Below are 230,686 nucleotides of genomic sequence, written 5' to 3'. Positions count from 1 at the left end.
TTAGCGACAGCCATGGAGTAACATTGTCCGGTGAAGCAGCATATAAATTTGATCTGACTCGTGAACTGCCTCTCAGAATCCGGCTGTTAACAGCAGATAACGGCAACACAGTTTTATCGTTTCTGGTACATCACATGGTAATAGATGAATGGTCTTTAAATACCATCATGACTGATCTGAGCCATGCATATGCCGCACGGCTGCAAGGACAGGCACCGGTATGGACAAATACGGTACCCGCTATTCATGAATTTGCACGCAGACAGCAGCAAAACGGTATTAATCGTCAGCATCTTGACTACTGGCGCAGCCGCTTACAAGGAGCAAAAAAAGGCTTAACCCTGAACACAGACACCATCACCTTGCCGGAAAATACTGCTCCGCAGGTGAAATGGCTGGAAATCAGATTTGATTCTGCTTTTCATCAGCATATTTCCGCATTTGCCAAACTTCATCATGCTTCAATATTCAGCGTGTTTTATACCGCTATTGCCACCATACTGCAAAAAGAGGGTAATTTAGACGAAATCGTCATCGGCACCTCAGCATCCGGCCGTACTGATCCCAATTATTTTGATACCGTTGGCTACTTCACAACCATGGTTGCCCATCGTACCCGTTTTACCCCACAGCAATCCTTTACCGCATTGCTGGCAGACACCAGTGAACAAATCAACGAATCCATGGATTATGCTGATATTCCGATTAACTATATTCAGCAGGCTTTAGGTATTCCTGATAACGAAGGATTAATGTTTGATGTTTATATTCACATTCATTCAAACAATGCCTTAAATGGTCAGCTAAACACAGCAAGAGGTGCCATACCTTACCGGCAGATATTACCGGAGCGCAATGAATCCATGTTCGGGCTGCACTTTGAAATTATGGAAAATCAGATTAACAATCAGTACAGCCTGAGCATGATTATTACCTATCAGGCACATCGTTATCCGACTGTACTGGTCGAGAGAATAGCCACAGAAGTGCAACAGCTGTTAAATGATCTGGCTAAACAGGCATCGGTATAAAGATTCAGATAAACAAAGTACTTAAAATTTTAAGTACTTTGTTTAATGATTTCCGGCAGATATTATTCAGGCATTCTCCTGCTTATCTCATTCACCACATCCTGTATTGTTTTACAGCGTAGCAAAACAGCCGTATCCAGCCGGATATCAAACTGTTGTGTAAGCTTGTCTGAGAGCATAATTAACTGTTTCAGACGCATACCAGTATTCAGAATTTCAGTTTGTGCAGAAATATTCACAGCATTTTCTGCTGTCTGGGGCAGGCATTCACGAAAAATAGCCAGAATATCATCAGTTACAGCCTGTTCTTGTGTCGCTGTCACTTTGGCCTGTGGCAGCGTAGCCTGATACAGGCGTTCCTGTGCCATCTGCTGTATCAGCTTACGGTCTACTTTAACATTACGGGTTAGCGGAATTTCTTCAATCATCAGCCATCTGGTCGGAATATGTGATTTCGGTAAATCAGCCATCAAGCATGTTTTCAAAGCATTAATATCCGCATCGGGCTGATTAGCCGGCAACGTATACACCGCCACCAGTTCATGCATTTGTGTTACCGGGTGAGTACAGCACACCACCAGACTGTCCTGAAAATAGCCGGATTTAGCCAGCGCAGCCTCAACCTCGGCCGCAGAAATCCTCACACCTTTTATTTTCAGATAACCTTCAGTACGTCCCGCAAAAATAATATTGCCATCATCTCGCATATACCCCAAATCACTCATGCGAAAAGCAATTTTTTCTTCATCACATCCCAGAGACACAAAATCCCCGGTTTGCAACTGACCATTGAGCAAATAACCGTTAGACAGATTCACGCCCGACATATACATTCGTCCCACCTCACCAATAGCACATGGCTGTAACTGCTCATCCAGAATATAATATCGGTTATGTGCCAGTGCTTTACCATAAGGAATCACATCAATATCTTCAGCAGTTATTTCATGCCATATACTCCAGATAGTTGTTTCCGTCGGACCGCCTAACGAAAACAAACGCGCCTGTGGCAGTTGCCGGCGCAAAAACTGAATCAGACCCGGCTTAATATAATCACCACCTTGTGCAATCAGGCGCAAAGACTGCAATTGTTCTTTACTGGCAACGCTGCACAGCATATCCACAATAGCCGGAACACTTACCCAGATACTAATATTATAAGCTGTCAGTAACTCAGCCCATGACATTGCATCCTTGGCCTGGGCAGCAGTAGGAATAACCAGAGAAGCACCAAGAGCCATTGCCCCAAAAACATCAAAAACCGACATATCATGATGAAAGGGCGTTACAGCCATCAATACATCATCCTGATCAGCCTGCCACCGGTTGATGGTTTGTCCGAGTACATTGGCAGTAGCCAGATTATTCAGTACCACACATTTCGGCGTTCCCGTACTGCCGGAAGTATATAAATAATAGGCTGCTTCAGTATTCAGCTGATAGCAGCATTTCGAATGATTGAAACCTTGTGCAGTCAGAGCATCATCAATAAGTACATATTGCCGGCCGGTTACCGGCGTTTTGCTAATCACCAGATCCGTCAGACTATTAGACAGTAAATAATCTCGTCTGGCTTCTGGTGCATCCATATCAACCGGTAACCAGATAATACCCATCAGAGCACAGGCCAGAACCGCATAAACATGCTCAGCACTTTTAGGCAGACAAACTGCCACTACCGCACCGGCACGTAATTTTTTTTGTTGCAGTGCAGCCATTACTTGAGCCACATTTTTACCCAGCTGAGCGTAACTGATTGCTTCACCAGCATAGAACAGAGCAGTTTTATCTAGCGGATAATCAAACAGATTATGCCGGATAGAATCAAGAAAGCAGAATGCATCTGCTATTATCTCATCGTATTTCCCGCGATACTGAAAACTATCCCGATTAGATTCAAAGTTATCCTGTTGCCGTAATTCAGAGCTGTCAGATTGCATATAAACTTTCTCCCGTTTATTGTTGTCGGCTGCTACTCAAATGAGTAATCACAAAAAAAGAATTTCAAATAAATTACCGCACCGCAAAACATTTTATACAGAGTTAATCTTTTTTAAAAGATAATAATAATTATTTTCATTTATAAGAAAAATTATAATTTCAATTGTTTATCCAGATTATCGATAGTAACTTTCGGGCAAATAATCATTCATCAAACTCAGTAGCACAACGATTGAACCGCGCACAGCCGGTAATGTTTATATAAAAAGCAATGCCATACAAAAAATGGTACCGGCAGGCAAACATTCATCGATTAAATTAAATCATAATAAGAAAGATTTATTAATTAAATTGAATGACAAAATCTGGTTCAGGTATAATGATTTATCGTATTTTTCATAATAGGAAAATCGAAAAACATACCTAAAGTTATATAAAGAGTTATGAGAAGAAATATAAATATGTTTATCATAAAGCAAAGGATAATAAACATATAATTTATATAATGATATTGTTAAGAAAAAATTTCAATATGAAAAAATTTATTTTAAAAATTTCACTAATAATTTTATTATCTGTTAGTACTAATTATGCATATAGTTTTAATAATAGTTATTATAGGTTAATAGAAGACAGATTAACAGAACAGACAACTGAAAAAGAACATATAGAAGAAGTTTTCAGTAATTCAAATTTAATAATGAGTGAAGAAGAAAAAATCTATTTTTTAGGATGTGATTTCGAACATTCAGAAGAAAATAAACAAGAGATCAATAATCGATTAAATAAAAGTGATTTTTTTAGGAACTATAAAAATGAATTAAAAAAATATCATTTGACAGCAAATAACTTTAGTAAACTTTATTATAGAAATAATAATGACTCATTAGAAAATAATAGTGATTCATCAGACCTATGTAACGAATACAGTAATATTAATATTATACTGCTTGATAATAATGAATTGATGATACCTTATAAAAATCAATTGGTTTTCTTGCATCGTTTATCTAATGAGGATGAAAAAAAACTCAATGATTTTTATAACAATGAGAAATGCCTAGACATGCAAGAGAAAGAAGGAATGGTATTTATTAATGTTTGCTATTATCAAAACATGTCAATTTTAGATGTATATAATGCAATGAGTACAGATCCAGCATATATTTTTAGGGAGAAAATTGGAATAGGTGAAAATCGATCGGTAACTTATGAAGATAAGGCAGTTGATGTTGAGTATAAATGGAAAGGAAAGAATAAGTTAGAAATAATACAGCATTTTGAAGGCGGAGAGGCGTCTTACATTTTTAAACACAAAAAAAATGGGACAAAATTGACAACTATTGATTGTCCTGATTAATAAATAGATCATATCCGAGTCGTAACTATCTCCTGAAATAGTACAGTATAAAAGTAGAAAATTCTCTATGATATTTTTAAGAAAAATTTCAATATAAAAAAATTATCAATATATTGAGTTTTATTAAGTTTAAAAATCAGAAACGGGAACTTAGGTTAAAAGACTTGGCTGTCGTAAAATGTATACAAATGTATATTTTTAATAAATGACTGGACAATTATACAGAGATAGAGCTATGTGATTAAATACATAGTACGATGTTTTAGCCAAATTTCAATTGATGCTAACTATTATCCACATCGCTCATATTTTCAATACCATGCTATAAAGAAAGTTGAGAAAATTAACGCATGAAATACTTAATTTATCCAATTATTATCTGTTTTATCGTATTTGGGAATGTTAGCAATGCAATTGCAAATATTTCTAATGAAATTGCAAATACTAAAGAAATCGAACTCAAGCATTATAAAAAAATAAATTTACCTTATTCCTCTGCTGAATTAGAAAAATACTATTATTGGGGAGAAAATGGATTGCAATTGTCTCCTGATATGCCGTTTCCCCTCAGGTTCACTAACAAGGAGTTTTCATATAAACCTAAATTATTTGATTATCTCGCTAAAACGACATTCTATTTTCCTCTTTGTTATTTTTATTATAAAAATATTTTATATAAAGGCGTTATACAGATGGCGATAAGTGATAATGATGAAAAAATTTTTACTTTTCAAGTATATAGTTATAATGATCAAGGGGGGGTTATTGATGCAATATTACTTTATAAAGTTCAGAGAGGTGAAATATCATACTGGAATGACTTTATAATAAACCCAAATGGAAAAATTTTGATAACACAATATCAGCAAGTAAACCTTTTTGAAGATGATGAAGAGCCAAAAGATAATCAAATCGAGACCAAAATTGTAGAATTTCAAATGACGCCTTCTGGTATTTTTAACTCAGTAGAGAAGTAGATCATGAAAAAAACAATATATATAGCTGTAATAATAAATTTGTTTATTTATAATAGCTACGCAGAGCAATTTAATGTGGCAGAAAATTATAAAGGTAAATCTGATATTCAGTCATTAGATCTAATTCAACTAGAAAAAGATTGCACTGAACAAATTGATTTTTGGCAAATGACCAATTCTGAACGTGAAAAGATAAGAAAAAATTGTCCAATTAATCAAATTGCTTTCTACTTTCAGAATTTATATGAAACCATTAACAATAAAAAAAATATTTATAATTCTGAGAAGTTAAATCTTATTATTGAAAAAAACATTTCTACCAAAATAATTAATAATACTAAATACCCCGTAAAAGCGCTCAATTTATCCATGTTTAATAAAACAAAATTTATGGATAAAATTAATTTAGCCAAGAGTTATTATGATGTGGATGGTTATTATTGGTTAATCAATCAATATTATTACATTAGTGATGACGGAGATATTTATACATCATTATTAAAAGATATAGATGTTGATGTGAAGCCTGTATTCTGGAAACATTATCAAATAGACAAAAAAAATTTTCATTTTAATCTTATAGATCTGCTGATCGATGATGGATATAAATATGAAATTATTTATCCAGATCATTTCAGAATTCTTGAGGGCTCATTAAAAGAAACACCTTATGAAATTGATAAAGTAAAAACATGCTATCAAAAAGAATATACGACAGGATGTAGTATTGATTCGTATCGGTTTTACCATAATATTTTATCTGAAAAAATTGAGATGTTGAAAGAAAAAGATACAAATAATAAAGAATCAATAGAAATAATCGATAAGCAAATTAATAAAAAGTGTTTATCAATATCAGAACCAAATGATCATTTTGAAGCAGAAAAATTTACTTACAACATAACAAAATGTTTAACCAGGCAATTAAAGAAAAAAATTAAAAAAATCGATCAAAGATTAGAGGTTTTATGATCTGAATTTTATGCATACTCAAAAGTTAATTATTAACTACAATAATTGAATAAAAAATCATTACTGGTTTTCGTACCCAAAAATAATAGAAAATATATGATGAATTTTTACAATTTAGTCATTTAATTATTGCAATTAATAAAAAATACAGAACAGGGACTATTCTTACTATTTGCGAAGGGTTAATAATTTAAATAAATAAATTATTTATATCTATTCCTATCCATGATAATTCCTCTGGATCTACATATCTATTCTGAGGATCAGAACATCATTGCGGTAGTAACCACTTATCAGCGTAATAATATAAGACAGATATAATCTGTTTTTGTATTTCTTTTAATGCTTTTTTATTTTTACAATCGTTAATTTTATAAATATCCGATCACTACAATTCAATAAAACATAATTTATACATGACTCATAAATCATTAACCCATCCTCAGAGATATCAGCATCGAACTTATTTACAGTCACTGATGGGTTTTTATGTTTGAATAAATACATTATTATCTTTTATCAAGTATTCGTTACCATTAAAATTGGCAATGATTTATAAATTCTCTTTAAGTCTAAATATTTTGTATTTATTAGATTTTCCGTTTAATGCAGAAGAGGCAATAGTATTAATTGCCATAAACCAGAAAAAATGCGTTAGTGACAATACTGCTAACTTCGTTTTCATTAATTAACGGGACAATTTCATTTTTTGGTGTCGTCATATAAGGATTTAGGTATTAAATAGTATTTTGTATTAGATACACTAACTTGCTACCAGCATCAGAAATAACCCTCATGCCTATTTATCGTAATCTGTACAGAAACCGATTTGCAGTATAAATATTTTTTAGCATAATTTAGTCACACCTAAAAATATCAGGCTTTAGTATAGTTCCGGGCAGTGAACAGAAACGATATTTGCCAGACATTAAATCGTTCATATACCTATGCGCTAAGTACAGAAAAACTGTAGCATTAGCTAGTGGAGATTAACGCCGTCAGATATGTTCAATAATTTTTTTAATGTATCGTAATCGTTGATCTTGAGGTTTTGAGGAGAAACGTTATCCAGCACTTTTGGTTTTTTTGGTTTTTGATTTTTTTCTGGGTTAATGTAAGCATAAACTTTTTTACCATCTGTAAAAAAGTAAAAGTAATCTATCTCTGCAAGGGGACCGTTGGTATCACAATCATGTATAATATCGACGATTGATCCTAGAAAAATCGGAATATCTTGAAATTTATCGGTATCGAGTTGTCGCTCGTTAATAAAAATCTGCTTCTCTTTGATTTTAATATAATCTGTTGTAGTAAGTCGGGAATAATCATGAGGGGCTATTTTTTCAAGTCTGAGAGGATCTTCTTTAAGACTGTATTGTTGCTGATTGTCAAAGAAGACTGAAAATAAAGGCCGGTGTAGTTCTCTTGGATTTTTAACATTCGATAGATCAATTGATTTATCTTTGTATAAACTATCTCCGTAGCACGGATCAGGAGGAGCTGTTTCATGGCGTATAAAATCATAAAGATCACCATTGTCAGCATAAACTTTATTATGATATACATATAAATCTTTGTACGCATTCAGGTAGGTCGCTTTGACTGGTGTAAAAGAATCTCCTATTCTAAGCCATATCAGCCCATCCTTTGTATCCATAGAATCACCTGACTGACTAGGATGCATTTCTGCTTTAGTAAATCCATCATATTTATTTTGCAGATTGAATTTTTCGGTAATATCTTTGTATCTTAAACCTGGATCAAATTTAGTCAGATAAAATGTATCATCATCATATAAGTAATGCTCTCTCTCATCATAAGATGACTGAAAAAAATGTGTTTGTGAGGGTGTGAGATGCGGAATTTTTTCTAATTTATCCCTTCGATTATCAAAGATATACACAGCATTATCATCTTTTAATAATACTTCATCACGAAAGTTGGTAATGATTTCCCAATTTCCTTGATGCGAAATTTTTTCTAGTTTATTATCCCTACTATAGTATACATACACATAATTATCATTTTCTAACAAATATTTATAGCCACCAAAGTCGAAAATGATTTCCATATTTCCTTTGAGCTCAGGTATTTTTTGTTTATAAGTTTCTTCCCATACTGCATAATAAGACGCATAATACCAATTGTCAGAAACCAGGAAAAAATGGTTAGCGACTGCTTTGCTAACCTCGTTTTCACTAAATAATGGCGTAAATTTATTTTCTTCGGCGTACTTTAAGGATTTAGGTATAAAATAATAATTTCCACTGGATAATATAAGTATATTTTTATTATCATCAGAAATAACTCGCATGCCTTTATCTGTAATATCCTTCAGGCGTACTTTTGATTGGGATACATAACTAATCTCGTTGCGATCCTTAACTGTTTCTTGCAGATATATACCGTCTTCTTCAACCAATAAATTGTAATGAGAAGAGTTTGTATCTGTATAACAATAACTTGCTTTTGCAAAGTCAATGAATACCAGATAGAAAATGAGTAGTATAATCTGCTGAATAAGATGTTTCATTGTCAATAATTTTTAAAATTATTAATATTAAATTAAATCATAACAAAATAAGATAAGAATATAAAGGACTGTTTTTATCTTAGCTTTAAAATATACAAAATTGCTTTATGTTCTACCGATAATTTGCTTTTATTCAAGATAGATAGCTTTATAGTTAAACTATAGTTCTAAATGTTCTGCGCAGGGCGGAAAACTGATTTCCGGTATAATTATTTATTGATTTAACAAAACTTAGTCGTTTCTTAAAATATCAGGCTTTGGTGCAGTTCCGGCCAATGAACAGAAACGATATTTGCTATATATTAAATCGTTCATATCATGTTTGTCGAGATATAGAAAAACTGTGTCATCAGCCAGTGTGGATTGGTGCTTTCGGATCTTTTTAAAACGAATCGTTTTCCTTTGCTGGAGGTACCAATATGTTCAATAATTTTTTTAATGTATTGTAATCGTTTACCTTGAGATTTCGAGGAGAAACGTTATGCAACACTTTTGGTTTTTGATTTTCTCTAGGATTGATATAAGCATAAACTTTTTTACCATCTGTAAAAAAGTAATCTTTTGCCTTGAGATTTCGACGAGAAACGTTATGCAACACTTTTGGTTTTTGATTTTCTCCAGGATTAATATAAGCATAAACTTTTTTACCATCTGTAAAAAAGTAATAATAGTCCTCTTTAGAATGGGATCGGATGCCTTCATCAATATCACCACCTACAGTAACATAACATGGAATTATAATATCGACAATTGAACCCAGAAAAATCGGAGCATCTTGAAATTTATCGGTATTGAGTTGTTGCCCGTCAATAAAAATTCGCTTCTCTCTGATTTCAATATCATCTTTTGTAGTAAGTAGTTTGAGATAGGCAGAAGGCTCTTTTTTTTCTAGTCTTCGTGAATTTTCTTCAAGACTATAGTATTGTTGATTGTCAAAGTACTCTGAAGATGAAATTTTGTGTAGTTCACCAGGATTTTTGACATTTGATATATCAATTGATCTATCTCTGTAGCTTGGATAAGAAGGATCAGCTTCATGGCGTATAAACCAATTAAGATAATCATTGTCATCAAATACTTTGTCATGATACACATATAAATCTTTGTACGCATTCAGATAGGTCGCTTTAACTGGTTTAAAAGAATTAAATATTTTAATCCATATCAGTCCATCCTTTGTATCCATAGAATCAACTGACCAATTAGTGTGCATCTCCGCTTTAGTAAACCCATTATACTTACCTTGCTGATTGAACTTTTTGGTAATGTCTGTGTATTTAAAATCCCTATCAAACAGATAAAATGTATCATCGTCATACAAGTAGTATGGCGTATTACGGGACTGAATAAGATGTGTTTGCGAAGGTGTGAGATGAGGAATTTTTTCAAGTTTATTCTTATTTATATCGTAGACATACACAGCATTACCATCTTTTAATAAAACTGCATTATTATCTAAGTAATTATTACTATCAGAATCGGCAATGATTTCTAAATTTCCTTTGAGTTCAGGTATTTTGTGTTTATCGGATTCCCCCTTAGACGTATAAGAGACATAATACCAATGGTCAGAAATTAGAAAGAATTTGTTAGAAACAATTTTACTAACTTCATTTTCATTAAATAATGGGGTAATTTCATATTTGTTGATGTCTCTTCTATATAAGGGTTTAGGTATAAAATAGTATTTTGAATCAGATAATACAAGTATCTTGTTACCATCATCAGAAATAATCCGAGCGCCTTTATCTGTAATCTCCTTTAAGCGTATTTTTGATTGTGATATGTAACTAATTTTGTTCTCAGCTTTCACTGTTTCTTGCAGATATATGCCGTCCTTTTCAACCAACAAATCATAATAAGGAGAGTCGATGCGACAAACACTTGTTTGACTTGCTTGTACAAAGTCAATGAATACCAGGTAGCAAATAAGTAATATAATCTGCTGAATAAAATGTTTCATTGTCAATAATTTTTAAAATTATTAATATTAAATTAGATCATAGCAAAATAAGATAAAAATATGAAGGATTATTCAATCTTAGCTGTAAACATATATAAAACATATTTATGCTATATTGATAATTTTTTTTGTATTCAAGATAGATGGCTTTATAGGTAAGCTATAGTTCGAATTGTCCTACGCTTGGCGGAAACCGGTTTTCGGTATAAGTATTTATTTAATATAATTTAGTCACACCTAAAAATATCAGGATTTGGTATAGTTCCGGTCAGTGAACAGAGACGGTATTTGCTATACAAAAGCCATTCATATACATGTGCGTCTAAGCATTCTGTTATTTTGCAAAGATGGATTGAAGCTCTGGCAATATCTAACTTTATCTTATAATCAATCAAATAATTATTTATTTTGAATGATGAGTTTTGATCATATTCATCTGAAGCCTGCCGATAAATATCAGTTATATATTTTTGCCAGTTTGATTAAGCCATAATAATGTTTGCTGGTAATTTGATTGTGCAATTTGAATAATAAAAAAAACTAAGTTAAATTGAACAAAAGTATTATTTTTTCTGTTATTGTTTAATGCTAATAAAACTATTTTTATAGTTTTCTAATTCTGGATCCAACTCATTATTCGTTAAGTAAAAATTACCTGATTCAACTTGGGCAGGTATATCAGTTTGTTCAGTCTTTTTTTAGAAAATATAATGTTTTTGAACAGTCTGTTTCAGTACCAATTTAAAATCAATAAATTATGCCAGAATTGTATTGAGATTTTATATAATTTTGTTTTGCTGTTTTTTCTAACTAAATAATTGATTGTTGATAGATGCTGAGGCTTCCGGTAAATAACTGATTAAGCAAATTCAGCATCTACATATCTTTGTTCTGCAGGTTGTTGATACTAATAAAACTTTATCATTATAATTTTCATTAATGTTTTCGATAAAAAACAAATTAGCTAAATGATACTGAGCAACTTTATCTCCATTTTATACTTTAATAATTAGATTATTTTGTTATTTATTTCAATCTTTGCAAAGCTTATTGCCTGAAAAATACAAGTTAATGCTTGCTGTTGAGATAAGTTTTTTATTGGGGTGTTTCGTGAAGTTACTCTAGTTTTAAGTTATCTATTAATTCAAATTTTCCGGTTCTGGGATTAATCTTATATTTATTCCAATCAAAAGCCGTTGTTGATTCTAAATCATAAATAAAAATTAATGTCCATAAATAATAGTCTTTCAGATAGTATAATTTTTCTGAAGCTGTACTATAATTCGGATCGTTTTTGGATTCATAACATATTATAGAGTCTACCTTTTTATTATTTTTGTATGAAATTAATTTAATTACCATGGAAAATTCGTTTTGATTTTTTTTTCTTTTTTCTTTTTTCAATTTTAATACAATATTATCTTTTAGTTTCGATATAATTATTTCATCATTATTCAGATTACTGAATTTACTAAAATAATCTTTTTTTATTTTCCCGACTGTACATAATTTAGATTCTGTATTATCACAAGTTCTATTTACAGATAATACAAATTCTTTATTTGATAACAATTTTTCTCCATTAAAAGAATTATTTATTAAATTTTGTTTATTACTAGTCTGTGCTTTTGCAGTTTGAGTGCTGCAGGCAGACAGTATCATTAGTAAAATAATCAGGATATACATAAAATTTTTCATATTATTATTTTCCTTATGGAAATTTCATTAAATTCTTTAGGAATACTATAAATTTATCTCATTGTGTTCTGATCTGGAAAATTATTTCCTTCAATATTATATATAACTTTTTCCAGTGTGTTTTTGTTAAAGCTGTTTGTATGATACATTAATTTAGTATAGATAATTTGGGTTAGTGTTGAGTAATGGTAAACCCAAATTTAAATTGAGTATTTATGAAAATGGTTTATTGCAGGCAAAAAAATAACCGCATTCAGCGGTTATTAATGGTGGCCAGAGGCAGGATCGAACTGCCGACACACGGATTTTCAGTCCGTTGCTCTACCGACTGAGCTATCTGGCCATCGGGGAAGAGTGCGCATTAAACCAGATATATGCCGGCTTGGCAAGTGTTTTCTGTGTTCTCTTATCTATGTCGCTGTTTATTTGTTGGAAAAATTAGTTATTTTCTAGTTGCACAAGTGTGATTTTGAAATTCTGTATGTTTAATAAGGTCGTTTTTTTCTTTTTTCAGAATACACACAGGAAACGATTGCTTATCTTGGATTTCTGTCTGATTCTTCACAAAAAGTAGACGCCGGATAAGAGCTGTATTAAGGTAAACACTTTTATTACAAGGGTGAAGAGGATGCAGGGCGAACAAAAGCCGGTATGGAAAGATGGCTGGTTACAGCAATGTATTCATGTACCGTCACCAAATTTCAGCCGGCGTCCGGCACAGACTAAGGTATCGCTGGTGGTATTGCATAATATTTCTTTACCGCCGTTTGAATACGGGCAGCAGGCAGTACAGCGTTTGTTCACTAATCAGATTGATGCTGCTGAACCGGATGATTTTATGCGTTCATTAACCGGATTGCGGGTATCCAGCCATTTTCTGCTGGATAGGGACGGAACGATAATTCAGTTTGTTTCCTGTGATGACGCGGCTTTTCATGCCGGAATATCACGTTTTAACAGCAGGGATGGCTGTAATGCGTTTTCGATCGGAATTGAGCTTGAAGGCTGTGATTTCGAACCGTTTACGTCATCTCAGTATACGCAGTTGTATGCGTTATTGCAGAAGCTGTGTGCGCATTATCCGATTCAGGCGATTACCGGCCATCAGCATGTGGCACCGGGGCGAAAGTCGGATCCGGGGCATTTTTTTGAATGGGATATGCTGCGCAGTAATGGTTTGCCGATAATGACAGAATATCAGTGGCTTTTGTAGTTTATGGCTGCCGGCAGGGGTATTTTTAGTTATAATTCCATTCAACTGTTAATTAAGTTGCGGTTTTCGCAAATTGTCTGGTAGGAATGTAATGAGTGATTCTGTAATGATTGTGCTGGTGATAGGTGCTGCGATTATTTTGTTGGTACTGGCCTATAATATTTATCAGGAAAGCCAATACCGCAAACAATTGCGCGAACAGTTCGGGCATGCTAATAAAGATGCTTTACTGGACAGTCAGGTAAATTCAGTACGGGATGGTGCGGAGGCTCAGTCTGTAATGAATACTAAAACTGTGCCGCCGGCTGAGGAAGTAAATAAAACTGATGATTCATCCGCCGAACAATCTGAGACTTCGGCCACTGATGAAAAAATTATTGATGACACAGTTTCTGAAGAAGAGAATGTGTCTGCTGCGCAAGCGGCATCTTCTGCTCCTGATAACGTTGCAGCACCGGAAAATTCAGCAGCACATATTGATATGGCGCCATTATCACGCACGGTTCCGGTAAAGGGGCGTAAAGCTTTGCTGGATGTGCGGGACATGTCTAAACAGCCGCTACCGTGGTTTGATGTACGTTTTGATTATCTGGCCTATATTGCGTTGTATCAGCCGAAAGAATTACATGCAATGCCTCGGTTGAGCAGCCGTTCCCGTTTCCGGCTGGTGGGCTGTACGATGGATGACCGTTACCAGATAGCTGAACCGATTCCCAGTGTTTATTATCAGGGTTTTGTGGTTGGTCTGCAGGCAATCAGCCGCAGTGGTCTGCTTACTCATGAAGAGCTGGCGCATTTTGGCGAACAGGCCAATCGTTTCGCCGAGCAGATGGATGGTCAGCTGCTGTTAACGGATATTAATACTTTTCTGGATGTGGCGCGTCCACTGGATGATTTGTGCGCAAGGGTTGACCAGACAATTGCGATTCATCTGGTATCACGTACAAATGTCAGCGGAACGGAGCTGCGTTCTGCGGTTGAGAAACAGGGCTTTGAGCTGGGGCATGATGGTGCATTTTTTTATGCTGATACTGATGGCGAGCCTTTGTTTAATATTGTTACGCTGGATAACACACCTTTTACCTCTACTTTGTTAGCAAATCAAAATTATCGCGGATTCAGTATGTTGTTTGATATAGTACATATACCAAACGGCGAGAAATGTTTTGATCAGTTTATGGATATGGCTGTGAAATTATCCAGTCAGCTGGGTCTGGATCTGGTTAATGATAAAGTGGAAGAGTTATCCACAGAGTGGTTGCGTGAGGTACGCCGCTATGTAGTTGACCGGCAAAAGGAAATGAAGCAGGTTGATCTGGAGCCGGGAAGTGAACTGGCCAAAAGACTGTTTTCCTGATATTGCCTGAATATTTTAATTTTATAAAGAGATGGCAAGCCGCAGAACGGGGTTTGCCATTTCTTTTTCCTTTTCCTGAAGGATAGCTGTAATGGATTCAGTAAGCGAACAGCAAATTATTGATTTAACCGCTCTGCTCAATCGTTATGCGCATGAGTATTATGATCTGGATGCACCTACTGTGCCGGATGCGGAATATGACCGGTTGTTCCGCCAGTTGCAGGCTCTGGAAGAGCAATATCCGCAATGGCGGCAGCCGGACAGCCCGAGTATCCGTGTAGGCGGGCAGGCACAGCAAAAATTTGCTGCTGTGGTGCACCAGATTCCGATGCTGTCACTGAACAATGCATTTTCACCGCTGAATGATAATAATCAGTTCGACCATAGTGAGATGTATGCTTTTGATAAACGGGTACGTGATGGTCTTGGTGCTGAGTCTGAATATATTGTTGAACCAAAGTTTGACGGTCTGGCAATCAGTTTGTTGTATCGTGACGGTCTGCTGGTACAGGCATCTACGCGCGGAGACGGATATACCGGCGAGGATGTTACTCAGAACGCGCGCACTATTGTCAATATTCCATTGCGTTTGCTGGGTGATCAGGTACCGGATGTGCTGGAGGTACGCGGTGAAGTACTGATGCTTAAAGCGGATTTTGACCGGCTTAATGCACATCAGCAGGCAGAAAATCAGAAAACTTTTGCCAATCCGCGTAATGCAGCGGCTGGCAGTTTACGCCAGCTGGATCCGAAAATAACGGCACGCCGGCACTTGCATTTCTATGCCTACGGAATTGCCAGACTGGATGAGCGTTTTGCGGTAAACAGCCACAGCGAAGAGCTGGCATTGCTGGCTCGTTTGGGGCTGACTGTACCGCCACAGGATAATTTGTGCTATCAGGCTGATATCGGGAAGGTGCTGGCTTTTTATGAGCATATTTTTCAGATACGTGCGGATTTGCCGTTTGGCATCGATGGTGTAGTCATTAAGGTAGATAATCTGGCTCAGCAGGAGCAGCTTGGCTATGTAGCCCGTGCCCCGCGCTTTGCTATTGCTCAAAAATTTCCGGCAGAGGAAATGCTGACTACGGTAGAGGCTATTGATGTACAGGTGGGACGTACCGGTGCAGTAACACCAGTAGCGCGGCTGACACCGGTATTTGTAGGTGGTGTTACAGTTACTAATGCAACTTTGCATAATGAAGGTGAAGCACAGCGCAAGGATGTACGTGAGGGTGACACGGTTATTGTGCGCCGTGCCGGAGATGTTATTCCTGAAATTGTATCTGTGGTGCTGGCACAGCGTCCGATGGTGGAAAAACCGGCGGCAGATTTGCTTACTCCGCCTGAAGCTGTGCCCAAATATCCGCCGTTCCGTATGCCAGAAAACTGTCCGGTTTGCGGTCATGAAATTGTCCGTGAAGAGGGTGAAGCAGTGGCTCGTTGCAGTGGCGGAATGCTGTGTCATGCTCAGCGGGTGCAGTCGCTAATTCACTTTGCTTCACGTCGCGCCATGGATATCGAAAATCTCGGTGACCGGCAGATTGAACAGTTAGTAACACAGGGCAGAGTTCGTCATTTTGCTGATGTTTATCATTTGCAATTGGCCGATTTGCTGGCAATGAAACAGCAGGCTAAGCAGGAAGCAGGAGAAAGCTCAGCAGAGTCGGTGACAAATGAACTGGAATTATCTGCAACTGATAAAGCAGGCAAACAGCAGCCATCCAGATGGGCTGAAAATATTCTGGCCGGTATTCAGGACAGCCGGCAGCGTCCTCTGGCTAATTTAATTTATGCTTTGGGTATTTTTCATGTTGGTGAGCGTACAGCAAAACAGCTGGCACAGGCTTTCGGTGATCTGGCTACGCTTACTCAGGCTACTGAGCCGTTACTGGCCTGTTTGCCGGATATCGGTAAGGTGGTAGCACATTCGGTAGCCTATTTTTTCAGTCAGGAAGATCAGACCAGTCAATTGCAGGAATTACTTGATGCCGGTGTGCAACCGCAGACAGAAACACGGCGCACACAACTGGGTAAATACTTTACTCCTGAGCGGATACTGGCTCGTTTACCCGGTGCCGGTTTAACGGAAGCGCGGGCACAGAAGCTGTGGCAACTGGCGGGTAAGGACTGGTCACAACTGTTAACTGATAAAGCCTTGCCGGAAAGCTGGCAGCAATGGTGCAGCCAGCCTGAAAATCATGAATTACTGCAAAAGACGATTGAGTTACGTGAGCAGCTGCTTAGCGGAGAGACGGAGGAAAAGACGTCATCGGTTAATGAAGCTGTAGCCGGTAAAACTTTTGTGTTAACCGGTACTTTACCAGACTGGTCACGTGATGTGGCACAGCAGCATATTGAAGAAGCCGGTGGTAAAGTGAGCGGCAGTGTATCGAAAAAAACTGATTTTGTGGTGGCCGGAGCAGAGGCGGGCAGCAAGCTATCCAAAGCTGAGGCACTTGGTGTTACTATACTGGATCAGGCTGCATTAATGACTATGCTGGGAATTAAAGAGTAAATCTGAATGAAAGCTGAACCAATCCGTAAGTGTGTTTTTCCGGTGGCCGGTATGGGGACACGGTTTTTACCGGCTACTAAAGCCAGCCCGAAAGAAATGTTGCCGATAGTGGATAAACCACTGATTCAGTATGCGGTAGAAGAGGCTGTTGCAGCCGGCTGTACTGAACTGGTATTTATTACCGGCAGGAATAAGCGCTGTATTGAAGATCATTTTGATAAGGCTTATGAACTGGAAACAGAGCTGGCTTACCGCAATCAGAATAAATTGCTTGATTTTGTGCAGAATATTCTGCCGCCCAATGTGACTTGTCTGTATATTCGCCAGCCGGCCGCACTGGGGTTGGGGCATGCGGTTTTATGCAGCCGGGCAGCAGTGGGTAAAGAAGCCTTTGCTGTGGTGCTGGCAGATGACTTGATTGATGCACAACCAGGTGCGTTGAGCCAGATGATGAATGCGTATTACCATACGGGTTGTAATGTCATTGGTGTAGAAAATGTTGATCCGCTGCAGACGGGTGCTTACGGTATTGTCGAGATTAATCATCAGAATGATTTTGATTTTGTAAAGAGTATTGTCGAAAAACCCCATCCGGATGAAGCACCCTCACATCTGGGTGTGGTTGGGCGCTATATTTTGTCTGCACGAATTTTTGATTTTCTGACTAATTTACCGTTGGGTGCTGGTGGAGAAATTCAGCTGACTGATGCTATTGCACGGTTGCTGACTGAACAGAAAATGATTGCGTATGCTTTTGCCGGCAGACGTTATGATTGCGGTGATAAGCTTGGTTATCTGGAAGCAACAGTGGCCTATGGTATGAAACATCCTCTGGTAGGAGAAGATTTTAAAAAATTATTGCAGCGCATGGTGTGTTAACGCAATACCGGAATTCATACGTAAATGTATCTAGTTTTGTTATTTGCCTGCCTGCTGTTTCGCCGGCAGGCAAGTTTTTTGCCTGGCGTTCTGCTTCAGCGCAATGGCATTGTCTGATAATTAGTGTTGTTAATAATCAGGCGTTCTGTTGCATACCAAACAACTGATTGTGTGTGATTAACAAAGCGCTTTTCATCTTCCATTAATGCGTTTAATGCCTTTACAGCTTCTGGTGAAGACCGGTTTTTCTGCATGCTTTCCAGATCCTGCCACCATATTTCAGCCATACCGTCAAAAACAAAATTCTGAGACTGACGCCCGTTTTGTATTATTTTATCCAGCTCGGGATAACGGTGCGGAATGGTTTGTACATAGCGGGTAATATTTAAAACGTTTTGCACAGAAGCCACTAGCGGAGCATGATGCTCAATCCAGTATTGGTCAAATTCTTCATAAGTAATATCGGGCAGGCGTTTTACTAACATGGTTAACTTAATCATTTTCTTTCTTTCAGTTTGTGGGTTGTGCGAATAATGATAAAGTTTCACAGTAGTGTTAAAGTCAACAGAGTAAAAATGAAAATCAGTGAATTAGCCAGAAAAAGCGCAATCAGTCCCAGAATGCTGCGCTATTATGAACAGGAAAAATTGCTGACACCTGCCCGTACACAATCCGGATACCGTGAATACCAGCAGGCAGATGTAGAAAGAGTAAAATTGATTCAGCAGCTCAATAATGCCGGTTTTTCGTTAAAAATTATCCGGCAAATACTGCCTTGCTGGCATGAGCAAAACAGTAAATTTGAGCCTTGTGAAATTTACCTGAAAAATATTAATCTGACGTTAGAAAAGATTGAACAACAAATAGATATATTAATACAAACACGAACCCGTCTGCTTAATATGATAAATAAATAATGTATTTTTGTGTATTTTATTTTGCATAATAGCTGCTGAAACTCAAATAAGAAATAATGATCACAGGCAGGAGATAGCGTTAATTGCCTTTACTGGTGCTGTATTTTATCTGCTCCCAGCTTAAATCAAATTTGGCCAGATATTTTTTCAGTCTGTCTGCATCATTGGCGCGCTGTTTTTGTGCTCTGGACACAGCAAACAAATACCGGCCGGCTTCGGATAAAGTTCGGCTTTTCCGGCATACTTCAATGACCTTTTCCAGCTGATACCGGTCAAATTCATCAATTTCAGCCGGAATCAGCGCATCAGAAAAAGTTACTTGCTGCCAGTGTATCTGTAAACGCCGGATTTCATTTTCAACTTGTTCCAGAGTGATATTTCCTTGTATGGATAAAGTAGCCATACGGGTAATGGAAGCAGTGAGCTCACGGAAATTACCCGGCCATGTTGCCATGGCCGATGTGGCAAACTGAATATAACGGTCTCTGGATTGCTGATTAAAACGCGGCATGGTACCGTACTCCTGCGCAAATCGTGCCAGCTCAAAATCAATATTCGGTTCGATATCTTCTTTACGTTCGGCAAGTCCCGGTAGCTGGTAACTCCATAAATTGATACGTGCGTATAAATCCTCTCTAAAAGTACCGCGGATAATTGCCTGTTTTAAATCTTTGTTGGTTCCGGCAATCAGCTGAAAGTTACTGGATACCAGTTTGTCTGCACCTAGCGGATAAAATTGTTTTTCCTCAATCGCCTTTAAGAGAATAGCCTGTTCATCCAGCCCCAGTTCTCCGATTTCATCCAGAAACAAAACACCGTTATCCGCCTGTCTGAGTAAGCCGTTTCTGCCCAGACTGGCACCGGTATATGCACCTTTGATGTGACCGAACAGTGTAGACATGGCATTATCGCTACTCAGGGTAGCGCAGTTAATTTCTACGAATTGTCCGGTAATCTGATGCTGGTTCAGTTTAAGCCGGTAAATTTGCCGGGCAAGAAAAGATTTACCGGCACCAGTGGGGCCGCATAGCAAAATAGGCGCATGAGAGCGGCTGGCAACCTGTTCTATTTCGCTGATTAGCTGATTGTAATGCCGGTTTTTTGTCGCTATACCTGATTTGAGCAGTTCTGTTGCCTGATTAGCATATTGCTGGAAGCGGGTCAGAATCTGATCGTAACGGTTCAGATTCAGGTCGATTATATTTATTTGTCCGCTGGGGCACGGTGGCGGGTTTGCTATAGGTTCTGCGGCAAGGTTTTCTGGCGATGCAGACGGTCTGGCCGGCGGCGATGATTGTAAAAGTCTGGCAGGATAAAAACGTGATTCTGCCAGTAAGAACCAGCAGATCTGCATTACATGGGTGCCGGTGGTAATATTCAGATAATAATTTTTTTGTTCATTATTAAAAGTATAGTTTTTGGCGATATCCAGTAAACAGGTATACACCTCTTCAAAATCCCATGGATCCTGTATCTGAACCGGAATCGGATTAACCTGGGTATCCGGGGCAATGGTTTTAATATCCAGAATAATTTCTTCGAGTAGTTTTCTGTCCTGAGTGTGATAAATCAGTTCCAGACGATAGATCGGCCATTCCGGATGATTACAGATATCAATAGTAGGGCGCCAGCGTGTCCAGCGTTTTTTTCCTTTGCCCCGCTGGTCAAGTACATTGCCTAAAAAACTGAATACGATATTTTTCTTGTCCATTATTTATTATTAGTTATATAAAATTAAATAAAATTATATAATATTTTATAAAAAATTACGAAAACAAAACTAAAAGTAATTTATTGAAAATAAAATTATCTATTTATTTTTATACTAAAAACAATATTTTAATTATTTTATTTTAGAAATTTACGGACTTGGTACGGTAATTGCAATAAGGATATTGTCTGAAATACATACTGTTTTTTACGGCAGCAGGGTACATAGCGAATGGAATTAAATTAATCGAAAGACTGATTTATTCGCATTATCAACATGTATTCCCCGGTATGAAAGACGTTTCCTTCCGATGAAAAATTTTTGAATAGCTCAGAGGTAGAGCAATTGGTACCAAACCAATCTGTCACGGGTTCGACTCCTGTTTCAAAAGCCATATTGTAATAATTTGTTGTTTGAGCAATACCAGCCAGTAAAGGGAAATAAGCAAAGCAGTAAAGCTAAGACATGAAAAAAACCGGTTAACCGCACAGAATAAACGGATTAATGATTCTGTCCGGGTAAAAAAACCGGATAGCAGGCAAAAAATTGATGAGCCATAAGCAGTTAGTTGAATGTTTAAAGATATCAGTTTTTCCCCTGTTATTTCGTTACTTAATCCGTTTGATTGTGTCTCTTCTCCTTGCTGGCTGCCATAAAAGGAGATTTAATATGTTGAATATAATTAATGTGAAAAAAGGTGAGCTGGCCGTTGTCACCAAACGCGGTGAAATTAATACTATTGTTACCGCAGGCCGGCATATTTTCTGGAATCCTTTTGTCAACATTACTCATTATCTGGTGGATTTAGCTGATACTAAGATTGAACCGGCTATCGCCGAAAAACTGCTCAATTTTTATCCGCAGCTGGTAGAAAAATATTGTCATTATGTCAATGTGGCTGATAATGAGATTGTACTGCGTTATGAAGAACAAATGCTGGTAGAGATTATTCAACCCTCTACTAAAGCATTGTACTGGAAGAGTTATAAAGAACAGGCAATTAAAAAAGTAACTTTGGAGCAAGGGTACCGGTTGTCTGATGAAGTTGCTATGGAAATTATTCAGGCAAAAAATACCGGCAGATTAATTGAAGGTATCGATCACATCAAACTGCATTATTTTATCGATGAGCAAATTGGTACGCTGTTTGTTGATAATCAGTTTGTACAGATTATTCCACCTAAATCCGTAATTGGTTTGTGTGAATTCAAACATAAGCTGGTTCTGGGTAAATTCAAACTACAGGATAACCGTATTGATGATTTGCTGGCGGCAACAATTGAACAAAATGCCCCGCAGCAGATGGCACAATTCTGTATTCAGATGCAGGTAGGTGCTAATCAGACTGGTTTACGTTTTGAAGATGATTTACTGGTAGAAATTCTGCCTCCGGGAACCAAACGATTGTACTGGCAGAATAACTGCAAGCAGCATATGCAGCTTATTGAGCTGACTGACGATTTTCAGCTTTCTGAGCAAATGGTACAGCAGCTGTTACAGCCAAAATTACGTAAAAAAGAAGTGACAGGCGATAGTAGTGTATTGATTGCACAGGTACCGGCATATCATGTTGGCGTATTAAAAGTTAATGGTAAAGTAGAACAGCTGCTTAATGCAGGTATTACTGCTTACTGGCGTTTTAATCGTGAAATCAGTGTCGAAATTGTCGATACACGTTTGCAGACAGTGGAAATATCCGGTCAGGAAATTTTAACCCGGGATAAAGTCAATCTGCGTATTAATCTGGTAGCCAGCTGGTGTTACACCGATGTGTTAAAGGCGTTTGCCAGAATTGCGCAGCCAATGGAGTTATTGTACCGGCAATTACAGTTTGCATTACGGGAAGCGATTGGTACTCGCAGTCTGGATGAATTGTTGGAAAACAAAAATTTAATCGACGAGGTGGTGAATGCTCATATGCAGATGCATATGACGGGTTATGGAATCGAAACGGTCAGTGTTGGCGTAAAAGATATTATTTTACCGGGAGACATGAAAACCATTCTGGCACAAGTAGTAGAAGCAGAAAAATCTGCACAGGCGAATGTTATCCGCCGGCGGGAAGAAACTTCTGCTACCCGTTCCTTACTGAATACAGCCCGGGTAATGGAAAATAATCCGGTTGCTTTACGCTTAAAAGAAATGGAAACACTGGAAAGAATTGCTGAACGAATCGATAAGATTTCAGTTGTAGGCGGTTTGGATCAGTTATTGCATGGTTTGATTAATATTCAGGCGCAATAGCATACATCCGCTAATTAATTTGCTAAAAAATAATGGAAGTTAAAAATGCAAAAGCAAGAATTTGAAGTATTAAAAGAAAATAAAACACGTCCGGTAAAAATGTGGACAAAAGGTGTGCCGGTAGAAGATGTGGCTAAAAAACAATTGCTCGAAACTGCACAATTACCTTTTATTTTTAAGCATATTGCGGTTATGCCAGATGTGCATCTGGGAAAAGGCTCTACTATCGGGAGTGTGATTCCGACTGCTGGTGCGATTATTCCGGCTGCTGTCGGCGTGGATATTGGTTGTGGAATGATGGCGGTACAGCTGTCACTTACCGCTCAGGATCTGCCGGAAGATTTAATGCCATTACGTCTGGCTATAGAAAAGGCGGTACCGCATGGTTCCACACTCAATAATGAAAAGTACGATAAAGGAAGCTGGCAAAATCCGCCACCGATTGTACAGGAGTACTGGCAGCAGCTTTTGCCCGGATTTGAAAAACTGACCAGTAAATATCCGTGTTTTTTAAAAGCGAATAGTTATAGTCATTTGGGAACCTTGGGCGGCGGTAATCATTTTATTGAAGTTTGTCTGGATGAGTGTGATCGCGTATGGATATTGCTGCATAGTGGTTCACGCGGTATTGGTCGTGCAATAGGTAAATATTTCAGTGAGCTGGCTAAAAAGGAAATGAAAAAATATTTCATTGATACCTATTTGCCTAATAATGATCTGGCGTTTTTAGTAGAAGGAACCGAATACTGTAATGATTATCTGAAAGCAGTGCACTGGGCACAGGAATTTGCCCGTTTAAATCGTGAAGTGATGATGCACAATACTATCGCTGCTATACGCAAAGTAATCAATGTGCCGTTTACCACGCATTTACAAACTGTAAACTGTCACCATAATTATGTACAGAAAGAGCACCATTTCGGTAAGAATGTTTTTGTTACGCGTAAAGGGGCTGTTTCTGCACGAGAAGGTGAACTGGGAATTATTCCGGGTTCTATGGGAACAAAAAGTTATATTGTGCAGGGGCGAGGGAATGCAGAAAGTTTTCATTCCTGTTCTCACGGTGCAGGCAGAGTTATGAGTCGTGGTGAAGCTAAACGGAAATTTACTGTTGCTGACCAGATACAGGCTACGGCTCATGTAGAGTGCCGTAAAGATGCTGAGGTTATTGATGAAATTCCTATGGCGTATAAGGATATTGACGCAGTAATGCAGGCGCAACAGGAATTGGTGGAAATCAAGCACCAGTTACGTCAGGTTATCTGTGTTAAGGGCTGATATTATCCGGATAATCAACTGCAGAATATTTTTGTATAGAAAAAAGGATGGCAGACAATGCCATCCTTTTTCAGGTATTTAAAAACTAAATATCAACCTGAGCATTTAGAGCGTTGTTTTCGATAAATGCACGACGAGGTTCAACTTCGTCACCCATCAGGGTAACAAATACATCATCTGCTGCCATCGCATCTTCGATTCTGACTTTCAGCAAACGGCGTACTGAAGGATCCATTGTAGTTTCCCATAATTGTTCGGGATTCATTTCACCCAGACCTTTATAACGCTGAATGTTAATTTTTTCCTGTGCTAAATCCATCAGTAATTCCAGTGCCTGGGCAAAGCCGGTTACAGCGGTGGTCATATTACCTTTAATGACTTCAATTGGTACGTCAGCAATACCGCTTAAAGTGGCCGCTGTCTGCCGGATAATCTGATAGGCGCGGCTTTCAACAAATTTCTGATCCAGATAGCTGACCATATGATTCCCATGCAACTGACGAGTAATTTTAATCATTTGTACTTCATCATCTGCACCAATGCGTTCCAGTTTGAGGTTGTCGTCATTAACCAGTGCGGTTAATGTTTGCACAGCTTTTTCTGCATTGCTTACAGTGCTTAAATCCAGATTCTCATTCCAGAGAAGCAGGGAATTAAGTACATTGTTGTCAATGATACGGCTTTCACGCGCAATCATACTTTGTGCCAGAATCAATTGTTTGGCGATTTCGGACAGAGCATTACCTTCCAGAGTATTTTCGCCAATAATTAATTGAGCATTATTCAATGCCAGGCTGAGCATGAACTGATCTTTTTCAAACTCGTCTTTCAGGTAGTTGTCTTTTTTGCCATATTCCACTTTATACAATGGTGGCTGAGCAATATATACATAACCGCGTTCAACCAGTTCAGGCATTTGCCGGTAGAAGAAGGTAAGCAGCAGGGTACGGATATGCGCGCCGTCTACATCCGCATCGGTCATGATAATTATGCGGTGATAACGCAATTTTTCCGGGTTAAATTCTTCTTTGCCTATACCGGCACCCAGTGCAGTGATTAAAGTACCAACTTCCTGACTGGCAAGCATTTTTTCAAAACGGGCTTTTTCTACATTCAGGATTTTACCTTTTAAGGGCAAAATGGCCTGAAATTTACGATCACGGCCTTGCTTGGCAGAACCGCCTGCCGAGTCACCTTCGACCAGATACAATTCTGATAAAGCAGGATCTTTTTCCTGACAGTCTGCCAGTTTGCCCGGCAGCCCCAGACCATCCATTACCCCTTTTCTGCGGGTAATTTCGCGTGCTTTGCGCGCTGCTTCACGTGCACGCGCGGCATCAACAATTTTGCTTGTGATGATTTTGGCCTCTGCAGGATTTTCTTCCAGAAATTCAGACAAGGCTTTACCAAGCACTTCATTAACCACTGGACCTATTTCACTGGAAACCAGTTTGTCTTTGGTTTGTGAAGAAAATTTCGGGTCAGGCAGTTTAACAGACAATACGCAGGTTAAACCTTCACGCATATCATCGCCATTAGTATCTACTTTGGCTTTTTTGGCAACTTCATTGGCTTCAATATAGTTGTTGATGGTTCGGGTCATAACCTGACGCAGGGCGGTTAAATGGGAGCCGCCATCGCGTTGCGGAATATTATTGGTGAAACACTGTACGTTTTCCTGATAACTGTCGTTCCACTGCATGGCACATTCCACGCTCATGCCATCTTTTTCACCATTGGCATAGAAAACTTTATTGTGCAGAGCCGTTTTATTCCGGTTCATGTATTGTACAAAGCCGGCTACACCACCGCTGAATGCGAAATTTTCGTGTTTGCCATCACGTTTATCAAAGAGCTCAATACTGACGCCGTTGTTTAGGAAAGATAACTCCCGGATGCGTTTGGCCAGAATATCAAAATGGTAATCGATATTACCAAAGGTTTCGGTACTGGCCAGAAACTGAACACGTGTACCCTGTTTGTCGGTATCGCCGACAACAGCCAGCGGAGCAACTGCATCCCCGTGACGAAATTCTACAAAATGTTCTTTGTGATTACGGTAGATGGTCAGACGGAGCCAGTCAGAAAGTGCGTTAACTACAGAGACCCCTACACCATGCAGACCACCGGAAATTTTATAACTGTTGTTATCAAATTTACCGCCGGCATGCAGAATGGTCATGATTACTTCAGCTGCTGAACGATGTTCTTCCGGATGCATATCGGTAGGAATGCCACGGCCATTGTCTTCAATAGTAATGGAGTTATCGGCATTAACTGCTACGGTAATATGATCACAGTATCCGGCCAGTGCTTCATCAATGGCATTATCCAGAACTTCGAATACCATATGATGTAAACCCGTGCCATCCTGAGTATCACCAATGTACATACCGGGACGTTTGCGTACAGCATCCAAACCTTTTAATACTTTGATACTGTCGGCACTGTAATCTTCAGGGTGTTGATCTATCATAAGAATTCTTTACTAAACTTGGCAGCGGTTATGCTGTTAAAGGTCATTTATAACTGTTATTAATTATAAAAAACGTTAGTGGTATAACTGTATAACAGGCCTGTTTGAGGGCAATAAACCAAAAACTTATTATAGCATAAAATCGGTTTTTTTTCAGCCCTGTGCTATATTTAAGATGATGTTTTATCTGATGTTTATTGGAAGATAAGAATGCTGATTGTAAATAATAAACTGCCGTAAACCAGACTGAGCTATTAAAAACAGAAAGCTGGCGTACGGCAGTAACCGGATTTAAGAGTGCATGGATGTTTAAATCCGCATAGGCATAACTATATACTTAAAATTGGGATTGTTCGGGATGGTAAACAGTGTTGAACGGTTTGCATCACCAAAAGCAAGTTGTAAATCTTCTGCATGTAAATTACGCAATACATCCATCAGATAGTTGATATTAAAACCGACTTCCAGTGTATCTCCCTGATAAGCAATTTCCAGCTCTTCACGAGCTTCTTCCTGTTCGTTATTATTACAGGTCACGCTCAGTAATCCGGGCTGGATTTGCAGGCGGGCACCGCGAAATTTTTCATTGGCGAGAATGGCTGCGCGTTCCAGTGCACCCAGCAACTCGGTACGGTTGGCCAGAAAGATTTTATCGTTATCCAGTGGAATAACCCGGTTGTAATCCGGAAATTTACCATCCACGACTTTAGAAACAATAATGGTGTCATTACAACGGAAACGTACCTGATTGTTCAGCAGTTCAATAGTGATCGGCTGTTCGGGAAAGGTAAGCAGTTTAAAGAGTTCCAGCACAGTTTTACGCGGCAGAATAACTTCTGCTTTGGGTAAATCTGCTTCTATATTGCAGGCTGCATAGGCCAGACGATGTCCGTCTGTAGCGACCAGACGCAGCTGATTGCCTTCTGTCTGCATCAGCAGACCATTCAGATAATAGCGGATATCCTGAATGGCCATGCTGTACTGCACCTGAGAAAGCATTTCACGAAATGTTTCCTGTGGCAGGCTGAAGCTGGCATCAATATTTTCGCCCACACTCATTAATGGAAAATCTTCGGCCGGCAGGGTTTGCAGATTAAAACGGCTTTTGCCTGCTTTCAGTACCAGACGGTTGTTATTCCAGTCCAGAGAAACGATTGCGCCGGCCGGTAAAGCCCGCAGGATATCCTGCAGTTTTTTGGCATTGGTGGTAATGCGAAAATCTTCTGCTTCGCTTTTGGGGCCGATGGTATCAATCTGAATTTCCAGATCGGTTGCCAGAATCTTGATTTGCCCCTGATGGTTTTCCAGTAATACATTAGATAATATCGGTAATGTATGACGACGCTCTACAATACCGGTTACTGCCTGCAGCGGTTTGAGTAAACTGTCACGTTCTGCTTGTAATATCAGCATATTTTGTTCCTTGGTTTAATCTCGCAAAATCATCATTAAGGTTTCATACGCTTTGGTTGTTTCAGCATCATCCTTGCGGAGTTTGGAGATACTTTTTACCGCATGCATGACCGTGGTATGGTCGCGGCCACCAAATCCGCTGCCAATAGCGGGTAAACTAAGCGGAGTAAGTTCTTTTGCCAGGGTCATGGCCATCTGGCGCGGGCGAGCCAGATTCCGGGTACGTTTTTTCCCTACCATATCACTAATGGTAATCCCATAAAATTTTGCTACTGTATTCTGAATGTGTTCCAGGGTCATAGGTTTGTGGTTAACAGCCAGAATATCCTGTAATGCTTCAGTAGCCAGCCCTACATCAATCGGGCGGCTGGCAAAACGGCTTTGTGCTACTACCCGCTTGAATGCACCTTCCAGCTCACGCACGTTGCTGCGGATATGTTTGGCAATAAAAAATGCAGCTTCGTCCTCAAGCTTCACCTGAGCCAGCTCAGCTTTTTTCTGCAAAATGGCTACGCGCATTTCCAGCTCCGGCGGTTCCAGTTCCAGACTCAGCCCCCATGAGAAACGGGATTTCAGGCGATCGTCCATGCCGTCTATATGTGTAGGCAGCGTATCACAGGTAAGGATAACTTGTTTTTTTTCGTCAATTAAATGGTTATAGACGTAAAAAAACTCTTCCATGGTACGGTCTTTACCGGCAATAAACTGTACGTCATCCATAATCAGTAAGTCTACCTGCTGATATTGCTGGCGCATGGCATCAAAAGATTTGGCGTGGAATGCATTCATAATGCCGCGAATGAATTCATCAGCATGAATATAGCGTATTTTTACTTTGTTGTCGGTGGCAAACAGCTGGTTGCCAATAGCCTGTACCAGGTGGGTTTTACCCAGACCGGTACTACCATAAATAAAAAACGGGTTGTACATGCTATTGCCGGGATTTTCTGCAATCGACAGCGCAGCAGCGTGAGCAAGACGGTTTCCTTTACCTTGTACCAGAGCAGCAAAAGTATGTTCAGGATTAAGGTTGGTATCAGTATAGCGGGATTTTTTACCGTTTTCATGTGCTGAATCAGAGGTAGCCACTGATTCACCAGCCTCAGGTTTTTCTGTGGCGGTCTGTTTGCTGTTTTCTTTTGTTTCGGCAGTAGCACTTGCGCTTTTGGTCTGGCTGTTTCGCAGGCGTTTGGCAATAATGTCCTGAGCAGATTCGGTACGTTTTGCCGTTGTCTGTGGTTTGGTTGAAACTTCAGAAGGAATTTTATTGCGATCAACTGAATCCGGTTTAGTATCAGCCGGCTGTTCAGCGACATTTAAGGCTGGTTCTGCAGTCTTGACCGGTGAATTGTTTCCTGCCGGTATTGCCTCAGTGGCAGCCTGCAGAGATAGTCCCTGTCCGATTTTCAGAATTAATGGAGTGCTGCCGTCTGGCAGAGCAGATTGTCTGGCATTTTCGATAGCCGGCCAGAAACGCTCGCGGATATGATTGAAGGTAAAAGTATTACGCGCAAAAATAACCCAGTTGCCATTTTCTTCGCCCACAGTTAATGGTGCAATCCACATCTGGTATTGCTGAGAAGGTAAGCTTTGTTTTAATTGCAATAGGCACTGAGGCCAAAATTCTGTCAGGGTCATTCGTGAAGCTTAAATTTATCTGTCAATCGGAGCTGGCTGAAGGCTGGAAACAATAAGTGCCTATTATGCTAATTATACGCAATAAACAAATTTCTGACCATGATTTGCACTTTATACCAACACAGCTCCCGTAAAGCTTTGCTACAGATTATATTGATTGACAAAGTGCTGTTCTTGTTGTGTAATGCTACGTTTTATTTAAAGTTAATTCGGGAATAAATTATGAAACGTACTTATCAACCATCCGTTACCCGCCGCAAACGCACTCATGGCTTTCTGGTTCGCAGTAAAACCCGTGGCGGACGTGCTGTACTGGCTGCCCGCCGTGCCAAAGGCCGTAAACGTTTGGCTGTGTAAGAACAAGAATGGATTATCATTTTGGCAAAAAATATCGCCTATTAAAAACGGATGATTTTTCATCCGTTTTTGCATTACGTTGCCAAAAAAGCCGTGCCTGGATTCAGGTTTTTCAGGCACGCAACAGTTTAGGTTTCCCGCGTCTGGGGCTGATAGTAGCCAAAAAAGTTGCCAGACGTGCTAACCGGCGCAATTATATGAAGCGCTTAATACGCGAATGGTTTCGCCTGCATAAGCATGAATTGCCGCCGGTAGATATAATCATTCGTGTACGCCAGCCGTTCCGGCATGCTGAGTACGCTGGCGTAGTCAGGACTTTACAGCAGCTGCTTATTACAGCTGACAGGTGTAAAGCATCTTCGCAATGAGATATTTATTGCTGGGTCTGATCCGGTTCTATCAGTATGCCATCAGCCCGCTGTTACCACCGCGCTGCCGCTACAATCCAACCTGTTCGCAATATGCCGTACTGGCGCTGCAAAAATACGGGGTAATGAAAGGTAGCTGGCTGGCGATAAAGCGTATTTGCCGCTGTCATCCATGGGGTGGTTGCGGTCATGACCCTCTTCCTTAGCGAGTAGACGGAATACACTATGGATTTCAAACGATTATTGATATTTTTTGTGCTGACCATGGCGATTTTGCTGGGTTGGGAAAAATTATACCCGCAACCCGAAAAACAGCCAGCTGCACAACAAACATCATCCACCAGTAACAGCAATTCTTCTACTGGTGTTGTTGCCGAGAGTGCCCTGAGTAAAACAGAGCCGGTAACAGTGACTACTGATACTGTTAAGGCTGTTATTGATGAAAAAAGCGGCGATTTACGCCAGCTAACTCTCAATAAATACAAGGCCACCAGTGATGCCAGCAAGCCTTTTGTATTGCTGGATAATGGTGCAAATGGTCATCAGTATGTTGCCCAGTCGGTATTATTAAACCGTCAGGGTGACTATCAGTTTAAAGATCTGACATTTACAGCTGCGCAAAAACAGTACACGCTTAATGGTGACAAACTGGATGTGCGTCTGACTGCTGCCGAACAAAACGGTGTACAGGTTAGTAAAATTTATACGTTTACTAAAGGCAGTTACCTGATCGGGCTGCGCTATGAAATTGCCAATCACAATGCTCAGCCATTACAAATGGATGTAGCTTACCGGGTACTGCGGGATGATAAGGAACCTGAAGGTACAGGCTATTTCGATCACACTTATACTGGTCCGGTACTGTATACCCCGAATGGTAAATTTGAAAAAGTAGCCTTTAAAGATCTTGACAGTGATTATACCTCTGGTCGTGATCAGGCAGATTATCAGCGTAAAACCAATACCGGCTGGATTGGTATGACCCAGCATTATTTTATGACTACCTGGATTCTGCAGCCGAAAGAAGGTAACAGTGTTTGTGGTACCAGTGACTGCCAGATAGATATCAGAAAACGCAGTGATGGCCTGTATTCTGCCGGCGTACGAGTACCGTTGAAAGATATTGGTGCTAACTCCACTGGCAGTTTCGGTATCTCCTTGTATGCCGGTCCGCAGATTTATTCTGTCATTACTAAAGTAGCCGATCATTTGCAGATGATTAAAGACTATGGCAAAGTATCGCTGTTTTCTTCTCCTTTATTCTGGCTGCTGAACTGGTGGCACAGTCTGGTACAGAACTGGGGCTGGGCGATTATTCTGCTTACTCTTACTGTCAAAGCAATTCTGTTTCCGCTCACACATGCTTCATATAAATCGATGGCCAAGATGCGTGCTGTGGCTCCGCGTTTGCAGGCATTGAAAGATCAGTACGGTGATGACCGTATGCGTATGCAGCAGGAAATGATGTCGCTGTATAAAAAGGAAAAAATCAATCCTGTTGGCGGTTGTCTGCCTATGTTGCTGCAGATTCCAGTATTTATTGGTTTGTATTGGGCATTGTTTGCTTCGGTAGAATTGCGCGGAGCTCCATGGATTGGCTGGATTACCGATTTAGGCCGTCAGGATCCTTACTTTATTCTGCCTGTGCTCATGGCACTGACTATGTATCTGCAAACATTTATGAATCCGCCGCCAACTGATCCGGTTCAGGCGAAAATGATGAAAATCATGCCAGTTGCCTTTTCAGTAATGTTTTTCTTCTTCCCGGCAGGGCTGGTTCTCTACTGGTTGACGAATAATATTCTGACTCTGGCTCAGCAATGGTTTATCAATAAGCGTATTGAGCGGCAGGCTAAACTGCATCGCTCACTGGATATATAAAATACAGTCTGAAAAAAAGCACTTCATGTTGAAGTGCTTTTTTTATTTGCAGCTTGATTGAATATATATACCGAATTTTAATTGTCTGACTGCTGGAGCTGCTGCAGTAATCAGTCAGGCATATTCATTTATTACTGAACGTAGGTTGTAGTTTGCTGTGTGGTTGTAGTCTGAGCCTGCTGTACCGGATTTAACCGGATTTCCACACGGCGGTTTTGTGCGCGTCCTTCAACAGTTGCATTGCTGGCAATAGGATTGGCAGATCCGTATCCGTTAGCGCTGATACGGTTATAAGCAACGCCACGGGAAGTCAGGAAATTTGAAACTGATTGTGCACGGCGCTGTGATAACGGGATGTTAATACTATCATTACCTGTGCTATCAGTGTATCCGGCAATAGTGATGGTAGTATCTACATATTTAGCCAGTACTTCAGCCACCGAAGACAGAGAAGAGGTAGCCGCGCCACTTAAATCTGAACTATTGGTTGCAAATGTCACATTTTCAGGCATAGTCAGTTTGATCTGATTACCCTCACGCTGAACTTCGACATTGGTATTAGCCAGTTTCTGGCGTAACAGTTTTTCCTGATAATCCATATAAGCGCCAATACCGGCTCCGATAGCACCGCAACCAAGTGCTGCATTACGTGCACCGCGGCTGTTATGAGTAATCGCGCCGACAATGCCGCATACGGCAGCGCCACTTAAACCATATACTGCTGTTTTACTGGCATGAGACTGACCGGTAGACGGATCGGTAACACAACCGGTTAAAGCAAGGGTGGTAGCGGCTGCAAGTGCAGCCAGTGGTTTTATGATAGTCATACTTACTCCTTCTCTTGAATATAAGCTTGATTATGCTTTTCACAGTTTCTGTTTTATGCTTTCTATAGTAGAAAAGCAAGAGTCATGCTTTTTTGGCAATATGATGTACTGAAAAGAAAAATGGTTATATCTATATGATAAAAAGATAAGTTTTTGGTTGAAAACTGCTTTAGACCATAATAATTATTGGCTATAGTACCGTTCAGACTACTATAATTAACTTTTTAAGCTGGTTATATCTTGAAAACAACCAGTTTAACCTCATACAAACTAATTACCTTAGTACAGTGCTACCATTTTAGCCATTTGGAAACGACATGCTCAGCTTGTATAACACTTTAACCAGAAGCAAACAAGAATTTACACCGATTAATCCGCACCAGGTGCGTATGTATGTGTGTGGTATGACTGTTTATGATTATTGCCATCTTGGTCATGCCAGAGTAATGATTGTATTTGATCTGGTGGCGCGCTGGTTGCGGGAATTGGGTTATCAGCTTGATTATGTACGCAATATTACTGATATAGACGATAAAATCATTGCCCGTGCCAATGAACGCGGGATTAGTATTACTGAGCTTACCGATTACTATATTCAGGCCATGCACGAAGATGCAGCCGCTTTGGGTGTACTGCCGCCAGACCACGAACCGAGAGCCACGCAATATATCCCGCAAATGATTGCTATGATTGAAGATATCATTGCTAATAATAAGGCTTATATGGCGGATAATGGCGATGTTTTTTATGCTGTACGCGAGTATCCGCAATACGGTCAGTTAAGCGGGAAAAGTCTGGATGATTTACGTGCCGGAGAACGGGTTGATGTTGACGGACATAAACGGGATCCGTTGGATTTTGTGTTGTGGAAATCAGCCAAGCCGCATGAGCCCGCATGGGACAGCCCGTGGGGCAGAGGACGCCCGGGATGGCATATTGAATGTTCTGCCATGAGTAAAGCACTACTGGGTAAAAATTTTGATATTCATGGAGGTGGTGCTGATTTACAGTTTCCTCATCATGAAAATGAAATTGCTCAGAGTTGCGGTGCAGAAAAAAACGGGTGCTGTGAAGAGCATAATCATTTTGCCAGCCATGTTAAATATTGGTTACATAATGGATTTATTCGTGTGGATAATGAAAAAATGTCTAAATCACTTGGAAATTTCTTCACTATCCGCGAAGTGTTGCAGAAATACGATGCTGAAGTTGTGCGGTTTTTTATTTTGCGTGCACATTATCGTAGCCCTTTGAACTATTCGGATGCTCATCTGAATGATGCAAAAGGCGCATTAACCCGCTTATATACGGCACTTAAAAATACAGCTGCGGCAGAAGTGGCAGTACATGCTGACTTAAATGATTACACGCGCCGTTTTTATGCAGCCATGAATGATGACTTTGCTACCGTTGAAGCTGTAGCAGTATTGTTTGAGCTGGCTAATGAAATTAATAAAACACATGACGCCGAACTGGCAGGATGTCTGAAAGGGCTGGCAGGTTTACTGGGCTTGTTACAACGTGATCCGGCTGCTTTTCTTCAGGGAGAAGTGGGGGAAACGGTTCAGGGTCTGGATAGCGCAGCTATAGAAGCGCTGATAGCTGCACGGCAGCAGGCTCGTGCAGAACGTAACTGGGCTGAATCCGACCGGATTCGTGATGAGCTTACGGCAGCCGGTATTGTATTGGAAGATGGTGCCGGCGGGACTAGCTGGCGTCGTGCCTGAATTTGTATACAGCACAGCCTTAAGTCTCAGACCGGGTGTATTTTTGTAATGCATTATGGTCTTGACAGCAATGTCAGACTTAAATAGTGGGATGTGAGGAATCCGGTCGTTTCATATCGTTTTAGCTGTGAAGAAGAGTAGCTGCTATATACTGATTCACTTGAAAATCTTACTCATGCGAGTATAATTACCCAATTCTGGACATCCGTTTCAAGAGGTACAGGCACAACCCCTGTGCCCGCCAACCAAGGACGATATTATGAATAACAGCATTCAACCGAACTACCATGATATAACCGTGACTTGCTCTTGCGGTAACACTTTTGTAACTAAATCCGCAATGGAAAAAGATACTTTCAATATCGAAGTATGTTCTGCATGTCACCCTTTCTACACAGGTAAACAGAAAATCGTTGACTCTACCGGTCGTGTGGATAAGTTCAATCAGAAATACGGCAATATGTTCAAACGTTAATTCTTATTTGCAACATGTTGCACCGAAAAAGACTGCCATCAGGGCAGTCTTTTTTATCAGATAATCTGATGTTGTGTTCAATACAGCAGCAAAAATAGCCAAAAAATTCGAATATTTTACTGGTTTGATTATTTCAAGTGGGTATACATTTACCTTTCATATTACAGAACTCTTTCTTTGATATTTCCACGCACAATTGTGAATTTGCATTTTCTGATTCATAGTTAGCAAAAAGCATTGATTTAATCTTGTTTTATCGGGATGGCTGTTTTCTGTTGCTTATCCAATTTTAGAATCTGAAAAATACAAATTTTTCTTATTTTTTTATTCAATATATAAAATCGATAAACGCTAACGCTGGCTTAAAGTTTGATTGGTTAATAACCATAACCAGCTTACTAGTACAAAAGGTAAGGTTAATACAGGTATGGCAAATGGCTTCAGTATTGTGGCTAATGCTGCCTGAGTAAGAACAGTGAAGATAATACCGAAGATAATATAAATAACAGTTTTAAAATTTTGATTATTACTGAAAGTAGCCAGTGTGATAGCTGTCAGGATTGCATTAAAAGAATAGAGGCCGAGAGAAATCATTTCAATCTGACTGCCATATAACAGTGCAATACCGATGGCTAGTAAAGAACCGGCCAGTGCATAGATAGCCATTCTGATTGAATTGACTGCCAGCCCTGCCAGAAAAATAACACCTACCAGTGTGCTGTTAAATAAAAATACTTCGGCAATGCCCAGTATACTATCCGGTATTAGATGCAGCAGATGAAAACTTGAAATCTGTGCAGATAGTGCAGCAGACGGTTCGCGTATCAGTACTGAGAATGATGGTGTAGCCAACAGATACAGCCATGTAATCAACACAAATGGTATTGTCAGACAGGGTAAGTACCATTGCTGTAATATTGAGCTGAATGCTTGTGTAATAAATACTGATAATATGGCAGCAAGTATGATACTTAGCCATAAATACAGTGAATTTTCGCAGAAAACAGATAAGGCGATACCAATCAGACAGGCATTGAAACCATAAATTCCTTGCAGCCAGGCTTTGCGGTTAAGCTGGTACATGTAAGCTATTGCATTGGCACAGACTACAGCAAGTAAGCAGGCCAGAGCAGTTTGTGGCTTACCGGCACTGTAACTGCCAAATAGTATGCCTATTGAAAAGATTAGCCCGGAAACAGGATTGTTTTGCAACATAACCTGTCCGTAGCTGCGCAGGATAACATCAATAAACTGACAAAGATGATTGGTACTGGTTAACTGATGCCAGTACTGACGTACTGAGGCTGTGTTCATCTGATTTCTCCTTTTTATTTTTACTTTAGCTGAACAAATAAATTACTATCAGCAGCGGTAACTATGAGTATTAGAATGATTATAAAAGAGAATAAGCGATAGTTGGGTTGCAGAAGTATAAAAATGTAATTATCACGTATCTATTCAGGCGAAATAGTATCTGGCAGAATGTAATAGATATTTATATCAGGGCGTTATTTGTCTGTAACAAAAAATACGCGGATGTAAGGCTGCTATTGAACAATCTACTGAATAATATTTCAAATATAATCCAGATTAATTAAAACGAATTTCATATGAAATTTATAAAACTAAGCGAATCAGATAAGTTTGATTTATATCTAATGAATAAAGAATAAACCTGAATATTAAGTAATAAAAAATACTAAATATTGTAAGTTAATTTATTTTTTTGTAATAATAATAATTCCCAGTATTAGATATGGAAATAAATATGAAAATTTTGAAAACAGTGTTGTTATTATCCCTGAGCATGATACTTTTTGGGTGTGGTAACTCGAAGCAGGCAGAGCCAAATAAAGCAGGTAGTGAGGCAGTACAGTCAGATGCTAGTAAGTCTGATAACAATAAATTAGATGATGATACTATTCAGAGCTACTTTAGCGAGCTTAAACGGCAACTGCCTATGAGAGTTTCCTCAACTACTCAGCTGGTCGATCTCACTATTGGAAATAATGTAGTAGATTATAAATATGTAGTAACAGGAAATAAAAAAAATTTCTCATCATCTAATGTTCAGAAAATGACTAGTGATAACTTAAAAAATAAATATTGTGAAAATAGAGATCCTGATCTCGTGAAATTAAGAAATTCATTTCCGGATGGCATTAATCATCATTATTATTTTAAAGATGAAGATAAAGAATTATTTAGTGTACATTTAGTACCATCTGATTGTGATGCTAAATAAATTGAAACAGATAATGTGAAAGTAATCATCATAACAGGGTGTTCAGCCCTGTTTTTCTTTTATTATTCATCATTAATTATTTAAACTTTGCCGGTTTTATAGTTTTAAAAGGTTCAGTTCCGGAAAACAGGTCGGATGCGAAAATCAAAAAACATAAATTGCCAGCAGACTAATTTATATCCGGATATGAAAAATAGTAAAGCTGGCTTTGTAATCTTATAACCAAACTGAATTATTATATTTAACTATTAGAAAATCATGTACGGCATAGATTATCTGTTCCGCTAAAAATAATTCTGAATATCTTCTCTTGATTCCTGGCAGAGGCGGAATGCAGAATCTGCTTAAAACAATTATCAGCAGGGGGATTATCTTTTCTGCCGAATATGCTATTGTTCGAATAGCAGCCGGTATAAAGCCATTTACCTGACTGCTGATTCTGATAACTGGTATGGTTACCAGATTTTTTATGATAAAAATATTTAGCAGGAAAAACTTATGCAGCTACAGCTGAATTCTGTCGGTACACCTTTATTCTATGGCGTATTTATCGTGATTGTCATTGTGATGATTGCAATTGATATGCTTACATTGAAAAAAGAGGGAGTGCATCGGGTTAGTACCAAAGAAGCTCTGCTATGGACAACAGTCTGGATTACTGTCTCTCTCGGATTTGCTGCCTGGCTGTATTTTGAGCTGGCACATAATCCTGCCGCCGGTCCGGCTATAGCAGCAGATTCGGTGATGGATTTTCTGACAGGTTATGTTTTGGAAAAATCACTCTCAGTCGATAATATCTTTGTATTTATTCTGATATTCGGTTATTTCAAAGTGCCGGCTGAGTACCAGCATCGTGTTTTGCTTTACGGTGTACTGGGCGCTATTTTACTACGCGCCATTATGGTGGCTCTGGGTGCAGTACTGGTCAGCCGTTTTGAATGGGTATTGTATCTGTTTGGTATATTTCTGCTTTATAGCGGGATTAAGCTGATGCTGCCTGAAAAGGCGGAAGATAAAGGTCTGGCTGATAATCCGCTGATAGGCTGGCTGCACCGGTATATGCGTGTTAGCGGGCAGTTAAACCGGGAAAAATTCTTTACCGTTGAAAACGGTCAGCGTATGGCAACTCCTTTGCTGCTTACTTTGATTGTGATTGAATTAAGTGATGTTGTTTTTGCTGTTGACAGTATTCCGGCAGTATTTGCCGTCACCACTGACCCATTTATTGTTTTTACTTCCAATATCTTTGCGGTACTGGGGCTGCGTGCGATGTATTTTTTACTCGCCAATGTAGTAGAAAAATTTATCTATCTCAAATACGGGCTGGCTGTGGTTTTAACTTTTATTGGCGGCAAAATGCTGGTGGCCAAATGGTGGCATATTCCTTCTTTTGCTTCACTGACTATCGTGTTTAGTGCTTTAATGATTGCTATACTTGCTTCATGGTGGAAAACCAGACAACAACCATCAGCTTAATTAATAATAGGTGATATTTATTTAAACAGCCTGTTATCTGTTACTGCCATTAACCGGCAAAAACAGATAACGGGCTGAAATTCGAAATTAGCTTAAAAACGATTAAGCTAATTTATTGATGATTTCGCTTACCCGTGCTACGTAGATTTTAACGGTTTCAATATCGCCGCGCGGAATTTCATCTACGCTGGCATCTGCCGGTGTTTGTATCAGCGCTCCTCCAGAGCCTCCGAGTACATTAATATCATTACGGTCTGCTTCTTTGTTATTGGCCGGTAACAGTCCCAGACTTACCCAGATACCGCCGTGCTGTGCGGCCAGTGTCTGCATCCAGAGAAGCGTAACCTGTTTGTCACCGTTAAAGCTGGCACTATTGGTAAATCCGCCAAATACTTTATTTTGCCATGCGCGCTCTGCCCACAGTCCTGAAGTGGCATCAGCAAATTTTTTGAATTGCCAGGGTACATTGCCCATATAAGTAGGTGCGGCAAAAATAATCCCTTTGGCGTCGTGAAGCTGTTGCCACTGATCATTGTCCAGATCACCATTAGCATCAATTTCAACCAGTACTGCATCGGTATCTGCAGCGGCTGCTTCAGCTATTTTACGAGTATGGCCGTAACCGGAAAAAACCACTATCGCCAGTTTACTCATTTGTACATCCTTATGAATGATTAAATGTTAAAACAGTTTATGCGTGCTGTGCTGCTACTGCAAGAGAGTTTCAGGAAACAAAAATTTCGATTATTGCCTGCGAAGAAATTATTGACTGATGCATTATTATCCTTACACATACCAGTTGCTATGGTATTTAGCTAATACACTAATGCACTAAGACAGCATGCTGGAATTTGTTAGTTTACGGTACGCTTGCTGTTGTGGTAAATTATTGTTAAACTCAATTAATACATAATCATGCTAGAGTGATAACAGACAGGAAAATTAATGTTGCCGGTAGCCTGTATCAGGCTTACAAAAGATAATTAACAGCGGCAGCACACATCAGGCACACAACCATTTCTTCATAGTAAACACTGTAATTGTTTCAGAACCTGCCCGTACCGGCGGCACACCAAAAATAGCCAACAGGGCAGTAACCGTGGTGTAACTTTTACTCATGAGAGGTAATTATATGGCGTACGCTAGTACCAATCCTTATACCGAGCAACAGGTAAAGGCATTTTCTGATACTACCGATATTGAGCTGGAAGCAGCATTAAATCATGCTGATGCCGCTTTCCATCAGTGGAAAACTACTACATTTGCCCAGCGTGCGCGTATTCTGCAAAACGCTGCGGATATTCTGCGGGCTAATATTGAAGAATATGCCAGTTTACTCACGCTGGAAATGGGTAAACTGTTTAGTGAAGCTAAAGCAGAAACGGAACTGTCAGCACAGATTCTTGAATATTATGCAGTTAATGCTGAACGGCAGCTTCAGCCGGAAGTGTTACCGGTTACATCCAATAAAGGTAATCGTGCCCGTATTGAATTTGCTCCGCAGGGTATTATTCTGGCTGTTGAGCCATGGAATTTCCCTTATTACCAGATAGCACGTATTGCAGCCCCGCAACTGGCTGCCGGTAATGTGATTGTGCTGAAACATGCTTCTAATGTACCTCAGTGTGCAGCGAAAATGGAGGCGATGTTCCTTCAGGCCGGTTTAATGGCCGGTGCTTTCCAGAATCTCTATCCAACTCATGCTCAACTGGCCAAAATTATTGCAGATCCGCGTGTACGCGGTGTAGCGCTGACTGGCTCTGAAAGTGCCGGTGCCATTGTTGCCGCTCAGGCCGGAGCCGCAGTGAAAAAATGTACCCTCGAACTGGGTGGTGCAGATGCGTTCATCGTACTCAATGACGCAGATATCGAAAAAGCAGCTAAATGGGCTGTTTTCGGACGTCACTGGAATGCCGGTCAGGTATGTGTCAGTGCCAAACGTATTATTGTAGAAGATGGTGTATACGATCGTTTCCTGAGTTTGTATCGTCAGGGTGTGCAGCAATTGCGCATGGGTGATCCGATGGATGCAGCCACAACACTGGCTCCGCTGTCTTCACGCTCAGCCGTTACTGGTTTACAGCAGCAGCTGGATGAAGCAGTTAAGCTTGGTGCGCACGCTGAGGAAATCCCGCTGGACATGCCTGCTCAGGGCTGTTTCTTCCGGCCAGTTATTCTGACCAATATTCAGCCGGATAATCCGGCACGTCACTGGGAATTCTTTGGTCCGGTTTCTTCAATTTACCGTGCTAAAGATGCAGCACACGCTATCGAGATTGCTAACGATAGCCCGTACGGATTAGGCGGATCTATCTTTACTGCTGACGAAGAACGCGGTGCACAGCTGGCTCAGCAGATTGATACCGGTATGGTATTTATTAATCATCCAACCATGGTAAAAGCTGACTTACCTTTCGGTGGTGTGAAACGTTCCGGATTCGGACGTGAATTACTGGATCTGGGCTTAAAAGAATTTGTTAATGCTAAGCTGGTAAGTATTGCCGATATTGACGGTGAATTCTAAGCAGAGCAAATAAAGCAAAACAGGGCTGACAGTGTGCGGCCCTGTTTTTTTATTTTCGGCTGTCAGTAAATTAATTTTTTTCTTTATTTTCTCCATTGTGGTTAGCAATCTGTTTTTCGGTTCAGTAAAGTGTTTACCTGGAGAGACATATACGTTACTGAAATGTAATATATATGTAGCATTATGCTAAATTCCGGCTATTGTGTTCTGCTGACAATATTTTCTCAGGTAAAGTGGTGATATCGAGTTTTTATGCATTATCTGATTGATAATAATATTTTATTTCACCATGATGAGCATAAATGTGTACCAGTGATTGAATAGGAGGCCGTATGTTAACCATTATCGCTGCACCCACCAGTCAGGACTTTGCTAATCCGCGCCTGAGTGAAAAGTATACTCAGCCACAGTTTCTTAAACAGAGCGAACAGTTAGTACATTATTGTCGTCAGCTAAGTGTGAAACAGCTGGAGGAATTGATGCACATCAGCCCGCATCTGGCTGAGCTTAATCAGCAGCGTTTTCAGGACTGGCATACGCCATTTACCCCTGATAATGCTTTACAGGCGATTTTTGCCTATAGTGGTGATATTTACACCAGCCTGAAAGTTAGTGATTTATCCTTGCATGAACTGGATTATATGCAAACCGCTGTATGTATTCTTTCCGGTTTGTACGGCATATTGCGTCCGCTGGATTTAATCCAGCCCTACCGCCTGAGCATGAATGTACGTCTGGAGAATCCTAAAGGTATTAATTTGTATCATTTCTGGCATGAAACCCTGACCAGCCATTTGAATCAAATCGAAACTGAAACCATCATTGATTTAGCTTTTGATAATTATTTCAAAGCAATAGATAAGGATAAACTTAAAGCACAGGTAATTAAACCGGTTTTTCTGGATGAAAAAGCGGGTAAATACATGAATGTTAATGCTTATGCGAAAGAGGCCATGGGATTGATGACTCGCTTTATTGTACGCAATAAACTGCACTCACCTAAAATGCTGCATGAATTCAATGAGCATGGTTACCAGTTTGCTGCACATGAATCAAGTGAGGATGAACTGGTGTTCAAACGTTCAGAAAAAACAGCTCAGCAATACCGTAATTAGGCATATTATTCAGTATAGCTGTGCAAAAGCTGCAAAAAAGCAGAGCAAGTACATAAAAATGTGGTAGTTGTAGCAAAATTAGGTACAATCGCCGCTTTTACCATCGCAAAGGTGTAACCATGTCTGAATCAACCCCAATCTGCCCGCAATGTGCCAGCGAACAGAATTATTTTGATGGTAGCTTTACTGTCTGCCTGGAATGCGGACACGAATGGGATGCTGCCAGCAATACCGGCTCATCACAAGAACTTGATGTTAAAGACAGTAACGGTAATCCGTTGTCGACTGGTGACGACGTTATTCTGATTAAAGACCTTAAGCTTAAAGGTAGCAGCACTGTTTTGAAAAAAGGTGCCAAAGCTAAAGGTATTCGTCTGGTTGAAGGCGATCATGAAATTGATTGCAAAATTGACGGCATGAAAATCATGCTTAAAGCGTGCTTTGTGAAAAAGGCCTGATATTTTTTAAAGAGGTACGTGCACAAAACCCGCCCTGTCTGCCAATTTTTAATTGCAGACAGGGCGGGTTTTGATCTGTGGATAACTAAGTTATCCACATACAGGCGCAAATATGCTCTAATTATTGTCGGAAGTTAACCCCGGGTCAACGACTGCATAGATACGGTTGTCCAGAACACTGGCACTGATTCTTTGCATAATAACATTAGCCAGTTCAGTACGATGAATAAAACCATGTACCTCCTGCTGATAAAAACATTTACCTGTGCCAGTAACGTCACCATTAGACAAACCGCCCGGACGCAGAATTTCATAATTCAGCTTACTGGTTTGCAGCCATACTTCTGCCAGAGATTTTTCCCGTACAGCATGCCCGAAAGCAGTTTTTGCGCGTTCAGACATTGTATGCCATGAGTCGCCGCAGCCCAGAGATGTAACCAGCAGCATTCTGGAGATACCAGCTTGTTCAGCTGTATCAATAATCAGGCGCTGAGCCAGATAATGTGCGCCAGCTGATCCACCCAGAGTAGAGACAATTACGGTATTGGTGCCGGCAAGCCGGCATATTTCTTTGACACTGGATTCATCAGTAGCATCACCAACCACAGTCTGCACACCCTGCCGGTTTAATTCAGCGGCAAAAGCGGCATCGCGTACCAGTGTCGCGCAGCGCCATTCAGATGATTGTTGTAATGCCAGCTGTAATACCTGATAGCCAGTGCCTTTTTTAGGGCTCACCCCAAACAATAATAGCGTTTTCATCAGTTTTTCCTTAGTCCGGACGGAAGCGTTGAGCCAGAATTCTGAATTTATCTAATTGCTGTGCTTTTAATTGTCTTTGTTCATCACGTCCGACAAAAATTTTAAACATAGCTTCACCCTGATGGTTCAGAAAAATAATTCCCGCGGTAGCCATATGCATAAAACTGCGCTCAACAAAAGCGATATGTGCACAGTTTTCTGACCGGATATGCCCACCGAATGCTTGCTTATGCTGCAAATTAAAATAACCGGCACCATATTTTCCAGCTGGCAGTTCACCGGAAAATTCAGCAATAATATCCGGAGTGTGAACCAGAAAATTAATTTCACCCCATGAAAGCACTTCCTGCCACACAGTATCAAATTGACTTCCGTCTGTCATTACTGCATCAGGCATGGCTTCAATTACTGCAGTTAAACTAGTCTGATATTGCCGGGCAATCTGTTCCAGCGTACCTTCCGGGTTACTTTGCATGAAAAGTTTAAGATTATTACTTGCAGATTGTTCAGTCATTCTTATTTCCTTAAATTAAAACTGTTTTGACGCTGTGATATTACGGAGCAGCGGTATGCCCTGGCGCGGGTTTTCCGCTTTGGCGCATCTGCATCATTTTTTCCTGCCGCTCAAGATGTTCCGGATTATTCAAAGACAATAGTAATTGCTGCAAAGCCTGTAACAGATTGCTCGACCAGAAACGGCCTGATGGTGTTAGCAACAGACAGCGTGCATCATTGACGAGTAAACCCGCCTGCTGCCATTGTTCCAGTAACGGATCCAATAAGTGAGCCTGTGTTGTCAGTGCAGCTAAATCAACCCGGCCCTGTTCTATACCGGCCTGAAGCTGATATAACCATTCTCCTAGTAAAGATTGGCCAGTAAGCATCATCAATGGCTTTTTGCCTTGTTTCAGCCGGGTATAGTACTCAGCCAAATCGCGTTGCAGCATAAATGACTGACCGCCCAGCCGACCACCGGCACCGGAGCCAAATGCAAAGAAATCAGCACCCTGCTTAATTAGCAGATTATATAAATTTCGTTCACGTGTGGTTTTAGCCCAATGGCTGTTACTTAGCTGCATCCAGCCCTGCCGGCGTAAAAAAGCCTCACCCTGTAAATAAAAATGACATTTATCCGCTACTGAAGGTAATTCAAGTTGGCCGTTTTCCACCCGCTTAGCCAGCGGTGTGGAAGAGAGCAGATTTAGAGCATACAAATCCACACCATCCAGCGGCAGACCGGCAGCAAGTTCTAAATCTGTCTGCCAGCTCTGAGGCGTCTGCCCGGGCAATCCGAACATCAGATCGCACACCAGTGCTACACTGTCTTTAGCGGCAATCCGTTCAAATGTTTCTATAATCTGTTCACGTTTGGATAAGCGTCCGAGCTTCTGACGAATATTGGTATCGAAAGTCTGAATACCGATTGAAAACCGGTTTGCACCTGCTTCTATATAACTATCTGTACGTGCCTCATCGAAATCAGAAATTCGTCCTTCAATAGTAATTTCACAATCAGGTGCAAGAGGTAAGGACTGTTTCAGTAAACTGATTACCCGAGCTAGCTGACCGGCAGGCAGAGCGGATGGTGTACCACCTCCGAAATAAACCGCATGAATGGGTGCAGACTGTAATGCCGGATTGTTGATTTCCAGAGTGATTTCGGTTAGTAAAGCATCAATATATGCTTCAGTATCAAATTTGCGCAGCAGATTCTGGTAAAAACCACAAAACTGGCAGTGAGTATCACAAAAGGGGATATGAATATAAATCAGCCTTTTATTGCCGGTAAGTTTGGTTTGCTGTAATTGTTGCCATTGCTTTTCGATATCTTCCGCAGCCAGTGGCATACTTGCGCGTAATGGCATCACAGCCCGGCGATCCTGAAACGGTAAACCAGAACATGCAGCATAATAACGGCTTAAATCCAATAATTTCATAACACAGACATAAATTGAAAGCTGCAAGAATTAAATAATAATTATTATCATATGGCAATGGTTTTATGACCATGTATACTTAACAATATCCTGTTTATTGATACATATCAACAGACTTGAATATGCCAATAGAAATGTTTATTCTGTAAAATAGTTGTGCAAAAACTATTTTATGCGTGCTGGAATTCATCTATCAATGATTAAAGGTAAAAATTAAATGGATTAGTAAAAAGAAGAGAAGATGAAGCTAAATTTTTCGAAAAAGGATTATAGTAATGAAGAAAATTCTACTAATTATATTAATATTTATGAGTAACAATGTTTTTAGTTCTATTAGTCCAATAGAGAGGATGTTCATTGATATGGATAATACTATAAAACATAATTCAACTATAATAGATAAATTATCTAAAATTCTTTTAAAAAAAAATATTGATATTTTTCAGGAGGAATGGGAAAGTGAGTTGTATAAAAAATGTAACTGGGTACGTGATAATATTGATGTTTACCGCTTTGGTCAGGAGGATAAATTCAGTTATCCAGACTGTTTAATTAGCGAACAAAATTCTTTTATTAATGAATTAATTTTATTGATATATCATAATAAAATACCAGTAAATATTAAATTACAAAAATACATCACTGAAATTCCAGAGCAAAAACAATATAATATTTATTTCAATCTATTAACAGAGAAATATGCTTCAAAATTTTGCAACACATTTTATACTTCAACAGATATTAATGATTGTATGAATCGTTTCCTTTTAACTCAATATCAGCCCGAAGAATATGGATTTAAGCTTACGGTGGATAAGAGTTATCTATATGATTCTCCAAATTTAAAAAATAAAACAAAAATATATTTAATTAGAGAGGATAAGGTAGAATTATTAAATTATAAAAATGATTTTTATGAAATTGAATATACAACAGAAAAAAATAGGAAAATTAAAAAATGGCTTCACTGTTCTGCTATTGATGCTTGTATTTCTGATTAATAAAATAAATCTTAAACGGCAAGAGAAACATTTAAAATAAATGTTTCTCTTGCAAATCCTAATTTAGTTGTTGCTAAAAATTATTTATTATCATCAAACGGTTATCTATGGGTAAAAAGAATGCGGCTGAATCAGATGGGAGTGTGAATAAATTTATCTTTCTGAATTAAAGCTTGATAAGCTTAAAACTGAATTTATAAAAATCAATATTGATTAAAGTTCTGATTTTTGAATTAATTGTATTTATTAAATGGTAATTATATAAACTCTGTATTCTGACTATATATTTAATTGGCAGCAGGTTATCTTTATGGCTAAGCCATTATTATTGAATATTCTGAAAATAAATAAAAAATTTGATAATCTCAACAGTTAAAACAGGAATTAATAAAGAAAATACTGTATAGTTAACATTTGTAAATTTATTATTTATCCACCGGAAATAAATTATGCAACAAACCCAGTCTGTCCGGCAGTTTACCGGATTGCTTATTGGTACCGCAGTTGGTGATGCAATAGGGCTGGCTCGTGAGGGTATTGCTCCTAAGCGAGCCAGACGTATGTTTGGCGATAAAATTCAGCACAACCTGATTGTTACTCCATGGGGGAGAATAGGGTTATGCAGTGATGATACTGAGCATGCAGCGATGGTGGCACAATGTCTGCTGAGCTGTAAGCTGAATCCGAAGGATTTTAGTAGCCGGCTGGGCAGAGGCATGAGGCGATGGTTTCTGACCATGCCGGCCGGTTTGGGTATGGCTACTTTAAAAGCCTGTCTGAAATTGTGTCTGGGTATAAATCCGGCTAAAAGCGGTAATAATTCTGCCGGTAACGGAGCGGCTATGCGTGCACCGGTGATAGGCTGGTTTTTTGCCGGTAATCCGGACATCATGCGTGAATGCATTCATGCAGCTACCATCATAACTCATACTGATCCGCGTGCAGAAGAAGGCGCATGGGTGATTGCCATGGCTGCCGGCTATGCCAGCCGGCAACAGTCTGAGGTGTCTGCTGACAGTTTCTTTGCTGAGATTATGCCTGCGCTAAGCGGAGAGCAGCTTATCAGTCACTTGCAACTGGCTCAGCAGAAACTTAAGCAGCAGGCTCAATTGCATGAATATCTGCTGGCGCTGAAACTGGAAAAAAAAGGAATTACTGGCTATATTAACAATACTGTGCCTGCTGTTATCTATGCATGGCTGCGCTATTATGGTAATTACGAACAAACCGTCAGTGCATTAATACAAGCGGGCGGCGATACTGATACCACGGCAGCCATTGCCGGCGCTCTTGCTGGTATTTATGTAGGCGAAGCAGGTATTCCGGAACAATGGCTGCAAGGTGTGAAAGAATGGCCGATGAGTATGGATTATCTGCGCAAACTCTCGGTGGCACTGGCTGACAGAAAACATCATCCGAAACAGATTATCAGTCTGAAACAGCCACCATATGTTTTCTTATTATGCAGAAATATACTTTTTTTCTGCATAATCATGTTGCATGGTTTCAGACGGCTGTTACCGCCCTTCTAAATTATTAAAAATTAATACTCTTGTTCTTGATAAAAACTTATAACTATAAAAATATATTTAAAAGTCAATAAAATAAGCCACATTAAAAGTGGCTTATTTTATTGGATTAATCAATATAAAATAACAATCAGAATTTTAATTGAATAACTAATAAGGAATATTAATCTGATATTTCTTGTACATCTAATATTTCTAAATAACCAGAATATTCATTTGAAATTTTTCCTCTCAACTGGAATTTGGCTTGCATGGCATCTTCAGCTTCAATAATTTTAAATCTATCTGCTGATTCATTTGGTAACGCATAAACAACTTTATATTTTTTCATTTTTCTCCCTTTATGAGATAAAGATATTATTTAAAAATAAGCATATAAATTATAACATTTTTATAAAAATTTTAGAATAATGATTGCTTTGTTATTACTCTTAAACTAATCTTCAATATTGAGTTGGTTAATTTAGAAATGCTTCAATAAAAATAATTCTACTACATTGATTGAAATCTATATTTAAGGTATCAGAACCATATATTCTGTATGATTATGCTACATGGTTTCAGACGGCTGTTACCGCCGTATTAGGCAATAAATACTTTATTGCTGAACCATTAAACAGATAAAAACAGACCGATGATTTTATAAACATTGTTTCGGTATCGTATTTTCCTTAACGCCGTTCGGGCAATAACCTACGCTTTGTCCGAGTTTTACTACTACCACATCCTTTATCCGGAAAATACTGCCTTTCTGCGGCCACACAGGTGCGGCATGAACGGTATTTAAATCAGATTTAATATCATCATAGGATGCGGGAATGATAGTGGCAATTTCGGCTTTATTCATAAATGCAGATATTCTTGCGGAATTACCACTATCCCAGTTAAGAAATGAAGCACCAAACATATCTGAATTATTTGGTCTGTTTACGCGTTTAATATCCATCGCACCAAAGAAATATACTTTGACAGGGGTATCCGGAGATACTTTTATTTCTTTGGTGATATCACTGGCAATAAATGAAGCCAGCCGATAATCTTTATTGTAGGCAATATAGTCTGTATAAAATAGGTTACTGGAACAGGCTATACCATATAAAAATGAAAAAGCGGCCACCGCCCATAAATATTTATTTTTTCGAATAATAATAAAACCAATCAATCCTGCAGAGGCAAAGAATACGGCAAAACTGGTCATCGTTCTGGGTGGTAACCCTTTGCCGACAATAATATTCATACAGAATAAAGTCAGAATACTTAAAAGTACATAAAACCCATATCTGGCTTTTCTTTTTAACGGATGTAGGAGTGGCAAAATTAAAAATACAAACGCAATTAAAAAAGTATTTAATCCATATGGAGCTTTTAAAGTGAAATAACGCTCTATAGAACGTCTAATCTTGTGTAAGCTTTGTCCGGGGGATTCATTAAACCAGGTGACAAGATCGCTTAAATAAGATTCAGACTGCAGATGATAATAATTCAGGATTAATTTTCCCAGTACAAAATACAGTATTAATCCGATAACTGATGAAATACATAAAGCAGTTATCAGTTTTAAATGCCGGGTATTTTCTGTACCTCTGACCTCATCGATTAATAAATATGCGATTAGTAATGAGTACGGGAGAAAGATTAATGATTGATAAATAGCTATTGAATAACAGATCAGAAAGGCCGGAAAAATTACGGTATGCAGAAAGGAATTTTTTCTGACAATCAAGTATACGGCAACAGATGACAGTAATATTGCTGTGGCCAGTGTGTCACACTGGTTCAGAAACTGTAACTGATAGGCAAACTGTACAGATGAGGCATATAAAACAGTAAAGAAAAGCGATTGATTCAGATTTAAACAAAATATTTTGACAATTACCGTGCACGAAGCGGCCAATAAAATAAACGTCAGAATTTCAGTGAAAAAGGGGATAAAAGGTTCCGGATAAATACTGGCTTTCAATAAGGCATGCCCCCATCTGCCAATTGCGACAGTATGCAAAATGTTGTTATTGAATTCTTCATCTATAGACAAAGAAAAATGAGTAAGCTCAAAGCCGAAAACAAAAATATAGATGATTAATGCGGACAGAAAAGAAAATACGGCAATCTGGTTTTTATTATTCTGGTCTGGCTGAAAAATTTGCATTCAATGTCACCCTTATTAAGGTAAAGCTTGTTGTTTAATAATCTATATTTCTCCGGAATATTTGTCGCTGACATAGAATCTTGAATAAACCGGAGCTTTCTTTTCTATAGCAAAATTATAATTCAATTTGATTTAATCAGTTACTCTGTATAAGAAGATTGAAGCTAATAAAAACTATTTTTAAAGTAAAAAACAAAATATAAAGTTGATTTGAGGTTTTATGCTAAAAATATTATAAATAAAGCTGATATTAGTTTTAAATAATTATATGTAATAAAAAAGCTAATCACTCTATGAAAATGCAGATTAATTAGGATATTACGTGACTCTGAGTTTATTTTTAATATTTTTAGTTTAAGTAAGATTAATTTTAAACGCCCTGTTGAAAACAACAGGGCGTTTAAAATTAAAAATCGTTCACAAGCTACTTATTCTACAGTCACTGATTTCGCCAGATTTCGTGGTTTATCTACATCAGTGCCGCGAGCCAGTGCGGTGTGGTAGGCCAGTAGTTGTACCGGTATGGTGTGTACAATCGGGGAAAGTACGCCCATATGGCGCGGAGTACGGATAACGTGTACACCTTCACCGGCGCTGAATTCGCTGTCCAGATCGGTGAATACAAAGAGCTCACCACCGCGTGCGGCTACTTCCTGCATATTGGCTTTGACTTTCTCGAGCAGGCTGTCATTAGGTGCAATCACCACTACAGGCATATTCTGGTCTACCAGTGCCAGTGGACCGTGCTTAAGCTCACCGGCGGGATAAGCTTCGGCATGAATATAGGTAATCTCTTTAAGTTTCAGAGCACCTTCAAGGGCGATGGGGTAATGAATGCCGCGGCCTAGAAACAGTGCGTTATTTTTAGCGGCAAACTGATTTGCCCAGCCGGCAATTTGCGGTTCGAGATTAAGTACATGCTGCACGCTGCCAGGTAGCAGGCGCAGCTCATTGGTATATTGCTCTTCTTCTTCAGGGGTAACCAGTCCTCGCATTTTGCCCAGTGTTACCGCCAGTCCGAACAATGCTACAAGCTGAGTCGTAAAGGCTTTGGTAGAGGCAACACCGATTTCGGCACCGGCCCGGGTATACAGTACCAGTTCACTTTCGCGCGGCAGAGCTGATTCCATTACATTGCAAATAGAAAGGCTGTGCTGCATGCCCAGTGACTGGGCATATTTAAGCGCTTCCATGGTATCAAGTGTTTCGCCGGACTGAGAAATTGTGATGACCAGCTGTTCCGGGTCGGCAATAACTTTGCGGTAGCGGTATTCACTGGCAATTTCGACGTCTGTCGGTATTTGCGCAATGGCTTCCAGCCAGTAACGTGCAGTGAGTGCGGAGTAGTAGGAGGTACCGCAGGCAAGAATTTTAATGTTACGGATTCGCTCAAAGATGCCGGCAGCACTGGCGCCAAAGTTTTCCGGCTCAAAGCCGCCTACCAGAAATACTTCGGCGGTGTCGGTGATGGCTTTGGGCTGTTCATGAATTTCTTTTTGCATGAAATGGCTGTACAACCCCAGTTCGAGCGAAGCTAAGGACAGTTCGGACATTTTGATTTCACGTTCTGCCGGCTGATTGTGTTTGTCGAGCAGAATATCAATGCCTTGTGTGGATAGCTGAACAAGGTCGCCATCTTCGAGAAAGACAACACGACGGGTATAAGCAATAACGGCGGAAACATCGGAAGCGATAAAGCTTTCATTTTCACCCAGTGCCACTAACAGTGGACAGCCCATACGCGCAGCCACAAGTTTATCGGGATTGTCTCTGGCAATAACGCCGATGGCATAGGCACCCTGAAAACGTTTGCAGGCAGTTTGTACCGCCTGAAACAGGTTGCCGGTGCTGGTGTGGGTGTATTCGTAATGGATGCTGTGAGCGATGACTTCTGTATCGGTTTGGGATGTGAATTCGTAACCCAGTGCCTGTAGCCGGCTACGCTCACTTTCAAAGTTTTCGATAATGCCATTATGAACAATGGCAATCATATTGTTAGAAATATGCGGATGGGCGTTGGGTTCGGTAACACCACCGTGTGTTGCCCAGCGGGTGTGACCAATACCCAGTCTGCCTTTGAGTCCGGCAGCCTGAGCGGCTTCTTCCATAAATTTAACGCGGCCGACACGGCGTACGCGCTCAATACCGTCCGGTGTCCATACGGCAATGCCGGAAGAGTCATATCCGCGGTATTCCAGCCGTTCCAGACCGCTGGTAAGAAATTCTACTACGTTATTCTGTGCGCGAATGGCGCCAACTATGCCACACATGGTTTATCCTTTTTCAACAGGCATGGGTTGCAGTGCAATTACGGTTTTTACCTGGCTGGAATGCGGCTATTGCGGCTTGCGGGTTATGCCTTGCTGATTCCAGTTTTTGTGTATCGTCTGCCTGATGATGCTGTTTCAGTTTTATTTGAAATGAAGATTGTAATGGAAACGGCGAATTTGTACAGTAAACTTTGTTTACAGCCGGCTGTACAAACAGACAGATATGTTTATGCTATTGGTTTTCAGGATGATGTTTGGTAGATAAATTATCTTTAATATATATCAGATATTTTATTCATTTGTTCTGTGTGTATCATTCAGTATCTGGTTTAGGGATATGTTAGTGGTATTGATTTATGCCGGCAAATTGTTAATGTGTTTTCACCTGAAAAGACAGTTGTGCATCCAGGTAAGTCAGATTTGAAATTTTTGTTGGTTCAGGCTAAGCGGGTAATCGGAATGGTTCTGTCTGTGCCGGTGACGGCCTGATAAATTTTTCTGGCACTTTCAGGACAAATAAAGCAGTCGCTGCATTTACTTTGCTGACAGGAAGGCTGGTAAGGAGCTATCTGGCGGATGATCCCTTTTCTGAGCCAAAAGTTAAGCATCTGCTCCATGGCACTTTCCTGTACCTGAAAATGGCGGGACAAATCCTGCAGGCTGGCTTGTCCGATAGTGATAAGGTAGTCACGAATGGCAGTGATAAGCATATCCGGTAGTCCTTTATCTGGGTTGGCTGATGGTTTGTTCCTGCTGTCTGAATAACTGAATACAAACAGATAGTGATGATTTTGCAAATATCACTATCTGTTCAGGTAAATAAGTTTTGGTAATTAGTAAAAATGCCTGATTACTCAGTGACAGCAGCTACTTTTGCTGTGCGGGCAGTTTTTCATGGTTATCTGGCAAGTCTGACGCCGGCTGCCGATAAATTTCATGCTGCAAACAACAAGAATAAACAGACAGGCTACTCCGCCAATCCAGTATGCGGCGCTGGTACTGTGACTAAGCTGGTGGTACTGGTAGTAAATGGTGGCACAGCTCCAGCCGGTAAAGAATGTCCAGCCGGCTACAAACAGCATCCAGCGTCCGCCGGCTTCGCGGTAAATGGTACCTAGCGCAGCCGCACACGGTGTATATAGCAGGATGAATATGAGATAGGCCATTGCGGCGGCACTACTGCCGAAAGAGGTTTCCAGTTTGGTTACTGTGCGTCCGGTCATGTCCATATCCTGCTGTACGCTGTCAGCACTCTGATTCAGCGCACTAAACCCCAGAGGATCGAGAAAGGAACCGGCCAGTTCGTTTAAGTTGGCTGGTATGGTGTTCAGGGCTTTGATGACACCGGCCTGAAAGTTAAAGGTTTCTTCGCCGCCATCCTCTTCTGCTTTCATAGAGTACAGGGAGTTGAGGGTGGCAATGACGGCTTCTTTGGCAAAGATACCGGTAAATATACCTACCGTAGCCGGCCAGTTTTGTTCATTGATACCCATAGGTGTGAATACCGGGGTAATTTTCTGACTGGCAACCGACAGTACAGACTGGCTGCTGTCATTGTGGCCGAATGAGCCGTCGCTACCCAGTGAGTTAAGCAGGCTGAGAATGGTTACCATGAGTACGATGGCCTGTCCGGCACGGAAAATAAATCCTTTCAGACGTGACCATGTCAGGTAAAGCATGCCGCGCAATGTAGGCAAACGATAAGCGGGCATTTCCATAATAAAAGGGGTAATGTCACCGGGCAGCAGGGTGTGCTTGAGAATAATACCGGTAAGAATGGCAACACCGATACCGAGCAGATAAAGGATAAAAACCACGGTTGAGGCGTTTTCAGGAAAAAACAAAACAGCAAACAGGGTATAAACCGGCAGTCTGGCACCACAGGACATAAAAGGTATCATGCTGATAGACATGAGACGGTCACGGGCACAGTCCAGTGTGCGGGTACCCATAATGGCGGGTACACCACAGCCGAAGCCGACCAGCATAGGAACAAAGGCTTTGCCCGGCAGTCCAATGGCACGCATGCCGCGGTCGACTACCATTGCGGCACGCGCCAGATAGCCGGAATCTTCGAGAAATGACAGGCACAGAAACATGGCTGCAATAACCGGAATGAATGTGGCCACTGTTTGAATACCACTGCCGATTCCGTTGGCCAGAATAGCAATCAGCCACTCGGGAGAGCCGAGTCTGGTGAGCAGGGCGGAGAAGCCATCGACAAATATGGTACCAAAGAGGATGTCGAAGAAATCGATAAATACAGAGCCAAATTTAACCGCTACCATAAACATCAGGTACATGACCAACAGAAAAAACGGGATGCCGGTATAGCGGCCCAGAGTAATGCGGTCAATTTTATCGGATAAGGACAGATTTGCTTCACGCGGCTTTTCAATTGCAGAGCGGCTTAGCTTATCGATGGCGTCATAACGGGCGCTGGCAAGGGCAACGTCGATTTCATGGTTACACCAGTCAGACAAGGCATCACGGCATTGTTGCAGGATATGTTTTTCGGTTTCAGTAAGAGAAACGGGGTTCTGTTTAAGTAATAATTCGATCAGCGACCACTGGTCGAGCTGGTGTACGGCACTATCGGCCGGAAGCTGAGCCAGATAGTTGCGGATAATGATGCTTTGTTTGCTACCAAGAGTATCCAGCTCGGGATGGGCAGCTACAGGGGTGGTGATGGCCTGTGCAATTGCCTGTTTAAGTTGCGGTATTCCGGTTTTTCGTGCAGCGGAAATGGCGATAACCGGACAGCCAAGCTGTTTACTCAGTGTGCTGATGCTGATATTTTCCCCTATGTTATGCAGGGCATCGATCATGTTGAGAACGACCAGCATCGGCCGTTTGAGGTCAAGCAGTTGGAAAGTCAGGTACAGACTGCGTTGCAGATTAGTGGCGTCGATAATGTTGATGATCAGGCTGTCTGGTTCATTGAGAACAAACTCACGCGCAATCATTTCATCCTGAGAAGCAGCTATGTCGAGATTTTCTATGGCATAGGTGCCGGGCAGGTCGATGATTTCTACCTGTTGCTGGTTTATCTGGATACTACCGGTTTTGCGTTCTACAGTTACCCCGGGCCAGTTTCCTACCTGCTGGCGTGAACCGGTAAGCGCATTGAAAAGCGTACTTTTGCCGCTATTGGGATTGCCGATTAATGCTATTTTCATTGTGTTGCCTCAACTACGCCGATGGCTTGTGCTTCACTGCGCCGCAGGCATAGGTAAAATCCGCGGGTTTTGATTTCCAGTGGATCGCCTAATGGTGCTGTACGGATTACGGTAACGTGGCTGCCGGGCGTAATGCCCATGGCTAACAGACGCCGGCGGAAAGGCAGAGATTCGGGCAACAGTCGGGTTATAACTGCCGGCTGACCAAACGGTAGTTGATCAAGAGTAAGTATTGGCACTGCGGTTGACCTTCAGTAGTAGGTAAGGTGTCTTTGTTATTATTGGGAATCATTTTTATTGTACATGATATTACTTTTGCCTGTTAATTTGCTTGTATGAATGGCTAAGAGAAAATGCTTTGTTTAGTTCTTTTGTGAAGAATATAGTGAATAAAGTGATTATTTTGCGAATTATAATTAGTTTGTGTATTTTTTAAACGCAGATATGTAATGCTTTTGATTAAAGTATGGCGGGTTTGGTGAAACAGATGTAAAGGCAGGAAAGATTAGTGAATAAGATAATCAGCCCGGCAGGCAGAATAGCACTGGCGGGCTGATAAAGAGATTATTTTTCGTTGTTTTTTTCTGGTCGCTGCCATTCTGACAAAGTTGTCTGGCGACTGCGTGACAGTGTCAGTTTGTCTGGCGGACAGTTCCTGCTCAGAGTACTGCCGGCACCGGTAGTGGCACGGTCACCTATGGTGATGGGCGCAATAAGCATATTGCCGGAACCGATGCGGACATGATTGCCAATGGTAGTACGGTATTTGTTAACTCCGTCATAATTACAGGTGATGGTACCGGCGCCAATGTTGCTGTTTTCACCAATAGTGGCATCGCCCAGATAGGTAAGATGATTGGCTTTGCTGCCATAGCCAATGGTGCTGTTTTTAACTTCGACAAAATTACCGATATGCACTGCATCACCAATCTGTGCCTGCGGTCGCAGACGTGCAAACGGACCAACCCGGGCATCGCTGCCAATATTGCAGTTTTCCAGATGGGAATTGGGGTGAATGATGGTACCGGAGCCGATGGTAGCGTTTTTAATCACACAATTGGCACCAATGGAAACGTTGTCACCGAGATCTACATTCCCTTCCAGAATGACATTAATGTCGATTATTACGTCTTGTCCGTGAGTTAGCTGTCCGCGTAAGTCGAAACGGGCAGGGTCACGCAGGGTTACGCCAGCCTGAAGCAGTGCCGTAGACTGCTGCTGTTGCAGGATGCGCTCCAGCTGTGCCAGTTGCAGTTTGTTATTAACGCCAGCTGCCAGCCATGATGCACGCACTTGCAGCGGATGAACGGGAATATTGTCCTGTCGGGCCAGTGCAATGACATCAGTCAGGTAGTATTCTTGCTGACTATTGTTATTTTGCAACGCATTGAGCCATTGGGTCAGCTGACAATTGGGCAGTACAAAGATACCGGTATTGGTTTCGCAAATGGCTTTTTCCTCTGCGTTGGCATCTTTTTCTTCGACAATGGCGACAACATTGCCATGTTGACGGATGATGCGGCCATAGCCGGCCGGATTGTCGAGAACGTCTGTCAGTAATCCTACGTCTTTACCGGCGGTGCTGAGTAATTCTTCCAGTGTTTGCTGATCGATAAGGGGTACATCGCCATACAGAATCAGAGTGCGTCCGCTGTCGGATAAATGTGGCAGAGCCATTTTGACTGCATGGCCGGTACCCAGTTGCTGATCTTGTTCCACCCAGCACACGTCTGCCTGAATTCGTTCCCGTACCAGCTCTTTACCGTGACCAATAACGACGGTGATATTGTCCGGATGCAGACTCTGTGCGGTGTTAATAACACGTTCCAGCATGCTGACACCGCCGATTTCATGCAAAACTTTGGGCAGGCGTGAATACATCCGGGTACCTTTGCCGGCTGCAAGGATGACGATATTTAAGGGTGAATTAGCCATAAATTTGTATATATTAAGATGTGAAAACGGGCTGTCGGTAATCTGGCATGATTCCGGCAGCCCTGTACTGATATATCTGAATTATTCGGCACTACTGTTTGAATCAGACCAGTGTGTGTGTGCCGGTAATTTTTCGTCTGCATCCCCTACAGTGGGTTTCATCACGTGCGGTTCGGGGCGCATGCTGTTATAGCGCATATTATGTGAGTAGGTGCCATCCTGATAAACCACACGTGTACCCGGTTCATATTTCTGGCGCAGTTTTGTCTGTCCGCTGGCATCCTGATAGGTTTCCCATGTGCAGCCACTGATGGCCAGTAGACCGCAAATTAAACAGATTCCGGCACGCATGGTGTTGTCCTTTGTGGTTGGTCGTTTGTACAGTGATATTGTAGAGAATTTGTGTGCCTGCGTATAGTTGCTTTATAACAGAGACGGGGCAATCTGTAGCAGACTGTGCATATCCGGTACAGCAGCATCGATTCCGGTAGCCGGATGGCTGTGTGTTCCGAACCATACTGTTCGCATGCCCAGTATATGTGCTGTTTTCAGATTGGACAGGCTATCGTCTACCATAATGCATTGCTCAGGGCGGATATGCAGCTGCCGGCACAGACTGTGGTAAGCATGCGGATGAGGTTTGTAAAGCATTTGTACATTATCAGTACCAAACAGGGCATGGAAATGGGATTCAATTTGCATGGTACTGATCAGTGCCTGTACATAATGGCTGGGACCATTGGAAAAAACGATTTTATAGCCGGGCAAATGGGTTAGAGTATGCTGTATTTGCGGCACTGGCTGCAACAGAGGCAAAATTTGTTCCAGCGGGTGACATGCCAGCAGAAATTCCTGAAGATTGATTTCCGGATGGTGTTTTTGCAGTCCGGCCAGTGTGGCGCCATAATCCTGCCAGTACTGCTGACGCAGCCGGGAAGCGGCAATATCGTCGATATTCAGGGTGGTGGCTATATAGGCTGTCATGTGTTGATTGATAATACCGAATATGCCTGCATCAGCCTGATGCAGGGTATTGTCGAGATCGAATAGCCAGTAATGAGTTGTCATGATTTGTAAGATGGCGTCAGATTTTTACTATAAACGTCTAAAACGGGTATGATTGTATATGAAGAATACCTAATGATTTTAATGGCAGGAGACCGGAATGAAAGCAGGTAAGTGGTTAATCGGAGTGCTGTGTCTGTTACTCAGTATGGTTGTACAGGCACAGACAGAAGTACGTCTGGCTGTACATGATTCATTTGCTTTACCTAAAAATGTTCTGGCTCAGTTTGAGCATGATAATAATGTGAAACTGACTGTGATTAAAGTCGGTAGCGGAAATGAAATGCTCAACAAGCTGATTTTAACTCGTGCTAAACCAATTGCTGATGCAGTATATGGTCTGGATAACAGTAATATTGCTAAGGCTCAGCAGTTTAAACTGTTTGCTCAGGCGCAGCCGTCCGGTCGTCCGGTTAATGTTTCTCTGCCGCAGGCTCTGGCAGTGGATTACGGCTATATTACGATTAATTACGATAAGGCATGGTTTCAGAAACATGGCAAAGCTGTGCCGCGCTCGCTGGAAGAACTGGCCAGCCCGGCTTACCGCGATTTACTCGTTGTGCCCAGCCCGGCCACTTCCAGTGTGGGGCTGGGTTTTCTGCTGGCGAATATTGGCGGCTTAGGAGAGCAGGGCACCTGGCAATGGTGGGCTAAAATGCGCCAGAATGGTGTAAAAGTGACTAAAGGCTGGAGTGAGGCCTATTACACTGAGTTTACCTTGAACGGAGGCAGCCGACCGATGGTGGTAAGCTATGCTTCCAGTCCGATAGCAGAAGTTTATTATGGTAAGGGTAAATACAAAACACCGCCAACTGCCGATTTACGCTTTAAAGGGGCAGTGTTCCGCCATATCGAAGGTGCTGCGGTGCTGAATCATGCCAGTCAGCCTGCACTGGCCGCTAAACTGGTGCAATATCTGCAAAGTAATCAGGTACAGAATGCCATTCCGACATCCATGTGGGTTTATCCGGCTGTAAAAGACGTGTCTTTGCCACCGGTATATGCTCATGTAAAAATTCCGACTACGGTAACACAACCAAGTATGGCTGATATGGCAGCTAAGCAGCAAAGCTGGGTTAAACAATGGGTAAAGGTAGTGCAGCGCTGAACAAATAACCTGTACTGTCGCCATGCGGCTGTTTATTGCGGCCGGAGTAAGAAATAAAAACAGGGCATGGATATGCCCTGTTTAGTTATACAAATACTGAATCAGAGGTAATCGTCTGGTAAATAAAGATGTAAACGGTATTGGGATGAAAGTTGTCAGTTTCGGGCAAAAATTGCTGCCGGTGCTGTTTTCATTACTGCCGCTGTTTTTTTTGCTGGCTGTGGTGCTGTTACCATTGCAGGCAATGCTGCAACAAACGGATGCAGACAGTTTCCGTATGGTGTGGCAGGACGAATATATGCGTCGTTTACTGGGTTGGACAGCTTCACAGGCTGCTATCAGCAGCGTGTTGACGTTGTTGCTGGGTGTACCGGTAGCATGGACGGTTACCCGTTTGCAGTTTAGCGGCCGAAACTGGGTGCTGCGTTTGTTAATGCTGCCGTTTGTAATCCCTACTTTAGTAGCCGGTGTGGGTATTCTGGCATTGTTCGGGGCACAGGGTTTATTGTGGCGCGGCTGGGAAGGTACGCCATGGCTATTGTTATACGGTAATGTATTTTTTAATCTGCCGGTAATGGTACGTGCCGGCTATCAGGGTTTGTGTCAGGTACCGGCAACACGTATGTATGCGGCACAGACACTGGGTGCCGGAACATGGCAGCGCTTTGTCAGGATTGAAATTCCGCAGATGCTGCCATGGCTGGCCGGTGGTATGTGTCTGGTGTTTTTGTATTGTTTTTCCGGATTTGGTCTGGCTTTATTGCTTGGCGGTGAGCATTACATTACGCTGGAAGTACAGATTTATCAGCTGATAGCTTATGAGCTGGATATGGCACAGGCCGGTGTGCTGGTGTTATGGGTACTGGCCACAACTTTTCTGTCCGGTATTATATATGCGGTTCTGAGTAGATATTCTGCTCAGAAGGCAGTGATACAGATGTTGCCGCCGCAATTACCGACAACCGGTCAGAAAGCCGGACTGGCACTGGCTTTGCTGCTGTTGCTGGGGTGTTGTGCGCTGCCGCTGCTGGCAGTGTGCTGGCGTGCTTTGCTGGCTGGCAGTTCATGGCTGGTATTACTGGAAAGTACAACGTGGCAGGCAGTACTGAATACTTTAAGCTTTACTTTAATGGCAATCATGCTGGCATTACTGCTGGGTTTTTTGCATGCTGCGCTGGCAAAGCGGCTGATGTGGGTGCGTAGTCTGACATTTTTACCATTTATGGTATCACCGGTGTGTGTGTCATTCGGGCTGTTGTTGTGTTATCCCGGCTGGACAGCATCATTAAGTATGCTGATATGTACGTATGCGCTGCTGGCTTATCCGTTTATTACTAAGGATGTACTGGCTGCATGGGACAGTTTGCCTGACAGTTATACACAGGCTGCGCGTACACTCGGTGCCGGCCGCATGCAAGTATTGCTGTATGTTATTGTGCCTCTGTTACGACCGGCTATGCAGCGCGGGCTGGCGCTGGCTGCGGCTACCTGTATCGGTGAGTTTGCGGCTACGCTGTTTCTGTCGCGGCCGGAATGGCAGACGCTGACTACACTGATCTATCATTATCTGAGTACCGCCGGACGGGATAATTATGACCGTGCAATGGTGCTGACCTTACTACTGATGATGCTGACTATACTGATTTTTGCGTTAGTGGAATGGAGTAAGGACAAAAAGGAAACGCATCTATGCTGAGCTGGCAACACATTAATAAAAAATTTTCCGATAAAGTTGTTGCCGCGGATTTGAGTCTGGAGGTGGCCGACGGTCAGCTGGTAGCGGTACTGGGAGAAAGCGGCAGCGGTAAATCAACTTTGCTGAATATGGCTGCCGGTCTGGTACAACCTGATAGCGGCAATATTTTTATTAACAAAGAAAATATAACTTTTTTATTGCCGGAACAGCGCCGTATCGGGCTGATGTTTCAGGATTATGCTTTATTGCCGCATCTGAATGTGTGGCAAAACGTGGCTTTCGGACTGCGTATGCACGGGGTAAGCAAACCGCAAGCACAACAGCAGGCCATGCAAATGCTTGCCGAGGTAGGGCTGTCTGAAGCAGCTGCCCGGCAGGTAGATGTATTATCCGGCGGAGAGCAGCAACGGGTGGCACTGGCCAGAGCACTTGTTCTGCAACCACAGGCATTGTTGCTGGACGAACCATTTTCAGCACTGGATACAACATTGCGTGCCAGTTTGCAGCAATTAACTGTGCGTTTATTGCGTCAGCAAAAATGTTCGGCTGTACTGGTTACTCACAGCCCGCTGGAGGCTTTTGCGCTGGCTGATCGTATTTGTTTGCTCAGGCATGGCCGCTGGATACAGCAGGGTACCGCTGCACAATTGCTGGCACGACCAGCTGATCCATGGGCTGCGCGTTTACTGGGTTGTGATAATGTCAGCGATGTTTGTTACATTCCGCAAAACGCTCTGCAATATGATCCTGAAAACGGAACACAGGTACAGGTAACAGAAGTATGTTTAACAGCCAGATCATATGATGTACAGTTGCTGCATCCGCAATACGGAATATTACGCTGGTGGCTGCCGCTGCATTATGCTGTGCAGGCAGGAGACTGGCTGCCATTAACGGTACAGCATCAACAAATTGTTTTCTTTCAATAATACGGTGTCTGTTTGGCAGTAAACTGAATTAGTGAAAGAATGCATGCTCATGCCTACAAAAACGGTGCATAGTGGTATAATTGCGCCGATTTTTTTACCAATTATTGCAAGTACACACGGAGAACCTCATGGCTTTAGTTTCTATGCGCCAACTGCTCGACCATGCTGCGGAAAACAGTTATGGTCTGCCGGCGTTTAATGTCAATAATCTTGAACAAATGCGTGCGATTATGGAAGCGGCCGATGAAGTTAACGCTCCGGTGATTGTGCAGGCCAGTGCCGGTGCACGCAAATATGCCGGTGCCCCGTTTTTGCGGCACCTTATTCTGGCTGCCATTGAAGAATTTCCGCATATTCCGGTTGTAATGCATCAGGATCATGGTGCATCACCGGAAGTATGTCAGCGTTCAATTCAGCTGGGCTTTTCATCAGTAATGATGGATGGTTCGCTGCTGAGTGATGCCAAAACACCTTCCACTTATGAATACAATGCAGATGTCACTCGCAAAACTGTTTATATGGCACATGCCTGTGGTGTATCAGTAGAGGGTGAAATCGGCTGTCTGGGTAATCTGGAAACCGGAGATGCCGGTGAGGAAGATGGTGTGGGTGCGGCAGGTAAACTCAGCCATGAACAGATGCTTACCAGTGTGGATGAAGCAGCGCGTTTTGTACAGGATACGGGTGTTGACGCTCTGGCCATTGCTATTGGTACCAGCCATGGCGCCTATAAATTTACCCGTAAGCCGACAGGGGAAGTACTGCGTATCGACCGCATCCGTGAAATTCATGAACGTTTACCTAATACCCATCTGGTTATGCATGGTTCCAGCTCAGTACCGCAGGAATGGTTGCAGGTGATTAACGAATTTGGCGGCAATATTCCGGAAACTTATGGTGTGCCGGTAGAAGAAATTGTCGAAGGGATTAAATACGGTGTACGCAAGGTTAATATTGATACAGATTTGCGTCTGGCCAGCACAGGCGCCATCCGTCGTTTTCTCGCTACACATCCGGCAGAATTTGATCCGCGTAAATACTTTACTGAAACCATTAAAGCCATGAAGCAGGTTTGTATTGATCGTTATGTGGCCTTTGGAGCTGCCGGTCATGCGAGCCAGATTAAACCAATTTCTTTGGAAAAAATGGCAAATCGTTACGCAGCCGGCGAACTGGTACAGATTGTAAAATAAGTATTTTTACATGTAGTAATGGACTGTCCGGAAAAGGACAGTCCATTGTTGTTTATATCCTGTTTTTTAGTTTATCTGCCGGTGTGGCAGGAAAATCGATTCAGACACAGTCTGCTTCACAAAATGGTATGGCAGTCTGAGTAAACCGGCGCTGAAAATAGAGTAATCCCTGATTTTCCTGTGAATTAATATTTATGTGCTCAACTGCTACATAAAATACGCTGTGGCTGCCCATATCATGGCAGTCAACAATGTGCCCGTGCAAATGTGCCAGTGCTCCTACTAACTGAGGCTGGGCGGAGTGGTGATGATTTTGCCAGTCGTTTTGCAGAAAACGTTCGGTTACCGGAACAGATGTTATTCCGGCAAAATGCTCCGCTACATCCTGCTGAGATGAAGCCAGAACATTAACACATAAACGCCCGTTGGCGCGGAGAACCGGTTGAATACGGGCGTTGCGGTTAATGCATAATAATAAGGTAGGAGGTGTATCTGTTACCGATGTGACTGCGGTAAGGGTGATGCCATAACGGCCGGCTGAACCTTCGGTGGTAATAACATGTACTGCTGCGGCAACTTTTGACATCGCTTCACGATATTGTAAAGCTACGGCTGACGGTGGTTGATTCATTTTATTAAGTTTCTGGTTCTTCTTTATCGACAGCAATATTGGTAAATTCTTTCAGCATATTGCCCAGTTGATGTAATTTTTCCTGAGTATAACGCTGTTCCAGTACTTTGTACCGTGCATCTACTGAACGACACAAATCTTCATACAATTTTTCTCCGGCCGGGGTCAGCTTAAGAAAAACCCGTCGCTGATCATTGGATGGTTTAAGACGGACTACATAATCCAGTTTTTCCAGTCTTGTCAGGATACCAGTCAGGCTTGGGCGAAGAATGCATGCCTGTTTAGCTAAATCCTGAAAATCCATGATACCATTTTCTGCCAGTAAACGGGTAATACGCCATTGCTGATCAGTGATACCGATATCATTCAGCATCGGGCGAAAATGAGATAATAATGCTTCACGAGCCTGAATCAAGACAATGTTGAGGGACGAGTATTTAGATGTATTAATCACCTGTTTGCTCCAATCTTTCAGTATATCCGGTTCATATAACTATTAAATATAAAGCTAAAAAGTTATTTTTTACGAATTTTACATAATATTATTATAAATTTGAATAATTATGTGTAAATAAATTACAAAACAAGTACATTGTATTTAATTAATAGCTTGTTTTAGAATAAAAAATTATTTTTTAGTTGATTATTGCAATATTTTTGAAATTAAAAAAAGAAACCACCAATCCTAATACATAAAAGTGATCGCCGGATTTATCCGGCTGCTACCTGTATCTGTGGTTTGGTGGTTGAGAAGAAATAATTTGTAATTAATTAATTGTATTTTTGTAACTGTAAAGCAATTTTAGACATTCTGTCCTGTAGTTGAGCCAGTTCGGTACGGTCTTTTTCTACCAGATGCGCAGGTGCCTTGTCGGTATAGCCCGGTTTGGCCAGCTTTGCTTCAATTTTATCGATATTTTTCTGTAGTTTTTCTGCTTCTTTTTGCAGTCGTGCCGTTTCAGCAGCTTTATCCACTTCGACTTTCAGCATCAGGCGCGCACCCTGACATACTGCTACCGGTGCATCATCACTTTCTGGCAAATGGGTTACCTGTTTGGCTTCACTCAGACGTGCCATCAGTGGCAGATATGGAAGAATTTCACCCAGATCGGTATTGCTTTCAACCAGTAAAGGCACTTTTACACTCATCGCCAGCCCCATTTCACCACGCAAATTGCGTACTGAATTAACCAGCTCCTGCAAATAATGCATCTGATTTACCGCATTAGCATTATTCAGACTGCTGTCAGCCTGCGGCCATGTGGCCAGCATGATGCTGTCAGTATGTTTTGCGTTAGCCAGTGGTGCAATGGTCTGCCACAGTTCTTCAGTGATAAACGGCATAATCGGATGCAACAGGCGCAGTACTACTTCCAGAACGCGTACCAGTGTGCGCCGTGTTGCGCGCTGCTGTGCTTCATCACCACGTTGCAACTGAGTTTTGGCCAGTTCTACATACCAGTCACAGTATTCATTCCAGATGAATTCATATAAGGTCTGAGCAGCCATATCAAAACGGTAGGTGTCCAGTGCTTCACTTACTGCCGAAATGGTTTGCTGCAAACGGGTCAGCAGCCATTTATCAACAAAGCTGTAACTTAGCGGCAGACTTTCATCCTGCCCGCAATCGTGATTTTCAATATTCATCAGTACGAAGCGGCTGGCATTCCACAATTTATTGCAGAAATTACGATAGCCTTCGGCACGTTTGAAATCGAAATTGATACTGCGGCCTAGGCTAGCATAGCTGGCCATAGTGAAGCGCAGAGCATCAGCACCGAATACCGGAATGCCGTCAGGAAATAGTTTTTGTGTCGCTTTGATTACCTGCGGCGCTTTTTCCGGGCGGCGCAAACCGGTAGTACGTTTAACCAGCAGGTTTTCCAGATCGATACCGTCAATCAAATCCACCGGGTCAATGACATTGCCTTCAGATTTGGACATCTTCTTACCTTCATGGTCACGCACCATGCCATGAATATATACATCATGAAAAGGTACTTTGCCGGTGAAGTGGGTAGTCATCATAATCATGCGTGCTACCCAGAAGAAAATAATTTCATAACCGGTTACCAATACCTGAGAGGGCAGGAATGCCTGCAATTCCGGTGTTTTTTCCGGCCAGCCAAGCGTAGAAAACGGCACCAGAGCTGAAGAAAACCAAGTGTCCAGTACATCTTCGTCACGGGTCAGAACCGCATCTTCACCCGCCTGTGCCTGTGCTTCGGCTTCATTACGCGCTACATAAACGCGGCCGTTCTGGTCGTACCATGCCGGAATCTGGTGACCCCACCACAGCTGGCGGGAGATACACCAGTCCTGAATATTGTTCATCCACTGGTTATAAGTATTAACCCAGTTTTCCGGAATAAAGCGTACTTGTCCGCTTTCCACTGCATGAATACATTTTTCAGTCAGAGTTTTACCTTTAAACTCTGATTCCGGTTCGGGATTGGCAACATTATTATCAGCACTGCGGGTCATAGCCACAAACCACTGACTGGTCAGCATTGGTTCGATTACACTGCCGGTACGGTCACCTTTAGGTGTCATCAGTTTGTGTTCTTCCACTTTTAACAGTAAACCCTGAGCTTCAAGGTCTGCGACCATCTGTTTGCGTGCAGCAAAACGATCCAGTCCGGCATATTGTGCCGGTAACGTAATACCAGCCTGAGCCTGACCCTGAAAATCAAATACTTCTGCCTGCGGTAGTATTCTGGCATCCAGACTGAGTACATTAATCAGTGCAGTCTGATGACGTTTACCCACTTCATAGTCATTAAAATCGTGAGCCGGTGTGATTTTAACGCAGCCGGTACCAAAATCTTTATCTACATACTCATCAGCAATCACCGGAATAGTGCGGCCGGATAATGGCAGTACCAGCTGTTTTCCGATGAAGCCGGCATAACGTTCATCATCGGGATGTACGGCTACGGCTACGTCGCCCAGCAAAGTTTCCGGACGGGTAGTGGCAACAATCAGAGCGTTGTCCGGATTATCGGCCAGCGGATAACGGATATGCCACATATGGCCGTTTTCTTCGATATTTTCCACTTCCAGATCTGATACAGCTGTACCCAGTACCGGATCCCAGTTTACCAGCCGTTTACCGCGATAAATCAGACCCTGCTCAAACAGGCGTACAAATACTTCGGTAACCACTTCGGCACGCACATCGTCCATTGTAAAATATTCACGGCTCCAGTCTACAGAGCAGCCGACACGGCGCATCTGTTCGGTAATGGTGCCGCCGGAGAATTTTTTCCAGTCCCAGATTTTGGCAATAAATGCTTCCCGGCCTAAATCATGGCGGGTAATGTTTTCTACCGCCAGCTGGCGTTCCACCACAATCTGCGTAGCAATACCGGCATGGTCAGAGCCGGGAATCCAGCACACATTTTCACCTTTCATGCGGTGATAACGGGTAAGGCCATCCATAATGGTCTGGTTAAATGCATGCCCCATATGCAGGGTGCCAGTTACATTAGGCGGTGGCAGCTGAATAGCGAAAGAAGGTTTGCTTAAATCCAGTGACGGTGCAAAATAGCCGCGTTGTTCCCATTGCTGATATAAACGGGTTTCGATTTCACTCGGAGAATATTGGGTGTTTAACATGGTTACGAATTGGAAAAAAATCAAAAAATAAGATTCTGATTATAACCCATGCGCTGAGGCATGGTTTAAGACGATGCGCTTTTATCAGAATCCGGATATCAAAGTAAACAGTCTTATTTTCAAAATAGAGGTTGAGTCGAATAAACGATTAATTATTAAGCAAATGTCATAAATGAAAATTATGAGTACAGGCGGATAATTAACTAATAAATATATATTTCTGCTGCTTTACCTGTTTATTATCTGTGTAGGCGGGATAAAACTGTGCAGAAGCCCAATCAATTATCCCCCGGTATGCGTAGAATACAGGGGGAAGTAATTAAAAGTGGATTAATTCAGTAGCAGTGATTACTGGCAGACATTAGCGGAAATAGTCATGCCTGTTGCTGCCATCGAAAGCAGCCGGTTTTCAGACAACACTTCTTAAAAGCTGCGGCCGGAGTTGCATGGACAGGGATCATTGCGCCCCAGCTTTTCATGCAGAACTTTGTCACCATGAACAGTTCTTATCAGTCCGCGTTTAACGTTGGTTTCTGACGGGAAACCTCTGCGGCGTTTGCTGGTTGGCTCAAAAAAAGCCTTTATCATTAAATTTGCGCATTATCGTACTCCTTTTTAAAATAATGTAATTAAACAGCAATCATAAATTGCTCGGAATATTTTACAGTAAAAATATAAGATTATCCATGCCGGATGCTTGTCATAAGCTATCTTCAGGAGATAGCAGAAAATAAAAAACTGCCTGAATCTGAATTCAGGCAGTGTATTAAAAATACAGGTTATTGCGGCATGATACCTTTCATGCCTTTTGCCAGACGCATCAGCTTACCCATACCGCCTTTGGTAAATGATTTCATCATTTTTTGCGACTGCTCAAACTGTTTGAGCATTTTATTCACTTCCTGCACGGTAACGCCGGAACCATTGGCAATGCGGCGTTTACGGCTGGCTTTAATCAGCAGCGGATTGGCACGTTCTTTGGCTGTCATCGAGTTGATAATGGCTTCCACACGACTCATGGCTTTTTCTGCCGTGCCTTCCGGCACCTGTTTGGCCATTTGTCCCATATCGCCTGGCAGCTTAGACATAATGGATTCAATTCCACCCATTTTACGCATCTGCTGAATTTGTGCTTTAAAGTCATTCAGGTCAAAACCTTTGCCTTTATGCAGTTTTTTTGCCATCTGCTGCGCGGTTTTTTCATCAATGCCTTTTTGTACATCTTCAATCAGTGAAAGTACATCCCCCATGCCGAGAATGCGCGAAGCCAGACGATCCGGATAAAACGGTTCCAGCCCGTTGATTTTTTCACCTACACCAATAAATTTAATCGGTTTGCCGGTTACATGGCGTACAGACAAAGCGGCACCCCCACGGGCATCGCCATCCATTTTGGTTAATACCACACCTGTCAGAGGCAGCGTATCATTAAAAGCCTGTGCTGTATTTACGGCATCCTGACCCTGCATGGCATCTACTACAAACAGAGTTTCTACCGGATTAATCGCTGCATGTATCTGCCGGATTTCATCCATCATTTTCTGGTCAATAGCCAGCCGGCCGGCAGTATCCACCATCAGTACATCATAAAAATGTTTTTTGGCATGATCCAGAGCATTCAATGCAATGGTCACCGGCTGTTCACCTTCGTGTGACGGGAAAAAATCCACTTCAACCTGTTGTGCCAGCAATTTTAGCTGCTCTATTGCCGCCGGACGGTATACGTCGGCAGAAACCACCAGTACCTTTTTCTTCTGCTCATTTTTCAGCAGCCGGGCCAGTTTGCCCACCGTAGTGGTTTTACCTGCACCCTGCAAACCTGCCATCAGAATCACGGCTGGTGGAACTGCAGCCAGATTCAGACTGCTGTTTTGTGTGCCCATCAGTTCGGTAAGGGCATCGTTTACCACACCAACAAAAGCCTGCCCGGGTGTGAGACTGCCAATGACTTCTTGCCCAACTGCACGTTCTTTTACCGAAGCCATAAACGTTTTTACAACTGGCAGGGCAACGTCTGCTTCGAGTAATGCCATACGTACTTCACGCAGGGCATCTTTGATATTGTCTTCACTCAAACGCGCCTGTCCGCGCAGAGTTTTCGCAATTTTACTAAAGCGATCTGATAGATTGTCTAACATCGAAACCATCTCCGGCTAATTGTAAGCAGCCTGTATATGTTTGGTGAAAATTGCCTGTTGCCAGTCAATTCGCACAATAAATAGGTATGATAAGTAGCAATTTGGTTATAAAATGGCACCCCGTTGCTATACCTGCCTGTATTTTTTAGCCGGCATAGCAATAATAAATACCTATTTTACACTACGCGCGCCAATTTTTGGCGCGCTATTGCTGCGGAAAAATCATGAGCTTATTGCTGCTGGTGCTTATTCTTGCTTATGTCGTGCTTTCTGTACTGGCATGGCGGTTCTGGCAACGTCATACTGATGTGCCTTATCCGTTGCGGGGTGAGCAGTCACTGCTACTGCTGATATTGTTGCTGCATACCTTTGTTGTTTGGCAGCCAATGTTGCAGCAGCATGTACTGCTGGTGGGGTTCGGTCAGGCACTCAATCTGATTACCTGGTTAATGGTAATGCTGTATTGGGTAGGCAGTTTTCGCTATCGCCTGCAGGGATTACAGCTGGCGCTGTTTCCCTGTTCGGCACTCGTACTGTTGATTGCCTTACTGCTGCCCGGGCAGGCTATTGCTTACCCGATGCACAACACAGCATTCATGATACATGTTTTGTCGGCATTGCTGGCTTATGCCCTCTTTGGCATTACAACCCTGCTGGCTGTGCTCATGCTGGTACGTAATCATTATCTGCACCGGCGTAAAACTGTTCCGCAGCAATCATTCCTGCCGCCTTTGCTGGCTATTGAAAAATTAATGTTTCAAGGCCTGCAGGCGGGTTTTGTGCTACTGACTATAGCGGCTGTCAGCGGCACAGTATTTTCCGAAGCTGTATTTGGTGAGCCGGCACGTTTTAACCACAAAACGGTATTCGGCGTGCTGTCATGGATAATCTATCTGGTTATCCTGCTCAGACATCATATGCAGGCATGGCGCGGGAAAAAAGTGGCATGGTGGGTTATTGTGTCATTTGTCAGCCTGATGCTGGCTTATTTTGGCAGCAAATTTGTGCTGGAAATTTTGTTTTAATCTTTTTTGTAACTAGTTTCACCCTGATTTGTAACCATAGGATATTTGAATGAGTGACTTACAATCGTCAGTTGACAGCTCGAAGCAGAGCGCAGCTGAACAGCGTTTAGCCACACCTGAAGGACGACGGGAATTTGTTAGAGCAACACTTTCCTGCTGGCTCGGAACCACCATGGAGTATGTGGATTTTGCTTTATACAGTCTGGCCGCAGGGCTGGTATTCGGAGATGTATTTTTTCCGGGAAAAACGTACACAATTGCTCTTCTGTACAGTTTTACCACTTATTCAGTCGGCTTTGTTGCTCGCCCGATCGGTGCCATATTTTTTGGCCGTCTTGGCGACCTTAAAGGACGTAAATTTGTACTGGTAACTACTATTGCTCTGATGGGCATTTCCACCACACTGATTGGTTTTATTCCTAGCTATGCCACTATCGGGATATGGGCACCAGTTCTTCTAGTTGTACTGCGTTTTATGCAGGGTTTCGGAGCCGGTGCCGAACTTTCCGGCGCTACAGTAGTGCTGGGAGAATATGCACCACCCAAACACCGCGGTCTGATTGCTTCGATTATCGGTATCGGTTCCAACAGTGGTACGCTGGTCGCTTCGTCTGTCTGGCTGCTGGTGTTAATGCTGAATAAAGAAGATGTAGCCAGCTGGGGTTGGCGGATACCTTTTATTCTCAGTGCACTGATTGCTCTTGCTGCTACTCTTATTCGCCGCCATTTACGGGAAACTCCGGTATTCGAGCAGGAACAAAATGAAGTTAAACAATCTCAGGTGCAAAAAACTGAAATATCAGTTTCACAAGTTACTGAAACAGATGAAAGCATTCCCTTTCTGGCACGTGTTAAAGCATTTCTGGCAGGTAACAAAGCATTTTTTGTTATGCTGGGCTTACGTATTGGTGAAAATGGCCCATCTTACCTGGCGCAGACATTTGTTATCGGCTATGTTGTCAAATCTCTAAAAATGAATGAAAACGTTGCGACTTCTGCGGTATTTGTTGCGTCTTTGTTAGGCTTTTTTGTGATTCCGTTTGCCGGCTGGTTATCCGACAGGTTTGGCCGCCGTATTGTTTACCGCTGGTTCTGTTTTCTGCTGATGCTGTATGCTGTTCCGGCTTATATGTTTCTGGAAACACGAGATCCTTTTATCGTAGCCAGTATTATTGTTATTGGTATGTGTCTGGCGTCACTGGGTATTTTTGGTGTACAGGCAGCCTATGGGGTAGAACTGTTCGGGGTGCGTAATCGTTACTCTAAAATGGCTCTGGCCAAAGAGATCGGAGGTATCATGTCAGGTGGTATTGCGCCATTAGTTGCCACAGCATTGCTGGATCATTACAAGATATGGTGGCCGATTGCAATTTATTTTGCAGCAATGGCAGGCATTGGCTTTATAACTACATTCTATGCTCCGGAAACTCGCGGGCGCGACCTGAATGCAGTAGAAGACGCTATTTAACTGCTTTAACAAATTGATAGAATCACTAATAACGGAGTCAGTTACTGACTCCGTTGTAATTGAAGCACAGGTAAATATTTATGAAGCGTATCGTAATTGACTGTGATCCCGGTAATGGTATTGCAGGCGCGAATGTAGATGACGGGCTGGCACTGGCGCTGGCACTGGCTGCAGATTCAATTAAACTGGAATTGATTACCATTGTAGCCGGTAATACACCGCGGGATACCGGTTTTCAGGTAGCGCATCAATTAATGCAGGAATTGAATCAAAGCATCCCGGTAGTAAAAGGAGCTGCTCAGGCATTACTTGAACCGGCTGCCCCATGGCGTGAACAACTGGATAATAATGTACGCAAACAGGGATTATTGTCTTTATGGGACAATCTGCCACCGCTGCCGCCATTAAATGATCACAGTGCGCCACATGCGGCTCAGGCAATTGGTGAACTGGTGTGTAATAACCCCGGTGAAATTACCGTGGTGGCTATTGGTCCGTTAACCAATATTGCCCATACCATCCAGCTTTATCCCGATTTTGCCCGGTCTGTTGCTGAAATTGTCATCATGGGCGGTGTATTTCAGCTGGACAGCTACCTTAAGGACACCAACTTCGCTGTTGATCCTGAAGCAGCCAAAATTGTTATCGAAAGTGGAGCCAATATTACCCTTGCACCGCTGGACGTAACTACACAGACACTGCTAACCCATCAGGATTTGGATAAACTTCAGAGCTTTGCCAATCCGCTTGCAGATTTTATTGTCCGTACATCACGTCCGTGGATGGACTATTCTATTCAGACACGCCAGCTGGCTGGTTGCTGGATTCATGATGTATTGTGTGTCGCCAAGCTGATTGATGAAAGTGTTGTTACCAGCTCGCCTTATATTGTTGATGTATCCACTGCGCGTGACTGTACCCGTGCCAGCAGCCGTCGCTGGAAAGAGGGTGCACTCAGACTGACTGTTGGTATGCCGCCGGTCAGTCATCAGCCTGTTAATGTAATGGAGCAGGTAGATAATCAGCGTTTACTTGAAATTATATTTAATGCATTAGGTCAGTATCGCTGCTAGAAAATATCAGAATATCTTACAGTAATAACAAAAATCTGTTCTAATACCGCTATAATAAATATTTATGGTTTTAATAACCATCATGATAACGATAATCCGCATCAGAATATTGCATTTGTTTATTTCAGTGTTAGCATAGGCACGCAATACAAGAGAAATCAGCAGGTTTACCATGTATAAATTAATTATCAATATTTCTCTTCCTGTTTTGTGGCGACAACAAAACAGGAGAGCATAATGTTAGCCAAAATCAGTCAGAAATTACCTGAATTATCTTCAGCAGAACGCCGGGTGGCTGAATGTGTACTGGCGCAGACTAAGTGGTTTGTACACGCAGCTGTAGCCAATATTGCTAAAGAGGCACGTGTCAGCCAGCCTACGGTTATCCGTTTTTGCCGCAGCATGGGCTATAGCGGGTTACCTGAATTTAAACTCAATCTTTCTGCCAGTATCGGTCATGACGGCATGCCATATGTCCATGAAGAGCTTAACAGCACAGATTCTATGCAGGACGTGCTGAATAAAGTTATAGCCAGTACCGCAGCCACAGTGCTTGGCAGCCGTAAATCTCTTAATGCGGCTGACTTGGAAACCGCAGTCAGGCTGATGGCCAAAGCGCGCCGTATAGAATTCTATGGGGCAGGCAATTCAGGTATTGTCGCAATGGATGCTCAGCACAAACTTTTCCGTTTTGGTTTGTCTACAGTTGCCTATACCGATAGTCATGTACAACTGATGGCTGCTGCCGTATTGTCACCACAAGATGTGCTGGTTGTTATTTCGCATTCAGGTTCTTCACGAGATTTACTTGATGCAATTAAAATTGCCAAGGGTAACGGCGCCAAAGTAATCGCTCTTACCCGTGCCGGATCACCCGTCGCACAAGCCTGTGACTGTGTCATTAGTGTTGTTACCCCTGAAGACAGCGAAAAATATACCCCGATGATTTCCCGTCTGCTGCAGCTGATGGTAGTTGATATGCTGACTATCGGCCTGGCCTTGCATCTGGGCGAAAATGTAAGCGAAATGCTGGCAAAAACCAAGGCAGGAGTTAAGCTGAAATTTTTACAACACTAATTTCAGCAGAAAAACAGCTTTTAGTATGATTCACTATCAGCCAATATGATTACCTGTATGAAGTTTCTGCCGGTTGTCAGCGGGTTTGCATTGTCCCCTCAGGCACGGTATTTATCTTAAATTATTACAACGAAATGAGCGCTAGTGAGTAACAAAACCCGTCAAATTAAACGTCAGACCGAACAGCAGAAAAACGTTAAAAATTCAGAAGCGGCTACGCAGCAGAAAAGAGGCTCTGCCATTCTGGTAGGCATTATTGCTATTTGTCTGCTTGCCGGAGGGCTGTATATCGGCGGCTGGTTTAATCTGGTTACGCCGGCACAGATTCAGCAGTGTGAAACAGCAGTCAGACAAACATTTCCACAGGCTGCTGATCAGAATGTCTTGCTGCCCAAATGTAATAATCGCCATATGATTGAAGGCATGAGCAGTCCGGGCAGCCAGAAACTGAGTTCTAAACAGATACTGGACAGTCTGGATGTGGGCAAAACTGTTGATTTAGTTTCCATGTTTATCGGTGGTGCGCTGATTGGTGCGGCTATTGCTGCATTTGCAGCCAGCTACCGTATTTTCCAGCGCAAGCTTGGTAAAAATACCGATTGATTTAAAAGCGTACTTTACTGCCTAAATTCTATAAATACTGGTTAATCAATGTATATGCAGTATAATTAATCATTATTTACTAATAAGATATGGTTTGTACATGAATAAAAAAACTATCCGTTTATTGCTGGCTCTGGTGTGCAGTTTATTTTTCAGCCTGAATGTCTATGCCCAAAAATCCTTTAAACCACAAAATGGTGATCTTATTTTTCTGGAAAATTGTGACGGCGGTATGAATAGTGCCATTAAGGCTGCTACCAGTGGTCTGACCGGATACAATTTTACTCATGTCGGAATTGTCTGGCAGAAAAACCCAAATCAGTATTTTGTTATTGAAGCCACCACTCCTGAAGTCCGTATCACATCACTGAAAACATATCTGCATCCCAAAAAAAAATGTCAGCCGCGAGCAGTAGTGGGCAGATTGAAAGCACCTTATCAGGCACTGATTCCTTCTGCTCTGATTTATGCACAGCAAAAAGTAGGTAAAAAATACGATGATGCCTTTGATATCACCAACGATCAGTATTACTGTTCTGAGCTGATTTATCAGATATTCAAAGAAGCCAACAACGGGCAGGAAGTATTCCCATTACGCGCAATGACCTTTAAGTCTAAAGATACTGGTGAATTTCCTGATTACTGGGTAAAGCATTTCCAGAAAATGGGTATTCCGATACCTGAGGGTCAGCCCGGAAATAATCCGGGCGATATGTCCCGCTCTGATTTAATTGATATTGTTTATTACTATTAGTTATTAACCAACAGACCGGCATTAATTATGCTGGTCTGTTTCATTATAGAAACTAAACTTTATCCGGCACATACCAAATTAACCAATCACTAATCATGAGTCAGATAAACGGATTAATACAGATATCCGTTACTATTCCTGAATAATGAAAATTAATAGCATCAAAAAATTGTATATTGGGTTAGCAGTCTTAAATTTATGATTAGCAAAATGACAAATGTATTTTTAAAGAAAGAAATTTATATATCAATTCAGCATCATTTTATTAATAGAATAGAAAAGCAAATAGATAAAATAATCGAATTGTAATTAACTTGCATAAAAAAATTCAGAAATAGAATATTATTATTGCATAAAATTATTTATTTTGTACCGAGTTCACCCGCTTAAGCTGTATTTCATTATCTATATTGGTATTTTATGTTTACGTTGTGTAAATATCCTCTTTATAATACACAACACTAAATTTACACCGGAAAGCACCAAACTGTGTCATCGTCTGCCCTATTACAATCAGGACAGGAATTTAAAAGAGGGTTGATTACCGCTTTGCCGGTTATGCTGAGTTTTATTCCGTTTTCATTGGTGTTAGGTGCGCAGGCAATTCAAAAAGGAATGCGTACCGGTGAAATTTCACTGCTTACTGCGGTAAACTTTGCCGGTGGTTCCGAATTTGTAGCGGTTAATTTGTGGACTTCACCCCCGCATTTAATCTTAATTGCTTTAATGACACTACTGGTAAACAGTCGCCATATTCTGATGAGTGCGGCACTGACACCTTATCTAAAAGATCTGCCCAGACGAAAAGTATTATCTGCACTGTTTTTAATGTGTGACGAAAGCTGGGCACTGGCATTTACTGATGCGAAAAACTCACCAAAGCAGAAATTCAGCTATTATTTTTATCTTGGTGCCAGCATAGGTCTGTATGTCGTCTGGGTCGGATTCACAACTGTGGGTGCACTTATCGGACCGGTTATTGGCGATGTTACTCATTACGGTTTTGATATGGCCTTTGTGGCAGTATTTCTGGTTTTACTCAAAGGAATGTGGAAAGGTTTTACTGCAGCTGTTCCATGGCTGGTGAGCCTGCTGGCGGCGATTGCCGGCTATCTTTTCCTGCCTGGTGCATGGTATGTATTACTGGGTACAATATCCGGCTTAACTGTAGCTTTTATCATGGCAGCGTATGATTGATTTATCAGCTTTACTCACTATTCTGTCCATGGCGGTAGTTACTTACATCACCCGAATCAGTGGTTATCTGTTATTACGCAATCGTGAGCTTAGTCCGCGCCTGACTAAAGTTCTTGAATCCATCCCCGGCTGTGTTCTGATTGCTGTAATCGCTCCTGCCTTTGCCACAACCAATCCGGCTAATCTTTTAGCCGTTATCATCACAATATTACTGGCGTGGCGATTTTCATTGTTACCAACAGTGGTGTTCAGTATCGCTATTACGGCTTTTCTGCGTCACTATCTGCTCAGCTAAATACCGCATATTCCTGACCCAATAACAGTAATAATTTCTAAAAATATATTAAAAACAGTCTGTTTGATAGCGCAAATCTGGCATTTCATGGAAATAAAAAATCAATTCCTGTAAGGAAATGCTGTGTAACAACGACTTCAAACCGGCGCAATTATCATCAATTCCGATTTATTTTGCTTGTTATGTTCTGTTTTTTAAGAAAATAGAATTTATTAATATCTTAAATGAATAATTTTTGTACTGATAAGCAGGGCTGGGTAGACTTAAATTTTTCCGCTAGTATATCAATGTATGTTGGAGTTAATTTATTAATTTAATTGCATAATGATAAAGGAAAGAACATGAATAATACATTAATAGAAGCCATTGAAAAACGTCGTACCCAGTATGCACTCGGCAGGAATATTACTCAGGCACAGGAAGAAATAACTGCTTTAATAGAAGAAGCCATTAAACTGTCTCCGTCAGCTTTTAATTCGCAAAGTTCACGTGCTGTAATCCTGTTTGGTCAGCAAAGTGAAAAATTCTGGCATATTGTCATGAATGAATTGCGTATCAGAGTACCTGCAGACAAATTTGCCCCCACAGAAGCCAAAATTAAGAGTTTTGCGGCTGGTGTCGGTACCATATTATTTTATGAAGATCAGCAAATCATCACCAGCCTGCAACAGCAATATCCCAACTATGCTGAGCAGTTTCCTGTCTGGTCGGAACAGGGAAGCAGTATTGCCCAGTTTGCAGTCTGGTCTGCTCTGGCAAATGCCGGCATCGGCGCCAGCCTGCAACACTATAACCCTTTGCCGGATGCGGCAGCTGCTAAAGAATGGCAGATACCGGAAAGCTGGAAGCTGCGTGCCATGATGCCTTTTGGTTCCAATGAAGCACCTTTCCCTGAAAAAAGCTTTATTGATGATACGGAACGATTTAAAGTATTTTACTGAATCAGATAAGATATCTGCATAAAATGAATTCTGAAATGCTGCCGGCCGGATCAGAATATCTCTGATCCGGTCAGATTTTTATCGATTTTCCGCTTTGGAATGATAATTTTAGCCCTTTTTGAACAATAAGAACTAATATTGCTTTTTTATTATAATTAAAAAATAAAATTTTAAGATTTTAAATAAATTAATTTAATATTGATAATTAAATATAAATTTAAACATAAAAAAAGCTAATACTGTATTTTGATATAATTTTTATATCTGAAAACTTTTATATAATTCATTAATTTTAATTAAATTAAAAAAATTATTTTAAAACATATATTTATATAATATTTAATATCGATTTAATGCAAGTTTCTATAAAAAATACTGTTACTACTAAAGTTATTAAGTATATTTATGTAAATGATAATAGAATATTTAAAGTTGTAATTAACTTTAAATAACGTTAAAATTAACTAGTATTAACATTCATTAAGCATAAATGCGTATAAAAAACCCAGTTTTATTGTTAAATCTATTAGGGATAAGTCTGTTACAAGCCAATGCTGCATCAATGAACGAAGCGGCTGAACAGATAGATAAGAAACAACAGCAGCAGATTATACGCGAGCAGCAGCGTCAGCAGCAATTCCGGCAGCAAATGCAGCCTGATGTAAACGTACATTTGCAGCCTGCGGAAGAAAATCTGTCTGGAACAGGTAAACTGATAACAGATGAAACTCCCTGTTTTGCTATCCAGGACATCCGTCTGGTCGGAGAAGATGCAGGTCATTTTCAGTTTGCCCTGAAAAAAGCTCTTCGTCAGAGTCAGTTTACGCCCGGTATGTGTCTGGGCGGAAAAGCGATAAATCAGATTATGATTCTGGCGCAAAATGCCGTTATAGAACGTGGCTATACCACTACCCGTATTCTGGCCAGTCCGCAAGATATTAATAGCGGGCAATTACAGCTGAGTGTTATTGCCGGACGGGTTCATGCTATTCGTTATAATCTGGATGATTCTGCTTCCAGACATGTTGGTCGTATTCGCCATATTCAGAATGAATTTCCGGTCAGGGCTGGTGATATTCTGAATTTACGTGCATTGGAGCAAGGGCTTGAAAACCTTCGCCGGGTTCCGACTGCTGAAGCCGATATTCAGATTGTGCCGGCAGACGAGCCCAATCAGAGTGATATAGTAATAAGCTGGTCACAGCGTACCGTGCCAATGCGTTTAAGTTTCAATATAGACGATTCCGGCAGTCATTCAACCGGACGTTATCAGGGAGGTGTCACTCTATCGGTAGATAATCCTCTTGGATTAAGTGATTTATTCTACATCAACTACAATCATGATCTGGGTAGCAAAGACAGCTATTTTGACAGTGATGGCAATCGTACCAGCAGTGGTACACACGGCTATGCCCTGCATTACTCAGTTCCTTTCGGTAACTGGCAGATTGCCTTCAACCGCAATCATTACCGCTATCATCAGGCAATAGCAGGTTATAACGAAAACTATGATTACAGTGGTAACAGTGACAATACCGATCTGGGTTTAACCCGTATGCTTTACCGCAACAGCCATCGCAAAATCGATGTTACCGCTAAGGTATGGAAACGCGAATCGCATAATTTTATTAACGATGCCGAAATTGAAGTTCAGCAGCGTCATACTGCAGGCTGGGCTGTCAATCTGAATCATCAGGAATATATCGGTAATGCCGTCGTCAATCTGGGGCTGGGCTACAAGCGTGGTACTGGCGCGGATAACAGTTTGCGTGCACCTGAAGAAGAATTTGGTGAAGGTACTTCACGCATGAAAATCATTACCGTAGATGCCGGTTTATTGTGGCCGTTCACGCTGGGTAATCAGCAGTTAAGCTATGACAGCTCCTTTCACGGACAGTGGAACAAAACACCATTAATTACCCAGGATCAGCTTTCCATTGGCGGCCGTTACACCGTGCGTGGTTTTGATGGCGAAGTTACCTTGATAGGTGAGCGCGGCTGGTATTGGAATAATAACCTGAACTGGCAATACAAAGGCCGCCATCAGGTATATCTCGGACTTGATGTCGGCCACGTTTCCGGGCCGTCAACTGAAATGCAGCTGGGAAAAACACTGGCTGGAGCAGTTATCGGCTTTAAAGGACAAATCAAAGCCGGCGGACAATGGTATTACGACATCTTTGCCGGTAAACCAATATACAAACCGCAATACTTCCGTACGGACAGAACCAATGTAGGCTTCAGTCTTAATTATTCAATGTAAATCATTAAAGAAACAAAAAATGGCTATGAATTAAAGATATAAAGCCAGATTTAAGAGGATCAATCATGAACAAAAACCGTTATAAAATCATATTCAATAAAAAAAGAGGCATGCTGGTAGCCGTAGCAGAAAACACCACTCGCGAAGGTAAAAGCACAGCCGACCGCAGCAGCAGTAACAGCATTACCGGCAGCCTGCTGGCCAAGCTGCCATTAATCACCGGGTCTGTCCTGTTAGGACTGGGCTTATGCGTACTGACCGGTAATGGAGCTATTGCGGCCGACATTCACGCAGATACATCTGCACCTAAGAATCAGCAGCCCACTATATTACAAACTGCCAATGGTGTACCACAGATAAACATTCAGACTCCAAGTAAAGGCGGCGTGTCCGTCAATCAGTACCGGCAGCTGGATGTAAATCAAAAAGGTGCTATTCTCAACAATAGCCGAAAAAGCATTCAGACACAGCAGGCTGGTTGGGTACAAGGCAATCCCTGGCTGGCCAGAGGCGAAGCCAGAGTCATCGTTAACCAGATTAATAGCAGCAATCCCAGCCGGATTAACGGCTACATCGAAGTAGCCGGTAAACGTGCCGAAGTTATCATGGCAAACCCCGCCGGAATCAATGTTAACGGAGGCGGCTTTATTAATGCTGCCGGTGTAACACTGACTACCGGCAAACCCATACTCAATAATGGTAGTCTGGATGGTTTTCAGGTACGTGAAGGCAATATCAGCATCAACGGACAGGGGCTGGATAGCCGGGGTAGTGATTACACCAATATCCTGACCAAAGCTGCTCAAATCAATGCCGGCATCTGGGCAAATAATCTCAATATTATTGCCGGCAGCAACGATATTACTTCGCAGGGAGCAATTACGCCCAGCTATCCGGCTGAGAACTCAGCCCAGAACCGGGTAGCCATAGACAGTAGCAAACTGGCCGGTATGTACGCAGGTAAAATCACACTCGTCAGCAACGACAAAGGTGTCGGCATTAATAATGCCGGTCAGATATTTGCCGGGGCAGGTGGCGTACAGATTAGTGCCGATGGCAAACTGAGTAACAGCGGCAGCATCGTTGCTGCTGATAAGAGCAGTGTCGGCGCAGATAGTGCCGCAGCCGCCATCAAAGCTGACAGTATCAGCAACAGCGGTACTGTCTCCAGCCTGGGTAAACTGCAATTACAGAGCCGGCAGCTGGACAACAGTGGTTTAATTACCAGTGCTGATGAACTGAATATCCGTAACCGGCAACAACTGGATAATCAGGGAGAAATCAATGGTGGTCGTCTGGACATCATCAGTGACAGCCTTCATAACCGTAACGGCAAAATTATCCAGAGCGGTTTGCAGGCGTTGAGTCTGGAAACAGATAAACTAAGCAACGAAAACAACGGTCTGATTGGCTATGCACCAGCAGAAAGCAGCACAGAACCAGCCCCTGACAAACCGGCTAACACCGGAGAACCGTCAGACAGTAATACCAATCCGCCAGGCAGTGCAACAGCAACAGGTCAGACCAAACCTGCGCTCAGCCAGCCTAAACAGTTTGCAGCCGGACAAATCATCAGCCGGCAGGAAATTATCAATGATAACGGGCAGATTACAGGTAACGGCGGCATCGATCTTAATGCTCATAACGGATTGAGTAACCACGCTAATCTGCATCTGAATCACCTTCAGGTAAGCGGAGATTTGCTGGATAATACTCAGGGCAAACTGATTGTCAGACAGGCACAAATCAAAACTGACCGGCTGGATAACCGGCAGGGTGAAATCAGCGGCAGCGAGCAGTTACAGTACGCAGGTAAAGCACTGGATAACCGCCATGGTCGTATCCAGTCAGCCGGACAGATAGAAATTAACAGCGCAGAAACAAATAACAGCAATAGCGGTGTAATAGCAGCTCAGAACAAATTGCAGCTTAATAGCAGCAGCTACATTGATAACAGCAATGCCGGGCAGTTGTGGAGCGGCGGTCAGACAGAGCTGGAAACAGACACTCTGAACAACAGCAGTGGAGCGATAGACAGTAACAGCCTGAGGATAGATGCAGCAAATCTGAATAACCGGCAGGGTGCTGTCCGCAGCATAGCTGATCAGCAACTGAAGATACAAAATCAGGCAGATAATCGTGACGGACAAATTGGCAGTAATGGTCAGCTGACTATTTATGCTACTAGCATCGAAAACAGCAATGGTAAAATCAGTGCCGGTAAACAGGCAGATATATACAGTAGCGAATTAAACAATCAGCTGGGCTCAATAGATGCAGAAGCCATCCGGATTAGCAGTAATAATCTGAATAACAAACAAGGCGCTATACGTGCCAATGAAAAAATCGATGCCGTAATTAACCAGTCCCTCAATAATCAGCAGGGGCAGATAAGCGCTCTTAAAGACATATCAATTAGCGGTAACGGCACTGATAACAGTGGCAATAATCTCCATGTAGATAATAGCGATAATGGCCGGATTATTGCCGGGCAGAATCTCAGTTTGCATGCAAAAAATCTCAACAACCAAAGTACTATTGCTGCCGGGAATGATGCAGATATTGCGCTGATTGATGATTTCAGCATTGATACAGATCTGAGTGCCGGTCATAACCTGAGTATCAGCAGTCAGGGAAATATCAGTAATAGCCATACCGTAACCGGTGGCAATAGCGTAATTATCAAAGCGGCAAACATCAGTAACCAGACCAATGGGATTATTCAGAGTAACAGCCATACCGAACTGAACGCAGCTGACAGCATTACTAATCGCGGTCTGCTCAATAGTAACGGTACTACACTGATACAGTCGGGCAGCAACATCAACAACATCGGTACCGGCCGTATTTATGGTAATCATGTGGCTATCGGTACTCATAACTTGTTTAATCAGGAAGAAAACACCGGTACCGAAACCAAAGCGGCAGTGGTAGCAGCCAGAAATCGTCTGGATATTGGTGCTTCCAATATCATAAATCAAGAGCATGCTCTGTTATCCAGCGAAGGTGATATTGCTATCGGAGGCATTCTGAATGAGCAGCATCAGGCCAGTGGTATGGCAGACAGTCTCATTAACAGCAGTGCAAGGATAGAAGCGCAGGGTAATGGCAATATTGCAGTTAAACAATTAAAAAATCAAAATAACCATTTTAGCGTAGAAGAATATCTGGAGAGCAGTAACCAAATTCATCAGTATCAGGAGAAAGGTAACCCTGAAATCTGGGTAGATGGTGTAGACGGTAAATATAAAGAAGAAAGAAAAAAAATCAGTTTTACCTTTAATGATAAAAGCCAGAAAGTATGGAAAAAATATTCAGTATCAAAACTGCACTGGTGGGATTTCAAGCGTGATATTTATAAACAGAAAGTAACTGAAACTCAGCCCGGAGAAATTATTATAGGCGGAGATTTAACCGTCAGTGGTGAACACTGGCTGAATGACAACAGCCAGATTATCGTTGGTGGCACCTTGCAGAGTACAGATAATCTGAATCTGGAGAACAAAGAAACCAAAGGCCAGCAGCGAGTAGAAGAGCATGGAAAAGAGGGTGGCTATAAATATGTGAATAAAAAACTGTCAAAGGGAAAAATTAAAACGAATGGAGAAACCTCGTATAACAAAACTATCATCAGCAGCCATGAGTTTGATACTCCGGTCAGTGTAGTGCAGCAACACACCAGCACAGGAACCAATCAGGCACATGCAGAGCAGGTTCAAAGCAATAACCAGCTACAGCAGCAAGATAAGGCACAGACACAGTTAAACAGTCACAACCAGAACATACAGACCCTCAGTGATTACACTACCAAACTGCCTAACAACAGCCTTTATCATATCAGTCCGGACAATAGCGGCTATCTGGTAGAAACCGATCCGGCCTTTACCAACATGAGAAAATGGCTGGGCAGTGATTATATGCTCAGCGCTCTGGGGCAGAATCCCGAGAATATGCAAAAACGGCTTGGTGACGGCTACTATGAACAGCGGCTGATTAACGAGCAGATAGCTAAACTGACCGGTTACCGTTATCTCGAAGGTTACAGCAATAATGAAGAGCAATATAAAGCACTGATGAATGCCGGTATCGCATATGCACAGAAATTTAACCTGACACCGGGAATAGACCTGAGCCCTGAGCAAATGGCACAACTGACTAGTAACATCGTGTGGATGGTCAGCCAGACCGTCACTCTGGCAGATGGCAGCCAGCAGACAGTACTTGTACCCAAAGTGTACCTGATGGTTCACAGCGGAGATGTCAATGACAACGGCAGTCTCATCAGTGCCCGCAATATTAACCTGCAAAATAGCGGTAATATAAATAATCAGGGCACCATAGCCGGTCAGAATATTACCAGTATCGGTGCACAGAATATCAGCAACAGCGGTACTATCAGTGGCAGTAAAGTTGGTCTCACTGCCAAAGAGAACATCGACTTTAATGGCGGAGTGGCCACAGGTAAAGATCTGCTTAGTCTGAAAGCCGATAAAATCAACCTCAGCAGCACTACCGTCAGCTATGGAGATGAACATAATGGCGGCACCATTATTGACCGCACCGCAGGATTATATGTCACTGGTGAAAAAGACAGTGTTCTTAGTGTGGCCGGTATACACGGTATTACCAGTCACGGTGCCGGCATTACCAATACAGCTGAGAATGGTATTACTCAGCTTAGCTCCGGAGAGGGCACTATCGATCTTAATACAGTGACCACTGCAACCAATATGGCTTCAGGCAGCCGCAGCGATAAAAATCACTGGATAAACCGTTATCAGAATGAAACCGGTACCAGCATCAATGCCATCGGCGACATTAACATACTTTCCGGAGAGCAACTCAATATCAGGCAGGGTGACATCAACAGCCTGCAGGGTAATATCAACCTTTATGGTAAAAACGGCGTTAATATCAGCGAAGGACGCCAGCAAACCGAGATGGATCATTCTACATATATTAAATCCAGCGGTCTGTTGTCGAAAAAAACCAGTCTTGATCAGTATCAGGCCGACCATGATGAAGCTGTATCCAGTAATATTACCGGAGCTTTAATCAACATCAGCAGCGATAAAGACATTAATATCCGTGGTAGCAACGTCATCTCTGATTTCGGTACCATTATGCAGGCGGGTAACGATATCAGCATCAGCGCCGCAGAAAATCATTATGCTGATCGTCAGTATCGCAAAGATACTAAATCCGGTCTGATGGGCAGCGGCGGTATCGGCTTCACTATCGGTAAACAGAAAGAAACTGACGATACCACCAGTAAATCTCTTGTTCACAGCGGCAGCAGCATCGGCAGCCTGTACGGAGATACCATTATCATTGCAGATAATCACTACAACCAGACCGGCAGCAGCGTGAGCACACCTGCAGGCAATGTAACCATAGCGGCTAAAGATATAAATATTGCAGCTGCGCAAGATAAACATAACCGAGACAATATTCATACTTTTGAAAAGAGCGGACTCACCGTTGCTGTCAACGTACCTGTGGTGAATGCCATCCAGACTGCGAATACTGCCATTAACCGCGTAGGTAAAAGTAAAAATGACCGCGTCAATGCCATGGCTGCCTTCAATGCCGGTATGGATACCTACAAAGCAGGCGAAGCTTTGAATAAACTTGGCAGCGATCAATCAGCAGACCAAAATGTCAGTGTCAGCATAACCATCGGTCAGCAGAAGAGTCGCAGTGAAAATCACACAAAAGATACCGTGGCCTCTGCCAGTCAGATTAATGCCGGCGGAACAGTCAATTTACTGGCAACGGGCGCAGGCAAAGACTCTAATATCAACATTATCGGATCAGATGTGGCAGGCAGCAAAGGCACCCATTTACAGGCAGATAACGAAATTAACCTGCTTGCAGCCGAACAAAGCCACAGCGAGCGCAGCAGTAATAAATCCAGCGGCTGGAATGCCGGAGTGGCTATCAGCTATGGCTCTGGTGGCACATCTCTGGGTGTTACAGCCGGGGGCAATCTGGGTAAAGGCCATGGTAACGGAGACGAAACCAGCTACCGGAACAGCCATGTTGGCAGTAGTAGCGGCAGTACCAGCCTCAGCAGTGGCGGTGCTACCAACATCATAGGTGCACAGGTAATCGGTAAAGGCGTGAGTATAGATGCAGCCGAGCTGAACATAGCCAGCCTGCAGGACAAAGCAAAATATGACAGTAAACAGGAGAATATCAGCGGACAGGTCACTGTAGGCTACGGTGCATCGGGATCCGCCAGCTACAGCAAGAGCAAAATCAAAGCCGATTATGCCGGAGTAACCGAACAAAGCGGCATCATAGCCGGAGATGACGGCTATCAGATTAAAATCAAAGGCAATACAGATCTGAAAGGAGCCATCATCACCTCTGCCAGTGCCGCAGAAGCAGCAGGTAAAAACAGCCTGATTACCGGCAGTCTTACCAGCAGTGATATCAAAAATCACAGCGATTACAGTGGCAGCAGCATTGGCATCAGTGGCGGCGGTTCTATCAGCGGTTCTTCACTGGGTCAGAAACAGCCCGGTACAGGCAATGGCATCCATCTTGCCAATCAGGGCGGCTCCGGCGTAAACAAATCGATAGGTTTTGGTCACGATAGTGGTCATACCAGCAGTACTACCCACAGCGGTATTAATACTGGAAATATCATCATTACTGATGAAACAGCGCAGCAGCAGAAAACCGGCAAAACGGCTGCCCAGACAATTGCAGCTATCCATACAAATACCACCAGCGATAACTACGCCGATAAAGCTGACTATCTGACTAACAACTTTGACAAAGACAAAGTACAGAAAGAACTCGACTTACAGCGTGAAATCAGTCAGGAATTTGATCAGAACCGACTGTATTTGCGAAATACCCTTCACCAGCATGTCGATAAAAAGCGTCAGGAAGCTGAAGAAATACGTAAAAATAACTATGTAGATGGAAAAAATGGATACAATACTGAGCAATCTTTGGCTTTAGAAGAAAATGCTAATAAATGGGAAAAAGCCACCTTTTATGTTGATTTGGCATTAAGTTCTCTCTATGGTTATGATAATACAGCAGCATTAATCTATGCTGATGGTTCTGCTTTTATAGACCCGGCTGTTAGAGCAGCAACCAGACCTATACAAATCTGGAAAGTGAAATGTGGAAAAGATGGATTATACTGTTCTAATTTAGGTGAAGACAAAAAGAGGCGTTTAGTAGATGTAAACAGTCTTTATGTAGAAGAAGGTGACAAAAGACAAATATTTGATATGGAGGATATAAAGCCAGGAGAACATACTGGAGTAGTCACTGTATCTAATCCGGGCATACTTAATCCATTAAATGCTGCATTAACAAATGCAGTTAAACAAAATTTATATGATACAGCTAAAGATGGAGTTTATGTCGTTAATAATCCGCCAACCACCAATTTCGTTTCAGAAGGCTTATATGCATTATATGATAAAGTCAATGATGTGAGCGGAACAAAATTGCCGTTAACCAATGCTGAAAAAGCTAATGTAATGATATTTCAGCATGTAAAAGAAAAAGGTTATATCTTGGATATGAGCAATCACAGCCGTGGTGGCATGACGGCCACTAATGCATTGCAATATGCCTATAACCATGGTTTAACAGAAATACCAATAAGAGAAGCAAGATTTTATGGTACAGCCACGTATGTACCGAAATTTGCCGATCTGCTGGTAAAAAATGGTTATACGTGGTGGGATAGTGATCTAAATTATCGTTATGGTAGTGCAGCTTTCTCAGCTGTGCATTATACTGATTTTGTTGGCAGAACACCATTGATAGGATTACGTAGTAAATATATTGTAGGTGGCAATGCCCCAACAGGAGGAGTAGAAAACAAATGGTTCATGTATTCGCATAGTAGTTATTTCAGAGAAATACCTTATAAATTTTTGAAAGATAGTTATGGCAGAAATATAGATAAGAATGGTAATTTAACAGGTAATATTGAAGTTAAGAATCCTTATTATAAAGATTTTAGAGACAAGTGGTTTGAAGGTTCAAATCATAATAAAAATGATACAAACCCATCAATACCGGTTCTGGTAAGGCCAACGAAACCTCAGGAAGGAGTGCATTATCATGAGACACCACATTAAAATTATATTCCTGTTAAGTATGTGTTTGTGCTTGGAGGGTTGCATGGAGGCAGCTATAAGATTCTGGAATGGTCCGGGCTGGTCATCACCAGCAAGAGAGAAAGCTGATCAGGAATGTTTTGATGAGCTTCAATTAACTGTACCTAAGCCAAATGCCCCCCGGGGTTCTGAAGCGAGGACTGAATGGCTTATTAACGTTTATACACCTGCATCAATAGAATGTATGAAGAGAAAAGGTTTTTAAAAATTGTTGAGTGCCATATTAGATTTATATTCCTGATAAATATGAATTTGTACTTGGATAATTGAATGGACTCAGCTATAAGTTTCTAAAACGCGTCAAGCTGGACATTAGCAGCAATGATTAAGCTGAAAATGAGTGGTTGATTAACGTTTATACACCTGCCTCAATAGCATGTATGAGAAGAAAGTTTATTAGTCTCAGACAATTTTTAAATAGACAAAAATGGAGTATAAAGTGGCAAGTAATATTAAGAAATTTAGCTTAGTTGGATTTATTATATTGTGTATATTATGTGGATGTAGTACAGATGCTTCACGATTTGAGAAACTGCTAGCATTAAACGGATATGAGGGTAGTCGGGTAGTAGTATATCCTTCTGGCTGGTATGCTGAGCCACCTGCACAATATTTGGTAGATGAACGTGGACGCTATATTGATGCGAATGGAAATTATACTGATCATCCCGTAGAGAATCCCTATTACAGAGATTATATAAAACGTTTTAAGAAATAATAAATTTGGATAAGCATTAATTATAACAATGACATTATCATTATTGGTTTATTTCATAATAGAAATAAACTTTGGGAAAGAAGTAAAAGTGAGAGTGGCGGGTACTTGTTTGAAATCTATATAAAATAAGGTAATGAATGCATTGATATAATTGATAAAACCAATAACTATTTCATTGGATATTACATGATAAATATTAGTATAAATTGGTAGGAAAGAAATATTATGCAGATCCGAATCGCTAAAATCCGCTTACTTATTCTGACCGGTATCGGTATATTCCTGAGTGGCTGCAGTATATCCGACTGGTACAATGGTTATTATGCTGAAAGATCAGCAATTTCCCAATCACAAAGGGATGAAAATAATTATTACAATTCAGAATCGCCAGAAATGCAAAAGTTGAGAAAGCAGAATCAAACATATTGTTTAGATTTAGCACATAAGCCAGAAAACCGGGTTGCAAGAGATGGTTATCCAAATGGAGTATGGAATCAAGGTATGTTTGAAAATTGTATGGAAGACAGAGGAACACCAACATATGAAACCTGGGCGGGAATGCAGAAAAAAAAACGTGATGAAGAGCGAAGAGCAAAAGGTAAAAGAGTCATGTAAGTGTTGCTAGCCTGATATATCAGCCCTGTATTTAATTTTATAATATTAGCATTAAAAGATTAATTACAAGGCTGTATTTACGACAAAAATTCAAGAAAGCATTTTGATACGCTATATAGAAAAACAAATAATCAAGTTATTGGTGTTGTTGAGGAAAAAAAAGGAAATCAGTATATTTCAAGAGAGACAGTGATATTACCTGATTCTAATGGTTATTATGATATAAAGGCTACTATTCAAGGCCAGACTGGTCCAATGCGATTCAGATTGAAAAATGGACAAATGTTACGTTAGGAAGTAAAAATAATGTTAATACAGTCAAAAAAATTGTTTTTAATTATATTGTTAATGGTTTTTAACAAGTCAATATTTGCAAAACAAATTAGTATAAAAGAACAACAGGAATTTTTCTGTAAACTTGAGCAGTATGATCAATGCTTTTATACAGGAAAGTGTGATTATAAAGACTATGTAAATTATACGGATTATTTTATAAAAATTACCGGTGATATCAATCAAAATGCTAAATCTTTATATGATAAACTTCCTGATATATATCAATGGGCAGGTAATGATGAACTGAGTGAAAACTTTCCGCATTACATAATTTATAATGGTACTTTTGTAAGTAATTTAGCCTACGCATATATTGATTTAAAATATAAATGGTTATCATGGTATAAAAATAATACTGGAATAAGTTATAAAAAACCTAAAGATATATTTTTAAAAAATAAGGAGGCTTGCGGAGTAAAAATGTTTGGAAAATATTTATCTTTACCGTTGCCAGAAGATGCTGATGTAAAGACCTGCTTTTTTAATTATCGAATTAATGACCCATGGTGCCAACCAGATGACAAAATCTTAATGAAAAATTTATTCTGTCAATCAGGAAAAAAATGTGAGATTAAATGGTAATAATAAGAAATGATATTCATCATAAGCCATAGCGGAGCTGTACTGTTGTCTGTTATAAAATTTTTTGCTAAAACTGTATAATTTACAAACAGTTTTGATAAAAATACACTCAATACAGATAATTAAGTAGTTTAATGTCATAGAATAGACGTATTTTAATCTGTGTATTCCTCAAGAAACAACATTAAAACCTGATGCTAATGGTTATTATGATATTTGGGTTAATAGTTTTGATCCTCAGGGAAATCCTATAACGTATAAAGCACATTTCAGAATGATAAATGGACAACCTATGAAATAAAACAAAAGAATCTAATGTTTAATTATTTTAAAAGTATATTTTTGATATTTGTACTGGTTTTTATAGCGGAAAGGCCAGTACAGGCCGAAGATTTTGATATAAGAGAACAAAAGAAATTTTTTTGTCAATTGGAGAAATATGACCAGTGTTTTTATACAGGAAAGTGCACGTCTGATGAGTATAAAAACTATACTGATTATTTTGATAAAGTAACTGATTATAGTTATGATCAAGTTGGTGATATATATAATCTAATTCCTAAGATTTATAGAAAAGAAAATAAGTGAATCTGGATTAAAAAGAAATATACTTGAGTACGATAGTGCTTATCTTTTTGATATTTCAAATATTTATATGAAAGGAAAGTATAATTGGTTAACATGGTTTAAACATAAAACAGGAATAAGCCATCAATCTCCGAAAAATATATTTACAGAAAAAGAATCAGATGAATGTGGTGCTAAAATGTTTAATAAATACTTATCGTTACCGTTGCCGGAGGATGCAGATCTTTTAACATGTATTATTCATTATCAGTTTATATGGTCTTGCTTAGGATATGATAAAGAATTATCTAAAAATTTATTTTGTCAACTAGGCAATTCAAATTGTATTGTTATATATTAATATTGGTTAAATTTAATCATTTATTCAAACTATTAAATTTGATAGAAGCATATCAGTCCTCCTGAACTAACAGCATAGGAGGAATAGCAGGAATATAAGCTCTGGCACCGGTAGTATCGAAATGGCTGCATGGGAAGGAATCAAAAGATTTAACTGCAGATAATAAAACCAAATAAAGCGAGTGGAAAGTTTATAATATATGATATACAAAACCCTAATGATTATTTTGAATATCCTTGAGAAATTCTATGAACAAAAATTTTTTAATTATTATTTTATGTATTTTATTTAATGGATGTGCACATATACAACACAAAATCAATGTAAAGCCTGAGGAAGCTGATGTAAAATCTGAGAAAGGAAAATTTTTAACGGAGCAAGATACAGAAAAGGATTACATATTTTTGGAATTGACATGGAGTAATTTTCGAAAAGATGGATGGTTTTATTCCTATCATCCTGAACATATCAGCCACCCGGAAAAATGTATTTTATTGACTAAAAAAGCTCCTGAACCTGACAATGATAGATTAATTTATAAAGTTGATTGTTTTGATAAATAAAGGTATATAGAAATGGATAAACGTAAAAACTCGGTAATACTAAATAATATACTTGTCATATATCGATAGGGTAATTGGTTCAAATTATTTTAATTTAGCTTATTATCATAAGAGTAATAATTTAAATATAAGTAGGACAGAAACCGAAATTAAATTAGTAAATGCGTTGATTCCAATAGTGGCAATTTTATCAGGGTAGTGTTGGCGTAAACAATTAATTGGTTTTGGTCACGATTGTGACTATACCAGCCAGTACTACCCATAGCAGTGTTAATACCGGCAATATCATTACTGGTTAAGTAATGCAGCAGCAGAAATCGGCAAAATGGCTGTTCAGACAATTTCTGCTATCCATACTGGTATGACCAGTGACGACAATGCCGATAAAGCCAACAACTTTGACAAAGACAAAGTATAGAAAGAGCTGGATTTACAGCATGAGATCAGTCAGGGCTTCAGCGATAACATGCAGACAGCCTCTGCTATGATAAACAGTAAAAAAGATGCCCTCAAAGAAAAACTGAAAAATGAAGCACTGAGTCCGGAAGAACGTGAAAAATATGAAAAAGAACTGTCGCAGTGGAATGCAGGCGGATTACTGTTAAATGCGATAGGAGCAGGCCTGTCCGCCCCGACTAACAGCATAGGAGGGATAGTGGCAGCCACAGCCAGCCCGATAGTTTCATATCAGATAGGGCAGTACTTTAAAGGAAAAGATGCAGAAGGCAGCACTGCGCATCTGGTGGCGCACGCAGTAGTAGGAGCAGCAGTAGCGGCAGCAGGAGGAAATAATGCACTGGCTGGCGGACTGGCTGCGGCAGGAACAGAAGCTCTGGCGCCGGTAGTATCGAAATGGCTGTATGGCAAGGAATCAAAAGATTTAACTGCAGATGAAAAAGCCACGGTTTCATCAATCATAGGGTTGGCTGGAGCAGCAACAGGAGCGGCAGTAGGCGGCAGTATGGCTGATGTGGCACAGGGGAATCAGGCCGGGCATACGGCGGTTGATAATAATGCACTTCGTAACAGTAAGGGGGAAAGTAAACTTAACACTCAGGAAAAAATATTAAATGAAAAACTGAAAAAAGCAGGTGTACAAAGTGCGGATGATTATCAAAGAAAATATGATGCATGCAAAACAGATCAGTGCAGGATTCAGGTTGAAAAAGAATATTTAAAGGCCTCTGATGAAGCAAATAAAATCATATTGAATTTGTATATGACAGAACAAATAACAGAAGAAGAATCCAAAATATTATTGACAAGCTATGCTAATAAAATGATGAGGGGGGCTGGAGAAAGTCAGCGTAGGTTTGGTTCACGCATATTTGATTTAAATGCAAATGAATGGATACCAGCGAGCGTAATTGGCAATGCAGATTTCAACCAAATTACAATGTTAAATCTAGTCAAAAAAATGAAACGCTCTGGAGCTTCTGACGAACAGATAGCCATAAGAGTATTCCAATATCAAATTGCTGGGAGCTACATAGGGTCAGTTAGTATAATGCAACAGCAAGTTGATACATTACTCAACTCAGGAGTTAGTGTTGAAACAGTTATACGTGCACTGAGCATGAAAAAAGGAAGGAGACTAACCAATGACGAAATAGGTTTGATAAAAAATAGATATTCTGTAATGATGCAAAAGCAGGGTTCTAAAGCAAAAGCTGGAAAGGGGACGAGTGGAGCGGGACAAGCTGGAAATGCTGCTTCTGAGTTACCCGCTTTACCACCGGGTAAACAAGGTTCGGTAATTAGAAATGAGCTTCTTGATCATGAGTACAAACAAGCCTTAGATATTGTTGGGTACAAAGGTGGAACGTTTAAAGGAGCTACTGAGAAAAGCCAAGCTGGTATTGATGGTTGGTTAAATGGGGTTCCTGTGCAATTAAAAGAAGTTCAGGGTCAAAGTATCCACTCAATACGAAAGAATATTGTTGGCGGGGCAAATGATATGGCAAAAGCAGGCTATAAAGGTGATTTATATATAGATGCCTCTAAAACAGGTGTCAGTATGAATGAAATGATCAATCACTTTAAACCCGGTTCTCCAGTATCCAACATTACTAAAGAAGGTACGGTAAATAATATATATATCAAAACTCAGGACGGTTGGTTAAATGTCACCGGTGGTTCAATTACAAAGGGAGGGAGTAAGTAATGGCCAATGAATTTATGTTCCCAATTAAAGAAACACCTTCTTTTGAAGAATTATTGGATATTATAGTTGATGGTTTTAAGGTATATTCGTTACCAATAAGGCAGTTATCTGTCGGACTATCTGCAAGCAAAGGTATTGATCTATCAGATAAATTTGTAAATATACAAGACCATCAGTATGGATATTTTTGTTGGATAACTTTTCATTATTTTCAACCTGAATTTAGAGATGAAGCTGAAATCGATTTGCCTATTATGGTGGGTATAAAAACCCGAGGAGAAAATGAATTAAAATTTTCTGTAGTAATAGGGTATATATTAGCCAAAGCACTCGAGGCCAGAGTAATTTATGACGATGCTTATCTAGTACAGCGAAAAGAAGTCTATCCTGTAGATGAATTAAAGCCCTTTGTTGAACAATACATAAAAGAGCTCTATCCAGTAGATGAGTAATGAAGATCCCCGCCTAAGCCGCGGGGATCTTTTATTATTTTTTAGATCTGTATCGCAAGTTCAATAATCAGCTTGTTCTGCTCAACTTTAATGACCACGGGCAGCCCGGCATAAAAGCCTATCTGCTCCAGCCAGCGCCCCTTAATGGTCAGTTGCGGTCTGGGGTTAGGTTGCCCGCCATTAGGGCTGTATCCAACCGTTAAGCTGCGCTTGGGTCGGGGTTTTACCGTTCGGGTTTTGGTAATGCTGGAAAGGGGACGATAAATCAACAATATCTGGAAGAAATGTCTAAGAATGGCGTTAAATTCTCACCTGAAAATATTTTGAAAGTTGAAAAATTAGCTGATGGTAAAATAGTTTTTCTTGAGACAGGTAATTCATCGGCAGGGCTCCAACATATTGTAGAACGTCATGCCAGTGATTTTGCAAAAATAGGGGTTTCAGAATCACAAATACCTAATGTAGTTATAGACACTGTATCCAAAGGAAAGATTATTGGTTATCAAGGAAAAGGAACAGGACGACCAATTTATGAAATTACGATTAATGGACAAAAACAAAGAATAGCTGTTACAACTGGAAGTAATGGTTTTATTGTTGGAGCAAATCCTGCGGGGAGTAAGTAAATGAAGAAAATAAAATTAATGGCTGATTATGAATGTTATCCATTGTGGATTGATTCGGATAATGAAGTTGGAAATATTGATCCTGATTCCTTACTAATCAGTGATTCTCTCAAAAATGAGTTAAATAAGTGGTCAGATGACTATGATAAAACGTTGAATTCAGATAACCCGTTAGAATCTGGATTTAAAACTATTAATGAAGAAATAGCCTTTAAAGAAAAAGGGAAATGTTTACAAGAAAAATTACAAATAGAATTAGGTAATAATTACGACGTAATATATCAATCCTAGCAACTAGATCCCTTTACATTACTGGGATCTAATATTTTCCTAGAATGTACAAGAAATAAACATGAGTTTCAGTTTCAAAACTGGGTGTGTAGCTTGTCTGGGTTACTGAGGAAGATATAAGAAAATAATATGTTATTAATGATATCCGTCATCTTTTTGCTAAGTATGATTTTTTTAATTAAAAATCCCATATTGAATCAGTTAGTAATTTGCTCTACATTAAACCTCTTGAACAAACCCATTCAGACGAAGGGCGATATATCTACTTCTGACGATGGTCTTACTCATGTGGGCAGAGAGTTAGCCGTAGCAGGAGACAAAATAATACGTATGGGTGACAGTAGTTATAATTTCCACCATAAGATATGTTTGTCTCAATACATCAACCATCAACAAAGTGGTCAGAGTATCACCGCATAGGTCAGATTAACCAGTTTTCAGGAAATCGAATGCTGGAAAGGGAACGGCGGGACCTACACAGGTTGCAAGGGAAGGGATTGGAGTGCCAGTAACTCAATCTAAAAATCCACTTAGTCCAGTACAACAATATGATGCTTATGGAAATGAAATTGTTTATAGAACTATGTCACCAGAACAGTTTAAGCAATTTGAGCGAACAGGTATAATGCCAGCAACGACTGAAACTTCTGTTTCACCAGTATTAAAATATTCATCAAAGTATAACGGCATTACGGTTAAAATAGTAGTTAAACCAGGGACGTTTTCTCAGCTTGAAAAAATTGGGATTTCAGCAAACAAACCAGCAAGTACACAATTCCCTAATATGTCTACTCAAACAGGAAAATGGATGAATACGAATACTCGATTCATAGTGGAAGGAGGGCAAATGACAACCCAACTTGGGCAAGGTAAAGGCATAGAGATTTTTAATAAAAATATTGTCCATTTTGAAAAAGTAAAATAAAAGGTAAGAAATATGTTATTAAAGTTAGAAAATTCAAAAGTTCCTATGAAATTAGTTTATCTTTTATCTGAAGAGTTAAAAGATAATCCTGAGCAAATTGTAATGACACAGTCACTCACGCTCGATAAGTCGAGACCAAATATGGGTTTAAAAGGTACAAATGGCCTTTTTGGTTCTAAAGAATGGTGGAATAGTATTAAACAAGGAAAAATGCCTTTACTGCACGTGTCGGGAGTAATAACTAGAACCTATGTGGCAGGTCAAGATCCTTCTTCTGTAGATAATGCTTTTAGTTTACTATTAGATGATGGTTCCGAAGTTGAAGAAAGCATTTATAACTATATTAATTACAAGGATAAAAAGCTTTTTCAAAAAGGGGCTAAAGTTGAAATTATTTACGCATATGATGAACTGAAACGGCGAAATCATAATGGCGAAAAAGCTTACTTAGATATAGTATTAGAAATGGCTGTTTCATTAGAGCCCGTTGAATAAGTATCAATCCCCACCTAATTTGTGTGAGGATCTTTTATTGTTTTTTAAAACTTGCTTGTTAGTTTAATAATAAGTTTATTTTGCTTAACTTTAATGATAACTGTACAACCAACATAAAAGCCTATCTGCTCCAGCCAGCGCCCCTTAATGGCCAGTTGTGGTCTGGGGTTGCGATTTGCGCCTTGTGGCACATAACCGACGGTATAAAATCACTCAGTGGGTTGTAGTGCAGGTTCTTTGCATGTGGTTGATTTTAGCTTAGAATGTGCCTTAGCCATAGTTAACTCCTCGATAGTTAGTTGTGGTTAGCAGTGTTAAGGTGTTCGAGCACCTTAATGCTGCGCTATTGTTTACTGCATTAGCTTTTACTTCTTCTTTAGCCGCCCTGTTTTAACCAATCAACTGCTTAGCCTGATGCTTTAAAATCATGGCGTCTAAAATCTCTTTTACTGACTTCTGCTCGTCAGCGGTCATCTGTTTAACCGCCTCAAACTTAAGCTTAAGCTCGTCCTGTGGCTCCCGTTCACCTTCCTCAAATATCAGCCAGTCGGTGGTCACATTAAAGGTGGTGGCAATCTTCTTTAAGATATCTAAAGAGGGTTGGGCTTCGCCGGCTTCATAGCGGCGAACCTGAGTTAAATGTATACCGACCTTATCGGCCATCTGTGGCTGCGTCAGCTTATGCTGTTTAGGCAGCCATAAGGGTTTTTCAATATGAAATTGCTGAAAGCTACATAGGATAAGTTAATATAATACAACAGCAAGTTGATGCATTACTCAACTAAGGAGTCAGTGTTGAAACAGTTATACATGCACTGAGCATGAAAAAAAGAAGGAATCTAACCAATAACGAAATAGGTTTGATAAAAAATAGATATTATGTAATACAGCAAAAACAGCATCCTAAAGCAAAAGCTGCTAAATCAAATACTGAAAAGGGGATGACGAGTGCTCAAGGACTTATCGGTAAGGATTTTGAAAATTATTTGCATCAAACTTTAGGTGGTAAAGGTAGCTTTAAAAATCAAGGACGATAGTTTGGTGGCGCTTATGGTCCAAATAATTCAATCTGGTATGAAGCTAAATCAGGGCGCTATTGGCAAGATCGTGCTCAGGCAGGTAGTAAAGGATTTGAAAAATTTAAATCCGATGTGGGATCTCATGCGAGAATTGCCAAGCAAAATGGTGCGTCTTTTGAAGTGCATTCTAATACACCTATCCCTCAGCATGTTAAAGACTGGTTAACATCAAAGAACATACCTTTTAAGGAATATTAATATGGGAATGCAAGTCAGCATAGATATAAATTTTTCACAAGAATATTCTCCTAAAGAGATATTAAAGTGCCTGATAAATAGTGGCTGGAATATTTATTATCAAAATATGGTTACTTATCTATCGTCAAATGATATCGAAGATTATGACTGGTTGAATACAGACATGAATCTGTTCAATTTAGACGAGTTTATAAACTCTCATAATATTATGGATAAAGTCGGTATAGTGATGGTTTATGATAATGAATCAGGGGGTAATTTATTAATTTACCCTAACTATTTATCTATGTCACTGTCAATAAATCGTCAGTATTTATCTGGGGAAGATATTCCAGATTTTAATTGGTATCTAAAAAAAATGAGTGTTTTTTTGAGAAATATAAAACTATCTAGCATACAGTGTGAAACCATCTACTAATGAATAATCCACACCTCACCTGTGGGGATTTTGTTTTACCTTTTATCTCAGCCCATCAATCCTGATAATCAGCAATCCTTGCTGTGCATCAATGATGACTGGCTGACCGGTGGTAAAGCAGGAAAGGGAATGAATGGTAATTCTCTGAATGGAATTTTTGGCAAAACTACCCCAAAAAGACTATTTACGGTAAGCAATATGCGTCGATTGGAACAAGCCAAGTGCGGGAGAGAAAGCGACAATTATTAATAAACCAAAGGAATAGAAAATGAATAAGATTAAATGGATAACTCAGGCGATAGCGCAGCCTTGTGAAGTACAGAAAAGTTTATTTCCTGATTTTGTGAACGTTGCGGACGAGCTGGCTGTTGAGTGGGAAATGGCTTTAGATGAATTAAACGATCCTTTGGTCGCATCTTCTTTCACGTCTGAGCAAAAATTGGCAATTAAACAGTTAGATGATTATATGTTATCTATAAGTGGAGCACCTAACATCCAATACTGGAACAACGATGCGCTTTGTCAATGTGCTGAGTGGAAAAATATGAGAGAAATGGCTATGGCGATATTACTCATCATGGGATGGGAAATTACCGTACCGGCAAAACCTGTTGCTCTATATATCAATCACAGTTAAATATAAGATCCTAGCCTGTTGTATAGCAATCCCCGCCTTAACTCGCGAGGATATTGTTTTACCTCTTAGCTCAGCCCTTCAATCCTGATAATAAACAGCCCATGTTGCGCATCGATGATGAATGACTGACCAGTGGTAAAGCCAAAGGCTTCTAGCCAGCAGCCTTTAATAGGTAGTTGCGGTCTGGTGTTGGGGCCTATGGCTTGGGGTGTTAACCAATGGTGTAAAATCGTTCGGTGGGTTGCAGTGCCTTAGCCATAGTTAACTCCTGTAAGGTTAGTTTTGGTTAGCAGTGGTAGCAGGTTGCCGCCTGTTACTGCTGCGTTACTTGCTTAATACGTCAAATAAGAGAGGATACTAATGAATAAATTGGATAAAGTTATTAATCAGTTAAAAGAGTTATCAAATGGAGAGGTAATAAATGTCCCTCTTCCTGATGATAACTTGCTTGATGATTATGAAAAAAATATTAATTTCAGCTTTTCAACTGAATATAGAAAGCTTCTCAAAGAAGCCAGTAATATTTTCTACGGTACAATAGAATTATTACTAGTAACAAGAGATAAAAAATATCCATCTGAATTATCGACAGTGCTTAATGAAGCTAGGGAGCAAGGTCTACCAGAAGACTGGTTACCAATATGTGAAGATAATGGAAGTTATTATTGTTTAACACCAAATGATACAGTACGATATTGGACGTTAGATGGCTATAGTAATGATACTTGGGAAGATCTTTCAGATTGGGTTGAACAAGTATGGATTAATGAAAATTAAATATCGCAAACAAGCCCAAAATAAATATGAAGTCTGGAATTTTTTATTCTGACAGGTTGATCAATTTTGAAAACCTAAGATCCCAATTTTGAACTGGGATTTTATTTTCACTTTCTAGTCTTGCCCCTCAATCCTAATAATAAACAGCCCATGTTGCGCATCGATGATGACTGGCTGACCGATGGTAAAGCCAAAGGCTTCTAGCCAGCAGCCTTTAATAGGTAGTTGCGGTCTGGGGTTGGATCCTATGGCTTGGGGTGTTAACCAATGGTGTAAAATCGTTCGGTGGGTTGCAGTGCCTTAGCCATAGTTAACTCCTGTGAAGTTAGTTGTGGTTAGCAGTGGTAGCAGGTTGCCGCCTATTATTGCTGCTTACTTATTGTTTTATTATTCTTATTTAGCCAGTAATTTAATCTGAGTCTTGGTTAAAAAGGCTTCTAAAAATATCTTAATCACGGTTTGTTTTCTTCTGGTAGCTTCTCAATCTTTTGAAACAGGTTTAAAAACTCATGGTCTTTTAATCTTGACTTGGTAGCTTGGTCTTGTGCGCCTTCTAGTATCTAGTGCTAGAAAGGGGACGAAGCTTGAAATAGATCCAAAAAATTTGATTATCTTTATGGCAAAGTAAATAGCGGAGAACATAATACTGCTCGCTCAACTCAATTATCCCAAATGATGAGACGGCTTGGGCTACAGACTAATGAAACAGGTACAGCTATTTTAACTGAACACTTTAATAAAGTAGTAAATACAAAAGGTAATGTTATTAATGATGACAAAAAAGGTTCTCAGAGTTTTGAAGTTAGAGAATCTTTCTTAATGGGGCCATCAGGAAAAGGTACTGTATTACAAACGTCATTTGAAATTATGCCATATGGTTCACGTAGATTTGTAACAACAATTCCAAAAGAAGGAAAAAAATAAATGTTTATTCAATCTTTTCCAGATGAAATAGATTTGTTAGCTTTTTTTGAGGGAGAACCTATTTTTCAGAATACAGAGGATTTACACTTTGCATACAAATATATTGATCAAAATGAAATGTCTATACTTTTTTCGTTTAGTGCAACTGGAGGTTGGATACAAACAATTATAGAGTTTAAACAGAAAAAAATAGCGCACAATCTAATGGAAGGTGTGGAATACTTTAAGATAGAAAAAGATGTTGATGGTGAGTACCTAACGACTGAAGTTGTACTAGAGGATACAAGAACAAAGGTTGAAATAAGATTACAACCTTTTATTTCTACTGAATTTTCAACATTAATAAGATGATTAATTGATCTGTCTTTGATTTAATCATGGGATTGATATTATCAAGGACAGATCTATATTACTTTATTTTAGATAGGCTTCTCAATCCTGATAATCAACAGCCCCTGTTGCGCATCTATGATGAATGGCTGAGCGGTGGTAAAGCTGGAAAGAGAATGAATGGTAATGCTTTGGAATGGAATTCTTGGTAAAACTACCCCAAAAGACTATTGACGGTAAGCAATATGCGTCGATTGGAAACAGATTATATTCACAACATGCAGTTGATAGGATGCAACTACCAGAGTTAGGGTTCCCTGCCGGTACAGTTGGAGCTGGTCGTAACATTTCTCCTAATATTGTAGAGCACACTATACAAACTGGAACAAAAACCAGTTCAATGGTTAATGGTGTAAAAAGGACTGTATATTGGAGTGGTGATGTAGGTGTTGTTACCGAAAGGAATAGTAAAATTGTAGTGACCATTCTCAGAAGGAGTGAAAATTGATGAATTGGATATATCCAGATGTTATTAATAATCTTAAAAAAAATGTGATTCTTATTTAAATAAAAAAATTAGTTTGGATGAAATACAATCTAGTATTTATGAAGCTGAGCATCAGATACTGGCATTAGAAGAAAAATGGTTAAGAGAATTGCTATTTGATGCAGAAAATCAAATTGAATTAAATCGTTATACGATAGATAGTGAAAAGCTAGAACAATCTGTTGAACTTATTATCAAAAATATAATGACTAAAATATCATAATAAGAATAATTCCTACCTAACTATTAGAGATTCTAATTATTATCTTTCAGACTTATATAGCAAGTTGAGTAAATAATTTACCCTACTCTATTGTTATAATTATGAGCTTACTCCAGAGTCTGTAAAATTAACAAGCCAAAAACAGTTAAGAAGTTTTCAGTCAGCTGTAAATAACGCTACTAAAAATAATATTCCTTATAATGATAGAGTTACTGTCAATGGGTGGCAATTGGAGTTTAAACCACCTAGATCAGTGGTGAGTTACCAACAATTACCCATATACGATATATGAGAGCGTACTAATGGATATCTTAATTAATAATCCAATAAAATTTCTATAGACACAATTGAAATAGATGAGCATTTGCCTTCATTAAAATTGTACATTTCGATTGATATTGAAAAAAGTGGTTTCGAGCTAAAAATGTGTCAGTAGCTTGGTTTGAATGTAATGTTTTTGATTCTTTCATTAAAGACCTACAATTATCTAAATTCGCAGTATTTAAGGATATGAATGATAATTTCAAACTAGAAATAGACATTAAAAAGAAAAAGTTGTATTGGTTTTCTCTTGAAGAAGACATTAATGAAAATATATCTAAATCTGAAGGCTACGAAAGGATCGATTTAGACGATAGGGATAATATATTAAATGCTTTTATAGCGTATCCAAAATGGTGGTGATCAATAATCCCCGCCTAATTAGTGGGGATTATTTTTATCGCTGGAAAGAGGTCTAGTGGAGCGGGACAAGCTGGAAATGCTGCTTCTGAGTTATCCACTTTACTACCAGATAAACAAGGTTCCGTTATTAAAAATGCACTTGCGCCACATGAATATCAACAAACATCAGATATGGTGAAATATAAAGGTGGTACTTTTAAAGGAGCAGAAAAAGCAAACAATCCTAGTATTGATGGTTGGCTTGATGGGGTTCCTGTTCAATTGAAAGAAGTTCAAGGGTAAAGCATACATGCGGTCCGACGAAACATTACTGATGGTGCTAAGGATATGGCCAAGCAAGGATATAAAGGTGATTTATAAATAGATGCTTCTAAAACAGGTGTGAGTATGAATGAAATGATTAATCATTTTAAACCAGGATCACCTGTATGCAATATTACAAAAGAAGGTACTGTAAGTAATATTTATATTAAAACTCAAGATGGTTAGTTAAATGTAACTGGCAGCTCAATATCAAAAGGCGGAAGTAAATAATGACTAATGAAATCATGTTTCCAATTAAAGAAACTTCCTCTTTCGATAAAATAGTTAAAGGATTAGTTAGTAATCTGAAAGAGCTATTAATTGATACAAGAATGATTTCTATTGGGGTTTTAAATAATAGTGATTTAGATTTATCTCATGGTTTTATAATTATTCAGGATCATAGTAACGATAATGTATGCTGGAGTAATTTTTCTTACTTTGAACCAGAAGTTAGAGATGAGTCAGAAGCTGATTTACCAATTATGTCAGGAGTAATCTATCGTGGAGAGAAAAACCGAAAATTTTCAGTATTGGTTACTTACATACTAGCTAAGATTCTTGAAGCCAGAGTAATTTATGATGATGCTTATCTAGTACAGCGAAATGAAGTCTATCCTGTAGAGGAATTAAAGCCCTTTGTTGAACAATATATTAAAGAGCTCTATCCAGTAGATTAAGTAATGAGACTCCCCGCCTAAGCACCGGGGAGCTTTTATCATTATCCAGATCTGCATAGCAAGTCAGATAATCGGTCGGTCTTGCTGGAAAATGAACGACCGTAATAAATCCTGATGAAATCAGATTTTCACAGAATAAAGTTTCTTATAACAAAACTGAACGAGGGACTACTATCATATGGAATCTGTGCGGGAATGCAAAAAAACATGATGAGAGCTAAGAGCAAAAGGTAAAAGAGTCATGTACGTGTTGCTAGCCTGATAATATTATCCCCATATTTATATCTTAATGGACAATATCATAATAATACAGATAAAAATAATTATAGAAACGGTATTTTCTATTAATTGGTATTTTTAGTGAAAGCATGTATTATAAAAAATAAATCATATTGAAGTGAAATTATGACTAAGAAAAAATACTCACCTGATAAATTTGATGAAATTGGCACCATTGATTAAGTTAAGAATTAATCATTTAAGATTAATATTATGATTAATCATATTAATTAAAATATGAGAAAAATTTGAGAATTTCTAACTGAAAAGTGAAAGATTATCTAATGTATTTATTTGAGTATCTAATTTATATTTATTTTAAAATTGATTAAATATATTTAATTTAAGGAAAATAAACCAAATTTACAACAAAAATTGTTAATTAAATTAAATTTATATTTAATATTTTTTAAAACAATAATTTAATTCTAATTTTTGAATATCTGACCTGAAGCCAGAAAAAGAAAACTATAATAGCTTGATATATTTATATATAATATTTTTTAATTTAATATATTGAAATATTTATATAAAATTAATTTCTATAAATATTTTTTTCTGTAAATACCTGAACTAAATTTTCTTAATAAAATAATTTATTATAAATAAATCAGTTAAATAATTTGTTTAGTTAATTTATGTATTATATTATTAATTAAAATAATAATTTGTAGGTAATGTTATGAATATCAGTAAATACCTATTTTTTTTAAGTCTAATTAACGGGGTAATATATCAGACGTATGCTGCACCATCGTCAGGTCCGGCTAATCCGGCAGATATTGAACAGCAGCAGATTATTCGCGAACAGCAAAGGCTGAAACAGTTTCAGGAAAAAATGCAGCCTGAAGTCAATGTGCGATTACAGCCTCCGCAAATTGAAGGTACGGTTAACGGTTTACCTCAGGATGAAAAACCATGTTTTGCCATCAGAAGCATCAAGTTAAATGGTGATCAGGCACAACGGTTTCAATTTGCATTAAATAAAGCTATTAATCAGAGTAAATTCAAACCGGGATTGTGTCTGGGTAGCAATGGCATCAATTATATTATGACACTGGCGCAGAATGCAGTAATAGACAGGGGATATACTACTACACGCATTCTGGCCAGCCCGCAGGATTTAAGTACTGGTGAGCTGGTATTGACAGTTATTCCGGGACGAATTCATGAAATTCGTTATAACCTTGATAATGCTGATCAGACACATGTAAATCGTATTCGTCGTATTCAGAATGAATTTCCTGCCAGATCTGGTGACATATTGAATCTGCGGGATTTAGAACAAGGACTGGAAAACCTGAAACGCGTACCGACAGTAGAGGCAGATATCCAGATAGTGCCGGCTGAAGCACCGAACGAAAGTGATGTGGTTGTTTCATGGTCGCAGCGTAAAGTACCAGTACGGATTAGCTTTAATGCAGATGACTCAGGTAGTCATGCTACCGGACGTTATCAGGGCGGTGTAACTTTATCTGTTGATAATCCGTTAGGTTTAAGTGATCTGTTTTATGTGAACTATAACCATGATCTGGGTAGTAAAGACAGTACAGTAGATATTGATGGTAATCGTACCGGCAGTGGTACACACGGCTATTCCCTTCATTATTCAGTGCCGGTAGGAAACTGGCTGATAGCTTTTAACCAGAATTATTACCGCTACCATCAGGCTATAGCCGGTTATAACCAGAATTATGATTATAACGGCAGCAGTGAAAATACAGATTTGGGGATAACCCGAATGATATATCGTAACAGCCACCGTAAAATTGATGTAAGTGCCAGAATATGGCGGCGTAAATCTCATAACTATATAGACGATGCTGAAATCGAAGTACAGAGAAGGCATACGGCAGGCTGGGCTATAGGGCTGAATCATCAGGAATATTTAGGAAATGCCATACTAAATCTGAGTGCAGGTTATAAACGTGGAACCGGTGCAGACCACAGTTTACGGGCAGCAGAAGAAGAATTCGGTGAAGGCACCTCGCGGATGGAAATAATCACACTGGATGCTTCACTGATGAAGCCGTTCAGGGTAGGAAAATATAACTTTAGCTATGACACCTCGTTTCACGGGCAGTGGAATAAAACCCCGTTAATTACTCAGGATCAAGTATCAATAGGCGGGCGCTACACTGTGCGGGGATTTGACGGAGAGCTCACTCTGATGGGAGAGCAGGGCTGGTACTGGAATAACAATCTGAACTGGCAGTACTTACCGGGTCATCAGGTATATGCGGGGATTGACGTAGGGCATATAACGGGAAGAACAAGTGAAATGCAGTTAGGAAAGACGCTGGCGGGTACGGTACTGGGTTTTAAAGGTCAAATAAAGGCTGGCGGGAACTGGTATTACGACGTATTTATGGGAAAGCCGATTTATAAACCGCAGCATTTCCGTACAGACAAAACTACATTCGGATTTAATCTGAATTATTCACTTTAGAGCTGTAATACAAATTTATTCAAAATATAGCGTTGATTATGAAATAAAGAGGATTGCATGATGAATAATAGAGTTACCGGAAAAATTACGAATAATCGATCAAATGATAATTATTGTTTTGTCATTATTGGAATTTTATTCTGCTGATATACGTTTGATTTTAATCTGAATAAATTTATTTAATATTTGGCTTTTTCTGAATAAATATTAAGACAATATTCCAGTTGGTTTTGAGAAATTTTAATTAAATATACTCTTCAAAGGGCAGGAAAATGAATAAGAATCTTTTTAAGGTAATTTTCAATAAAAAACGCGGGCAAATGATGGCTGTTGCGGAAAATACTATTCGTGAAGGAAAAAGTACTGCAGACAGTACTGCCGGTAGTACCGCAATAATGAATAGCACAATCAAGATTGCAGGTTTACCTGTTCTGGCTTGGTCTATTCTGCTGGGTTTCGGTTTATGCACTCTGGTTATTGATTCCAGCCGAGCAGGTTCGATTCATGCTGATACTTCTGCACCGAAAAATCAGCAGCCGACCATTTTGCAAACAGCGAATGGAACACCGCAAATTAATATTCGAACACCTACTAAAGGCGGAGTTTCAATTAATCAGTTCCGGCAGATGGATGTAGATAACAAAGGCGCTATTTTAAATAATAGCCGAAAAAATACGGAAACCAGACTGGCTGGCTGGATACAGGCCAATCCGTGGCTGAGTAAAGGTGAAGCCAGAGTTATTGTTAATCAGATTAATAGTATCAATCCCAGCCAGCTGAACGGCTATATAGAAGTTGCCGGTCGGCGTGCAGAAGTAATTATAGCCAATCCGGCGGGGATAAATGTGAATGGCAGCGGATTTATTAATGCAGCGGGAGTAACGCTGACTACAGGTAAACCGCTAATCAAGAATGGTAATTTAGATGGGTTTGAAGTCCGACAGGGTAATATCAGTATCGGTGGAGACGGTCTGGATACCGGAAGCAGTGAATACACACGCATTCTATCGCAGGCCGCACAGATTAATGCAGGTATCTGGGCAAATAATCTGAATATTACAGCAGGAAGCAATAATACAGATGCACATGGAAATATAACTGAGTCTGTACTGACCTCTGCAGAGAATAAACCTTTAGTAGCTATTGATGCAGGCAAACTGGGTGGTATGTATGCCGGTAAGATTGTACTGGTCAGTACTGATAAAGGCGTTGGTGTTAATAATGCGGGGCAGATTTATGCCGGTAATGGTAATTTAAGCATAGATGCTAATGGTTACCTGAGCAATAGCGGCAGTATGGTCGTTTCTGATCAGAAATCTTCTGGTGCTGATATTGCCAGTGTTTCCCTCAATGCTGACAGAGTAACGAATAGTGGAACAGTTTCAAGTCAGGGAAAAATGCTGGTTCATAGTGAGCAGTTAGAAAACAGTGGTTTACTGACTACTGCAGATGAAATCAATATCCGACAGCAAAAACTGCATAATCAGGGAGAAATTAATGCCGGCCGGATAGATATTATTGCAGATAATATTCATAATCAGAACGGGAAAATTATTCAGACCGGTACTCAAGGTTTAACGCTGGATATGAATAAGCTGGATAATCGTAATAATGGCCTGATTGGTTATGCACCTGAGAAAGATAAGCCTGCTCCGTCTGTACCGGAACATAAACCGGAACCGGCAGAACCTGTTACCCCTCCTACTACAGCCACCGGTAGCGGACAAACAGTCACTGCTGTTAATCCGCATAAAACACAATTTGAAACCGGACAAATTATCGGTAATCAGGAAATAATTAATGATAATGGTCAGATTATTGCCAATGGTGGTATTGATTTAACCTCGAAGACTGGCCTGAATAATCATGGCAGTCTGAATCTGAATAAATTAACGGTAAGTGGTGAAATATTTGATAATTATCAAGGTAAGCTCAGTGCTCGGCAGGCATTAATTAATACCAATAGCATTGATAATCATCAGGGTGAAATTACTACAACAGAATTATTATCGGCAAAAAGTGGCAAACTGGATAACAGAAAAGGCAAATTACAGTCGGTAAAGAATATTGATATAGATAGTGCCCAGCTGGATAACAGTGATAATGGTTTGATTGCGGCTCAGGAACAGCTAAGTATACAGAGTGGAAATATAAATAACAGTCTGGACGGAAAAATTCAGTCCGGTGCATCTCTTAAACTGAATACGAATAACCTGAATAACCGGCAGGGCAGTATTGATAGTAATAGTCTGATATTAAAAGCCGATATTGTTGATAACAGTAAGGGAGCGATTCGTACCAATCAGCAGCTTAATGCACAGATTGGCAGTAGTTTGAATAATCAGGGCGGAGAATTCGGCAGTGGCGAAGATATATTACTCAACAGTGAAGGCGAAAGCCGTCTGAGTGTTGATAACAGTGACGGCGGAAAAATCATAGCGAATAAAAATGCCTATCTGAATACAGAAAGTATTAAAAATAATAATAAAGGAATAATAAGCAGTGAGAATCTGAATCTGAAAGCAGCACGCGCAGAGAATACGGCAGGGGGTGTTATTCAGGCAGGTAAACAGTTAAAGGCGCAAATTGACGAAAAGCTGAATAATATGGGAGGAAATATTGCAAGTAATGAAGAATTACTGCTAAATGCTGATGGGCCCAGCAATCTGGTATTGAATAACAGCGCAAATGGCAAGATTCAGGCTGGTAAAGGAGCAGTAATTCATGCATCGACACTGGATAATAGTAATGATGGAAGCATAGATGCAGGCAGTATTGATCTGACAGCAAACAGTGTAAACAATGCAGCTGGAGCGATACGGACAAACCAGAGATTAAAGGCACAAATTGGCAGCAGCCTGAATAATCAGGGCGGAGAATTCGGTAGTGGCGGAGATGTGTTGCTCAACAGTGAAGGTGAAAGCCATCTGGCTGTTGATAACAGTGACGGCGGAAAAATCATAGCCGGTAAAGATGCCTATCTGAATACGGAAAGTATTAAAAATAATAATAAAGGGATAATAAGCAGTGAAAATCTGCATCTTAAGGCATCAGTAAGTATAAACAACAGTGGAAATGGTGTGATTCAGTCGGGCAAAGAGGCAGTAATTCAAGCATCGACACTGGATAACAGCAATAATGGCAGCATAGATGCAGACAGTATTGATCTGACAGCAGACAGTGTAAACAATGCTGCCGGAGCTATCCGGACAAATCAGCAGTTAAAGGCACAGATTGGCAGCAGCCTGAATAATCAGGGCGGAGAATTCGGCAGTGGCGGAGATGTGTTGCTCAACAGTGAAGGCGAAAGCCATTTGGCTGTTGATAACAGTGACGGCGGAAAAATCATAGCCGGTAAAGATGCCTATCTGAATACGGAAAGTATTAAAAATAATAATAAAGGGATAATAAGCAGTGAAAATCTGCATCTTAAGGCATCGGTAAGTTTAAACAACAGTACAAATGGTGTGATTCAGTCGGGCAAAGAGGCTGTAATTCAAGCATCAACACTGGATAATAGCAATAATGGCAGCATAGATGCAGACAGTATTGATCTGACAGCAGACAGTGTAAACAATGCTGCCGGAGCTATCCGGACAAACCAGAGATTAAAGGCACAGATTGGCAGCAGCCTGAATAATCAGGGCGGAGAATTCGGCAGTGGCGGAGATGTATTGCTCAACAGTGAAGGCGAAAGCCATTTGGCTGTTGATAACAGTAACGGCGGAAAAATCATAGCCGGTAAAGATGCCTATCTGAATACGGAAAGTATTAAAAATAATAATAAAGGGATAATAAGCAGTGAAAATCTGCATCTTAAGGCATCGGTAAGTTTAAACAACAGTACAAATGGTGTGATTCAGTCGGGCAAAGAGGCAGTAATTCAAGCATCAACACTGGATAACAGCAATAATGGCAGCATAGATGCAGACAGTATTGATCTGATAGCAGACAGTGTAAACAATGCTGCCGGAGCTATCCGGACAAATCAGCAGTTAAAGGCACAGATTGGCAGCAGCCTGAATAATCAGGGCGGAGAATTTGGCAGTGGCGGAGATGTGTTGCTCAACAGTGAAGGTGAAAGCCATCTGGCTGTTGATAACAGTAACGGCGGAAAAATCATAGCCGGTAAAGATGCCTATCTAAATACGGAAAGTATTAAAAATAATAATAAAGGAATAATAAGCAGTGAGAAGAATCTGAATCTGAAAGCAGCCCGCGTTGAGAATAAATCAGAAGGTATCATTCAGGCAGGTAAACAGTTAAAGGCGCAGATTGACGAAAAGTTGGATAACACAGGCGGAAATATTGTAAGTAATGAAGAATTACTGCTAAATGCTGATGGACCAGGCAATCTGGTATTAAATAACAGCGCAAACGGTCAGATTCAGGCTGGTAAAGGTGCAGTAATTCAAGCATCGACACTGGATAACAGCAATAATGGCAGTATAGATGCAGACAGTATTGATCTCACTGCAGACAGTATCGATAACACTGCTGGTAACATCCGCGCCAATAAGCAGCTAAATGCACAAATCAATCAGAAACTGCTTAATCAGTATGGACAAATCAGTAGCGCAGATAATGTAAATATTCATGATCAGCTGCATAATACTTTGGAAATTGATAATACCAAAAACGGTAAAATTCTTGCCGGAAATGATTTAAATTTACAGGCAAAAAAACTGGATTATGCCAGTACTGACGATGCCGGCATAGCTGCCGGTCATGATGCATCTATAGATTTAACAGATGATTTTAATATTAACGGGAATATAAGTGCTAATGCTGGTCTGAAATTGCATAGTAATGGCAAAATAATTAATAATCATAATGTTATCGGTGATAGTGTTATTATTGATGCCAGCCGGATAGATAATCAGGCAGCCGGTACTATTCAGAGTAATAAGCATACAGAATTAAATGTGCAGGACAATGTAATTAACCGAGGTCTGATAAACAGTAATGGCCTGACTCTGATTCAAGCTGGAAACCTTGTAGATAACGTTGGTACCGGACGCATTTACGGAGACCATGTGGCTATAGGTACCGGCAGTCTGTTAAATCGAGAAGAAATAACGGGTAATGAGACTAAGGCAGCAATTATTGCTGCACGCCAGCAGCTGGATATAGGTGCCAGAGATATAGTCAATAAGGAGCAGGGCTATTTACTCAGTGAAGGTGATCTTGCTATTGGCGGAAAGCTGGACAAACAATATCATGCTTCCGGAATGGCTGATAGTCTGATAAACAGCAGTGCGCGTATTGAGGCAAAAGGAAATGGAAATATTGCCGTAAATGAATTACGTAATCTGAATAATCATTTCACTCTTGAAGAATATCTGGCAAATCCTGAGCAGCATATTCAACAGTATTTATTCCCCGGCCAGACAGAGAAATGGACAGAGGGAGTGGACGGGCATTTTAATGAACGAAAGATTAAAAAACAACATTCTGAATTTTATTTTAATGATGGCCGTCCTAAGGCCAGAGCGGAAAAAACCGGTATCACCTGGTGGGATTTCAATCGCAAAACTTATAAACAGCGTGTCAGTGAAAGTAGTCCGGGTGAAATTATTATTGGCGGTAACTTAAATATAAGCGGCAACCATTGGGAAAATAATAACAGCCGGATTCTGGTAGGCGGTAGTCTGACTGGTGCAGATTCGTTACAGCTGGATAATATTGAAAGTAAAGGTCAGCAGCGTGTTGTTGATACTGGTACAGTTGGTGGATATAAAAAAGGTAAAAGTGGCTGGGGAATCGAGCATCATATCTATAAAAGACAAGAAAGAGGTAAGATAAACGAGACCACAACCACGACTATTGATCTTGAACAACCTGTCAGCATTATCCAGCAACACACGGAAGTTGATTTTAAGGACAATACCATTATTGGAGTAAATAATAATACCAGTAACATAGAGAATGCAGGAAGTGTACATACGGGTAGTACATCTATTGGCAGTTCCAATAGTAAGCATACAGATACAGACAATGTTACAAGCAATAATTCAGTTAAAGATAATGTCAATGCTGATAATACAGACAATCACAACATGTCAGCCAATAATCAGCATGTAGGTGATAATAAAACTGATAGTGCAAATGTACCCAATGTTAAAACACTTACCAGCCTGAATAATAAATTACCTAATAATAGTTTGTATCATATTGATCCGGATAATAAAGGTTATTTGGTTGAAACCGATCCAGCATTTACCAATAAAAATAAATGGCTTAGTAGCAATTATTTGTTAGAAGCGCTAGGTCAGGATCCAGAAAAAATACAGAAGCGCTTAGGGGACGGTTATTACGAACAAAGACTGATTAATGAACAAATAGATCGGTTAACCGGTTATCGCCGCCTTGCAGGATATGACAGTGATGAAGATGAATATAAGGCATTAATGGATGCCGGCATAAGTATGGCAAAAACCATGGGACTGGTACCGGGAGTTGCTCTGAGTGCCGATCAGATAGCGCGCCTGACCAGTGATATTGTCTGGATGGTAAGTCAGACTGTAACCATGCCTGATGGAAGTCAGCAAACCGTACTGGTTCCGCAGGTATATCTGATGGTACGCGACGGAGATCTGAATACAGCCGGTGCATTAATCAGTGCTGATAATATCAGTCTGCATACTAATAAGGATATTAATAATCAGGGAACAGTGGCCGGTCGCAGAATTGTAGATTTGGGTGCACATAATCTTAGTAACAGTGGTCTGATTAGCGGGCAAAATGTGCTGCTTAATGCAACTGATAATATTGATATTAATGGCGGTACCGTTCAGGCACAGAATGTGCTTGGCCTGCAGGCACAACGTATAAATGTTAACACTACCACTGCAACGCACGGTGATGAGCGCAATGGCGGTACCGTGATTGATCGTGTGGCAGGACTATATGTAACAGGCAGTAAAGATGGAATTCTGGCGGTTAATAGTGTAGATGATCTGAATTTTCATGGTGCTAATATTGTTAATACGGCAACCAACGGACTGACTCAGCTGGCCAGCAGTAACGGAAGTGTTAATCTGGGTACAGTTCAGACAGCAAGCCACTCCGGATATGGTGAACTCAGTGACAGAAACCATCTGGTGTTGGATCATAAAAATGAAAGCGGTACTCAGATTGTTGCTGATGGTAATGTTTCATTAAATGGCAACAAAGTTAATATCCGGCAGAGTGATATTAACAGTATTAATGGTGATATTAATATTTATGGTAAGGAAGGAGTTAACATTACCGAGGGCAGGGCAAAAACGGATCTGGATGAAGCTCATTACAATAAAACAAAAGGAATTTTGTCCACTAAAAAAAGCATAGATAAATATCAGAAACATAATGATGAAGCAGTAGGCAGTACTATTACTGGTAGTAATGTCAGTATCGGCAGTGAACAGGATATTAGTATCCGCGGCAGCAATGTTATTGCAGATAATCAGACAGTATTACATGCCGGTCGTGATATTAAAATCGAGGCGGCAGAAAATCAGTATCAGGAACAGGAATATCATGCCAGAAAAAAATCCGGTCTGATGAAGAGCGGAGGTTCTGGTATCTTTATCGGCAGTCAGAAACAAACCGATGACATTGCCGGAAATTCCCTTATCCATAGCGGCAGCAATGTTGGTAGTCTGAAAGGTGATACCACAATTATTGCCGGTAATCATTATACGCAAAGCGGCAGTACTGTTGCTTCCACTGAAGGTAATGTGGCTGTTGTGGCTAAACAAATTAATGTGCTGGCAGCTCAGGATCAGTACAGCACTGATTATGTGCACACTATGAAGCAAAGTGGTGTTACAGTAAGTGTAAATAGTTCTAAGGGTGGTTCTGTCAAAAAAGCCAAAGATGCAATTGGGCGTATAAATAAAAGTAAATATGATCGTGTTAATGCCTTAGCTGTCTTTAATGCTGGAATGGACACATATAAAGCGGCCAGTGATATTATCAGTAATCCCAAAAAGCCTAAGGATGTTAATGTCGGCATAACATTCGGTCAGCAGAAGTCCCGTTTGGAGAATCACACAGAAGATAAGGTGGCCTCAGCCAGCCGGATTAATGCCGGAGGAACAGTGAATCTGCTGGCAACCGGAGCAGGCAAAGATTCCAATATCAACATCATCGGATCAGATGTAGCAGGCAACAAAGGCACCCATTTACAGGCAGATAATCAAATTAATCTGCGCGCAGCCGAACAAAGCCACAATGAGAGCAGCAGCAATAAATCCAGTGGCTGGAATGCCGGAGTGTCTGCCAGTTTGGGCTCCAGTGGTACATCTCTGGGCATTACTGGCGGGGTCAATCTGGGTAAAGGTGGTGGCGAAGGACAAGGGACAAGCAATCGTAATAGTCATGTCGGCAGCAGCAATAGCAATACCAGCCTTAGCAGTGGCGGCGCCACCAATATCATAGGTGCGCAAGTAATCGGTAAAGGCGTGAGCATAGATGCAGCCGAGCTGAACATAGCCAGCCTTCAGGACAAAGCGGAATATCAGAGTAAACAGCAGAATGTCAGCGGACAAATAAATGTAGACACAAACTTTATTCCAACCGGTTCAGCCGGCTATAGTGATAACAAAATCAAGGCAGATTATGCCAGTGTAACCGAACAGAGCGGTATCATGGCCGGAAATAATGGCTATCAGATTAAAGTTAAAGGCAATACAGATCTGAAAGGGGCGATCATCACCTCTGCCAGTGCCGCAGAAGCAGAAGGTAAAAACAGCTTGATTACCGGCAGTCTTACCAGCAGTGACATCAAAAATTACAGCGATTACAGTGGTAGCAGTAACGGTATTGATGTCAGTGGCAGTTTGAATCTGAGTTCCCCTAAGAAGCTTACCGGCAGCTATTCATCCGGAGAGGGGCATGACAGTGGTCACGACAGCAGTACTACACATAGTGGTATTAATACCAAAAATATCGTCATTACTGATGAAGCAGCTCAGCAGCAGAATTCCGATAAAACCTCAGCAGAGGCCATAGCCGCTATTCACACTGACACCAGCAGCGAAGATTATGCCGATAAGGCCGGTTATCTGGCTAACAACTTTGATAAGGAAAAAGTACTTAATGAATTAAATATTCAGGTAGAAGTTAATAAAGAATTCCGTCAGAACAGCCATAAGTTAATTAACTCTTATATCGATTCTCAACAGGCAGAGCTGAGGGAAAAAATCAAAAAAGAAACATCAGAAGAAAAGAAAACTGCACTGTATGAAGAAATTTATAAATTGCAATATCAGCGGCGCTTACTGGATACAGTAGTCGATATACTGACCATTAATCCAGAGAAAGCTATTACACAAAACACATTAAAGTCGGCAGCCGATAAAATACGTAAAGAAAATCTGACTAATGCCTTAAAATCGCCCAAAACAGTAGTTGACAAGAAAACCGGAGAAATAAAGAATAATGTTTCCTATGATAATGTGTTTTTTGATGGAGTTGATTTCGGCGGGGTACTGAACTCAAAATTGTTAAAGGTATTATACCAATTAGGAATATATTAGGAATATAACAATGAAACTTAAAAGATTTGTTATGTTTCCGGGGCTATCAGAAGATAGATGCTATTGGCCATACCAATGTACAACAACAGGAATCTGATGTGATCTGTGGTGTAAGAGATTTAAGGAGCGATAATCTGGATTTAAAAATTCTGTATCGTGATATGACAGAAAATCGAGTTACACCACGTCAGCATGGTTTATAATTTGCTGATATATAAAAAATTCTGAAAAATTGTACAAATAAGGAAAGGCTATCCGGATTTTGTAATTAAAAAACATTTCCGATAAACTAACTGAGCATGATTATTGAAAGGATATCAATGAACAGATGCGAGGCTGAGAAAAAAGACAGTAATGATGCCTCGCATAACCATAATGAATTTAAGAATACTGAAGGATTCAAAAAAGTATGCTAGAAATTTAGCAAAAAGATAATGCGTGCAATTTGTTACAGAAAGCCCTCAGTACAGGAGTAGCAGCTCCAGACTGTAATTGTAGTAAAGTGATCCGTATCTGGGATTTCCACAAAACTATATATGGGAATACAGTAGTAGCTTCTAATCCAGATATTTACCGTGACTAAGAAACGTCTTTAGAAATGTAGCAGAATAAAATCTGTAATCAGCCTACGGTAATTTGTATGTTGCTGTTAATAATTCTGCTTTAGAAGTTATCTCCGGCCGGATAACGCAAAAAATAATCAGTACCATGCAGATACTGATTCATGAAATTAATGGCAAACGCTATTTTGTATTTGAAGAAAAGCAACTTAGGCAGAAGTGAATTGCTAAAATCTGTTTACTTATATTTGTCGGTATCAGTATATGTCTGAGCGATTGCCGTGTAATAAACTTGCAGAATAGTGAATATGCAGAGAGAGAGCAGTAATAAAACAATTTAAATGATGAACAACATGTTTGTTCTGTGTATGAAAAACGCGGAATACCTACATATGCAACTTACTTTGTAATGCAACAGCAACAATTGAAATTTTAGTTCAAAACAAAAGGTAAAAATTAATAATGTAAGTATTGATAGTCTGATATATCAGTCCTGAATTTAATTTAATTATTTATTCAGAAAATAGTTGAAATTTATAATTCATGGTAGTTTTACAGGATAATATTTTGATCATTATTAAAAATAGCTAAGAATAAAAGTTAAATGACTGAGGAAATTAAAAGAAACTCTATTAAAATAATAACTGTTTTGCGTAAATAAAATAAGAATATTGACATTAAAGTTAATAATATTCTTATATCATAAAAATAAGCTAAGATGATATAATTTAACCTATATGAATATTTTGATAAATTTTAAAAATAAATAAGCTTATTCGGCAATTTGTTTCAACAATTTATTCAATCGTCCTGTGGCATTTTTATAAGGGGAGGAGGTATTAAACTGAATCATGCGTCCGCGTGTGTATTTTTCATGCCAGGGTGAGCCATACAGCTCTTCATTACTAAAGCTATCAATAAGTGAAATCAGATTCTTTTTGTTGGTCTCCAGAAGCGAGAGTAACTGTTTGAAATCGGTAATGTCCTGATAATCACGATAAAATTTCTGTGCCAGTAATCCCAGTTGATTCCATTTATATCCTGCTTCCGGAAAGGCAATTTTCTGCCCTGACTGTTCCTGTTTATGCCATGACAGCACCAGTTCTCCCCAGCCAATTAAATAAGACACAAGCTGTGCAGCGCTCATCATTGTACCTTTAGCATGGCCTTCCATCAGAGGCAGATAGGCTTTCTGTTCAGGTACAGCAGCCAGCTTTTTGGTCAGTAGTGTATAGTTTTTATTAATTGCTTCAATTAGTTCCTGTTTAGATTCTGGTATTGCCATTTGGTTCTCCCTACCTTCAGACATTAACTATATGAACTATGCGGTACAGCATAACATATTTTGTGGCAGATAAATGGAAGCGCTATGGTGATTCGGAAAATAAAACTACGGCAAAAGCCAGCTTATTTAGACAATCATTCTTATGTTTACTGTTATTTTTATTAAACTTTTTATTTATTTATGTATTTATTGGTTAAATAAATATTAAAAATATTTTGATTTAATTTTTGCTTGTTTATTGTCAATAAATTCGATTGTATTAAATGTTTTAATCCTGCGTTTGTGCAGGTATTGATACCTGCTGATTGATGTTTTTATTTATGGGGTTGGTGAAAACAGATGAGTAGGAAAATACCTGAACTGGTGTGCCCGGCAGGTAATTTACCGGCGCTGAAAATGGCAGTAGACCATGGAGCGGATACGGTTTATATGGGGCTGAAGGATGCAACTAATGCACGTAATTTTGCCGGTCTGAATTTTGACTATAAGTCAGCCGCTGAGGGAATTGCTTATGCACATCGGTACGGGCGTAAGGTGCTGATGGCAATTAATACTTATGCACAGGCCGGCGATGTACTGAAATGGCAGCAGGCTGTGGATACAGCGGCTGAGCTGGGCGTGGATGCGGTTATTCTGGCTGATCTGGGGATGCTGGCTTATGCGCGAAAAACACATCCTCAGCTGGCATTGCATATGTCGGTACAGGGGTCGGCTACAAATTATGAGGCGATTAATCTGGCTCAGGAGCTGTTTGGTATCAAACGGGTGGTATTGCCGCGGGTGCTGACTTTACCTCAGGTGGAACAGGTAATTAAACATACTTCTGTGGAAATTGAGGTGTTCGGGTTTGGCAGTTTGTGTGTGATGGTAGAGGGACGCTGTCTGCTTTCAAGTTATGTGACGGGAGAGTCGCCTAATACTTTCGGTGTGTGTTCACCGGCAAAATATGTTCGCTGGGAGCAGCATAACAACGGGATGGATGCGCGGCTGAATAATATTCTGATTGACCGGTATGGTGTGGATGAGCCGGCCGGTTATCCGACTTTATGCAAAGGGCGGTTTCAGGTCAATCAGGAAACGTATTATGCGCTGGAAGAACCAACCAGCCTGAATGTTATAGAAATTTTGCCGCAATTGCTGGAAATCGGTGTGGCGGCGATTAAGGTGGAAGGCAGGCAGCGCAGTCCGGCCTATACAGCTCAGGTCACTAAGGTATTACGGCAGGCTCTGGATATGGCAATACAAAGTCCGGAACAGTTCAGTGTTAATCCGTTGTGGCAGCAGGCACTGGCCAAAGTCTCAGAAGGCCAGCAGGTAACGCTGGGTGCTTATAACCGGCCGTGGAAATAATAAGGGAATGTAGATGATGCAACAGGGTAAACTGGCTTTATCGTTAGGGCCGATTCTGTTTTTCTGGCATAAGCAGCAGATTGTGGATTTTTACCGGCAGATGGCTGAGCAGCCACTAAAAACGGTTTATATGGGTGAGACGGTATGTTCCCGCCGGCAGGAGCTGAAAGTGGCCGACTGGATTGATTTGGCTCATGATGTGGCTACCAGCGGGCATGAGGTGATTTTATCTTCACAGGTGCTGCTGGAGAGTGAATCTGATTTAAAGCGGTTGCGTAAACTGACAGAACAAGCTGATTTTCAGGTAGAGGCTAATGATCTTGCTGCGGTGAGGCTGCTGCATGCAAAGGAAATTCCTTTTGTTGCGGGGCAGGCACTGAATATTTATAACGAGCAGACGCTGGCATTGATGCAGTCGCTGGGGGCTTATCGCTGGATTGCTCCGGTTGAGCTGGGCGCAGACCGGCTGGCCAAGATGATTGCGACAGTGCCGGATATGACCTGTGAGGTATTTGGCTGGGGAAAATTGCCGTTGGCTTATTCTTCACGCTGTTTTACCGCACGGCATTACAATCTGAAAAAAGACAGTTGTGAATTCAAATGTCTGGAACATGCTGATGGTCTGCTGCTGAATACACGCGAAAAACAGGCTTTTCTGACTATTAACGGGATTCAGACAATGTCTGCCGGCTATCATTCTTTACTTGCCAGTTATCAGCAGCTGATGGCTATTGGTGTGAAATATTTAAGAATTTCTCCGCAAAAAGAGTATATGGCGGAAGTGATTGAATTGCATCAGCAGGTTCTGGACGGAGCAAAAAAGGCAACTTCTGCTTTATCTGAGCTCAAAATGCATGCAGGTAATGTACTGGTGGATGGTTACTGGCATGGTAAAGCCGGAATTAATCAAGGCGAAGGGATGATACATGCAGGTGCCTGATAAAGTAATGCCGGTATTTTTGAAAAAGATAATTTCAGTACTGCCGGCAAAACCACCGGCATGGGTATTGGTTAATACCTTAAATCAGTTACTAAGAAGAGAGATATTACTGGCAGATATGTCTTTGCTGGCCGGACGTCATTTCCGGATTGTGGTATCAGATTTGGGGCTGGATTTATGTTTTAGTGCCAGTAACGAACGGTTTATGGTTGCTGATGCTGCTGGTGTGGTGGATTTGTGTCTGAGTGCCAATACCGCCGATTTTATGAAGATGCTGTTGCGGCAGGAAGATCCGGATACGCTGTTTTTCAATCGCCGGCTGAAAATCGAGGGTGATACAGAACTGGGATTGGTGGTAAAAAATCTGCTCGACAGTATTGACTGGTCGACTGTTCCTGTTATGAAGTCACTGGTAGGGCAGTAGCTACAGGCGGTGATTCAGGAACAGTTACAGCAGCCGGTATCTGGTTATGATACCGGCTTTTTAAACAGGCTGTTATTAATCTAAAGGACGGCGGCAGGCAATCATGTAATTGACATCCAGGCTGTCGGTAAGGTGATAGCGTCTGGTTAACGGGTTGTAGGTAAAGCCACTGCTACCCAGCCATTCCAGACCAGCCTGACGACACAGGCGTGCCAGTTCTGCCGGTGTGATGAATTTGCGGTGATCATGGGTGCCGTGCGGCATCAGTTGCAAGATGTATTCTGCTGCAATGATGGCTTGCATATATGATTTGATATTGCGGTTGATAGTGGAAAAACAAACTACGCCGCCAGGTTGGACTAATTGTGCGCAAGCATGCACTACACTGCCCGGATCGGGTACATGTTCCAGCATCTCCATACAGATAACTGCTCCGAAGCCGGCCGGCATTTCTGCGGCTAAATCTTCTACACTGACCATACGGTAGCTTACGTTGCCGACATGTTCCTGCATAGCGTGTAACTGGGCGATTTTCAGGGATTTTTTGGCTAAATCGATACCAGTAACGCTACTGGCACCGGCTTTTGCCATGGCTTCACTCAGAATTCCGCCGCCACAGCCTACATCCAGTACATCTTTACCGGCCAGCCGGGCATAACTATCAATAAAACTGAGCCGCAAGGGATTAATGTCATGCAGAGGTTTAAACTCGCTCTCTTTATCCCACCACTTATGTGCCAGCTGGCTGAATTTGTCGATTTCGCCGGCATCGACGTTGGCGGGTGTGGCCGGCAGACTGGTTTGTTGCTCTACTGGAGTACTCATAATTGTTATTCCTTTGTTGCAGTGGATTTAACCCACAAGGCGATGATGTTGTTTTTTTCACGCGGACGGGCACCAGACCAGATTTCATGCCATTCAGGCGGCGGAGTGGTTTTGGAGTCTCTGCTGATCAGACGATAGTTACAGTGCGGATTATCCGGCAGCAGAGGAATCCAGCTATATTGCTGCCATGCAATACGCATGCTAAAGCTATTCTGGTTAACGCTGATGCAGTCATGCATATTAATAAAAGCCCGTTGTTGTTCTTCGCTCAGACTGTTTTGCATTTGCTGGACAACCGGCCGGGCGGATTTGGCTGCATCCAGCCATGGTAAGAACAGAGTAAGCAGCAGTGACCATACCAGTAATACGCCAGCAGCCCAGTTAGTGACTGCCTGTCTGCCGCGGATATGCTGGCGGGTAATGGCCCATAGCCATAATGGAGTCAGTACGCAGGCAACAATTACCGGAAAGTAGTTTACATCGTAGCGGTAGTACGGGCTGAAATAAACTGCCCGTTCGGCCAGTTTGGCCGGCCAGCCGTAATTCATGGCAATAAAGCCCAGCCAGAGAAATACAGCCAGAAAGCCGAAAGCCATAATGCCGAACCAGTTGAGAAATGCTATGGCGTTGCGACGCAGGGCATCCAGCTGTGCTGCTCCTAATACAGCCAGCGGTGGCAGGAGAAATACTAATAAATCCTGATATTGCTGTGGCAGCAGAGCAAATACAAGCAGAGACAGGCTCAGCCAGATAATACCGAGAATACCCCAGCGCAGATTGTTCAGTTTACAGCGTGTAGCTGTCCAGATGGCTAATGGCCATGCAGGAAAAGCAAACCAGATAAGATTTTTCAGGTAATACCCAAGTGAGAAATGTGCCTCAAAATGGCGGAAACCGCCGAATGGTGCGAGGGCATGGTATTGCCACCACAAATTGAATATATTGGCAGCAGTCTGATGTAAGGCCAGTGGCCAGATCAGCATCAGCGGTAAAGCACAGAGCAGGGAGATGAGTAATACCAGATGGTAGCGCCGGCTTTGCCATTTCGAATGCAGCAGCAGGCTGAATGCAATCAGAATCAGCAATAGCGGCCAGAGTAAACTGCCGGTTAAAGACAGAACTGCCAGACCGCCGCCAAGCATCATGCTGGCCATCATAATACGCCGTTCCGCCAGCGCAAAACCATACCAGCACATGGATGCACCAAGACAGAGAATCATGCTGTCGTTAATAAAGTGTGCCGGTATCAGCAGACCGGTACATCCTAATAAAATCAGTACCGCAATCCGGCCGTAGCCTCGCCCGAGAAATTCGCGCGCAGAACCGCCAATACAGGAAAACGTGAGTACTATGAGGATAACATTGGTAAGACGGGTGGCTTCATAGACATCCATCCGTTTCGGGCTGAATAAATGCTGACATAAGGCAGCCAGCCATGTATATAAGGGAGAAGCTTCCCAGTTTATGTCACCAAAAATAGTCGGAACTGCCCAGTTTGAAGTTTGCCACTGACTGACGGTAGTAAACAGATAGGGTTCACCCGGTGTCCATAAATCATGATGCAGTACACCCGGCCACAGCCACACAAATACCAGTAACAGCAGCAGCCATGAACGTTTTTTGTTCATGTGAGGTGAACTGCCGGATTTTGCGGGGGTATAGGTAAGCATGAGATTCTGACTGCAATAAATGATAAATCAACGGGCTTAATGTTAGCTGAAAATGCAGCAGGCAGCCAGTTGTGGCTGCCTGTAGTCTGTATGATTAATGTAAATACCGGTTTTAATCGATATGTTTGCTGAGATTCACCTGGTCGAGAGGTACTTTACGAGTATGGTAGCGTAACTTGTGATACAGATAGAATGCTGCGAATACCGGCAGCCCCATATAGGTGATGGCAAAGCGCTGCCATTTAAAATCACCATGCAATAGTAACTGGCTGTCCTGTCCGATTATCACCAGAATACACAGTAAAAGCGCCAAAATGGGACCGAACGGGAACCATTTGGCACGATAAACCAGAGAATTCACATCATTACCCTGCCGTACAAAAGCACGCCGGAAACGATAGTGGCTGATGGCAATACCCAGCCAGGCAATAAAACCGGTAAGACCGGATGCCGCAACAATGTATTCGTATGCACCTTCATCGACACTTTCCAGCAGGAAAATAGCCAGTACGACAATTGCTGTTGCCAGCAGTGCCAGCACAGGTACACCGCGACGGTTTACTTCAGCAAAGGTGCGGTGAGCCATGCCGTCTTTACCCATTGCATACAACATACGGGTAGATGCATAAAGACCGGAATTGCCGGCAGAAAGAATAGAAGTCAGAATCACAGTGTTCATTATGGCTGCGGCAAAAGCCAGACCGGCACGCTCAAATACCAGTGTAAAGGGCGATTTTGCAACCTGATCCACATCTGCACCAAGCAGAGCATCGCTGTTATAAGGAATAAGCAGACCAATTACCAGCATGGCCAGAATATAAAAAATCAGAATGCGCCAGAATACCTGTTTGATTGCTTTGGGAATACTTTCCTGAGGGTTTTCTGACTCACCGGCAGTAATACCGATAAGTTCTGTTCCCTGAAATGAGAAACCGGCAATCAGAAATACACCGAGTACGGTAAAAAATCCGCCCGACCAGCCATGTCCGAGAATCGGTGCATCGCCGATAGTGAAATTACTTAAGCCTATATACTGGCCGCCAAGAATACCGAAAATAGTCAGTACACCCACGCCCAGAAACACAATTACCGTAACTACTTTAATCAGAGCAAACCAGTATTCTGATTCGCCGTAGGCTCGTACAGATAAAATATTCAGCAGAAACACGAGAGCAAAAAACAGTAGGCTCCAGCTCCATGCCGGCATAAAGCGCAATGGTTCCCAGTAGGTAATGACCAATGAAGCTATGGAAATGTCGGCTGCAACGGTAATCACCCAGTTAAACCAGTAGTTCCAGCCCAGTGCAAATCCCAGTGACGGATCCACAAAACGGGCGGCATAGGTAGAGAAGGAACCGGAGGTAGGCAGATAAGTTGCCATTTCCCCGAGCGAGGTCATCAGGAAATACACCATAACCCCGATAGCCATATAGGCGAGCAGTGCTCCTCCCGGCCCGGCATCGTGAATGGCACTGCCGCTGGCCATGAATAATCCCGTACCAATACTGCCGCCAATGGCAATCATTGATAGATGGCGGGTTTTCAGATGGCGTTTAACTTGATTGGAAGAGGAGTTGGCGTCTGTCATTCTGGTATTGAGTAAATAATCTCTGGTATACATGAATGTATGGCAGTATCCGGCATACATTCATTACTCTGATACCGGCATAATGATGCAACGGCACCATCTGAAACAATGTCCAGTGTGCTATACCAAAGTGGATTGCAGATTAATGTATAAACAGCATTTGCCGGAGTTGTTATCCTTTTTGCATATACTGTTTTGCTGTAAAAACGTTCATTATAACAAATGTATTGTTGACTGGCAGGATTATTCAGCGATTGCGTTGAGCAGGGCAGTATTTACCACTATTTAACATGATGAGATTTTCCGGCCAGCGCAATGCGGCCAGATGCATCCGGCTGTCTGCCGGTAAGATGGCATTTTTGCGCTCACGCCAGCGGGCACCTATGGAAAAATCCACACAGAATACCTGTTGCTGCTTACCCAGCCAGTGAGTTGGCGGTTCGGGAAACAGATTTTTGCGATGTTCGGCTACTCCTGCTGTGCCATACCAGCTGCGCCAGTAATGCCCGATAATTACCGCCACCGGATCAGTATATTGCTGCCACCACGGCTTTCTTACCGTAAATCGCCAGCGGCCGTTTATATAAAATGGCTGCTGAGTTAAAGCCTGAATACCGCTGGTCAGTGCACGTATAGGATTATGGCAGCTACGTAATAAATCATAATGAGCAACACCGGGCTGAAATGGCATGGTGTAGTTTTCATCTTCCAGTTCTGTTTTTAGCTGCTGTGTTTCCTGTATATAAGATTCGTACCATTCAGTCTGACGAAAATCATCAAAAAAACGGTTCTCCCAGTAGTGATACTGTTTACTCAGAGATTTTTCGCCACAATGAATCAGTTTATCAATGCTGTCCGGCAGCCATGCGGCATGAACAATGCGTAAATCGTCGCGTTGCAGAATCAATGGCCATTGTGCCATGGTTTCCTGTAGTTGCCTGCGCTTGTCTTTCGGATAATGCTGCCATGGTGCAAAACGTGTTTCGTCCTGCGGACGGTTGTCAAAATACCAGCCCGAACCGTCTTTAGGATCATCAATCAATAAATTCAGTTCATGATTGCCAATAATGGTAAATGCATTTTCAGCTGCGACTGCTTGAATTACCCAGTCGAGTACAGCCGGGCTATCTGGTCCGCGATCACATAAATCGCCGACAAATACCAGCTTTCTGCCATGTTTATGCCGTCCGTTCTCATCATAACCGAGAAAGTGCAATAATTGCTGTAAAGCTTCCCACTCGCCATGTACATCACCAATAACATCCAGTGCAGTACTGGCAGGAAGAGGACGTATAAATGAACATGAATCAGAATACATATATGTGGCCTGTCAAACAGACCTTACAGCTGTCTGTAGGGATATTTCTTTGTTATAAAACAAAATTTAATGCACCAAAGTTATTAAACATAGCACAAAAATTTTACGTATGCCAAATTTACTGCAATTAATCTCTCATTTTGTGTGATTATTACCAGTATGAATAAAAATATGAATAAAATATTTAATTTCATATGGTTGCTTTTTAGAAACAGGCGGAGGATAATTTTTATGTTATATGGGTATAGATTGCTTTTGCCAAACTGTCTGATTTGGGCTAAAATCTGCCACTCTTAATATTTATCAGCATCCATAGCTCAGTTGGAAGAGTGTCGGTTTCCGAAGCCGGAGGTCACAGGTTCGATCCCTGTTGGGTGCACCAGAATTTTTTTAAGGGCTTTTAGTTTTACTAAAAGCCCTTAAATTTTATATGTATCAATTATTTTTGTTGATAAAGATATTTGATTTTAAATAACCTGTTACATTCTTTAATCATCAAATCATAATTGTTGCTATCATAATGTATTCATAATTATCTCTTATTTTGTTGCAAAGACTTTGAGTAATACATTCTGAACTATTTGCCTTGCCGAAAAAATTTATTAATTATTTAATTTAATATCAATAAAAGTTCAAACTGTTTTGGATAAAAAAATTCTGATGGCATTTGATTTATATAAATAGAGAGATTTTTCATGCTAGTGTCAAAAAAAGCCCAAGGGCATTTGATTGCGCTGTTTACGATATTTATCTGGGGAACAACCTATATTTCCACCAAGGTTTTACTGACAGAATTCAAACCTATAGAAATTCTATTTTTCCGATTTATGCTGGGTTACTTTACACTATGGGTTCTGGCTCCTCATTTTTTGAGCTGGCAGGGCATCAGGAAAGAGCTTTTGTTTATGGCTGCCGGTTTTTGTGGAGTCACCTGCTATTTTTTATGTGAGAATATTGCATTAACTTATACAACAGCTTCTAACGTGGGGGTAATCGCCAGTCTGGCTCCGGTATTTACCGCCATTTTAGCGATGTTCTTTTTAAAAGCAGAAACACCTTCTCTGCGTTTTTATATTGGCTGTCTGCTGGCAGTTTTTGGTGTGGTCTTAATTAGCTTTAATGGTAAGTTTGTTCTTTCTCTGAATCCGCTCGGTGATTTTCTGGCAGTTGTAGCCTGTCTGTTCTGGGCTGGCTATTCGATTTTAACCAAAAAAAGCAGCAGTTTTGATTGCAATATTATTTTACTTACCAGACGCTTCTTTTTTTATGGTTTGATTCTGATGTTGCCTGCATTGTATTTATTTAATTTTGAATGGGGACTAGTACGTTTTTACAAGCCGGTTAATATGCTTAATATCCTGTTTTTAGGAGTAGGTGCTTCTGCAATCTGCTTTGTTTCATGGAATTATGCAGTTAAGTTGGTCGGGGCTGTTAAAATCAGTATTTATATTTATTTAGTACCTGTTATTACAATAATCAGTGCGGTACTTATTTTGAAAGAATCATTTAACTTAATTGCTGCTGCAGGTACATTGCTGACACTAAGTGGTGTGGTATTGTCACAGGGTAAGAGGAGTAAAAAGCAGTAATTACTATGTATTCTGACAATAATTAGAATTTTACTGTGCCAAAAAAAGCTCCGTGAATTAAGGAGCTTTTCAATTTAAAATGTCAATGCTGATAATTAATAGGTTGGTACACTTGCATCTACTTCATGTGACCATGCATTGATACCGCCGTTGAGATTATAGAGATTTTCGAAGCCGGCTTCCTGCAGATATAAAGCTACCTGCATGCTGCGCATACCAAGGTGGCAATATAAGACGATGGGTTTATCATCCGGTAATTCATTCTGGCGTAACGGAATCATATTCATCGGAATGTGTATAGAGCCAGGTATGGCTGCATACTGAACTTCATTATCTTCCCGAACGTCGAGTAAGACAAAATCCTGATTTTGCTGTTGCCATTGCTGCAATTGGACAGCGTTCAATGTTTGGATACTCATATTATAAACTGATTTGTGAAATGTCATTTATGGTTTAAATTATAGAAACTGATTTATTCCTCAAATTCTACTCGTACGTATTCAACCATAAAATTGGATAAGTTATCTACCTCAATGTATTCTCTTACTATAGGAAGAGTAATTTAAGCGTTTAGATTGTTATAATTATATTGCTTAATCAAAAATCTTCCGTTTGTTTTTTGTCTTAAACTGAGTCAGCATTCATAATTTAAAGCTCTTGCTAAAATGGTGATAAAAATCTTCATTTGAAAGTTTCTGACAAACCATCTTGAAACTCCATCATAGTTTTATCTCTTTTCAGTTTATTCTGTCTGACTTTTTAATATGTCCTATTTCTAATAAGAAATTCACTGTTACAGTATGCGGTTTTAGAGGAAAGTAAGGTCTGTACCGCGCTAATTATGACAATGTTTTGTCAAATGGCATATATAATCACTATACTTTGTTCTAGTGATGGTTGGTAGTAATCAGACGATAACTGAAAGAGGATAAAACCAAAGCAGGTTTTGGTTTGATACATGAAATATACTATTGACTAGTGCTTTATCTAGCAGGAAAAAGTCTGACGGGCAGGGTGTTAAAAGAAATGTGTTCTCATAATTATCATTTGAGATACACACTATGCTTTGGAAAAGAGACTTACACCTGCATCCCCACAGTGTAATTAAAATAGAGTCAACAAATTGATTGCCTTAAATACAGGTTTGCGTTGCTTTTTTGTCGTTTACTCTTACAGATTATTGCTGGTGGTTGGTATTAAGGCAATCACAAAGATTATTTGGGCTGCCACTTGCCATCTTTACCTTTATGGTAAGTTTTTTCTACTGCCGCCCACGCAACTTTATATGCAATGGTTTCGGCATCGCTGTTATCACGGCGTTTTTTCGGATCCTGATATTCCTGAATTGCGTGATTAAAAGCTTCTTTGAAAATATCCTGTGCATGTTCAGGTAATGCCTGTTTTACTGCTGCCGGTAAGTCAGCTCGGGTTTGATAAGGCATGATTCTGCTCCTGAAGATAAAATTATTTTAAATATTACCAGAGCAATGAAATAAGTATTCGAAATTTCGGAATATCTTTTTTATTTTACAGTTTTTAAAACAATGTGTTGCTGTTTTTCAATAATATCGGCTTATGGTTGCCGGGATTGCTGTTCAAAGTAGTATCAGGCAAAAAGATAAAAAATAAATTTATCTGTTAAATACTGATATTAATTAAAGTTTGCGGATGATTATTGAAAACTTGTCAGGTGTATATTGTCTTAAAAAAAGAATTTTACTGATAGCAGCACAATTTTCAAAATGATAAATTGTGCTGCTTATTTTGAATTAAAGTTTGTTCAGAATTTAAACTGACTTGGTGCAGGTATTTCTAAGCTATGAAGAGCCGGTGCTACAGTTTCAAATAATACAGTTTCTCTAAGCTGATTATTCTGGCGTTCAAATAAAATAGCACGCATTACCGGTGCTTCACCGATAATAGCAACCATGCGCCCATCCTCTGCCAGCTGATCCAGTAATAAATCAGGTAGTTTGGGTAATGAACCGCCAACATAAATGGCACTGAACGGTGCGCCGGGGAGTTTATCCGCCAAGCCATCACAGGTTTTATAGCTGATATTGGTATAGTCCATATCGCTAAGTATTAACTGGGCACGCTGTTGTTGTTCAGCATCAATATCAACACTGATTACTTTACCGGCCATTTTTGCCAGTATGGCTGTAGCATAGCCGGAACCTGTGCCGATTTCTACTACGGTATCGGTCAGATTAAGTTTCAGTGCCTGAATCATTCTGGCTACGACTTTGGGTTCAAGCATTTTGCCACCGTTAGCCAGCCCGAGTGCCTGATCTGTGTAGGCTACTTCCTGCTGCTGAGGCAGGACAAAACGTTCACGCGGAATGTCGGACAGGACATCCAGTAAATCAAAATCTAATACGTCCCAAGGACGGATTTGCTGCTCAACCATGTTATAGCGGGCGGTATTGAAATCCATGTCTGCTCCGAAATGCTGATACCCGCCGGGCGGGTGGAATAGTAAGTGGTTTAGAAAGCAATATGCTCTGTTATTAGGCTATTGTATACGAATATAGTTTAAGTGAATTATAAAACTATTTACGGTGCGGCAGTAGGGTATTGGTTAATCAATTCTGCTGTTCAGATTACAGGTAGTCAGACAGAATCATATCTCATGCTTTTTATGGTATGGAAAAAATCATACGGCTATTTATTCAATACGATATAAGATGATTGTTTTTAATTTGTTTTTATCTGTTTTTTGGGGGCAGATAAGTAGATTTCCTTATGGCTGTTTTCTATTATTTTCTTTCTAATGGTCACAAAACTAATTAATAATTTTGATAAGGTTTTTCATAATATAAAATCAAAATTGCGCCGTTGAAACCCCACCCGCGCACTAAAAGTATAGGAATTTGTGCAAAATTGCAAATCCTATAAAACAAGCCATAGTAAAAGGGTTTGAGCTGTTTTTGATCTTGCGTTTTCGTGCAGTATAGCTGTGCATTAAAAAAAATTTGAAATTTACAAACTACAGCCATATATATATAAAGATGGTAAGCAATTTCGCTTATCATAAATACAGTGGAGATTTTTATGAAAAAAGATAAGCCTGTTCCGTATGGTAGTAATGTCGCTGCTGGTAGTTATATGTGTGCTGATTGTAATTACATTCTTTCGGCTCAAAGTATAGAATCATTACCGCCATGCCCACAAATTAATGCTAAAGATAATGAAATCATACATACTATAAAAGGATGGTATATTTTATCTGGACAAGGGGATGCAGAAAACCATCCTTATCCAAATAAAAAATAAGTTTTATTAATATTAGATTTAAAAGGTAAATCTTTGTTTTTGTTTACCTTTTTTGATTTATCAATAACATACTCTTTTATCGGCACCAATAAATCACGAATCCAAAATAGTGTTACATCCTTATCTCTTTCTGTTAGATGCTCTGATTCAGTTACAACTCGCACAAGTAACTTTGCTCGTTCAACTCTTTTTGCATTCTCTAATTCCTTCATAGATAAATCACCTCAAAATTAATATTTAGCTTAATTTATCAAAAATAATTAGAAGATATAAAGAATAAATCTGGTCAACAGTATTATTTTGATGAAGTTAAGACAATATTTACCTTGGGTTAAATGTGTATAGTTGCAGTTAAACATGTGCTTAATTCTGAGTAATGACAAGGCACAAATGGTAATTTTCCGTTACAATGCCGCCATTTTAAAGCTGAAGCTAATTTATGGCATGAATAATAGCTTTCTGTCATAGCCATACGCTCAGGTTTGGCATGTTATTTGTCTTAAGGGAAAATATATGTGGCAGCAAAAGTGGGTAATAGGCAATTGGAAAATGAACGGCAGTAATGCAGCTAACCGCACGCTGCTGCAAGGATTGTTTCAACCTGTAAACGCGGCTGCGGCACAGGTATATTGTGGTATCGCCGCCCCGAATGTTTATCTTGCCGGTATCAGAGAATTTGCTGCCAATACAGCACTGGCTGTAGGCGCGGAAGATGTCAGCAGGTTTGCTGTAAATGGAGCTTTTACCGGTGAAGTAAGTGCACAGATGCTGGCTGATGTCGGAGCACAGTTTGTGCTGGTCGGGCATTCGGAGCGCAGACAGTATTTTCAGGAAGATAATACTATTCTGCTGGAAAAGATGCAGAACAGTATTGCAGCAGGATTACTGCCTATTTTGTGTGTCGGCGAAACACTTGCCGAACGGGAAGCCGGACAGGAAGAGCAGGTAGTAGCTGCACAGTTGTCTTTGCTGGCAGAGGCAGATCTGAGTGAAGTAGCGGTGGCATATGAGCCGGTATGGGCTATAGGGACGGGGAAAGTTCCGGTTACAGAACAGATTGCCGCCATGCATGAGTTAATTTACCGGCAAATCTTGTCTTTATGTGGTAAAGATGTTAAAATCCGCGTCCTTTATGGCGGTAGTGTCAATGCGGGCAACGCGGCTGAAATTCTGGCTGTGTCACATGTTGACGGTGCTTTGGTTGGCGGTGCCTCATTGCAGGCTGACAGTTTTGCCGCTATTATTCAGGCTGCATATGCGCCTGCTTGATAAAAGTTGATATCATGGAAGCATTTAAAACCCTTATTTTAATCGTGAATATTTTCGCGGCGCTGAGTGTTATTGTGCTGGTGCTGATGCAGCAGGGCAAAGGTGCTGATGCGGGCGCGGCATTTGGTTCCGGTAGTGCTCAGGGTGTTTTTGGTGCAGCCGGCAATGCAAATTTCCTCAGTCGCAGCACAGCAATTGCTGCTACTGTATTCTTTGTTACCTGTTTAGCTTTAGGCTATATTTCCACACACCGGCACAGCGGGCTGGATTTTAGTAATGTGAAACCGAAGCAACAGGTAGTAGTACCGGCAGCCACACCTGCCAGTGCGCCAGCCGTACCGGCAAAACCGGCACAAAAACCGCTGATACCGGAATAAACAGTTTTTACAGTTAATTGCCGACATGGTGAAATTGGTAGACACGCCATCTTGAGGGGGTGGTGACCTCAGGTCGTACGAGTTCGAGTCTCGTTGTCGGCACCATATAAAAATTAACAATTTATATTTTGTACATCGTATATACGAATGTGTGTTGCTAGTAAAAAGCATAATGAAATTATATTGTTGATTTTATTTAAATAATAGGGCAGCCTGTCTGGGCTGCCCTATTTGTTTATATTTATATCTGTATACCGTCTGATTCGTCCGGCCAGATAAACAGTCTGCTATATCAGAAGTGTTATATGGATTAAAAGATATAAATGATTGGAAAAATGAAGATGACAGATGCTGATCCTTTTGTGCATTTTGAAGACCTGGATAGTGAACTGACTCAGACTTTTATTCAGCAGGCAGATGCAGCTGCTCAGGCTGAGTTTGCATCGAGTGATGAATATACAGCGGTGCGTGATGATATTGTGACAATGTTGCAGGATGAGCAGCAAATTCCTTTTTGTCAGGAACACCGTGCACGTATGTATCATTTTTATCAGTCAGCGGAATTTCCGAAGGGTGTGTACAGGGTATGTTCTGCGGCCAGTTATCGTGCAGGCTTGCCTGAATGGGAAATTTTGTTTTCTGTAGCTGATTTTGATTCTCTGCTTAATGATGATGTGTACTTACAGGGAGTGGCTCATTATGTGCAGGCACCGGAACATGTATTAATCAGTCTGAGTGCAGGCGGATCTGATGCTGCGTATACAATTGAATTTAATCTGGCTGAGCGTAAAGTTGTCGAAGACGGTTTTCATTTTCCGCTCAGTAAAAGCATTATTAGCTGGCGTGATACTGAAAGCGTATGGGTATGTCCGGCCTGGGATGAGCGGCAGTTAACGCAGGCGGGTTATCCCAGACAAGTGTGGCTGATGCGCCGCGGACAATCTTTTGCAGAAGCACTGCCGATACTGGAAATGGCCGCAGAAGGCATGATGGTTAATGCCTGGCGTTATCTGGATAGCCAGGGCGCACCGATTGATTTACTTGAAGCAGCAGAAGGGTTTTATCACAAACAGTATTATCAGGTGCTGGCTGATTTTAGTGTTAAGCCGCTGGGATTGCCGGATGATTGTGAATTGATGGGTTATCTGTACGGGCAATTGCTGGTGCAGTTACGCAGTGACTGGCAGCGGGCAAATAAATCCTATCCGGCAGGCAGTCTGGTGGCAGTGAAGTTGCACAAAGGTGAGCTTGGTGCGGCTGAGCTGATTTTTTTACCAACTGAAACTCAGGCTATTGAAAATATTGAAACTACACGACGGTTTGTGCTGGTGTCCATACTGGATAATGTGCATAGCCGTTTGCTGGCGTGGCATTTTGCAGATAGCCGCTGGCAGGAAATTACTTTGCCGAATTTGCCGGAAGGTGCACTGGAAATTACTGATCAGCCGTGGGGCGGTGATGTGGTGTATCTGGCTATCAGCAGTTTTCTTGAGCCTCTGACTTTATATACGCTGGATATACATCTGGGTGAGTTGTGTGTTATGCGCCGCCAGCCACGGCAATTTAATCCGCAAGGAATGCAGGTGCGGCAATTTAATGCAGTTGCAGCTGATGGCACATTTATTCCTTATTTTCATGTTGGTAAACAAATCGGTGAGGATACGCCAACGATTGTTTATGTGTATGGTGGTTTCGCTATGCCGCAACTGCCGTATTATCTGGGCAGTATTGGCAGGCACTGGCTGGCCAGAGGCTATGCTTTTGTGCTGGCAAATGTCCGTGGCGGAGGTGAATTCGGACCATTATGGCATCAGGCTGCTCAAGGGATTAATAAACATATCAGTGTTGGTGATTTGCTGGCTGTGCTGCATGATTTATATAAACATCATCGAGCTGTGGCAGCACATACAGCGATACAGGGCGGCAGTAATGGTGGTCTGGTAGTGGCATCTGCTTTCTGCCGTGAGCCGCAGAGTATGGGGGCAATGGTGTGCGAAGTGCCACTGACAGATATGTTGCGTTACCCTTATCTTTCAGCAGGTTCTTCGTGGATTGATGAATACGGAAATCCTGAGAATTCTCTGGAAAGACCAGCATTAAAGCTGCTTTCTCCTTATTATAATTTGGGTGATTTGCAACACTATCCGCCGGCATTGATTACTACTAACCGGCACGATGATCGTGTGCATCCGGCACATGCACTGAAATTCTATGCACGTCTGCGGCAGCTGAAGCAGCGGGTATGGCTGGCAGCACCTGATACTGGCGGGCATGCCGGTGGCGGAACACAGGAAAATACAGCAGCGGAGCTGGCTCTGATTATGAATTTTTTATATAAAACTATTGTTAATAATGATTCAATATAAATCATATTGCTTGTCGCAAAAAATCAGGCTGTGCTAATATGGCTGCCGCTTGCTGTTAAATTTGCACTTGGGTGATAAGTAAAAGTGCGGTGAAAATCACTGAAAACCACGGAAAAGACGGCAAAAAACAATTTAAATGGAAAACTCTATTTTTATTAGGTACAATAATATCAACAACTAAAAAAGTTGATTTATTCAATTAACCCTGTCCGCACTTACTGCCGGGCAAAGAAAAGAAAGATCAGTCAATGGATAATAATATCGAACAACGTGTGAAAAAGATTGTTGCAGAACAATTAGGCGTGAGTGAAGCTGAAGTAAAAAATGAATCTTCTTTCCAGGAAGATCTGGGTGCTGACTCACTGGACACCGTTGAATTGGTAATGGCTCTGGAAGAAGCTTTTGGTTGCGAAATTCCGGACGAAGAAGCTGAAAAAATTACTACCGTACAACAAGCTATCGACTTTGTTGGCGCTCACTTGAATTAATTCCGTGTAGTGTTGGTCAAATTCAAATTCCTCTGTCGAAATAAGGCGCACTTTTCGTCTGATTCGGTAGAGGTTTTTTTCTTACGAGCAAAATTATGAGTAAAAAAAGAGTAGTCATTACCGGCCTGGGTCAGGTATCTCCTGTGGGTAATGATGTAACCACAGCATGGCAAAATCTACTTGCAGGTAAAAGCGGCATTGGCACTATTACCCATTTTGATGCTTCGTCTTTAGTTTGCCAGATTGCCGGTGAAGTTAAGAATTTTGATGTAACTCAGTACATCAGCGCAAAAGAAGCACGCAGAATGGATTCGTTTATTCATTTTGGTGTAGCTGCTGCGATGCAGGCAATTGCAGATGCCGGACTGGATGACATACCGGGGCTGGATAAAACCCGGGTAGGGGTGAATATCGGTGCCGGTATCGGTGGATTACCTGCGATTGAAGCAACGGCACGGACTGTTGTGGAACACGGGGCACGTAAAATTAATCCGTTTTTCATTCCCAGTTCTCTGATTAATTTGATTTCCGGCCATGTTACTATTCTTAAAGGCTATCAGGGACCGAGCTATGGCATGGTTTCAGCCTGTACCACCGGTGCGCACAGTATTGGTGATTCTGCCCGTCTGATTAAGTATGGTGATGCGGACATTATGATAGCCGGCGGGGCAGAGGCGGCCATTTGTGAGCTGGGTGTAGGTGGTTTTGCTGCGATGAAAGCGTTATCAACCCGCAATGATGATCCGGCTACGGCATCCAGACCATGGGACAAACAGCGTGATGGTTTTGTGATGGGTGAAGGTGCCGGGGTAATGGTGCTGGAGGAATATGAGCATGCACGTAAACGCGGTGCCAGAATCTATGCTGAACTGGTAGGTTTTGGTATGAGTTCAGATGCATATCATATTACTGCGCCCAATACTGAAGGGCCGGCACTGGGTGTGACCCGTGCTCTGAAAGACGGTGGTTTAAACCCTGAAGATATTGATTATGTAAATGCTCATGGTACATCGACCCCGCTGGGTGATGTAAATGAAACCAATGCATTAAAACTGGCTTTGGGTGAGCATGCTAAAAAACTGGTTGTGAATTCAACTAAATCCATGACCGGCCATCTGCTGGGCGGTGCTGGTGGTGTGGAAGCGGTATATACAGTAATGGCTATTCATACCCAAAAATCTCCGCCAACAATCAATATCTTTGAACAGGATACTGAAGCGGGATGTGATCTGGATTATTGCGCCAATGAGGCGCGTGATTTGCCGATTCGTGCAGCTATTTCCAATTCGTTTGGTTTTGGTGGTACGAATGGTTCACTGGCGTTTAAACGCTTTGAGGATTAATCATTTTTAAATGTATTTTATGAGCACAGGTTGTCTGACAACAGGCAGCCTGTGTTTTTCTATTCATGCAGCTATGATTGAATTGAGCGGATTAATGCCCGAAGCGCTCTTTGCAGACTGGTGCATGATGTGAATCAGTTGTATTCTGCTAATTTGGTACGGTATTTCAGGCAGCCTGAGTCTGAGTTTTTGGATACAATATGTTTCGTTAAAGCTGTTTGTGCCGGTAATGAATGAAATGCTGTATTTGTAAGTTGCCTGGCTTCTGAAAGTATTGAGAAACAGGGTAGTTATCTGCTGATAGTTTGTTAAAGGGAATATTTGACATGAATATTGGTGTGCTGGGTGCCGGAGCGTGGGGAACGGCTCTTGCCATTCACTTTTCTCTGCATGCACACAAGGTCTGGTTATGGACACACAATATCCGGCATGTGCAGCAATTACAGCAGGAGCGGGTAAACAAACGGTATCTGCCTGATTTTGTTCTGCCGGAAAATCTTTCTGCTGTTGATGCGTTTGCGCCGGCAGATTTAATTATTATTGCCACACCGGTATCTGCTTTGCGGGAAAGTGCCCGGAAGCTGGTTGAGGCCGGTATGGGTAAAGTACCTGTTATTGCAGCCTGTAAAGGATTTGAGCAGCAAACCGGCTTGTTACCGCAGCAGGTACTGGCAGAGGTTATGCCCGGGAATAACTGCATCGGTGTGCTGTCCGGACCAAGTTTTGCACAGGAACTGGCTCAGCAGTTACCTTGTGCTGTTACGCTGGCATCGGAAAATTTTGCCTGGATTCAGTCTCTGGCGGCTACGCTGAATAATACTGTTCTGCGCTTATATGCGAATGCTGATGTGATCGGGGCGGCAGTAGGCGGGGCAGTAAAGAATGTCATGGCTATTGCAACGGGGATTGCTGACGGTCTGCACTACGGGATTAATGCCAGAGTGGCATTAATGACACGGGGTATGGCAGAAATATCGCGCCTGAATCATGCTCTGGGTGGTCAGGCTACAACGTTAATGGGTTTGTCCGGTATGGGGGATTTGATTCTTACCTGTACGGGATCACTGTCGCGTAATCGCCGGGTAGGTTTATTGCTGGCAGAGGGTAAATCACTGCCTGAAGCATTAACTGAACTTGGACATGTCGCCGAAGGTGTATATACTGTAGAAGAGGTTTGCAGGCAGGCGGATTCACTGGGGGTTGATATGCCGATTGCCAATATCCTGAAACAGCTGTTTCATGGTCGTACTGAGGTACAGGCAATGGCAGAAATTCTGATGGAAAGAGCGCCTAAAGCGGAATAATAATTATTTGTTATAACGAAAAAAACCGGATTAGCAGTACTGAGAAATCAGGTAATTCATGCTGCATTAATTAAGGACGGAAGCGGGTAGGGAATGGAAAATCAATTAGAACAACTGGAAGATAGTGTTAAGCGGCTGGTAATACAATTCAATTCTCTTTTGGCAGAAAAACATCAGCTGACTCAGCAGCTGGCAACTGCAAAAGAACAGTTACACAAACAAAATGAAGATTTTCAGTTAGAACGTGAACGGATACGTAGTCAGCATGAGAAGGAAAAATTTCATTTACAGGAAAGCATGCAAACTACTATTGACGGGCTGATTGCTGAAAAGAACCGCACTACTTCGGTAGTGAAAGCATCCAGTGATGAGCTGCTGCGGCTGCTGCAACGGCTACCTCAAATGCAGGAGGATTTAAATGGATGAAATTCAACAGGTTCGTGTGGAAATTCTGGGGCGCCCGTTTAATATAGGCACGCCCAGAAGTGAACACGAAACGTTGATGCAGGCAGTAAAAATGCTGAATGAAAAAATTACTGCTATTCAGAGTTCCGGAAGAATTGTTGAAACAGATAAAATTGTAATTATGGCTGCGCTCAATCTGGCTCACGATCTGCTCAAACTGACCGTGCACGGAAATTTGGCAATTGGCGATTATGAGCGTAAAATGCAGGATATGATACAGTTGTGTGAAAGTACACTCACACTTGTGGTAAAATAAAGTTTTCTTCCCCTGCGGTGTTCGTAAGGACATATATTCCTTTGAACCAATAATTCGCTTTTTTGGCGGTTGGGTAATGGTGGGCGTGAGCATTCCCTGTGAATGAACCCGAAGCCATTCGATACTGCCAGCCTTGTCCTCAAGGTTCAAGCGGATGGCGTCCAAACCGGCACCTGCGGGGGAAACTTTCATAAACAGGCTGTCTGATGATTCAGGCAGCCTGTTTTCATTAGCCGATTTGCCGTATGTATCGGTTAGCTGCGTAGCACTTGCTGAATTTCCAAGTTCTGGCGGCTCAGTTAAATGACAAAGGTTTTATGGGTAGTTTGGTGGCCGGATATATTTCTTTCAACTGTAGAAGTATGAATTAATGCTTTTTGGTCTGTATATTTATATTACTACCCGCTTTACTGCTGCTGAATAATCAACTAGCCAGTTTTTAACCCAGATTATTGCTGTTCACTTGAACAAATCAGGTAAAATTAACGCTGTAATAATGTGCTTGTGCACTGGCCGACACACTGGATGCTGTTATTTGTAATTTTCAGTATATTGCTTAGAAAGCTGAAAGTTCAGCCGGCCGGTTTTCTCTCTTTTTATTTCGGATAAACCAGATAATAATTGTTCTGGTATGAAAAGTACTATGTCCAAAAATTTTTCCTATGTTCCATTGCGTCTGCATACCGAATTTTCTATTGAAGACGGTATTGTACGGATAAAAGAGGCAGTTAAACGCGCCAGTACTTTGGGAATACCTGCATTAGGAATCAGCGACCTGATGAATGTATTTGGCATGGTGAAATTTTATAAGGCATGCCGTAATGCGGGAATCAAGCCGATTATGGCGGCAGATGTGCGTCTGGAGAATCCGGAACAGCCGGACAAGCCTTTTCGCCTGATGCTTGTGGTCAAAAATCATGCAGGTTATTTACGTCTGAATGAGTTACTGACAAATGCTTATGTGGGTGAAGACCGCAATCCGCATCAGGCAATAGTACGTCAGCAGTGGCTGGCAGAAGGAGACAATACTGGCTTAATCTGTTTATCCGGAGCACAGTATGGTGAAATTGGTCAGGCTTTACTGTCACAGAAACCTGAGCAGGCTGCACAAGCTTTAATTAAATACCGGCAATGGTTTGGTGATGGTTTTTATCTCGAAGTGCAGCGTTTACCTGAGCGGCCGGAATGGGAGGCAGTGGTAGCCGGTAGTGTGGCGCTGGCGGCTGAGCATCAGATAGCCGTGGTGGCAACCCATCCGGTACAGTTTATGGATACTGATGATTTTCAGGCACATGAAGCACGGGTTTGTATTGCCAGCGGATATGTACTGGCTGATAAACGTCGTCCGCATGATTTTGTACCCAGTCAGTATTTTGTTACGCCTGAAGAGATGGCGGCACGTTTTACCGACATACCTGAAGCTTTATCTAATACGGTGGCTATAGCTCAACGCTGTAATCTGACGCTGACACTGGGGAAAAACTATTTGCCGCTTTTTCCGACACCGGAAGGGATGACGCTGGACGATCTGCTGGTTCAGCTGAGTAATGAAGGATTACGTGAGCGCATGGCATTTCTGTATCCGGATGAAGCTGAACGGGCACAGAAAATGCCGGAATATCAGCAGAGACTGGATTATGAGCTGGGAATTATTATTCAGATGCAGTTTCCCGGTTATTTTCTGATTGTGCAGGACTTTATTAACTGGGCTAAGCAAAATGGCTGTCCGGTAGGTCCGGGACGTGGTTCCGGTGCCGGTTCGCTAGTGGCGTATTCATTGAAAATTACTGATTTGGATCCGTTGCGTTATAACCTGCTGTTCGAACGTTTTCTGAACCCGGAACGGGTATCAATGCCGGACTTCGATATTGACTTTTGTCAGGAAAACCGTGGTCGGGTTATTCAGTATGTACGCCATAAATATGGTGTGCCTGCGGTCAGTCAGATTGTTACTTTCGGTACGATGTCGTCGAAATCTGTGGTACGCGATGTCGGGCGTGTGCTGGATTTACCGTTTGGTTTGTGTGACCGTTTGTCCAAACTGATACCGGTTGAAGCAAATAAACCACTCAGTCTGACAAAAGCAATGGAAGCAGAACCGCAAATCCGGCAACTATTGCAGGAAGAAGAAGCTGAAGAGCTAATGACGCTGGCACTGAAACTGGAAGATCTGACGCGCGGTCTGGGTATGCACGCAGGCGGGGTGCTGATGGCTCCGGGAAAAATTGCCGATTTTTGCCCGATTTATCAGGCAAGCGGTGATGATGCGTCTCCGGTTTCGATGTTTGATAAGGATGATGTTGAGCAGATTGGTTTGGTGAAATTCGACTTTCTCGGACTGCGCAACTTAACCATCATCGAAATGACGCAAAAATTTATTCTGGAAACCACTGGTCAGAAGGTTGATGTTAATCATATTCCGCTGGACGATGCAGAGACGTATGCCAGTATTTTTGCTAAAGGTAATACAACAGCAGTATTCCAGTTTGAGTCGGTGGGTATGAAAAAGATGCTGGTGACAGCACGTCCGACCAAATTTGAAGAAATTATTGCGTTTGTGGCTCTGTATCGTCCGGGGCCGATGGATCTGATTCCGGATTTTATCCGGCGTATGCATGGTGAGGAAAAAGTAGAGTATCTGCATCCCAATCTTGAACCGGTATTAAATTCCACTTACGGGGTAATGGTTTATCAGGAACAGGTAATGCAGGCAGCACAGGTTTGCGGCGGCTATACACTGGGTGGTGCCGATTTGCTGCGTCGTGCCATGGGTAAGAAAAAAGTTGAGGAAATGGTGAAGCATCGCGCCATTTTTGAGGCTGGTGCCGCTGAAAAAGGCATAGATAAGCAAACGGCCAATGAAATTTTCAATTATATGGAAAAGTTTGCCGGCTATGGTTTCAATAAATCGCATGCTGCAGCTTATGCTCTGGTGTCTTATCAGACTGCATGGCTCAAATGTCATTATCTGGCTGAGTATCTGGCCGGTACGATGTCCAGTGAATTGACTAATACGGATCAGCTGAAAATTTTTGTTGATGATGGTATTGAAAACGGGATTACTTTCCTGCCACCGAGTATTAATGAATCCTTTTACCGGTTTACCCCGAATATTAAAAAGCAGATTCGTTATGCACTTGGAGCAATTAAGGGAACGGGCGAAGGTGCTGTAGAGGCTATTGTACGTGCGCGCGAAACAGGTGGCGCATTTACAGATTTATTCGATTTTTGTCAGCGAGTAGATCGCCAGCATCTGAATCGTCGTACGATTGAGGCTTTGGTGCGCGCCGGTGCTTTTGATGAATTGAATCCGAATCGGGCTCAGTTACTGGCCAATATCGGTCTGGCGATGGAGAATGCTGAGCAGGTAGCTGCCAATGCGAATCAGGGCGGGCTGTTCGATATGGTTGAAGATGCTATAGAGCCTTTACAAATGGAAAAGGTGGCACCATGGCCACTGGCAGTAAAGCTGGCCGAAGAGAAGCAGGCAATGGGTTTTTATTTTTCCGGCCATCCGTTCGAACCATATGCTGATAAAGTACGTGCACTGGTTAGCAGCAAACTGGCAACACTGAAACCATCTAATAATAAGCAGAAAGTAGCCGGTTTTGTTACCGGTGTCCGCTATATTATGGGAAAACGCGGCAAATTTGCTGTGGTGCAGCTTGAGGATGGTACCGCTAAACAGGAAGTTGTAGTAGCGGGGCAGGCGCTGGAAGAATACGGAGCCAGCCTGAAAGCAGATCAGGTATTGATTATGGAATGTAAGGTTGCTGTTGATGAATACAATGGCGGTGACGGATTACGTATCACTGCTGATGATGCATTCACGCTGGCACAAGCCAGCGCCCGCTATGCACGCAGTCTGCATTTACACATTACTGCGGATACTCCTGTCGGACAACTGGTCAGATTACTGGAACCATATCGTGAACAGCAGGCTCATGTGCCACTGAAATTTTGCTGCCGGCATCAGCAGGCATATGGTGAATTGCGTGCGGATAGAAACTGGCTTATCAAGCCTGAGGCTACCTTATTTGATGAACTGTATACCTTGCTTGGCGATGAGGCGGTACAGGTGAGTTTCTGAGTGTAAACCGAAAAATTGAGTGTATTTATGTACGATAAATACCCTCTTGTCTGAGTGTATGATAAAGATAATTATTTGAAATTTTATGTGTTATTGGCAAATGTTTAAGAACATCGGCGAAGCGCGGCCAGGTGTTCGGCCTGTATTCAGTATCTGTAAAATTTGAAATTATCGGTTTTTGCTTAAAATCATATTATTTTATTGCTGTGAATTAAGTGTGTTTATTATTAACACGCTGTATATCATAATTTTTACCGGAGTTTGGAATAACTGAATTTCAATCAGCTCGGGATTGCGGTTTATACTGAACTATGAAGCTGATTTTGTCTGCATCTGTTCTGAATGCATTACCACCCTTACCTCAGACAGATGCTGATTGGGCTGTCTATTTTTTATACTGTGCTAATGATACATTTTATTGCGGGATAACTAATCGGCCGTTAAAGCGCTGGCAGGCGCATTATGCGGGTAAGGGGGCAAGATATACACGCATGTATCCGCCACTTGAGATGCGTCTGATTTGCCGGAACATTACTAAAGCCGCTGCAGCACGATGTGAATATCGGCTGAAGCGGCTTAAATCTTCAGACAAGGCAGTTTTATGGCAATTGCTGGAAAATTATCTTCCTTAAAACTGAGTTTATATATCAGTTAAACTGCTAGTCCGATGTTACATCAGAGAATCAAAACCCTCATCGGATGAGGCAGGAATGGTAGTAATTGGAACCTTCTTTACTGATGTGGGTTGTTTTTTTGCAGGTGTGGTGGTTGGATGTAACGGAGTAATATTTTGTTGCTTAGGTGTTTCGTCCGTGTCCTCATCTACTTCAATACTACTGCCTTCCGGTGTGATTTCCTGTTTAGAATTGATATTGTCTGGATTAACGTTTTTGAATTCTACAGTTTCACCTTTACCGCTTGTCCACTGTAGTGAGCTCAGATTGCCGCTAACTTTGGTTTTGCCCGTACTGCAGGTAAGACAAATCAAAGTATTGGCCGGTTTGCCCAGAGCATTGTTTAAACGTTGCTGGTCAACCCGAAGCTGATGCTGTTCTGCCCATGAACTGATACTCTGGTTTAAGAGCTTTCTGTTCAGGTTTCGTTTATTATAAGGATCGCGATAAACGGCAATCCAGATATCATTTTGTTCATCTGTGTTAACTGATACCTGCTGGTAAATGACGGCAGCATCAGCACCGCTTTGTACTGTTGCGGCAAAATCCAGTGCATTCGGGCTGCGTAAACGCACACAGCCATGACTGCGTACCCCGGGTACGCTGCTGGGTACATTGGTACCATGAATGCCAAGCCCCAGCCGCGGTTCACCGAGACGGACAAATACGGGACCAAGCGGGTTATTCGGGCCGGGTGGTACAGATTTCTGTACGGCTTTACCGCTTGCCGCCATTTCTTTTTGAATACTGCGCGGGACACTCCATGTAGGATTAGATACTTTGGCACCAATTTTGTATTCACCCAGCGGTGTTTGTGTGCTGGCTTTACCTACAGTTATGGGATAAGTTTTAATTAATTTTCCGTCCTGAAACAGAAATAACCGCAGTTGCGGAACATTCAGGATAACTTGCTGTCCCTGACTGGGTACTGCGTAGTCAGGCATGGGAATGGCAGCATATACACCAGTGGAGATAAGGGTAGTGGCCACTGCATAAAGTATTGGTTTTAACATTATTCTTAAAATCCAGTATGGCAATATGGATATAATCATAACGTAATTTGTCTGTAATGTGAGAAATTAAATACAATTAAATTTATTTAATTTCATTTCTGGCTTGAGGTTATAGCTTGGAACAACGATTTACAGCACAAATTACAGACTGGAGTCAGGAAGGGCGCGGCGTTGCCCGGGTAGACGGTAAGGCGGTATTTATTGATGAGGCATTACCGGGTGAATTAGTAGAATGGCAGCCGGTGCGGATAAAAAAATCCTATACTGAAGGTAGGATTAGCCGAATACTGATGCCGGCTAATGCTCGTGTACAACCGCCTTGTGAATATTATGCTCATTGTGGCGGTTGTAACAGCCAGCATATCGAGTTTACTGCTCAGGTGGCACTAAAACAGCGTGCATGGCTAAGTCAGATGCGGCGTCTGGGTAAGGTTTTGCCTGATGAACTGATGCCGCCTGTTTATGGCTTAGCATGGCATTATCGCCAACGAGTGCGATTACGTGCAGTCTATGATAAAGGCCGGTTAAAGCTGGGTTTTCAGGCCAGACAAAGCCATGCAATTATAGATATTGATTATTGTCTGGTATTACCTGAGGTAATGTCGAAAGCTTTAAAACCAATTAAGCTTTTTTTACAAAACTGGTCTGCAAATATGGTTAAGGGCATTATGCTGCATCAGGGTGATGATGCTATCGCACTCACTATACAGGCTGATGAGTTAAATCAGGCCAAGCGTATGCAGATTGATGGTTTGCTGCAACAGTTACAGCAGCAAAGCGGTTATGTGTGGCAGTGCTGGTTACAAAAAGGTAATAAAACCACTTTAATATCTTCATCTGCGACTTCGGTTCTTGCTTATCGTCTGCCTGAATATCAAATTGAGATTCCATATCAACCTGAAGATTTTACTCAGGTTAATCATGTGACTAATGCGCTTATGGTACAGCGGGCAATGCAATGGTTGCAGCCATGTGCCGGCGAGCGAATTATTGACTGGTTTTGTGGTTTAGGAAATTTTAGTTTACCGATTGCACGGATGCAGGCAGAGGTGCTGGGTATTGAGGGTGTTGCTGACATGTGTCAGCGTGCTGCGCGTAATGCCAGGCATAATGGTTTGGCCAAACTTGTACGTTTTCAGCAGGCTGATCTTTTTGCTATGAGTGCGCAGCGTCTGCGTGAGCTGGGTTATGCGCATAAATGGTTGCTTGATCCGCCACGTGCAGGTGCTCAGGCATTGATACAGTCTTTAAATGAAATTGAAGAACGGCTGTTACCACGCCGGATAGTTTATATTTCCTGCGATCCGGCTACTCTGGCACGAGACGCAGGTTTACTCGTTAAGCGCGGTTACCGTTATCGCGCCGGCGGTATTATGAATCTGTTTGCGCAAACTGCACATGTGGAATCGATCGCTGTATTTGACTGGTAACACAATAATAATGAAACAGGTAAAATTATCTGTTTAGTTAAAAGTAGATGAATATCCTGTAATTATTTCATGATAAGAAATAATATTTTTACTCTTCGAGATGTTGTTATCTGGTTATTCACGTTAATATTGTTGCTGTCAGACAAATGTTTAGAGGTGTTTCTTCATGAATAAATTGGCCAGTATTTTGATGGCAGCGTTGCTGGGAATAATCGTGCCGGCTGTAGCTGCAAATTATAAAATCGATCCTTTGCATGCTAATGCCCGTTTTACACTTGATCACTTTGCAACCTCCAGTAATGTGGGTGGTTTTTATAATCTTAATGGTGAACTTCAATATGATGCAGGTGCGAAAACTGGCTCTGTAGATATAACCATCCCGCTCAGTACTCTGGATACTGGTCGCAGTGAGTTTACGAAACACCTGCAAAGCGAAGCTTTTTTTAATGCGGCAAAGTATCCGAATCTGCGTTTTTCTTCACAGGACTGGATTTTTGATAAGCAAGGCAAGGTCAGAGCATTACGTGGCCAGCTGACTATGGTTGGACGAACTCATCCTGTGACATTACGGGCAACTAAATTTAATTGTTATAAAAGCCCTATGACTCAGTCTCAGGTATGCGGCGGTGATTTTGAGGCTATTATTGATCGCTCACAATGGGGGATCGATGAATATCTGACGGCCATACCAGCCAGCCGGTATGTTAAAATTAATATTCAGATTGAAGCAGCCAGACAGTAAACTAACTGGGTAATTTGCTCGGATTATCTGTTTTAATAGTAGATGATCCGTTTGTGCTATGCACAATATTCAGTTTTTAGCCGGTTAGGTATTTAATATACTGGATTTGTAATACTTAACCGAGGGCATTTTGATTAAAAGGGTTGCTTCTATTGAAAATAATATTAGATCACAGAGCGGATTTTAAGCTAGAAACTGTTATAAAGCTGAAATATTGATTCAAAGATTTGATATTGGTACTTTGTTAATATTATGATTAGAGTTATGGTGTGAATAATCAGATATTTGTTTTTAATGTAAAAGGTGGAAATCGTTATGTGGTGTATCAAAAAATTTAATGAAATTTCATCACACGATTTTTTTCATATTGCTCGCTTGCGTATCGATACTTTCATAGTAGAACAACAACGTATTTATCCTGAGCTGGATGATTGGGATTTGCAGGCTAAACATGTTTATTATCAGCGGGACGGGCAGATACTGGCATATGCACGAATGTTTCTGGCTGGTGTTCACTTTACTTTTGGACGGTTTGTGATACATCCAACGGTACGCGGTACCGGATTGGGTGATCAGCTGGTTAAGCTCATTCTGCATTACGCAAAAAATCATTATGCTGAATATCCGGTTAAAATTGAGGCTGACCGGCGAGTACTTAAATTTTATCAGCGGCATGATTTTCAGATACAGGGAACGCCCTATATTTCTAATGGAATCCCTTACGTACAAATGCTGTATCAGCCAAAAAAAGCGACGGGCTGAACAGAGTCGGTTATCAGAATTTGTTTATCGCAGTGATTAATATTCTGGCAATAGAAAAAACCGGTACGATTGTACCGGTTTTATTTTTCAGCAAAACTTATTGATCATTCAGACTAATACCATTTTTTTGTAAAAGCTGATTAATTTGTTCCTGTACCTTTTGCTGTTTGGCCTGTTCACGCAATTGCTCTTTAATCTGATTAAATGCAGGTGCGTTAGGAGCCTGACGCATACCGGCTACTTTCAGCAGAAAAAAATGACCATCAATGTTGATGACATTAGGTGATATCTGACCATTTTTCAGCTGAGAAGCTAACTGAGCAAATTCAGGCGGCAACTGTTGCGGGTTCATCCAGTTGCTGGCAGGAGCTTCCGGATTAACCTGTTTATACAGGGTTTCGTAAGCCAAACCTTTTTTCAGTTTAGTTAAGCCTTCTTCAGCCGCTTCTTTGCTTGGAAAAACAATTGGCAGTAAATTGATTTCCTGACTCACTTGTTCATATTGCCGGCGCAAATCACTGTCGTTGATTTCAGTTTTGGCAGCCAGATAATCCACATACTGGGCAGCATAAAATTGTGCCTGTACATTTTGCCATGCAGCCTGAGTATCAGGTTGTTTATCGAGCCCGGCCTTAATAGCTTCAGCTTTTAATATTTCAGCTGATTGCAGGCGCAAGGTGATTTCTTTCTGAATTTCTGCCTTATCCGGTGCCGGAGCATCTGGCTGAGTCTGCATCTGACGCTCAATCTGTTTCAGCATAACGTTAATACGCTGGCTGTCAATTTTGGGCGCATCAGCAAAAGCGAGCCCGGCTGCCATGATACTCAGCCCGGCCAGCCAAGGAATGCTTTTTTTCATGTTGAGTATTCCTTATTTTATCTTCTGATTAATCAATCAAACCAGAGTTAAATTATTATTTGATTGTTGCATTTTTATAAAGCTGATCAATTGCCTGTGCTATTAAAGCGCTTTGCAGACGGCGTGACAGAACAGGTGTCATTTCTTTCTGACTCGGCAGTTTAACATTGCGCTTATCGTTTACATAGAATATAGCATATATATTGCTGTTACCCTGTACCGGTGTGGCAGTGTACTGACCTTTTTTCAGGTCTTTAATTGCGTTATAAACCGAAGTGGCACTTTCCTGTAAATCTTTAATGGCAACGTAACCTTTAGGAATGCCTCCGTTTTCGCGACCGGCAGGATCAATAGTGTATTCTTTAGCTACAGTGCTAAAGTTTTTATTCGCTTTTAACTGAGCAATGGCTTTATTTGCAGTATCTGCATCACGGGTAATGATTTCACCTAATTGTACTTCCTGTGTGCCGCTGTAATATTTGACCATGTCGTTATATGCGTTACTTACATCCTGAGGTTTTACCGGATTGTTTTTTGCCACGTTGGCCAGATAGGCCTGAGTCAGCAGATTGTCTTTAAAGAAAGACCATTCTTCTTTGAAACCCGGTTTTTTATCATCGCCCAGACGTTTGGCTTCCGCTTCAGCCTGACTTAAAGCTTTCAAGTATTCAGGATCTTTATCCAGATTCTGGTTTTTTGCAGCCTGAATCAGCAAAATTCGGGTAATCAGGCGGTTGGTAATATTTTTACGCAATTCAGGGGAATCCTGAATCTGATTCTGGCTTTCCTGTACCAGTATGGCTACCTGGTTATCGACTTCTTTGCTGTCAATTTTGGTTCCGTTAACAGTGACTACTGTCTGGGCAGCAGCAATACCGGTTAATCCAAACATAATGGCAGCAGCAATAAATTGTTTTTTCATGGTTCACTCTCTTTTAGTTTAAGTAGATAAAGTAAATTATTATCTGGTTAAATATTCAATGTTTGTGCATGCCCTGATGCTTAAAGCATGAATGGTATTTGTTCTGAATAAATCTTCAAGTAATTGATGGATCTTACGTTGTCGGGCTAAACGTGATAAACCGATAAAAGTATCGCTGACAATCAGCAGGCTGTAATGTCCGCCACCACCGTGACCTTTATGTCCTGCATGTAAATGACTGTCATCGGTTAGTTCCAGTTGCTGCGGAGCCAGTATTTGCAGACGTGTTTGAATAATAGTCTGAATATCAGTCATTTGGCAGAATTTTTTTAAAAGGGCGGATGAGAATTTCTTCAAATACTCCGGCATCAACGTAAGGATCCTGTTCGGCCCATGCTTGCGCTTCGTCCAGAGAATCAAATTCGGCAACAATCAGACTGCCGGAAAAATGGCTGTCGTCGTCCGGGAGGGGATTGGGACCTGCCAGAACCAAACGGTTTTGTGCTTTTAGTTCTTCTAAACGCGCCAAATGTTTTGGCCGTGCTTGCATACGCGCTTCGTGACTGTTATCGGCATCAGTGGCCATTAGCATAAACAGCATTACAACTCATCCTTTTTAGTATACTGACTAATATATACTGTTTGTCCAACAAGAAATAAAAATAATATGGTGGTACTGCCAAAGAGTTTGAAATTAACCCATTGAGGTACAGTAAAGGTGTAAGCCACCCAAAGATTAAGTGCACCCAGTGCCAGCAGGAATATAACCCAGATATAGGTTAGTTTATGCCATGCAGGATCGGGCATACTGATTTCTTTACCAATGGTACTTTTCAGAACATTTTTGCCGCACAGGTGTGAAATCAGCAGACCTACCGACATAACCCAGAACAGGGCGGTCGGCTTCCACATGATGAAGCGCTCATTTTTTAAAATTACGGTCGCTCCGCCCAGTATGACGACCAGTAACAGACTAACCCACTGCATTGTTTGCAAGCGCCGGTATTTAAACAGGCACCACACAGCCTGAATAATACCTGCTGCGATGGCTACTTCGGTGGCAAGAATAATATTTTTAGTTAAGGCATAGGTAGTAAAGAAAAGAATGACTACCAAAAATTCAAATACAGCTTTCATTATCAGGACTGGATATCTTTATTTTCCGGTTACGGGTTAAATTAAAGGTGACAGATATACGCCATGATACCCTGAGTTTTTACACTTGGCACGTGTTAAAGCAAGGTATTAAACAAAATTTAACAGTTGTTGTATCAGTTGTTGTATATTGGTTTCAGGCCTTCCTGAGTGTGGTTCGTATGAAAATGTCCACAGATAAATACAGTTAGAAAGCAAATCAGGTACAGGTAACTTGGCATTAAAGTGTCGCAAAAGCTATTATAGCGTGAGATAATATAAAAACAGGTTTAGTGAAAGTTAAACGCCAATTGCATTTATTTAAGTATACTTGTAGAAATTTTCATAATGAATAGGCACACGCTTGACGGCATTGGTGCATTACCGGTGAGGGTACGGGATTGAAAAACGCAAATAATTTAAAGATCATCGCACTGTCTTTATGTATGTTGGCCAGTGCACCTGCATGGGCAGGTCTGGGTAGCTTACAGGTTAATTCGGCGCTGGGAGAGCCGTTCTCAGGTAGTATTGTGGTAACTGGTGATGAAGCCAAAGCAGCATTGCACGGGCGACCTGCTGTTTCCGGAGCTCCGTTACAGGTGCGTGTAACAGCACAAGGACAAAATGCCGTAATTCATTTGCGCTCCAGTAAACCTGTGCATGATCCGATGCTGACTTTCAGTCTTGCTGCCGGTAGTCAGGGGCGGCAGTATACTGCGTTGCTGGATCCACCTGAACGCCATCATTCGGCTGGAAAAAATAAAGCAACCGGCAAACATCCTAAATCTGTACATTCTGCACCAGTGCGTTCTGCAAGAGAAAAATCTGCAGCACGAGCTACTGTCGCACTGCAAAACGGCCTTGCTTCCGAAAATGCGGTAGTGAAATATAATGTCGATAATAATGAAACCTTGATGGATGTTGCGCGTAAGGTACGGCCGCAGGGACTGAGTTTAGAGCAGACCATGCATGCTATACAGGTTGCTAACCCGAATGCTTTTCGTAACGGTAATCCTGATTTGATGTATCGCAATATTAGTCTGAATATTCCTTCTACTTCACAGCTGAAAAAATTATCCAAAGTACCACTTAAAACAGCTGTAAAACCGGAAGTGACACAAAATACAACACCGGCGGTAACAAAAGAAAAAGACAATCCCAAAGTAGCCGCTAATACCAGAGATACGGCTGCGTCGGAAGCTCAAACTAAAGAAAACACTGTTAAAGCAGAAACATCAGCAGCGTCTTCAGTTCCTGCTCAGGCTTCAGCCACTATTCAGGCTTCAGAAGTTGCACAGGCTTCAGCTCCGGCTGCAAGTGCGGCATCTGTGGTGAAGGCAGTACCTGTACAGCCTAAAGTTAATACACAACCTGTTCAGCCTGCAGAAGAACCGGCTGAAGAATCCATGCTGCCTTCATGGTGGCCATATGCTCTGGCTGGTTTGGCCGGTGTTCTGTTAATTGCTGCCTTACTCTGGCAACGAAGCAGAAAACGCAACAGTATAGAATACAGTACTGAGTATGATGAAGATTACTCTGATGATGAAGATGATGATGTGGTATTTGAGACTGAACCTTCTGTAGTCACTCAGTCTACGTCTACATCTGTACCAGCTACTACAGCTAAAACAGCTGCGGCTGCTACAGCAGTAACGACTACAGCCAATACTGCTGCAGATGACGACGACTGGTCGTGGCTGAATGATGCCGCTGCATCGGATCAACCGGCTCAGGCAGATAATAAATCTGCTCCTGCTAAGGAAGTACATTCAGAGCCTGTATCACAGGTGCCTGATAAAAAAGTAACAGAAGCCAAGCAGGAAGAAGACGATACTGACTGGCTGAATTTCAATTTCACTGATGATACACCTGCAACTAGCGCAGATACGGCTGCACCGTCATCTGCTGAGCTGGATAGTAATGACGATTTATCATGGCTGGATCAGATTGATGCAACTGAACAGCCCGAAGTTCTGACTTCGCATGAACAACCGGCTGTTACAGAACCTCAGCAAGAGGTGGCAGACAATACGGATTTTGAATGGGTAGTTGCGGAAGAGCAACACCCGGATGAATCTCAGGCTGAAGCACATCAGGATTTTGTGTTACAGGATAACGCATCATCAGACAGTAATGATTTACAACCGTCAGATATATCCTTTAGCTCTGATTTGGATGCGGTTCAGCCCGAACAACAGTCTAAACCGGCAGCAGCAGAAGATGACTCATTAAATTCTCTGGCTGATTTGCAGTGGGATGAAGACTTTAAATTTGATGATGAATCTAAACAGGATACTTCTGCCCTTGAAGAAGTGCATTCCTCTATTGAGCAGACTTTGGCTCCGCATGATCAGCATGCATTTGCAGCAGAAGATGATGCCATTTCCACAGATATTGATTGGGATTCACTAGGAGTAAGTGATGATTCCGACAATCAACCCATTGTTGTTCCTGAGGCCGACACGGAAGAGATTGATATTCCGTCCATGGACTTTGCGCTTGAAGACGATAACTCTAAACCGGCACCAGCTGTTAATGCAACTGCTGCCCCAACAAGGCCGACCTCTTCATTTGCTACCGGTGATGGTGGGCAGGACTGGCTGGAACAATCAGCCAAACCTGAGCAGGTTGATAAACCTCTGACTCCTGAACAGCAGGCTATTCCATTACAAGCAAAGCTGGAACTGGCAAAAATGTATCTGGAAATGGATGATGCAGTTACTGCTCGTCAAACGTTGCGTGAATTGGTTGATGAAGCTAATGGCGCGATACTGGCAGAGGCACAAAATCTGTTACAGCAATTAGGTGGCTAATTCGCCTTATTTTGGTTGAATTGTCAGTTGCTTTAATTTCTGTATCTGAAACACTAAATAGCCGAATTCTGTTTATGGAATTCGGCTATTTTATTTGCTGTAAATTTGCCGTATTTTTTAATATATTACGCATATAAATTTCAGTTATTAATTGATTTTTATTGCGGTTTATAAGTTTGTATTTAAGGTGTATCAGCTTATGAAACAAGCTGAATAGAATTGTTAAGAAATAGGGTAGTGGTGCGTAATGGCGCGCAGAAGCGGGTTTTGTCGTCAGATAAAATCATTCTGAACTAATATATATTCTGATTTGACTGGACTATTAATGATGTAAGCGATTTATTACCAGGCAATTTTTTATTGCTGCTTTGCTATGAGTAATTATATAGGTTTCAAATATGAAGGCAGTTAACGGCTATGCGATAATAATGGATGTGGTTGATGTGATTTATTTGGATTAGAAACAGGCATGGTTGCTAACAGAGAAGAAAATCAGGTGATTACGCATGAAGGTGGTTTGCCTGTACAGCGCTGGGCATTAACTTTGGCTTATGATGGGCGTGCCTTTCATGGTTGGCAAAAGCAGCCGGATGGTTTGTATACTATTCAGTCGGTTCTGGAAGATGCTTTGAGTTCCATTGCTGCTGAACAAATCAATGTTGTGGTAGCAGGACGTACCGATGCCGGTGTTCATGCAACGGGGCAGGTGGTACATTTTGATACGAGTGCGCTGCGAAGTGCCGAAGCATGGTTGCGCGGTACGAATACAGCGATGGATAAAAATATTCGTATTATCAAAGCACAACCGGTAGCCGCTGAATTTCATGCCCGTTTTGACGCATTCGGGCGACGTTATCGTTATATGCTTGAATCCAGCAGGGTACGTATGCCGCAACTGCGTAGCCGTGTCGGCTGGACTCACTATCCGCTGAATATGGCGCTAATGCGTGAAGCTGCGGCAATGCTGGTGGGAGAACATGATTTTTCCAGTTTCCGCTCCAGTGACTGTCAGGCTAAATCACCGGTAAAAACCTTATATAAATTAGATCTTGTCGGCAGCCCGGAATTAATGGCGATCGATTTTTATGGCAGTGCGTTTTTACACAATATGGTACGTAATATTGTTGGTGCTTTGGTGTATGTGGGTGCAGGTAAATTGAGTGTGGCCGGCTTTGCTCAATTGCTGGCAGCCAGAAGCCGGCGGCTGGCACCGCCAACATTTATGCCGGACGGATTATATCTGACCGGTATTGATTATCCGCAGCAATGGGGTGTGGAAACAGCTGCTTTACCCGTATGGCTGTGGCCATATCTGGATTAATGCCAATATTGCGGGCAAGTTTCTAAAGGGGCAGAGGATGAAAATTCGAAGCAAGATTTGCGGGATGACCCGCGCTGAAGATGCAATACTCGCTGCCCGGCTTGGGGCAGATGCAATCGGACTGATATTTTTTTCTGGCAGTAAACGCTGTGTTTCTATTGAGCAGGCGCAGACAATTGCTCAGTGTATACCTCCGTTTGTAACAATAGTCGGGTTGTTTGTTAATGCTGCTACAACTGAAGTACAGGAAGTGCTGAGGCATGTACCTTTGGATGTACTGCAATTTCACGGAGATGAAAATGCTGAATTCTGCCGTCAGTTTCAGCGTCCGTATATTAAGGCAATAAGAGTACGTGAAACAGCTGATATTGGAGCTGCAGCAGCTACATATACAGATGCTCGTGCTTTGCTGTTTGATGCAGCTGTTGCCGGGCAGTATGGCGGTACAGGTCAGACTTTTGACTGGCAGATGCTGCCAGACAGGCTGGATATTCCATGGATACTTTCTGGTGGTCTGAAGCCGGAAAATATTACTTCGGCAATCAGACAAAGCAAAGCTATGGCTATTGATGTATCCAGTGGTGTGGAAGCATCGCCCGGAATTAAAGATGAGCAAAAAATGCGGGCTCTGATGGTGGCAGTTAATCAGTTTTCTGAATAAGTAATAATCTGATTTTATAATAAAAAATAAGAATTTTTATGCGGTATTTATTATTGCATAGGAACTAAAAGCAATATCCGCAAGTCTGATTTTTATTCAGTTTATTACTGAGCAATAAAAATATATTTATAAGGAAAGTGCGGTTCTGGTTTTGAAGATGAAAAGCCGGAAAGTGAAATCATCCTGTTTGAATATTATTTTTGTACTCAAACCAATATGGATGAAATGATTGAGCTTGTGGATATTTTGGTGCTGAAACTGGCTATTTTACGTTCTATTGACAGATCATCATAACAGACCCGATAAAAATAATACTAATCAGTATGAATGATTTGTTTTTTTCTGTTTAAAACAGAAGTATAAAAGCAAATTTTGCATAGTGATTCTATTTTCCCGGATTTTTATTGGAAGTAATGTCATTGATGCTGGCGCTAGGTTATCAGACAGCCAATATTGGTTTTATTAAGATTGGGTTTTTAAATAATGACAGCTATATCAATAAGCATGTAATCAAGTTCATGTTGTTATTTGAAACAGCGCTTATTTATGAATTTAACAACCTGTATTTTTTATTGGTTTTCGTTTTTAATATTGTATTGTCTGATACAAAGCATTTATGCTGTTCTGCCGCGGTATGCTGATATCTTTCTGGATAGCAGGGTTTATATTGGTGATATCGGGATTTTTTATTAACACAGAAGCAGAACTCTTTTATTTATTCCGGATTAAGTATGGATAACGGGATAATGGATTTAAAAGGTGATAATATGACCGGATAGTTTTACTTTGCGGGTAAATTGTCGCTCAATGGAAAAAAATATGGAAAATTATCACTATCCTGACGAACAGGGCTTTTTTGGTGAGCACGGCGGGCTGTTTGTATCGGAAACACTGATTGCAGCTTTGACTGAATTAAAACAGGTTTATTATGCAGCGAAAGCTGATCCGGCATTCTGGGCACAGTATCATGAGGATTTAAAATATTATGTAGGCCGCCCCAGTCCGGTTTACTATGCACGGCGCTTGTCTGACTATCTGGGCGGAGCACAGATTTATCTGAAACGGGAAGATTTAAATCATACCGGTGCACATAAAATTAACAATACGATCGGTCAGGCTTTACTTGCACAGCGAATGGGTAAAAAGCGCGTTATCGCTGAAACCGGTGCTGGTCAGCATGGTGTGGCCTCTGCTACGGTAGCCGCGCGTTTTGGTCTGGAATGTACGGTATTTATGGGTACTGAGGATATCCGCCGTCAGGCACCGAATGTGTACCGGATGAAGCTGCTTGGTGCTCAGGTGGTTGGGGTGGATTCCGGCTCATGTACGCTGAAAGATGCCATGAATGAAGCATTGCGTGAGTGGGTGGCACGGGTGGATGATACCTATTATATTATTGGTACCTCAGCCGGTCCGATGCCTTATCCGGAAATGGTGCGAGATTTTCAGTGTGTTATCGGAAATGAAGCAATACAGCAGATGCAGGAAGCTATCGGTCGTCAGCCTGATGTAGCAGTAGCCTGTGTCGGCGGCGGTTCGAATGCGATTGGTCTGTTTTATCCTTATATTAATGTGACTGAAACTCGTCTGGTAGGGGTTGAGGCAGGTGGTCTGGGCTTATCCGGTTCTCAGCATGCCGCGCCTATCAGCTCGCACAGCCCGATGGGGGTATTGCACGGATTCAGGGGTTATCTGATGCAGGACGAAAACGGACAGGTGATGAATACTCATTCTGTTTCCGCCGGTCTGGATTATCCCGGTGTGGGTCCAGAGCATGGCCTACTGCATGATATTGGCCGGGTAGAGTACGAAGCCATGGGTGATGAAGCGGCTATGGAAGCATTTCATTTGCTTTGTCATAAGGAAGGTATTATTCCTGCACTTGAATCCAGCCATGCGCTGGCATGGGCAGTAGCCAATGCACCGAAAATGAGTCCGGATGAAGTCATTCTGGTGAATCTGTCCGGTCGGGGGGACAAAGATATTAATACGGTTGCCCGGCTGGACGGAATTAGTTTGTAGTAAATATTTGTTGTATGTATGAATAAGAGTATTAAACTGTCTTCCGGTCAGATTTTTATGATGGCTCTGGCCATCGGTCTGGCCGTAGCCAGTAATTATTTTGTCTTTCCGCTGATAGAAGTAACTGCACGCTATTTCGGTATGAATGTTGCCAGTAGCGGCATGTTGATTACGCTGACGCAGCTTGCTTATGCGCTGGGGCTGATTTTTCTGGTACCGCTGGGTGATTTGCTTGATAACAAAAAGCTGATTGTATCGCTGTATGTTGTAGTGGGTATCAGTGCGCTGCTGATAGCATTTGCTCCTGATTTATGGCTGTTTATTGCCGGTCTGGTGATGGTCGGCGCCTTTTGTACAGTGGCTCAGGTGCTGATGCCGCTGGCCGCCAGTCTGTCAGAACCCGAACAGCGCGGGCGGGTAATCGGTACGCTGATGAGCGGGCTGTTACTGGGTATTCTGTTGTCACGTACTTTTTCCGGTATGGTTGCCCATTGGTGGGGCTGGCGTACGGTATATATGCTCGGTGCGGCAATGCTGCTGTTAATGGCACTGATTTTGCAATGCAAACTGCCTCATGTCCAGCGTGAACACAGTACTCTGGGTTACTGGAAAACGCTGGTATCGGTTTGGTCGTTATTATGGCGTACACCGTTATTGCGGCAGCGTGGTGTGCTCGGGGCGCTGGATTTCTGTTTGTTTTCAGTGTTGTGGACACCATTGACGTTATTGCTCAGCCATGCACCTTATCATTTCAGTTTGAGTACAATTGGTTTATTTGGTTTATTTGGTGCGCTGGGGATTTTTGGTTCCAATGTAGGTGGCTGGGCTGCAGATAAAGGCCACACTTATGCGATGACAATAGTTTGTGCCTTACTGTTTTTGCTTAGCTGGTCATTGCTGTATGTCGGAGGGGTGCATTTATGGGCATTGATCAGCGGGGTAATTTTGCTGGATTTTGCGATTCAGGCATTGCATATCAGTAACCAGTCGCTGATTTATCGTTCTGATCCGGCGCTCAAAGGCCGGATTACTTCCGGTTATATGAGCATGTATTTTATCGGTGGTGTACTCGGCTCACTTGCTTCTGCTATGGCTTATGCACATTATGGCTGGAACGGGGTTTCGTTGCTGGGCGGAGGAGTGGCAACGCTGATTTTGCTGTGTGCACTATTCTTTAAATGTGAACGTATATCTTAAATCTGTGCTGCTGAACTGATCTGGCTGCCGGCCGGCGACGGATTAGTTTCTGTGGTTGGTAATAATTATTATTGTGAATAGGATTATTTATGTCTAATCATGCTGTGATGACAGTGATTGGTAAAGACCGTATTGGTATAGTTGCTGAGGTAGCCACGCTGCTGGCAGAGCATCAGGTTAGTATTGTGAATATCAGTCAGCAGTTAATGGATGATTATTTCACTATGATTATTCTGCTGGATGCGGAAAAATGTACTTTACCACGCTTAGAGTTCAGTAAATTTCTGGATAGTGAAGGCGAAAAACGGGGATTGCACATCCGTGTGCAGGATGAAGCATTGTTTAATGCCATGCACCGGATTTAGGAGTTATTTATGTCTTTTTCTATTCAGAATAATGAAATTCTGGAAACTGTACGAATGGTATCCGACCAGCATTTCGATGTGCGTACGATAACTATTGGCATTGATTTGCATGATTGTATTGATACAGATATTAAGCGCCTGAATGAAAAAATTTATGCCAAGATTACCCGTGTCGGTAAAAATCTGGTACAGACGGCAACTGAGCTGTCGGCTAAATATGGTGTACCAATTGTGAATCAGCGTGTTGCTGTCACACCTATTGCTCAGATTGGGGCTGCTACCGGTGCTGATTCTTATGTATCAATAGCACAGACACTGGATAAAGCGGCAAAAGCCATTGGTATTTCGTTTATCGGCGGTTTTTCTGCATTAGTGCACAAAGGAATGAGTGCTGCCGATGAGATATTAATCCGATCAATTCCTGAGGCTATGGCCTGCACAGATGTCGTATGCAGCTCGGTAAATATCGGTTCTACCCGTGCCGGTATTAATATGGATGCTGTACGGCTGATGGGGGAAACCATCCGCCAGACTGCGGCAATCACGCCGGAAGGTTTTGGCTGTGCCAAACTGGTGGTTTTTTGTAATGCAGTGGAAGATAACCCGTTTATGGCCGGTGCCTTTCATGGTGCGGGAGAAGCAGACTGCGTCATTAATGTTGGTGTGTCCGGACCGGGCGTGGTATGTGCTGCGTTGCAGAATACACAAGGGCTGTCCCTGACTGAAGTTGCCGAGCTGGTGAAAAAAACCGCATTCAAGATTACTCGCGTGGGTGAACTGATCGGTCATGAAGCCAGTAAAATGCTGGGTATTCCGTTCGGTATTCTGGATTTGTCTCTGGCACCTACTCCGGCAGTGGGGGACAGTGTTGCCCGGATTCTGGAAGCGATGGGGCTGAGTGTCTGCGGAACGCACGGCACGACTGCAGCACTGGCATTACTGAATGATGCTGTGAAAAAGGGCGGTATGATGGCTTCAAGCGCAGTAGGCGGACTAAGCGGTGCGTTTATTCCGGTATCTGAAGATGAAGGTATGATAGCAGCGGTAGAAGCCGGTGTGCTGACTCTGGATAAACTGGAATCTATGACGGCGGTGTGTTCGGTCGGATTGGATATGATTGCTGTGCCGGGCGACACTCCGGCCAGTACATTGGCGGGAATTATTGCTGATGAAGCCGCTATCGGCCTGATTAATAGTAAAACTACAGCCGTGCGGGTGATTCCGGTTACCGGTAAGGATGTCGGTGATTACGTAGAGTTTGGCGGTTTACTCGGTCGAGCTCCGGTTATGCCGGTGAAATCCGGTTCCTGTGAGGTATTTATTAATCGTGGCGGACGAGTACCGGCACCGGTGCAGTCAATGAAAAATTAAGGAATGTGCTGTACCGCATGGTATGATGCAGGCTATGATAATCAGCACTGGCAGTGTTGCAGGCAGATAAAATCTGGCTGTCCGCAGGGAGCGGCAGAATGATGGCTGGCTGAATCAATATACTGCTAAAGTGTTCGGAAATGAGTTGAGAACATAATGAGTAGAATTCAACATACGTTTGAGCAGCTGCATGGACGGACTGCTCTGGTATCGTATATCACTTGTGGTAATCCAGATCTGGCTACAACAGTACAGCTGATGAAAACGCTGGTAGCCAATGGTACAGATATTATTGAACTGGGTGTGCCTTTCTCTGATCCGATGGCCGACGGGCCGGTGATTCAGTCAGCTGCCGAGCGTGCTTTACGCCAGAATGTATCTCTGAATGATATATTTCAGGTGGTCAGACAGTTCCGGCAGGAAAATCAGACGACACCAGTGGTGCTCATGGGTTATCTGAATCCGGTTTATCATATGGGTTATGAACGTTTTGCCAGTGCTGCTGCGCAGGCTGGTGCGGATGGTGTGCTGACTGTAGACTGTCCGGCCGAAACAATTGATGATTTGCATGAGCAGCTCAGGAAATACGGGCTGGACTGCATTTTTCTGATTGCCCCTACTACCACTGATGAGCGGATTAAACTGATTGGCAGTAAGGCCAGTGGTTTTGTTTACTATGTATCACTTAAGGGAGTGACCGGTTCATCACAGTTGGATACGGCCGAAGTTTCGCGTAAAATTGATCATTTACGCCAGTTTATACAGGTGCCTATCGGTGTGGGTTTTGGTATTCGCGATGCCGACAGTGCCCGCCGTATCGGAGCAGTAGCGGATGCCGTAATCGTTGGCAGCCGCTTTGTGCAGACAATAGCCGAGCATATTGGTCATGAGGCCGAAGCTCTGGCTCCTGTTGTCGCTGAGCTCAGACAAGCTCTGGAATAATCTGTGTAACATCCTAATTCTGTATGGCGGCCTGTTCCGGCTGCCGGCAATAACCGGGAATAAAAGAATGAGTTGGTTAGATAAAATCCTGCCGCCTAAGATTAAAAAAGATGCAGCGGTTAAATCCGCAGGTATCCCTGAGGGATTGTGGCAGAAATGTCCGTCCTGTGCGGCAACTTTATATGCCACGGATTTGAAAAAGAATATGGAAGTGTGCCCGAAGTGCGGATATCATAATCCGGTGTCAGCACGGGAACGTATCAGTATGATGCTGGATGAAACCAAACAGTATGAAATTGGTAAAGACATCAAACCAGTTGATATTCTCAAATTCCGTGACAGCAAGAAATATACTGACCGCTTAAGTGCTGCCCGTAAGCTGACGCAGGAAGATGATGCGCTGCTGGTGGTACGCGGAACCATGAATGGTGTACCTGTGGTTGTGGCCGCTTTTGAATTCAATTTTATCGGCGGTTCAATGGGTTCTGTTGTGGGTGAGCGCTTTGTTCGCGGCGTACGTGAGGCGGTAAAACATAACTGTACCTTTATCTGTGTGGCCGCTTCCGGTGGTGCACGCATGCAGGAAGGTCTCAATTCATTAATGCAAATGGCTAAAACCTGTGCTTCATTACATTTGCTTGCTGATAAATCACTGCCTTTCATATCAGTATTAACCAATCCGACTATGGGCGGTGTGTCTGCCAGCTTTGCGTTTATCGGTGATGTTGTTCTGGCTGAGCCGAATGCTCTGGTTGGATTTGCCGGTCCGCGGGTGATTGAACAAACTGTACGTGAAACTTTACCGGAAGGCTTCCAGCGTTCGGAGTTTTTACTGGATAAAGGGGCAATCGATCAGATTGTTGACCGGCGTGAATTAAAAGATCGAATTGTTCGACTGATTGGTTTGTTACGCTCAGAAGCCAGTGCGGATGCCGCCTGACACAGTTTGTATCTGTATAATAGAATAATGGTTATAGCAATGCCCTGATATGTTTTCAGGGCGTTTTTATTGATAGAGACTAAAAGGATACATCAGTTAATTTTGAGCTATGCCTGTAACTGTGCCAGTAATACCGGTACATGGCTGTGGGCAATATCTTTGGCCGCCGTGAGCAGCCATAGTTGCTGATGCTGCTCATGCAGTTGCTTCAGTGTACGCAATGCTTCCTGTTGTTGTGGCAGGCTGAGTTTCTGCTGATACAGCCGGCAAAATTCCTGATAATGATTTTCAGGATTCTGGTGCAGCCATTTTCTGAGCTGGTCGGACGGGGCAACAGCTTTAATCCACTCAACTCCGCTTAGTCTGATTTTGCTGATACCGCGTGGCCACAGGCGGTCTATTAATACTGCCGGCTGCTGATGCTGATAGGTATATACACGTTGAATGTTATACATGGCGATTGAGTTTAACTCTGTAAATTATCAATCATAATTTTTAATATTTGTATCGGCAAGCATGGTAGTGTACCAGTAGCAGAATGGGTAAGCTGATGTGGTAAAAAACTAATAATCAATATCGGCCAGCGTCATGGTTCGAATGTAATAATCAGTATTGTGTATCGTAACAGAAAATTAAAAAGCAGCCGGTGCGGCTGCTTTTTTCTATAAATAATGCTATTTCTGATTTTTATTCAGTTCCTGCTCTAACTCATTTTTAAGCATTAGCCCGGAAATGGTTTTGCCATTCGGGAAAACTAAGGTAGGTGTGCCATCAAAGCCATATTTATTGCCCAGTTTTATGACGTCAGCTACCGGATTATCACAATTAGCCACAGCAGCAGGTTCTTTGCCCTTGCGCATCCACTGAGTCCATGCGGTTGTACGCTCTTTCTGACACCATATCTGTACAGCTTTTTTCTGTGCATTTGGATGTAAATCAGGCACCGGCATCAGGAAGGTATAGACAGTGATATTGTCTATCTGGGCAATTTCTTCTTCGAGTTTTTTACAGAACGGGCAGTCAGGATCGGAGAATACAGCCATTACTCGCTGACCATTACCGCGGACCTCTTTAATTGCTTTTTCTAATGGCAATTCTTTAAAGTCTATTTTGGACATATCGCTGACTCGCTGTTCGGTAAGATTTTTCCGGTGTTCCAGATCAATCAGATTACCAATCATAACATAGGCAGCATTTTCATCAGTATAAATAATCTGATTGCCGGTAATGACTACTTCATAAATACCTTGTAACGGTGTGGTATATACACCCTGTATATTTAATTCGGAACCTTTGAGCATTTTGCTCATTTTACTGGCCAGATTGGCATTTATTTTTTTACTGATTTCCGCATCAGCAGGACGACCCGCGTCAGTTACATTATTGGCTGCTGATACAGATGCAGTTGTACTACCTGAGGCCGACTTTGCCGCAGAATCAATATTATGTACAGGTGTACCGTCGCATGAAGCAATTAGCGGTATGGCCAGTAGGGGTGCAAGCCATTGCCATAGATAAGATTTTTTCATATTGAAATTCTTTTTCTGTCTGTTAATGTATGCCCTGACTGAGAAAGGCATAAAAGTATCCAAGTGGGAAGTTTTGCTATTTTATCGCTAAACAGGATAAATCCGGCAGAACGCCAGACTAGCTGAAAACAACGAAATCTATAGTCTGTTTTATCTGCTTTTATGCCAGGCCTGTCCGGCTACGCGTTAGTATAAAGCAATCATGTTATAAGTGTAATGTTGTTTTGTAGTTAAACGGCTGGCGCAGCCAGTGGCTTCATGCCACAATACTTATCCGATAATTAATGTGAATTCTTGCTATGACTCCGATTTTGGCTTTCGACATAGAAACTGTGCCGGATGTAGCCGGCATTCGTGTTCTGAATCATTTGCCGGCAGAGGTCAGTGATGCTGATGTGGTGGAATTTGCCTTGCAGCAGCGACGAGCCAAAACCGGTAACGATTTTATGCAGCTGCATTTGCAGCAGGTAGTGGCTATTTCCTGCTGTATGCGCTGGGGTACGGATAAAATTCATGTGGGCAGCATCGGAACACCGGAAGACAGCGAAGAAACTTTAATTGCGCGTTTTTTTGAGCTGATTGAAACTCATACACCTCAGCTGGTGAGCTGGAACGGCGGCGGCTTTGATTTACCAGTATTACATTATCGTGCTTTGATTTATGGCATCAGTGCGGCACGCTACTGGGATATGGGCGAGGGTGATTTTGGCGACAGCCGAGATTTTAAGTGGAATAACTATATCAGCCGCTATCATGCACGCCATTGTGATTTAATGGATTTACTGGCTTTATATCAGTCCCGTGCCTGTGTACCTCTGGATGATATGGCCAAACTATGCGGTTTTCCGGGAAAACTGGGTATGGACGGTAGTAAAGTCTGGGCAGCTTATCAGCAGGGCGAGCTGGCACAGATCAGGCACTATTGCGAAACCGATGCAGCCAATACTTATTTAATGTATCTGCGCTTTAATCTGTTACGCGGTTTTCTGGATGCAGACGAATATGAGCAGGAAATCCGTTGTCTTAAAGGTTATCTGAGTACGCAACAGGCGGCACACTGGCAGGAGTTTCTAAGTGCATGGGGCAGATCGGTCTGATTATCAAAACAAATAAGCCGAAAACTGAAATGATGATTTGTATGAGATGTTTTCTGAGATGAATATGCGCAGGCTGGTGCTGGTCGGCGTGGGGCTAATTGGTGGCTCTCTGGCACTGGATTTAAAACGTGCCGGACTGGTTGCTGAAGTAGCCGGTATTGATATCGATGCTGATAATCTGACCCGAGCACTGGAACGGCGGGTAGTTGATTATACCTATACGCAGATTAATGCAGAAAGTGTGGCAGAAGCCGATATGGTGCTGATAGCCACTCCGGTGAATACGTTACCGGCAATTTGCCGTCAGCTAGTTCCTTATTTATCTGAACATTGTATTGTTACTGATGTGGGCAGTACCAAGCAGCTGGCATTAAAAGCCTTTGCTGCTGAATTACCGCATCATTATCCGCGCTGTGTGGCCGCTCACCCGATTGCCGGTTCAGACCGGCATGGTGCATTGGCGGCGCAGTTTGGTTTATTTGCCGGAAAAAAATGTATTGTTTGCGCTCATGAACAGCAGGAAGAAGCTGCATTACACACAGTTGTTGCTATGTGGCAGGCTGTACAGGCGCAGATTTATCATCTGGATGCGGCACGACATGATGCAATTTTTGCCGCTGTCAGTCATTTACCGCATATGCTGGCTTATGCATATGTACACCAGTTGGCCGAAGCAGCAAATGCCGATGAATTGTTGCAATTTGCTGGCAGCGGTTTTCGGGATTTCACCCGCATTGCAGCCAGTAATCCGCAGATTTGGACAGATATCTGTCTGGCTAATCGTCAGGTACTGGCTGGTTTACTCCAGCAGCAACAGCATGAACTGGCATATTTACAGGACTGTCTGCAACAAGGAGATGCACAAAAATTGACTGCTTTTTTTGCAAAAGCACAGAAAATACGCGAAGACTGGCATAATTAGTGTTCATGAACCGAAGTCAGCGGTAATGTTGTCTGACGATGGTTTGGTTTGGGCTAAGTTATGGTTAGATAAAGTGTTTTTTTATGCTGTTTGCGGGAAAAGATGTGTGCAGTTAATGAATTTTGCGGTATTTTTAATTAAAATAACTATATTTTGTCGAATTAATACAAAATATGACTTGCTATGCATGCGTAGTTGAGGCATAATTCGCTTCGTTAAATCAGCTCCTAGTTGGTTTAACAGTTTCTCCTCTATTTCTCCTTTGTAGACTTGGCGCACACTTAATCGTGTGCGCATTTTTTTATCTTTTTTTCTTTATGCTAATGGAATTTTAAAGCAGATGGTGTGTATTAATATTTTTTTGATGGCTGGAGTAAATATAGCCTGATGTTTAGTTGCTTTCAGCTTCGGTGACAGAATTGTTCATTACGGCCTGAGTAAGTGAATTTACCAGACAGATATGATTACTGATAATCAAAGGTATTGGGTGCTGTCATGCAAATAGAATTAATGCAAGGATAAACTCTTTTGACCAGTTTAGTCATTAAATGACCGGTTTGATTGTTTCTGAGGATACTTTGATATGGACGCTAATATCTCTGGTGAAAGTAATCTGCAAATTTTGCTGCAATCTGCTTCACCGCAGCATAATCCGGGCAAATATGTATTTTGTACTGTACAGCAGCCTGCACCAGCATTGCTGACCGCTGCTGTGGCGATTATGCAGGAAAACGAAGGTACTACGCTGGTTTTACCGCAGGCAGTTGCTGATGAGTATCAGCTGAATTATGAATATATTGCTGGCTGGATTACATTAATGGTGCATTCTTCGCTGGCGGCTGTCGGGCTGACTGCTGCTTTTGCGCATGCACTGGCACAACAGAATATCAGTTGTAATGTTATAGCCGGTTATTATCATGATCATATTTTTGTAGCTGATGATGATGTGCAGCAGGCTTTGGTTATTCTGAATAATCTGGGTCAGGCATCATAGTCAGCTTATGCAATAGATAAAACGATGAATGATGATGTTCAATAACAGCGTTGGTGGTTTTGTTAAGCGGAGAAAGAAAATAATTTTGATTGTTTCTATGCTTTGGTAAAACCAAGTACAGGTATTCAGGGTCTTATCAGTACGTAACCAAGCTGCGTAGCTGTAACACTGACTTGCATTCGTTCTTTTAACGTAGGGAGTGTTTTTAAAGTTTGGGCAGCAATCGTATCGACCCATTGATGCCATTCGGCATTAATTTTAGGATGATCATTCCAAAGGGGGGGCGCCAGAGACTAAAGGTTGTAATGCCTGACTCACTGTTGATGGATTTGGAAAATGTTGCATAGCCACTTCTGCCGTGTTCGCAAGTGTTGTTTGTACAAAAGTTAGCATAAACATTAAAGCCGTCAACTTGAATTTTATTTGTGATCCTTTTTATCTATATGAGATTGATTAAGCAAGATTGCCTGTTGCTTTTTTATATAAACTAAAACACAAGGCGGTAATGATGGCACCCATAATACAAATAATCGTAGCCGTGATAAAAATGCCACTAAACCCTAATTGGTCAAAGGTCATTCCACCAACACCAGCCGCTAAACCAATGGAAAATTGAATCGCGGCAACCGATAATCCACCAACCAGTTCAGCTTTATCAGCAAGCGTTCGAGTGATCCACGTTGACCAACCAACAGGGATAAATCCAAACACAAATCCCCAAGCAATCACTAATGTAGTATCCATAGTCACATTATCAGAACTTAAAAACCTATATTTAATAAATAAGAGCATGGCTATAGCGGCTAAAACTAAATGAATGGCGATCATCACAGGTCTAAAAAATCGGCCAAGTAGTAAACCCGCAACAAAGGTTCCGATGCAATTAGCGATACCAAACACCAATAAAATAAGGGTTAACGGACCGGCTTGTAGTGCTAAATTGTGCTCTAAAAACGGTCGCAGATAAGTAAAAAAGAGGTGATAACCTCCATAACTAAAAATTGTCCCGATAATGCCAAGAAAACACCAACTTTGCTTAAATAGGGCAAACATATTTTTAAAATTACTGCTTTCACGCGGCGGTAAAGATGGTAGGGTAAGCCATTGCCAAACTAGCGCGATAAAACTTAATGCCGCAGCAATAAAAAACACATTACGCCAACCGACTAAATGACCTAAATAACTGGCAAGAGGCAGTGAAATAATCGTTGCAACCGACACTCCGGCATAGACAATACTTAATGCTCGAGGAATATCTTTACTCGGCGCTAATTGTAATACTACAGCAGATGCCATTGACCAAAATCCGCCAACACAAATCCCTAATAGCGCTCGACCAATCAGCATAATGAAATAATTAGGTGCAACAGCAATGAACAAATTGGATAATACTAATAAAATAGAAAAAGTGAGTAATACTACTCGACGATTAATATTTTGGGTCATGGGTGCGAGAACCAAACTGGTGACTACCGCAAAAATCCCCACCATTGTGACGCTTTGGCCTGCTTGACCTTCAGTAATATTGAAATCTTGTGCGATAGGTGTTAATAAGCTAACGGGAATAAATTCCGCGGTAATCAAACTTGTTACCCCAATAAATAGCGAGAATATTGCTCCCCAATACGCCGTAGTTGGGGAATTTGATGTGTTATCTGACATGGTTAATCCCATTATTATATTAAAGACGAATGAATTGAATGGTTGTGGAATGGGTCATAGTCTAAATAGCAGCTAAAGATATGTAAATTACTTATATTTTATGGTTATTTATGCCTTAAAAGCATGGGTATAAGCTGTATTTAATGTCATTAATATCAATAAAAAGAAGTCATAAGAATAAGCTCAGCAAAATAGGAGAATCATTTTGCTCACTTCTATATTCAGAGGGATTTATTGAGAAAAAGCCTGTTTCATTCGCTGTAAACCGATTTCAGCTGCTTTTGAAAAAATTTGATAACGTTTCCAAACTATGTGAATATCAACCGTTAATTGTGGCTCTAAAGGTTTAAAACAAAGATGACTATTACCAGTCGTGTTAATCAGCTTATCAATACTTAATGCATAACCCATGTTTTTTTCAACCATAAGTGAGGCATTGTAAAGTAGGTTATATGAGCCAATCACATTGAGTTTATCTAAATCACGTTTTAACCAGCGCGTAATTCGGATATCGACTTCTTTCTGTTTAGAGATAATAAGTGGCAAGTTCCATAAATCGCTAGGTCTAATCACATCTTGATGCGCAAGTGGACTATCTTTACGCATTAATACTCCCCAAGTATCTTTTTCGGGCAATAGTAACGACTCATATTTGCTGATATTTTCCACACCAATTAATAATCCAAAATCGAGTAAGCCTTTATCGATACGTTCTGTTACTTCATCAGCATCACCACTATAAATATGCACATGAATTTGCGGATAGTCGTGTTGTAATGCCTTAACAACCTCAGCAATTAATCCCATGGCATGGGTTTCACCACAGCCAATATAGATATCGCCACTGATTTCCTCAGCTGAGGTTTGAAACTCTAATTCAGTTTTTTGCACTAATTCCAAAATTTCTTCAGCACGTTTGCGTAAACGCATACCTTCATGGGTTAAGGTAATTTTACGACTGCCTCGAATAAATAAGGTTTTACCCAACTCTTGCTCTAATTCAGCCAGTTGACGAGATAATGTTGGCTGAGTCAGATGTAAATACTCAGCAGCCGCAGTGATACTTTCCTCTCTAGCAAGAGCTAGAAAATAACGTAATACTTTAATATCCAAAATGACCTCACATACAACTATTTTTTATGCTTAAAAAGTATAACAATAATTAAGTTATAGGAAAGAGGCATGTTGTTTTTATGTACAGTTCGAATGTAGAGTTATGTATAGTTAAAATGCAGACCATACATATAATTTTACCGGTCAGTAAAAAATAACCATGCTAAGTGTTAACGCTACTATAGTTATCTTTCTGTATTTAAAAACAGGGGTTTTTGCCAAATAAACAGAACAGGGCAGACAATTTATTGTCTGCCCTGTGGTTCAGGATAAGTACTTAATGGTGATGCGGAAAATCTGCCGGTAATTCGCTGGCCGGACAGTTAATAACGTTTTCATCATTTTCGCCGCAATTTTCAATAAAAGTAATGGTGGCAAATTCGTCAATAACTTCTGTCGGATAAACCGGGCCCGCTTCACGATAGGCTTCCATTTGTGCAATATGCTCGTTCTGGAAACAAACAGTATGTTCAGGATTATTCATTACCCAGCGCGGGAAGAAGATGGTGCCGTGAAATAATTTGTCTTCCAGATTGATAATCAGGCTGACATCTGTACCGGTAGGTTCTGTCCATGAAATTTTATATACGCCGGCAGCTACGCGTACCAGATAAACTTTCTGATCTTTTACCCAGCGGTTACCTACCAGACCGCTATGAATACGATAATCGATAGTGGTGGCATTTTTAACATAAACTTCGTAGTTCCAGCCATTGTCGTAGGTATAAACCAGATGTTTACCAAGAATGTTACTTAAATCGGCAGTATCAAATGCAGGCATTTTTTCACCTTTTGAATTGAAGTTAATCTGAATAAAAACAAATGAAGTGTAAACCTGTATTTATCTGATGAATAACGCTAATATTGGTTTAAACCGTTTCAAAATTTCGATTGATTAAGTAATGAAAACAACGCTGGAGCAATGGCAGTTATTGCAGGCCGTAGTCAGTTACGGCAGTTTTGCCCGTGCCGCTGAAGCTTTTAATCGCAGCCAGTCTTCGCTAAGTTATCAGCTGACGCTGATGCAGGAGCGTCTGGGGGTAACGCTATTAACTATTGTCGGCCGTCGTGCAGAACTGACAGCATCCGGACAGCAGTTGCTGGCACAGGCATTACCACTGTTGCAGGGATTTGAAGCACTGGAAAATCGTTCCCGGGCTCTGAAACGCGGAGAGCGGGCAAGATTAGACCTGGTAGTAGACAGTATTTTTCCTAAAGATCGCCTGTTTTCAGCATTGCGTTGTTTTCAGCAGGCTTATCCGTCTACTCAGATACATCTCACAGAAGTATTGCGCAGTGAAAGTTGTGCTGTTTTACAACAGCGGCAGGCGGATGTTTATATTATCACCCCAAGTGCTGAGATGATGAGGCAGGGTAAGTTATTGCTGGAGGTGAATTTTGTAGCAGTTGTGCGGCATTCGCACCCTTTGCTGGATTTACCGGCACCATTGAGTCAGGATGTTCTAATGCGTTATCCGCTGATTGAAATTGTTAGTCGTGAACAACAGCAACAGCCTTACAGGCAGATTACTGCATCTGAAAACTGGACATTCACCACGATTGAAACAGCTATTGAGGCAGTCAGTCAGGGAGTGGGTTATGGCTGGCTGCCGGAAGAACGGATTAAAAATCAACTGGCCTGCGGAGAATTAAAATTATTGCCATTGCGCCAGGGTATGTGCCGTGCAACACCGGTTTATTTATTTCTCAATCAGGAAGAAGAACAGCTGGATGATGAAACTGCTTTATTAGTCAGTTTAATTAATGGTCGTTGTCCTTTATAACAGAAAAATTAAATTTATTTGATTAATATGAAATTTATTCATTTTTCGAAATGTTTGTATATATCAAATCAATATTAGGATTTGTATTATATATATCCTCTAGTGAAATATTTGCAATAATTTTTAAAATATTCTCAGATGAGAATATTGGTTGTTTACCTCTACTGAGTGACTTATCTATAAAATTACCATCTTTTATCCACTCCAAATGGTAATTAATACTCTTGAATAATAAATTACAAGTATATTGGTTTCCGAAAGTGTTACCTTTAGCATGCAAGCCTGCTGCAAAAGTGGTTGAATTTTTTGCAATATAAGATAAAATTTTGGCACTTAAATTGAGCAAAGATAAATCGGAAATTATTTTTTCATTCAGCTCAAAATCTTTAGCCCAGCTATTTCTAAGGTTATTTAGATGGTATTCAAGTGCACTGAAAAAATAATCTAGTACAATTTTTTTCCAAATCTCGTAACAACTTTCTGCTTTATCTATTCGATTTGATATTTCATCTAGTAAGATTTTAAGAGCTAAAATTTTACTATCTGGTACATCTTGAATATTAAGATGAAAATTTTCATATTCTATAATTTTATCAATTTGATTAAGATCTCTTAATGAATAATTTGTAAAAGAGGATATTGGTATTTTAATCAATTTTTTAATAGCTAAAGATTTTAATATTTCTAAAGTTGTTTTGTAATATGGAAAAGTATATTGTCCGTGTGTATGTAATGATTTTAATCCCCAATTGTCTCCACAAGAATCTAAGTAAATACATAAAAAAATTAAGTCTATGGTTGATATATTTTCTAGACTTAAGGGTGAGCTATTGACAGGATTTAAAGGATGCTGAGATATTTCTTCAATTTCTTGTTTTTTATTTAATAGATAATTTTCAATTTCCGTATATTTTTCGCTATTGTTAATTTTTTTTAGCCAATAGTTTGCTTCTTCAAATCTTTCTAAATCAATAGCTGCGAAACAAGTGTTGTAAGCTAAAGACTGACTATAATCAGTAATAGAATAGTTTTTAGCTGTTAAGAATAGATGAGCAAAAGATATTTGATTTGATTTATCCTGAGTAAAATAATTCATAAAAATAGAATACTTTGACTAGCATTATCTTTCACAATTTTATAAATAAAAAAAGTAAACTCTTTAAGTTTATTTGGTTTTTTTATAGATAAAATTCTATGAGTAATTTCGTAAAAATTATTAATAATTTCTGGGTGTAAATTTTTTACATTTAATCTCGGTATTGAGTTATCGTATTTCGTAGACTTTCCCATAAAACAATTGAAATAGCTTTCGATAGCAGCAATGGAGGATGCTGATTCAATAAAGCCTTTTATTATTACTAAATAAGGATGAATGTGATTAGAAAAATTTAAATTTTGTAGAAAAGATAAACTCTCTGTAAAGGAGAGACTATTTTTATTTATAATGAATTCATTTATTAATGGAGATATGTTTTCACCTATATGACAAAGTAAATTCAAAATAGCTTGTCTTGTGACTACATGATTTGCATTTGCTTTAGATATTACAGCGAGAGCAAAGCTTTGATCCGCATTTAAATTTTGAAAATTATTTTCAGCATTTCTTGGCAAAAAATCTTGGCAAATATCATAAAAATTTCCTATTAATTTTTGTTGAGTTTGCCGGTTTTGAAATAATTTATTTATTTTTTTCTTATTGTATTTTTTCATTGAAGCACCAGAATTTAGATTGGTAAGACAATTTCACTACGATTTATAATATATTAAAATTAACATGTTTTGATATTGATTTAATCTAAATATAGCATCTGTTCTTCCTTCACTTCTTCCATAACAACATAACTGCGGCTTTCGGCTGCTGCGGGCAACTGTAACAGAATATTACCCAGCATGTTGCGGTAAGCGTGCATATTTGGCAGGCGAACTTTTATCAGGTAGTCGTATTCACCGGAAATCAGATGACATTCGAGCACATGCGGAATAGTCAGAACTTCCCGCCGGAAATCTTCAAAAATATTGCCGGATTTAGAGCGCAGTTTGATTTCAACAAATACCAGCAGGCTCTGATTCAGGGCGCGAGGATTGAGGCGGGCGTGATAACCGGTAATAATGTTTTCCCGTTCCAGCCGCCGTACCCGTTCGGTAACCGGTGTGGTGGAAAGACCAACCTTATCGGCCAGCTCGGTCATGGTCATCCGGGCATTTTTCTGAAGCAGGGACAAGATTTTCATGTCCACTTTATCTATATGGTGCATGGTTTTTGATAGTATTAATGTGAGTATTTATTAAAATACTCCATTTTTTTGTATAAATAAAGTGAAATTCACTATCAGGCTTTGTTTACACTAGGGAAAGTAACTGAATTAAGATATTTGTGAAATTTGTGGTTAAACCAATAGGTTATTCCGGTTAAGTACCAGAGAGAGGATATTATGAAAGTGCTGATTATGGGATCCGGTATTGTGGGGGTAAGTACTGCATGGTATCTGGCTAAAGCAGGACATGAAGTCACTGTGCTGGAGCGCGCTGATCAGGCCGCAATGGAAACCAGTTTTGCCAATGCCGGTCAATTATCATATGGTTATACCACTCCGTGGGCAGCACCCAATATTCCGGCCAAAGCATGGAAATGGCTATTTAAAGAACATTCCCCTTTGCTGTTTCGGCCTGATGGCAGTCTGTTTCAGCTGCAATGGCTCTGGCAGATGTACCGTAATTGTAATGCCCGAAGCTATGCCACCAATAAAGAACGCATGGTGCGGATTTCCGAGTACAGCCGTGCGATGTTACAGCAATTGCAGGCAGAAGAAAATATTCAGTTTGAAGGTCGCAGCAAAGGTACTTTACAGATTTTCCGTACAGAAAAAGAGGTTATCGATTCCCGTTCCGATGTGGCTGTTTTACAGGAATTCGGTGTGCCTTTACAGGAGCTCAGCAGTGTTGCCGAATGTGTCCAATACGAGCCCGCACTGGCACATATGACTGGAAAGCTGGCCGGTGCCCTGTATTTACCACAGGACGGCACCGGTGACTGCCATTTATTTACTACTGAGCTGGCCAGAAAATGTGAAGATCTCGGTGTAAAATTCCTCTACAGACATGCTATTACTGAAATACAGCAAGATAAATGCAGTATTAAGGGTGTTATGGCCAATGGTCAGTACTTTACTGCCGACCATTATGTTTGTGCTCTGGGCTGTTTTAGTCGCAGTATGCTGAGCGGACTGGGAATTAATCTGCCGGTATATCCGGTTAAAGGTTACTCACTCACTATTCCGATTACCGATGAAGCAAAAGCACCGGTTTCTACTGTGATTGATGAAACTTATAAAGTGGCAGTAACGCGTTTTGATAAACGTATCCGTGCCGGTGGTATGGCTGAGTTGTCTGGTTATCGTATTCATCTGAACCCTAAACGTAAAGCAACACTGGATTTGGTGGTGAATGATTTATTTCCGGATAGCTGCCGGACTTCGGAAGCTTTTTTCTGGAGCGGTCTGCGCCCGATGACACCCGACAGTACGCCGATTATTGGCGCCAGCCGTTTTGTGAATTTGTCTATCAATACCGGACACGGTACGCTGGGCTGGACAATGGGGCTGGGTTCGGGAAGAATTCTGGCTGATTTGATTAGTGGCGTTAAACCGGAAATTGAAACCAGTGATTTATCGCTGGCTCGTTATGTTTAAGCAAGTTCAGAACGGTTCGGGTAAGTTTTGCTCTTATCGGTGCTTATTTTGTCCCGTTTGTCAGGGCAGACAGAAACGGTAAAATTTTTTATCATAATATTAATATATTATTAATTTATCTGATACGGCTGGCAGTTATGGTGATATATGAAATTCAGATAGAGATAATGATAAAATTTTATTACTGAAAGCTGTTGCTGCATGGTGGCTTTGCTTAAATAATGAAATTTGATAATCAGGATAACAGGGGAGCAATGATGCGTCCGTTAGTTGCGCAGATTCGTTTGAATCACTTGCGTGATAATTTTCTGGCTTTAAAGCAGATGCATGGTGGCGGCAAAATGCTGGCCGTGGTTAAGGCCAATGCTTATGGACATGGCGCTGTGCGCTGCGCGCAGGCACTGGCTGATATAGCTGATGGTTTTGCGGTGGCCTGTATCAGTGAGGCAGTGCAGTTGCGTGAAGCAGGTATACAATTACCGATCATCATGCTGGAAGGGGTTTTTGCTGCTGAAGAATATGCGCTGGCAGACCGTTACCAGTTGTGGCCTGTAGTAGGTAATTTATGGCAGCTGGAAAGCTTACTGGATTATGACTGGCAGAAACCGGTAACAGTCTGGCTGAAAATGGATTCCGGTATGCACCGAACCGGCTTTTTCCCTCATGATTATGCACCTGCCTATCAGGCTTTGATTCAAAGCAGTAAGGTAGCTGATGTGGTGAAAATGACCCATTTTGCCTGTGCAGATGAGCCGATGAAAACCATGACGGCTGAACAGATTCGTACTTTTGAGCTGACCTGTGCCAATTTGCCCGGTGAGGTAAGTCTGGCTAATTCAGCTGGCATAATGGCTTATCCGCAAACACAGTGCGGCTGGGGACGGGCGGGGCTGGCACTTTATGGTATTTCGCCGATGGGTGGTGCTGATAGCCGTTTCAAGCCGGTAATGCGGCTGGTAAGTAAAGTATTCGGAGAACGGGTTTTGCAGATGGGAGAACCGATTGGTTATGGTGCCAGTTATGTCACTACCCGTTCAACCCGTGTCGGGCTGGTGGCCTGCGGCTATGCTGACGGCTATCCGCGCCGTGCTGCAACAGGCACGCCGGTAGCAATTGACGGGGTACGCAGTTGTGTTCTCGGTCGGGTTTCCATGGATATGATGACAGTTCAGCTGGATGACCACCGGCAGTCACTCGGCAGTGAAGTGGAATTATGGGGTGATGTTGTTAATGTAAATGAAGTAGCCGCCGCCGCCGGAACCATTTCCTATGAGCTGCTGTGTAATGTTAAACGTGCTGAAATGGTGTATGAATAAATGGAATGGATTGTCAATTATTGGGTAAATGTTTGGCAAGACAGAAAAATTGGTTTATAAAGATGTAATATGTTCTCAGGCAGCCTTTCAAGCTGCCTGAAGTTATTTTTTTTTGAGTTTATGATAATGGAAATAGAAACACTGAAACTGGCCAAAGATTTAATAGCACAGCCATCTGTCACGCCGGATGATCATGGTTGTCAGCCGCTGCTGATGAGCCGTCTAACAGCACTGGGATTCAATATTGAAACCTTCAGATTCGGGGAAACGGATAATTTTTATGCCGTTTACGGCCGGCAGGGGCCGCTGGTTTGTTTCGCCGGACATACTGATGTGGTACCGACCGGTGATGAAAGTCGCTGGACTTCGCCTCCGTTTACACCTGTAGAGCGTGATGGATACCTGTATGGGCGTGGTGCTGCCGATATGAAAAGCAGTATTGCAGCTTTTGTGACCGCTTGCGAACGCTTGCTGGCTCAACAACCTGAATTGCCGTTGCGTCTGGCTTTGCTGATTACTTCTGATGAAGAGGGTGACGGACACGATGGTACCAAACGTGTGGTTGAAGTTTTAAAAGAGCGGGGAGAGCATATTGATTACTGCATTGTGGGTGAGCCTACGGCAGTTGATACACTAGGGGATATGATAAAAAACGGACGACGTGGTTCTTTGTCGGGTACGCTGCAGGTGCACGGACGCCAGGGACACATCGCTTATCCTCATCTGGCTGCCAATCCGGTACATCTGGCTGCTGCGGCACTGGCTGAGCTAACTGCCACGCACTGGGATGACGGAAATGCTTATTTTCCGCCTACCGGATTTCAGATTTCCAATATTCACGCCGGTACAGGGGCTACTAATGTGATTCCCGGAGAGCTTACCGTACAGTTTAATTTCCGGTTCTCAACGGAATCGACAGCGGAAAGTCTGCGCCTGCAGGTACATGCCATTCTGGATAAATATAATTTAAACTATGATTTGCAGTGGGCTTTGTCCGGAGAACCGTTTCTGACCGCTGCCGGACATCTGACTACGGTAGCACAGGCTGCCATTGAGCGTGTTTGTGGTGTGAATGCTCAATTATCTACCACCGGCGGTACGTCAGACGGTCGCTTTATTAAGGCTATCGCCAGCGAATTAATAGAACTGGGTCCGGTTAATGCCACGATTCATCAGATAGATGAGTGTGTGGATATTGCTGCAATAGCTCAGTTATCGGCTATTTATGAGAATATGCTGCAACAGCTGGCACAGGCTGATTTTACTCATGCTGCATAAGGAGAAACTAATGGGGATGCTGAAACAGAAACATTTTTTAAAACTGCTGGATTATACGCCGGCAGAAATTCAGACGCTGCTTGATCTGGCTGCCAGCCTGAAAGCTGAAAAGAAAAATGCAGCGGAGCAGCCGCGTCTGACTGGTAAAAATATTGCTCTGATATTTGAAAAAACATCTACCCGTACCCGTTGTGCTTTTGAAGTGGCTGCGCATGATCAGGGTGCGCATGTGACTTATCTGGACAGCAGTGGCAGCCAGATAGGGCATAAAGAAAGTATCCGTGATACTGCACGGGTTCTGGGGCGTATGTATGACGCGATTGAGTATCGTGGTTACGGACAGGAAATTGTCGAGCAGCTGGCTGAATATGCCGGTGTTCCGGTGATTAATGGTCTGACCAATGAATACCATCCGACGCAAATGCTTGCTGATTTGCTTACTATGAAGGAAAACAGCAAAAAGCCCTTGAATCAGATTGCCTATGCTTATGTGGGTGATGCCCGTTACAACATGGGTAATTCTTTGCTGGTTGCCGGTGCCAAAATGGGCATGGATGTACGTATTGGTGCACCGCGGGCTTTCTGGCCGAATGACGCTCTGGTAGAACAGTGCCGCTCAATTGCTAAGCAGACCGGTGCACGGATTACATTAACTGAAGATGCAGGCGCAGCTGTTGATCAGGCTGATTTTATTCATACCGATGTCTGGGTATCAATGGGAGAAGCGAAAGAAACCTGGAAGGAACGGATTGAGCAGCTCAGACCTTACCGCGTTGATGCGCGTCTGATGGCTGCCAGCAATAATCCTGAAGTGAAATTCATGCATTGTCTGCCGGCAATTCATAACCGCGATACTCAGGTAGGACAGTGGCTTTTTAATGAGTTTTCTCTGGATGGCGCCGAAGTAAGTGAAGAAGTATTTGAAAGTGTTGCTTCTATTGTTTTTGAACAGGCAGAAAACCGGATGCATACCATTAAAGCAGTATTGGTAGCATTATTAACTACCTGACCGGGGCAGGCCTGTAGTAAATGGAAAGAATGGTTATGAAAACATCCCCCAATCAGTTACCTATTAATCCGCATTATCTGGCATTATTGTTGTCAGTGATGGTGGCTATTATGCCGTTTTCCACAGATATTTATTTATCTTCTGTACCGGAAATGGCGACTTCTTTACATGCACCGATTGATCAGATTGAACGCAGTCTGGCCAGTTTCATGTTTGGTGTTGCGCTCGGACAATTGCTTGGGGGGGCAATATCCGATATTAAAGGGCGCAAAATCATTGCTATGATTGGTCTGAGTGTCTATCTGGTGTCAGCTATTGCTATTGTCTTTATTCACTCAGCCGGAGAATTGCTGTTCTGGCGCTGGATTCAGGCACTGGGCGGCGGTATGGCCACTGTTACAGTTGGTGCAACTGTACGTGATTTCTTTCATGGCAATGAAGCCGCGAAAATGTTTGCCACCATTGGTATTATTACTCTGGCTGCACCACTGGCTGCGCCCATGCTGGGTACAGCACTGGCTGCTCTTGGCGGTTGGCGGGTTATCTTTATATTTCTGCTGGTATATGCTCTGGCCGTACTGATTTGTGTATGGCGGTTTATGCCACAGGTTAAAATGGATATTCAGCCATTGGATAGCAAAGTTTTTCGCAAGATAAAAGAAAATTTTTCAGTGGTTTTTCATGAACGCGAAGCGTTGGGATTCATGTTTTTTCAAACTGCTGCTTTTGCAGCCATGTTTGTATTTCTGACTGAATCTTCCTTTTTGTACATGAATATATATGGTCTTAGCCCGCATCAGTATTCATGGGCCTTTGGTGCCAATGTGATTACTATGATGCTGTTTAACCGGGTAACAGCTTATCGTCTGCGTACTACGCCGGCTCGCAACATTTTGCTTGGCGGTGTGCTGTTGCAGTTAAGCTGTAATTTATTATTAACCATTGTGGTATGGAGTATGGATCGTCCGCCTTTCTTCCTGTTACTGTTGCTGATTATGTTTTCAATTGGTTCACAGGGTTTGATTGGTTCCAATACTCAGGCGTGTTTCATGAGCTATTTTCGTAAAATTGGCGGCAGTGCCAATGCTGTACTGGGAACAATGCAGTTTCTGATTGCCGCTACTGTAGGCTGGCTGACTACACTGCTGCATAATGGTTCGACACATGTTATGCCGACAATGATGCTTATTTCCACCAGTTGTGGTGCCGTATTATTATGGGCTTTATCACATACCGCATGGCAAAAAAAACATAAATAATAACGGGCAGCCCGCAGTAGGCTGCCTTTTTCTTGTTTTTCCGAATAAACTATTAATAACACTACTAATTATGTCTGATAACGATAAACTCAAACCACACCGCGACGCAATAGACCAGATTGACAGTGAAATTCTGCGCTTATTAAACCAGCGAGCTACTCATGCTCAGGCCATTGGTACATTAAAGGGAGAGGGCATAGTGTACCGTCCTGAGCGTGAAGCAGTTGTTTTACGCCGGATTCAGGAACAGAATCCGGGGCCGCTGTCCGGTCAGGCAGTTGCCCGTTTACAGCGGGCGATTATGAGTGAATGTCTGGCACTGGAACGACCGTTAACTGTGGCTTATCTCGGACCTAAGGGTACATTTACCGAACAGGCTGCTATTAAACATTTCGGTCAGGCTGCACAGACACATCCGTGTACTTCAATTGATGAATGTTTCCGTCTGGTCGAAGCGCAGCAGGCCGATTATGTGGTTACACCTGTCGAAAACTCTACTGAGGGGTCGGTGGGGCGCAGTCTCGACCTGCTGTTAACCACGCCTTTAAAAGCTTGTGGTGAAGTCAATCTGCGCATTCATCATCAGCTACTGCGTGCTGTAGCATCGCAACAGGATATCACTAAGGTTTATGCACATGCTCAGGCACTGTCTCAGTGCCGGAACTGGCTGGATAAAAACCTGCCGGAGCAGGTAGCCCGGATAGCTGTTGCCAGTAATGCAGAAGCAGCACGACTGGCTGCCGCAGACAGTAGTGCTGCAGCCATTGCCTCACTGATGGCTGCCGATTACTATCAGCTACAGACACTGGCTCAGAATATCGAAGATGAACCAAATAATACTACCCGTTTTCTGGTATTAGGACGGAATATCACGACCAGCAGCGGTAAAGATAAAACATCACTGGTTGTGGCTGCGCCCAATAAAGCTGGTGCCATGCATGATTTACTTCAGCCTTTTGCAGATCATCAGGTATCTATGACAAAACTAGAAAGTCGCCCCAGCCGCGGTGGTTTGTGGGAATATGTGTTTTTTATCGATATCGAAGGTCATCAGCAGAATGAGGATGTGGCAGCTGCATTGGCTGTCTTGCAACAGCGTTCAGCTTTTCTGAAAATAATTGGTTCTTATCCGCAGGCTGTGATTTAAATGCAAAGTTAATATTTATCTGAAGCAGATACCATTGACTTCTAGCATGGAGATAAAACAAATATGAAAAATATTGTTGTATATTGTGGTTCTAATCTGGGGCAGAACAAAGCTTATTTCGACGCAGCTCAGCAGCTGGGACAGGAAATGGCTCAGCAGGGATACCGTCTGGTTTATGGTGGTGGCAATATTGGTCTGATGGGTACGATTGCTACTGCTGTACTGGAACATGGTGGTGAAGTTATTGGTGTTATTCCGAGTTTTCTGAAAAATCTGGAAGGTGCGCATCCGGGGTTAACCGAATTGTATGAAACCACCAATATGACCGAGCGCAAAAATAAAATGATTGAACTGGCTAACGGCTTTATTGCCATGCCCGGCGGACTGGGAACTTATGAAGAACTGTTTGAAGTTCTCTCACAAGCTCAGCTGAAACTGCATCCTCATCCGATAGGAATTCTGAATGTAGCCGGTTTCTTTGATCCCTTAATTCAAATGCTGCAAAATACAGTCACTGCCGGTTTCATGCCACCGGAAAACATGGATTTACTTTGTCAGTCCGCCAAACCAGCGGAGCTGCTGGAACAAATGCGCCTCTGGCAGCCGCGTGATGCAGTTAAATGGGTTACTCCGCAATGGGCGCAGCAAACCAGAGAAACTTTATGCTGACCTTAGCTGTTCTTAATCACCTTATCCAGCAGAATGTGGAACTTAAAGTGCGCTGGCAGCAATACCGGCAACGGGTTGTAGCGCTGGTGTTGCCTATGCTGACTCTTAAAGGGCGCATTGATGATCAAGGATTCTGGCAGGAAGATTCTGCAGAAGCTGAAACCACCATTATTATCGCTCCGACAGCTCTGACTAAAATGCTCAGTGGTGTACAGCCGGGAGTAGGTGACGTACAAATTACTGGTGACCGTACCCTGGGTATGGCGATTTTGCCGCTTATACAGGCATTGCAGTATGACTGGCGTGACGATCTGGCCAGACTGCTTGGTGATGCTGTGGGCGGAAAGGTGGCGCTGGAACTGGAGAGTCTCTATCAGCAAGGCTGCGCTATTGGTCAGAATATTGCAGCACAGGTCGCAGATTATGCACAGGAAAGTGATGCGATTGTGGTCGGGCAGAAGCAATTACAACGTTTTTCTGCTCAGGTCGAAACATTACGTGATGATACAGCCCGACTGGCCGCCCGAATTTCCCGCTTGCAGCAGAAAACTGACTAATATTCCAGCACGTGAGTGGTTTATGAGCCGTTACTGTAGCAGAGAAACGGCTCTGGTATAATTTCAACGATTTTTACTAGATTCTAACGATACATCAATCATGACAAAACAACGCAAAATACTGGTTACTTCAGCCTTGCCCTATGCAAACGGTAATATTCATCTGGGACATATGGTTGAACATATTCAGACTGATATCTGGGTGCGTTTCCAGAAAGCCCGCGGACATGAATGCTATTACGTCTGTGCAGACGATACGCATGGTACGCCGGTCATGCTGGCGGCACAGAAACAGGGAATAACACCGGAAGAAATGATTACTCAGGTACGTCAGAATCATCTGGCCGATTTTACCGGTTTTGGTATCGGCTATGATAATTATTACAGTACGCACTCACCTGAAAATGAAGCTTTATCACGCAGCATTTATCTGGCTTTAAAAGCCAATGGAAAAATTGAAAGCCGTACTATTGAGCAATTATTTGATCCGGAAAAAAATCTGTTTTTGCCTGATCGTTTTGTTAAAGGTGAATGTCCGAAATGTCATGCACAGGATCAGTATGGTGATAATTGTGAAGTTTGCGGCACTACTTATAGTCCTACCGAACTGATTAAACCGTATTCTGCTATTTCCGGCGCTACTCCTGTGCTGAAAGAGTCTGAGCATTTCTTCTTTAAACTCGGAGAATGTGCGGATTATCTGAAACAGTGGACTGCCGGCAGTACCAAGCTGAAAAATGGTCGTGAACAGCCGCATTTGCAGGCAGAAGCCCTGAATAAAATGAATGAATGGTTGCAGAACGATAGCCTGAGTGATTGGGATATCAGTCGTGATGCGCCTTATTTCGGCTTTGAAATTCCGGATGCTCCCGGTAAATATTTTTATGTGTGGCTGGATGCACCTATCGGCTACATGGCATCATTTAAAAACCTGTGTGAACGTCTGGGCATTGATTTTGATCAGTGGTTCTGTGCAGATACTGATACTGAAATGTATCATTTCATCGGTAAGGATATTTTATATTTTCATGCATTATTCTGGCCGGCTACTTTGCAATACGCCAATCTGCGGGCACCCACAGGCATATTCGCGCACGGTTTTCTCACGGTAGACGGACAGAAAATGTCCAAATCACGCGGTACTTTTATCACAGCCCGTTCCTATCTTGAGCAACGACTGAATCCCGAATGGCTGCGTTATTATTTCGCAGCCAAACTCAATAGCAGAATTGAAGATCTGGATTTAAATCTGAATGATTTTATCGCCCGGGTTAACAGTGATTTAGTTGGTAAATACATAAATATCGCCGCGCGTGCTGCCGGATTCATCAGCAAACGCTTTCAGGGAACACTGGCTGATGTTAGCAATAGCGAGCTATTGCCACAGCTACAGGCACAAAGTGAAAATATTGCTGCCAGCTTTGAAGCACGTGAGTATGCGCGTGCCTTACGTGAAATCATGGCATTAGCTGATGTGGTCAATGAGTATGTCGATGCCAACAAACCATGGGAGCTGGCACGACAGGAAGGACAAGAGGCACGTTTACAGCAAGTATGCAGTGAACTGATTAATGCTTTCCGTATTCTGACCGTATATATGTCACCAGTACTGCCGAAGCTTGCTGCCGAAGCAGCCGCTTTTCTGAATGTGGTGCCATTAAGCTGGGCTGATAGTACGACCTTATTACCTGCCGGTCATCACATCAATGCATATCAGCATCTGATGCACCGGGTAGAACAGAAACAGATTGATGACCTGATTGCCGCGAATCAACAGAATATTCAGACAGTTGAGACTGCTGCTGAAACAAAGTATGAGCCTGTGGCAGATACGGCTTCATTTGATGACTTTATGAAAATCGATATGCGTGTTGCCAAAGTGCTGACATGCGAAAAAGTCGAAGGCAGTAGCAAACTGCTCAAATTTCAGCTTGATCTTGGTTTTGAGCAGCGCACAATATTCTCTGGTATTGCCGCCAGCTATCCTGAACCAGAAAAACTGGCCGGAAGAATGGTCATTGTGGTAGCCAATTTTGCGCCGCGTAAAATGGCAAAATTTGGCATGTCTGAAGGGATGATTACTTCAGCTGCCGGTAATGGCAAACTATTTTTACTGGATGTGGATAGTGGGGCTGAACCGGGTATGAAAGTCGGCTGATTATCTTGCTGAAAAACCAGACCAGCTAATATTGCTGGTCTGGTTTTTTATTTATGAATCAAAAAAGTGATGAGATGGTTAATCTCATCACCTGGTATAAGAAAATCAGATTTCTGTAAGCAGAATTTTAAGCTGTATGAAGTGCTTATTTCAGTACTTCATGTAAACGCTCTTCATCAAGGCTTTTTTCCCAGCGCGCAACCACAATAGTGGCACAGGCATTACCTACTAGATTAGTCAGAGCACGACACTCAGACATGAATCGGTCAATACCCAGAATCAGTGCCATTCCTTCCACCGGTACAGAAGGTACTACCGATAAGGTCGCAGCCAGAGTGATAAATCCTGCTCCTGTTACACCTGCGGCGCCTTTTGAACTTAGCATGGCAACCAGTAACAGCAGTATTTGCTGTTCCAGTGTCAGATCAATATTACATGCTTGTGCAATAAATAATGCCGCCATGGTCATGTAAATATTGGTACCGTCCAGATTAAACGAATAACCGGTGGGTACTACCAATCCGACAATTGATTTCTTGCAGCCGGCTTTTTCCATTTTCTGCATCAGTGTGGGCAGGGCGGCTTCAGATGAACTAGTACCCAGTACCAGTAACAGTTCTTCCTTAATGTATTTGACCAGTTTGATAATCGAAAAACCGTTATAACGGGCTACAGCACCCAGAACAATCAGAATAAACAGAACGGAAGAAATATAAAAAGTCAGAATCAGATAGAGCAGATTACCAATAGAACTAATACCGTATTTACCTATGGTAAAAGCCATGGCGCCAAATGCACCTATCGGGGCTGCACGCATCAGAATAGATACCATTTTGAAAACGGGCGCCGATAAATCCTGAAAAATATTAATCAGCGGGCGGGCTTTTTCACCAATCAATGCCAGTGAGATACCAAACAGAATAGCAATAAACAGAGTTTGCAGAATATTGCCATTAGTTAGCGGGCTCATGGCAGTAGTCGGAATAATATCCATCAGAAAGCCGGTCAGGCTGGATTCATGGGACTTCTGCACATATTCGTTTACCTTGGCACTTTGCAGTGAGCTCGGGTCAATATTCAGACCATGTCCCGGCTGGGCAATATTGGCCACGACCAGCCCGATAGCCAGTGCCAGAGTAGAGAAAGTAAGAAAGTAAACCATAGCCTTGCCGGCGACCCGCCCCATGGTTTTCATATTGGTCATCTCGGCGATGCCGGTTACCACTGTAAGAAAAATAACTGGGGAGATGATCATTTTCACTAATTTGATGAAAGCATCACCTAAAGGTTTCATGCTTTCGCCAACAGTAGGGAAAAAGTTGCCAAGTAAGATGCCAATAATAATGGCAATAATTACCTGTACATATAGGATCTGATACCAGCGCTGTTTTTTCGGTGGCGGATTCATTTCCTCAATTTCGAGTGGTAACATGTTTACCTTTCAATGGGTTGTGTTTAAAGGCTACAGTTTTTTAACGTTATTATGTAGTAGGATGTAACATAATTGGCTGATTATAAAGCCTACATAACTTAACAGAAAAGCATTATTAATTACTAAATAAGAACCATGAGACAAAAGGATGTATGATAAGAAAATTTTTTATAGAAAAATAGATGGTTGTATTAGGAATTGACGATAATTTTCTATCGTGTTTTTGAAGTAAAAAATAATTTATAATATTTAATCTAAGATAATTTCATTCAAAATAAATTTATTTTAGTTATAAAAAACCGTCTGCTTGAAATAAGCAGACGGTTTTTAAAATATGGTCGGAGTGAAAGGATTCGAACCTTCGACCCCCTCGTCCCGAACGAGGTGCGCTACCGGGCTGCGCTACACTCCGAAAGAAGTTGTGCATTATAGGCAGCGACGAAGACATTGACAAGAGTGAAGCGCAAATTAATTTCAAAAAATATCAGTTACAATTATCCGGCATAAACAACGAACAGACATGGTCTTTTTTTCAGCGGTGGCAATGCCGGCATTTTTCGCCATGCTGCAATATTCTGACTAATAATAGTTTGGGTCGGCATAGTTAAATCTGCGGCAATACACAAACGGGTTTCAGAATGTAAAGTTGCTATGGCGTCAGCCAGTAAAGCATCATTACGGTAAGGCGTTTCAATAAAAAGCTGGGTTTCATTTTCCTGTCGTGAGCGCTTTTCCAGAGTATGCAAACATTCAATACGTGCGTTTTTTTCAGCAGGCAGATAACCCTTGAAAGCAAAACACTGTCCGTTGGCGCCAGAAGCCATCAGAGCCAGCATGATACTGGAAGGTCCCACGAGCGGCATTACAGTAAACCCGGCCTGATGTGCCAGTGCCACCAGCTGGGCTCCCGGGTCTGCAACAGCCGGACAGCCGGCTTCGCTGAGTAATCCCATACTGCGACCGGCCTGCAAAGGTTGTAATAACTTAGCAATATCCCGCTCAGGAGTATGTTCATTCAAAGTGCACAGATTCAGCTCACGAATCGGTGTTTGCACACCGAAGGCTTTTAAATGAGCCCGTGCTGTTTTTTCTGCTTCAACAACGAAGTCAGTCAGGTTAACAATGCATTTTTGTTCATGCGCAAGCAGACACGGTGTATCCGCATTTCCCAGCGGTGTCGGGATCAGATAGAGTATAGGACTGCTCATAAAATATTCATTCCTTCTGCCAGCAGAAAATCCACCAGACGAAAAACCGGTAAACCAATCAGTGCATTCGGATCGGTGCTTTCGATGCGTTTAATTAGTAAAGCGCCTAATCCTTCACTTTTTGCCGCGCCGGCACAATGTACAGCATCCGGTTCACGACTCAGATAATGCTTAATCTGCGCCTCAGTCAGTGAACGCATCATGACGCGTGTTTCATCAATATGCTGATGCAGGCGGTTTTCAGCAGCGTTCAGTACCGTAAGTGCACTGTAAAATATCACTTGCTGACCACTCAGATAGTGTAACATCTGTTGTGCTTTTGTTACGGTTAGTGGTTTGCCCAGTTGCTGCCCGCGACATAGCGCAACCTGATCGCAACCGATAATCAGAGCATCCGGATAAAGACTGGCTAGAGAGTATGCTTTGCCGCTGGCCAGACGCAACGCTGTTTGTGGTGCGGTTTCAGCAGAAAGTGGCGTTTCATCAAAATCAGGTTTAACCGCGTCAAAAGGGATGTTTAACTGCTGAAGTTGTTGCTGGCGAAAACGGGAGCTGGAAGCCAGAATCAACTTTTTCTCTCTTGGCATAAGTGCGAACTCATTGACATTATAAAGTTTAAATTATATCATCCGCCGTTTATGTTAGACCCTATTTTGATTGATACGGCCACGTTCACACGTGAACAGCAGCAACGCAGCGGTCAATTGCAGCTTCAGGCACTTGACCGGCGGGTTTGGTCGCATGAACTTTTAGCGCAACGCGAAGGCATTATCCGGTATCAGGTTAGTGGTGGTATTGACCGCTGGCAGCGTCCTTTTCTCGATATCAGTGTGGAAGGTCAGCTGGGGCTGGTGTGTCAGCGCTGTTTACAGGCCGTTTCCTGGGCGCTGAATGACCAGTCGCGTGTAGTGCTGTTTACCAGCGAACAGTTGCTGGACGAGGCCATGGCCGCTGATGAAACGCTTGAAGGCGCGGTATGGAGTGCAGAATATAATCTTGCTGCACTGCTGGAAGACCAGATTTTAATGGCTATTCCGGTTGCACCGCGACATGAAGACTGTGATCACACTCTGGCAACCCAAACCAATCAAGACTCAGGTAATCCTTTTGCCAGACTGGCAGGACTGAAAAGCGGCCACTAACGAATTAACTTACATTACCCAGGAGCTTTAACATGGCAGTTCAACAAAACAAAAAATCACCTTCAAAACGTGGTATGCACCGTTCACACGATGGTCTGACCGCTGTACAGGTTTCTACTGATACCACTACCGGTGAAGTACATTTGCGTCACCACATCTCTCCAAACGGTATGTACCGCGGACGTAAAGTAGTCAAAGCCAAAGGTGAATAATTTACACCTTTGATTATTCAATACGTATGAAAGCCAGACATTGCATCTGCAATCACTGGCTTTTTTGTATCCAATATTAGCAGGGTAATTATCCTGCTAAAATAAACTGCTTCCACTTTCCCGGCAGCCTCAATGGCCTGCTTTACACTGACTCGGGTTTCCCATGAAAAAAATCTGGTATAACTACGAAGACATACATCGTGCCATTAAACAGCTGGCAGAAAAAATTCAGAAATCAGAGCATTCATTTGATGCAATGATCGCTATCGGTGGTGGTGGATTTATTCCGGCACGTATATTGCGTAGTTTTTTGAATATTCCTGTATATACCGTTACTTTGTCTTATTATGACGTTAACGACTGCCCGACTGACCAGCCGCAGAAAATACAGTGGACCAATGGTTTTGACGAAAAATTAAAAAACAAAAAACTACTGATTGTTGATGAAGTGGATGACAGCCGGGCTACGCTCGAATACTGTATTCGCGAATTACAGCATGAAGGATTCCAGCATCTTGGGGTAGCAGTACTGCATGAAAAGCGCAAACCCAAAAAGGGGGTATTGCCGGCAGATTTACCTTTTTATAGTGCTATACAGGTTGATGACTGGTGGATTAACTATCCTTGGGATGCGCTTGATATTGATGAGCACTATGAGCATGTTGCAGCCCAAGCTACATCAGAGGCATGATCTATGACCCTGAAAACCATTGCTGTAGATGCCATGGGCGGCGATTTCGGTCTGGATATAACCATTCCGGGGGCGCTGACATTTTTACAGCAGCAAACTGACGCTGCACTGATTCTGGTTGGTGATGAAGCCAAAATCAGAAATGCATTAAATAAAGCTAATGCTTCCATGGAGCGGATTACCATTTGTCCGGCCAGTGAAGTGGTAGGCATGGATGAAGAACCGACTTCTGCGCTCAAGAATAAAAAAGATTCTTCGATGCGTGTGGCCATCAACCAGATTAAAGAAGGTCTGGCACAGGCAGCTGTATCGGCCGGCAATACCGGAGCACTGATGGCAACTGCCCGCTTTGTATTGAAAACCATTGATGGTGTTGATCGTCCGGCAATTGCTAAATTCCTGCCCGGCCGCAATAATCATATGACACTTGTGCTGGATCTGGGTGCCAACGTCGATTGCAGCAGCACCCAGCTTTTGCAGTTTGCTATTGTTGGTAGCCAGCAGGTAGCGGCACTGTTTCCTGAAAATACGCAACCAAGAGTAGGTTTACTCAATGTCGGTACTGAAGACATCAAGGGTAATGCAGCTGCTAAAGAAACTCATCAGCTTTTACGACGCAGTGATCTGAATTTTGTCGGCAATGTTGAAGGTAATTCTATTTTTACAGCTGAAGTTGATGTGCTGGTAGTTGATGGTTTTACCGGTAATGCAATGCTCAAAAGTATTGAAGGAGCGGTGAAATTTGCCGGTTCAGTTGTTAAAGAAGAGTTTACCCGCAGCTGGTTTAATAAACTGGCCGCATTAATTGCATTACCAACATTAAAAGGGTTTAAGCGGCGTCTTGATCCGCGGCGTTTTAATGGCGCCATTTTTCTGGGATTACGTGGTGTCGTAATTAAAAGCCATGGCGGTACGGATGCTACAGGTTTCTGTTTTGCCCTGCAGGAAGCTTATAAAGCCATTAAGGCAGATTCAATCACTAAAATCCAGGCCGGTGTTGCACGTCAGCTGGCTGTTATGGAAGAATAAATCACCTTGTTGCAAAGGCAGACAAGTCAAATGACTTTGTTTAAAATATGCCCTTTGCCGTAAATTAAAGACAATGCCATGCTGAATGCCCATATTCTGGGTACAGGCAGTTACCTGCCTGCACGCCGCCTGACTAATGATGACCTGAGCAAATTTGTTGATACCTCGGATGAGTGGATTGCAACGCGTACCGGCATCAAAGCGCGTCATATTGCTGCAGAAAATGAACAGACCAGTGATATGGCTGTTTCTGCAGCACAGATTGCGCTGGCCGATGCAGGCATTGATGCCAATGAAATTGATCTCATTATTGTGGCTACCTCAACTGCGGATATGACATTTCCTGCTACTGCCTGCATTGTGCAGAATAAGCTGGGTATTTCCGGTTGTCCGGCATTTGATGTTCAGGCAGTCTGTGCCGGTTTTATGTATGCAATGGCTACTGCCAATGCTTATATTAAAAGTGGCATGGCCAGTAAGGCACTGGTTATCGGCGCGGAAACGTTCAGTCGTCTGCTTGACTGGAATGACCGGCGTACCTGTGTGTTGTTTGGTGATGGTGCTGGTGCAGTTATTCTTGGTGCTTCCGAACAGGAAGGCGGTATCATCCATACCAAATTACAGGCTGATGGTAATTACAGTCATATTCTGCAAACACCGGGAAAAATTGCAGCAGGCAAAATTGAAGGTTCACCCTATCTGTATATGGACGGGCAGGCTGTCTATAAATTTGCAGTAAAAGCGCTGGCCAATATTGCAAAAGAAGTCATTGATCAATCCGGTTTACAGCCGTCTGATATAGACTGGATTATTCCGCATCAGGCCAATCTGCGCATTATCGAATCTACTGCACGTCATCTTGGTGTATCAATGAATAAAGTTATTGTTACCCTTGCTGAGCAGGGCAATACTTCTGCTGCCTCTATTCCGCTGGCACTGGATGAAGGAATTAAATCCGGTCGGATTAAGCGCGGCCAGACCTTGTTGCTTGAAGGTATCGGAGGTGGCTTTGCCTGGGGTGCGGTTACCTTAAAATATTAATATTGTTCCTATCAGGATCGGATTATGCTATCTCAATCTGCGTTAGCCAATATGTATCCGGTTGTTATGTCGCCCAGTCATGACGGGCGGTATTTTGGTAATTATGTACAGTCATTGCTGGCTTTAGTTGCTGCGCATACCAGTGCAGGTTTTCCGATACAGGTATTTATGCATCAGGGTGAAAGTCTGATTACCCGTGCACGGAATAACTGTGTCGCAGAATTTCTGTCGCATCCGGAATGGACGCACTTATGCTGGATTGATACTGATATCGGTTTTTCACCGGAAGCTTTTCAGCGTCTGCTGCTGGCAGATCGCGATATTGTTGCAGGTGTTTATCCGCTCAAGCGTGAGTCATGGCCGGAAGAAGGTATTCCTGAGCATATGACCCGGCAGCAGTTTAATGCCGCTTATACTCGCTATACCATCAATATCAGTAAGGCAGATACTAATCATGAGGTGCATGTACAGGTAGATGATGAAGGCTTTATTGAGCTGCCAGAGGCACCGACCGGATTTATGGTTATCAAGCGGGAAGTATTTATCCGGCTGATGGAAGCTTATCCTGATTTGCAATATCAGCCTGATTCTATCGGTGTTGCTGATAGGGGATATCACTATCGTTTTTACGATTGTCTTGTTGATCCGGTGACGAAGCGTTATTTATCTGAAGATTTTAGTTTTTGCCGCTTGTGGAATCAGTTAGGCGGTAAGATTTATGTTGATGCACGCTCTAACCTGACCCATATGGGTAACAAAATCTATCAGGGGCCTTTTGCCCAGTCACTGGAAGCTAATCTTGCTTACGCAATAGGTGCCCCGGCAGGTGCCAAAATGTTTCTGCACCACGAACAGCCATTACAGACCAATCAGCCTCCGGCACAATAATTGTCCGGACATTAGTTTTATTCAATTCAAGGAAGATCATGAGTATTGCTTTTTTCTTTCCCGGACAGGGGTCACAAAGTCTCAATATGATGTCCGGCTTTAATGATATGCCAGTTGTTAAAGAAACATTTGAACAGGCATCAGAAGCACTTAATCAGGATTTATGGACATTGATGAACGGGGAAGACAGCGCAGCCCTGAACGAAACCGTTAATACTCAGCCCCTGATGCTGACTGCCGGTATTGCCACATGGCGTGTATATCAGCAATTGCATGGTCAATTACCTGTGATGCTGGCCGGACACAGTTTAGGAGAATACACTGCGCTGGTCGCTGCCGGTAGCCTGGCATTTCATGATGCTGTGAAACTGGTTCGTCTGCGTGCACAATTAATGCAGGAGGCTGTACCGGCCGGAGAGGGTGCCATGGCCGCAATACTGGGACTGGATGATGATATCGTGCGTCAGGTATGTTTACAGGCACAAAATGAATTATCCGGTACAGTGGCCGAAGCCGTAAATTACAACTCACCCGGTCAGGTAGTGATTGCCGGGACTGCTGTTGCCATTAATCGTGCCTGTGAGCTGGCTAAAGCGGCCGGTGCCAAGCGTGCACTGCCGTTACCTGTATCCGTGCCTTCACACTGCTGTCTGATGAAACCAGCTGCAACCAAACTGGCTGCGGCCATGGAGCAAATTAATATTTCAAAACCACAAATTCCGGTATTACATAATGTTGATGTTGCGGTGCATTCAGAACCGGAAACAATTAAACAGGCTCTGGTACAGCAGTTATATTCACCTGTGCGCTGGACTGAAACAGTAAGCAAACTGGTAGCTGACGGAATAACAGAATTTGCTGAATGCGGTCCGGGTAAAGTGCTGGCCGGACTGGCTAAACGGATTGATAAGAGCGCCAGTTGCGTTGCATTAACCAGTGTGCAAAGCATAGAAAGTTTTATTGCTGCACATGTTGATAGCTAAAGGAATAAGTTATGAATCAGGATTTAACAGGTAAAATTGCGCTGGTAACTGGTGCTACCCGTGGAATTGGCGCCGCTATTGCCCGTTTTCTGGCAGAAAAAGGTGCTAAAGTAATTGGTACAGCCACTTCTGTTGCAGGTGTGACTAGCATCAATGAAGCACTGGCTGATTTTGGCGGAGAAGGGCGGGAATTACGTATCGCTGAAGAAAACAGTATTGAAAATCTGATTGCCGACATTGAAAGTAATATCGGTAATATTGCCATTCTGGTTAATAATGCCGGTATTACCCGTGATAATTTGCTGATGCGCATGAAAGAATCAGAATGGGATGAAATCATGCAAATTAATCTGAAATCTGCTTTCCGTGCCAGCAAAGCAGTCACCCGCAGTATGATGAAAGCACGCTGGGGCCGGATTATCAATATAACTTCTGTAGTCGGTTTTATCGGTAATGCTGGCCAGGCTAATTATGCTGCAGCCAAGGCCGGATTAGTCGGATTCAGTAAATCAATGGCGCGTGAAGTGGGCTCGCGCGGGATTACCGTAAATTGTGTAGCTCCTGGTTTTATCGAAACCGATATGACAAAAGTTTTACCGCAAGAGCAGCGTGATTTTTTTGCTGGGCAAACAGCATTGAATCATTTTGGAACTGTAGAAGATGTGGCCGCCGCAGTTTTGTTTCTGGCCAGTGAAGAAGCTCGTTACATTACCGGACAAACGCTGCATGTGAACGGCGGAATGCTGATGCCCTAATATTAGTTAAAGTATTTACAAAGCCATTTTTATCATCTGATAAAAATGGCTTTGTTTTGTATCAGGGATAAATACTATTAAATTGAAAAATCTTCTTCGTAAGAAGAATACAGGGCAGATTCAATCCGCGACCGTGTTAACCCAGGAGCGAATAAGGCCAGAAACTCATAGCCAAAACCACGCAGATAAACATCCTGTCTGAGTATTATCTGGATAAAGGAAGGTTCAAACAGATGTTCTGCACTAATCTGCTGTAAACCTTCATCTTGTTTACTGTCAAAAGCCATGGTGGCTAGCAATCCGATACCCAGCCCCTGAGCAACATAAGTTTTAATGACATCCGTATCGGCTGAAGCCAGTTTAACTCTGGGTAACTGATAGCCTTCCTGAGTAAAAGCACGGGCGATTTTAGATTGTTCAGCGAAAGCAATATCATAAGTGATGAGCGGATAAGCTGTTATGTCTTCGAGCCGTAATGGCCGCTTTAAATCAAGCAGAGGATGATTATCAGGAACTACGATACTGCGATTCCAGGCTTTACAGCTCAATTTGCGTAATTCAGGATGCTCACTTTCCATTTCCATACCAATGGCAAAATCTACTTCTCCCTCCAGCACCATATGACTAATGGCTTTAGGGCTAGCTGTATGGATGCTCAGCTGTACCTGCGGATAACATTCAACAAACGCTGAGATAATTTTTGGCAGAGCATATCGGGCCAATGTATGTGTGGTGGCAATGGTCAGGGATCCAATATTCTGGTCGGCAAATTCTGTACCAATACTTTTAATATTCTGTACTTCACGTAAAATCCGCTCGGCAGTTTCCAGAACAATTTTGCCCGGAGCTGTCACTGCAACCATGCGTTTTCCATGACGAACAAATAATCGTACGCCTAGTTCTTCTTCCAGCATGCGTATTTGCTTGGAAATACCAGGCTGAGAAGTAAACAGTACTTCCGCTGCTTCTGAAACATTCAGATTCTGACGATAAACTTCAACTGCATAACGTAACTGTTGCAGCTTCATAGTATTTCAGCCCCTTTTAGGTTTGGAGTTTTTAACTGTCGCTCAAATACAACAAAAAAGCTTCTTTATCTGCATCATAACTCAATTTACCCATTCTGACATGGAACACTTACACTCTAAGCTTAACATTTTTACACGTTAATCCACCTGTAGCAGACTCTTAAGATAATAGAAGCTTGCTTGTTGTTTTCATGCAACTTAATTAGGGTAAACGCGTGAATTTAGTTGTAAATAAGTGACACAAAGCTATTTTTTAGGCATGATGCACAGTTAGGAAGCGGGTCGTCTAGCAGCTTCGCCTTGGTAGTTTGCATATTGACAGTTTATGCTGCGGTTTTTTATAGTATAGACTTGATTTACCAAGCTACCCGCCCGGTTTGAGCGGCCTGTAAATGGTATTTGTGTATTGATCAGACGAATTTCAGGCTGAATCAGCACATAACAAATTTTTTGATGAGGGAATAACATGACCAAACAGCTAAAATTGAGCGCATTGATCGTTGCTATGGCTGCTTCAACTGCCGCTTTTGCCAATGGTGTTGTACCGGGTGCCGACTGGACCGGTGAACCTGCTGGTGCTTACAATGGCTATACTACCAGTTCTGCTCCTGAAAAAGGAACTGGCGAAATTATCGTCACCCGCGAAAATGGTGCCGATGGTACACCTGAATGTGTGAAAAACCGTTTCAACAACGATCAAGAACCAACTCTGGGTAACAATTGTGGTCACCCAATTGCACAGGCTGCTCCAGAAGCACCTAAATTTGTTGATGAAACAGTATCTTTGTCTGCTAACTTCCTGTTTGGCTTTGATAAATTTACCCTGCGTCCTGAAGCGATCGATACTCTGGATCAGTTGGCTACCCGTCTGGCAGACAGCAGCGTACAGGTTGTACGTGTTGAAGGTCATACCGACTTTAAAGGTTCAGATGCTTATAATCAGACTTTGTCTGATCGTCGTGCTAATACTGTTGCTCAGTATCTGGTTTCTAAAGGTGTTCCTGCTGGGAAAATTTCAGCAGTCGGCTTGGGTAAATCTGAAGCCCGCATGACTGAAACTTGTCAGCGTGAAGTTGCTAAATTAGGCAAGAAAGTTTCAGCTGCTAAGAAACGTACTGCTTTAATCGAATGTATTGCACCTGATCGCCGTGTAGATGTGAAAATCCGCACTCAGGTAGCTAAAAAAGTTAGATAATTTTTCTAATTTTATATTGATGAAAAACCCTGCTTAAAGCAGGGTTTTTTTATGCCAATAAAAATTTTAAGGAAATCAGAATACCTGTAATATCCTTTGTATAGAAAATTGATAGTTATATTTGACAATAATAGGTTGGATGAGCTGGTATCAATTTAAAATCATCAGAATTGTATTACTTTAAAATATTTTCAGATAAGTGAATAATTATTAATAAAGTGTTAATATGCATGTTGGTAAAAATAAAATATGATTGATATGAATTATTTGTTCATTATTTCTATTAGTAACGGTTTTTCGAATATGCAAATAGTATATAAATAAAAATGGCATATTCATATATAACTAAGTAAACATTAAATCTATTTAATGATAAGTATTCAGTAAAATATAAAATCATTTCATCTATGAAATTTTTTAAATTCCTGTTTTTAATTTTATGCTGTAATTTACTTTTTGCCTGTACCGCACAGTTTCAGCGAGTCCCTAATGTTTCGGGTGAAAAAAAACATGTATCAGTAAAATTCCAGCGACAAAATACTGCGCCACAGACAGGAGTAGTATTGGTTCAGCCGATGGATTTACAAAGCGGTGATATTTTATTTTCTGCCGACTCCAGTCTCAATTCCCGTGTTTTGCGCTTGTTTGGTAATACTTCGGTTAGCCATGCATTTCTGTATTTAGGAGATGGAGAAATAGCAGAAGCCGTGGGTGGTGGTGTGCATATTATGTCTCTGGCTGAAAGCGTTGATGAAAGTCCGTTACTGGCCGTTTATCGCCATCCGCAGCTAAATGATTTACAGGCTGAAAAAATCCGTGAATTTGCCAGAGCAGAGGCTGGCGGGAAATATAATTATATGGGGATTATCAAGCAGACACCTTATACAGTTACCCGTAAAGTGTGTGAATTGCCAGTTATTCCGCGAGCTTTTCGCCATTTGTGCCTGAATACCATGGCTGTAGTACAGGTAACGCCTTTTTCTTCAGACCGTTACTTTTGTTCGCAACTGGTTGTCGCTGCCTATAATTATGCAGGATTGCCTTTAACCAAAACGCCGGCTGAATGGGTTGCTCCCGGGGATTTATTGCATATGCGTGCCGGTGATATCCCTTCAGTTGTACCAGTATATCCATTACAGTATATTGGTCATTTACGTTGTAAAACCTCTTTATGGCAGCGCAATTGTTCCCTGGCAGATATCTGATATTGATAAACTTCAGATATCTGCCTAATGTATCAAACAGCAGGATATGATTAAATTATTGATTAAATAAATTAGGTAAATTAAAACATGTTTGAATTAATTTATTAATAATAAATATGTATTTTTTGCTTTCAATAGATTAAATTTATTATAAAAATTAATAGTATTCGTTTTGAAATGAGTTATATCTGAATCCTGAGTAGTTGTATTGAGAGAATCAAATACAGAATTGAAAAGGAATAATTTCAGCCAAATCTCCAGGCGCATATAAAAAGTGTAGTACACGTCTGCCATTAGTCTGAATAGCTTTTGACGAAGAATGCACAATAAGTGGTCGCATGATAACAGCTCCTCCTTTAGACAGGATGCATTCTTGCTCGCCTTTTTGGTCTCGAAGCTGTGGTAGCGTTGATTCATTGATTCTTCCATACTGATGAGTACCGGCAACTACTTTAAGCGGACCATGCTCGTGCTGGCAATCATCTATGTGTAGCCTCACAGCTACCAGTTGCTGCATATATTGTGCCGGTGGTTGTACAAATAACATATTTTGTTTATGTGACCAGCCGGTAAACTGAGTATCAGAAAACTGATGTCTGACTGCTATGCTTAAATCCTGATGTAAAGGTACCAGCCAGTTTTTATCGGCTGATTTTTTGAATAATGTGCATTGGATTGCCACCGGGTTTATTGGGAGCAAGGAAGTAAGCTGAGTATTATTTTTCAAATTGTTAGCAAGTATCTGACACCATGGTTGTGTCAGAAGCTCACGACTGCCGGCAGTAGTTAAATTAATCTGTTCTAATTGTTGTTCTATATCTGTTAGTTGCTGAGGAGTAATTAAATCATTAATAACAGCATAACCATTCTGTTCAAAACAATCATATATCTTCATTATATTTTCCGTTTGTATCTGTTTATCTGAATTAATATTAATATCTTCTAATTTTATTAGGATTAGGTAGATCCTATTTATAGGATAATATATTGATATTTTCCATTATTTATTTAAAATGATTTATTTGTAATATTTATCTATACTATAGTTTTTCAAGGTAAGCAGAATATATACTCCTTACATTAGTCAATTTTTTTCTTAATAAAATTAAATTGATTAATTTCTGTATCTCATAAAATAGCCCTAGACACTATATCAAGTTTTTATGCTGTCATGTCAAAGATTGGTAGTGCTAAGCCTGTCAAAATATGTGTTTATGTCTTCATATGGCTACAAAACTTGAATTTATCTGTATTTTTTGCTCGTTTGTGAATTGAATTCAGTTAAGTATATGATTTATATATGTTATAAACTATCATTCATCATTAAGATATTGTATAAATGAAAATTTATTTATAACCTGATGTATATCATAAAAATTATGATAAAAGAAAAATATGACCAATTTTTAACTTATACTCAGGAACTTATTTGGTATGGTTTTTATCAATCAATTAAGGGGAAGCTTTATGTTTTTTAAAAAATTCTGGAGAAAAAAATCAAATTCTGATATTCAATCAGTACAAGATAAACCAATCGCTCAAGATAAGATATCTCTCGCTATTCAAGCATTCTGGACACAGGTAAAAGCATCTGAGCAGACATTTAATACGCTAGAGCCAATCTCTATCATGGAAAATCTCAATAATCTTTTAATAGATAATCAATTAAATGTTATTGCTGAGCTTACACGAGGAGATAAAAAAAATCATAAAATAATTTTTACGGCTGAAGGCCGAATTGAGCAGTTTGAGCTGGTGATACGAATCGTTAAACATGCACCGGATCTGAATTTTTTTGAAATAGAAGCATTTAGGACGCGGATTGAAAATCTGGATGCATTCTCTATAACGCATCATGATTATTCTCTTTCATTGAGCCCGGCTGATTTATTGATTTATCATCATGAAGAATATCGCAAAATCTCTTTGGAAATTGCGTTTGGTAAAACTATTCCTGAAGAGATGAAGCAAATCGCCCAGTCGACTGCATTTATCTTGCTTGATCATGCATTAGGAGAATATGATTTTTCTATTAAAATCGGTTGTGTCAACTTTTTAGAAATTCCCAAAGAGGCAACCGCAGTACCTCTTAATGAATTTGTAACGGTGTTTGATCAGTTATGGCAAGATAAATTAAAGCATACAGGTATTTTTCCTCTTTCTGATAAAGAGGATAGATGGAATGTATTTGAAATCAGTGATCAAAATGATCCTGATAATAAAAGACTTGTGCAAAGAAATGAGACAGCTGATGTATTGGTAGGTGATTTCAATTATTGCTATGCTTTAACTATAACAGTCGATGTGGATAGTAAGGAAAATTTATCTCTGGTTTATGAACTAGAAGATACTATTAATCCAGCTCTACGATTTAATAAACAGGGCATTCATTGTCAAAATACCTTTTATCAGGGCGTAAGAACCATGTTATGGCATGTGCAGGATAAACAATCAGCTATGGCATTGGTACAACGTCTGGCAGATCAGTATAGAACCCTTTCAATTAAAATTGAGTGCGAATTTGATCCGGGCTGGTCACAATATTTAAGTTGGGTAGAAAAATAAAGATAACAATAGTTTTATTTTTTATTGGTTTTCTTTGAAAATTTTATATTTCTTCTCATTCCAATAAAAGGATAAATTAACAAATATTCTTTCTTATAACAATATAAAAAGCCTGATGGGTTGGTTGAAGCTGTTTCGCGACAAGTAGGAATTAGCGGAACAAGCTATAGTAAAAAGGAAATTAACAGTAAGGAATACTGTTCGCGGTATCTCAGAGAGGGAGATAATATTGAAGAAGCATGGATTTTACTACCTGCTAATCATTTAGCATATACTGATTCTGGTACAGCCGGGGCTACTATAGATACGGTTTGTTCTTTGATAAATAATTAAATCGTATTATTTATTGTTGCAATTTATTATGTGAGTAAATAAAAAACCGGATAATAAATTAGTATTATCCGGTTCTAGAAATGATAGATTTTTATAAGATATCTTTTTTATCAGTTAACTGAGGTAGCAGTGCATCCTGACTTACTGATAATAGCCCGCTCTGAGTATATATACCTAATTTGTTGCGGGTATCGATAATATCTAGATTACGCATGGTAAGCTGGCCGATGCGGTCGGCAGGAGAAAAGGCAGCATTATCTACTTTTTCCATGCTTAACCGCTCCGGCTGATAAGTAAGATTGGATGATTCGGTATTGAGAATAGAGTAATCATTACCGCGGCGTAATTCCAGTGTAACTTCACCGGTAATGGCTTTGGCTACCCAGCGTTGCGCAGTTTCACGCAGCATAAGCGCCTGTGAATCAAACCAGCGTCCCTGATACAGCAGTCTGCCCAGACGCAGACCATTAATGCGGTACTGTTCAATCGTATCCTCGTTATGGATGCCGGTAAGCAGGCGTTCATAAGCAATATGCAGCAATGCCATTGCCGGTGCTTCATAAATACCGCGTGATTTAGCCTCTATAATACGATTTTCAATCTGATCTGTCATGCCAAGACCATGTCGACCGCCAATACGGTTGGCTTCCAGAATCAGCTCTACCGGATCATGGTATTCAACACCATTTAAAGCTACCGGTACACCTTCTACAAACCGCACACTTACTTCTTCAGCCGGAATGGTTACCTGTTCATCCCAGAAAGCCACGCCCATAATAGGCTGTACGATTTTCATGCTGCTATTAAGCATTTCCAGATCTTTAGCTTCATGGGTAGCACCGAGCATATTGGAGTCGGTTGAGTAGGCTTTTTCAACAGACATTTTATAGTCAAAACCCTGAGCAATCAGAAATTCAGACATTTCATGCCGTCCGCCCAGCTCATCAATAAACTGTTGATCCAGCCATGGCTTGTAGATGCGTAAAGCCGGATTGGTTAACAGCCCGTAGCGATAGAAGCGTTCAATATCATTGCCTTTATAGGTGGAACCATCACCCCATATATGTACATCATCTTCTTTCATTGCGGCTACCAGCATTGTGCCGGTAACGGCCCGTCCCAGCGGGGTAGTATTAAAATAAGGCATACCACCCGTATGTACGTGAAATGCTCCGCTTTGTATTGCAGCAATACCTTCATGCGCCAGCTGTGTGCGACAATCAATCAGACGGGCTTTTTGAGCTCCGTATTCAAGTGCTTTTTGCGGAATTGCATCATAATCATCTTCATCAGGCTGTCCCAGATTAGCTGTATAGGCATAAGGTAAAGCGCCTTTCAGTTTCATCCAGAGTAATGCTGTAGAGGTATCCAGCCCGCCGGAAAAAGCAATGCCAACTTTTTCGCCAACGGGCAGGTGTTGCAGAATAGTGCTGTGGTTACTCATATTAACTCCCTTGAGTGATGTATTTGCAAAATATGAAAATTTATTGCCATACCAGTAGTGCATGGTTGCGTTTACCGCGCCGCAAAATGGTGTAGTGCCCGAAACGTTTGTCATCGCTACTGAATACGTAATCAGCACTGTCAATTTTTTGCCCGTTAACCATGACTGCTCCCTGACTGATAAAGCCACGTGCTTCATTATTGGATTTGGCCAGTGACGCAGTAGTTAAGGCCTGCACGATATTGATGGATTCAGTAACCGGAAATGCAGGTAAGCCATCCAGAGATAATTGCTGAAAATCGCTTTCAGTAAGTGCACTCTGATCTTCGGCAAACAGGCTGGCAGAAATACGCTGTGCTGCAGCCAGAGCTTCTTCACCATGAATCAGGCGGGTCATTTCCTCTGCCAGAATGCGCTGTGCCTGTGGCTTACTGCCACTGGCCTGATCGCTGGCTTCAATGGCCTCTATCTCTGCCACACTGAGGAAAGTAAAATATTTTAGGAATTTATATACATCCGCATCAGCAACTTTTAACCAGAACTGATAGAACTGGTAAGGAGAGGTTTTTTCTGCACTCAGCCAGACTGCACCACCTTCGGTTTTACCAAATTTAGTTCCGTCAGCTTTAGTTACCAGTGGCAGTGTCAAACCATAAACGGTAGCCTGATGCAGTCGGCGAGAGAGGTCAATCCCTCCGGTGATATTACCCCACTGATCCGAACCGCCGATTTGCAATACGGCACCGTGGCGACGATACAGTTCAGCAAAATCGTAACCTTGAAGCAGAGCATAGGCAAATTCGGTAAATGAAATACCTACATCATCACGGCTTAGACGCTGTTTTACTGACTCTTTGTTCAGCATGGCATTTACAGAAAAATGTTTGCCGATATCGCGCAGAAAATCCAGACAATTCATGCTGCCGAACCAGTCAAAATTATTTGCCATAATGGCGGCATTGTCACCACTGAAGCTAAGGAAAGGTTGTAGCTGCGCGCGTATTTTGGCTACCCAGTCCTGTACGGTTTCTAAAGTGTTGAGTGAACGTTCCTGTGCCTTGAAGCTCGGATCACCAATCATACCAGTAGCACCTCCTACCAGCGCAATTGGTGTATGTCCGGCCAGTTGAAAGCGGCGTAAAACCAGAATAGGTAACAGGTGACCGATATGCAGACTGTCGGCTGTCGGGTCGAAACCACAGTACAGAGTAATTTTTTTTTCGTTTAATAATGTATCAAGGGCCTGTGCATCAGTGGTTTGAGCTATCAGGCCTCGTTGCTGTAAGTCGTGAACAACGCTGGTCATGGTTGGATTTTGTTCTTTCAAATTAAATAAATTGGCTAAAATTAAGTTTGTCTAGCTCAGACTGCTCATAAAAACAAAATAGCAATATCATATTTTTGCTGGTTTCGGGTGATTAGTTTGTTTTACCGCCTAATAATAATGATGCATTATTTTACACGATTTGTTTATTGTTGCATTTGTGGTTGTAATAAATAGATAATTCATTAGTTTGGTAGTGGGCGGAAATACTTTTTCAGTTTCTGTTTATAAATTGGTATGGTGATATTTATAATAGGTAAATCATATGGATAAACAATATTAAAGCTGATATTTATTGGTTGCCGGTAGATGGTTTAGATAACCGAACCGAGAGGATTCGATATGTCAGGCTAAAAAATAAATTTATTATTAACCGGAATGCATAAACCAGCCACATTCCGGATGGGAATATAGCTGGTTCAAGAGATTAATGGTTATACGTTAAACAGGAAATGAATTACATCGCCATCATTTACAATGTATTCCTTACCTTCAGCACGCATTTTACCGGCTTCTTTAGCTTTGGCTTCACCTCCGCAGGCAATGAAATCTTCGTAAGCAATAACCTGAGCACGGATAAAACCACGTTCAAAATCGGTATGAATAACACCAGCAGCCTGAGGGGCAGTATCGCCTTTATGGATGGTCCATGCTCTGACTTCCTGAACGCCGGCAGTAAAATAGGTTTGCAAACCGAGTAAGTCGTAGCCGGCGCGAATCAGTCGATTCAGACCCGGTTCTTTTAAACCCATTTCTTGCAGAAATTCGGCTTTATCAGCCTCATCCAGATCGGCAATTTCGCTTTCCATTGCTGCACATAGTGCAACAACAGGTGCATTTTCCTGTGCCGCCAGTTGTTGCAGACGTTCCAGATGCGGGTTGTTATCAAAGCCGTCTTCAGCTACGTTGGCTACATACATTGCCGGTTTTACAGTAAGCAGACATAAAGGTTTAATCAGTGTTAGCTCATCCTGATCGAGTCCTGCCGAGCGTACGGGTTTACCTTCAAGCAGATGTTGTTGTAAGCGTTCCAGAATGGCTACCAGTTTTTGTGCTTCTTTATCACCGGATTTGGCTTTCTTGCTTTCGCGTATGATGGTTTTTTCTACACTGGCTAAATCTGCAAGTGCCAACTCGGTACCAATGACTTCAATATCCGAAATCGGATCTACCTTTCCAGAAACATGCACAATGTTATCATCATCAAAGCAGCGCACAACGTTTACGATGGCATCAGTTTCACGGATATTGGCGAGAAACTGATTACCCAGACCTTCGCCTTTACTGGCTCCGGCTACCAGTCCGGCAATATCGACAAATTCAACGATGGCCGGCTGGGTTCGTTTGGGATTAACGATTTTAGCCAACTCTTCCATACGATCATCCGGCACTTCAACAATACCGACATTAGGCTCAATAGTACAGAAAGGATAATTGGCAGCTTCAATACCAGACTGGGTAAGGGCGTTAAACAGGGTAGATTTGCCTACATTGGGCAAACCCACAATGCCACATTTCAAACTCATGATATTCCTTGAAAACAGGCGATATTTAAAAATGGCTGAATTGTATCATAAAGCATGCAGCTACCTGTGCCAAACCGGTAAAACACTGTGTTATTCCCCCTTAAATACGCATTTAAATACGCATTTATCGCTCTTTAAACGGCAGATAAATATTATATGGATTGAAGTCATATAAAATGATTTATAAAAACAATAAAATAAAAAATTTTTCTTTTTGAGTACTTGCATAAGCAGAAAAATATCGTATAATTACGTCTCTCTTGAAATGAGATACGGCGAATTAGCTCAGTCGGTTAGAGCAGAGGAATCATAATCCTTGTGTCCGGGGTTCGAATCCCTGATTCGCCACCAAATAAATCGCAAGCTCTGGTTGAGTTTGCGTTTTTTATTATCTATGTTATTTTATTCATATAGCATATAATTTGATTGCCCTGACTGTTTCCTGCGCAGATGTTTTCCGGATTTATTGGTAAACTGTAAAATACAGGCAGTTGTTTATTTAGCTGCCTGTCATCTTAAATATGGATTTATATTGAATTTTTCGGTTAATATTAACTATTGCAGGCTTTGGTTATCCGGATTAAATTCTTTGATCCATTTCCTGAGCAGGACTTTCATGATTATCTGTTTTGCTGATAACGCGCGCAGGTACGCCTACTACTGTTGAATATTCCGGAACATCATTAACTACGACACTGCCGGCACCTACTTTGGCGCAGGTATGTACACGAATATTGCCTAATACAGAGGCATTGGCTCCGATCATGACACCGTCACTGATTTTCGGATGCCTGTCACCGCTTTGTTTACCGGAACCACCCAGAGTAACACCGTGTAACAGCGAAATATTATTGCCCAGTACCGCTGTTTCGCCAATAACCACACCCGTACCATGGTCAATCATAATTCCATAGCCCATTGAAGCAGCTGGATGAATATCAACTCCTAATACTTCGGAAGCACGATTTTGTAAAAAATAAGCTAGAGTATGGCGATTCTGTTGCCAGAGCCAGTGGTTAATGCGATGGGTCTGTATGGCGTGAAAACCTTTGTAATACAATAATGGTAAACTATAGGTTTCACAGGCAGGATCACGTTCATAATAGGCAACAATATCTGCCAGAGCTGCATGAATAATAGAAGTATCCTGATGTAAGGCCTCCAGATAAATCTCGAATAACGCCCGCGCATCCATTACAGCACTGGACATTTTGGTAGACAGATGGAAGGCCAGCATGCGGGCAAAATTTTTATGGCGTAATACGCTCAAGTGCAGAAAGCTGGCCAGTATAGGTTCATTGCTGGCTGCTATTTCAGTTTCATGACGAATGGTTTGCCACAGGTTTTCAGCCTGAGCAGCATCAGGTAAATTCATATGTTTAATTTCTCGCTTGCAAATTAAATTTATTGAATCACAATATCATATTGTTCCTGAGTGTAAGTGGTTTCTACTGCCAGAGCAATCGGCTTGCCAATAAAATCACTTAGCATTTTCAAAGAATCGGCTTCCTCATCCAGAAACAAATCTATGACGCTGGGAGAGGCCAGTATGCGCAGTTGCTTAATATCAGGACGACGTGATTCGCACACTATTTCACGCAAAATTTCATAGCACATAGTTTGTGCTGTTTTGATGCGACCGCGCCCCTGACAGACAGGGCAGGGTTCACACAGTATCTGGGTTAGATTTTCCCGGGTACGTTTGCGTGTTAGCTCTACCAGACCTAAACTGGTAAAACCGTTAAGTGTAACGCGGGTACGGTCGTAGGCCAGCGCTTGTGCCAGCTCGGTCAGAATTTCCTGCTGGTGTGTTTCGTTGGTCATATCGATAAAATCAATAATGATAATCCCTCCCAGATTGCGTAAACGCAGTTCACGTGCAATCACATGGCAGGCTTCCAGATTGGTTTTAAAGATAGTTTCTTCAAAATTGCGTGCACCGACAAAACCACCGGTATTTACATCAATGGTGGTCATAGCTTCTGTCGGCTCAATAATGATATAGCCGCCAAAATCCAGATTCACCCGTGGTTGCAAGGAGCGGTTAATTTTGGCTTCGATATTGTATTTTTCAAATAACGGACAATCATCCTGAAATAATTGCAATTTATCCAGCGCACCCTGAGAATAATTCGTGGCAAATTCGTGCATGCGTTGATAGTGGCTGGTTGAGTCCACAATAATGTGATTGATATTGTCACTGTACATATCACGCAATACACGTAAACTCAGGGGTAAATCCTGATACAGTAATGTTTCAGGCGGGCAGGTTTTTGATAGTTGCTGAATATGCTGCCATCGCTTGGTCAGATAATTGATATCAGCCTGCAATTCTGCATCAGTCGCATTTTCGGCACTGGTACGGATAATATAACCATGGGCAGCATCCGCCGGTAACAGATTTTCCAGCCGTTCACGTAACTGGTTGCGTTCCTCTTCGTCTTCAATACGTTGTGAGATGCCGATATGCTCATCCTGAGGCAGATATACGAGAAAACGGCCAGCCAGTGATATCTGGGTAGACAGACGTGCGCCTTTAGTATTAATCGGGTCTTTGATGACCTGTACAACAATTGGCTGTCCTTCATGCAGCGTGTGTTCAATACGCTGAATCTGTTCTGGTTGCTGACGCTGCTCGAGTACATCGACAATATGCAGAAAAGCGGCACGTTCCAGCCCGATATCAATAAAGGCGCTTTGCATACCGGGTAATACACGGCGCACTACACCTAGATAAATATTGCCTACCAGACCATGGCCACAATTACGTTCAATATGAATTTCACACAACGTATTTTCTTCCATTACGGCTACTCTGGTTTCTTGCGGAGTAATATTTACCAGTACCGTTTCAGCCGGCCGCTGAATATCCTTCGGCAGCGATATGTCGCTGTTATGCATGATGGAGCTTTCAATTTAATCAAATCACTTTGTGCAGTCTCCATCTGTACAGATAAAAACTGTACAAAGTAATCTGGTCTGTTTATATAGTGCGATTGACATCATAGCGCAGGCAAGAGTTTCCTGCCAAACGCAGTTGCATACAGTTGTCTGGCAAAGTAGTCTGCAAATAAATATAAAACTTAAATTTGTAGTATTTACTGTAATAGTGGATACATTATTTTAACTGTGAGCAGCTCTTGATACATTCGGCAACTAACTGGGGACCTCGAAAAATCAGACCTGAATACAACTGAATGGCGGAGGCACCAAGACGGATTTTTTCTACTGCATCTGTACCAGTCGTAATGCCACCTACACCGATAAGCGGAATTTGCGAATTAATGTGTGCGGATAACTGATTCAGAACGTAATTACTCTGTGTCTGTACGGGATAACCAGACAACCCGCCAGTTTCCTGAGCAAATTTATGTGTACCCAAAGGAGTTTTGTCTATAGTAGTATTGGTGGCAATAATTCCGTCTATTTGAGTATTCAATGCAACCTCTGCAATAGCTTCAATTTGCTCTTCATCCAGATCGGGAGCAATTTTGATGGCAATAGGCACATAGCGGCTTTGCTGAGTAGCCAGCTGGGCCTGACGGTTTTTCAGGTGGTTTAATAATCTGTCCAGCTCTCCGGCACTTTGCAGACTGCGTAAATCACGTGTGTTGGGTGAAGAAATATTAACAGTGACATAACTGGCATGCGGATAGGCTTTTTCCAGACAAATCAGATAATCATCCACTGCTTTTTCAATCGGTGTGGCTGCATTTTTGCCAATATTAATCCCCAATATACCGCGATACCTACTATTTGCAATATTATTGATTAAAGTATCAATACCATAATTGTTAAAGCCCATACGATTAATAATTGCCTGTTGCTTTGGTAATCTGAATAACCGCGGCTTAGGATTGCCTGCCTGAGGTAGTGGTGTCACAGTGCCTACTTCTATAAAACCAAATCCCAGCATAGCAAGTGCATCAATATATTCACCATTTTTATCCAGACCGGCAGCCAGTCCTACAGGATTGGGGAGCGTTAGTCCCATCAGTGTTGTGGTATTGTTAATATTGTTGTCAGGAAAAATACCATTGGTATTTTTCTGCATGAATGAGAAGCTTGGTTTGCATCCCAGTAAAAAACCACAATGATAACGATGTAACCATTGCAGCGATTTTAATGTCAGGTAATGGGCTTTTTCAGGATCCAGTCTGAATAGCAATGGTTTAATAATAGGATACATGATATTGATGATTGAAAAAGGAAGAAATATTATAACCAACAACACTATCAATTCGGGTGGAAAATAATCAAATTCGGTATGTGTAGGTGAATAAATTATTTAGTTGCTGCCGATAAATATTTTATGTTTTATAACAATAGCCTCTTCATCTGATGATATATAACAATATACCCGTTTATGGTTCTGTAATTTAGAGCAGAAAGCATAAACGGGCATAATAATCAGAATATCTGTTAATTAGTGTGGTTATTGACAGATATCACCATGGTTTATCAGCCATTCCCTGAATATTTTGCTGTAATGTGCTGCCTACGCTTCGACCGAAGCGCTTCCAGTTGGTTTCAGCAGTGTAATCTATCAGTTCCGGAGCTTCGATAACATCGCGGGCAACTGTGTAAATATTGCCAAAATCATCTACTAGTCCGACTGCTTTAGCTTCTTCACCGGTATAAGCACGACCGCTGAATATGTCCGGATTATCAGCAACTTTTAATCGGTCACCACGCCCCTGCTGCACCGCCTGAATGAATTGCTTATGAATACTGCTTAGCATTTGTTGCCAGATTTCTGCCTGTTCCGGGGTTTCCGGCACAAATGGATCACCCATATCTTTATTGTTGCCGGCTATTTTTACCCGACGTTTAATTCCAAGTTTGTTGATCAGACCTGTAAAATCAAAACTGCTGCCAATAACACCGATACTGCCGACAAGGCTGGACGGATCTGCATAAATTTTATCTGCGGCACTGGCAATATAATAACATCCGGAGGCGCACATATCCTCAGTTACAACATATAAAGGTATCTTCGGATGTTTTGCTTTCAGATGTCGGATTTCTTCATAGGCAATACTGGAAATGACCGGTGAACCGCCCGGACTGTTGGCACGAATGATAATGCCTTTAACATTTTTATTCCCATAAGCTGTTTTAAGGCTTTTACGTAATAATTCTGCCTGATTATTCTCGCTGCTGATCACACCACTTAGATTAATAACCGCTGTGTGCGGACTATTAGGCATTGAGCTTCCCATCGCTACTGTAATGATAAAAATAATAATGCACAGCCAGAGTAATCGCCAGGCCCAGCGCCAGATTCGATTGCGCCGTTGTTCGCGGTATACCTCAAGTAACAGCTTCTCCAGCATATTGCGTTCCCAGCTGCTATTTTTTTCAGGATTGCCATTTGTCGGTCCTGATCCATTAATTTTGATTGTCATTTGGTTTATTCTCTGCTGTTAGTCTGTGTCAGTCTATTCTGTTTCTGTCAGCTCTGTTGATTGTGTAAAGTGGTTTATATCTGAAATTAAACCAGAATCTAATTATATCTGAATTAATATTTGTCTATGTTCTTATTGTTTAAGAATTCGGGTCAAGCTTTATCTGTATGAGTGTCTAAATTATAATAGCGCAGCTATTAACCGGAGCAAGTTAAATCAGACGATAGTTAGTAAGCTGAAACAATAGAATAAAGAAAGTTGTTGTACTACATCCGGTACTGTATTTTATAGATAAATTTAAACATTGTATCGAAACTGAAGCTGAGTCTGTTGGTACTGATATCTGTATATTCGAAGGATGAAATCGATTAGTCCGTTTAATGTGCTTAGTCTGTATTCAGCATCATTCATGTTTGTCATTTTGTAATTAAAACTTGGAAAATCATGTCCAGATTCTTTTTTAACGACCGTAAACAACTGGTTAATGAAGCGATTGAGGGTTTAATTATTTCCGCACCTGAAGGTAACCTTGTCAGGCTGGATACGGACCCGGCAATTCGGGTAGTGATGCGTAATGACTGGGATAAAAGCAACGTAGCAGTTATTTCCGGCGGTGGTTCCGGTCATGAGCCTGCACATGCCGGTTTTGTTGGCAAAGGTATGTTAACTGCAGCAGTGTGCGGAGATTTATTTGCTTCGCCCAGCGTCGATGCGGTATTTAGCGCAATTATGGCGGTAACGGGAGAACAAGGTTGTTTGTTAATCGTCAAAAATTATACCGGAGACCGGCTGAATTTCGGACTGGCGGCAGAAAAGGCTAAAAGTCATGGGATAAATGTGGAGATGGTTATTGTTGCAGATGATATTTCTCTGCCGGAAAACAGACAACCCCGCGGTATTGCCGGTACAGTACTGGTGCATAAGATAGCAGGTTATGCGGCAGAGGAAGGTAAATCCTTATCTCAGGTACGCGAGATAGCACAGCAAACCTGTGACAATCTGTATAGCTTAGGTGTGGCCATGCAAACCTGTAATTTACCGGACTATACGGAAGAAAGACGAATTAAAGCTGGACAGGTTGAACTTGGTCTGGGTATTCATGGCGAACCGGGTGCTTCAGTAGAGAATACGCACAATAGCAAAATACTGATCGATACACTGGTTCAGGCATTATCAAAGTCAGCCGGGGCAGGCCGTTTTGCTGTTTTAATTAATAATCTGGGCGGTGTATCTGCGCTAGAAATGGCCGTACTGACACGTGAGTTAGCGCATTCAGCTATTAGTAAACAGACAGATTTACTGATTGGTCCTGCATCACTGGTAACTTCCTTGGATATGAAAGGTTTTTCACTTTCGTTGCTTAAGCTGAACGATTACTTTAGTAAGGCACTTAATGCGCCCGTAGAAACACAGGGATGGCAGAAACCCGTGGTTTTACAGCCACTAAAAACCATAGTATGTGAAACTGAATATAAACAGTCAGTTTATATTCCATCCGAAAATGCTCGGACAGCAGAATATATCAATGTCATTACTGATACTTTGATTCGAATGGAAAATCAGCTTAATGCTCTGGATGCAAAAGTAGGTGATGGCGATACTGGAAGTACATTTGCTCATGCTGCTCATGCTATTGCCTCGCAGCTGGCACAAAAACACTTACCGTTAAATGATTTGCCTCAACTGTTGTTGTGTATTGGCGAGCGACTGTCTGTTGTTATGGGTGGTTCGAGCGGGGTATTAATGTCTATATTTTTCACCGCAGCCGGTCAGAAATTACAGACAGGCGGTACGCTGGCAGAAGCATTATTAAACGGGCTGGCACAAATGAAACATTATGGTGGTGCAGATATAGGTGACCGAACTCTGATTGACGCATTACAACCGGCGTTAGAGGCATGGCAGAACCGGGATTTTTCTGCCGCCATACAGGCAGCCAGAGAGGGAGCAGAAAAAACTGCTGGGATGCATAAAGCCGGAGCAGGGCGTTCATCTTACGTTAATCAGCAAAATCTCGCCGGAGTGCCTGATCCGGGGGCAGTGGCAGTAGCTGAGGTGTTTACTGCACTGGGTAAGTTACAGATTAAGCTGTAAGATGAAAGTTAAAGTGTTTAGATATTACTCATAAATTAATTTTGATTCCGAATAATAAACGGGTAATATCTATGACATATTTTATGTTAAATTAAGCTAGTAATTTTTTGTTTTAAAATAATATTATTTAAAATAATATATTTAAACTATTTGATAGGATTGAATTAGATGAAAGCAGTAATTCCTGTAGCAGGATTGGGTACACGTATGTTACCGGCCACAAAAGCTATTCCAAAAGAAATGCTGACTGTGGCCGATAAACCATTAATTCAATATATCGTTCAGGAATGTGCTGCTGCAGGAATTAATGAAATTGTTCTGGTTAACCATGCATTTAAAGCGGCAATTGAAAACCACTTTGATACAGCATTTGAGTTGGAAACACAGTTGCAGAACAAAGGTAAAATGGTTTTATTGGATGAAATCCGAAACGTATTACCTCGTGGAATGCAAATAATACAAGTCCGTCAAAGTGAAGCTAAAGGTTTGGGTCATGCAATGCTGTGTGCTCGTTCAGTTATTGGTGATGAACCATTTGCTGTTTTACTGCCAGATGTGCTAATAGATGAAAAAGCCTGTAATCTGGCTACAGATAATCTGGCTGCAATGCTAAAACAGTTCCGGACTACGCAGCGCAGCCAGATTATGGTTGAACGTGTACCGATGAGTGAAGTTAATAAATACGGTATCGTTGATTGTAATGGTCAGCAGGCTGACTCCGGAAACAGCATCAGGATGAGTGCTATTGTCGAAAAACCTTCAACAAAACAGGCTCCGTCTGATCTGGCTGTGGTTGGCCGTTATGTACTTTCAGCCGGTATCTGGTCTAAGTTGGAAAAAACACTGCCCGGTGCAGGAGGCGAGATTCAGCTTACCGATGCCATCGCCGCCCTGATGCAGCAGGAAGCTGTAGATGCTTTTGTGATTCAGGGTTATTCACATGATTGCGGTAACAAACTTGGCTATATGAAAACTTTCATTGAATATAGTCTGCGTCACAATCAATGCGGTACCGCACTCAGACAATGGCTGCAGCAGCAAGCATTTTGATACAGACAGATATAAACATCGTTTACATTTTGCTAGAGGTTTCTGGCAAATGATTCAGGAATAGTTGCAGATCATCCGGTAAAGGAGCGGTAAGCTGTAAAATATCGCCACTAACCGGATGAGTCAGCGTTAATTCAGAAGCATGTAAAAACATTCTTTTCAGCCCGGCTTTTTGCAGGCGCTTATTTATCTGATAATCACCATAACGCTCATCTCCGGCAATAGGGCATAACTGTGATTGCATATGGACACGTATCTGGTGGGTGCGGCCTGTTTTAAGTGTTGCTTCCATTAGTGTTAATGCTCTGATGCCCATGTGATGTAATTGCTCGCCTGCATAACGTTGCAGTATCCGGAACTGTGTATGTGCCCGTTGTCCTTCCTGGGTATTGCCGGCGATACGTACCATTTTTTCCCCTTGTGCTCCGGTATATTTCAGCAGTGGAAGTTTAACTTGCCGTATATTTTCCGGCCAGTTGCCAATGGCCAGGGCTAGGTACACTTTATGCGGATGATTCTGGCGGATTGATTCATGCAGTTTGACCAAAGCACTGCGTTTTTTGGCTATCATCAGCAAACCGCTGGTATCCTTATCCAGCCGGTGAACCAGCTCCAGATAACGGGATTCAGGGCGGGCGCGGCGCAGCTGCTCAATGACGCCAAAACTAATACCACTGCCGCCATGTACAGCAATACCGGCTGGTTTGTTAATCACAAGTAATACATCATCTTCATACACAACCGTAAATTTCTGAGCCGGAATAGCCAGAGTTGTTGCGGATGCGTGTCTGGCTGCAATGCGAATAGGAGGTAAACGGATCTCATCATTGACCTGAATCCGGTCTGTTCCTTTACAGCGTTTTTTGTTCAGCCGGACTTCCCCGCTACGAATAATGCGCTGAATATGACTTTTCGGTACTCCTTTTAATTCCCGTATTAAATAATTATCCAGTCTCTGACCGGCACTTTCTGCACAGACAGATAAAAACTGCACTGAATCTTTGCTTAAAACCGTCATATTGCTTATAATCCGTAAGCTTTTATAAATAAATAAAAGTCATCAGTGGTCATGGCCAAATATCGTGTTGGCAGACTGAACTGAACTAAAAATGGCCGCATTTTGCCCGAAGCTGAAAAAGTGCCTGAAAGCGCAATTTGGCTGTAAATAATGAAATGTTAACGTATTTACCGGAAAAACGCACTGTTGCAGGCGTATTTCCCCGTGTTGCTGACCAGCCGTCAGCAGCAAGGGTTAGTGATTAAGTTTGACTCCATCAGGTGGCAAGCCACGGCTTCAGACGTGATCAGGCAGGACAAAACCTGAAAACGCAGCCGCTAATGTGCCCGAGCACCTGACAGAATAACAGAAGAATGGCTACCCCAGTTAAGTGTCCAATCCATACTGATCGGATACCGGACACACCCTGTTTAGCAGGAATTATGATGCTGAATGGCGGATATGATCTTTACACCTTCTTTATGATGAAAGCCTGTTTAGTTTGCCGCGAATGACTTAATCGGGCAAGGCTATGGGTGTCAAATACTAATTACAACGCCTCGTCAGTGCACACAACGAGGTTTTCATGAAACGAATGTTATTCAATGCTACACAGGCTGAAGAGCTGCGTGTGGCTATTGTGGATGGGCAAAGTCTGCTTGACCTTGACATCGAAACGCTGGGGAAAGAACAGCGTAAAGGCAATATCTATAAAGGTGTCATTACCCGTATCGAACCTTCTCTGGAAGCATGTTTTGTAGACTATGGCACAGACCGTCATGGTTTCTTACCATTTAAAGAAATCTCACGCAGCTATTTTCAGAATTATGAAGGTGGCCGTGTCCGGATTCAGGATGTACTTTCAGAAGGTATAGAAGTCATTGTACAGGTGGAAAAAGATGAGCGCGGTAATAAAGGCGCAGCTCTGACTACTTTTATCAGTCTGGCCGGACGCTATCTGGTACTGATGCCGAACAATCCGCGTGGCGGCGGTGTTTCCCGCCGTATTGAAGGCGAAGACCGGCAGGAACTCAAGCAGGCAATGAGTGAGCTTGATACACCGCGCGGAATGAGCCTGATTGCACGTACAGCCGGTATTGGACGCAGTACGGAAGAATTACAGTGGGATCTTAATTATCTGATTCAGTTGTGGCGGGCAATTGAGCAGGCGGCGCAGCAGCATAGTGAGCCTTACCTGCTGTTTATGGAAAGTTCCTTACTTATTCGTGCCATTCGCGATTATTTCCAGCCGGATATCGGGGAAATCCTGATTGACTCTCAGGAAGTATATGATCAGATTCGTGAGTTTATGTCTTATGTGATGCCAGCCTATATTAACCGGTTGCGGCATTATACCGACCATATTCCGCTGTTTTCCCGTTTTCAGATAGAGCAGCAGATTGAGTCTGCGTTTTCGCGTGAAGTTGCTTTGCCATCCGGTGGTGCTATAGTTATCGACCACACCGAAGCATTGGTATCCATAGATGTTAACTCTGCCAGAGCAACCCGTGGTGCGGATATTGAAGATACCGCTTTCAAAACCAATATGGAGGCTGCTGAAGAGGTTGCACGGCAGATGCGTGTGCGTGACCTGGGCGGACTGGTAGTTATTGACTTCATTGATATGGAGAACAGTAAAAATCAGCGTGATGTAGAAATTACCCTGCGTGAAGCGCTGAAAAAAGACCGTGCCCGGGTACAAATGGCTAAACTGTCCCGCTTTGGTTTAATGGAATTATCCAGACAGCGCCTGAAACCATCATTGGGAGAAAGCAGTCATACCATCTGTCCGCGCTGTGCCGGCACTGGCTTTATCCGCAGTATTGAATCAACTGCATTACATATCCTGCGCATCATTCAGGAAGAGTCAATGAAGGATAACACTGCCGAAGTACGGGTACAGGTACCGGTAGATGTGGCTACTTTTCTGCTGAATGAAAAACGTGCTGAACTGTTTGGTCTGGAAGAACGCCTTGATGTATGTGTATTGCTGATTCCGAATATTCATCTGGAAAATCCGCATTACAGCGTGACTCGTGTACGTACTGATAATGTCGAAGAAAATACCGTTCCCAGCTACCATCAGGTACAGGAACCGGAAAATACAGGCGAACTGCCTTTTTCTATTGGTCAGAATAAACCGGTTAAGCCAGAGGCGGCTGTTAAAGGAATTCATCATACTCAACCTGCTCCGCTTATTGAGAAGACCGCTGCAGGTAAAACTGAATCAGCAGGTATGTGGAAAAAACTGACTGGCTGGCTGGGTAATCTGCTGGGTAGAAAAGCGGTTGAATCTGCTGCATCAGATCGTACGGTAGCAGAAAAAACTGTCAAAACCACGCATCAGAAAAAAAATCAGAAATCACAGACACAGGAACGCCGTCAGGCACGTGCCGGCCGGCTGGCTAAAAATACTGATTCAGCCTCCAAAGGTAATAGTACCCATGACAATAAAGTAACAACTGATCCGGCAATAACTAACCGGTCAGCCAGTGAGAATCGTAACCGGCGTGAAGAAAAGCGTGCTGACAGATATGCAACGGTACAGGCTGATACAGTAGCTGATTCAGTTCAGGAACAAAATACTTTTAAACAGGAGCAGAATACCTCGCGCAGACGTCGTCAGCGGACATCAGGCAAAAATGAAATGCCTGTGCAACAGGCTAATATAATTAATCCGGTAAATGAAGCTCAGGCCGGAGATCCTCTGATTATTACTCTGACAGATACCGGATCGAAAAGTGAACGGCATAAAGCACGGCATGATAAAAATAGTCGTCGACAGAATGGTAAGAAAAAACGCAATTACATTGTTTCTGCCAGAAAAATAAGTCGAAATATTGATATTGCCGCTATTACTGCACAAATACAGCTAACTACTGAGCATGTACTCAATCCTGAAAAAGATATTAATCGTATTAGTATTTATTCAGCGCAAACGAATACGTTGAGTGAAACTCATGATGTAATCGTGCAAAATGCAGTCGCACAGGCAAAGCTGGCTATTACACATGTGCTGGCGCAGTTAGAAACTGAGCAGCAATTATCTGTTGTTGATAAAGCAGATATTGCTGGTACTGAAACTATTATTCAGACTCAAAAGGCAATTACAACTGAGCCTGAAATAATGATTACCAGCACAGATGCAGATATCAGTTTGTGCCGTATTGCAGAACAAGGCGGGCTGATACTGGTTGAGACCAGTGCGGATAAGGCAGTTTTAACCGGTAATGATGCAGAGCCGGTTCCGGTGCAGTCTAAACTGCGGCGTAAAGATATTATGCTTAGCAAGACGGATGCTGCTGTGACACCGGCAGCCTTGGAGCAGGTTGAAACCAGAGCATAGACAGATGTGCGCGCTTTTGGTAGCTAAATGATTAGTATTTCGTTTGTATGAATACCATCAGCGCTTCTGAGAAAATATCATGCTGAATTAAGAATGATATTTATAAATTACTTATTAATTTGTACAATACTGGTAACCAATTAAGCAGCTATTGGAATATATTTTGCACAGGTGACAATGAGTTACCTCTGATACAATAGCTGCTCAGACTGATTATTTAATTCAGTTATTGTGTTGAAAAAGTGCAACACTTTTAAAAACTGAAAATATTTTATTTTAATGGATTATTTTTTATATAATTCATTGAATTTAATTGAAAATATTGTTATCTACCTATTATTTGCCGCAGTAGGATTGGTCAAAAGTGTTGTGTGTTTGCAAATGAATTTGTTTTTTTGCAACTAAAGCATTATATTGACAGCCATGAAATCGCTAATGCGGCGATTAATGCAAAACTTTAAAAGCTCTTCATTAGGTTTTTGAAGTTTGTTTTTTCGACATAGAAAAGGAATACAGCAATGAAAAAAACCCTGATTGCTTTGGCTTTGACCACTTTGCCGGTTGCCGCTATGGCTGAGGTTGTTTTGTATGGCCAAATGAAAGCAGGCTATGAAGTTTCTTCTACTAAAACCAGTGGCGAAACCCGCGGTCCGTACCAGAATGGTATTGGTGACTACGGTTCACGTATCGGTTTCAAAGGTTCTGAAGACCTGGGTAACGGTCTGAAAGCTATCTGGCAGGTTGAATCCCGCATTCATTTGGGTAATAGTAATGGCGGATCTGATGGCTGGGCTAACCGTGACTCTTTCTTAGGTTTGGAAACTAAATACGGTACTGTTCGCGCTGGTCGTATCAGCAATCAGATGAATGCTAATATGGACATCGTTGATGCATGGGAATACAACAATGAAGCATTGGGTCTGGGTAAATTCACCCGTACTGATGCCCGTTATGTAGGTATTGCTTACGATTCTCCGGAATGGGCTGGTTTCAGCTTCAACTTATTGTACTCTCCGCGTGATAACGTAAACGGTGGTGATCGTCCTGCTGAGTACGCAGCTGGTATCGGTACCGGTGAGAAATACAGCCTTGGTTTGAACTACCAAAATTCTGGCTGGTTTGCTAAATACGGTTTTGACTACCTGAAAAATTCTGCTGTTAAAGTTGATGATGATCTGACAACAGATCTGAAAGATGGTCAGGTACACCGTGTTGAAGGTGGTTATGATGCCAATAATTGGTTTGTAGGTGTTGGATATCAGTATACTAAAAACACTACTTCATACTACAGAGGTTTAAAAGAAGCAAGTGTTGGTAGCATTGGTGACCACAATTTAACTTGGGACAACCAGGGACAGGAAGCAGCTCTGACTGTTGGTTATCACTTTGGTAATATTTTCCCGAAAATTTCCTATGCTCATGGCTGGGATGTAAAAATTAACGGTGACAAAGAGAAAAACACCAAATACGATCAGGTTGTGTTAGGTGCTGATTATGACTTCTCTAAACGTACCACTGCTAACGTACAGGCAGGCTGGTTGCGTGAAGGTAACGGCGAAGGTCTTGGTAAAGACAAAACTACCGCTGTCGGCGTTGGTCTGAAACACACATTCTAATTAGTGTTTAATTCTTACTGATTAGTATTTGAGTCTAATCCCTGATTGAAGAACGGTTTAGTTTGTTCTTCAATCAGGGATTAATTTTTTAACAATATAAATAAAATGCTATCCCAAATTATTTAACAGCTGGTTCTTCTGCATTTCATTCTCGGTATTCCTTTCAGAATTTCGGTATGAATACATAGAAACCTAATGATTAAAGTTATATCTAAATAAATCATTTTTAGATAAATAAGTATGGAAACACTCTGATAAATTATTGATATAGAAAAACTAAATAGAAATTATTATTTTTATAAAAAATATAGATATTGATATTACTGAATTATTAGATTGTGATGAGTATATACTGGTATAAGTTATTATTTAAATTCAATAATTATTTGTAATTAAGTTCAGAAATCAATGAGAATTCAAAAAAAATAAACCAGATATTTATCTTAACAGTACTGGTTTAACTGAACACAATTAAAAAATGGTTTAGCAGTATTGTGGTTCCGGTCAAGGATATTTATAAATTAATTCTCCGGTTGTTGTAAATGACTTTTATATACAATTCTTTTCTGAAATATAAAAAATGTATTTTTAATATTTATTAAAGTCAATTGCTGTTTTTTTTAGTCAATATTATTGTAGTATCTAAGAATATAATCAGCATTTAAATACATTTCTAATATTTATTTTACCTAATCTTTAATGTGGAAAATTACCTGAATCAATAATTAGAATCAGTGGTTTGCTTTTTTATTACCCGACCAGTATATTCCGCACACTCGTCGTAATGGCGATTGATGTAAAACTTCAAAAGCTCTTCATTTGGTTTTTGAAGTTTGTATTTTTGACGTTGAGACTAGGAATACAGTAATGAAAAAAAACCTGATTGCTTTGGCTTTGACTACTTTGCCGGTTGTTGCTATGGCAGATGTTGTTTTATACGGCCAAATGAAAGCAGGCTATGAAGTATCTTCTACTAAAACCAGTGGTGACAGCCGTGGTCCGTATCAGAATGGTATAGCTGATTATGGTTCACGCATTGGTTTCAAGGGTTCTGAAGATTTAGGTAATGGTCTGAAAGCTATCTGGCAGGTTGAGTCTGCTATCCATCTGGGTAACAGTAATGGTAAAGCTGATGGCTGGGCTAATCGTGATTCTTTCATTGGTTTTCAGTCTGAATTCGGTACTGTTCGTGCTGGTCGTATTAGTAATCAGATGAAGGCCAATATGGATACAGTAGATCCATGGGAATACAATAATGAAGTGCTGGGTTTAGGTAAATTTACCCGTACCGGTCAGCGTTATGTAGGTATTGCTTACGATTCTCCGGAATGGGCTGGTTTCAAATTTAATGCATTATACTCTCCTCGTGATAATGTAAATGGTGGGGATCGGAACAGTGAGTATGATTATGGTATGGGAGCAGGTGATAAATACAGTATCGGTCTGAATTATCGCAATGCCGGATATTTTGCAAAATATGGCTTCGATTATCTGAAAAATTCAGCAGCTATAATTACTGAATCCGGTAACACTAAATTAAAAGACGGTCAGGTACATCGCGTTGAAGGCGGCTATGATGCTAATAATCTGTTTGTAGGTGTAGGTTACCAATATACCAAAAATACCAGCTCTTATTTCAATGGTTTAAAAGGTGCTTCTATTCCTGTAGGCGTAAATGAGCAGGGTAACTTAATTACCATGAATGTTGGTGATCATAATGTAACCTGGGATAATCAGGGACAGGAAGCGGCCCTGACTGTTGGTTACCACTTTGGTAATATTTTTCCGAAATTCACTTATGCCCATGGCTGGGACATTAAGCTGGATGGCGATAAAATGAAAAATACCAAATACGATCAGATCGTATTAGGTGCTGATTATGATTTCTCTAAACATACTACTGCTAATGTACAGGCTGGCTGGTTGCGTGAGGGTAATGGCTATAATGAACTGAACGAAAGCAGAGGTAAAAATAAAACTACTGCATTTGGTGTTGGTCTGAAACATACTTTCTAATCAGGCTTTGTTAGCTGATTTTAGAATAAACCCCGCAGCAGCGGGGTTTATTTTTTATATCCGGTAAATCTAACCAGTTAATTATTGAAATAAAATACATCTGTACTTTGTATCTGCAATCAGATTTGCATAATTATTTAATTACTGATTTTGCTTAAAAGCCGTTTTTGTTTCTGTTTTATTTATTACGATGCCGTTTGATATACCAGTATATCAGCAAAGCAAATACAGCTACTATCAGAATAACAACAAAGAGCAGTTTCGTGTATTGTTGAAACTCTGCAAACAGCCATTGCGCTGATTGTCCGAACAGATAACCAAAACTAACGATAATGGTTGCCCAGAGTAAAGCGCCCAATGCATTAAATAACAGAAACCGATGGAATGTTACTTTACTCATACCGATGGCAATCGGGCCGGCAATACGCAAACCATACATGAAGCGTACTCCGATAATAATGACAGAGCTGTGTTTACACAGCAAACGATCGGTTTTGGCTACCATCGGATCCAGTTTAGGGAAATGCTGCAATAGGTGTTTACCGTAATAACGGCCGAGCAAAAAACATATCTGGTCACCCAGCATCCCGCCACCTGCCGCGCACAGGATTGAAGGTAAAAATAACAAATAGCCTTTGTGTACGAAAAAGCCGGCCAGGGTCAATATGGTTTCACCTTCAAGAATGCTGCCGATAAATATAGCCAGATAGCCATAGTGATTCAGTAATTGCTCAACATTCATCTGTTTAATAGGGTTAGAAAGAAATCATTTGTTAAACATAATGTTGTTTGAACCGTTCTGGCAATCTGTTTTGCCAGAACCAGACAAAATTTACACGCCATATTGTTTGCGGTAATCTGCTACCGGCTGGCGATAATCAGCCAGTGTTGAGTCATTTTCTAATAACAGCAGTAAATCTTCCAATGTGGCAATGGTCGTTACCGGTATTTGATACTGTTGTTCGACTTCCTGAACGGCGGATTGATTTCCCTGACCTTTTTCCATGCGGTCAAGTGCAATGGCTACACCTGCAGTAACCGCGCCTTCACGCTGGATGATGGTAACCGATTCACGTACGGAAGTACCGGCTGAAATAACATCGTCTATAATCAGTACACGACCTTTAAGCGGTGCACCAACCAGTACGCCACCTTCGCCATGGTCTTTTGCTTCTTTACGGTTATAGGCATATGGTACATTACGCCCTTCTTCCGCCAGCATCATGGCTGTTGCTGCGGCCAGAATAATGCCTTTATAGGCCGGTCCGAACAGCATATCAAATTCAATACCGCTGGCAAGAATCGAGCGTGCATAAAAACGTGCCAGTTGCAGAATACTATAGCCATCATTAAACAGTCCGGCATTGAAAAAATAAGGTGATTGTCTGCCGGCTTTGGTTGTGAACTGGCCAAATTTTAAAACATGCTGTTGCAGAGCGAAGTGCAGAAAATCCTGACGGAAATCAGACATAATGATCCTTAATGGTAAAATGGCAGATTAAAAATTTTAAGATGTAAATTTTATCATTAATCGAAAGGACATGCGGATGCGCATTATTTCAGCCAATGTAAACGGAATACGTTCAGCTACCAGTAAGGGTTTTATTGATTATCTGGCGCAGGCAAAGGCTGATATTGTGTGTGTTCAGGAGTTAAAAGCCCAGGAAGCCGATATGACTGAGCAGATGAAGCATCCGCTGGGCATGTATGGTGCGTGGCATACCGCAGTGAAACGCGGCTATAGTGGTGTGGCAATTTACAGTAAAAAGCAGCCTGATGATGTACAAATCGGCTTAGGATGGGAAGATTTTGATCATGAAGGCCGCTATGTACGTGCTGATTTTGGCAAGCTCAGTGTTATCTCTGTGTATTTGCCGTCCGGAAGCAGTTCGGAAGAGCGGCAGCAGGCTAAATTCTGTTTTCTGGATAAATTTTTACCGGTTCTGCGCGAATTGCAGGCCTTACAGCGCGATATCGTAATCTGTGGTGACTGGAATATAGCGCACCAGAATATTGATTTAAAAAACTGGCGCGGCAATCTGAAAAATTCCGGTTTTTTGCCGGAAGAGCGTGAATGGCTGAGCCAGATTATCAATGAGCTTGGCTGGGTGGATATCTGGCGTACGCTGTATCCTGAGATTCCCGGTTATACCTGGTGGAGCAATCGCGGGCAGGCTTATGCCAAAGATGTAGGCTGGCGTATTGATTATCAGATGGCTACACCAGCACTGGCTGCCTGTGCACAAACTGCTACGATCTATAAAGAAGAAAAATTTTCTGATCATGCGCCTTTGATTATTGATTATGACTATCAAATAAAGTGCACAAAGTAATGCAATTGGTTTTCGGCAACCATATAACAATCTGATCAGCGGGTAGTTTGCATGACCAGTAATATATTTAATCCGGCTACCAGTGAATAGGCAGAAGCGGGTAGGGCTGCATGCTCTATCCGCTTATGATAAATTCTATTTCCCATCGCTATCATTAATTACATTCGCGTAAAGCGTTCAGTAAACGCCTGTATATTGATTGTCTGATGGCAGACTGATATTTGCCGTGGTAATAAATATGGGAATATCAGGAACAAGTATTCATGGAACTGAGTTAATGTGATTTAATTAATGGTTTCTACAATATCGTATTCCTGCATTTTATATAATAATGTTCTTTTGCTGACGCCTAGAGAGCGGGCGGTATTTTCCCGGTGACCGTTATTCAGCCTCAATTCATTAATGATTAATTCTTTTTCATAAATTTTAACTTTTTCTTTTAAGGTGGCACCCAGCTGTTCATCTTCACTAAAATCAGGATGAAAATCAGGTGTTTTTTTATGAGCAATAATTTGTGCGGGCAAATCTTGCGGATAGATAAATAGTCCGTTAGACATGACCACTGCATGTTCGATGGCATTAGACAATTCACGTACATTGCCCGGCCATGGGTATTGATTAAGTACTTCTACCGCACTAATCGAAAAATCCAGTAACTCCTTATTATTTTCATGGCAAAACTGATTGGCAAAATAGCGCGCCAGCAGCATGACATCATTTTTTCGGTCGCGTAAGGGTGGTAAGCTTAATTCCATTACGTTCAGTCTGTAGAATAAATCTTCTCGGAATTCACCAGTGCTGATCATATCCTGAAGGCTGCGATTGGTAGCGGCAATCAGCCTGAAATCAGTTTTAATTAATCTGCTGCCACCGATTGGTTCGAATTCTCTTTCCTGGATTACCCGCAGAAGCTTAACCTGTAGATTGGTTGACATTTCAGCCACTTCATCCAGAAAAAGTGTCCCCTGGTGTGCTCGCTCAAATAAACCAATCTGGCGTTGATAAGCGCCGGTAAATGATCCTTTTTCATGCCCGAACAAAGTACTTTCCAGCAAGGTTTCCGGTAATGCACCGCAGTTTACTTTGATAAACGGGCCGGTTGAGCGGGTACTGTAATAATGAATGGTTTTGGCGACTAATTCTTTACCCGTACCGCTTTCACCAGTAATCAATACGGTGGTTTTGGTTTGTGAAATTTTGGCAATATTGCGGCACAGTTCCATCATATTCGGGCTGTTAGTCAGAATATGCCCCTTATTATCCGAGCTGAATAATTCTATTTTTGGCGATAAATCCATTCCCTCTTTTTTAGCTTTGCTCAACTCCAGGGTACGTTTTATCAGTGCTTTGAGTTCATTCAGGTCAAAGGGTTTAACAATATAATCAATTGCACCGAGTTTTAATGCTTCTACCGCCGTATCCACACCGGCATAGGCAGTCATAAGAATGATGGATATATCAGTATAGTTCTGTTTAATTATTTTCAGTGCTTCCAGCCCGCTCATCTGAGGCAGGCGATTATCCATTAAAATTAAATCAACCGGCTGCTGTTCTAAGGTTTCAATAGCGTCTTCTGCATTATCAACAGCAATAACCTGATAATGTTCCTGTGATAAAAAAATAGATAACAGTTTGCGCAGATTTAATTCATCTTCGACAATTAAGATTTTTTCTGACATAAATTCCGGATTATTGTGTATCAGTTAACGGGAAGTGCTACTTCAACCGTAACACCATTGCTGTGCTCATTATTTTTAATGCTAATTTGCCCTTTATGTGAGGAAACTATTTTCTCTACCATGGCCAGACCCAGTCCGGTACCAGAAATTTTAGTGGTAAAAAATGGTGTAAAGATTTTATCCATTATTTCGCTTTTAATGCCTTCACCATCATCCTTTATCCGGATTAACTGATACTTTTGGTTAGCAGACATTAATGTAGATATTTCAATTTTGCCCTGATCACTGACTGCCTGAATGGCATTGATTAATAAATTCAGTATTGCCTGTTTGATTAATTCTTTATCCAGATACAATGGCGGTAACTGGCTGGCTAATGAAAGAGTCAGGACGATGTTATTTGAGCGGTGAGATGAATTAACCAGTACCAGCACTTCATTAATCAGGTCGTTTAATTGCACCGAAACATAATAATTTTTTGAGGGTACTGAGAAATCAAGTAACTGCTGGATAACCTGATTAATCGAATCCACTTCTTTCAGAATAATCTCAAGATATTCATTTTGCTCAGCACGGGGTAAATCATTTTGCAGATATTGCACAAAACCGCGTACTGCAGCCAGCGGATTGCGGATCTCATGGGCAATGCCTGCCATCAGCTCGCCCAGTGCCACCAGGCGTTCGGTTTGCTGGATTAACTTTTCTACCTCTTCCCGTTCGGTAATATCTTTAAAAATAACAACAGCACCAATAATATTGCCCTGATAATCTTTCAGATGGCTGGTGCTGGCTGAGATTCGGATAATTTGCCGGGCAACCGGGAAATCTACTTCCACACCGACATGATCGATACCATTATATAAAGTATCCAGTAAAGGACTTTGAAAATTTTTATCATCAACTATGGTTGAATATGGCCGGCCAAGGACTTGTTCCAGCTGATAGCCGGTGATTTTTTCTGCAGCCGGATTTAACATGGTAATAAAGCCATTATTATCCACAGTAATAACCGCATCCAGTGTGTTTTCCAGAATCAGCTCGTTGATGGTTTTGGTTTTTCTGAGCTTTTCGGCCAGACTGTTAATTCCACTGACAATTTCATTCAGCTCACCGCGTATAACCGGCAGACGCCTGTCCAGCGAGAAGGGGAGTTTTTCCAGCCCCTGCTTGATTATATTGATATCAGTATTCAGTTTTCTGGATAAAACAGAAGCAATACAGATACAGCTCAGCATACAGATCAGGCTGATAATAATGACATTTTTATCAAATACAAAGGCCTGTTTTTCAATGTCATCCAAAGTTTCATTAGCCCAGATATAGCCGATTATCTGATTATTGCGCACAATAGGAGTCATGGCATTCATGATATTGCCGCGGACTTGCTGGCCGGTTTCAATCATATGCCGGCCGCTGGTCATGACTTCACGCCCTTTATGCTCAGCCGGAATAGATTTACCAACATTCACACCATAGGCTGACTGCGGGGCATACAACACAATGGCATCTAATTGTTTATGATAATAACCGGCTGCAATATTCGGCATGTCTTTCAGTAGCGGTTCAATTTTAGGAGTGAGATACTGATTAAGCTGGGTAATTTGTTGTGTTCGGGGCAGGTTTTTATCCACCTGCTGGTAAGCATCACCTAAAAGCAAATCCAGAGTTTTGGTAATGGCATAAAGTTTATGGCTTTTTTCCTGTCTGAGAAGTTCGCGCCCTTCTTTATCAATTAGAACGGCACAGACAAAAATTGAAAAACAGGATAGGAAGGTCACCAGTAAAAAAATACGGGCACTGATTCGTTCCGGATATAGGCGCTGAAGAAAACTGGTGTTCATAAGTGCTCAAATATCCATAATTATCAATAAAATATTTTTAGTATCCGGCTGGTACACAGCCAAAATATTTATCTGAATTAATTTTAAATTATCAGATGAATTATGCAAATTAACAAGTCAGGCGATATCGGATAAATTCATTACCACCTGACTGATTAACCTAATCATAGGTCTGTTAACCAGACATAACTATTAGTTTGACCGGATTATCATTAACAGCGTTCCAGAATAACAGCCGTACCTTGTCCGCCGCCAATACATAATGTTGCCAGTCCCAGCTGTTTATCACGATGAAGCATGGAATAAAGCAGGGTAACCAGAATACGTGCACCACTGGCACCAATAGGATGACCCAGGGCAATGGCACCACCATGAATATTGGTTTTGTCCATGTCAAAATTCAGCTCGCGTCCGACACCGAGGAATTGGGCAGCAAAAGCTTCATTTGCTTCGATTAAATCGATGTCAGACAGCTGCAGTGCTGCTTTTTGTAAAGCCAGCCGGGTTGCCGGTACCGGACCCATTCCCATTATGCTTGGATCTACGCCGCCAGAAGCATAGCTGCGAATATATGCCAGTGGTTTTAAGCCTAATTCTTTTGCTCTGGTTTCTGACATCAGCACAAGAGCAGCGGCACCGTCATTAATACCGGAAGAATTACCCGCAGTTACTGTACCGTCTTTTTTAAACGCCGGTCTGAGCTTTGCCAGACCTTCCGTAGTGCTGTCTGCTTTGGGATATTCATCCTGTTTGAAGATAATATCGCCCTTGCGTGAGCTGATGGTGACCGGAACAATTTCTGCTTCAAAGTCACCATTGTTATTAGCTTCCGTAGCCAGCTTTTGAGAACGCAGTGCCAGTTCGTCCTGTTCCTCACGGCTGATAGAATACTGTTCAGCAATATTTTCTGCCGTAATTCCCATATGGTAATGATTGGTAGCACAGGTTAATCCATCATTTACCATGGTATCGTACAGTTCGGTATTACCCATTTTCAGTCCCCAGCGGGCTTTACTGCCAAGCAGATAGGGTGCCTGAGACATATTTTCCATACCGCCGGCGACAACAATATCATTGTCACCGGTTAAAATACTTTGTGTGGCCAGTACGATTGATTTAAGTCCGCTGCCGCATACCTTATTTACAGTAAAAGCCGGTACGCTGCTGGGAATACCTGCATTCAGTGCAGCCTGCCGGGCAGGATTCTGTCCCAGTCCGGCCTGAAGCACATTACCCATAATCACTTCATTTACCGCACCGGCATCCAGTGCAGCACGTTTTAAAGCTTCGTCAATAACAACTTTCCCCAAATTAATGGCACTGACAGAGGCTAGTGAACCATTAAAACTGCCGATGGCGGTGCGTGCAGCACTGACGATTACGGTTTTTGTCATAATAAACTCCCTTTTTTAACTAGAAAAAGTACAGACCAATCAGGAATATCGGCGTAGTGAATATCAGCGCTGTCATACAATATCCCATAATGTCACGCACCCCGAGACCGGCAATAGCCAGTGCAGGTAATGCCCAGAATGGTTGCAGCATATTCATCCATTGTTCGCCGTAGGCAATTGCCATCGTAGATTTACCTAAATCAGCACCCAGAGCCTGTGCGGCAGGAATCACGAACGGGCCTTGAATAACCCAGTGGCCGCCACCTGACGGTACGGCAAAATTAATAATGCCGGAGCTGAAGAACGTCCAGATAGGGAAGGTATCCTTACTGGCAATATTGATGAAAAATTCAGTGATAAGACCACCCAGACCGGAATGTTCCATCATCAGCTGAATACCCGCATAAAACGGAAACTGAATAATAATACCGGCTGTGCTTCTGGCTGCATTGGAGACAGCACGCATGTACGCCATAGGTGTACGGTGTAACAAAACACCGGCAGTCAGGAAGATCAGGTTAACGGTATTAATAGTGATATTAAAACCATTATGATAGAAGTAAATCAGCAGATAACTGATACCGAGAGCACCTACCAGCAAAGAAAGCAGCTTACTTTCTTCCATTTTTTCAGCTATGGTAGCTGTTTTCCGGTCAAGCTTACGCTGAAAATCGGGTTCCGGAGCCAGCAGCTCAGGATTAACCACATTCACCTTACCGTCAGTTCTGACCATAAACCGCACCAGAAGAGGTAAACAGATAATCAGCATAGAAGTAATAAAAATATTACTGGCTGAAAACATCGTCTGAGAAATCGGCACAATGCCCTGCGGATTAGCGTCACTAATCATAAAGTGCGCAACAGGATTCCCCGGAGTCGCCGCCATTAAAGGCATTGACCCGGACAAACCGCCACCCCATGTCATAAAAGCAATATAAGCACAGGCGATCAGTAAGCCATAATCCACATTCTTAACCTGTCTGGCCACTTCCTTTGCCAGCATGGCACCTACAACCAGACCAAACCCCCAGTTTAAAATACAGGCAATGCAGCCGACAAAAGTAACCAGCATGGCTGCTTGTGTAGGAGTTTTGGCCAGAGAGGCAATAGATACCAGAACAGATTTCACCGGAGGTGAGCTGGCTAAGGCATGACCGGTAACCACAATCAGGGCCATCTGCATACCAAAGGCCAGCAAATTCCAGAAGCCGTCCCCCCACATTTTTATCAGACCCAGAGGCTGTGAATCAGTTAATCCCCAGGCCATGAAAAAAATGATAAAAGTAAGCAGTAAAGCAAATATCAGCGGGTCAGGCAGGTATTTACTGACCAGATTAGTCGTATGTCTGGATAAACGTGAAATCATAAAACTTATGCCCCTGTAGCAATGGACATCGTTTTCAGATTATCCGCAACAATAAACTCTGCTGTGGTATGCGCTTTTACAGTACCAACATCTACACCCTCAG

Annotated in this window: 197 protein-coding genes, 6 tRNA genes, 1 other RNA gene and 1 pseudogene (2 of these 205 cut by a window edge); 126 read left to right on the top strand and 79 right to left on the bottom strand. The window is 41.6% G+C overall.

The window, feature by feature from the left end; translation table 11 throughout:
• Nucleotides 1–1,031, top strand: partial view of a condensation domain-containing protein gene (locus tag H3V11_RS03025; RefSeq protein WP_198223567.1) — the 3' portion only. It extends 1,069 nt beyond the left edge of the window; only the last 1,031 of its 2,100 coding nucleotides appear in the window; its start codon lies beyond the left edge, outside the window; the stop codon is at nt 1,029–1,031.
• Nucleotides 1,032–1,093: 62 nt separating this feature from the next.
• Here the strand turns inward: H3V11_RS03025 and H3V11_RS03020 are convergent, their stop codons facing one another.
• Complete coding sequence (locus H3V11_RS03020; protein ID WP_198223566.1) at nt 1,094–2,971, bottom strand: AMP-binding protein; 1,878 nt, start codon at nt 2,969–2,971, stop codon at nt 1,094–1,096.
• A gap of 533 nt (nt 2,972–3,504) precedes the next feature.
• On the opposite strand from H3V11_RS03020, the gene H3V11_RS03015 reads away from it, so the two are divergent.
• The 3 genes from H3V11_RS03015 (at nt 3,505) to H3V11_RS03005 (ending at nt 6,281) form a co-directional block, all read left to right on the top strand.
• Nucleotides 3,505–4,332, top strand: a complete 828-nt coding sequence (locus tag H3V11_RS03015) for a hypothetical protein (protein ID WP_143557974.1) — start codon at nt 3,505–3,507, stop codon at nt 4,330–4,332.
• Between the two features lie 350 nt (nt 4,333–4,682).
• Nucleotides 4,683–5,309: a hypothetical protein gene (locus tag H3V11_RS03010; RefSeq protein ID WP_084550672.1), complete on the top strand. Its 627-nt coding sequence runs from the start codon at nt 4,683–4,685 to the stop codon at nt 5,307–5,309.
• A gap of 3 nt (nt 5,310–5,312) precedes the next feature.
• Nucleotides 5,313–6,281 carry a hypothetical protein gene (locus H3V11_RS03005; RefSeq protein ID WP_198223565.1) on the top strand — a complete coding sequence of 323 codons (969 nt, stop codon included), beginning with the start codon at nt 5,313–5,315 and terminating at the stop codon, nt 6,279–6,281.
• Nucleotides 6,282–7,260: 979 nt separating this feature from the next.
• Here H3V11_RS03005 and H3V11_RS03000 read toward each other — a convergent pair.
• The 4 genes from H3V11_RS03000 to H3V11_RS02985 form a co-directional block, all read right to left on the bottom strand.
• A complete protein-coding gene (locus H3V11_RS03000; protein ID WP_078474962.1) occupies nt 7,261–8,814 on the bottom strand; it encodes a hypothetical protein in 1,554 nt (517 codons plus the stop codon).
• Between the two features lie 382 nt (nt 8,815–9,196).
• Nucleotides 9,197–10,777 carry a hypothetical protein gene (locus tag H3V11_RS02995; protein ID WP_100124986.1) on the bottom strand — a complete coding sequence of 527 codons (1,581 nt, stop codon included), beginning with the start codon at nt 10,775–10,777 and terminating at the stop codon, nt 9,197–9,199.
• Nucleotides 10,778–11,893: 1,116 nt separating this feature from the next.
• Nucleotides 11,894–12,475, bottom strand: coding sequence for a hypothetical protein (locus H3V11_RS02990; RefSeq protein ID WP_078474964.1), 582 nt, complete (start codon nt 12,473–12,475; stop codon nt 11,894–11,896).
• A gap of 267 nt (nt 12,476–12,742) precedes the next feature.
• A tRNA-Phe gene (locus tag H3V11_RS02985) sits at nt 12,743–12,818 on the bottom strand.
• A gap of 285 nt (nt 12,819–13,103) precedes the next feature.
• Here H3V11_RS02985 and ampD point away from each other — a divergent pair.
• From ampD to galU (H3V11_RS02965), 4 genes are all read left to right on the top strand, one after another.
• Nucleotides 13,104–13,688, top strand: a complete 585-nt coding sequence (gene ampD, locus H3V11_RS02980) for a 1,6-anhydro-N-acetylmuramyl-L-alanine amidase AmpD (RefSeq protein ID WP_100124987.1) — start codon at nt 13,104–13,106, stop codon at nt 13,686–13,688.
• 106 nt (nt 13,689–13,794) lie between these two features.
• The gene (locus H3V11_RS02975; RefSeq protein ID WP_174830696.1) at nt 13,795–15,045 is read left to right on the top strand and encodes a cell division protein ZipA C-terminal FtsZ-binding domain-containing protein; all 1,251 of its coding nucleotides are present in this window, start codon (nt 13,795–13,797) and stop codon (nt 15,043–15,045) included.
• A 91-nt stretch (nt 15,046–15,136) separates the two neighbouring features.
• Entirely contained in the window at nt 15,137–17,563 is a 2,427-nt protein-coding gene (gene ligA, locus H3V11_RS02970; RefSeq protein ID WP_198223564.1) for an NAD-dependent DNA ligase LigA, read from the top strand.
• Nucleotides 17,564–17,569: 6 nt separating this feature from the next.
• Nucleotides 17,570–18,442 carry a UTP--glucose-1-phosphate uridylyltransferase GalU gene (galU, locus tag H3V11_RS02965; RefSeq protein WP_198223563.1) on the top strand — a complete coding sequence of 291 codons (873 nt, stop codon included), beginning with the start codon at nt 17,570–17,572 and terminating at the stop codon, nt 18,440–18,442.
• 95 nt (nt 18,443–18,537) lie between these two features.
• On the opposite strand, the gene H3V11_RS02960 is transcribed toward galU (H3V11_RS02965), so the two are convergent.
• The gene (locus H3V11_RS02960) at nt 18,538–18,942 is read right to left on the bottom strand and encodes an EthD domain-containing protein (protein ID WP_198223562.1); all 405 of its coding nucleotides are present in this window, start codon (nt 18,940–18,942) and stop codon (nt 18,538–18,540) included.
• Nucleotides 18,943–19,017: 75 nt separating this feature from the next.
• On the opposite strand from H3V11_RS02960, the gene H3V11_RS02955 reads away from it, so the two are divergent.
• Entirely contained in the window at nt 19,018–19,359 is a 342-nt protein-coding gene (locus H3V11_RS02955) for a MerR family transcriptional regulator (RefSeq protein WP_025331549.1), read from the top strand.
• 79 nt (nt 19,360–19,438) lie between these two features.
• Here H3V11_RS02955 and rtcR read toward each other — a convergent pair whose 3' ends face one another.
• Nucleotides 19,439–21,070 (bottom strand): RNA repair transcriptional activator RtcR, encoded by a 1,632-nt coding sequence (rtcR, locus tag H3V11_RS02950; protein ID WP_174830672.1) that lies wholly within the window; start codon nt 21,068–21,070, stop codon nt 19,439–19,441.
• Nucleotides 21,071–21,389: 319 nt separating this feature from the next.
• Here rtcR and H3V11_RS02945 point away from each other — a divergent pair.
• From H3V11_RS02945 to H3V11_RS02935, 3 genes are all read left to right on the top strand, one after another.
• Nucleotides 21,390–21,464: transfer RNA gene (locus tag H3V11_RS02945), tRNA-Trp, on the top strand.
• Nucleotides 21,465–21,739: 275 nt separating this feature from the next.
• Complete coding sequence (locus H3V11_RS11795; protein WP_232335738.1) at nt 21,740–23,314, top strand: slipin family protein; 1,575 nt, start codon at nt 21,740–21,742, stop codon at nt 23,312–23,314.
• Between the two features lie 45 nt (nt 23,315–23,359).
• On the top strand, nt 23,360–24,592 hold the full coding sequence (locus H3V11_RS02935) for an RtcB family protein (RefSeq protein ID WP_084564851.1): 1,233 nt from the start codon (nt 23,360–23,362) through the stop codon (nt 24,590–24,592).
• An 85-nt stretch (nt 24,593–24,677) separates the two neighbouring features.
• On the opposite strand, the gene gyrB is transcribed toward H3V11_RS02935, so the two are convergent.
• The 3 genes from gyrB to dnaA all read right to left on the bottom strand — a co-directional run bounded on the left by gyrB (nt 24,678) and on the right by dnaA (nt 30,119).
• The gene (gene gyrB / locus H3V11_RS02930) at nt 24,678–27,068 is read right to left on the bottom strand and encodes a DNA topoisomerase (ATP-hydrolyzing) subunit B (protein WP_198223561.1); all 2,391 of its coding nucleotides are present in this window, start codon (nt 27,066–27,068) and stop codon (nt 24,678–24,680) included.
• 309 nt (nt 27,069–27,377) lie between these two features.
• A complete protein-coding gene (gene dnaN / locus H3V11_RS02925) occupies nt 27,378–28,481 on the bottom strand; it encodes a DNA polymerase III subunit beta (RefSeq protein WP_025331544.1) in 1,104 nt (367 codons plus the stop codon).
• Nucleotides 28,482–28,496: 15 nt separating this feature from the next.
• Complete coding sequence (gene dnaA, locus H3V11_RS02920; protein WP_198223560.1) at nt 28,497–30,119, bottom strand: chromosomal replication initiator protein DnaA; 1,623 nt, start codon at nt 30,117–30,119, stop codon at nt 28,497–28,499.
• Nucleotides 30,120–30,341: 222 nt separating this feature from the next.
• Between dnaA and rpmH the strand changes: the two genes are divergently transcribed.
• From rpmH to yidC, 4 genes are read left to right on the top strand one after another with little or no spacing between them, the layout of a single operon-like run.
• Nucleotides 30,342–30,476, top strand: coding sequence for a 50S ribosomal protein L34 (gene rpmH, locus H3V11_RS02915; protein ID WP_004283944.1), 135 nt, complete (start codon nt 30,342–30,344; stop codon nt 30,474–30,476).
• Between the two features lie 8 nt (nt 30,477–30,484).
• Nucleotides 30,485–30,844 (top strand): ribonuclease P protein component, encoded by a 360-nt coding sequence (gene rnpA / locus H3V11_RS02910; RefSeq protein WP_025331542.1) that lies wholly within the window; start codon nt 30,485–30,487, stop codon nt 30,842–30,844.
• Nucleotides 30,841–31,050: a membrane protein insertion efficiency factor YidD gene (gene yidD / locus H3V11_RS02905; protein ID WP_084547360.1), complete on the top strand. Its 210-nt coding sequence runs from the start codon at nt 30,841–30,843 to the stop codon at nt 31,048–31,050. Before rnpA ends, yidD begins: the two co-directional genes overlap by 4 nt.
• A 19-nt stretch (nt 31,051–31,069) precedes the next feature.
• Nucleotides 31,070–32,725: a membrane protein insertase YidC gene (gene yidC, locus H3V11_RS02900; RefSeq protein WP_025331540.1), complete on the top strand. Its 1,656-nt coding sequence runs from the start codon at nt 31,070–31,072 to the stop codon at nt 32,723–32,725.
• 131 nt (nt 32,726–32,856) lie between these two features.
• Here yidC and H3V11_RS02895 read toward each other — a convergent pair whose 3' ends face one another.
• On the bottom strand, nt 32,857–33,552 hold the full coding sequence (locus H3V11_RS02895) for an OmpA family protein (RefSeq protein WP_084586009.1): 696 nt from the start codon (nt 33,550–33,552) through the stop codon (nt 32,857–32,859).
• A gap of 317 nt (nt 33,553–33,869) precedes the next feature.
• Between H3V11_RS02895 and cysS the strand changes: the two genes are divergently transcribed.
• Nucleotides 33,870–35,279, top strand: a complete 1,410-nt coding sequence (cysS, locus tag H3V11_RS02890) for a cysteine--tRNA ligase (protein WP_025331538.1) — start codon at nt 33,870–33,872, stop codon at nt 35,277–35,279.
• A 259-nt stretch (nt 35,280–35,538) separates the two neighbouring features.
• On the top strand, nt 35,539–35,754 hold the full coding sequence (gene rpmE, locus H3V11_RS02885; protein WP_037394224.1) for a 50S ribosomal protein L31: 216 nt from the start codon (nt 35,539–35,541) through the stop codon (nt 35,752–35,754).
• 351 nt (nt 35,755–36,105) lie between these two features.
• Here the strand turns inward: rpmE and H3V11_RS02880 are convergent, their stop codons facing one another.
• Nucleotides 36,106–37,068 (bottom strand): urea transporter, encoded by a 963-nt coding sequence (locus H3V11_RS02880; RefSeq protein ID WP_198223559.1) that lies wholly within the window; start codon nt 37,066–37,068, stop codon nt 36,106–36,108.
• Between the two features lie 454 nt (nt 37,069–37,522).
• On the opposite strand from H3V11_RS02880, the gene H3V11_RS02875 reads away from it, so the two are divergent.
• Nucleotides 37,523–37,999 (top strand): hypothetical protein, encoded by a 477-nt coding sequence (locus H3V11_RS02875; RefSeq protein ID WP_025331536.1) that lies wholly within the window; start codon nt 37,523–37,525, stop codon nt 37,997–37,999.
• Between the two features lie 498 nt (nt 38,000–38,497).
• A complete protein-coding gene (locus H3V11_RS02870) occupies nt 38,498–39,475 on the top strand; it encodes a TerC family protein (protein WP_304944948.1) in 978 nt (325 codons plus the stop codon).
• 102 nt (nt 39,476–39,577) lie between these two features.
• Here H3V11_RS02870 and H3V11_RS02865 read toward each other — a convergent pair whose 3' ends face one another.
• Nucleotides 39,578–40,129 (bottom strand): flavodoxin family protein, encoded by a 552-nt coding sequence (locus tag H3V11_RS02865; protein WP_025331534.1) that lies wholly within the window; start codon nt 40,127–40,129, stop codon nt 39,578–39,580.
• A 478-nt stretch (nt 40,130–40,607) separates the two neighbouring features.
• Here H3V11_RS02865 and H3V11_RS02860 point away from each other — a divergent pair, with 478 nt between their 5' ends.
• The 3 genes from H3V11_RS02860 (at nt 40,608) to H3V11_RS02850 (ending at nt 43,572) form a co-directional block, all read left to right on the top strand.
• The gene (locus H3V11_RS02860) at nt 40,608–41,999 is read left to right on the top strand and encodes an NAD-dependent succinate-semialdehyde dehydrogenase (RefSeq protein WP_025331533.1); all 1,392 of its coding nucleotides are present in this window, start codon (nt 40,608–40,610) and stop codon (nt 41,997–41,999) included.
• A 332-nt stretch (nt 42,000–42,331) separates the two neighbouring features.
• Complete coding sequence (gene yaaA / locus H3V11_RS02855; RefSeq protein WP_198223558.1) at nt 42,332–43,114, top strand: peroxide stress protein YaaA; 783 nt, start codon at nt 42,332–42,334, stop codon at nt 43,112–43,114.
• A 119-nt stretch (nt 43,115–43,233) separates the two neighbouring features.
• The gene (locus H3V11_RS02850) at nt 43,234–43,572 is read left to right on the top strand and encodes a zinc ribbon domain-containing protein YjdM (protein ID WP_025331531.1); all 339 of its coding nucleotides are present in this window, start codon (nt 43,234–43,236) and stop codon (nt 43,570–43,572) included.
• A gap of 117 nt (nt 43,573–43,689) precedes the next feature.
• Here the strand turns inward: H3V11_RS02850 and H3V11_RS02845 are convergent, their stop codons facing one another.
• From H3V11_RS02845 to hutW, 3 genes are read right to left on the bottom strand one after another with little or no spacing between them, the layout of a single operon-like run.
• On the bottom strand, nt 43,690–44,334 hold the full coding sequence (locus H3V11_RS02845) for an NAD(P)H-binding protein (protein ID WP_198223557.1): 645 nt from the start codon (nt 44,332–44,334) through the stop codon (nt 43,690–43,692).
• 10 nt (nt 44,335–44,344) lie between these two features.
• Nucleotides 44,345–44,848 (bottom strand): heme utilization cystosolic carrier protein HutX, encoded by a 504-nt coding sequence (gene hutX / locus H3V11_RS02840; protein WP_198223556.1) that lies wholly within the window; start codon nt 44,846–44,848, stop codon nt 44,345–44,347.
• A gap of 40 nt (nt 44,849–44,888) precedes the next feature.
• Entirely contained in the window at nt 44,889–46,271 is a 1,383-nt protein-coding gene (hutW, locus tag H3V11_RS02835; protein WP_198223555.1) for a heme anaerobic degradation radical SAM methyltransferase ChuW/HutW, read from the bottom strand.
• A gap of 362 nt (nt 46,272–46,633) precedes the next feature.
• On the opposite strand from hutW, the gene H3V11_RS02830 reads away from it, so the two are divergent.
• Together H3V11_RS02830 and H3V11_RS02825 are read left to right on the top strand one after the other, a co-directional pair.
• The gene (locus tag H3V11_RS02830) at nt 46,634–47,272 is read left to right on the top strand and encodes a hypothetical protein (protein ID WP_100125002.1); all 639 of its coding nucleotides are present in this window, start codon (nt 46,634–46,636) and stop codon (nt 47,270–47,272) included.
• A 449-nt stretch (nt 47,273–47,721) separates the two neighbouring features.
• The gene (locus tag H3V11_RS02825; protein WP_198223554.1) at nt 47,722–48,804 is read left to right on the top strand and encodes an ADP-ribosylglycohydrolase family protein; all 1,083 of its coding nucleotides are present in this window, start codon (nt 47,722–47,724) and stop codon (nt 48,802–48,804) included.
• Nucleotides 48,805–48,964: 160 nt separating this feature from the next.
• Here the strand turns inward: H3V11_RS02825 and H3V11_RS02820 are convergent, their stop codons facing one another.
• From H3V11_RS02820 to glmS, 3 genes are all read right to left on the bottom strand, one after another.
• Nucleotides 48,965–49,132: a hypothetical protein gene (locus tag H3V11_RS02820; RefSeq protein ID WP_157785054.1), complete on the bottom strand. Its 168-nt coding sequence runs from the start codon at nt 49,130–49,132 to the stop codon at nt 48,965–48,967.
• 309 nt (nt 49,133–49,441) lie between these two features.
• Nucleotides 49,442–50,947, bottom strand: coding sequence for a glucosyltransferase domain-containing protein (locus H3V11_RS02815; protein WP_198223553.1), 1,506 nt, complete (start codon nt 50,945–50,947; stop codon nt 49,442–49,444).
• A 428-nt stretch (nt 50,948–51,375) separates the two neighbouring features.
• Nucleotides 51,376–53,217 (bottom strand): glutamine--fructose-6-phosphate transaminase (isomerizing), encoded by a 1,842-nt coding sequence (gene glmS / locus H3V11_RS02810; RefSeq protein WP_078474989.1) that lies wholly within the window; start codon nt 53,215–53,217, stop codon nt 51,376–51,378.
• A 90-nt stretch (nt 53,218–53,307) separates the two neighbouring features.
• Here glmS and H3V11_RS02805 point away from each other — a divergent pair, with 90 nt between their 5' ends.
• Complete coding sequence (locus H3V11_RS02805) at nt 53,308–53,478, top strand: hypothetical protein (RefSeq protein ID WP_198223552.1); 171 nt, start codon at nt 53,308–53,310, stop codon at nt 53,476–53,478.
• Nucleotides 53,479–53,654: 176 nt separating this feature from the next.
• Here the strand turns inward: H3V11_RS02805 and H3V11_RS02800 are convergent, their stop codons facing one another.
• The 6 genes from H3V11_RS02800 to H3V11_RS02775 all read right to left on the bottom strand — a co-directional run bounded on the left by H3V11_RS02800 (nt 53,655) and on the right by H3V11_RS02775 (nt 59,399).
• Entirely contained in the window at nt 53,655–54,014 is a 360-nt protein-coding gene (locus H3V11_RS02800; protein ID WP_100125006.1) for a FeoC-like transcriptional regulator, read from the bottom strand.
• Nucleotides 54,015–54,071: 57 nt separating this feature from the next.
• Nucleotides 54,072–56,396 (bottom strand): Fe(2+) transporter permease subunit FeoB, encoded by a 2,325-nt coding sequence (gene feoB, locus H3V11_RS02795; protein WP_198223551.1) that lies wholly within the window; start codon nt 56,394–56,396, stop codon nt 54,072–54,074.
• Nucleotides 56,393–56,635 carry a FeoA family protein gene (locus tag H3V11_RS02790; protein ID WP_051506485.1) on the bottom strand — a complete coding sequence of 81 codons (243 nt, stop codon included), beginning with the start codon at nt 56,633–56,635 and terminating at the stop codon, nt 56,393–56,395. Before H3V11_RS02790 ends, feoB begins: the two co-directional genes overlap by 4 nt.
• 325 nt (nt 56,636–56,960) lie before the next feature.
• Nucleotides 56,961–58,331, bottom strand: a complete 1,371-nt coding sequence (glmU, locus tag H3V11_RS02785) for a bifunctional UDP-N-acetylglucosamine diphosphorylase/glucosamine-1-phosphate N-acetyltransferase GlmU (RefSeq protein WP_198223550.1) — start codon at nt 58,329–58,331, stop codon at nt 56,961–56,963.
• Between the two features lie 81 nt (nt 58,332–58,412).
• Nucleotides 58,413–58,682: a hypothetical protein gene (locus H3V11_RS02780; RefSeq protein WP_025331518.1), complete on the bottom strand. Its 270-nt coding sequence runs from the start codon at nt 58,680–58,682 to the stop codon at nt 58,413–58,415.
• A 72-nt stretch (nt 58,683–58,754) separates the two neighbouring features.
• Nucleotides 58,755–59,399, bottom strand: a complete 645-nt coding sequence (locus H3V11_RS02775) for a pyrimidine 5'-nucleotidase (RefSeq protein WP_198223549.1) — start codon at nt 59,397–59,399, stop codon at nt 58,755–58,757.
• Nucleotides 59,400–59,496: 97 nt separating this feature from the next.
• Between H3V11_RS02775 and H3V11_RS02770 the strand changes: the two genes are divergently transcribed.
• From H3V11_RS02770 to fba, 4 genes are all read left to right on the top strand, one after another.
• On the top strand, nt 59,497–60,504 hold the full coding sequence (locus H3V11_RS02770) for a thiamine ABC transporter substrate binding subunit (RefSeq protein WP_100125010.1): 1,008 nt from the start codon (nt 59,497–59,499) through the stop codon (nt 60,502–60,504).
• Nucleotides 60,505–60,649: 145 nt separating this feature from the next.
• The gene (locus tag H3V11_RS02765; RefSeq protein ID WP_100125011.1) at nt 60,650–62,200 is read left to right on the top strand and encodes an iron ABC transporter permease; all 1,551 of its coding nucleotides are present in this window, start codon (nt 60,650–60,652) and stop codon (nt 62,198–62,200) included.
• On the top strand, nt 62,194–63,129 hold the full coding sequence (locus tag H3V11_RS02760; protein WP_100125012.1) for an ABC transporter ATP-binding protein: 936 nt from the start codon (nt 62,194–62,196) through the stop codon (nt 63,127–63,129). Before H3V11_RS02765 ends, H3V11_RS02760 begins: the two co-directional genes overlap by 7 nt.
• Nucleotides 63,130–63,257: 128 nt before the next feature.
• Nucleotides 63,258–64,322 carry a class II fructose-bisphosphate aldolase gene (gene fba / locus H3V11_RS02755; protein WP_084586077.1) on the top strand — a complete coding sequence of 355 codons (1,065 nt, stop codon included), beginning with the start codon at nt 63,258–63,260 and terminating at the stop codon, nt 64,320–64,322.
• 100 nt (nt 64,323–64,422) lie between these two features.
• Here fba and hpaC read toward each other — a convergent pair whose 3' ends face one another.
• The 5 genes from hpaC to ffh all read right to left on the bottom strand — a co-directional run bounded on the left by hpaC (nt 64,423) and on the right by ffh (nt 70,709).
• Complete coding sequence (gene hpaC, locus H3V11_RS02750) at nt 64,423–64,953, bottom strand: 4-hydroxyphenylacetate 3-monooxygenase, reductase component (protein WP_100125013.1); 531 nt, start codon at nt 64,951–64,953, stop codon at nt 64,423–64,425.
• 4 nt (nt 64,954–64,957) lie between these two features.
• Nucleotides 64,958–65,407, bottom strand: coding sequence for a homoprotocatechuate degradation operon regulator HpaR (gene hpaR / locus H3V11_RS02745; protein WP_078474998.1), 450 nt, complete (start codon nt 65,405–65,407; stop codon nt 64,958–64,960).
• Nucleotides 65,408–65,724: 317 nt separating this feature from the next.
• Nucleotides 65,725–68,571, bottom strand: coding sequence for a valine--tRNA ligase (locus H3V11_RS02740; RefSeq protein WP_100125014.1), 2,847 nt, complete (start codon nt 68,569–68,571; stop codon nt 65,725–65,727).
• A 423-nt stretch (nt 68,572–68,994) separates the two neighbouring features.
• Nucleotides 68,995–69,159, bottom strand: a complete 165-nt coding sequence (locus H3V11_RS02735; RefSeq protein WP_078475000.1) for an SEC-C metal-binding domain-containing protein — start codon at nt 69,157–69,159, stop codon at nt 68,995–68,997.
• Between the two features lie 191 nt (nt 69,160–69,350).
• Complete coding sequence (gene ffh, locus H3V11_RS02730) at nt 69,351–70,709, bottom strand: signal recognition particle protein (RefSeq protein WP_037394288.1); 1,359 nt, start codon at nt 70,707–70,709, stop codon at nt 69,351–69,353.
• A 224-nt stretch (nt 70,710–70,933) separates the two neighbouring features.
• Between ffh and H3V11_RS02725 the strand changes: the two genes are divergently transcribed.
• The 17 genes from H3V11_RS02725 (at nt 70,934) to H3V11_RS02645 (ending at nt 95,919) form a co-directional block, all read left to right on the top strand.
• Complete coding sequence (locus tag H3V11_RS02725; RefSeq protein WP_037394291.1) at nt 70,934–71,734, top strand: inner membrane protein YpjD; 801 nt, start codon at nt 70,934–70,936, stop codon at nt 71,732–71,734.
• A 49-nt stretch (nt 71,735–71,783) separates the two neighbouring features.
• Nucleotides 71,784–73,202: an MFS transporter gene (locus tag H3V11_RS02720; protein WP_100125016.1), complete on the top strand. Its 1,419-nt coding sequence runs from the start codon at nt 71,784–71,786 to the stop codon at nt 73,200–73,202.
• Nucleotides 73,203–73,282: 80 nt separating this feature from the next.
• Nucleotides 73,283–74,275 (top strand): nucleoside hydrolase, encoded by a 993-nt coding sequence (locus H3V11_RS02715; RefSeq protein ID WP_084564893.1) that lies wholly within the window; start codon nt 73,283–73,285, stop codon nt 74,273–74,275.
• Between the two features lie 237 nt (nt 74,276–74,512).
• Nucleotides 74,513–75,352 carry a MurR/RpiR family transcriptional regulator gene (locus tag H3V11_RS02710; RefSeq protein WP_084547476.1) on the top strand — a complete coding sequence of 280 codons (840 nt, stop codon included), beginning with the start codon at nt 74,513–74,515 and terminating at the stop codon, nt 75,350–75,352.
• A gap of 144 nt (nt 75,353–75,496) precedes the next feature.
• Nucleotides 75,497–75,955 carry a hypothetical protein gene (locus H3V11_RS02705; protein WP_078475004.1) on the top strand — a complete coding sequence of 153 codons (459 nt, stop codon included), beginning with the start codon at nt 75,497–75,499 and terminating at the stop codon, nt 75,953–75,955.
• Between the two features lie 100 nt (nt 75,956–76,055).
• Entirely contained in the window at nt 76,056–76,709 is a 654-nt protein-coding gene (locus H3V11_RS02700) for a YiiX/YebB-like N1pC/P60 family cysteine hydrolase (protein WP_100125017.1), read from the top strand.
• Nucleotides 76,710–77,198: 489 nt separating this feature from the next.
• Nucleotides 77,199–77,906: an AzlC family ABC transporter permease gene (locus H3V11_RS02695; RefSeq protein ID WP_370570164.1), complete on the top strand. Its 708-nt coding sequence runs from the start codon at nt 77,199–77,201 to the stop codon at nt 77,904–77,906.
• Nucleotides 77,899–78,201, top strand: a complete 303-nt coding sequence (locus H3V11_RS02690) for an AzlD family protein (protein ID WP_078475007.1) — start codon at nt 77,899–77,901, stop codon at nt 78,199–78,201. Before H3V11_RS02695 ends, H3V11_RS02690 begins: the two co-directional genes overlap by 8 nt.
• Nucleotides 78,202–78,542: 341 nt before the next feature.
• Entirely contained in the window at nt 78,543–79,142 is a 600-nt protein-coding gene (locus tag H3V11_RS02685; RefSeq protein WP_198223548.1) for a nitroreductase family protein, read from the top strand.
• A 490-nt stretch (nt 79,143–79,632) separates the two neighbouring features.
• Complete coding sequence (locus tag H3V11_RS02680; protein ID WP_198223547.1) at nt 79,633–81,405, top strand: ShlB/FhaC/HecB family hemolysin secretion/activation protein; 1,773 nt, start codon at nt 79,633–79,635, stop codon at nt 81,403–81,405.
• A gap of 65 nt (nt 81,406–81,470) precedes the next feature.
• Nucleotides 81,471–89,522: a hemagglutinin repeat-containing protein gene (locus tag H3V11_RS02675; protein WP_198223546.1), complete on the top strand. Its 8,052-nt coding sequence runs from the start codon at nt 81,471–81,473 to the stop codon at nt 89,520–89,522.
• A 478-nt stretch (nt 89,523–90,000) separates the two neighbouring features.
• The gene (locus H3V11_RS02670; protein WP_143555317.1) at nt 90,001–90,279 is read left to right on the top strand and encodes a hypothetical protein; all 279 of its coding nucleotides are present in this window, start codon (nt 90,001–90,003) and stop codon (nt 90,277–90,279) included.
• A gap of 225 nt (nt 90,280–90,504) precedes the next feature.
• A complete protein-coding gene (locus H3V11_RS02665) occupies nt 90,505–90,894 on the top strand; it encodes a hypothetical protein (RefSeq protein ID WP_198223545.1) in 390 nt (129 codons plus the stop codon).
• 306 nt (nt 90,895–91,200) lie between these two features.
• Nucleotides 91,201–91,812 carry a hypothetical protein gene (locus H3V11_RS02660; protein ID WP_198223544.1) on the top strand — a complete coding sequence of 204 codons (612 nt, stop codon included), beginning with the start codon at nt 91,201–91,203 and terminating at the stop codon, nt 91,810–91,812.
• A 1,176-nt stretch (nt 91,813–92,988) separates the two neighbouring features.
• Nucleotides 92,989–93,303: a hypothetical protein gene (locus H3V11_RS02655; protein WP_084563729.1), complete on the top strand. Its 315-nt coding sequence runs from the start codon at nt 92,989–92,991 to the stop codon at nt 93,301–93,303.
• Nucleotides 93,304–93,769: 466 nt separating this feature from the next.
• On the top strand, nt 93,770–95,467 hold the full coding sequence (locus H3V11_RS02650) for a VENN motif pre-toxin domain-containing protein (protein ID WP_198223543.1): 1,698 nt from the start codon (nt 93,770–93,772) through the stop codon (nt 95,465–95,467).
• A complete protein-coding gene (locus H3V11_RS02645; RefSeq protein WP_078474266.1) occupies nt 95,467–95,919 on the top strand; it encodes a hypothetical protein in 453 nt (150 codons plus the stop codon). Before H3V11_RS02650 ends, H3V11_RS02645 begins: the two co-directional genes overlap by 1 nt.
• Before the next feature lie 41 nt (nt 95,920–95,960).
• Here the strand turns inward: H3V11_RS02645 and H3V11_RS02640 are convergent, their stop codons facing one another.
• Complete coding sequence (locus H3V11_RS02640) at nt 95,961–96,188, bottom strand: SymE family type I addiction module toxin (protein WP_180214751.1); 228 nt, start codon at nt 96,186–96,188, stop codon at nt 95,961–95,963.
• 15 nt (nt 96,189–96,203) lie between these two features.
• On the opposite strand from H3V11_RS02640, the gene H3V11_RS02635 reads away from it, so the two are divergent.
• The 4 genes from H3V11_RS02635 (at nt 96,204) to H3V11_RS02620 (ending at nt 98,256) form a co-directional block, all read left to right on the top strand.
• Entirely contained in the window at nt 96,204–96,545 is a 342-nt protein-coding gene (locus H3V11_RS02635) for a hypothetical protein (RefSeq protein ID WP_034884696.1), read from the top strand.
• Nucleotides 96,546–96,836, top strand: coding sequence for a hypothetical protein (locus H3V11_RS02630; protein WP_025331481.1), 291 nt, complete (start codon nt 96,546–96,548; stop codon nt 96,834–96,836).
• Between the two features lie 502 nt (nt 96,837–97,338).
• Entirely contained in the window at nt 97,339–97,761 is a 423-nt protein-coding gene (locus tag H3V11_RS02625) for a hypothetical protein (protein WP_198223542.1), read from the top strand.
• A 12-nt stretch (nt 97,762–97,773) separates the two neighbouring features.
• Nucleotides 97,774–98,256 carry a hypothetical protein gene (locus H3V11_RS02620; protein WP_034884800.1) on the top strand — a complete coding sequence of 161 codons (483 nt, stop codon included), beginning with the start codon at nt 97,774–97,776 and terminating at the stop codon, nt 98,254–98,256.
• A 44-nt stretch (nt 98,257–98,300) separates the two neighbouring features.
• On the opposite strand, the pseudogene H3V11_RS12035 reads toward H3V11_RS02620, so the two are convergent.
• Together H3V11_RS12035 and H3V11_RS02610 are read right to left on the bottom strand one after the other, a co-directional pair.
• A pseudogene (locus tag H3V11_RS12035) lies at nt 98,301–98,453 on the bottom strand (SymE family type I addiction module toxin); the annotation flags it as partial.
• A 193-nt stretch (nt 98,454–98,646) separates the two neighbouring features.
• The gene (locus H3V11_RS02610; RefSeq protein ID WP_342351409.1) at nt 98,647–98,952 is read right to left on the bottom strand and encodes a helix-turn-helix transcriptional regulator; all 306 of its coding nucleotides are present in this window, start codon (nt 98,950–98,952) and stop codon (nt 98,647–98,649) included.
• A gap of 125 nt (nt 98,953–99,077) precedes the next feature.
• On the opposite strand from H3V11_RS02610, the gene H3V11_RS02605 reads away from it, so the two are divergent.
• The 3 genes from H3V11_RS02605 (at nt 99,078) to H3V11_RS02595 (ending at nt 100,588) form a co-directional block, all read left to right on the top strand.
• A complete protein-coding gene (locus tag H3V11_RS02605) occupies nt 99,078–99,293 on the top strand; it encodes a hypothetical protein (RefSeq protein ID WP_037474624.1) in 216 nt (71 codons plus the stop codon).
• Between the two features lie 241 nt (nt 99,294–99,534).
• A complete protein-coding gene (locus tag H3V11_RS02600) occupies nt 99,535–99,951 on the top strand; it encodes a hypothetical protein (protein WP_198223541.1) in 417 nt (138 codons plus the stop codon).
• 268 nt (nt 99,952–100,219) lie between these two features.
• A complete protein-coding gene (locus H3V11_RS02595) occupies nt 100,220–100,588 on the top strand; it encodes a hypothetical protein (protein WP_025331488.1) in 369 nt (122 codons plus the stop codon).
• Nucleotides 100,589–100,653: 65 nt separating this feature from the next.
• On the opposite strand, the gene H3V11_RS12030 is transcribed toward H3V11_RS02595, so the two are convergent.
• Entirely contained in the window at nt 100,654–100,788 is a 135-nt protein-coding gene (locus tag H3V11_RS12030) for a SymE family type I addiction module toxin (protein ID WP_370570081.1), read from the bottom strand.
• A 160-nt stretch (nt 100,789–100,948) separates the two neighbouring features.
• On the opposite strand from H3V11_RS12030, the gene H3V11_RS02585 reads away from it, so the two are divergent.
• Complete coding sequence (locus H3V11_RS02585) at nt 100,949–101,365, top strand: SMI1/KNR4 family protein (protein WP_078474261.1); 417 nt, start codon at nt 100,949–100,951, stop codon at nt 101,363–101,365.
• A gap of 114 nt (nt 101,366–101,479) precedes the next feature.
• Here H3V11_RS02585 and H3V11_RS12025 read toward each other — a convergent pair whose 3' ends face one another.
• A complete protein-coding gene (locus H3V11_RS12025; protein WP_370530634.1) occupies nt 101,480–101,614 on the bottom strand; it encodes a SymE family type I addiction module toxin in 135 nt (44 codons plus the stop codon).
• Nucleotides 101,615–102,037: 423 nt separating this feature from the next.
• On the opposite strand from H3V11_RS12025, the gene H3V11_RS02575 reads away from it, so the two are divergent.
• From H3V11_RS02575 to H3V11_RS02530, 10 genes are all read left to right on the top strand, one after another.
• A complete protein-coding gene (locus H3V11_RS02575) occupies nt 102,038–102,289 on the top strand; it encodes a hypothetical protein (protein WP_198219301.1) in 252 nt (83 codons plus the stop codon).
• Nucleotides 102,290–102,640, top strand: a complete 351-nt coding sequence (locus H3V11_RS02570) for a hypothetical protein (protein ID WP_198223540.1) — start codon at nt 102,290–102,292, stop codon at nt 102,638–102,640.
• Nucleotides 102,641–102,815: 175 nt separating this feature from the next.
• Nucleotides 102,816–103,127: a hypothetical protein gene (locus H3V11_RS02565; protein ID WP_198223539.1), complete on the top strand. Its 312-nt coding sequence runs from the start codon at nt 102,816–102,818 to the stop codon at nt 103,125–103,127.
• A gap of 73 nt (nt 103,128–103,200) precedes the next feature.
• Nucleotides 103,201–103,389: a hypothetical protein gene (locus H3V11_RS02560; RefSeq protein WP_198223538.1), complete on the top strand. Its 189-nt coding sequence runs from the start codon at nt 103,201–103,203 to the stop codon at nt 103,387–103,389.
• Nucleotides 103,390–103,815: 426 nt separating this feature from the next.
• Nucleotides 103,816–104,073, top strand: a complete 258-nt coding sequence (locus H3V11_RS02555) for a hypothetical protein (protein WP_198223537.1) — start codon at nt 103,816–103,818, stop codon at nt 104,071–104,073.
• A 21-nt stretch (nt 104,074–104,094) separates the two neighbouring features.
• Entirely contained in the window at nt 104,095–104,355 is a 261-nt protein-coding gene (locus tag H3V11_RS02550) for a hypothetical protein (RefSeq protein ID WP_198223536.1), read from the top strand.
• 251 nt (nt 104,356–104,606) lie between these two features.
• On the top strand, nt 104,607–105,056 hold the full coding sequence (locus tag H3V11_RS02545) for a hypothetical protein (protein ID WP_174830637.1): 450 nt from the start codon (nt 104,607–104,609) through the stop codon (nt 105,054–105,056).
• Between the two features lie 961 nt (nt 105,057–106,017).
• The gene (locus H3V11_RS02540) at nt 106,018–107,784 is read left to right on the top strand and encodes a ShlB/FhaC/HecB family hemolysin secretion/activation protein (RefSeq protein ID WP_198223535.1); all 1,767 of its coding nucleotides are present in this window, start codon (nt 106,018–106,020) and stop codon (nt 107,782–107,784) included.
• 272 nt (nt 107,785–108,056) lie between these two features.
• The gene (locus tag H3V11_RS02535) at nt 108,057–117,308 is read left to right on the top strand and encodes a hemagglutinin repeat-containing protein (protein WP_198223534.1); all 9,252 of its coding nucleotides are present in this window, start codon (nt 108,057–108,059) and stop codon (nt 117,306–117,308) included.
• 26 nt (nt 117,309–117,334) lie between these two features.
• Complete coding sequence (locus H3V11_RS02530) at nt 117,335–117,511, top strand: hypothetical protein (protein ID WP_158500020.1); 177 nt, start codon at nt 117,335–117,337, stop codon at nt 117,509–117,511.
• A gap of 1,129 nt (nt 117,512–118,640) precedes the next feature.
• On the opposite strand, the gene H3V11_RS02525 is transcribed toward H3V11_RS02530, so the two are convergent.
• Nucleotides 118,641–119,153, bottom strand: coding sequence for a ClbS/DfsB family four-helix bundle protein (locus H3V11_RS02525; protein WP_084551719.1), 513 nt, complete (start codon nt 119,151–119,153; stop codon nt 118,641–118,643).
• 339 nt (nt 119,154–119,492) lie between these two features.
• Between H3V11_RS02525 and H3V11_RS02520 the strand changes: the two genes are divergently transcribed.
• From H3V11_RS02520 to H3V11_RS02510, 3 genes are read left to right on the top strand one after another with little or no spacing between them, the layout of a single operon-like run.
• The gene (locus tag H3V11_RS02520) at nt 119,493–120,503 is read left to right on the top strand and encodes a peptidase U32 family protein (protein ID WP_174830634.1); all 1,011 of its coding nucleotides are present in this window, start codon (nt 119,493–119,495) and stop codon (nt 120,501–120,503) included.
• A 16-nt stretch (nt 120,504–120,519) separates the two neighbouring features.
• On the top strand, nt 120,520–121,443 hold the full coding sequence (locus H3V11_RS02515) for a U32 family peptidase (RefSeq protein WP_198223684.1): 924 nt from the start codon (nt 120,520–120,522) through the stop codon (nt 121,441–121,443).
• On the top strand, nt 121,430–121,867 hold the full coding sequence (locus H3V11_RS02510; protein WP_198223533.1) for an SCP2 domain-containing protein: 438 nt from the start codon (nt 121,430–121,432) through the stop codon (nt 121,865–121,867). Before H3V11_RS02515 ends, H3V11_RS02510 begins: the two co-directional genes overlap by 14 nt.
• A gap of 75 nt (nt 121,868–121,942) precedes the next feature.
• On the opposite strand, the gene ubiG is transcribed toward H3V11_RS02510, so the two are convergent.
• The 4 genes from ubiG to H3V11_RS02490 all read right to left on the bottom strand — a co-directional run bounded on the left by ubiG (nt 121,943) and on the right by H3V11_RS02490 (nt 127,268).
• A complete protein-coding gene (ubiG, locus tag H3V11_RS02505) occupies nt 121,943–122,692 on the bottom strand; it encodes a bifunctional 2-polyprenyl-6-hydroxyphenol methylase/3-demethylubiquinol 3-O-methyltransferase UbiG (RefSeq protein ID WP_198223532.1) in 750 nt (249 codons plus the stop codon).
• 5 nt (nt 122,693–122,697) lie between these two features.
• Nucleotides 122,698–124,320: a glycosyltransferase family 39 protein gene (locus H3V11_RS02500; RefSeq protein ID WP_232335736.1), complete on the bottom strand. Its 1,623-nt coding sequence runs from the start codon at nt 124,318–124,320 to the stop codon at nt 122,698–122,700.
• A gap of 154 nt (nt 124,321–124,474) precedes the next feature.
• The gene (locus H3V11_RS02495; protein ID WP_363119075.1) at nt 124,475–125,887 is read right to left on the bottom strand and encodes an amino acid permease; all 1,413 of its coding nucleotides are present in this window, start codon (nt 125,885–125,887) and stop codon (nt 124,475–124,477) included.
• A gap of 310 nt (nt 125,888–126,197) precedes the next feature.
• Nucleotides 126,198–127,268 (bottom strand): metallophosphoesterase, encoded by a 1,071-nt coding sequence (locus H3V11_RS02490; RefSeq protein ID WP_198223530.1) that lies wholly within the window; start codon nt 127,266–127,268, stop codon nt 126,198–126,200.
• Between the two features lie 306 nt (nt 127,269–127,574).
• Here H3V11_RS02490 and H3V11_RS02485 point away from each other — a divergent pair.
• Together H3V11_RS02485 and H3V11_RS02480 are read left to right on the top strand one after the other, a co-directional pair.
• Nucleotides 127,575–127,650 (top strand) — tRNA-Arg (locus H3V11_RS02485).
• A 313-nt stretch (nt 127,651–127,963) separates the two neighbouring features.
• Nucleotides 127,964–128,857, top strand: coding sequence for a DMT family transporter (locus tag H3V11_RS02480; RefSeq protein ID WP_198223529.1), 894 nt, complete (start codon nt 127,964–127,966; stop codon nt 128,855–128,857).
• A 95-nt stretch (nt 128,858–128,952) separates the two neighbouring features.
• Here the strand turns inward: H3V11_RS02480 and H3V11_RS02475 are convergent, their stop codons facing one another.
• The 3 genes from H3V11_RS02475 to H3V11_RS02465 form a co-directional block, all read right to left on the bottom strand.
• Complete coding sequence (locus H3V11_RS02475; RefSeq protein WP_025331462.1) at nt 128,953–129,276, bottom strand: rhodanese-like domain-containing protein; 324 nt, start codon at nt 129,274–129,276, stop codon at nt 128,953–128,955.
• 795 nt (nt 129,277–130,071) lie between these two features.
• Nucleotides 130,072–130,299, bottom strand: a complete 228-nt coding sequence (locus H3V11_RS02470) for a ChaB family protein (RefSeq protein WP_025331461.1) — start codon at nt 130,297–130,299, stop codon at nt 130,072–130,074.
• A gap of 338 nt (nt 130,300–130,637) precedes the next feature.
• Nucleotides 130,638–131,294 carry a protein-L-isoaspartate O-methyltransferase gene (locus H3V11_RS02465; protein ID WP_037393349.1) on the bottom strand — a complete coding sequence of 219 codons (657 nt, stop codon included), beginning with the start codon at nt 131,292–131,294 and terminating at the stop codon, nt 130,638–130,640.
• Nucleotides 131,295–131,911: 617 nt separating this feature from the next.
• Here H3V11_RS02465 and H3V11_RS02460 point away from each other — a divergent pair.
• Nucleotides 131,912–132,133: a hypothetical protein gene (locus tag H3V11_RS02460; RefSeq protein WP_084585618.1), complete on the top strand. Its 222-nt coding sequence runs from the start codon at nt 131,912–131,914 to the stop codon at nt 132,131–132,133.
• Here the strand turns inward: H3V11_RS02460 and H3V11_RS02455 are convergent.
• Nucleotides 132,115–132,345, bottom strand: coding sequence for a hypothetical protein (locus H3V11_RS02455; RefSeq protein WP_084585619.1), 231 nt, complete (start codon nt 132,343–132,345; stop codon nt 132,115–132,117). The genes H3V11_RS02460 and H3V11_RS02455 overlap by 19 nt on opposite strands.
• A gap of 301 nt (nt 132,346–132,646) precedes the next feature.
• Here H3V11_RS02455 and tpiA point away from each other — a divergent pair, with 301 nt between their 5' ends.
• The 12 genes from tpiA (at nt 132,647) to H3V11_RS02395 (ending at nt 144,723) form a co-directional block, all read left to right on the top strand.
• Nucleotides 132,647–133,402 (top strand): triose-phosphate isomerase, encoded by a 756-nt coding sequence (tpiA, locus tag H3V11_RS02450; protein ID WP_084585620.1) that lies wholly within the window; start codon nt 132,647–132,649, stop codon nt 133,400–133,402.
• 14 nt (nt 133,403–133,416) lie between these two features.
• Nucleotides 133,417–133,779: a preprotein translocase subunit SecG gene (gene secG / locus H3V11_RS02445; protein ID WP_025331458.1), complete on the top strand. Its 363-nt coding sequence runs from the start codon at nt 133,417–133,419 to the stop codon at nt 133,777–133,779.
• Nucleotides 133,780–133,798: 19 nt separating this feature from the next.
• A tRNA-Leu gene (locus H3V11_RS02440) sits at nt 133,799–133,884 on the top strand.
• Nucleotides 133,885–134,120: 236 nt separating this feature from the next.
• Nucleotides 134,121–136,145: a prolyl oligopeptidase family serine peptidase gene (locus tag H3V11_RS02435; RefSeq protein WP_370570170.1), complete on the top strand. Its 2,025-nt coding sequence runs from the start codon at nt 134,121–134,123 to the stop codon at nt 136,143–136,145.
• A 248-nt stretch (nt 136,146–136,393) separates the two neighbouring features.
• Nucleotides 136,394–136,633, top strand: coding sequence for an acyl carrier protein (gene acpP, locus H3V11_RS02430; protein ID WP_025331393.1), 240 nt, complete (start codon nt 136,394–136,396; stop codon nt 136,631–136,633).
• A gap of 95 nt (nt 136,634–136,728) precedes the next feature.
• Nucleotides 136,729–137,976, top strand: coding sequence for a beta-ketoacyl-ACP synthase II (gene fabF / locus H3V11_RS02425; protein ID WP_037393358.1), 1,248 nt, complete (start codon nt 136,729–136,731; stop codon nt 137,974–137,976).
• Nucleotides 137,977–138,302: 326 nt separating this feature from the next.
• Nucleotides 138,303–139,280, top strand: coding sequence for an NAD(P)H-dependent glycerol-3-phosphate dehydrogenase (locus H3V11_RS02420; protein WP_198223527.1), 978 nt, complete (start codon nt 138,303–138,305; stop codon nt 139,278–139,280).
• A 93-nt stretch (nt 139,281–139,373) separates the two neighbouring features.
• Entirely contained in the window at nt 139,374–139,706 is a 333-nt protein-coding gene (locus H3V11_RS02415) for a hypothetical protein (RefSeq protein ID WP_037393362.1), read from the top strand.
• Entirely contained in the window at nt 139,699–140,001 is a 303-nt protein-coding gene (locus H3V11_RS02410) for a cell division protein ZapA (protein WP_025331389.1), read from the top strand. The genes H3V11_RS02415 and H3V11_RS02410 overlap by 8 nt, the downstream gene beginning before the upstream one ends.
• 6 nt (nt 140,002–140,007) lie before the next feature.
• Nucleotides 140,008–140,187: non-coding RNA, 6S RNA (gene ssrS / locus H3V11_RS02405), on the top strand.
• A gap of 457 nt (nt 140,188–140,644) precedes the next feature.
• A complete protein-coding gene (gene dnaE / locus H3V11_RS02400; RefSeq protein WP_198223526.1) occupies nt 140,645–144,091 on the top strand; it encodes a DNA polymerase III subunit alpha in 3,447 nt (1,148 codons plus the stop codon).
• 311 nt (nt 144,092–144,402) lie between these two features.
• A complete protein-coding gene (locus H3V11_RS02395; RefSeq protein WP_078475390.1) occupies nt 144,403–144,723 on the top strand; it encodes a GIY-YIG nuclease family protein in 321 nt (106 codons plus the stop codon).
• 38 nt (nt 144,724–144,761) lie between these two features.
• Here H3V11_RS02395 and H3V11_RS02390 read toward each other — a convergent pair whose 3' ends face one another.
• Nucleotides 144,762–145,778: a L,D-transpeptidase gene (locus tag H3V11_RS02390; RefSeq protein WP_078475389.1), complete on the bottom strand. Its 1,017-nt coding sequence runs from the start codon at nt 145,776–145,778 to the stop codon at nt 144,762–144,764.
• Between the two features lie 116 nt (nt 145,779–145,894).
• On the opposite strand from H3V11_RS02390, the gene rlmD reads away from it, so the two are divergent.
• From rlmD to H3V11_RS02375, 3 genes are all read left to right on the top strand, one after another.
• Nucleotides 145,895–147,208, top strand: coding sequence for a 23S rRNA (uracil(1939)-C(5))-methyltransferase RlmD (gene rlmD / locus H3V11_RS02385; RefSeq protein WP_198223525.1), 1,314 nt, complete (start codon nt 145,895–145,897; stop codon nt 147,206–147,208).
• Between the two features lie 166 nt (nt 147,209–147,374).
• Nucleotides 147,375–147,950: a YceI family protein gene (locus H3V11_RS02380; protein WP_198223524.1), complete on the top strand. Its 576-nt coding sequence runs from the start codon at nt 147,375–147,377 to the stop codon at nt 147,948–147,950.
• 315 nt (nt 147,951–148,265) lie between these two features.
• Nucleotides 148,266–148,712, top strand: coding sequence for a GNAT family N-acetyltransferase (locus H3V11_RS02375; RefSeq protein WP_198210762.1), 447 nt, complete (start codon nt 148,266–148,268; stop codon nt 148,710–148,712).
• 97 nt (nt 148,713–148,809) lie between these two features.
• Here the strand turns inward: H3V11_RS02375 and H3V11_RS02370 are convergent, their stop codons facing one another.
• The 5 genes from H3V11_RS02370 to H3V11_RS02350 are packed head-to-tail and all read right to left on the bottom strand — an operon-like array spanning nt 148,810 to nt 151,630.
• Nucleotides 148,810–149,571 (bottom strand): peptidyl-prolyl cis-trans isomerase, encoded by a 762-nt coding sequence (locus tag H3V11_RS02370; RefSeq protein ID WP_025331382.1) that lies wholly within the window; start codon nt 149,569–149,571, stop codon nt 148,810–148,812.
• Between the two features lie 55 nt (nt 149,572–149,626).
• Entirely contained in the window at nt 149,627–150,493 is an 867-nt protein-coding gene (locus H3V11_RS02365) for a SurA N-terminal domain-containing protein (RefSeq protein WP_100125736.1), read from the bottom strand.
• Between the two features lie 39 nt (nt 150,494–150,532).
• Nucleotides 150,533–150,808: a BolA family transcriptional regulator gene (locus H3V11_RS02360; RefSeq protein WP_084565301.1), complete on the bottom strand. Its 276-nt coding sequence runs from the start codon at nt 150,806–150,808 to the stop codon at nt 150,533–150,535.
• The gene (locus tag H3V11_RS02355; protein ID WP_084551736.1) at nt 150,801–151,094 is read right to left on the bottom strand and encodes a YciI family protein; all 294 of its coding nucleotides are present in this window, start codon (nt 151,092–151,094) and stop codon (nt 150,801–150,803) included. The genes H3V11_RS02360 and H3V11_RS02355 overlap by 8 nt, the downstream gene beginning before the upstream one ends.
• Entirely contained in the window at nt 151,094–151,630 is a 537-nt protein-coding gene (locus H3V11_RS02350) for a septation protein A (protein WP_084565302.1), read from the bottom strand. Before H3V11_RS02350 ends, H3V11_RS02355 begins: the two co-directional genes overlap by 1 nt.
• 398 nt (nt 151,631–152,028) lie before the next feature.
• Between H3V11_RS02350 and H3V11_RS02345 the strand changes: the two genes are divergently transcribed.
• From H3V11_RS02345 to accD, 9 genes are all read left to right on the top strand, one after another.
• Entirely contained in the window at nt 152,029–154,440 is a 2,412-nt protein-coding gene (locus tag H3V11_RS02345) for a FimV/HubP family polar landmark protein (RefSeq protein WP_144340656.1), read from the top strand.
• A gap of 469 nt (nt 154,441–154,909) precedes the next feature.
• Nucleotides 154,910–155,761 (top strand): tRNA pseudouridine(38-40) synthase TruA, encoded by an 852-nt coding sequence (truA, locus tag H3V11_RS02340; RefSeq protein WP_084565304.1) that lies wholly within the window; start codon nt 154,910–154,912, stop codon nt 155,759–155,761.
• 37 nt (nt 155,762–155,798) lie between these two features.
• Complete coding sequence (locus H3V11_RS02335) at nt 155,799–156,422, top strand: phosphoribosylanthranilate isomerase (protein ID WP_198223523.1); 624 nt, start codon at nt 155,799–155,801, stop codon at nt 156,420–156,422.
• An 819-nt stretch (nt 156,423–157,241) separates the two neighbouring features.
• Entirely contained in the window at nt 157,242–158,444 is a 1,203-nt protein-coding gene (gene trpB / locus H3V11_RS02330) for a tryptophan synthase subunit beta (protein ID WP_025331372.1), read from the top strand.
• Between the two features lie 18 nt (nt 158,445–158,462).
• Complete coding sequence (locus tag H3V11_RS02325) at nt 158,463–159,641, top strand: MFS transporter (RefSeq protein WP_100125740.1); 1,179 nt, start codon at nt 158,463–158,465, stop codon at nt 159,639–159,641.
• An 89-nt stretch (nt 159,642–159,730) separates the two neighbouring features.
• Nucleotides 159,731–160,006 carry an ACT domain-containing protein gene (locus tag H3V11_RS02320; RefSeq protein WP_025331370.1) on the top strand — a complete coding sequence of 92 codons (276 nt, stop codon included), beginning with the start codon at nt 159,731–159,733 and terminating at the stop codon, nt 160,004–160,006.
• A 9-nt stretch (nt 160,007–160,015) separates the two neighbouring features.
• Nucleotides 160,016–161,377: a PFL family protein gene (locus H3V11_RS02315; RefSeq protein ID WP_198223522.1), complete on the top strand. Its 1,362-nt coding sequence runs from the start codon at nt 160,016–160,018 to the stop codon at nt 161,375–161,377.
• A 156-nt stretch (nt 161,378–161,533) separates the two neighbouring features.
• On the top strand, nt 161,534–162,319 hold the full coding sequence (gene trpA, locus H3V11_RS02310) for a tryptophan synthase subunit alpha (RefSeq protein ID WP_038649010.1): 786 nt from the start codon (nt 161,534–161,536) through the stop codon (nt 162,317–162,319).
• 67 nt (nt 162,320–162,386) lie between these two features.
• A complete protein-coding gene (gene accD, locus H3V11_RS02305; protein ID WP_025331368.1) occupies nt 162,387–163,259 on the top strand; it encodes an acetyl-CoA carboxylase, carboxyltransferase subunit beta in 873 nt (290 codons plus the stop codon).
• Between the two features lie 107 nt (nt 163,260–163,366).
• On the opposite strand, the gene H3V11_RS02300 is transcribed toward accD, so the two are convergent.
• Both H3V11_RS02300 and H3V11_RS02295 read right to left on the bottom strand, forming a co-directional pair.
• Nucleotides 163,367–163,714: a DUF488 domain-containing protein gene (locus H3V11_RS02300; protein ID WP_084585758.1), complete on the bottom strand. Its 348-nt coding sequence runs from the start codon at nt 163,712–163,714 to the stop codon at nt 163,367–163,369.
• Between the two features lie 219 nt (nt 163,715–163,933).
• Entirely contained in the window at nt 163,934–164,788 is an 855-nt protein-coding gene (locus H3V11_RS02295) for a DsbC family protein (protein WP_037393391.1), read from the bottom strand.
• A gap of 299 nt (nt 164,789–165,087) precedes the next feature.
• Here H3V11_RS02295 and H3V11_RS02290 point away from each other — a divergent pair, with 299 nt between their 5' ends.
• The 3 genes from H3V11_RS02290 (at nt 165,088) to H3V11_RS02280 (ending at nt 167,801) form a co-directional block, all read left to right on the top strand.
• Nucleotides 165,088–165,885: a 3'-5' exonuclease gene (locus H3V11_RS02290; protein WP_084548356.1), complete on the top strand. Its 798-nt coding sequence runs from the start codon at nt 165,088–165,090 to the stop codon at nt 165,883–165,885.
• A 58-nt stretch (nt 165,886–165,943) separates the two neighbouring features.
• On the top strand, nt 165,944–166,807 hold the full coding sequence (locus H3V11_RS02285) for a prephenate dehydrogenase/arogenate dehydrogenase family protein (RefSeq protein WP_084585759.1): 864 nt from the start codon (nt 165,944–165,946) through the stop codon (nt 166,805–166,807).
• A 583-nt stretch (nt 166,808–167,390) separates the two neighbouring features.
• A complete protein-coding gene (locus H3V11_RS02280; protein ID WP_198207086.1) occupies nt 167,391–167,801 on the top strand; it encodes an ACT domain-containing protein in 411 nt (136 codons plus the stop codon).
• Between the two features lie 453 nt (nt 167,802–168,254).
• Here the strand turns inward: H3V11_RS02280 and H3V11_RS02275 are convergent, their stop codons facing one another.
• The 3 genes from H3V11_RS02275 to H3V11_RS02265 form a co-directional block, all read right to left on the bottom strand.
• Nucleotides 168,255–169,463 (bottom strand): MFS transporter, encoded by a 1,209-nt coding sequence (locus H3V11_RS02275; protein ID WP_198223521.1) that lies wholly within the window; start codon nt 169,461–169,463, stop codon nt 168,255–168,257.
• A gap of 231 nt (nt 169,464–169,694) precedes the next feature.
• Entirely contained in the window at nt 169,695–170,576 is an 882-nt protein-coding gene (locus tag H3V11_RS02270; RefSeq protein ID WP_198223520.1) for a LysR family transcriptional regulator, read from the bottom strand.
• A 277-nt stretch (nt 170,577–170,853) separates the two neighbouring features.
• Entirely contained in the window at nt 170,854–171,357 is a 504-nt protein-coding gene (locus tag H3V11_RS02265; RefSeq protein ID WP_084553697.1) for a phenolic acid decarboxylase, read from the bottom strand.
• 121 nt (nt 171,358–171,478) lie between these two features.
• Between H3V11_RS02265 and H3V11_RS02260 the strand changes: the two genes are divergently transcribed.
• Complete coding sequence (locus H3V11_RS02260; RefSeq protein ID WP_084553699.1) at nt 171,479–172,360, top strand: LysR family transcriptional regulator; 882 nt, start codon at nt 171,479–171,481, stop codon at nt 172,358–172,360.
• Between the two features lie 34 nt (nt 172,361–172,394).
• On the opposite strand, the gene H3V11_RS02255 is transcribed toward H3V11_RS02260, so the two are convergent.
• From H3V11_RS02255 to H3V11_RS02245, 3 genes are all read right to left on the bottom strand, one after another.
• Nucleotides 172,395–173,456, bottom strand: a complete 1,062-nt coding sequence (locus tag H3V11_RS02255) for a hypothetical protein (RefSeq protein ID WP_198223519.1) — start codon at nt 173,454–173,456, stop codon at nt 172,395–172,397.
• Complete coding sequence (locus tag H3V11_RS02250) at nt 173,453–174,070, bottom strand: hypothetical protein (RefSeq protein ID WP_198223518.1); 618 nt, start codon at nt 174,068–174,070, stop codon at nt 173,453–173,455. Before H3V11_RS02250 ends, H3V11_RS02255 begins: the two co-directional genes overlap by 4 nt.
• Nucleotides 174,071–174,150: 80 nt before the next feature.
• Nucleotides 174,151–174,615 carry an Lrp/AsnC ligand binding domain-containing protein gene (locus H3V11_RS02245; RefSeq protein ID WP_084553707.1) on the bottom strand — a complete coding sequence of 155 codons (465 nt, stop codon included), beginning with the start codon at nt 174,613–174,615 and terminating at the stop codon, nt 174,151–174,153.
• Between the two features lie 177 nt (nt 174,616–174,792).
• On the opposite strand from H3V11_RS02245, the gene H3V11_RS02240 reads away from it, so the two are divergent.
• The 9 genes from H3V11_RS02240 (at nt 174,793) to metG (ending at nt 185,442) form a co-directional block, all read left to right on the top strand.
• Entirely contained in the window at nt 174,793–176,049 is a 1,257-nt protein-coding gene (locus H3V11_RS02240) for a D-amino acid dehydrogenase (protein WP_198223517.1), read from the top strand.
• A gap of 257 nt (nt 176,050–176,306) precedes the next feature.
• A complete protein-coding gene (gene alr / locus H3V11_RS02235) occupies nt 176,307–177,365 on the top strand; it encodes an alanine racemase (RefSeq protein WP_025331355.1) in 1,059 nt (352 codons plus the stop codon).
• A 120-nt stretch (nt 177,366–177,485) separates the two neighbouring features.
• On the top strand, nt 177,486–178,643 hold the full coding sequence (gene dapE, locus H3V11_RS02230; RefSeq protein ID WP_198223516.1) for a succinyl-diaminopimelate desuccinylase: 1,158 nt from the start codon (nt 177,486–177,488) through the stop codon (nt 178,641–178,643).
• 10 nt (nt 178,644–178,653) lie between these two features.
• Nucleotides 178,654–179,652 (top strand): ornithine carbamoyltransferase, encoded by a 999-nt coding sequence (gene argF / locus H3V11_RS02225; protein ID WP_370570163.1) that lies wholly within the window; start codon nt 178,654–178,656, stop codon nt 179,650–179,652.
• A gap of 35 nt (nt 179,653–179,687) precedes the next feature.
• Nucleotides 179,688–180,911, top strand: coding sequence for a multidrug effflux MFS transporter (locus H3V11_RS02220; RefSeq protein WP_025331352.1), 1,224 nt, complete (start codon nt 179,688–179,690; stop codon nt 180,909–180,911).
• A 70-nt stretch (nt 180,912–180,981) separates the two neighbouring features.
• Nucleotides 180,982–182,058 (top strand): prephenate dehydratase, encoded by a 1,077-nt coding sequence (pheA, locus tag H3V11_RS02215; RefSeq protein ID WP_198223515.1) that lies wholly within the window; start codon nt 180,982–180,984, stop codon nt 182,056–182,058.
• Between the two features lie 63 nt (nt 182,059–182,121).
• Nucleotides 182,122–182,727: a TIGR00730 family Rossman fold protein gene (locus tag H3V11_RS02210; protein ID WP_025331350.1), complete on the top strand. Its 606-nt coding sequence runs from the start codon at nt 182,122–182,124 to the stop codon at nt 182,725–182,727.
• Entirely contained in the window at nt 182,721–183,284 is a 564-nt protein-coding gene (locus H3V11_RS02205) for an SCP2 domain-containing protein (RefSeq protein WP_078475368.1), read from the top strand. Before H3V11_RS02210 ends, H3V11_RS02205 begins: the two co-directional genes overlap by 7 nt.
• Before the next feature lie 100 nt (nt 183,285–183,384).
• Nucleotides 183,385–185,442, top strand: a complete 2,058-nt coding sequence (gene metG / locus H3V11_RS02200) for a methionine--tRNA ligase (RefSeq protein ID WP_198223514.1) — start codon at nt 183,385–183,387, stop codon at nt 185,440–185,442.
• 145 nt (nt 185,443–185,587) lie between these two features.
• Here metG and H3V11_RS02195 read toward each other — a convergent pair whose 3' ends face one another.
• The 4 genes from H3V11_RS02195 to H3V11_RS02180 form a co-directional block, all read right to left on the bottom strand.
• Nucleotides 185,588–186,874, bottom strand: a complete 1,287-nt coding sequence (locus H3V11_RS02195) for a dicarboxylate/amino acid:cation symporter (RefSeq protein WP_025331347.1) — start codon at nt 186,872–186,874, stop codon at nt 185,588–185,590.
• Nucleotides 186,875–187,209: 335 nt separating this feature from the next.
• Nucleotides 187,210–187,286 (bottom strand) — tRNA-Pro (locus H3V11_RS02190).
• A gap of 82 nt (nt 187,287–187,368) precedes the next feature.
• Nucleotides 187,369–188,082: an SAM-dependent methyltransferase gene (locus tag H3V11_RS02185; RefSeq protein ID WP_198223513.1), complete on the bottom strand. Its 714-nt coding sequence runs from the start codon at nt 188,080–188,082 to the stop codon at nt 187,369–187,371.
• Complete coding sequence (locus H3V11_RS02180) at nt 188,079–188,669, bottom strand: nucleoside triphosphate pyrophosphatase (RefSeq protein ID WP_198223512.1); 591 nt, start codon at nt 188,667–188,669, stop codon at nt 188,079–188,081. Before H3V11_RS02180 ends, H3V11_RS02185 begins: the two co-directional genes overlap by 4 nt.
• 51 nt (nt 188,670–188,720) lie before the next feature.
• On the opposite strand from H3V11_RS02180, the gene H3V11_RS02175 reads away from it, so the two are divergent.
• From H3V11_RS02175 to fabG, 8 genes are all read left to right on the top strand, one after another.
• On the top strand, nt 188,721–189,224 hold the full coding sequence (locus tag H3V11_RS02175; protein WP_198223511.1) for a DUF177 domain-containing protein: 504 nt from the start codon (nt 188,721–188,723) through the stop codon (nt 189,222–189,224).
• Nucleotides 189,225–189,256: 32 nt separating this feature from the next.
• Nucleotides 189,257–189,436 carry a 50S ribosomal protein L32 gene (gene rpmF / locus H3V11_RS02170; protein ID WP_025331343.1) on the top strand — a complete coding sequence of 60 codons (180 nt, stop codon included), beginning with the start codon at nt 189,257–189,259 and terminating at the stop codon, nt 189,434–189,436.
• A gap of 163 nt (nt 189,437–189,599) precedes the next feature.
• On the top strand, nt 189,600–190,127 hold the full coding sequence (locus H3V11_RS02165) for a phosphoribosyltransferase (protein ID WP_025331342.1): 528 nt from the start codon (nt 189,600–189,602) through the stop codon (nt 190,125–190,127).
• A 9-nt stretch (nt 190,128–190,136) separates the two neighbouring features.
• Nucleotides 190,137–191,156 (top strand): phosphate acyltransferase PlsX, encoded by a 1,020-nt coding sequence (plsX, locus tag H3V11_RS02160; protein WP_078475421.1) that lies wholly within the window; start codon nt 190,137–190,139, stop codon nt 191,154–191,156.
• A 78-nt stretch (nt 191,157–191,234) separates the two neighbouring features.
• Nucleotides 191,235–192,197: a beta-ketoacyl-ACP synthase III gene (locus H3V11_RS02155; RefSeq protein WP_174830614.1), complete on the top strand. Its 963-nt coding sequence runs from the start codon at nt 191,235–191,237 to the stop codon at nt 192,195–192,197.
• A 24-nt stretch (nt 192,198–192,221) separates the two neighbouring features.
• A complete protein-coding gene (locus H3V11_RS02150; protein WP_198223510.1) occupies nt 192,222–193,085 on the top strand; it encodes a hypothetical protein in 864 nt (287 codons plus the stop codon).
• A 38-nt stretch (nt 193,086–193,123) separates the two neighbouring features.
• A complete protein-coding gene (fabD, locus tag H3V11_RS02145) occupies nt 193,124–194,068 on the top strand; it encodes an ACP S-malonyltransferase (RefSeq protein WP_198207055.1) in 945 nt (314 codons plus the stop codon).
• A gap of 11 nt (nt 194,069–194,079) precedes the next feature.
• Nucleotides 194,080–194,823, top strand: a complete 744-nt coding sequence (fabG, locus tag H3V11_RS02140) for a 3-oxoacyl-ACP reductase FabG (RefSeq protein ID WP_198223509.1) — start codon at nt 194,080–194,082, stop codon at nt 194,821–194,823.
• Between the two features lie 77 nt (nt 194,824–194,900).
• Here fabG and H3V11_RS02135 read toward each other — a convergent pair whose 3' ends face one another.
• Complete coding sequence (locus tag H3V11_RS02135) at nt 194,901–195,851, bottom strand: CysB family HTH-type transcriptional regulator (RefSeq protein WP_084551753.1); 951 nt, start codon at nt 195,849–195,851, stop codon at nt 194,901–194,903.
• A 466-nt stretch (nt 195,852–196,317) separates the two neighbouring features.
• On the opposite strand from H3V11_RS02135, the gene H3V11_RS02130 reads away from it, so the two are divergent.
• Nucleotides 196,318–197,046 carry an OmpA family protein gene (locus H3V11_RS02130; protein WP_025331335.1) on the top strand — a complete coding sequence of 243 codons (729 nt, stop codon included), beginning with the start codon at nt 196,318–196,320 and terminating at the stop codon, nt 197,044–197,046.
• A gap of 407 nt (nt 197,047–197,453) precedes the next feature.
• A complete protein-coding gene (locus H3V11_RS02125) occupies nt 197,454–198,251 on the top strand; it encodes a hypothetical protein (protein WP_037393062.1) in 798 nt (265 codons plus the stop codon).
• A gap of 217 nt (nt 198,252–198,468) precedes the next feature.
• Here the strand turns inward: H3V11_RS02125 and H3V11_RS02120 are convergent, their stop codons facing one another.
• The gene (locus H3V11_RS02120; protein ID WP_198223508.1) at nt 198,469–199,146 is read right to left on the bottom strand and encodes a phytanoyl-CoA dioxygenase family protein; all 678 of its coding nucleotides are present in this window, start codon (nt 199,144–199,146) and stop codon (nt 198,469–198,471) included.
• Nucleotides 199,147–199,685: 539 nt separating this feature from the next.
• Between H3V11_RS02120 and H3V11_RS02115 the strand changes: the two genes are divergently transcribed.
• Nucleotides 199,686–200,816, top strand: coding sequence for a DUF695 domain-containing protein (locus H3V11_RS02115; protein WP_144235775.1), 1,131 nt, complete (start codon nt 199,686–199,688; stop codon nt 200,814–200,816).
• Between the two features lie 424 nt (nt 200,817–201,240).
• Here H3V11_RS02115 and argG read toward each other — a convergent pair whose 3' ends face one another.
• The 3 genes from argG to ychF all read right to left on the bottom strand — a co-directional run bounded on the left by argG (nt 201,241) and on the right by ychF (nt 205,443).
• Complete coding sequence (argG, locus tag H3V11_RS02110; RefSeq protein ID WP_198210776.1) at nt 201,241–202,593, bottom strand: argininosuccinate synthase; 1,353 nt, start codon at nt 202,591–202,593, stop codon at nt 201,241–201,243.
• Between the two features lie 40 nt (nt 202,594–202,633).
• Complete coding sequence (gene tyrS, locus H3V11_RS02105) at nt 202,634–203,899, bottom strand: tyrosine--tRNA ligase (RefSeq protein WP_037393053.1); 1,266 nt, start codon at nt 203,897–203,899, stop codon at nt 202,634–202,636.
• 452 nt (nt 203,900–204,351) lie between these two features.
• Complete coding sequence (gene ychF / locus H3V11_RS02100) at nt 204,352–205,443, bottom strand: redox-regulated ATPase YchF (RefSeq protein WP_037393051.1); 1,092 nt, start codon at nt 205,441–205,443, stop codon at nt 204,352–204,354.
• Nucleotides 205,444–205,717: 274 nt separating this feature from the next.
• On the opposite strand from ychF, the gene H3V11_RS02095 reads away from it, so the two are divergent.
• Nucleotides 205,718–205,794 (top strand) — tRNA-Met (locus H3V11_RS02095).
• Nucleotides 205,795–206,023: 229 nt separating this feature from the next.
• Here H3V11_RS02095 and cysE read toward each other — a convergent pair.
• From cysE to sppA, 4 genes are all read right to left on the bottom strand, one after another.
• Nucleotides 206,024–206,818: a serine O-acetyltransferase gene (gene cysE, locus H3V11_RS02090; RefSeq protein WP_037393049.1), complete on the bottom strand. Its 795-nt coding sequence runs from the start codon at nt 206,816–206,818 to the stop codon at nt 206,024–206,026.
• Between the two features lie 29 nt (nt 206,819–206,847).
• Entirely contained in the window at nt 206,848–208,344 is a 1,497-nt protein-coding gene (gene rng, locus H3V11_RS02085; RefSeq protein WP_198223507.1) for a ribonuclease G, read from the bottom strand.
• Nucleotides 208,345–208,561: 217 nt separating this feature from the next.
• Nucleotides 208,562–209,632 carry a quinone-dependent dihydroorotate dehydrogenase gene (locus tag H3V11_RS02080; protein WP_198223506.1) on the bottom strand — a complete coding sequence of 357 codons (1,071 nt, stop codon included), beginning with the start codon at nt 209,630–209,632 and terminating at the stop codon, nt 208,562–208,564.
• A gap of 259 nt (nt 209,633–209,891) precedes the next feature.
• Entirely contained in the window at nt 209,892–210,851 is a 960-nt protein-coding gene (sppA, locus tag H3V11_RS02075; protein ID WP_198223505.1) for a signal peptide peptidase SppA, read from the bottom strand.
• 444 nt (nt 210,852–211,295) lie between these two features.
• On the opposite strand from sppA, the gene H3V11_RS02070 reads away from it, so the two are divergent.
• Complete coding sequence (locus H3V11_RS02070; RefSeq protein WP_198223504.1) at nt 211,296–212,945, top strand: dihydroxyacetone kinase subunit DhaK; 1,650 nt, start codon at nt 211,296–211,298, stop codon at nt 212,943–212,945.
• Between the two features lie 168 nt (nt 212,946–213,113).
• Complete coding sequence (galU, locus tag H3V11_RS02065; protein WP_198223503.1) at nt 213,114–213,995, top strand: UTP--glucose-1-phosphate uridylyltransferase GalU; 882 nt, start codon at nt 213,114–213,116, stop codon at nt 213,993–213,995.
• Nucleotides 213,996–214,017: 22 nt separating this feature from the next.
• Here the strand turns inward: galU (H3V11_RS02065) and H3V11_RS02060 are convergent, their stop codons facing one another.
• Nucleotides 214,018–215,013: an RluA family pseudouridine synthase gene (locus tag H3V11_RS02060; protein WP_198223502.1), complete on the bottom strand. Its 996-nt coding sequence runs from the start codon at nt 215,011–215,013 to the stop codon at nt 214,018–214,020.
• 565 nt (nt 215,014–215,578) lie between these two features.
• On the opposite strand from H3V11_RS02060, the gene H3V11_RS02055 reads away from it, so the two are divergent.
• The 3 genes from H3V11_RS02055 to H3V11_RS02045 all read left to right on the top strand — a co-directional run bounded on the left by H3V11_RS02055 (nt 215,579) and on the right by H3V11_RS02045 (nt 221,970).
• Complete coding sequence (locus tag H3V11_RS02055) at nt 215,579–218,338, top strand: Rne/Rng family ribonuclease (RefSeq protein ID WP_198223501.1); 2,760 nt, start codon at nt 215,579–215,581, stop codon at nt 218,336–218,338.
• Between the two features lie 518 nt (nt 218,339–218,856).
• Nucleotides 218,857–219,954 carry a porin gene (locus H3V11_RS02050; protein WP_084553751.1) on the top strand — a complete coding sequence of 366 codons (1,098 nt, stop codon included), beginning with the start codon at nt 218,857–218,859 and terminating at the stop codon, nt 219,952–219,954.
• Between the two features lie 867 nt (nt 219,955–220,821).
• Nucleotides 220,822–221,970, top strand: a complete 1,149-nt coding sequence (locus H3V11_RS02045) for a porin (RefSeq protein WP_198223500.1) — start codon at nt 220,822–220,824, stop codon at nt 221,968–221,970.
• Nucleotides 221,971–222,148: 178 nt separating this feature from the next.
• Here the strand turns inward: H3V11_RS02045 and H3V11_RS02040 are convergent, their stop codons facing one another.
• Both H3V11_RS02040 and pyrE read right to left on the bottom strand, forming a co-directional pair.
• Nucleotides 222,149–222,712: a DedA family protein gene (locus tag H3V11_RS02040; RefSeq protein WP_025331318.1), complete on the bottom strand. Its 564-nt coding sequence runs from the start codon at nt 222,710–222,712 to the stop codon at nt 222,149–222,151.
• A 90-nt stretch (nt 222,713–222,802) separates the two neighbouring features.
• Nucleotides 222,803–223,441 carry an orotate phosphoribosyltransferase gene (gene pyrE, locus H3V11_RS02035; RefSeq protein ID WP_198223499.1) on the bottom strand — a complete coding sequence of 213 codons (639 nt, stop codon included), beginning with the start codon at nt 223,439–223,441 and terminating at the stop codon, nt 222,803–222,805.
• A 76-nt stretch (nt 223,442–223,517) separates the two neighbouring features.
• Here pyrE and H3V11_RS02030 point away from each other — a divergent pair, with 76 nt between their 5' ends.
• Nucleotides 223,518–224,303, top strand: a complete 786-nt coding sequence (locus H3V11_RS02030) for an exodeoxyribonuclease III (RefSeq protein ID WP_198223498.1) — start codon at nt 223,518–223,520, stop codon at nt 224,301–224,303.
• Nucleotides 224,304–224,587: 284 nt separating this feature from the next.
• Here H3V11_RS02030 and H3V11_RS02025 read toward each other — a convergent pair whose 3' ends face one another.
• From H3V11_RS02025 to H3V11_RS02005, 5 genes are all read right to left on the bottom strand, one after another.
• Nucleotides 224,588–225,982: a sigma 54-interacting transcriptional regulator gene (locus H3V11_RS02025; RefSeq protein WP_025331315.1), complete on the bottom strand. Its 1,395-nt coding sequence runs from the start codon at nt 225,980–225,982 to the stop codon at nt 224,588–224,590.
• A 20-nt stretch (nt 225,983–226,002) separates the two neighbouring features.
• Nucleotides 226,003–227,823, bottom strand: a complete 1,821-nt coding sequence (atoS, locus tag H3V11_RS02020) for a two-component system sensor histidine kinase AtoS (protein WP_198223497.1) — start codon at nt 227,821–227,823, stop codon at nt 226,003–226,005.
• A 212-nt stretch (nt 227,824–228,035) separates the two neighbouring features.
• Nucleotides 228,036–229,217 carry an acetyl-CoA C-acetyltransferase gene (locus H3V11_RS02015; RefSeq protein ID WP_078475345.1) on the bottom strand — a complete coding sequence of 394 codons (1,182 nt, stop codon included), beginning with the start codon at nt 229,215–229,217 and terminating at the stop codon, nt 228,036–228,038.
• Nucleotides 229,218–229,236: 19 nt separating this feature from the next.
• Nucleotides 229,237–230,583, bottom strand: a complete 1,347-nt coding sequence (locus H3V11_RS02010) for a TIGR00366 family protein (RefSeq protein WP_025331312.1) — start codon at nt 230,581–230,583, stop codon at nt 229,237–229,239.
• Nucleotides 230,584–230,588: 5 nt separating this feature from the next.
• Nucleotides 230,589–230,686, bottom strand: partial view of a 3-oxoacid CoA-transferase subunit B gene (locus H3V11_RS02005; protein WP_198223496.1) — the final stretch only. It continues 559 nt past the right edge of the window; only the last 98 of its 657 coding nucleotides appear in the window; its start codon lies off the right edge, out of view; its stop codon occupies nt 230,589–230,591.

Origin of the sequence: Snodgrassella sp. W8158 (assembly GCF_016100435.1) — a bacterium.
Taxonomy (GTDB): Bacteria; Pseudomonadota; Gammaproteobacteria; order Burkholderiales; family Neisseriaceae; genus Snodgrassella; species Snodgrassella alvi.
This window is presented reverse-complemented; position numbering and strand designations above follow the sequence as displayed.

Bases quoted from the DNA above. Each gene is read 5' to 3' on its own strand.
- H3V11_RS03020 (WP_198223566.1), bottom strand. From the start codon at position 2,971: ATGCAATCTGACAGCTCTGAATTACGGCAACAGGATAACTTTGAATCT.
- H3V11_RS03015 (WP_143557974.1), top strand. From the start codon at position 3,505: ATGAAAAAATTTATTTTAAAAATTTCACTAATAATTTTATTATCTGTT.
- H3V11_RS03010 (WP_084550672.1), top strand. From the start codon at position 4,683: ATGAAATACTTAATTTATCCAATTATTATCTGTTTTATCGTATTTGGG.
- H3V11_RS03005 (WP_198223565.1), top strand. From the start codon at position 5,313: ATGAAAAAAACAATATATATAGCTGTAATAATAAATTTGTTTATTTAT.
- H3V11_RS03000 (WP_078474962.1), bottom strand. From the start codon at position 8,814: ATGAAACATCTTATTCAGCAGATTATACTACTCATTTTCTATCTGGTA.
- H3V11_RS02995 (WP_100124986.1), bottom strand. From the start codon at position 10,777: ATGAAACATTTTATTCAGCAGATTATATTACTTATTTGCTACCTGGTA.
- H3V11_RS02990 (WP_078474964.1), bottom strand. From the start codon at position 12,475: ATGAAAAATTTTATGTATATCCTGATTATTTTACTAATGATACTGTCT.
- ampD (WP_100124987.1), top strand. From the start codon at position 13,104: ATGCAGGGCGAACAAAAGCCGGTATGGAAAGATGGCTGGTTACAGCAA.
- H3V11_RS02975 (WP_174830696.1), top strand. From the start codon at position 13,795: ATGATTGTGCTGGTGATAGGTGCTGCGATTATTTTGTTGGTACTGGCC.
- ligA (WP_198223564.1), top strand. From the start codon at position 15,137: ATGGATTCAGTAAGCGAACAGCAAATTATTGATTTAACCGCTCTGCTC.
- galU (WP_198223563.1), top strand. From the start codon at position 17,570: ATGAAAGCTGAACCAATCCGTAAGTGTGTTTTTCCGGTGGCCGGTATG.
- H3V11_RS02960 (WP_198223562.1), bottom strand. From the start codon at position 18,942: ATGATTAAGTTAACCATGTTAGTAAAACGCCTGCCCGATATTACTTAT.
- H3V11_RS02955 (WP_025331549.1), top strand. From the start codon at position 19,018: ATGAAAATCAGTGAATTAGCCAGAAAAAGCGCAATCAGTCCCAGAATG.
- rtcR (WP_174830672.1), bottom strand. From the start codon at position 21,070: ATGGACAAGAAAAATATCGTATTCAGTTTTTTAGGCAATGTACTTGAC.
- H3V11_RS11795 (WP_232335738.1), top strand. From the start codon at position 21,740: ATGTTGAATATAATTAATGTGAAAAAAGGTGAGCTGGCCGTTGTCACC.
- H3V11_RS02935 (WP_084564851.1), top strand. From the start codon at position 23,360: ATGCAAAAGCAAGAATTTGAAGTATTAAAAGAAAATAAAACACGTCCG.
- gyrB (WP_198223561.1), bottom strand. From the start codon at position 27,068: ATGATAGATCAACACCCTGAAGATTACAGTGCCGACAGTATCAAAGTA.
- dnaN (WP_025331544.1), bottom strand. From the start codon at position 28,481: ATGCTGATATTACAAGCAGAACGTGACAGTTTACTCAAACCGCTGCAG.
- dnaA (WP_198223560.1), bottom strand. From the start codon at position 30,119: ATGACCCTGACAGAATTTTGGCCTCAGTGCCTATTGCAATTAAAACAA.
- rpmH (WP_004283944.1), top strand. From the start codon at position 30,342: ATGAAACGTACTTATCAACCATCCGTTACCCGCCGCAAACGCACTCAT.
- rnpA (WP_025331542.1), top strand. From the start codon at position 30,485: ATGGATTATCATTTTGGCAAAAAATATCGCCTATTAAAAACGGATGAT.
- yidD (WP_084547360.1), top strand. From the start codon at position 30,841: ATGAGATATTTATTGCTGGGTCTGATCCGGTTCTATCAGTATGCCATC.
- yidC (WP_025331540.1), top strand. From the start codon at position 31,070: ATGGATTTCAAACGATTATTGATATTTTTTGTGCTGACCATGGCGATT.
- H3V11_RS02895 (WP_084586009.1), bottom strand. From the start codon at position 33,552: ATGACTATCATAAAACCACTGGCTGCACTTGCAGCCGCTACCACCCTT.
- cysS (WP_025331538.1), top strand. From the start codon at position 33,870: ATGCTCAGCTTGTATAACACTTTAACCAGAAGCAAACAAGAATTTACA.
- rpmE (WP_037394224.1), top strand. From the start codon at position 35,539: ATGAATAACAGCATTCAACCGAACTACCATGATATAACCGTGACTTGC.
- H3V11_RS02880 (WP_198223559.1), bottom strand. From the start codon at position 37,068: ATGAACACAGCCTCAGTACGTCAGTACTGGCATCAGTTAACCAGTACC.
- H3V11_RS02875 (WP_025331536.1), top strand. From the start codon at position 37,523: ATGAAAATTTTGAAAACAGTGTTGTTATTATCCCTGAGCATGATACTT.
- H3V11_RS02870 (WP_304944948.1), top strand. From the start codon at position 38,498: ATGCAGCTACAGCTGAATTCTGTCGGTACACCTTTATTCTATGGCGTA.
- H3V11_RS02865 (WP_025331534.1), bottom strand. From the start codon at position 40,129: ATGAGTAAACTGGCGATAGTGGTTTTTTCCGGTTACGGCCATACTCGT.
- H3V11_RS02860 (WP_025331533.1), top strand. From the start codon at position 40,608: ATGGCGTACGCTAGTACCAATCCTTATACCGAGCAACAGGTAAAGGCA.
- yaaA (WP_198223558.1), top strand. From the start codon at position 42,332: ATGTTAACCATTATCGCTGCACCCACCAGTCAGGACTTTGCTAATCCG.
- H3V11_RS02850 (WP_025331531.1), top strand. From the start codon at position 43,234: ATGTCTGAATCAACCCCAATCTGCCCGCAATGTGCCAGCGAACAGAAT.
- H3V11_RS02845 (WP_198223557.1), bottom strand. From the start codon at position 44,334: ATGAAAACGCTATTATTGTTTGGGGTGAGCCCTAAAAAAGGCACTGGC.
- hutX (WP_198223556.1), bottom strand. From the start codon at position 44,848: ATGACTGAACAATCTGCAAGTAATAATCTTAAACTTTTCATGCAAAGT.
- hutW (WP_198223555.1), bottom strand. From the start codon at position 46,271: ATGAAATTATTGGATTTAAGCCGTTATTATGCTGCATGTTCTGGTTTA.
- H3V11_RS02830 (WP_100125002.1), top strand. From the start codon at position 46,634: ATGGATAATACTATAAAACATAATTCAACTATAATAGATAAATTATCT.
- H3V11_RS02825 (WP_198223554.1), top strand. From the start codon at position 47,722: ATGCAACAAACCCAGTCTGTCCGGCAGTTTACCGGATTGCTTATTGGT.
- H3V11_RS02820 (WP_157785054.1), bottom strand. From the start codon at position 49,132: ATGAAAAAATATAAAGTTGTTTATGCGTTACCAAATGAATCAGCAGAT.
- H3V11_RS02815 (WP_198223553.1), bottom strand. From the start codon at position 50,947: ATGCAAATTTTTCAGCCAGACCAGAATAATAAAAACCAGATTGCCGTA.
- glmS (WP_078474989.1), bottom strand. From the start codon at position 53,217: ATGTGTGGCATAGTTGGCGCCATTCGCGCACAGAATAACGTAGTAGAA.
- feoB (WP_198223551.1), bottom strand. From the start codon at position 56,396: ATGAAAATAGCATTAATCGGCAATCCCAATAGCGGCAAAAGTACGCTT.
- glmU (WP_198223550.1), bottom strand. From the start codon at position 58,331: ATGGCTAATTCACCCTTAAATATCGTCATCCTTGCAGCCGGCAAAGGT.
- H3V11_RS02780 (WP_025331518.1), bottom strand. From the start codon at position 58,682: ATGCGTGCCGGAATCTGTTTAATTTGCGGTCTACTGGCCATCAGTGGC.
- H3V11_RS02775 (WP_198223549.1), bottom strand. From the start codon at position 59,399: ATGACAACTCATTACTGGCTATTCGATCTCGACAATACCCTGCATCAG.
- H3V11_RS02770 (WP_100125010.1), top strand. From the start codon at position 59,497: ATGAAAGCAGGTAAGTGGTTAATCGGAGTGCTGTGTCTGTTACTCAGT.
- H3V11_RS02765 (WP_100125011.1), top strand. From the start codon at position 60,650: ATGAAAGTTGTCAGTTTCGGGCAAAAATTGCTGCCGGTGCTGTTTTCA.
- H3V11_RS02760 (WP_100125012.1), top strand. From the start codon at position 62,194: ATGCTGAGCTGGCAACACATTAATAAAAAATTTTCCGATAAAGTTGTT.
- fba (WP_084586077.1), top strand. From the start codon at position 63,258: ATGGCTTTAGTTTCTATGCGCCAACTGCTCGACCATGCTGCGGAAAAC.
- hpaC (WP_100125013.1), bottom strand. From the start codon at position 64,953: ATGAATCAACCACCGTCAGCCGTAGCTTTACAATATCGTGAAGCGATG.
- H3V11_RS02740 (WP_100125014.1), bottom strand. From the start codon at position 68,571: ATGTTAAACACCCAATATTCTCCGAGTGAAATCGAAACCCGTTTATAT.
- H3V11_RS02735 (WP_078475000.1), bottom strand. From the start codon at position 69,159: ATGATAAAGGCTTTTTTTGAGCCAACCAGCAAACGCCGCAGAGGTTTC.
- ffh (WP_037394288.1), bottom strand. From the start codon at position 70,709: ATGTTAGACAATCTATCAGATCGCTTTAGTAAAATTGCGAAAACTCTG.
- H3V11_RS02725 (WP_037394291.1), top strand. From the start codon at position 70,934: ATGAGCTTATTGCTGCTGGTGCTTATTCTTGCTTATGTCGTGCTTTCT.
- H3V11_RS02720 (WP_100125016.1), top strand. From the start codon at position 71,784: ATGAGTGACTTACAATCGTCAGTTGACAGCTCGAAGCAGAGCGCAGCT.
- H3V11_RS02715 (WP_084564893.1), top strand. From the start codon at position 73,283: ATGAAGCGTATCGTAATTGACTGTGATCCCGGTAATGGTATTGCAGGC.
- H3V11_RS02710 (WP_084547476.1), top strand. From the start codon at position 74,513: ATGTTAGCCAAAATCAGTCAGAAATTACCTGAATTATCTTCAGCAGAA.
- H3V11_RS02700 (WP_100125017.1), top strand. From the start codon at position 76,056: ATGAATAAAAAAACTATCCGTTTATTGCTGGCTCTGGTGTGCAGTTTA.
- H3V11_RS02690 (WP_078475007.1), top strand. From the start codon at position 77,899: ATGATTGATTTATCAGCTTTACTCACTATTCTGTCCATGGCGGTAGTT.
- H3V11_RS02685 (WP_198223548.1), top strand. From the start codon at position 78,543: ATGAATAATACATTAATAGAAGCCATTGAAAAACGTCGTACCCAGTAT.
- H3V11_RS02680 (WP_198223547.1), top strand. From the start codon at position 79,633: ATGCGTATAAAAAACCCAGTTTTATTGTTAAATCTATTAGGGATAAGT.
- H3V11_RS02675 (WP_198223546.1), top strand. From the start codon at position 81,471: ATGAACAAAAACCGTTATAAAATCATATTCAATAAAAAAAGAGGCATG.
- H3V11_RS02665 (WP_198223545.1), top strand. From the start codon at position 90,505: ATGCAGATCCGAATCGCTAAAATCCGCTTACTTATTCTGACCGGTATC.
- H3V11_RS02660 (WP_198223544.1), top strand. From the start codon at position 91,201: ATGTTAATACAGTCAAAAAAATTGTTTTTAATTATATTGTTAATGGTT.
- H3V11_RS02655 (WP_084563729.1), top strand. From the start codon at position 92,989: ATGAACAAAAATTTTTTAATTATTATTTTATGTATTTTATTTAATGGA.
- H3V11_RS02650 (WP_198223543.1), top strand. From the start codon at position 93,770: ATGCAGACAGCCTCTGCTATGATAAACAGTAAAAAAGATGCCCTCAAA.
- H3V11_RS02645 (WP_078474266.1), top strand. From the start codon at position 95,467: ATGGCCAATGAATTTATGTTCCCAATTAAAGAAACACCTTCTTTTGAA.
- H3V11_RS02635 (WP_034884696.1), top strand. From the start codon at position 96,204: ATGTCTAAGAATGGCGTTAAATTCTCACCTGAAAATATTTTGAAAGTT.
- H3V11_RS02630 (WP_025331481.1), top strand. From the start codon at position 96,546: ATGAAGAAAATAAAATTAATGGCTGATTATGAATGTTATCCATTGTGG.
- H3V11_RS02620 (WP_034884800.1), top strand. From the start codon at position 97,774: ATGTTATTAAAGTTAGAAAATTCAAAAGTTCCTATGAAATTAGTTTAT.
- H3V11_RS02605 (WP_037474624.1), top strand. From the start codon at position 99,078: ATGAAAAAAAGAAGGAATCTAACCAATAACGAAATAGGTTTGATAAAA.
- H3V11_RS02600 (WP_198223541.1), top strand. From the start codon at position 99,535: ATGGGAATGCAAGTCAGCATAGATATAAATTTTTCACAAGAATATTCT.
- H3V11_RS02595 (WP_025331488.1), top strand. From the start codon at position 100,220: ATGAATAAGATTAAATGGATAACTCAGGCGATAGCGCAGCCTTGTGAA.
- H3V11_RS02585 (WP_078474261.1), top strand. From the start codon at position 100,949: ATGAATAAATTGGATAAAGTTATTAATCAGTTAAAAGAGTTATCAAAT.
- H3V11_RS02575 (WP_198219301.1), top strand. From the start codon at position 102,038: ATGATGAGACGGCTTGGGCTACAGACTAATGAAACAGGTACAGCTATT.
- H3V11_RS02570 (WP_198223540.1), top strand. From the start codon at position 102,290: ATGTTTATTCAATCTTTTCCAGATGAAATAGATTTGTTAGCTTTTTTT.
- H3V11_RS02565 (WP_198223539.1), top strand. From the start codon at position 102,816: ATGGAATTCTTGGTAAAACTACCCCAAAAGACTATTGACGGTAAGCAA.
- H3V11_RS02545 (WP_174830637.1), top strand. From the start codon at position 104,607: ATGACTAATGAAATCATGTTTCCAATTAAAGAAACTTCCTCTTTCGAT.
- H3V11_RS02540 (WP_198223535.1), top strand. From the start codon at position 106,018: ATGAATATCAGTAAATACCTATTTTTTTTAAGTCTAATTAACGGGGTA.
- H3V11_RS02535 (WP_198223534.1), top strand. From the start codon at position 108,057: ATGAATAAGAATCTTTTTAAGGTAATTTTCAATAAAAAACGCGGGCAA.
- H3V11_RS02525 (WP_084551719.1), bottom strand. From the start codon at position 119,153: ATGGCAATACCAGAATCTAAACAGGAACTAATTGAAGCAATTAATAAA.
- H3V11_RS02520 (WP_174830634.1), top strand. From the start codon at position 119,493: ATGAGTAGGAAAATACCTGAACTGGTGTGCCCGGCAGGTAATTTACCG.
- H3V11_RS02515 (WP_198223684.1), top strand. From the start codon at position 120,520: ATGCAACAGGGTAAACTGGCTTTATCGTTAGGGCCGATTCTGTTTTTC.
- H3V11_RS02510 (WP_198223533.1), top strand. From the start codon at position 121,430: ATGCAGGTGCCTGATAAAGTAATGCCGGTATTTTTGAAAAAGATAATT.
- ubiG (WP_198223532.1), bottom strand. From the start codon at position 122,692: ATGAGTACTCCAGTAGAGCAACAAACCAGTCTGCCGGCCACACCCGCC.
- H3V11_RS02500 (WP_232335736.1), bottom strand. From the start codon at position 124,320: ATGAACAAAAAACGTTCATGGCTGCTGCTGTTACTGGTATTTGTGTGG.
- H3V11_RS02495 (WP_363119075.1), bottom strand. From the start codon at position 125,887: ATGATTGCCATTGGCGGCAGTATTGGTACGGGATTATTCATGGCCAGC.
- H3V11_RS02490 (WP_198223530.1), bottom strand. From the start codon at position 127,268: ATGTATTCTGATTCATGTTCATTTATACGTCCTCTTCCTGCCAGTACT.
- H3V11_RS02480 (WP_198223529.1), top strand. From the start codon at position 127,964: ATGCTAGTGTCAAAAAAAGCCCAAGGGCATTTGATTGCGCTGTTTACG.
- H3V11_RS02475 (WP_025331462.1), bottom strand. From the start codon at position 129,276: ATGAGTATCCAAACATTGAACGCTGTCCAATTGCAGCAATGGCAACAG.
- H3V11_RS02470 (WP_025331461.1), bottom strand. From the start codon at position 130,299: ATGCCTTATCAAACCCGAGCTGACTTACCGGCAGCAGTAAAACAGGCA.
- H3V11_RS02465 (WP_037393349.1), bottom strand. From the start codon at position 131,294: ATGGATTTCAATACCGCCCGCTATAACATGGTTGAGCAGCAAATCCGT.
- H3V11_RS02460 (WP_084585618.1), top strand. From the start codon at position 131,912: ATGAAAAAAGATAAGCCTGTTCCGTATGGTAGTAATGTCGCTGCTGGT.
- H3V11_RS02455 (WP_084585619.1), bottom strand. From the start codon at position 132,345: ATGAAGGAATTAGAGAATGCAAAAAGAGTTGAACGAGCAAAGTTACTT.
- tpiA (WP_084585620.1), top strand. From the start codon at position 132,647: ATGTGGCAGCAAAAGTGGGTAATAGGCAATTGGAAAATGAACGGCAGT.
- secG (WP_025331458.1), top strand. From the start codon at position 133,417: ATGGAAGCATTTAAAACCCTTATTTTAATCGTGAATATTTTCGCGGCG.
- H3V11_RS02435 (WP_370570170.1), top strand. From the start codon at position 134,121: ATGACAGATGCTGATCCTTTTGTGCATTTTGAAGACCTGGATAGTGAA.
- acpP (WP_025331393.1), top strand. From the start codon at position 136,394: ATGGATAATAATATCGAACAACGTGTGAAAAAGATTGTTGCAGAACAA.
- fabF (WP_037393358.1), top strand. From the start codon at position 136,729: ATGAGTAAAAAAAGAGTAGTCATTACCGGCCTGGGTCAGGTATCTCCT.
- H3V11_RS02420 (WP_198223527.1), top strand. From the start codon at position 138,303: ATGAATATTGGTGTGCTGGGTGCCGGAGCGTGGGGAACGGCTCTTGCC.
- H3V11_RS02415 (WP_037393362.1), top strand. From the start codon at position 139,374: ATGGAAAATCAATTAGAACAACTGGAAGATAGTGTTAAGCGGCTGGTA.
- H3V11_RS02410 (WP_025331389.1), top strand. From the start codon at position 139,699: ATGGATGAAATTCAACAGGTTCGTGTGGAAATTCTGGGGCGCCCGTTT.
- dnaE (WP_198223526.1), top strand. From the start codon at position 140,645: ATGTCCAAAAATTTTTCCTATGTTCCATTGCGTCTGCATACCGAATTT.
- H3V11_RS02395 (WP_078475390.1), top strand. From the start codon at position 144,403: ATGAAGCTGATTTTGTCTGCATCTGTTCTGAATGCATTACCACCCTTA.
- H3V11_RS02390 (WP_078475389.1), bottom strand. From the start codon at position 145,778: ATGTTAAAACCAATACTTTATGCAGTGGCCACTACCCTTATCTCCACT.
- H3V11_RS02380 (WP_198223524.1), top strand. From the start codon at position 147,375: ATGAATAAATTGGCCAGTATTTTGATGGCAGCGTTGCTGGGAATAATC.
- H3V11_RS02375 (WP_198210762.1), top strand. From the start codon at position 148,266: ATGTGGTGTATCAAAAAATTTAATGAAATTTCATCACACGATTTTTTT.
- H3V11_RS02370 (WP_025331382.1), bottom strand. From the start codon at position 149,571: ATGAAAAAAAGCATTCCTTGGCTGGCCGGGCTGAGTATCATGGCAGCC.
- H3V11_RS02365 (WP_100125736.1), bottom strand. From the start codon at position 150,493: ATGAAAAAACAATTTATTGCTGCTGCCATTATGTTTGGATTAACCGGT.
- H3V11_RS02360 (WP_084565301.1), bottom strand. From the start codon at position 150,808: ATGACTGATATTCAGACTATTATTCAAACACGTCTGCAAATACTGGCT.
- H3V11_RS02355 (WP_084551736.1), bottom strand. From the start codon at position 151,094: ATGCTGTTTATGCTAATGGCCACTGATGCCGATAACAGTCACGAAGCG.
- H3V11_RS02350 (WP_084565302.1), bottom strand. From the start codon at position 151,630: ATGAAAGCTGTATTTGAATTTTTGGTAGTCATTCTTTTCTTTACTACC.
- truA (WP_084565304.1), top strand. From the start codon at position 154,910: ATGGTTGCTAACAGAGAAGAAAATCAGGTGATTACGCATGAAGGTGGT.
- H3V11_RS02335 (WP_198223523.1), top strand. From the start codon at position 155,799: ATGAAAATTCGAAGCAAGATTTGCGGGATGACCCGCGCTGAAGATGCA.
- trpB (WP_025331372.1), top strand. From the start codon at position 157,242: ATGGAAAATTATCACTATCCTGACGAACAGGGCTTTTTTGGTGAGCAC.
- H3V11_RS02325 (WP_100125740.1), top strand. From the start codon at position 158,463: ATGAATAAGAGTATTAAACTGTCTTCCGGTCAGATTTTTATGATGGCT.
- H3V11_RS02320 (WP_025331370.1), top strand. From the start codon at position 159,731: ATGTCTAATCATGCTGTGATGACAGTGATTGGTAAAGACCGTATTGGT.
- H3V11_RS02315 (WP_198223522.1), top strand. From the start codon at position 160,016: ATGTCTTTTTCTATTCAGAATAATGAAATTCTGGAAACTGTACGAATG.
- trpA (WP_038649010.1), top strand. From the start codon at position 161,534: ATGAGTAGAATTCAACATACGTTTGAGCAGCTGCATGGACGGACTGCT.
- accD (WP_025331368.1), top strand. From the start codon at position 162,387: ATGAGTTGGTTAGATAAAATCCTGCCGCCTAAGATTAAAAAAGATGCA.
- H3V11_RS02300 (WP_084585758.1), bottom strand. From the start codon at position 163,714: ATGTATAACATTCAACGTGTATATACCTATCAGCATCAGCAGCCGGCA.
- H3V11_RS02295 (WP_037393391.1), bottom strand. From the start codon at position 164,788: ATGAAAAAATCTTATCTATGGCAATGGCTTGCACCCCTACTGGCCATA.
- H3V11_RS02290 (WP_084548356.1), top strand. From the start codon at position 165,088: ATGACTCCGATTTTGGCTTTCGACATAGAAACTGTGCCGGATGTAGCC.
- H3V11_RS02285 (WP_084585759.1), top strand. From the start codon at position 165,944: ATGAATATGCGCAGGCTGGTGCTGGTCGGCGTGGGGCTAATTGGTGGC.
- H3V11_RS02280 (WP_198207086.1), top strand. From the start codon at position 167,391: ATGGACGCTAATATCTCTGGTGAAAGTAATCTGCAAATTTTGCTGCAA.
- H3V11_RS02275 (WP_198223521.1), bottom strand. From the start codon at position 169,463: ATGTCAGATAACACATCAAATTCCCCAACTACGGCGTATTGGGGAGCA.
- H3V11_RS02265 (WP_084553697.1), bottom strand. From the start codon at position 171,357: ATGCCTGCATTTGATACTGCCGATTTAAGTAACATTCTTGGTAAACAT.
- H3V11_RS02260 (WP_084553699.1), top strand. From the start codon at position 171,479: ATGAAAACAACGCTGGAGCAATGGCAGTTATTGCAGGCCGTAGTCAGT.
- H3V11_RS02255 (WP_198223519.1), bottom strand. From the start codon at position 173,456: ATGAATTATTTTACTCAGGATAAATCAAATCAAATATCTTTTGCTCAT.
- H3V11_RS02250 (WP_198223518.1), bottom strand. From the start codon at position 174,070: ATGAAAAAATACAATAAGAAAAAAATAAATAAATTATTTCAAAACCGG.
- H3V11_RS02245 (WP_084553707.1), bottom strand. From the start codon at position 174,615: ATGCACCATATAGATAAAGTGGACATGAAAATCTTGTCCCTGCTTCAG.
- H3V11_RS02240 (WP_198223517.1), top strand. From the start codon at position 174,793: ATGAAAGTGCTGATTATGGGATCCGGTATTGTGGGGGTAAGTACTGCA.
- alr (WP_025331355.1), top strand. From the start codon at position 176,307: ATGCGTCCGTTAGTTGCGCAGATTCGTTTGAATCACTTGCGTGATAAT.
- dapE (WP_198223516.1), top strand. From the start codon at position 177,486: ATGATAATGGAAATAGAAACACTGAAACTGGCCAAAGATTTAATAGCA.
- argF (WP_370570163.1), top strand. From the start codon at position 178,654: ATGGGGATGCTGAAACAGAAACATTTTTTAAAACTGCTGGATTATACG.
- H3V11_RS02220 (WP_025331352.1), top strand. From the start codon at position 179,688: ATGAAAACATCCCCCAATCAGTTACCTATTAATCCGCATTATCTGGCA.
- pheA (WP_198223515.1), top strand. From the start codon at position 180,982: ATGTCTGATAACGATAAACTCAAACCACACCGCGACGCAATAGACCAG.
- H3V11_RS02210 (WP_025331350.1), top strand. From the start codon at position 182,122: ATGAAAAATATTGTTGTATATTGTGGTTCTAATCTGGGGCAGAACAAA.
- H3V11_RS02205 (WP_078475368.1), top strand. From the start codon at position 182,721: ATGCTGACCTTAGCTGTTCTTAATCACCTTATCCAGCAGAATGTGGAA.
- metG (WP_198223514.1), top strand. From the start codon at position 183,385: ATGACAAAACAACGCAAAATACTGGTTACTTCAGCCTTGCCCTATGCA.
- H3V11_RS02195 (WP_025331347.1), bottom strand. From the start codon at position 186,874: ATGTTACCACTCGAAATTGAGGAAATGAATCCGCCACCGAAAAAACAG.
- H3V11_RS02185 (WP_198223513.1), bottom strand. From the start codon at position 188,082: ATGAGCAGTCCTATACTCTATCTGATCCCGACACCGCTGGGAAATGCG.
- H3V11_RS02180 (WP_198223512.1), bottom strand. From the start codon at position 188,669: ATGCCAAGAGAGAAAAAGTTGATTCTGGCTTCCAGCTCCCGTTTTCGC.
- H3V11_RS02175 (WP_198223511.1), top strand. From the start codon at position 188,721: ATGTTAGACCCTATTTTGATTGATACGGCCACGTTCACACGTGAACAG.
- rpmF (WP_025331343.1), top strand. From the start codon at position 189,257: ATGGCAGTTCAACAAAACAAAAAATCACCTTCAAAACGTGGTATGCAC.
- H3V11_RS02165 (WP_025331342.1), top strand. From the start codon at position 189,600: ATGAAAAAAATCTGGTATAACTACGAAGACATACATCGTGCCATTAAA.
- H3V11_RS02155 (WP_174830614.1), top strand. From the start codon at position 191,235: ATGCTGAATGCCCATATTCTGGGTACAGGCAGTTACCTGCCTGCACGC.
- H3V11_RS02150 (WP_198223510.1), top strand. From the start codon at position 192,222: ATGCTATCTCAATCTGCGTTAGCCAATATGTATCCGGTTGTTATGTCG.
- fabD (WP_198207055.1), top strand. From the start codon at position 193,124: ATGAGTATTGCTTTTTTCTTTCCCGGACAGGGGTCACAAAGTCTCAAT.
- fabG (WP_198223509.1), top strand. From the start codon at position 194,080: ATGAATCAGGATTTAACAGGTAAAATTGCGCTGGTAACTGGTGCTACC.
- H3V11_RS02135 (WP_084551753.1), bottom strand. From the start codon at position 195,851: ATGAAGCTGCAACAGTTACGTTATGCAGTTGAAGTTTATCGTCAGAAT.
- H3V11_RS02130 (WP_025331335.1), top strand. From the start codon at position 196,318: ATGACCAAACAGCTAAAATTGAGCGCATTGATCGTTGCTATGGCTGCT.
- H3V11_RS02125 (WP_037393062.1), top strand. From the start codon at position 197,454: ATGAAATTTTTTAAATTCCTGTTTTTAATTTTATGCTGTAATTTACTT.
- H3V11_RS02120 (WP_198223508.1), bottom strand. From the start codon at position 199,146: ATGAAGATATATGATTGTTTTGAACAGAATGGTTATGCTGTTATTAAT.
- H3V11_RS02115 (WP_144235775.1), top strand. From the start codon at position 199,686: ATGGTTTTTATCAATCAATTAAGGGGAAGCTTTATGTTTTTTAAAAAA.
- argG (WP_198210776.1), bottom strand. From the start codon at position 202,593: ATGAGTAACCACAGCACTATTCTGCAACACCTGCCCGTTGGCGAAAAA.
- tyrS (WP_037393053.1), bottom strand. From the start codon at position 203,899: ATGACCAGCGTTGTTCACGACTTACAGCAACGAGGCCTGATAGCTCAA.
- ychF (WP_037393051.1), bottom strand. From the start codon at position 205,443: ATGAGTTTGAAATGTGGCATTGTGGGTTTGCCCAATGTAGGCAAATCT.
- cysE (WP_037393049.1), bottom strand. From the start codon at position 206,818: ATGAATTTACCTGATGCTGCTCAGGCTGAAAACCTGTGGCAAACCATT.
- rng (WP_198223507.1), bottom strand. From the start codon at position 208,344: ATGCATAACAGCGACATATCGCTGCCGAAGGATATTCAGCGGCCGGCT.
- H3V11_RS02080 (WP_198223506.1), bottom strand. From the start codon at position 209,632: ATGTATCCTATTATTAAACCATTGCTATTCAGACTGGATCCTGAAAAA.
- sppA (WP_198223505.1), bottom strand. From the start codon at position 210,851: ATGACAATCAAAATTAATGGATCAGGACCGACAAATGGCAATCCTGAA.
- H3V11_RS02070 (WP_198223504.1), top strand. From the start codon at position 211,296: ATGTCCAGATTCTTTTTTAACGACCGTAAACAACTGGTTAATGAAGCG.
- galU (WP_198223503.1), top strand. From the start codon at position 213,114: ATGAAAGCAGTAATTCCTGTAGCAGGATTGGGTACACGTATGTTACCG.
- H3V11_RS02060 (WP_198223502.1), bottom strand. From the start codon at position 215,013: ATGACGGTTTTAAGCAAAGATTCAGTGCAGTTTTTATCTGTCTGTGCA.
- H3V11_RS02055 (WP_198223501.1), top strand. From the start codon at position 215,579: ATGAAACGAATGTTATTCAATGCTACACAGGCTGAAGAGCTGCGTGTG.
- H3V11_RS02050 (WP_084553751.1), top strand. From the start codon at position 218,857: ATGAAAAAAACCCTGATTGCTTTGGCTTTGACCACTTTGCCGGTTGCC.
- H3V11_RS02045 (WP_198223500.1), top strand. From the start codon at position 220,822: ATGAAAAAAAACCTGATTGCTTTGGCTTTGACTACTTTGCCGGTTGTT.
- H3V11_RS02040 (WP_025331318.1), bottom strand. From the start codon at position 222,712: ATGAATGTTGAGCAATTACTGAATCACTATGGCTATCTGGCTATATTT.
- pyrE (WP_198223499.1), bottom strand. From the start codon at position 223,441: ATGTCTGATTTCCGTCAGGATTTTCTGCACTTCGCTCTGCAACAGCAT.
- H3V11_RS02030 (WP_198223498.1), top strand. From the start codon at position 223,518: ATGCGCATTATTTCAGCCAATGTAAACGGAATACGTTCAGCTACCAGT.
- H3V11_RS02025 (WP_025331315.1), bottom strand. From the start codon at position 225,982: ATGTCAGAAAAAATCTTAATTGTCGAAGATGAATTAAATCTGCGCAAA.
- atoS (WP_198223497.1), bottom strand. From the start codon at position 227,823: ATGAACACCAGTTTTCTTCAGCGCCTATATCCGGAACGAATCAGTGCC.
- H3V11_RS02015 (WP_078475345.1), bottom strand. From the start codon at position 229,217: ATGACAAAAACCGTAATCGTCAGTGCTGCACGCACCGCCATCGGCAGT.
- H3V11_RS02010 (WP_025331312.1), bottom strand. From the start codon at position 230,583: ATGATTTCACGTTTATCCAGACATACGACTAATCTGGTCAGTAAATAC.